The sequence below is a fragment of the Pedobacter sp. genome, assembly GCF_041645105.1.
Classification (GTDB): Bacteria; Bacteroidota; Bacteroidia; order Sphingobacteriales; family Sphingobacteriaceae; genus Pedobacter.
This window is the reverse complement of the sequence record NZ_JBAZQQ010000004.1, coordinates 1-230686: the sequence shown is the minus strand read 5'-3', so window position 1 is coordinate 230686 and position 230686 is coordinate 1. Positions and strand designations below refer to the sequence as shown.

The window sequence follows — 230686 nt, the reverse complement described above, 5'->3', positions numbered from 1 at the left end:
ATAAAACTTATTATACTGCCAAAAGTCAGTAATCGGTGTGTTAGTACTAAAATTCTTACTCCACTTTTTTTGAACAGTATCGAAAGTACTTACTATTTTCTGATCAATGTAAAAATTGAGTAACCGATCGTTTTTATCATCAAACAAAGACTGGTTTCCCCTTAAAAGGCTCTGACTACCAGACAAATAATTAACACGCCCCAGTTTCTCGGACTTCACATAATACTTGTATAAAGAATCTATTCCAATGATGTTTAAAATTTCATTCTTCGCATCAAATGCCACACTTGCAGGTCCTTTAACAGTAATGTTTTGAAGCAATTGCCATTCATGATGAAGTTCCTTTATCCACAGCGGATTAACCACAGATGCATTTTTGCTATCTATCTGTTCAGTTGCCACTACCCCCTCATAATCATCTAATAGCCAGGAATATTTAAGGCTTCCCTCTTCAGAAATTTTCACATTTCTGATTTTCATTGGTGGTACGTCAGTCGTTTTAAAGCCCTTGTATTCGTTAGCACCGAATAGGATTTTGAAGCAATCGCCTTTCTTAAGGGACAAATTAGCTACCGATGAAAACTTCCCATAGGATAAATGAAGCAGTTGCTTTTCATAATCAAATTTGAATTTAACCGTATTCCATGCACGAAATAGAACATCAGAAGGAATGTTAAAAGTAATTTTTGAAAATTTATCTCCTATGATTAGTTTAAAATGATTTTCTATCTCAGGACTCTTATCATAGATCAGATCAATATTCCCATTATTACTATTTACGAATCTTAGTATATATCCAAAATAATCTTCTTTCCCCGGCATAAAAGTGAGGTCAAAAGACAGTTCAAAACTGGAATTAAAGCAAAGTGTTTTCCCTGGACTTAAATCCAAACCTGTTCGCTGATCCTGAATAACCTCATGGCTATAAAAGCCCAGGCCGTAAGTTTGCGAAAAGCTTTTGTTACAGCAAAGGATAAAAAAAACAGAGAGAATTGATAATAAATATTTGGCTTTCATAATCAGGGATACGAATATAATACATATATGCATACATTAACACAGATATGTAAAATTAAGTAGGGCCTAATTATAGTAGACTGAACCCGCACCTATTAATGCTGCCTTTTCACCTAAGACAGACTTTTTAACCGGGAAACTATAACCCATAATTTTTGCAAGATGCTTTCTTGTATCTTCAATAAAATACTCCTCAGCATTGGCAATATTGCCACCAAGGACAGCTGCTATAGGCATTCTTTTTCGAATGAATTTATGGATCACTATAGCCAGGTTAACACTAAATTCTGAGAATATTGTCTTGAAATGAACAGATTCTTTATGGTTTTCGATTAAATCTTTAACATCTTTAATCGAGCTTCCACTCAGTTCAGCAAATCGCGAAACAAACCATCTTGTTGAGATGTAGTCCTCTGCAATTCCATTTAAAAATGGCATATTCCACAAACCAGCATCCTTAACTTTACCATTAGCGAAATATGAAGTTCCCAGACCTGTACCTAGTGTTAAACCTATTGCATGATCATAACCTGCCATTGTGCCACTAAAAACTTCCCCCTTTAAAAAACACGCTGCATCATTCATAAAGTTGATACGAGATGGCAATATGCCCAGGCGATTCGCTAGCAATTGTTTAATATTTAATCCATAAAGTGCTTTATACTTCCCTTGATCCTTGATCTTACATATTCCATTTCTGTAATCCATAGGACCTGGCATTGCAATATTGATAGTTAAGTTTTTAAGATCACAGCCTTGAGCCGATTTTTCAAGTGTTTGTGCCCAGGCATTGATAATATCTTCCGCACTCCCGTCCGATTGAATTCTATTTCTAGACCAGGTATTTTTTACTTCCGTCTTTTCTTCAAGGTCTATCAGGGCAGCAGTTATGTGAGAACCACCTATATCTGCTCCTAACGTTAATCTTTTCATTTGGTTAATTTGGTTATTCATGATGGCTCAAACTTAAAAAGCAACATTAATAAATGTCTAATAAATGATTAATGCCAGAAATTTTCGCTTTAGAAAGTAGGAGTTATCCCTTAATTACTATAATCCCCTTCCTATATAAGTCCAATGCTTTTTGCAAAATGCTTTCAATAGTCATTACAGGCAAGTCTCTGTTTGGATTAACCCTAAAAATCTTCATTCTGGAACGGTCTCCTTTTTCCAATTCTGGATAATCAAGGTATTTTCCTTCTACCATTAGAATATATGGATGATCTGTTTTTTTATCAGTCCATAAATAACAAAACATTTTTTTCTTGTAGCAGAAACAAGGCATCCCCCACTTCTGTGTTTCAGTAATATTTGTGTCCTGCTCAAGTATAATACTGCGTAACGCTAACAAACAGCTTCTGTTAGGTTCATCTTTGTTCAGATAGTAAGAGTCAAGTTCCTTTAACATTGATTTCTTATTTTATCGCAATTACTTTTGGGGGCAATAATATTACCCCCAAAAACGCAATATAATCAATAGTATGAAAACTACAATTTATCCAAAATAGCCTCAAGCGCCTTCACACTTAAATCCCTACCAATAATTTTTCCATTAGGATCAACCAAAACAGTGGTCGGATATTTCGCAATAGCAAACTGGTTAAGAGATACACTTTTGTTACCCTGCAAATCAATCACCTGTAACCAAGGTAACTTTTCTTTTTCAAGATCCTTAATCCAGGCTTGCTTACTATTTTCTGTAGCGATACCTAAAATTTCAAACTCCTTATCGCGATACTTGGCATACAACAATCTCAAATCCTTAAACGCAATGTGACAAGGGCCACACCAGCTACCCCAGAAATCAATCAGTACATATTTTTTCCTTAATGAAGAAAATTTCAGCGGTTGATCTTTAGGATCATTTAAAGTAAAATCTTCTACAAAATTACCAACTGCAGATTGCTTACGCCCATTTAACTGGCTTAGTAAATTACGACCAAAAAAATTATCCATTACCGCCGGAGAAACCTTCTGATACAATCTTTCCAATACTTCCAGATCCAGGTTATCCGCATAATTCTGAAGGATCAATATGGCTGAAAAAGAGTTCGGATACTCATTTAAAGTCTTAATGGCTTGTTCTTTCAATAACAAATTATAAGCAGCTTTCCCCTTATTGTACTCAGAGATCATATCTTTAAACTTTTGCTGCGTAGTATCGCGTTTCATATCATAGAGATAAGCCTTTCCGTATTTAGCAGACAGGTCATTTATCAACTTTTCATAAACAGGTTCAGTAGCCTTTACAAAAGCATTAAAAATAAAGAAGTCTTTACTCCCTTTCACCTCTGAATTGTCGAAACGCTCTAAATTTGCCTTTATCTCAATCTTCGAAGGACGATCAAAAGGAACCGTTAGCACAGTATAATCTCCCTTTGTCTTTTTTTCATATCCACTGTAAAAGTTATAAATACCAGGTTCCTTAAAAATTCGTGAAAAAGTAAAAGTTCCATTTATAATTTTGGCACTGTCTCGAACTGTCGTTGGTGCATTGGAAAATAGATAAACATATTGACCATTGTATCTACTTGCAGCTCTTCCTTTAAAAAAAACCTTTTTTTCTGGAGCAGTGTTTTGTGCAACAGCACCTAAAGCCGTTGTCAAAACAAAAAATAACATATAAAGTGATTTACTCATAATATTCATATTGATCATAAAAATAAATTAATCCACAGGATTTGGTTCAATTAAACCATTCGCATTAATTTCAACTATAGGAATAGGAAGCGTCAGCGAATAAACAGATTTGACACTTGGTCTTAATGTTTTTAAGGTAGCAAGAGGAAGTCTGCGCAAGGCAAACCAATCCAAGCCACTTTCTTGCAGGAAATTTTTGCACACTTCCTGCACTACTAATAATTGCATAGCCTCTGGGCTGGTTACCCCATCCACATCAGCAAAATCAGTTATTCCTGCACACAATAATACTTTCTTTAAACGCGTCTTAGCTAAGCTTAGGTCCGCACTTGATAAAGCAATAGCCTCTGCCTGTGTTAAGTACGCTTCGGTTAATCGGAAAGCATAACTGTTACATACCAAGGGCGTTTTTACAGGCTTAATTGCCGGTCCAGAATAATACTTGGTTACAGAAGGTAAGATCCCATTTATATTTGCAGCATCTTTATACATCCAGGTCTTTCTTGGATCATTAGCCAACAAATTTTTTAAAGCAGGAGTAACATAATAATCTACACTTGTATTATTCAAGTAATATTTCCAATTGTCATTAGGGAAAGGTTGTACTGACAACATAACTTCCTCACTTTTAAAACCTTTTACTTGAAATAAGTCTTTTAAATTCGCTTCAAGCTTAAAAGAACTATTATTAATAATATCTTCAGTTAAACTGATTACCTGATTGTAATCTTCTGGCGCCCCTCTGTTAATCAGTACCCTGGCCTTAAGCATTTTTGCTACCCAAACATTCGCATAATGGATTTGGCTATTTAAAGGTGGCAAAGCAGCAATAGCCTCGTCCAAATCTTTAAGTATTGAATTGTATGTAGCCGCAACGGTACTTCTAGGTAGCTTTACATTATCGGCAGAAACAAACTCATCTCTTAATATAATTCCATACTTGCTATTTACATCATAATAATGGCCAAAATAAAGGAGCAGATCAGCATTTGCAAAAGCACGCAAAAACTTAGCTTCAGCAATCATTTGTGCTTTCCGCTCTGAAGGGATATTGTTTACTGGTCCTACATTCTTTAGAAAACCATTGGCCGCATTAACTATGTTGTAACCATACTTCCATTTACTTACAAGCACGGGACTGGCATTACGATAAGCCATATTCATGAATCCGTCCTGACCATAAGAATAAGCCAAAGTACCGGAAAGCTCTGATGGCAAAATTTCATTTACTGAAATCCATTTAACAGACTCTAAGCTAGCGTAATCCAAGCCTACATTTGCAAAAGCGTAATAGACACCATTTAATACTGTCTCAGCACTTTTAAGGTCAATGATTACATTGCCATCTACTAACTTATTTGTAGGAAAAACATTCAATTGTTTTTCACATGAAAAAAATGTACATGTTAACAATAACAGTAGTAATAATTTGATTTGTATATATTTCATCTCAATATCTTATGTTAAAAACCAAGTTTAAATCCTAGTGAAAATGTACGTACCACCGGATAATTGCTTACATCAAAATATCCCCCGCCTACACTAAATGTGTCATTGGTTGTCTCTGGATCATTTCCAGGATATTTAGTGATGGTAAACAGGTTAGTTGCAGAAAGAAAAACTGAAGTATTCTGCAATCCTGCACGTTGCATCCACCTTGTCTGGTTAAACCTATAATTCATATTTAAAGTCCTTAATTTTATATAAGAAGAACTGAAAACATCAATAGATGATGGCATAGGCATGTTACCTTCCAACACCAATCGTTCACGGTTAGTCTCCGTATTTCCTGGATGGTATCGGTCTAACATCAGCGCATGCGAATTTGAGGTGCCATTAAACTGTCTGCTACTGATGTGATCACCCCATAACAATTTGCCCCCTTGAGAAAATGTGAAGAACAATTGAAGGTCCAGGTTTTTGTAACCAAAACCTTGTGTAAAGCCACCATAATATTTAGGTGCAGCATTTGCAATAATAGTTTTTGCATCAGCAATTGCAGATTTACTTGATTTGAAGGTTTCATAGTCCAACTTGTACATTGGATCACCAATATTTAAAAATGGATAAAATACTGTATTACCCGGACCTAGTTCTTTTTTATAAGCATCCAGTTGTTCCTGTGTTTTAATGATCCCGGTATGGGTATAGCCAAGAATCATTCCTAGAGGCATTCCTTCTGCAATCCTCGTATTCTGCCATTCCAGGCCAGTCATACTTCCCGACTGCCCCAAATTAGCTTTTGGATCCAATCTAGTAACTATGGTCTTATTCCAGGTAACGTTAAATGAAGCATTCCACTTAAAATCTTTACTTCTTATAATGTCACCCTGCAAAGAAAACTCAAAACCCTGGTTTTTAAGATCTGCAGCATTGCTTAGTAAGAAAGCATAAGAACTACTTGATGGAACCGGTAGATATAGTAATGCACCAATGGTTCTCTTATCATAATAATCAGCCGTAACTTGTAGCCTATTGTTAAACAATGAGACATCTAATCCCAGATCCGTAGACGTTGTACTTTCCCATTTAATATTTTCATTACCAAGCTGAGTTGGGATTAAAGCATTCGCCCCAGCATATGCCTTAGGGCTATACAAAGTCCGGTACATCTGATCGCCAATGTTCTGGCTTCCTGTAAGTCCATAACTCCCCCTTATTTTAAGGTCATCTATCCATTTTACCTCTTTCAGGAAATTCTCTTTGGATATTCTCCATCCCAAAGCTGCCGAAGGGAAATATCCAAATTTATTGTTAGGGCCAAACTTTGAAGAACCATCTGTCCTACCTGTGAAAGTAAACAGATATTTATCCATTAGGGTATAATTTGCGCGCAAATAAAATGACAATAAATAACTCTGTGGCCCGGTAGGCTCATCGCCACGAATAAACAAAGGTGTTATAGCAGAAGAAAGGTTATTTAGCGAATGATCATTAGGATAACCTGAGGCTGTAGCACTAAAGAAGCTATTTTTTCTGGTTTCATAAGATGTACCTGCCAAAATATTGATATCGTGAATGTCTGCTATACTTTTAGTATAGGTAAGTGTATTTTCCAAAAACCAATTGGTCATTCTGCTATTTGAGTTGCTCCCAATCCCCGACATTTCTGTAGGTGTACCAAAATAGGTTCCTGTCTGGATAAAACTAGGCATATAAATACGCTGGTTATAAGCCTGCATATTCATTGATACCGTACTTTTAAACTGTAAGTCTTTAGTAATATCGTATAATGCTGATAGTGAGCCCAACATACTAAAAGTCTTGGCATTGTTTGTTGCCTGCAACAATCCCACGGGGTTTTGAAAACCCTGGTAGTCCTCACCACCCTGTCCAACAAAACTGGTTGGCATACCATTTTCGTCATAGGGTGCCAAATCCGGACGTGCCCTTAATGCTTGTCCATAAGCACCATCGCCAATATTCTGGTCGGTATAGCCTAAATTCAAATTTGTGATAAACCGGAACCTGCTACCGATCTCATTCTCTAAATTCAACTTACCCGCAATACGCTGATAGTTTGTTGATTTTACTACACCAGGTGTTTGATTATACGAAATAGAACTGAAATACTTGGAAGCTGCACCACCACCCTGTACAGAAAGGTCGGCATTGTGAGAAACAGTATTGCGTGTAACCTCCTTCAGCCAGTCTGTATTCGCATTACCAAAGAAGGTATTTGAATGATTTAAAATAACGTCAATATTTTCCGGGATATAGTCTTCATTCGGATCTGCTTCAATCATTAAATTTTGAGCAGATTCTGTAAGCAACATTTTGTACTGATCAGCATTTAATAATTCAGGTAATTTTGGTGTTGTAACTGTGGAATAATAATTAGCCGAAATCTGAGGTTTCATATCTTTTTTTCCTCTTTTTGTGGTAATCATAACCACACCATTAGCAGCTTTTGAACCATAGATTGCGGTAGAAGATGCATCCTTAAGGATACTTATCGATTCTATATCCTCGACATTTAATCCGCCCAAACTATTTAGTCCATTAGTAAATGCCGTTGATAAACCTGCATTCATACTTCCCATCCCATTGATCTCATTACCAATAGGACTGCCAACATCAAATCCGGGATTGATAAAGCTGTTCGATACCTGAACAGGTACGCCATCAATAATGTACAGAGGGTCATTTCCACCAAGCAAAGAACTTGAACCTCGTATCCTGATTCGCACAGCCCCACCTGGCGAACCATCAGCTTTAGTTACCTGAACTCCGGTAGCTTTTCCAGCCAGCGCATTATCAATAGTTGCAAAAGGAGCATCTTTTAAATCAGCAGCATTAACAATTGACACAGATCCTGTCAGATCCTTTTTCTTTGTGCTACCATAACCCACAACTACCACCTGATCCAAACTTGAGGTTTCTGGTTCCAGAGAAACATTAACCGTTGTTTGCTCTGCAACATAGATTTTCTTCTGTTGGTATCCGATATAGCTAAATACCAGCAAATCGCCCTTATCAGCATCTATACTGTAAGCCCCAGAACCCTCAGAAATTGTCCCCTTACCTGTTGTTTTATTTAAAATGGTAGCACCGGGAACAGCTCTGCCTGTTTCATCAGTAACCTTTCCTTTAACCGGATTTTTCTGATTAAACAGTTGCAGTACCTTATCAGTTAGTGATTCTGATTTCTTTTTGACTACAATATTGTTGCCGTTGACAATATTGAATGTTAATGGGAGTGTTTTAAAATGATTGCTCAGCACCTCTTCAATGCTCACATTTTTCACATTGATACTCATACGCTGCCTATATATTCCATTTTCGTAAAGGAATACGTAACCAGTTTGCTTTTCAATTTGCTTAAAGACATTTTCGATAGGCACATTCCGTTCCGATAAGGAAACCTTCTGACTATACCCTGCAGCACTCGCCTGCATTAATGCTATAACTAACATCAAGGTGGTAAGTTTCATAACTCTTAATAGTTTTTCCGGGAACCATGCATCAGGCATAGCTCCGCTTATAAAGTTTAATTTCATTACTTTTGTAATGTTTGGGTGAATAAAGAAATGGTTTAGTTGAATTGTTTTAATACCCTTTAATTGGGCGGCCCAGATTTTATGCGGAGGTGCTAGTAACACCTCCGTAATTTTTCCGTTTCCCTTCAGTAAAATTTCAGGTTAATTTTTAATCATACTTCGTTGGTTTGTTTAAGGTTTAATAATGATCTTTTGTGGTGTTTGTTGATTCTTTTTTTCCAGAATGAACTCCAATCCTAATAACTTTAGGACTTCCAATGCTTGATAAGCATTCACATTTCTATACAGTTTTCCTGAAAATTTCTGATCACTTAGTGAGCCGGTATACTCTACATCAATGTTATACCAACGCGAAAATGTGCGTAAAATAGTTTTTAAATCAGCATCTTTAAAATAGAACAAGCCATTTTTCCATGCTGTAGCCTGTTCTACATCAGCTTCTGTTATTTTTAATTCAGAATTCTTGTTTAAGATAGCCTCCTGTCCCGGACGTAGGGTAACGCTGCCCATTTCTCTAGCTTTCCCGGAAGATGAAAGTAATGATACTTTCACACTACCTTCAAGCAATGTAGTCTTCACAACACCTTCATCCTTATAGCTATTAAGATTAAAATGAGTACCCAAAACAGAAATTTCCTGTTGATCAGTAACAACTATAAATGGCATTCTACTATCTTTAACCATTACTTTTGCTACTTCAAAATAAGCTTCTCCTACTAACTGAACCTTTCGTTGTGAAGTATTAAACTTTGATGGAAAAATCAATTTACTATCTGCATTTAACCATACACGAGTACCATCTGATAAAGTAATTTGGTAAGTACCTCCACGAGGTGTTGAAGCCGTTAATAATTGGTTATCCTGTTTAACATCTATATAACTACCATCATTATAGGTTAAATCTGTTGCTCCAACTACAAGGCCTGTTTTAGCATCACTAAGCGCAATTGCCTTACCATTGGCAAGGGTTAATGTTGCTTTATTACGTCCAGGAGCATTGTCATTAATCTTCAATACAATCTGCTGATCTGAATCAAAATAATTTAGGCTGTTAATGAAAAAATATCCTCCTGCACTCAATGCAATTATAATGGAGACTGCTATACTTATTCTCTTCCAAAGTTTGATTGTCTGATTTTTTGCGGTAAATACATTCCGATTATCTCGATGATCCTCTTGAATTTTTAAAGCTACCAGGCCTTGCAATGTTTTGTCCCATATTATTTCTGAATTGCCTTCATTAAAACTGATCAGTTTCTTTTTCAATTTCTCATGATGCATTAGACTATCAAACAATTCTCTGTTACCTTGGCTTGCATTAAGCCAGGCGTCAAGTTGTTTCTGTCCTTGGGCATCCAGTTCTCCTTTAACATGAGCGGAGAAAAGTAAAGCTATATCAAATTCATGTTCAAACATTCCAGTATGTTTTATAATTACCTCTACTGAGAGAACTTAAATACTAATCATTTAAGCTCTTATAAAACATTAAAACGACGTTTCTTCCAAACGCCTAGTCGAAAATCATTTTTTTGATCAACAAAAACATAAAATATAAATAAACAGATGATTTTCAGAGGAATAAAATAAAATTTATTTACCATTAAGGAATAAGATAACGGCAAGCATCATAGCATCAGGTAATCCTTTCTCAACAAATGTGTACCGCAGCTGCTTAACTGCTCTAGCTTTATGATTGCGAACCGTTTTAACAGAAATATTTAACTGATTTGCAATTTCATCTGTTGTTTTATGTTCAAAATAAAGCAATTTAAACACTTCAGCACATTTTTCGGGTAGTTCTTCTATTTCTCTATTAATGATATCCAGGTAAGCAGATTCTGCCGCTCTTTGAAGTATCCTTTCATCATCACCTTCAAGCTGCCTTAAATATTCATCCTGCCAGCCTTTACGTCTCTTATTTTTCTTTAAGTAATCCAAACAAGCATTTCGGCAACTGATATAAAGAAAGGCTTTAATTTTAGTCGGGTCTGAATACTGTTCTCTAAATTGCCATAATTTAACAAAGCAGGAAGCTACAATATCTTCTGCTTCAGCATCATTACTTACGAATCCTTTAGCAAAATAACGTAAAGATTTATGGTGTAAATCAAAAAAATACCGCAAAAGGCTTTCATGGTCTTTGTGAAAAGACTCCTTTCCTTCATGCTCTATTTCGGTACTGATTTTACTACTCATATATCACATGTAACTCTTAGCTTATGCATCACAAATATAATAACAATAACTTTTAGCTAGTTTATGAGTTTTCAGTAGTATTAATTTCTTAAATAATAATAAGTTTGTAGCTCAAGCCCATCAACATAAAATGCAAGAACAGATCAGCACCTTACTAAAAGACCTAAAGCAACAAAAGATTAAATTTGCAGATGTACTGGCTTTTATTGAAAGCAGTTACACGCATACACCGACAGCATTTAAAAATGGCGAGACTTACAACGAAGCCACAAAAAATCAGGGGAGTGCCAAAGTGTTTACTTTTGCTCAGCTCAATAGACTTACAGCATCCGACACTTTACTTTTATTTGCGGAACATTATCAAGATGTATTGAATACACCCGAAGCTACTGATCATCAAAACATCAGACAATTTATGGCAAATGGATGGTCAGGTATTCTATTTGAGGGAGTTGCATTAACTCAAATAGAAGATTAAATTACTTAATGACATTATCAACCGACATTTTAATCCATTTCTATGTCGGTTGATTTGTAAGGGATAATGAAATATTAATTAATTTCGAAACTATAGGTTGCACCTTTCCAGGTAGCTTTAAAATCTTTACCGTGATGCTGACCAGGAGTCCTGTCCATATCAGTTACTTCTACCACATATCGGCCAGCCCATAATGGGGTAAACTCTATCAAGCCATTTTCGTCAGTGGTCAGCTCTTTTGTCCAACCATTGGGAGAAGAAACAGATACTATCTTTCCTTTTGAAGCAGTATCATTTGCAAAAACTTTCAATTGAAATACCTTATTAACCTTTGCAGATGAAAGACTGTCTGTATGTAGTTTCAATATATTTGGGTTTTGCTTTATTGCAGGCAATACCTTCCCTACCATTACATCTGCACTTGAAAGAAAATGATACTTTGTAGTCCCTCCCAACTCTTTGGCCTCATGACTAACTATAATTGTGTAAGCACCATTCTGATTTGGCGTAAAACTTCCCTCAAAATGACTTGTTTGGGAAATTAGTTTTAACTGCGATTTCTTTTGGTCTGGACCGATGAGCCAAATTGAAAATTCATTTACGTCAGAATACCAATTAGCTACGCTATCGCGTTCATTAGTTGCATATTCACCATAAAATACTTTAACAGATTGTGGCTGACCTATTTTTCCAGAGTTAGCTGTTTCAATCCACAGCGCATGTGCAAAAATTTGTGTTGTAGTAAAGCTGAGTAGCATACCTACAATTATTGTAATGACATTTTTCATAATTTTATGTTTTAATATTGGTTCTTTAATTTCTAATGTTTTTTGATGAAGAGGTTTTGTTTTCTTCTTTTTAAATTTACGGCCATACCATACCAGGAAACCAGTGATTGGTAGGCTAGCCCCGATCAAAGAAGCCAGAAAGGCCATAACTTTACCTGGGAATCCTAAAATACTACCGACATGTATGTCGTAATTCATCTTTCTGAGTTTAGTACCGATTGTGGCTCCCTCGTAATCTCTTGAATAGACATTGTCGGATTTTAATTCAGCCAATGTATGCTGATCAAAAGTATATCCTTTGCTGTTATAAAACTGTCCAGTATTTGGATATACAGTAATATCTATAGTTGCTTTAACTTTAGAGGTATCAGGGAAGTTATAATAAAATCCCTGAGACCTGGGATGACTGGTAATCACCTTGTTCCATCCCAAATCCATTGCCTGCCTTAGCGTATAATGTTTATTAGCTTGTAAGGAATCAGATTCCATTCGTCTAAACTCAGTCAGTTTATCACCTCCTGAGGTAACCCAGTATAGACTCTCACTATACCACTTGATACCATAAACCATTCCTGTGAGTGCAATGGCCAGCAAAAACAGCAATGAATAAAAGCCTAATACATTATGCAGATCGAGGTTAACACGTTTAAATGAAGCTCCCCATTTAATTTTGAAACTCTTTTCAGTAGTCGATTTGTTCCATTTTTTTGGATACCACCAGATCATACCTGTGATTAACAAAATAACAAAGACCATTGTACCATAGTTGACGATGGGTCTACCAATTTCATAAGGAAGCCATAAAAACCTGTGGCCATTGAGAATGAATCGAAAAAAATCAGTCTCACCCTTTTTACGCACAACTGTTTTTATAACTTCACCTGTATAGGGATTAATTTTGAGCTGTATTCCTCCCCCTCTTCGCCCAGCTCCTTTTCCTTCTTTTTCTACTTTGTTTTTTAAGTTCAGATTGATAGTACGTCCTTGCTGATAATTGGCATAAGAAGGTATCTTATCAGGATACAATTGATTTGCAATTGCTGAAAGTTGCGAAGGTGTAAGCACAGGCTTATCCTGCTTTTCAACTTTTGTTTCCGGCTCTAGTAGTCCATTGATCTCTTCATTGAATACCCATATACAGCCAGTTAAACATACAATTAAAACAATGACACCAGAAACAAGTCCTAACCATAAATGGAGCCATTTGTTGATTCTTATAAAAAGCGAATCCTTGATTTTCTTTTTCTGGGGCATGTTTTTATTTCCAGTCATTGCTTTAATTGTATTTTGTGTTTTGAATAGTGTTTTGAAATTAGAAGGGGTTATTTCAGGTGCTGAATGGCTGTGATCAATCCTCCTTCAACTTTAAGTCCTTTTGTAGCTGTGGCTGTACTAGCATCGATTTTATAAACCCAGGTAGTGCCGTCAATTAAGTTCACCCCAACATAACCTGTTCTACCATCCCTCGGACTATAGTTATTTGCTGTCACATCTACAATATCAGCTGCAATCGGGAAACCCGTCACCTTGGTTACAGTCTGATTGGCAACATCCAGAATACCCAGGGTTTTGCCTACATTATATGCACCTTTTGATGCTTTTGGCTCCATATGCACTACAAATTTATTTTGACCCAGATATAGCCAGTCTGTTATAACATTACCAGCAGAGGCTGTTTCAAAATTGATCAGGTAATCCAAGTCAAATTCTGTTGTACCAGCCTTGATACGGCTAATGGAAGACGGTTTAGTAGAAGTTAGCACTCCACCTTTTTGGGCCACTGAAGAAGAGAAAGCATAAGTATCTCCATTTTCTACAACAGCTAAACCATCCGTAAAGTATCTTCCGATAAAGCTGGTTCTCGTGTCCCTAATTGTTTTTTCATACTGCATTGAAGGATAAGCATAAACTGCTATACCAGCGAAATCAGGATAGTCGGTTTCAAAGCCGTTGTTTTTTATGCTGAAGAATGGCGCAAAAACTTTATTACCTACTTGTTTAATCCAACTAAAATGAGCTATCTCTCCGTTTTGAGAGGGAGTAACAGCATCCAATGTGCCCTCGGTAGTTTGCCTATTGCTTTCTGTACTTACAATATACCAATTTGCCAAGGTAGGACCAGTTGCAGCATAAGCTCTTGGCACTTTAACCATTAAAATATCCTTATTTACAGTAGCGAAAGCATGAACTGTCGCTGCTGTAAAGTCACTCAGTTTATTAAGCTTACCATCTTTAACATCATAAACCGTAACGGCACCGGGGTTACCGCGACCGTAAAGCATGCTAAAGAATTTTGAACCAGAAGTTACGTAATAGCGGTAAGTGCCATCTTGTTCAACTCCATTACCGATGATGGATACTTTACCCTCATCTAGGCTACTTGCCGTAACCAAATAATCTGCCACTCCTGTAACTGCTGCGGGAGTAACTGCCAACACAAAGTTTCCGGGATTTTCGGGAACATTTTCCTTGTTGTTTTTTTTACAGGACGATAGTATTGCAACGAACATCAATACCGAAACTGCTTTAGTAATCATTGTTTTCATGAAAATTATTATTAATTGTTTATATATTATTGTTGATTCTTATTAAAGAAGTATCTGAGGTTTAAGTAGAAGCCTCGTCCTGGTTTTTGCAGACTAAAGTTGTCATACATCGGTTTGTCACTTAAGTTTTTCGCTTCAAAAGAGATGTTGTAACGACCACTCTTCATACTATAAACCAGATTAACATCATGAGACAGTTGAGTTGGGATTCCATTCTTATGTTCTAGATTGCTGGCACCTAAACTTGGCCAGTATAACCAAAATTGATTAACGTACAATAGATTGTATCCTACCGTAAGGTGGTTACCTTTTCTTCCGAGATTTCTGAATGAACCACTTAAATCAAGGTTACCAAACAGATAAGGAATGTTAGGCATCTGATCTAGATATACATCACTTACTGAATTATAGCCGTCCTCATATTTCTGCAGATTTTGCAAGTATTGATAGGTAACAGTTGTACCGACAGATAGCCAGTTCTTATAGGAATACCTTATTTCTCCGTCTATACCAATTGTACTTACGCCTTCCCTATTGTCTGCAATGGTTTTACCCTGAAATTTGCTTAGGGTATTTAGTTTGTTGTAAATAAAATCGGCAGAATATCGGTACACCCCATTAGCTGTTACAGAAAAGCGGTGGATTTTATTGAACTCAAATCCATAGATCATTCCAAAATTGAAATTATCACTCTGCTCCGGTTTCAATGCCGGATTTGCATCCATGTTATCTAAATCGCCAAATATTTCAGTCGCTTCCGGCATCCGGTTTGTCAGTTCATAAGAAGTTCTTAGTTGCAAATTGGGATTGAAATAATAAGCTATCGCAAGCCCATAACCCACTTTTTGGGTAACATTATTTACATTTTTACTTTCAATAATATTGTTCTGATAGATATATTTTCCAAAAAGACTAGCGCTCAGTTTATTTTCAATAGCATAACTGTAACCAAAACCCAATACATTTTTATCCATTGTTTTGGCTGGATCAAAGGCATCATTTGCAGGAATCAGTAAATCCTTGGTCTCGCGATTAAAAGTTGAGAAAACGTTGTTTACCGCTACTGAATGTTTTTCGCTTATCTTATAGCTGACCATAGTTGTGGCCAGCCCATTATGATTATAATATTTAGAATCGGTATGGGAACGTTCGCCATAAGTCGACTTAGGACTGCGGATTCCATACCAATTGTAACTGGCGCGCGCAGTATCTATATTTCTTTCAAATCCAAGGTTGTAATTGGCGTTAATTGTCACGTCCAGCCCTTCAATAAGATTTGTTTTTTTATATTTCAATGAGGGCATCACAATATGTCCACGTCTGTGAAAAGCACCAAATACTTCATCAGGACGAGCGCCACTTTGCATTTCTTTATAATTTTGCCCCAGAGTGATTCCGAACAATAAGTTATCAGCAAATGATTTATTGATTACCCCAACATTAGCAATTAAAGTCTCGTTGTGATAAGTATCATGAAATCTGGGCAATGAAACTTCAGGACCTTCCACATTCGTGAGCCGCGAGAGCAATTTCACTTTATAATTATTATCCGAGTAGTTTTGAAATGCACTTAGCTGAACAGTAAAACCTGATTTCGAAGTTGTAGCTGCATTGAGAACAGTCCTATGAGTGTTAAATGAGCCAAAAGAATAAGAGGCATCTATATAATTTCTATGTTTATTGCCAGTAACAATATTAACAGCGCCGCCCAAAGCATCAGACCCCAACCACATGGGTACCACCCCTTTGTAAACCTCTACTCGTTCAGCAACATTGATTGGAATGTTATTGATCTGAAAAGAAGATCCAAAGTTGTCCATTGGGATCCCATCAATAAAATAACGAATATGGTTACCCGAGAAGCCGTTTAAAGAGATGTTGACACTAGAACCAACACCACCCGTTTCACGCACACGCACACCAGCAACCCGATCCAGGGCACTGGAGATGTCCAGCGTTGTGTTATATAGTTTAGTGGCATCAATTGCAGTGACATTAAAAGCCTGCCTGTTTACTTCTTGGGCTTTGGTACGACCTAAAACGCTTACCGCTTCCATTTGCTGAATGCTTTCTGTAAGCTTAAAATTTACGGGACCATGGTCAGCATGAAGGAGTTTAACCTCCTTTTTTTGCAGCTTATAACCAACTGCATTAACCAGTATAATATAAGTTCCTGGTTTTACATTCCTGATTTCATAATTCCCATTTTGATCAGAAACGGCTCCATATTTAGAATCCTGGAGTTTAACTGTGGCGGCTGTAATTGGTTCCCCTGAGCTGCTTTTTAGATTTCCACTGATGGAAGCAGCCGGACTTTGAGCTTTTGTAAAAATTACATAGGTACATAGCATACCTAATAGCAAAAAATTCTTAATTTGCATGACTTTTAACTACGATTAAAGGTGAGCCGGCATTGCCGGTTAGCCACACGGGTCCTAAGCCGTGTGGCATTTTTTTTATCATGCAAATATATCTTTATTTAGAATAAGTCCAAATAAAAAATATAGATAATTGAATTTAGTACCGGGGAACATTTCCACCACTATTCATAGACATGAAAGAGATAATTCAAGCGTTTCTACAAACCAGTTATGTACTTTTGTAAAAAAAGGTTTGTTTAAGATCAAAAATAGAACAACAGATTCGAAACAAAATCAGAACATGATGAAAGAAACCAGTATATCACGGAAAAGTTTTATTAAAAATTCAACGGTAAGTTTAGCAGGACTAACACTTTTACCCGGAATTTTGCAAGCTAGACCAAACAAGTTCGAAGAAGAAAGGGATAGCCAGGCAAAAAAAACTGCAAATAGTTATACACTGAAAAATGTTCTTTTGGAAATAGGGTTTGAGTATGACGACAACGAGGTTATGACAACAAAAACGGGACTTTTCTCTATTGAAATAACCGATGGAAAAATAAGGAAAGTAAGCCCAAATCAACTTAATGCAAAAGCCATAGATGCCAAAGGCATGTTGATGCTTCCATCATTTAGGGATATGCATATCCACTTAGACAAGACTTTTTATGGTAATAAATGGCAAGCCGTAAGAAGAGGAACCGCTGGAATAAAAGGAATGATTGCTCTGGAACAGCGAATACTCCCTGAAATGCTCAAAACCTCAACCTATAACGCTGAGAAGATGATTGAACTCCTGCAATCAAACGGGACATCCTTTGCCCGAAGCCACGTGAATATTGAGCCAACATCTAAACTAGACTCACTTAAAAACCTGCAAAAAGCATTAGAGAATAAAAAGAAAGTTTTTGGTGCTGAACTCGTTGCCTTTCCGCAACATGGTGTATTTTACACTGATTCGGTTCCGTATCTGAAAGAAGCAGCAAAGATGGATATTGATTTTATCGGAGGTGTGGATCCATATAGTATTGATGGAGCTATTGAAAAAACAATGGATTTTACTGTACAGCTGGCCTTGGACAACAACAAAGGTATAGATATCCATCTGCATGAATCGGGAGAATCGGGATTAAAAACTATTAAATACCTAATTGCTAAAGTAAACGAAAATCCAGCATTAAAAGGAAAAACCTATCTAAGCCATTGCTTTGCATTAGCCCGATTAAATAAAGTTCAACAGGAAGAAATGGCCGAAAAAATGGCAAATGCTCAAATCGGTATCAACTCTACTATTCCATTTGGAGGACTGATTATGCCAATTCCAACATTGATGAAACACGGGGTAAAAGTAATGACCGGAAATGATAGTATTATAGATCATTGGAACACATTTGGTACAGGAAGCGTTTTACAAAAAGCCAATCTTGCTGCACAACTCTATGGTTATTCATCAGAATTTGGGTTGTCCAGAATGTTGAAGCTAGCAACAACTGGCCCCATACCTTTAGATGATAAAGGTAAGCAACAATGGCCAAAAGTAGGTGATGATGCCGATTTCGTTTTTATTGATGCGAGCTGTTCGGCCGAAGCAGTATCCAGAATTTCTCCGGTAAAATCACTGATTTATAAAGGAAATATTGTTTTTTAATCTTGGTTAATAGTTGTTCTACAATTGCCTCTATCGTTGCCTTAGTCTACTACTATATTAAAATGGATAGCTTTTCGTTCGCCTGGATTTTAAAATTTCCTATTGATGAGATTAAAATAATGCATGAAAGTATTATTCTAATCAAATAGCTATACCGCTTCCCCCTACTACTTTAATCCCATCACCGAATTTTTTCCAAAACCTGATATAGCGATAGCTAACTTCAAATGGCACCTCATTAAACTTTCCGTTCAATTTCATTGTCAATGTGATCACTGCCATATCATCGATAATATTTAAGTTTTCAATTTCTGGTAAAAGTTCATCAACCTTTAATATTCCATCGCGATAAGTATCCAGATCGATTTCCTTGGTTATTGTTTGCCCACTCGGAAGAATGAACAACAAGTCATCATGTAGCAACTGGTCAAGCGCGGTGATATTGCTATCTTTGATTGCACGGTAAAGTTTGTTTTCCTGTTCCAGGATGCTGTTTTCTGTTAGTTTATTATTCATAATTTATCTTCTTTTTGGGAGGTGGGGGGTAACTTATTTACCTCCCAAATATAAGCACCGGATTTTACGTCAGCAATTTCCCAGAAGTTTTGAGTGGAATTGTGACAAAACAATATCGAATAGTGCCTGGAAGAGTTCGCTCTACACTACCGGAAAATTGCATTTAGACACACTAAGATCAGTCCAACTGGATTTATAAAATCGTAATAGTAATGCCAAAAATCATGTGTTTCGGAAACATACTGGCTTTAATTGTAAATCATTAGTTTAATGAAAATGAAGTATAAGTATGCGAGGAATTGCTTAACCCTTGCTAAATTCATAGGTAAGTAATGACTTACCATTAGGCATTATGTTTTCTGCTGATTCAATCAATTCAAAACCAAACGTCTGAGCAATAGACATTAAATAGTCTGAGTCAACAATTGTAAAAATATCTTTAACAGCTTTTATGGATTCAACTCCTGTTTGACTAACAGACTGGTTTCCGTTATTGGATTGTATAGTTATTATCAACTTAGCTGAGTTCTCCGTATTGTTATTGATGAACTCGAAACCTCTTTGAATTTCAATATATTCGAAAATTAGCGCAGCCCATACGAAGTCTGCTTTTACGAAAGATTCATTAGAGCTAGATATATCTGTATTAACAAGTACCAGCCGATTAATTTTATCTCCAAACCGTCTCCAGGTTTCTTCCAGATAAGCATTGTTTATATCTGTGAGCCCCTTAGTAGAGATTTTAAACTTCGTTACAAACGGTGTTACACAAGTCAGGAAAGGAGAGACAAGCCTTTAACACAAGTATGGGCAGAAAATGGTTTTACAAAATACAAGACCGAATAATCTATAGAATTCTTTTTTTGACTAAATGGGATGATTTTGCTAGTGATGAAATTGCAAATCATCCTTACTAGAGATGACGTTTTTTCTATTTATCATTGTCATTTAAAAATTCCTCTTCTATCAAAGCGTTATTTAAAAATACACCTGTATTATTCCCTGTTGATACCGCATATGATACAGCACGTAAAGGATTGGTGTTGTCTCCGCAGGCGAATACATCATCCACAGTTGTTCTCTGAGATGCATCTACCTTGATAAGTCCCTGTTCTGTCAGTTCACAACCCAATAATTCGGGGATTTTACAGTGTTGTTCAAAAGGAGGTCTTGAATAGATGACTTTTAATTGAAAGGTTGAATTATCTGAAAAAACTATTTCTTCAATTACTCCGTCTTTGTGTTTCAATGAGGTAATTTCCTTTTCAACTATTGAAATATTGTGTCTTTTGATTTCATCGGTTTGCTCTTGTGTCAGTTCCGATTTTCCATTGGTAAATATGGTTAGGTCCTTTGTCCAGTTACGAATGAGTCGAGCTAGGTGAAATGCACCATATCCATTTGCAAAAATCCCTGTTTTTTGATTCCTTACTTCATATCCGTGGCAATAGGGACAATGAAGCACTGTAATTCCCCAACATTCAGAAAACCCCTTAATATTTAGCATTTTGTCTTTTAAGCCTGTTGCAAAAACCACTTTTTTAGCAGAAAATATTTTTCCTGATTGGGTTGAAATCTCAAAACCTTTATCCGTTTTCGTTCCCTTAACGACAAGGTCAGTTATGAATTTTACTGTGTCGTATTTCAACACTTCTTTTTTTGCTTTTTCCGCAATAACGCCTGGTTTTTCTCCGTCTTGCGTTATGAAGTTATGTGAGTGAGGTGTTTGTCGGTTACAAGGCAAACCGCTGTCAATGATCAGAACATTTCTTAATGCCCGTCCCAAAGCCATTGCTGCCGAAAGTCCCGCATAGCTTCCGCCAACTATGATTACGTCAAAATTTTTGTTATCTGTCATTTCGTTAAAATTTGAAAATGCTGTTAATGGTAAAGGTAGAGCTATAACTGATAAAGCAAGCCCACCTTGTTTAATTAGTTCTCGTCTTGATATTTTTTTCGGTCCAGTCATTTGTTTTTAGATTTATACGTTATTATTTGGCACTTGCCAGCTTCATCTTAATTTTCATCATCACCCGATCAGGCAGTATTCCTGCTAAAATGGAATTGAACCGGTTTTGAAACCCAATGATTTTCTTTCCTTTTCCGTATAGCAAGAGCTTCACTCCTTCAGTAGCCACTGTTTTTACAGGTGTAGGCTTATTGGATTTCAGAAGATTAGTTTCCCGCATTTCGGCCGAAATAAATGCTGTTTCTGTAACCCCAGGGGCAAGCGTGGTAACCACTACGCCGGTTCCTTCCAGTTCGGCAGCGACAGTTTGGGAAAAGGCTAAGACAAAAGCCTTGGTAGCGGAATACACCGACTGGTAAGGGAACGGCAAATATGCAATCACTGAAGACACGTTCATGATTCTGCCCGACTTTCGGGCTGCCATATCTTTCGCAAACAATTTGGTAAGAACAACCAGGCTGCTGACATTGAGATCAATCATATTCAACTCCTGTTCCAGCGAGCTTTCCAGAAAACTTCCATACTCGCCAAATCCGGCATTGTTAACCAAATGAGATACCTGATAGCCGGCTCTCTTGATATCATCAAATAACTGGGCCGCTTGCTCTGTTCTGCCTAAGTCTTTGGGTATGTAGTGCACATCAATTCCGTATCTGGTAGTTAATTCCTGCTGCATAGCTGCCAATTTATCCTCGCTGCGGGCAGTGAGGATAAGATTGTATTCTAAAGCCGCTAGCTGTTGGGCCATTTCGTAACCAATTCCGGATGATGCTCCGGTTATTAAGATGTATTGTTTCATTTTCTTTGATTTTATAGATGATTAAATACTTTCAATAGAAGGTGGTATAAGCTTATACATAACAGGCGTTACAATTCTTGAAAGAATGGTTGAACTGATCAATCCACCGATCAACACAATCGCCAATGGAGCGATAAGTGGGTTGGGATTCAAGGCAAGTGGAATTAATCCACAAATAGCTGTTAGGGAGGTGAGCACAACCGGTAAAAAACGGGTTTCTCCTGCCTTATTAATCGCATCGTCTATGCTATATCCCTCAACCCGCAACTGGTTGGTAAAATCAACGAGCAACAGCGAATTCTTGACCTGTATACCAGACAAACCAATGAAACCAATGATAGAAACTATTGACATCGGATGGCCTGTGATCAATAGCATTACCACGCCACCCAAAATCCCCAGTGGAATAATAGATAGTACAATGATGATGCCTTTGAACGTTTTAAATTGTAGTAACAGAACCCCAATAAAAAGGAATGTACTCAATAGGATAACCGACAGGAAATTTCCGCCCAGTGTATCACCTTCCGATTCCGCTTCACCCGATAGCTTGTAATAGTAGCCTGGCGGCATTTTAAGTTTGTCCAGTTGCGGAACAATGTCCTTAAGCATGTCGTTCGCATATACACCCTCCTTGGTCAGAGAGGTAACCTTTGCGAAACGGGATTTATTAAAATGATTGATAGCTGTAGGCGATGTCTCAAAAGAAATGGTTGCGATCTGGCTAACCAATACCGGAACACCTTGTATATTATTTACATAAAGGTTTTTGAATGCATCCAGGTTTGAGAATTTATCCCTTGCAAGTGTTAAGACAACATTGCGTGAATCGCCCCTGTCGTCGATATAATCACCAACGGCCAGTCCCGCTACGGCAATTCGAATTACTTTATCAATATCACTTGTTAGCACACCCAATGTGCGGGCTTTTTCCTTATTTATTTCTATTTTAACATCCGACTTGTAGGTGTTCAGTTCATTATTGATGTAAACGGTTCCCGGATGTTTGCGCAGCAGGTCTTCCACTTCAAAGGAAAGCTCACGCAACTTATTTGGGTCCTCACCAAAAACCCTTACCACTATGTTGGCTTCTATCGGGGGGCCTTGTTCAAAATCTTTCACTTCAATTTTGGCGTACGGAAAATCTTTAAACTTTTCCCTTAGCTGCTTAATCAACGCTACTTTAGAATCAGGACTTGCCTCATCATCCAGCTGTACAAAAATCTGGGCAAAGTCGGGCTTAATATCCTGTTGGTGTACGTTGTAATATATCTGAGGGTTTCCTTTACCCACATTGCTTGTGTAATATACAATCTCTTTGTGTTGCTTTAGTTCATTTTCTACAAGTTTGGTCACACGATCACTTTCGGGAATACCAGCCTGCAATGGCATTTTGATATTGATGAGGAACATTGGCTTTTCCGAGGTGGGAAAAAGTTTAAATCCTGCTTTTGTAAATAAGAAAAAAGCGAAAACACTAAGTATTAATGATATTCCAATGGTTGTTTTAGGATATTTTAAAGCTCGTGGCATGATACCGCGATAACTGTTTGTGAGAAATTTCTGCAGTTGCTTCAGGAAATAATTGCCTTCCCCATCTGTGTGTGTTTTCAATAACCGGCTTCCCATGAAAGGTACAAGCGTTAAAGCTACAATCATTGATGCCAGGACACTGGTGATCACAGCCATAGGAAGGCTGCGCATAAATTCGCCGGCTGCATCTGGCAGGAAGGCAAGAGGCAAAAACGCAATTACCAGGGTGGCTGTACATCCCACAACGGCCACACCTATTTGCTTGGTGCCCTTCAGCACAGCATCCATTCGTGAATGTCCCTCCCTGAGCCATCGCTCTATATTCTCTACAACTACTATACTGTCATCCACCAACAATCCCAAGGCCACTACAAGACCAACAATACTGAGTTGGTTTAATGAAAACCCCAATAAATTCAATGCAATGAGCCCTAATGCTAAAGAAAGCGGAATAGAAACCATTACGATAAGTGATGCCCTAAATCCTAAAGGCAATAAGGTAATGACTACCAAAACAATGGCCAAGGTAAAGTCAAACCCAAGATGTCCCAAACGTTGCGAAACCATAGTGCCCTGATCAAAAGTTTTGACGAGCTCAATATTAGCAGGCAATCTTTTAGAAAATTCTTCCACTATCGGAAAAAACTCTTCCTGCACTTTCGTTATGTTAACATTGTCTTTCATGGCGGCGGTAACCAGGACACAACGATGCCCATTCACCCGTGTAATATGTTTGACCGTTTCGCTTTTATAACCTACATCGGCCACATCCTTCAAATAAACAATCTTTCCATTAGCGTTGTAGATAACGGTATTGGCAACGTCCTCAATACTCTTAAACTTACCGCTGGTCTTTACATTAAAAACCTTACTCTCCAAGTTGACGCTTCCACCGGGAATATCAGCCGCTTCACTTTGCAGACTGCCTATCACAATATTGAGCGGAATTTTCATTTGCGCCAGCTTATCCAATTGCATATCAACACGGATTTCCTGTTCAGGCATTCCAAAATATCCTACTTCTTTAAGATTTGTTATTTTCTCCAGGCGCGTTTTAAGCATGTCGGCTTCATCTCTCAACAATTTTTCCGAAGCGTTGTCCGAAACCAATGCAACCTGTAAAATCTTGACATCGGAAGAAGAAATCTTTTCTGTTTTGATCAGATAGATATCCTTAGGGAGCGCACTATTTTTTAAGGCGTTCATTTCTGTTGAGATCTCCTGGTATTTGTTGTCGATATCAACGCCATATTTGAATTTCACCTGGAATGCCGCTACACCATCCTCAATTGTGGTAAGTATTTTGTCAATGTTCTCCAGGCCATAGATTTTATTTTCAATCGGTTTTACCACCTGCTCTTCCATGTCCTTTGGACTTGTGCCAGGATAGATCACAGTGATAAGATATTCGGGTGGATGTATAGTTGGGTCTTCCGAACGGGGCATTGTAAACAAGGTAAGTACACCGACTACTGCAAACAGCAGAAATATGATGAGGGTGAACTGATAATTTTTTACGGCAAAATTTGTAATCTTCATAGCTGTTATTATTACCTGATGATTTTTATAGTAGATTTTTCGTTGAGAAAGGCACTATTGGATACCACAATTTCTTTTACTCCATTAAGTCCATCTTTTAGATAAACCTGTTGATTGTCGAACCTTGAAATAGTTATGGGAATTTTTCTAACCTTTTTGGCCCCGTCCGGTGTAAATACGAATGCCTTATCACCATCCGCTTCTACCAACGATCCATATGGGATGACCTTGACATTTTCATCCTGGTTTGTAGCTATTTCCGCTTTGCCAAACATGCCAACTGCCGGTTTTATGTTGTTTAATTTCAATTTCAGTTCTACCTGAAAGGAGCCAAGTGTAGGATCTGCTGCCTGTGATTTACGAAATACGAAGGCGTCAAATTTCTTGTCGGCATATCCATCCAGCGTCACTGTTGCTGTTTGTCCCGGATTGATCGTTGCCCACTCCCGATCAGTTACGCCTACTTTAAGCAGGTAGTTATTATTTTGATGTGTTTCGTTAATGGCAAGCACAGGCATACCAGACCCAATCACTTCCCCTTCACTGGCGATTTTCCGGCTCACAAAACCATCAGATGCCGCATAGATCTGGGCGTAGCGCAGGTTAAAGGCGGTTGTCTCACTTGTTTTTTTTGCCACATCCAGTGCCGTCTTGGTATTCTGAAGCTGTTCCAGTGTAAATACGCTGTCCCTATAAAGGTTTACCGCTCTGGCGTAATCCCGTGCAGCCTTGTCTACACCAAGATTTGCCTGGGCCAGGCCAGCCGCGATTTCGGTAGTGTTCAATGTGGCAAGTAACTGCCCTTTTTTAAAGAACTGTCCCTCATCAACCAGTATACTCCTGATTACCCCGCCAATCTTAAAGGAGTAATTGGCTTCATTTTCTGTAGCAACCAAGCCCGTGGCCTGGATTGATTTGGTTGAACCAAATGAGGAAATTGGGGCAACCTTCACCGAAATGATATCCGGCTGGCCTAGTGGATTTGTATTTTTTGGCTTTTCTTTGCAGGCGAACAAAATGGATGTAAGCGCAATTAATGTAAGTTGGATCTTCTTCATGATATTTATTGTAGGTTAAAGCTGGCATTCGCACGCTCAATTGCCGTGAACGATATCCAGGTATCAAATAATGCGATGTTGGACTGTAGCTGGGCGTTTACCCACTGGTTCTGTGCATCGAGCAGCTCAATATAGATGGCCATCCCCTCCTTGTAGAGTTTGGTCATGTCGTTATAATAGGTCTGGCTGGTCTTCAGCTGCGACTGTGCCGCCTTATACTGTGCGACAGCGCTTTGCAGATTTGCCCTGCGCACATTCAGTTCGGTAAGCAGTTGTTGTGTCACGTGATCGGTCTGTGCCGATATGGCCTGCTGGTTGGCAATGGACTGTTTGATCTTATAATTGTTTCGTCCTGAGGAGAACAGGTTCCATTCCAATGAAACCCCCAGCAGATAATATCGGCTCCTGTCGTTAAACTTCCAGTCGAAACCCTGCGATCCCAGGTCCAGCGAGGTACCGATCTTGGGTATGAGGTAGGACTTGGCAAGACCGGTAAGGTTTTGATTGATCCCCTTGGCGATCTCAAGTTTTGCTAGTTCCTCACGGCTGCTTACATCACCTAGGGGTAGGTTGTCCTGTGCCGGCAATGATGGAACATCATCGATCAGTATTGCATCGGTCAAGGGTCTGTTCAAAAGGAAATTGAAGTAGTAACGGGCAGCTTCCTCTGCTTTTTTGGCAGCGGTAAGTGATGCATTTATCTTTGACACCTCGTTCTGGCTACGGATTACCGCTGTACGGTTGATCTTGTTGTTGTTGAACAAGCTCTGGTTAACCCTTTCACCCTCTTCCAGCAATTTCAGAAATGACTGATAGATTCTGATCGCATTGGTAGCCTTTATGTAATTGTAGTAAGCGGTTTTGATTTCCTTGACCAATTCACGTTTGTACATGAGCACTTCTGCTTTCTGGATATCCACCTGTTGAGACTTGATCCTTTTGTTGTACACAAGCTCTGCATTTAGGATGGGAAGGCTCGTGCGGATCTTGGCATCGTAAAAGTTATCGGGGTTCAGTAGTATGCTCTGGTTCTGGAGCTGTGGAAAGGAGTTGCTCCCGGTAAGCTGGTTCAGTGTGGCATAGGCTGCATTAAAAAGATCACCTGTTGGGAACTCGATAGTCCTTCCCCCATCGGCCTTTGTATAGGTAGTCGAGAAGGTTACACTTGGAAGAAACATGCTTTTTGCCTCATGGAGCGCATATACGCTCCTACTCAGAAGAAATTCCTGCTCTTTGATGCTTTCATTTGAAACTAGTCCCTGTTGGACATAGCTGTTCAATTGCTCCTGTGCGCTTGATTGTTTGGCGATGAAAACTACACAAAATAGCAACAGGCAGTAAGTTTTCTTGTTTTGTAGAAATTCGAATGTATTAATCATTGTAATAAAATATAACAGTGTTCAATTTTATGGCAAAAAAAAGGCTACCCTTTTTCTAGCAGGGCAACAAAGCACGCGTAACCGTTCTCCATCAGTTCCTCGTTGGTCTTGTTTTCGAAACTCATCGTCTTGTCCTTACAGAACAGGGCGCAGATGCCGTGCATGGCAGACAGGATCATAAAGGTCAGATACTCCGGATCCATATTTTTGAAGCGGCCAGTATGCTGGCACTCTATGACCAGATCACGCAAATACTTCAATGCTTCGTCTGCAATCTGGAAACCGTTTTCCTCTGATTTTTTCATGGGTTCTTCTACAAGGAACATCAGATTATAGTAATCTTTTTGATCTTGGGCGAATTTAATGACCACCATGCCCAAGGCTTTTAGGCGCTCAAAAGGATCTTTGACGGAATCGAGTACCCGAAACTGTTTGAGCAATAAAGCAAATCCTTCGTTATGAAGCTCTTGGAAGATTTCGCTCTTATCCTTGAAATGGAAATAGATCACTCCAGCACTATAGCTGATCTCAGTAGCAATATTACGCATACTGGTCTGCTGATAGCCATTTTGAAGAAATACTTTTCTCGCACCGTTCAGGATGCGTTTTCGCATTTCCTGTTTCTCTTTCTGCTTTCTCTCTATTATACCCATGGATAAAATGATTTTTAAAGATAGGGATCGAAACTAATAAATCCCTCCTTTTATCTTCAACATGTCAAATGAATTGACACCACAAACATATTGAACACTGTTCAATAAAACAAAATTTAGTTTATAACTATATTGTATTTTACGAAATCTTGACAAATCGCTCCATTTATAAATCTCATATAATACAGAAACCCAAGTATTTATTCCATGGTGATTAATTTATGGCGAGTATATATTTAAGAAAACGTTTGGGGAGCACCTTAGTACTGATTCTTTAATGGAACAAATAATGCATTTACAGCCAAAGCAGTCATTCAACCAACACCGTTAAATGACTGCTATACTCTAATGCTAAAGCAAAAAAATCAAAACACTAATAATCAATTAATTAAATCAGCAACAAATCGAAACTCATTAATTTTCTTACAATTTTAGCACTCAAAATCTGCAAAAATCACAAAACCACTAAACCATTGACTATCAAGTGCATGAATAAAAAAAAGAGGGAATCTCATTGCTGAAATTCCCTCTTTCTGATGTGCCCTTTACTGGACTATTCTCGAACCAGTTTTTAGATGATTTGAAGAAAATTGCAAACTTGGACACACTATTTCATAGTGAGCCCCTTAGTAGAGATTTCAAACTTCGGTACAAACGATGTTACACCAATCAGGAAAGGAGAGATAAGCCTTTAACGCAAGTATGGGCAGAAAGTGGGTTTACAAAATACAAGACTGACTAATCTACAAAATTCGTTTTTTGTCTAAATGGGATGATTTTGCTAGTGATGAAATCTCAAAATCATCCCTACTAATGATGAGTGATTTTCAGAACGTCACCAGTAGAGATATGAAATTCATAAGCAGTAGCCGGAATTAGAATGATTATACATGTCGCAATAATCTTTATTTTATGTCAATGTATCCATCCCGTTCGACAAAAGGAGTACCATTTATTTTATAACCCATGCCTACCAGATGATCCGTATCCTCACTGTTGATTATCAAACACAACCGATTGCTATCGAACAGCCTTTAGACTTATCTGTACCTGAAAGTAAGACTATATTAGCTATTTACTTATCCATGCCCGAAGTAGAAAATGACAGGAGAGCTTGTGTGGATGAAAGCCAGGGAAATGGGGCTGAAGTGTAGCCGCAGTAGTTTTTGGGATTATATCCGTAACCCAGGCTATTGTTGCTCCCATGTCTACTACATTTTATACTAAAGAAGGGATAACGGGCAGCTGGCTGTATTGATCTTTCGACACGGCATAGACAAATAAAAAGGCGATAAAAAATATATTCTTCATTCTAAATTATTTTTTGTTTTTCGCAACAGTTATATTCTGCATCGGATTCCAGCCTGATAAAACAACTTCCATTGTATAACTTTTAGCTTCCTCAGCAGAAATTTCCCGTAGCCCAACCCATTTTGCCCTTAAACTCATATCAGCACCTTTCCCGGTATTGTTGTATTCATACAAATGAAGCTTATCACTCGCAGGTGCATAGGCCATATTCCACGTGGTTGGCCAACCTTGCGGGTGCATTTGCTCACACATTTCGGAATTTAATATAGCTACCTTAGGGTAATTGTGCCATGGACGCCCAATTGCGATCTTAGCACCATCATCTCCTTTTCTTGGGCTATTGCCAACATAGGTAAAATTACATTTATTAAAGACGTATCCATACAACTGATTTTCTGGTGTAGAAGGAGCAGTAACCCAGCCACCTCCATAACTACGGATTTCGCATGACTGAAAATAACCAATACCACCACCATAGATGTAGTCCGTACGTCCTAAAATTAAACATCCTACGAAATAATTGAGCATACCATCTTTACCCAATAAAATCGTGTCTTGATAACCCAGAATATTGCAATTGTTAAAGATTAGTCTATCACCACGCAAAGTCAAAGCCAATGCTTGTCCTACCGGCCCGGCAGTATTCGATATGGTTAGGTTCTCTGCGATGAAATTATTACCCAGTACAGTTAATGTTGCAGAAGTCCTGATCAGGTCTTTGTTGTCTTTCCACAACGCCCAGGACTCAGCCGGGCATTTGTTAGAAGACGTTTCGCTTTTACAATCGTAAAGGTGATAACTTACAATCGTTTTTTCGCGCGACTCACCCAAAATCGTAAGGTTAATCTTACTGGCTGGAACAATTAGTTTCTCCGTATTATAAGTGCCATTTTTGATGAGAATGACGGTTCTTTTTGAGTTGTTGTCAAGTACTGCATCAATAGCTTCCTGAATTGATTTATATTGTCCGCTCCCATCCAATGCTACAATGATATCCGCTTTAGGCAATTTCTGTGCGACAGCGAGCTGACAAGTAATAAGACTAATGAATGTCAAAATTAATATATGATTTCGCAATTGCTTCATGTTTTTTAATCTGTTCTAATTAATTTTATAAGTTATTTTTGAGCCTATCAGGCGATTGGATCAGCTAGCATTCTTAAATGTATAAACTCCTCCAGCAGTTGTATTCAAATCATACTCAAATGCCTTGTTAACATTAGTCCCATTTAATGATGCTTTACTTGAAATTAAAGGCTTCGCAGTTGGCTGTCGTTTAAAAAATGGATTTAAATTCTCCCCCTTAGCCAGCTTCAAATCATTACCTGCGAGTTTATTGTTACTCCGCAAACGTAAATCACCACCGATGGAGGATTTAATCGTAATCGACGATAATTTTCCTTTTTTCCATTCCATATTTACAATTTCAAAACCACCACGTGCCCGAAGTCCTTTTATGCTCCCGTTTGCCCAGACATCCGGTAATGCAGGCAATAAACTAACTGCTCCATCGTGACTTTGAAGCAGCATTTCAGCAATTCCTGCAGTACAACCGAAATTACCATCAATTTGGAATGGCGGATGAGCATCAAACATATTCGTATAGGTACCTCCATCTGGGTCTCTAAGTGTAGCAGAGGCAGGTTTAAGCTTCAATTGATTTTGAATCAATTTATAAGCATGATTTCCATCAAGAAATCTCGCCCATAAGCAAACTTTCCAGCCCATAGACCAACCACGACTAGCGTCTCCGCGACCAATCAACGAATTTTTAGAAGCTTCAAATAATTCTGGATTTGCAAAAGGTGAAATTTCCCTGCCCGGATAAACACCCCAAAGATGGGATACATGCCGATGTGAATCCGTTTTTTTGTCCCAATCCTCTAACCATTCCTGCAGTTGCGCGTATTGTCCGATTTGCATTGGTGGAAGCTGACTTCGTAATTTGAATAAATCGGCACTGAACTTCTTATCCATATTTAACACTTGAGCAGCATCAATAGTATTGCTCAACAAATCGAAAATCATTTGATTATCCATGGTAATACCAGAGAAAGTAGAAGTACGTTCTTTGACTACCGATCCATCAGGTTTGGTGTAATCATAGCTTTCTCTCCCCGGAGTATGTTCAGGAGATATAGAGGGCGACACTACCATATATCCGGTTTTAGCATCTTTCACCAAAAAATCCTGGTAAAATTCACAAGCACTTTTTAAAATGGGGTAGATTTCCTTTAAATAAACCTTATCTCCTGAATACAGATATTTTTCCCACAGATGCGCAGCAAACCAGGCATTACATGTTGGCCAGATCCCTGCAGTAGCATCCACGGCTCCAGTCATTCTCCATAAATCTGTATTGTGATGAAGTGTCCATCCCCTAGCCCCATACATTTCCAATGCAGATTTTTTACCCGTTTCACTTACATCTTTGATTAATTGTATAAAAGGTTCATGGCATTCACTTAAGTTGGTAACTTCTGCAGGCCAATAATTCATCTCCACATTTATATTGGTCGTGTACTTGCTATCCCAGGCAGGGTATTGTCCTGAATTTGGATTCCATATCCCTTGCAAGTTGGCTGGTTGTGTACCTGGCTGAGAAGAAGAAATAAGCAGATATCTACCAAACTGAAAATACATAGCAGCCAAAGACGGATCATTAACCGTAGAAAACTCCGTAATACGCTGATCAGTTGGCTTATTAACTTGTTCACTTTGCCCTAAATTGAGTTGAACACGCTGAAACTGCTTTTGGTAAGCGGCAACATGGTCTGATTTAGCTTTTTCATAACTTTTCGAGAACTTATCCAAATAGCTTTTCGATTTTTCTTCCGCGTTTCCGGAGATATTCTTATAATTTTCAAAGTTGGTTGCAACTGAAACATATATCGTAACCGCAGTCGCATTTGTAACTCCAATAGAATTCGCTGTCGTTGTTATCGATCCTCCATCATTAACCACTTTAACCCGACCATTGAAATTTAGCAGGTTTGGTATGTTTTCTTCCTTTTCCCTTGCACATTTACCTGTGACAATCATCACGTTATCTCCCTGTGTTGGCACAATGCTGATTGTTTGTACCATGTTCTTTTTTAAAGGCCCAACAAAAGAGGTGTTAAAGCTAATACTACTGTTCTTATTAGCCGTAATCCGAATGATAATCAATTGATCCGGCAAAGAGGTAAATGTTTCCCGTTTATACTCAACACCATTTACAGTATATCGTGTAGTGGCAACTGCAGTATTCAAATCCAGTTCGCGATAATATTTAGTGTAGTTTGCATGATCAGAAAAAGTTAGCACCAAATTTCCAATAGATTGGTAAGTTTGACCATGAGAAGTAATTTTACGATCAGCGATAATGTTTGCTAAGGAAAGCTTTTGTGCCTCTATATAATTTCCCTGATCAATTAATTGCTGGATTTCCTTTAGCTTAATTTTAGCATTTGGATTTATGTTTTGATACGGGCTACCAGACCAAAAAGTATCCTCATTAACTTGAATAGTATCCGATTGTGGAATACCATAAACCATCGCCCCCAACCGTCCATTCCCAAGCGGCAAAGCATCAGTCCATGATTTTGAAGGTTGGTTATACCAAAGTTTAAGGTCATTTTGAGCATAACCCGAATAATACATGCTTAATATAAGTATTAGGGCCGCAAATTGTTTTTTATACATAAAGTTATATATTATTATTTTCTGAGGTACTAACCGAATTACTTTCCGCTTAATAAATTCCATTCGGATAGTTGTAAAGGACCACCTGCAGTCTCCGTAACCTTAAGTCGATAATGCTTATAGGCTATTTTATTTTCAAAGGCATAAGTTTTAGACATCTGTCGTTCAGGAAAGCTCTCTTCAGACTTGGTATCCAGATCTACCCATTTCTTTCCGTCCGTAGAGCCTTGTAAAATCCAATTTTTAGGATCCCTTTTTGGTACATCATTCGCAGATCCAATTATATATTGGCTGTATACAATTGGTTTTTCAAATTCATATTGGAACCACTGGCCCTTGTACTGTTCATTAAAATACTTTGTCTTGGTATTTTTATCGTTCAATTTGGTAGCATCTTCATTCGGATTTGATGAAGGAAATTCGGTTGTGATTACTGGTAAAATATTTAATTGCTGCGCAATAGAGGGAGTCGCCAAGCATATACCAGCAGCGATTAAGAATGAAGAGAATAAAACTTTCATAAATTATGAATTAAAATAAGATAAATTAATAGGCCCAGCGTGGGTCACCAACAGTACTTCCATTTGAGCTGGCCGAAAACACTTTACTAAACTCTAGGGCATCAACCAGTTTAAAATTGGTGGTGGCTGCCGTCCATCCCAAATCTATACTGATGTCATTTGCTTGTGCAAGTCCCGTTAAAGTCACTGCCGCACCTCCAGATGTAAGTCTTAGGTTAAAATAATTGTTATTGGAAAAAGCCAGCACATTACCACTTGCAGAGGCTCTGAAAGCGGCGGCTTGAATGGTACCCGATATAGGTGTATTGGCTACAATACTGTTATTGAAAGTATAAACAATTTTATTAGCATTGGCATCGATAAATAGATATTTGTTACCACCACCAAAATTGTTAAAAGTGCAATAATCGAGGCTAATTGCAGGAACAATGGTACTGCTTAGATTGGTACCCATATTGATCATTCCCTGGCCTAAATTGTAAAATGTAGACTTGGTAAAGCTCAATTTACTGATCAATAGCTTTTCGAGCGAAAACATATAATATCCCTGGGCATTGGCTTGGTCAACATTATAAATTCTAGAATTATTTATGGATACACTTTCAATCTTCTGATCATTGGCGGCAGCGCCATAATTACCCCTCAAAATACATCTCAGGTAATCGTGAATAATACAATTTTCTATTTTAATAGCTTTAAATGCGGCTTTTGTACCAGTTGCAGCCTGAGTTCCCATCAGTTGCATAAATGCTGTACCGTAAGAAGTTCCGGAATAATTGCCGTCAAAATCAATACCAGCAAGAGAAACCCCAGCCGAATCTCCTACAAGATTGATTTCACGGGATTTAATTTTTGTAGTTCCCGGATCATTTGCCACAGAACGAATGGTGATCGACTTTTGGGTGATGTATGTAATCCCCGTAAGGTTATAAGTTCCCGGATTTAACCCGATTACATCACCATTAGCTGCAGCGGTAATGGCTGTGGCCAAATTATCTGTAGGAGAAAGAACTGTGGTAAAAACAACCGGCTTGGCCGTTGTAATATTTAGTATGCCTTTACTTTTGTTACCCGCAAAAAGTTGTACCGTATATCTCATATCAGGAGTAAGTCCGACAATGTTTTTCATTCCCGCAGCGATATCACTACCTGTAATTTCAGCGGTGATTGCGCTTGAATTCGTAAGGCTTGGCGTGAGTACAATTTTAGTCAAACCAGCAGTATTTGTATTTTGAAACCAGTGAAACAATGCTGTATTTTCAGTGATTTCAAAATCCCGGATCACCCGAAAATACTGTTGCCCGGTTAAACGGAAAGCCGTTGATGAATTCAAGTACATGGATGCTGCAGTCCCCTTATATTCATTGACTTTAACCCTGTAAAAATAACGGGTATTAAGTTCAATCTCGGGATCCAAAACTACAGCTCCCGTAGTGTCGGCAATCCTGGTATAATCGATGGTGGAGAACAAGGAGTCTTTAGCCAATTCCAAAGTGTATTTTAAAGCCTTTCCATTTCCATACACTGGCATATTCCACTTAAATATAGCGGAGTCTTTGACCGTCCTCACACTTAAGCCTGAAGGTGTAAAAGCACGGTTTAAAGCTGCATCTTCAATTCCACCCATTGGCTTTTCGCAAGCTGATAAGCACAACACCAGTGCGGAGCACAATGCTGTCCATTGAATTATTTTCTTGTATTTAGATATAAAATTCATCGCAATTGAATAAATAGTTAAGGATTTTGTTAGTAGCCAAAATTCTGAGTGATAGCGCCCCGGTGCTCAGAAATTACACGATCCGAGTAAGGCAATAATTCTCTGCTATTCGCTTTAAATTTGCAGACATAACCAGTATTTGGATCATTTAAAAATGTAGAGGTCAATACACCCGCTGCATCATAAGAACCGGCCTCCTGACGCCAATACCTTCTATCAGGATGCGTGGAAGGTGCTGTCGTAACAGTCATCGGTGTAAAATAAACTACATTCGGTACCCCACCATACAAGTTCAAAGAAGCCGCTTCGGTATTCAGATTTCCATTGGTAAATGTGGTTTTACTTGAATATATGTATTCCGGTGCATTGTTGTAAGGATTATTGGCGGTGGGAGCCTTAGAAGCAAACTGGGCAATCTTTCTCCTGGTTTCGGCGATCTTACTGGCCAGCAGATTCCATCTGATCAAATCGTATTTTCTGATCCCCTCACCCCCAAATTCCAACAAACGTTCTTTCACGATTGCCTCAAAAAAGCCTGTTTTATCTGTCGGTGTTACCGGGATAGTATTGGAACCATAAGCTCTTTTTTGCACCTGTTGCAAGGCATCTAGTGGTGTGATACTTCCGTTAAGCCCCAACTCATTTCCTGCCTCTGCATACATCAACAATACATCAGCATAGCGGATTACCGGCCAGTTTACTCCATAGGTACCAGTTACGGTGCCATTAAAGGCTGTCCATGATTTCCTAAACTTAGCGATATTCATATTGATGGCGCTCACCGCGTCTTTTCGGTCCACCGCATAATTCGTTGCTGCATCGCCAACAACTTTATAGGTAGACATGGTAACATCCCTGCGCACATCTTTTCCATTTTCAAATTCATAAAAATAAGTCATCACAGCTATACTCCGCCCTCCTGCTCCGCCCCAGGAAGGAGAATCTGCGAAATTCAAACCAAAGGCGCTACCAATATTACTGTCATTAATCTGACCCCACATGGCAACCTCAAACATCAGTTCACGCTGATCATCATATCTGGCCGGTGCACTATGCAGTGTCTTAAAAATATTCTCGTACACAGGGTTTAAGGCATGTTTTTTTGAATCAATGATATCTCTGCACTCCTCAAATGCGATTTGATAGTATTTTTGATAATCAGAACGACGCTGCATGATCCTGCTGTCATTTCTAAGTGAATACCCCCCTCTTGCCAACGCAATTCTAGCCCTTAAAGCCTTAATTGCCCCCTTAGTAAAACGAAAATCTACATAATCTGGCAGTTCGTCACGCCAGGGTACAAGCTCTGCAGCCATCCTTAGGTCGTCTATAATATGATCGTAAGTACTATCGCGGTCTGTATTTCCCAGGTACTGATTTTTCACATCTGCTGCAGGTACAAAAGTTCCGGGTACATCTCCCCAATTTCTAATCAATTCAGAATAATAGAGTGCCCGTAGTGACAAAGCCTCCCCATAATATCTTTTCATCTTAGCCTTATCAGCTGCCGAACCATTTTTATAGAGATTTGAGTTTGGGATATACTTGCAGGCAATATTGGCCCGCTCTATGCCATCGTACAACTGCACATAAACATTATACATCGGGTTACTTGCGGGGGTAACGCCATAATTGGCTACCGCATAATCTGCACCACCATCAAAAGCCGCATTGCCCCGGTACATAAAATCGTCAGCGCCCAAGCCAAAATAAGCAGAGAGCTGGTTCCCGTAGCCGTTGCCACCAGCAAGTTTGGTATAGATTCCTATCACCTGGCTATTGGTATAATTCACATCCTCAAAGGTTTGTTCTAAATTTAGTTTTGAAGGTGAATTGTAATCCAGATATTTTTTACAAGAAGACAGTGTTAGCAAAGCAGTAGCTGCCAACAACATCATTATATTTTTAAAATTAGTGTTCATGACCTAAAAGATTTACTATCAAAAAATGAGGTTAATTCCCGCCAGAATGTATCTATTTCGCGGATAGGCAGAATAATCCACTCCCGGTGTCAATGGATTACTTCTTCGGGTATTCGCCTCAGGGTCAAAACCGCTGTACCGGGTAAAGGTGTACAGGTTATTCACCGTAGCAAAAACCCGTAATTTCGAAATGGTCCTAATCCGTTGCATAATGCTTGAGGGCAGGGAATAGCCTAATGTAACATTAGAAATCCTTATAAAAGAAGCATCTTCAATCGCATCTGAGTACACCTGATATGAACCCCGTGTTGGCATATAAATCTTCGCATCCTTATTTGCTGCTGCCATCTGATCCCAATCAGTTATCAAAACTCCATTATTGTCAAAAGATTTCCAGCGATCAGTAAACTTTGCCAGTAAATTGTTTCCATTTGCCTGATAAGCAGAACTAAATTCGATGGTATTGGCGTTATAGGTTTTATTTCCATAAGAAAAGTTCACAAACACACTCATGTCAAAGTTTTTATAAGAAAACTGGTTATTCCAGCCACCATAAAACAGGGGCTGAACATTACCCAAAACCGTTTTGTCTTTAGTGGTAATTACAGAATCTCCCTCAAGAGAAGTCTTTTTCAGTTTCATCACGCCTGGATATACCTGGCTTTGTCCAAGTATAGCTGCAGCATTGGCTGTACCAGGCTTCAAAACCCATACGTTTCCAGCAGGATTCGATTTTGTCCGGTCAAAATCATCAAGTGTGTAAAAGCCATCCGTTACGTAGCCGTAAAACTGTCCTACCGGTTTACCTACTGCTACATAAAAATCCTCTCCACTCTGGCCCCAACCAGAAGAAACGGCATACCCCATACTTCCGTCCTGCAGCGATAAGATTGTATTTTTATTCATTGATATATTGAAACTGCTGTTATAGGTAAAGCTTTTACGGTTTACAATAACACCGCTTAGCTGAACTTCAATCCCTTTATTCCGCGTAGAGCCCACATTTTTATATTGCTGGGTATAACCTAACGACTGAGGTACATTGGCCTGTAACAACAGGTCATTTGTACGATTCACATAAGCGTCTACCGATGCGGTAAAACGCCCTTTAAATAAACTGAAATCCAGTCCAATATTTCTCGATATCGTAGTTTCCCATTTAAGATCAGCATTGGCCAGGTTTGCAGAATATAAACCTGCAGTTTGTGAATTGTCTGTTGCGGCGTATCCTGCCGAATTCGAACTTGTTGTGAAAATTGTGGCAAACAAACGATCACTGCTTACCCTGTTGTTCCCTGCAGTACCATAACTTGCCCTAAATTTCAGGTTATCTAGCCATAACAAGTTCAGTTTTTTCATGAATTGTTCCTCAGATACCCGCCAGGCAAACTGAGCGGAAGGAAATGTTCCCCAGCGATGCTCAGGACCGAACTTCGACGATCCGTCACGTCTCAACATCAGGTTTAAATTATATTTACTTTTATAGGAGTACATCATTCTTCCAAAAAAGGAAAATAAGCGATCACCACCTACTTCGGTAGTTGGTGATGGCTGAATGGCTCCTGCGGGCGGATTTGCCTGCTGGATGTTGGCGAATGCCTGTTCCGCTGTAACAGCTGCAGGGAAATACTTAATGGTCTGATTAAATGATTTGGAATTACTTTGATTGATTTCCTGCCCGAGCAAAATATCTAAAGTGTTATCTTTGTTTATTTTAGGGTTAAAACTTACCGTATTGCTATTGGTGATGTTGTTGCCGTTACCAGTATTTAAACTGACATAAGGCTGACTGGCGTACTGACTCGATGAGTTTCTGCTGGAAACGGAGTAATTGGCAATCCCTGAGAAGTTATCATTTTTAGAATCATTTGCCGTATAGCCAACCACGCTTCGGAACGTTAACCGCTGTATCGGGGTATAAGCAAGCTGCGCACTGGTGATCAAAGCATTATTATAAGCGTTTCTCACATCTGTTAATGCAGAAGTTAAGGGATTGCTCAAATTGATGGTATTGTCAAAAATTGCATTTGGATCATATTCTTCAAAACTGATGATACCTTCATAAGGTTGAAAGCGGACCGAATATTTCAATCTGTTGTTAGATGAACTCCCAGTACTTGAAGTACCTGCGCCATCAACCCTTTGCCTGCTGTAACGTACATTTAATCCTAATCTGAGCTTACTGGAGATTTTATTGTCAAATCGAAAAGAGGCAAAAGTTCTTTTTAGGCCAGAATTTAACATTACCCCTTGCTCGCTGGTATTGTTCAATGTAAAATTATAAGTTGTAGCATCCGTACCGCCAGTTACATTTAGGATTTGTGTATTTGACAAAGCATTTCTGCCAAAAATTTTATCCTGCCAGTTGACCATTGGAAAACTCTTATAAATCTCCAGGTCCGACCATTTTCCATAATTCCGGTCAAATCCATTTAAAGCCGCAGTATCTGTAATGGCAAAACCATTGTAGTGGCGGTGTGCCAACTCATATTGAAAATTCACAAAATCATAGGGTGCTAAAACTTTGATCTCATTTACAATATTTCTTGAACCTGCAAAAGCGTCAAATGAAACAATAGTTCGGCCCTTCCTGCCCGATTTTGTTGTAATCAGGACTACACCATTGGCACCTCTTGCGCCGTATATTGCCGTAGAGGCTACATCTTTCAATACATCAATGGTTTCTATTTCGTTTGGTGATATAATTGATAATGCTCTTTCTAGTGGAACGCCATCCACAATATACAAAGGTGCATTATCCTGGGTCAGAGAAGTTCCACCACGTACAATAATCTGAATATCAGAACCAGGTGCTCCCTCTGTGGCTTTCACAGAAACACCGGCAAGTTTACCTGCCAGCGCTTCGGCGGCAGTACCTACCGGAAAATCAGCAATATCCTTCGCGCTGACACTGGAGACAGCCGAGGCCAGCTTATCCCTCGAAATTGATTTGCCATAGCCTACGTTTACCACAACTTCCTGTAAGGCATTGCTGGATGGAGACAATTGAACGGTAATTGAACCGCTGCCATTGACATTTATTTCTTTACTAGTATAGCCAATATATTTAAAAACAAGTACCTGAGCACCCGCAGTGATATTTACCTTAAAAGCGCCGTTGTTATCGGTCATCGTCGACGTTTTAGTGCCTTTCAAAGTTACACTTACCCCAACCATGCTCTGTTTGGTATCGTTATCCAGTACTTTTCCCGTTACCAAAAGTTTAGGGGCCTGTGCCCTGCTACTGATACAGAACAAGAGAAAAAGAAACTGTAGTAGTATAATTTTCTTCATATTTTTTTACGCTGTAATTCTAAAAAATTCATCTTTTTATAGGCATGATCCCAAAATGCCTGGAGTCAATTCAAGGGCTTTCAATTCGCTTTCAGGTATTTATTTAAAGGGCAGCTTTTTATTTCTTTTAATCCCTCAATAACACATTTAGCATTCAGTTCAGCACCTTGCAGATTGGTATGTGTACCATCCACGGGAAAAAAAGATTTAACCCCTTTGGGCCCTATCACAACCCAATGTTTCGCTACTATTCGATTTAAATTGATAAAATAAGTACCTTCTTTTTTAGCGACAGATTGAGCCCATTCCGGGTATTCCGCTTCTTTTACCACCTCTCCATTTTCCCATTTATTACGTGGTACCAGGGAACAAATGATTGGGATCGCGCCCTTTTCCTTTGCCTCGCTCACAAATTTGTTAAGGTACCAGCCATAGGTATGTACAATCTCCTTCTGATGTGTGCGAATACTAATGATCTCCTTCGTCTCTGGTCCAATGCCGAGTAAAGATCCTTTCTGTTTGGTGCTATCGTCTACCCCCGCATGGTCATTGTGTCCAAATTGCATCATCACCATGTCTCCCTTTTTCAACCTGGCTAAAATCTTTTCCCATCTGCCATCCAGAATAAAGGTCCGCGTACTGGTTCCGGCTTTAGCATGGTTTCGAATGGCCACTTGATTCGTATCCAGATATGGATATAGCAAGCTACCCCATCCCCAGTATTCATTCTTTCCATTTCCATCACTATTTTGTACTGTAGAATCCCCTATAATGTACAGAACCGGTCTATCTACTGGTTTAAATGCAATGACGGCCAGCAATGTAAATGCAAAGCAAATGCCCCCTTTAATCATCTTAATTACGTTCATATTTATATTATTTGGTTAGTTTAATCTGTTATTTTTTAAAGGAAGCTTCCCTTGCTCCATGATTGAATACGGCTTTTATGGCTTCCTTTCCAAGATCTGTATTTTTGATTTTAATGTTTTCGATAGCTTCCCCATTGAGGTCAAATAAAACTCCTGCCCCCGGATTAAACTTAACACCATCCAAATTGATATTTTTACTACTTTCTATATAAACCACTGGCATTTTTTCCTTGGTTAAGCACACAGAATTTGTGATTTCAATGCCGTTTGCATCTTTAATCTGTATGGCTTTATTGGCATTCAGGAATAAGTTTCGCATGTGGATGTTGCTTACCGGCATTTCAGGGATGCCGCGAATAAAAACACCTATATTGGCACTGTTACAAATGATGTTGTCGATAAATATGTCTCTAAACTGTGGGGTTTCAACACTAACTTTCGGTACTTCCTGTTTTTGATTGGCCTCGGGTGATTTGGTCCAGTAATACATGTCAAAAAATATCGCTTCATCCACAATGTTAAACATGTTGAGATTCCTGATGTAAATCTTCTCCACGATACCACCACGTCCACGCGTGGTTTTAAAACGAATCCCCTTATCCGTTCCCATAAAAGAGCAATCGGTAACAAATATATTTCTCGCTCCACCAGACATTTCGCTGCCTACCACAAATCCACCATGTCCTGCATATATTTTATTGTTACGAACAATTACATTTTCTGTTGGTACATTTCTTTTTCTTCCTTCCGCATCTTTACCCGATTTGATACAGATCGCATCATCCCCAACGTCAAATACAGAACCTTCGATCAATACATTTCTACAGGATTCCACATCCACTCCATCTCCATTTTGTGCATAATCGGGGTTTTTAACGACAATATCCCTCAATGTCAGGTCAGTACAAAGCAGCGGATGAATGTTCCAGGCTGGTGAATTCTGAAAAGTTACCCCTTGCAAAAGCACTTTACTGCAATTGGTCAATACGATAAGATTTGGTCTGAGGTAATCTTTAATGTCTTCAAAATCTGATAGTTTTTTACCGGTCTCCAATAAAACAGACCGCTTTTCCAAATGTGCCTTTTTCGTTTTTCCAGTAGGAAACCAGGTCTTTCCATCCTCACTCAGCAAACCTCCGGATGCTAACTTCTTTTTCCATTCGTCTTCAGTGAGTTTATCCTTACCTACCATTCTCCAGGCATCACCGTTACCATCAATGGTGCCAGCCCCTGTGATCGCTACGTTTTCCAGATCGATTCCCATAATCGGCGATTGGTTACGAGCAGAAGGCTTACCTTCATAATTTCCTGCTATAATTTTGTATTGATTAAAATCACTGGAAAATTGCAGTAAGGCATTCTTTTCCAAATGTAGGTTAACATTACTTTTTAATTCGACCGGTCCGGTAAGCCAGTAACCAGAAGGAATCAAGACTACACCACCACCGCTCTTGCTACAGGTAATGATTGCCTGATTGATACTTTTGGTATTTAAAGTATTACCATTTGCAACCGCACCAAATTTGGCAATATTAAAGGTATCGGTTTTGAAAACAGGTTGTTTGATTTTTGGAAGGTTATCCCAGGGATCAGCTCTTGTTTGTGCAGTTGTACAAAAAGCATAGGCATTAAACAAAAGGGCAAAAAGCCAAAAGTGCAATTTCATCTAAACGGGTGTGCTAAGGTTTTATATTTGGTTGTTCGTTAAAACAAACCTAGATAACCCACATCATTTAGAGGAGTAAATTTTGGTTAAATAGGAGCAAATATTGTTTTCTGACCAAATTTGGCCACAATTGTCGATTTAGGGCTATTAAATAATAGTCAGCCATATTTTATTTTTTTCGACCTTTCAAATACTCGGATGGTGAAATCCCATAGTCTTCTTTAAAGCAGCGGCCAAAATATTTAGCGTTGTTGAAACCAACAGCGTAGGCAATTTCGGAGACATTATGTTCGCCGGTATCTAAAAATTGTTTTGCTCTTTTAAGTCGCATCTGACGAACGAATTCAACAGGAGTCAAATTGGTGAGACTTTTAAATTTTTTGTAAAACGTGGTTCTACTCATCCCTATAGATTCCGCAACAAGCTCGATATTAAAATCAGGATCAACCATCCCCTTTTCAACAATTGCTATAATATCTTTTAGAAAAACCTCGTCCTTCGAGGTGATACAAATTTCGCCCGGACTTAGCGCTATTATTTTGTGATCAGGCAATAAAGACTCAAAAACTTTTTGTCGTTGCTTTAACAGGTTAGCTATTGAAGCCAGTATAAATGCAGTCTGAAAGGGTTTAACAATATAATAATCGGCCCCATAGCTGAGCCCCTCTATTTGGTTTTCTACAGAAGATTTGGCAGTTAGCAGGATCACCGGAATATGGCTCGTATTTTCATTAGTCTTTAAATGATCCAGCATTTGTATTCCATCCATTATCGGCATCATCACATCACTCAAGATAAGGTCCGGAATCAATTCCACAGCTATTTTCAACCCCTGCTTTCCATCAGCTGCTTCCAATACATGATAAAATTCGCTCAGCTGATCGGCCAGAAATTGTCTCAGTTCCCCATTATCATCCACAATCAGGACTACAGGGCGATTTGCATGGGCCTGATTTATAGAACGCTCCACTGTCGGAACTGCGACCACTTGTTGATGAACATGGGTAACTACATCATCAAAAACAGCATCAGAAATGTTTTCAGCATTTTTAAAATGTGCTTTCCCCAATTTCAGCGTTACTTTTACGCCGAGTCCCTTATCCGGGTTATTCTGAGCTTCAATCTTACCATGGTGAAGCAGAACGATCTCTTTACAAAGTGCCAGTCCAATACCTGTACCCTCCAGGTTATTGCCAGGATCTTTATCCAGTTCATAGTACAGTTCGAAAATATCTTCTAGTTTATCCTCAGGAACACCGGGCCCCTGGTCAATGACATGAATCGTAAAAAGATCTTCAGATTGGTTTTCATCAATTTTAATCCTGACTATCGAGTTTTTTGATGTAAATTTAAGTGCATTCGCCAATAGGTTGTAAATCACTATATCAATTTTTTCTGTATCTACCCATGCATACAAGTCTTTAACCTTTGCGATAACCAATACCTCAATTTGTTTTTCCTTCGCCAATTCTAAAAAATGCCCCACAATATGATGAACTAAACCAATGATATCTGTATGGCTTATTTTAAGGCTCATTTTTCCACTTTGCGTTTTTCTAAAATACAGGAGTTGATTGATGAAACGCACCATACGGTCCGCATTACGCATAACCACATTAATGTAGTCGCGTCCCCTTACTGACAAAATCTCGTGGCGGGAAATCTCTTCGATCGGGTTTACAATCAATGCTAAAGGCGTTCTAAGCTCATGAGAAATATTAGTAAAAAAACGCAGTTTTAGTTCGGTAAGCCGTTGTTCTAGTGCAATCTTATTACGCAACCTGATCACTGTAAATGTGATCCTTCGTGCTATTTCTATTAAAACTCCCAATAGAACGACATACAAAATATAAGCCCATGCAGTACGCCATGGTGGCGGAGCAATATGGATTGCCAGCTTTTTAGCAGGCAAGCTTTCGTACAGATCAGCATTCATACTTTTTACCTCAAAAAGGTAATTTCCGGGTGGCAGGTTTGTATAGGTGGCTCTGCGCTGATTTTTAACACTCTGCCATTCCGTATCAAATCCATTTAAGCGGTAAGCATATTGTAGTTTGTTGCCGGAACGGTAATCAAGAACAGCAAAATCAATACTGATGATGTTCTCATTGTAGTTCAGGTCAATCTGCTTAACCTCGTTGATATCAATATTTAAATTGGGCCTTTTTCCGTTTAGATTGACTTCCTTATTGTTAATCTGAAAATTGGTCAATGCCATTTTTGCGCTAATCTTCTGATCAGTAATTGCCGCTGGATTAAAAGTAATGTACCCATTGATGCAGCCAAAGAAGAGCTCCCCGTCGGGAAGTTTTAAACTGGCAGCTTCCGAAAATCCTGTTTTTGGCAGACCATCATAAGAGTCGTAACTCCTGAAAGTCTCATGTACCGTGTTTAGTCTGGCAATGCCATTTTCCGTTGCTAGCCACAAGTTTTGCATGTTGTCTTCTACAATGCTGAGCACATAATCACTGGGCAACCCATTTTCCTTTGTAAAAACTTTAACTTTCAGCTTCTTGTCAGATACAGCGGTAACCATATTCAAACCACCACCCGAGGTCCCCAGCCACATCCTGTTTCTCGTGTCCCTATAAATGTACTGGACATCATTATTCCCCAGACTTTCCTGATCACCAGCTATTTTGCCATAGGTATTAAAAATGTAATTCGCGGTTGCTTTCCCTTTAGGATTAAAAATTACCAGCCCATTTGTCGTAGCCAACCAGATCTTCCCCACTTTATCTTCTGCCAAATGTCTTACTTTTAGGGAGCCCGAGGGATAATTTTTAAATGAATTGAAAACATTTACAAAGCGGGCATTTCCTCCTGCATCACTGATCAAATTAATTCCCTGCTCATAGGTTGCCACCCAAATCCGGCCTGATTTATCTTCCAGCAGGGCGTAAATCAGATCGCTGCTCAAACTGTTTACATCTCTTCGATCAGCACGATAATGCGTAAGTTTATATTGATTTGCAGCCCCGTCAATTGGAACCGCTCTAAACAGACCATTTCCCTTGGTTCCCAACCACATTATCCCATTGCGATCCTCCATAAAGGTATAGATCAAACCAAATCCGGCAGCCGGCATATTAACAAAAATATTTTTTAATGGCTTGCCCTTGTCATAAACATATAAGCGCCCAGATTTAACACCAATCCAAAGGCGTTTTTTCCGGTCACTGTAAACACCCCGGACTTCGTTATCGGATTTATTAGCCGTATTTTCCTCCAGCAGCCAATGTTTAAAATCATTCTTCTGGAAGATGATCTTTTCTAAGCCCCTGTCCCTTGTACTAAGCCACAGTATACCTGCTGGGTCAAAATAACTGTTCCCTACAATATTAGAAAACTTATGATCAGTAGACCTGGGTTTATTAAAAAAATACTCAATCACCTCATTAACAGGATCATAATAACCAAACCCACCACCTTTCATAGATGTCCAAATGCGCCCGGTATGGTCCTCAAAAACCTTATAATCCTTTGCACTATTGAAAAAATTAGCGTCGTTTTCCTGAAAAAAATATTTAAAAGTTTCCTTTTTAGGGTCGTACTTAATTAAACCATGTTTTTCAGGCTCAATCCATAACAACCCAGATTTATCCTCATAAATAGACAACATCAGGTACGTACCAAATAGTTCTGCTTTAGCAATTCGCTGGCCCGATAAGTTTGCTGTAAGCAGTGTATTCCCAGCAGTTATATATAGGCATTTACCATTTTTTGAAGGCAAAATTTTATTCAATCTGTTTGGTGATATCTTTTCTTTTGAAAATCGATGTGAAGATTTTTCATAACGGATCAGCCAGCCTTCAGCCGTACCATACCAAATATTAAATTGATCCTCAGCAATACAAGTATATGCATCCGTTTGAAGTAAACCAGAACTGATGCGGCTACTCCTGTAAATCCCCGAAGCATCTAAACGCAGTAAACTCAAACCATTTTCAGTACCAACCCATAATTGATCCTGCTGGTCGGCATGTAGAAAATTAATACGGTTTGAAGGAAGCTGAAAGCCTTGTCCAATGTCCGAACCATATCTATTGATTTTCAACTGATCACCCTCCGCATTTTTCACTATAAATATACCTTGATTTAAAGTGGAAAGACAGATATAGCCATTTTCAGCAAGCGAAATACCATTAAATAAAATCTTATTTATTTTTTTTTCTGCCAAAATACCGCCCACCGAAAGGAACTTCTTATTGCGTTTATCAAACCGATATACCTGGTTGTCGTAAACTTCAAGCCAGAGATAACCATCCTTGTCTTCTACAATATTATCAACCCTGTTCAATTTTAAATTGGAACTATCTCCCGGACGTGTTTTATAGTTGACAAAATTTTCGCCGTCAAATCTGTTTATGCCATCCCAAGTGCCAAACCAGATAAACCCATCACTATCTTTAATTATGGTCGTTATTCCATCATGGGATAAACCATCTTCGGTTGAATAGTGCTCAATCTTACACTTGAGCTGAGCTACAGTGTTTACTGTTAAAAATAACAATAGTATAAAACAGCACACTACTTTTCCCTTATGCAAGATACAAAATTGACTCATGCCTCATTTTATTCGGTTTAGCAGCAAGATTAAACACTAAGTATTAATAAAAAAAATATATGTGACTAAAACTATGCAATCGATTTCACACTTTGATGTTCTAAAATATTTTTTGTGGAATGTCCATGGCATATTCAGGGAATGATTATACCAATAAAGCAATGTAATTTATGATATGTGACGCGCCAAGAAATAATGTAGATGAATGGGACTAGTGCCGTTTGATCATGAAGTAGTAGATGCTCATCATGTAAGGATGAGCCTATTTTCTTTACATGATTTTATGTAGTTAAATACTTGCCTTAAAAAGGCTTAAGTCAACTGCCCAACTCCATTTGGAATTCATCCGTAAACGATTCGTAACCTAAAATCAAAAAAGCCCCTAGTTTTCACTAGAAGCTTTTGAAGTGCACTTGTAGGGATTCGAACCCCAAACCTTCTCATCCGTAGTGAGATGCTCTATCCAATTGAGCTACAAATGCATTTTTTTTTAAAGTACTTCCGTTTCGTTAACGGACTGCAAAAGTAATGCTTGAAATTGATTTTACCAACTTTTTTGTAAAATAATCTCAAGCATTTCTTCCTAAGTTTAAAACTATGCTTCTACCACTTTTCTAATTGCATCAAAATCAGGCATATTACCTGCATCTTCTAAAACTTCAGCATGAATAATTTTTCCGTCTTCGTCGATTACAAAAGCAGATCTTTTAGATACCCCTCTTAAATTAAAGACAAATTCATCATAAAATGCACCATAAGCCTGAGATACTTCTTTATTAAAATCAGACAATAAAGGGAACTGATAAGCATTTTCTTCTTTAAATTTTGCCAATGTAAAAGGTGAATCCACTGAAATACCAACAACCTCAGCATTCATTCCCTGGTAATAGCCAAAACTATCTCTCATGGTACATAATTGTGTAGTACATACACCCGTAAACGCCATTGGGAAAAAATGTACAACTAATTTTTTTCCCTTATAGTCTGAAAGAGACACTTCTTTCAAATCAGAATTGAATAATTTAAAGTCTGGGGCTTTTTCGCCAACTTGTAATGCCATATCAATATATTTTTTTGTGTACTATTAATTGTATTCCCAAACTTAAAGAATTATTGACAGTTTGTTTGCAGAATTTTCAGTTTTGCACTGCTCAGCCAAGGAGATGACTCCAACTATAGTCCAACTATACTCCAACTTGACACCGACTTTCCCAAGGAATAGTTGGAGTCAAGTTGGAATTTAGTCACTTTATAATTGCTATTTTACCAAAGGCTAGCCTAGCTTAAAGCTCGCGCTCTTTCAATTGCTGATCAACAACCGCTAGACCTTCTTCAAAACTATGAGGCTTATACCCCAATTCCGAAATAGTCTTATCTAAAATAAAACCTGTCTTTACAGGCCTCTTTGCAGTTTGATTTAATGACTCTGAACTAATCTCACTAATCAGAGATTTATCAAGATGCCAGAAATCGGCTACCCTTTCAACCAGCTCCGATATACTCATCATGTCTTTTCCCGAAGCATTAAATACACCTCTTGCATCTTTTTCCACCGCCAATAAACAGCAATCAGCCAAATCCTCAGCAAGAGTAGGCATTCTCCACTGGTCGTTTACCACATTGATAGGGTTCCCCTTTTCAAGCGCACCTTTAGCCCAAAGTACAATATTCGATCTGCTCATATCGCTAACAATACCATACACAATAATAGTACGTAGAATAGCCCAACGACAAGTTGAACTTTTAATCACCTCTTCCGCCTCTAGCTTGGTAATACCATAATAACTTAAAGGACTTGGTGCAGCTAGTTCATCGTAAGGACCATTGGCACCATCAAAGATAAAGTCTGTTGATAGATGAATCAATTGAATATTATGCTGTTCACAAAGTGATACCAATGTCTTAACAGCTTCAACATTTAATTGATGAGCGAGGTCCTTTTCCGACTCGCAAGTATCCACATTAGTCATTGCTGCGGTATGAATAATCGCATCTGGCTGAAACTTTTCCACAATGCTTTTCACATTTTCAGGATCGAGAATATCCATTTCTGCATATGCATAACCTTGCTTAACAGGAAAACGATTTGCACCTTTTGATGTGGCAATTAAGTTAAATTGATTCGTTTTCAGTAAACGTTCAGTGATTTTCTGCCCCAAAAGGCCATTGCTACCAGTAACAAGTATAGATTTCATTAGCGTAATTTTCTTAATAGAACAGCCAACAAAGCCACAAAACCCTGTGTTTTTCGACTGCTTTTGTATCCGCTAAAATACCATTTTAAAAACTGTTGAAAAACTTTTTATTTATATGTGCAATTCTTGTATAAAAATTTTAACTTTGCAAACCGAATTGCGAGCTTATAAAAGGCCCTTTAACAATTTGATATTTATAATTTTACCCAAAACAATATATGCCTAACATTGGAAAAATAGCGCAGATTATAGGACCGGTAGTTGACGTGAGTTTTGCTGACGATGCTCATTTACCTCAAATCTTCTCTGCATTAGAGATTGAAAAAGAAAACGGACAGAAAGTCGTTTTAGAAGTTCAACAACATCTTGGTGAAGACCGCGTACGTGCAATTGCAATGGACTCGACCGATGGTTTGGTTCGTGGCATGAAAGCATTGGATACTGGTTCTCCTATCAAAATGCCGATTGGTGATCAAATTAAAGGTCGCTTATTCAATGTTGTTGGTGAAGCTATTGATGGAATCAACACAGTTGATAAAACTGATGGTCGTCCGATCCACAATGCTCCTCCTAGATTCGAAGACTTGTCAACAGAAACTGAAGTACTTTTCACAGGTATTAAAGTTATTGACTTGTTAGAGCCTTATGCTAAAGGTGGTAAAATCGGATTGTTTGGTGGTGCGGGTGTTGGTAAAACAGTATTGATCATGGAATTGGTAAATAACATTGCGAAAGCATATGCTGGTTTATCTGTATTCGCTGGTGTAGGTGAACGTACTCGTGAAGGTAATGACCTTTTACGTGAGTTCATTGAGTCTGGTGTAATCAACTATGGCGATGACTTCCTTCATTCAATGGAAAAAGGTGGATGGGATTTAAAAACTGTTGACACTGAAAAATTAAAAGAATCTAAAGCAACATTGGTATTCGGTCAAATGAACGAGCCTCCTGGTGCACGTGCTCGTGTAGCTTTATCAGGATTAACTGTTGCTGAATACTTCCGTGATGGCGATGGTGAAGGCGCTGGAAAAGATATTCTTTTCTTCGTTGATAACATCTTCCGTTTTACTCAGGCAGGTTCTGAGGTATCGGCACTATTAGGCCGTATGCCTTCTGCAGTAGGTTACCAACCTACATTAGCAACTGAGATGGGTTTGATGCAAGAGCGTATTACTTCAACTAAACGTGGTTCAATCACATCTGTACAAGCGGTTTACGTACCTGCGGATGATTTAACTGACCCGGCTCCGGCTACAACATTTGCCCACTTAGATGCAACTACTGTATTGTCACGTAAAATTGCTGAGTTAGGTATCTATCCTGCAGTGGATCCATTGGATTCTACTTCACGTATCCTTTCTCCTGCTGTATTAGGTGATGAGCACTATAATACTGCTCAACGCGTAAAAGAAACTTTACAACGTTATAAAGAACTTCAGGATATTATCGCCATCTTAGGTATGGATGAGTTATCTGAAGAAGATAAATTGGTTGTTTCACGTGCACGTCGTGTTCAGCGTTTCTTATCTCAGCCGTTCCACGTTGCTGAGCAGTTCACTGGATTAAAAGGTGTATTGGTTGACATTAAAGATACCATCAAAGGATTTAACATGATCATGGATGGTGAAGTTGATGAATATCCTGAAGCTGCATTTAACCTTGTAGGTAGTATCGAAGAAGCTATTGAAAAAGGTAAAAAATTATTGGCTGAAGCGAACTAGTATATAGTATTAGTACTTAGGATATAGATCTGATCTCTAGCCTAAGTACTTATATCTAACTGCTACATACTAATAGCTAACGACTAAATACTAAAAGAATGACACTAGAAATATTAACACCAGATAAGAAAGTTTTTGAAGGCGAAGTAACTGCGGTTACTGTGCCAGGAACAATGGGCTCATTCCAGATTTTGCATGACCATGCTCCTATTATTTCGACTTTGGAAGATGGTCCCGTGATTATTAAAAGCAAGACCGGCGATAATACCTTTATTATTAAAGGTGGTGTGGTTGAGGTCCTAAAAAACAAAATTATTGTTTTAGCCGAAGGGGTTGCTTAATATTTTATCATACAATATTAGAAAGCCCTTTGAAAATTTCAAAGGGCTTTTTTTATACCTTTTTTTTCAACATTTCATCACAATGATCTTGAAAATTATGAAAAGCTAATCAAGCTTCTGTTAATTAAAACAAATCAAATATGAGCCAGTTAAAAACATGATTTTGATCAACTTTTTTGATGAGTCGGGCCATTTTAAGAAGAAATTCACAAAAATTGCAATGCTCGCATAACATCAATACCGAATACCGAAATCATATTTGGTATACCGACCACCAATTAACATACCACATACAATACTTTTACAGAATTTAATACCTACATTTAAAAACAATGAAGAATTAAATTTTTTTTCAAATATTTTTGTCCAGCTATTGATAGTTTAGAAAGCAACCAGTAAATTGGATTTATAAAGCAATAACAAATAAATAAGATAATGAACCTTTCAATTACAGCATTATATAATGTCATTATTAACCTAATTATTCTTCTGATTCTTCAGAAGGACAAGGCGCTGTAAATGAATTTTTAATAAAAAAATATACGCAAGCGCCCCCTAAAGTGGCGCTTTTTTAATGAAATAAAACGAGATAAAAAACAGATCAATAGAAAATGCAATATTTCAACTCAAATACAGTGCTTTTTTTGAACGGACAGTTTCAAAAAGCATCTAACACGACAGCCGATATATATGGTCAGTCATTACATTATGGCTATGCTGTATTTGAAGGAATAAGAGCATATAGCACTCATAATGGAACCAGGATTTTTAAAGCCAGAGAACATTTTGAACGATTAAAGCGTTCAGCAGAGCTGGTACATATTCCATTTCCATGGAAAGTTGCTGATCTGATTAAGCAAACTTATAAATTATTGGAGATCAATAATCTGAAAAATGCCTACATCCGACCCTTAATTTATTGCGCACCTAATATGTCATTAATAGGTGGCACAAAACCATCCATCATGATTTGTGCGTGGGAATGGGGAGCTTATCTTGGTCATGAACAATTGAAAGTCTGCATCTCGAGTTATGAAAGACCAAATCCTAAATCAATTCCAATAGAAGCTAAAGTAAGTGGAAACTATGTTAACTCTATCTTAGCAACAACGGAAGCAAAAAATAAAGGTTTTGACGAAGCCTTATTGCTTGACATGAACCAGAATATTGCTGAGGCGCCAGGAGCTAATATTTTCATTGAAAAGAATGGCAAGCTATATACACCTCCTCTAGGAAATATTTTACCTGGAATAACCCGGGCTACAGTAATAGAGTTATGTAAAATCCTGGAAATTGAAGTTACAGAAAAACACCTATCAGTAACTGATCTGAAACATGTAGATAGTGCCTTTTTCTGTGGAACGGCTTCAGAAATTGCTGGCATAGCTTCAATAGATGAATATAGTTTTCCAATCAAGTGGACAGATAGCATCGGTTCTACATTACAACGCACCTATAAATGCCTGGTTCTGGAAAAGCAAAACTATGAAGTCATTATATAGAGCAAAATTTAAAGAATTAAATATTAAATAAAACTATAATACCTAATATATATACCGAACTAAAATATGTCACAAACACCTGAAATTAACAGATACAGCAAAACCTTTACACAAGATCCTACTCAACCAGCTGCACAGGCAATGCTATATGGAATTGGTTTGACCAAAGAAGATATGGACAAGGCTCAAGTGGGTATTGCCAGCATGGGTTACGATGGTAACACTTGCAACATGCACTTGAACGATTTGGCTAAAATTGTAAAAGAAGGTGTCTGGAAAAATGATATGGTTGGTTTAACCTTTGGTACTATCGGGGTAAGTGATGGTATGTCAAACGGAACTGATGGTATGCGCTACTCTTTAATATCAAGAGATGTAATTGCAGATTCAATTGAAACTATTTGTGGTGGACAATATTATGATGGTCTGATCACTGTGCCTGGTTGCGATAAAAACATGCCAGGATCTATCATGGCAATGGGTCGTTTAAACCGCCCTTCAATTATGGTATACGGTGGAAGTATCCACTCTGGGAAATATAAAGGGGCCTCTTTAAATATTGTATCAGCTTTTGAAGCTTTAGGACAAAAGTTAGCTGGTAATTTAGAAGAAGAAGATTTCCAGGGCGTAATCAAAAATGCTTGCCCGGGAGCTGGTGCATGTGGTGGTATGTATACTGCAAACACAATGGCTTCGGCAATTGAGGCATTGGGTATGAGTTTGCCTTATAGCTCTTCGTATCCTGCTACCAGCGATGAGAAAAAACAAGAATGTACAGATGCAGGAAAATACATCCGTATCCTTTTAGAAAGAAATATACTTCCTTCTGATATCATGACCGACAAAGCATTCCACAATGCTATTGTAACTGTAATGGTGTTAGGTGGTTCTACCAATGCGGTATTGCACTTAATTGCAATGGCTAAATCTGTTGGCCTGAACTTAAAATTGGAAAATTTCCAAAAAATTAGTGACAGCACACCAGTATTGGGCGACTTAAAGCCTAGTGGAACTTACATGATGGAAGATCTGCATAACATAGGTGGTGTACCAGCAGTACTAAAATATCTATTGAAAGTTGGATTGATCCATGGCGACTGTATTACTGTTACTGGTAAAACTTTAGCAGAGAATGTTGCTGACGCAGTAGATTTAGACTTTGATACGCAAAAGATCATCTTCCCAATAGAAAATCCCATTAAAGAAACTGGTCACTTGCAAATGCTATATGGTAATCTTGCAACGGAAGGTTCAGTAGCTAAAATCAGTGGTAAAGAAGGAGAGAAATTTACTGGTCCTGCACGTGTATTTGACGGTGAGAAATCACTTATGGCTGGTATCCAAAGTGGAAGGGTAAAAAGCGGAGATGTTGTAGTGATCAGACAAGTTGGACCTAAAGGTGCGCCTGGTATGCCAGAAATGCTTAAACCTACTTCGCTAATTATTGGAGCAGGCTTAGGAAAATCAGTAGCCTTAATTACAGATGGTCGTTTTTCTGGTGGTACACATGGTTTTGTGGTAGGTCACATTACTCCTGAAGGCTGGGATGGTGGAAACATCGCACTAGTTCATGATGATGATATCATCACAATTGATGCAGTAAACAATTCAATTGATGTTCACCTTACAGATGAGCAACTGGCTACACGTCGTGCGGTCTGGAAACAACTTCCTCCACCGGTCACCAAAGGCGTGCTTTACAAATACATTAAACAAGTAAGCAGCGCCAGTGAAGGATGCGTAACAGACGCTTATAATGATTAAACAATTTTAAAAACCTCATTACCTTAAATATAAAACAATGAATACAGCACAAGAGGAAGCAACCACCTTAACGGAACCCAAGAAGACAGTAAGTATTTCTGGTTCGGTAGCTTTATTGGAAGGATTAATTGCCGAAGGTACGGATACCATTTTTGGTTATCCTGGTGGTGCCATCATGCCGATTTATGATGCACTGTACGATTATAAAGATAAATTAAAACATATCCTGGTACGCCATGAGCAAGGCGGAACACATGCTGGTCAGGGCTATGCACGTACTTCAGGAAAAGTAGGTGTGGTATTCGGAACAAGCGGTCCGGGTGCAACCAACCTGGTTACAGGCTTAGCTGATGCTCAGATTGACAGTACTCCTATGGTATGTATAACCGGACAGGTGTTTGCACACTTGCTCGGAACTGATGCTTTTCAGGAAACTGACGTAATCAACATCACTACCCCGGTAACTAAATGGAATTATCAGATTACTGATGCTACAGAAATACCAAGTGTATTAGCTAAAGCATTTTATATTGCCCGCAGTGGCAGACCTGGTCCTGTATTGATTGACATTACGAAAAATGCACAGTTGCAAATGTTCGATTACGAAGGTTACACCCCTTGTGATCATGTACGTAGCTACCGTCCGAAACCATTAATCAGACAAGAGTATATCCAGCAGGCTGCTGAGATGATCAATTCGGCTAAAAAACCTTTTATATTATTCGGACAAGGTGTATTACTTGGGAATGCAGAACAAGAGTTTAAAACTTTTGTAGAGAAAAGTGGTATCCCTGCAGCATGGACTATTATGGGTGCTGGTGCAATTCCTACAGATCACCCATTAAATGTTGGGATGTTGGGTATGCATGGTAACTATGGCCCGAACGTACAAACCAATGCCTGCGATGTAATGATCGCTATAGGTATGCGTTTTGATGACCGTGTAACTGGTCGTTTAGATAAATATGCGAAACAAGCTAAAGTTATCCACCTGGATATTGATCCGGCTGAAATAGATAAAAACGTAAAAGCCGATGTTCCTGTTTGGGGAGATTGTAAAGAAACATTGCCTCTATTAACAGCTTTGATTGAGGAAAAAGAACATACAGATTGGTTAGCTGAATTCAGAGCTTTTGATAAAACAGAGCAAGAGGTTGTCATTCAATCTGAATTACATCCTGCAAGTGGTGAAATGACCATGGGAGAGGTAATTAACCAATTGAATGAGTTAACTAAAGGTGATGCTGTAATTGTGACTGACGTTGGTCAGCATCAGATGGTGGCTTGTCGCTATGCTAAGTTTAACCAAACAAGAAGTAATATTACCAGTGGTGGTTTAGGAACTATGGGTTTTGGTTTACCTGCTGCTATAGGTGCTAAATTTGGCGCTCCTGACCGTACAGTTGTTGCCGTAATTGGTGATGGTGGTTTCCAGATGACTTTACAGGAATTAGGTACCATTATGCAAAGTGGTATTGATGTAAAAATAATGATCCTGAACAACAGGTTCCTGGGTATGGTTCGTCAGTGGCAGCAATTGTTCCATGAGAAACGTTACTCTTTTGTTGACATCACGAGTCCTGACTTTGTAAAACTTGCTGATTCTTATTCTATTGCAGGTAGAAAAATCTCTGAACGTGAAGATCTGACAAGTGCTTTAACAGACATGCTGAACCATAAAGGTTCTTATCTTTTAGAGGTAATGGTACTACAGGAGCACAATGTGTTCCCGATGGTTCCTCAAGGTAGTAGTGTTAGTGAAATCAGACTTAAATAATTAAAGATCATGAGTAAAGCCCAGGATACAGAAATAAATGGAAGACAGGAATTTACGATTACTGTTTATACCGAAAATCAAATCGGTATATTGAATCGTATTGCCATCATATTTTCCAGAAGAAAAATAAATATTGAAAGTTTAAATACCTCTCCTTCTGAGATTGAACACATACACCGTTTCAATATCGTAATCCACGAAACAGAAGAAGTAGTACGCAAACTTTGTCGCCAGATAGAAAAACAGGTTGAAGTTTTAAAGGTGTATTATAACACGAACGAAGACATCATCTGGCAGGAAATGGCACTTTACAAAGTGCCTACTGATACCATTGCAGAGCGTGCTCCGGTTGAAAGATTGCTTCGTGAGTTTGGTGCCCGTGCTGTTGTGATCCGTAAAGATTATACAGTTTTTGAAACCACCGGACATAGAGAAGAGACGGATAAACTGATTGAAGTTTTGCAACCTTACGGTTTGATTGAATTTGTAAGAAGTGCAAGGGTAGCAATCATAAAAGACAGTGAAGGCTTTAATGCTAAACTGAGAGAGTTTGAGCGCAGAGAACCAGGACAAGACGTGATTGAAAACGAATACCTGGATAAAGAGAAGAACGTATTTAGCATGTAATTCTGATTAAGATGGAATACCTTTTAAATGTTACAAGACAAACGCGCGAGAACTTCATCAAGTTAATTGAATCATCAACTGTTGAAGAACTGAATGCAATTCCACAAGGTTTTAACAATAATATCATCTGGAATTTCGCTCATATCGTGGCTAGTCAGCAAGGTTTATGTTATTTGCTTGCAAATGCTGAACCTATCATTGAAAGCCAGTTTATAGCGCCTTTCAGGAAGGGGACCAAACCTGAAAAGTTTATGGAAGCTGAAGAAATAAATACCATCAAAGAATTAATGCGCAGTACCATCGATCAACTGGAACAGGATCTGAAAAGTGATAAGTTTTTAAACTTCACCCCTTTTAAAACTCACTATGGTGTAGAGATAAAAAATGCAGATGAAGCTGCTCAGTTCTTTGTAGTACATGATGCCCTGCATTATGGTATTGCATCAGCAATGAAGCGAGTAATCATTCACAACGAAAAATAAATATTAAACGAACCTTAAAAATCTAAAAAAAATAGAAAAGATGTCAAATTACTTTAACACATTACCTCTTAGAGAACAACTAAACCAATTGGGCGTTTGCGACTTTATGGACAGTGCAGAATTTCTGGACGGCATAAATGTATTGAAAGGCAAAAAACTGGTAATTGTAGGCTGTGGAGCACAGGGCTTAAACCAGGGTTTAAACTTAAGAGATAGTGGTTTAGATGTTTCTTATACTTTACGTAAGGAAGCTATTGAAGGCAAAAGAGATTCATGGAAAAATGCTACTGACAACAACTTTACTGTTGGTACTTATGAAGAATTGATTCCTAGTGCTGATGTAGTGATTAACCTTACTCCTGATAAACAACATACTGCTGTTGTAAATGCTGTAATGCCTTTAATGAAAAAAGGTGCTACATTATTGTATTCGCATGGCTTCAACATTGTTGAAGAAGGTATGCAGGTTCGTAAAGACATTACTGTAATTATGGTTGCTCCAAAATGTCCAGGTAGTGAAGTAAGAGCTGAATATGTAAGAGGTTTTGGTGTACCTACCTTAATTGCTGTTCACCCAGAGAATGATCCGGAAGGAAAAGGTTTAGCACAAGCAAAAGCTTATTGTGTTGGAACAGGTGGCCACAGAGCTGGTGTTTTAAGATCTTCTTTCGTTGCTGAAGTAAAATCTGACTTAATGGGCGAGCAAACCATTTTATGTGGTTTATTGCAAACAGGATCTATCCTATCTTTCGACAAAATGATTGAAAAAGGTATTGATGCTGGCTATGCTTCGAAATTGGTTCAGTATGGTGTAGAAGTTATCACTGAAGCCCTTAAACATGGTGGTGTTAGCGGCATGATGGACAGATTAAGCAATCCTGCAAAAATCAAAGCTTTTGAAATTTCAGAAGAATTGAAAAACATTATGCGTCCATTGTTCCAGAAACATCAGGATGATATCATGAGCGGTGAGTTTAGCAGCACGATGATGGCTGACTGGGCTAATGGTGATAAAAACCTTTTAGCCTGGAGAGCTGAAACTGGCGAAACTGCTTTCGAAAAAACTCCAGCTGGTGATGTTAAAATTGCTGAGCAGGAATATTTCGACAACTATACTCTAATGGTTGCTTTTGTTAGAGCTGGTGTAGAATTGGCTTTCGAAACTATGGTTCAAGCTGGTATCAAACCTGAGTCTGCCTACTATGAGTCGTTACACGAAACTCCACTTATTGCAAATACAATTGCACGTAAGAAATTGTTTGAAATGAACCGTGTAATTTCTGACACTGCTGAATACGGTTGCTATTTATTTGACCAGGCTTGTAAACCATTATTAGCTGATTTTATGACTAAGGTTGATACTGACCTTGTAGGTAAAAACTTTAATGAAGGTAAAGATGCTGGTGTAGATAACAGAACCCTGATTGCAGTAAACGAAGCACTTCGTTCGCATGAGGTAGAGATTATTGGTTCTACGCTTAGAAAAGCAATGACTGCCATGAAATCTATTAAAACAGCATAAATAAAAATAAAGCCGCTGCATCTTCCATGTTTTGATGTAGCGGCTTATAAAAACACGAAATATGTCACAACCCGTCGTCCAAATCGCCAATCTCAATTTGAAGTACCAGCACAAGCCTGTATTGCAGGGTTTGAACTGGACTATAAATCGGAATGAGCATTGGTTATTATGCGGCGAAAGCGGAAGTGGCAAAACTTCATTGGCTAAGGCCATTGCTGGTCTGACTCATAGTTACGGAAATATCGAAATCGGTTTTGATCCTAAAAGCAGCTTGCCTGCTATGGTCTATTACGTAGCCAACTGGTTCCAGTTCAAAGACCTGGAAGGCCAGTCTAATTTCTATTATCAACAACGTTACAATAAACAATCTACAGAAACCACTGCCAGTGTAAAAGCTGAGTTGGAGAGCTTCGGTAAAAAACACGGTTTGCTTTATCATGAAGCGGAACCAATTTTAGCGGCTTTAGGGTTTTCGGGATTGGTGAATGCTACACTCATACAGTTATCAAGCGGAGAACATAAAAAATTACAATTGGTGAAAGCCTTATGGTTAAAACCCCAATTGTTGATTTTAGATCTTCCTTACAACGGACTGGATACACTTTCCCGTCAGAATTTAAATGCTTTATTAGAAGAAATTACCGAGGCTGGAACACAGCTGATTTTAATCAGTAATGAAACTGAATTGCCTGCTTGCATTAATCGCATTGCGAAGATTGAAGTCGGTCAACTGGTAGAGATTTCTGCTGATGAACGCAGCTTAAAGGAAATTGAAGTAAGTGGCATGGCTGTTCCTAAATTCTTAACAGAAGACATCTCTGCTTCTACATCCTCCGAGATCATTAAAATGGTAGATGTAAACATCAGTTATGGTGAGAAAAAAGTATTAAAAAATATAAACTGGGAAGTTAAACCAGGTGAAAAGTGGGTATTGCATGGTCACAATGGCTCTGGAAAATCAACCTTACTGAGTTTAATCTGCGGTGATCATCCACAGGCCTATGCCAACAACTTTTACCTTTTCGGAAATAAGAGAGGTAGTGGCGAAAGTATTTGGGAGATTAAGGAACGGATTGGTTTGATTTCTCCTGAATTACACTGGTACTTTGACCCGTCGGCAACTGTATGGCAAAGTATTGCATCTGGTTTTTATGACAGCTCTGGTTTGTTCTGCGATCCTGGATATTCTAAAAAAGTACAAACTGATGAACTGATCAGTTATTTCGGTTTGAACGAATATAAAGATTCCCTGATGAATGAACTTCCTTTAGGTAAACAGCGACTGGCTATGCTAGCCAGAACGATTGTTAAAAACCCGGAAATATTAATCCTGGATGAACCTTGCCAGGGTTTAGATCAGCAGCAGACGATACACTTTAATAAGCTTGTTGATGAGTTATGTAAAAATGGAACTACATTGATTTATGTTGGTCATTTTGAAGCCCAGATACCAAACTGCATTGAAAAGAGAATATTATTAGAAAATGGCGAAGTAAAATCTATAGAAACCCTTATTGAGTATGCTATGGAACATACCTACACAAACTAAAAAAGAAAATTATGTTACACGATCCGAATAGAGTTTATGTATTTGACACCACATTACGTGATGGTGAGCAAGTGCCGGGTTGCCAATTGACGACTCCGGAAAAGATTGAGATTGCGAAAGAGCTGGAAGCACTTGGCGTGGATGTTATTGAAGCAGGATTCCCTATATCAAGCCCTGGCGATTTCCAAAGTGTGGTTGAGCTTTCAAAAGCAGTATCTGAACCTATTATATGTGCCTTAACCCGTGCAAATAAAGGTGATATTGATTCCGCTGTTGCTGCACTACAATTTGCAAAACGTCCACGGATCCATACAGGAATCGGTTCGTCTGACATGCACATTAAAAATAAATTCAACAGTACTCGTGAAGAGATATTGGAACGTGCTGTTGAAGCTGTTAAATACGCAAAAAGATCAGTTGAAGATATTGAGTTTTATGCAGAAGACGCTGGTCGTGCCGACGTTCGTTTCCTTGCACAAATGGTTGAAGCTGTAATTGCTGCTGGTGCAACAGTAGTGAATATCCCTGACACCAATGGTTATTGCTTGCCCGATCAATATGGCAGCAAAATCAAGTTCTTGAAAGAAAACGTAAAAAACATAGATCAAGCAATTATTTCCGTGCATTGCCACAATGACCTGGGCTTAGCTACAGCAAATTCAATTGCAGGATTACAAAATGGTGCACGCCAGATTGAAGGTACCATTAATGGTATTGGCGAACGTGCTGGTAACACTTCTATTGAAGAAGTGGTCATGATTTTAAAAACACACCAGGTATTGGGGTTACATACCAATATCAATACAAAGAATTTTTATGAGTTGAGCCGTATGGTAAGCTCACAAATGCGCATGCCAGTACAGCCAAACAAGGCTATTGTTGGCAGCAATGCTTTTGCACATAGCTCTGGCATCCATCAGGATGGTTTCCTGAAAAACCGCGAGAATTATGAGATTATCCGCCCGGAAGATGTAGGTTTTCCTGATGCGAGTATTGTATTGACCGCACGCAGTGGCAGACATGCTTTGAAGTTCCATTTAGAGCGTTTAGGCTTTAATTTGAGTAAAGAAGAATTGGCTGAAGTTTATCACCGTTTCCTTACTGTTGCTGACCAGAAATTAGATATTAATGACCAGGATCTTTTGTTGATGATGGGCAAACAACAAATGGCATAGCCCTTTTTACAACATTGAATTTATAATAAAAACAAAAAAATGAGCAAGACATTATTTGATAAGGTGTGGGACACTCACGTAGTACGTAAGATAGAAGGTGGCCCTGATGTGCTTTTTATTGATCGCCATCTTATTCACGAAGTGACCAGCCCTGTTGCCTTTTTAGGTTTAAAAAGCAGAGGCATAAGTGTATTATATCCAGAGCGTACTTTTGCTACGGCAGATCACAATACGCCAACGATTAATCAACATTTACCAGTTGCAGATCCACTTTCTGCAAACCAATTGAAGGCATTGGAGTCTAACTCTAATGAATATGGTATCAGTCACTGGGGCTTAGGTCACCAGAAAAATGGTATCGTTCACGTTGTAGGTCCGGAGTATGGTATTACCCAACCTGGTGCTACAATTGTTTGCGGTGACTCACACACGTCTACACATGGTGCTTTTGGTGCTATCGCTTTTGGTATTGGTACTTCTGAAGTAGAAATGGTACTTTCTACGCAGTGTATTATGCAGCCAAAACCTAAGAAAATGCGTATCAACGTGAACGGAAAATTAGGTGTAGGTGTTACTCCAAAAGACGTTGCATTGTTTATCATTTCTAAGCTGACTACTTCTGGTGCTACCGGATATTTTGTAGAATATGCTGGTGATGTTTTTGAAAACATGACTATGGAAGGCCGTATGACGGTTTGTAACTTGAGTATTGAAATGGGTGCCCGTGGTGGTATGATTGCTCCGGATGAAACTACAATCAACTACGTAAAAGGTCGTGAGTTTAGCCCTAAAGGTGAAGCTTGGGATAAAGCATTAGCGTATTACAAAACCTTAAAAACTGACGAAGGTGCTGTTTTTGATAAAGAATTAACATTTGATGGTTCTTCTATTGAACCAATGATCACTTACGGTACTAACCCTGGAATGGGTATTGGTATTTCTCAGGACATTCCTGATGCTGATCAGGTTGAAGGTGGTGCAGAGACTTATGCTAAATCTTTAAACTACATGGGCTTCTCTGAAGGAGATCATATGATCGGTAAGCCAGTTGATTTTGTATTTGTTGGTAGCTGTACTAATGGTCGTATTGAAGATTTCAGAGCCTTTGCTTCTATCGTGAAAGGCAAACATAAAGCTGATCATGTTACGGCATGGTTGGTTCCGGGTTCTCATATTGTAGAATCACAGATTAAAGAAGAAGGTATACTTGATATTTTAACTGAAGCAGGATTTACGCTTCGTCAGCCAGGTTGTTCTGCTTGTTTAGCAATGAATGATGATAAGATTCCTGCAGGTAAATATGCGGTAAGTACTTCAAACAGAAACTTTGAAGGCAGACAAGGTCCAGGTTCCAGAACCATGCTGGCTAGTCCGCTTGTTGCTGCTGCTGCTGCTGTTACGGGGGTAGTTACAGACCCAAGAACATTAATAGAGAGCATTAAAGAACTTGTCTAACACAAATTATTAAAGATTAAAAATGGCTTACGATAAATTTAATACCTTAAGAAGCACTGCGGTTCCGCTTCCTATTGAGAATGTTGATACCGACCAATTGATTCCTGCACGCTTTTTAAAAGCTACGGAACGTGTTGGTTTTGGTGATAACCTTTTCCGCGACTGGAGATACAATGCTGATAATACGCCAAAAGCAGATTTCGTATTGAACAATCCAATTTACAGTGGTAAAATATTAGTTGGTGGTAAAAACTTCGGTTCAGGTTCATCAAGAGAACACGCTGCATGGGCTGTTTATGACTATGGATTCAGATGTGTAGTATCAAGCTTTTTTGCTGATATTTTTAGAAACAACTGTCTGAATATTGGCGTACTACCTGTTCAGGTTAGCCCTGAATTTGCTGAAAAGATTTTCACTGCAATTTTTGCTGATCCTAATACTGAATTGGAAGTAAATCTGCCTGAGCAGACTATCACATTATTAGCAACTGGTGAAAAAGAAACTTTCGACATCAGTTCTTATAAAAAGGACAACATGATGAATGGCTTTGATGATATAGATTATTTACAAAGCATCAAACCAGAAATTGAGGAATTCGCTAAGCATCTTCCGCTTTAGTAGAAAGAAAATATCAACCAAACTAAATGGAAAAAAGGAAAATAGAGATAATGGATACTACACTCCGCGATGGTGAACAAACATCGGGAGTGTCATTCTCCATTTCAGAAAAGTTAACCATAACCCAATTGCTATTAGAGGAACTCCATGTAGACAGAGTTGAAATTGCATCTGCACGTGTATCTGATGGAGAATTTCAGGCTGTGAAGTCTATTCTTAACTGGGCAGAGCTAAATGGTTATGCTGATCGGATTGAAGTATTGTCGTTCGTTGATAATGGTGTTTCCATCGATTGGATGATCAACGCCGGGGTTAAAGTTCAGAATCTGTTAACCAAAGGTTCTTTAAATCACTTAACACATCAGCTTAAAAAAACTCCTGAACAGCATTTTGCAGAGATTAAACATGTTGTTGATCTTGCTGCTTCTAAAGGGATTTCTACAAATGTTTACCTGGAAGACTGGAGCAATGGTATGCGCAACTCTCCGGAGTATGTAATTCAGTACCTTGACTTTTTATCGACCCAGCCTGTAAAAAGAATTTTATTACCTGATACACTGGGTGTGTTAACACCAGGTGAGACCTATAAGTTTATTGCAGAACTGAAATCAAAATATCCAACTATCCATTTTGATTTCCATGCACATAATGATTATGATCTGGGAACAGCGAATGTTCTGGAAGCCGTAAAAGCTGGGATAAGTGGCTTACACTTAACCGTAAACGGCATGGGTGAAAGAGCAGGAAATGCAGCATTAGCAAGTGCTGTAGCAGTAATTAAAGACTTTACGCCAGAGGTTGATATTCAGATTAAAGAGTCTTCAATTTTCAAGGTTAGTAAACTGGTAGAAACATTTTCAGGAGTAAGAATTCCTTCTAACAAACCTATCGTTGGTGATCACGTATTTACCCAAACTGCGGGAATACATGCAGATGGCGACAATAAAAATAATTTATATTTTAATGATCTGTTACCTGAACGTTTTGGAAGAAAACGTAGCTATGCTTTAGGAAAAACTTCCGGTAAAGCTAATATTGAAAAAAACCTGCAGGAACTAGGTCTGAAGTTAAATGATGAGGATCTGAAAAAGGTAACACAAAGGGTTATTGAACTAGGAGATAAAAAGGAAACAGTTACTAAAGAAGACCTTCCTTATATCATTTCTGATGTATTAGACAGTAGTCTATATGAAGAACACGTTGTTGTACAGTCATACGTACTGACAAACTCAATGGGTCTTCGTCCCTCTGCAACGATTTCTGTTTTAATTGACGGAAACCTGTTTGAAGAGCATGCACAAGGTGACGGACAATTTGATGCTTTTATGAATGCTTTAACAAAGGTTTATAACAAGCAGCAAAAAGATCTGCCTAAATTGATCGACTATGCAGTAAGGATTGCACCTGGTAGTAACTCTGACGCCCTTTGTGAAACTATCATTACCTGGGAAACAGATCAGAAGGTATTTATCACACGTGGGCTAGACTCAGATCAGACTGTTTGTGCGATTAAAGCAACTCAGAAAATGTTAAACATCATTTAAGGTTGTATTTTAGCGCAATCAAAAAACAATTTTAAACCAAGAATATTTGAGCCTGGAATGAATAATTAAAGGCTGAATTTAACAACTAAAAAAGATAAAAGATGAAACTTAATATTGCTCTGTTAGCAGGAGATGGAATTGGCCCAGAGGTTATTGACCAGGCTGTTAAAGTATCGAATGCGGTAGCAAAGAAATTTAACCACGAGATTGTATGGACTTCAGGTATTACCGGTGCTGCGGCGATTGATGCTGTTGGTGAACCATATCCGGATGCGACTCACGAAATCTGTATGGCTGCTGATGCAGTATTGTTTGGTGCGATAGGTGATCCACGTTTTGACAATGATCCTAAAGCTACTGTTCGTCCTGAGCAAGGCTTATTAAAAATGCGTCAGAAATTAGGCTTATTTGCAAACGTACGTCCTACTTTCACATTCCCTTCATTAATTGACAACTCTCCTTTAAAAAGAGAGCGTATTGAAGGTACAGATTTGATTATCCTTCGTGAATTAACAGGTGGTATTTATTTCGGTGAAAGAGGTAGAAAAGACGATGGTAACACTGCTTTTGATACTTGTACTTATACCAGAGCTGAGATTCAGCGTTTAGCTAAATTAGGTTTTGAAATGGCTATGACCCGTAGCAAAAAACTTTGCTGCGTAGATAAAGCCAACGTTTTGGAATCATCACGTTTATGGAGAGAAACTGTACAGGATATGGAAAAAGACTATCCTGAGGTTACTGTAAGCTATGAATTTGTAGATGCAGTTGCAATGCGTTTGGTACAATGGCCAAGTTCTTATGATGTAATGATTACTGAAAACCTTTTTGGTGATATTTTAACTGACGAAGCTTCTGTAATTTCTGGCTCTATGGGTCTGATGCCTTCGGCTTCTATTGGTGTTCATACTTCTTTATTTGAGCCAATTCATGGTTCTTATCCACAAGCTGCTGGTAAAGATATTGCAAACCCTTTGGCTACTGTATTATCGGCTGCTATGATGTTTGAAGATGCTTTCGGATTAAAAGAAGAAGCAGAATTGATCAGAACAGTAGTAAACAAATCACTTGCAGAAGGTATTGTAACAGAGGATTTATCTGGAACAAACAAAGCATACAAAACCAGCGAAGTAGGCGATTGGTTGGCTGCTAACATATAACTATCTTTGTATATCCTTAGGATATACAAATAAAAAGGTTATCCGAAAGATATGTCCGTTGTGCAATTTCTACGCTTCGTCTACCTTTCAGATAACCTTTTATATTTTTCATAAAAAATGACTGACTTTAATCATAAATTAGACTTCAAAGCTGCTGCTCAGCGCTTGGCACAGGTTGTAAAGCATACCCCACTTATTTACAACGCAAAATTATCTGAAGCTTACGATTGTGAAATTTACCTGAAACGTGAAGATTTACAGGTAGTACGCTCTTACAAACTACGCGGAGCTTACAATATGATTAGTCGCTTAAGTCCAGAAGAACTAAGTAGAGGAATTGTATGTGCAAGTGCGGGTAACCATGCTCAAGGTGTTGCATTTTCTTGTAATAAGCTAGGAACAAAGGGTGTAATATTTATGCCAGAGATTACCCCTAAGCAAAAGGTAAAACAAACAGAAATGTTTGGAAATGGCAGCGTGGAGCTTGTTTTAGTTGGTGATACCTTTGATGATTGTTTAAAGGAAGCATTGGCATATACCCAAGAACACAATATGACTTTTATCCCTCCTTTTGATAATTATAGTATCATTGAAGGCCAGGGGACAGTTGGCGTAGAAATTCTGGAAGATTTACCTGGTGTTGAGGTAGTGATTATGCCTGTTGGCGGTGGTGGTCTTTCGGCTGGTGTCGGGCAATATCTAAAAACTGAAAAGCCCGGGATTTTACTTGCAGGTGTTGAACCTGAAGGTGCTCCTTCCATGCTAAAGGCTTTTGAACTTGGTGGTCCGGTTACCTTACCAGAAATCAACCGTTTTGTGGATGGCGCTTCTGTAAAATGTGTTGGAAAGCTTACCTACGAGATTTGTACTAAAGTACTGGATGATGTATTACTGGTAGCCGAGGGTAAAGTATGTACAACGATCTTAAAATTATATAATGAGGATGCAATTGTTGTAGAACCTGCAGGTGCTTTATCTGTTGCTGTACTTGATGCTTACCGCGATAAAATAAAGGGCAAAAAGGTAGTTTGTGTAATCAGTGGAGGGAATAACGACATTGAGCGCATGCAAGAGATCAAAGAGAAATCTTTATTATATGAAGGTCTTAAACATTACTTTATTGTTCGTTTCCCACAAAGACCAGGTGCGTTAAAACTATTTGTAAACAATGTATTAGGTCCGCATGATGACATTACCCGTTTTGAATTCATTAAAAAAACGAATAAAGAAAATGGCCCGGCATTGGTAGGTATTGAATTGGCTAACCGTACTGATTATGATTCATTGGTAAAAAGAATGAAAGAGTTTAAGTTTGAAATCATTGAACTGAACAACGATCAGACTTTATTTGAATATTTAGTCTGATAAGATCATGAAGATATTAATTGTAAATAATAGCCAGATTCCGGCGATAAAATATGGCGGTACTGAAAGAGTGATCTGGTGGCTCGGGAAGGAACTGAGCAGATTAGGACATCAAATTACCTATCTGGTATCTGCTGGATCCAGCTGTCCATTTGCCAGGGTTTTAGTTTATGACCCTGGTTTAGACATGAACAAACAAGTACCCGATGATATAGATGTTGTTCATTTTAATTACCAAGTAAATGGCTTTAACAAGAAGCCATACCTCATAACTGTCCACGGCAATCCAGCTTATGGTGAGCAACTGGATAAAAACTCTGTATTTGTTTCCGGTAACCATGCTAGTCGCCATGGTGCTGTAGCCTTTGTACATCATGGCCTTGATCCGGATGATTATCCGAAACCCGATTTATCACAAAAACGCCTGCACATGCATTTCCTTGCTAAGGCTGCATGGCGCATTAAAAATGTAAAAGCTGCAATTGACATGGCGAGTCAGAGCAATAACAAGCTGGTAGTTTTAGGTGGTAGTCGTTTAAACTTAAAAATGGGCTTTCGTTTTACTCCTAATTTAAATGTCCGATTTAAAGGAATGGTAAATAATGAGCAGAAAGCGGCTGTAATGCAGCAGTCTAAAGCGCTTCTTTTTCCGGTTTTATGGCATGAACCTTTTGGAATTGCGATTATCGAGAGTCTATATTATGGCTGCCCGGTTTTTGCCACACCTTATGGCTCTTTACCCGAATTGGTGAGCACTGAAGTGGGTTTGTTGAGTGATGATAAATCGGTGCTTGTGGAAGGGCTTCGAGAGGTAAATCAGTTTAACAATCGCTTTTGCCATGATTATGTAATGGATAATTTTAGTCTGCAAAAAATGGCTAACAATTACCTGGAGCTTTATGAAAAGGTATTGAATAAGGAAGAAATACACTCTATCCAACCTACACTACAAAGTGTTACGGATAAATACTTACCTTTAAGATAGTAATTGAGAAGCCGAATAAGAATTAAGCATATTTTTGTGGCAATAAATTTGCTATAAGAAATGCAAACACACAACACATGAAAAAACTTATATTATTATTGTTATGCACGGCCACGCTAGGTCTGGTATCGTGTAAGAAGGATAACTATGTGCCTCAAATATATCCGAGAACTATCCTATATGACATTCCAACTAGCGCCTGGAAAACTACAGATGATGGATACACTTATTCTACTACTATAAATGTACCTGAAAATGATGAAAACTTCAATCAATCGGGTGGAGTGATTGCATCGTTATCTTTTGATCCACAAAGAAAAGTTTATGATGCACTACCAAACGTTGTGCAAGGTATATCTTACAATTTCACTTCTGAACCAGGATATGTAGTTATATTTATTGAAGACGCACTTGGAGCTAAAATCAACCCACCTGTAGGAACAATCAGAGCGAAAATCGTATTGGTTGATTCAGAGATAATTGACTAAACACATTAAATTAAAAAGGCTAGGAATTATATAATTCCTAACCTTTTTTTTAATCGGCCAACACGCCAAATTTACCTTGGTTAAAATCTGCAATAGCCTGATTGATTTCCTCTTCAGTATTCATTACAAATGGTCCGTAGCTAACAATCGGTTCATTTAATGGCTCACCACTTAAAATCAACACCACACTTTTTTGGTTCGCTTTAATGTGAATTTCTTCACCTTCATTTGCAAACAATACAAAATTGTGTTCTCCTGCTATTTCTCCATTTACTTGAATACTACCGTTTACAACCAATAAAGCAGTATTATGGCCCGATTGGATTGAAGTAGTTACTTCTGCTCCTTCATTTAGCTTAAGGTCGAACAAGTTTACGGGACTATAAGTCTCAGCAGGACCAGCAACACCATTAAAGTTACCAGCAATTACATTTACTACTCCCCCATTTTCAGGCAGTTCTACTTTACCCATTCCAGCAGCGGCTAACTCCTGATAATGTGGTGCTGTAGATTTATCTTTTTTAGGAAGGTTAACCCATAACTGGACCATTTCAAAAGGTCCTCCTCTTTTAGAGAACTCTTGCTCATGGTACTCTTTATGAAGTATACCACTTCCAGCTGTCATCCATTGCACATCACCTGATTTAATTATTCCGTGGCTACCAGTGCTATCATGGTGAGCAACACTTCCTTTATACGCAATAGTTACAGTTTCAAAACCTTTATGAGGATGCACTCCTACTCCTCTTAAATGGTCTGATGGGCCAAAATCATACTCAGGATTAAAGTCCAACAGTAAAAATGGACTTATCCTCTCCTGTGGAATGCCTGCTCCTGGTATTAAATTAAATACCCTGAAACCATCACCAACCATATGAGGTCGGCCAGAATTTGTCACGATTTTTTCGATTAACTTTTTCATAATTGTACACTTTCTTTTTAATGGCTATGAAACTTACAAAGCAATGCTTGTGCAGGTTTCATAATATTCTTTTTTTTAAGTATACAAATATACCGAGGTTAACAGTGTTAACAATTGATGTAGGATAAGAAGTATTTTGTCGATTTGTAGCGTTTTAATGATTTGTCCCGTTTTAACCTAAAACCAACAAATTATGAAAAAAATACTATTTGCGATTTTAATGACTACCATTTTCCTTTCCTGTAAAAAAAAGACACCTGAATCAGAATGTGGAAATATGGTCTGTACTGAACAATTTGTCTCCTTATATATAAAATTTGTAGATAATAAAGGTGTTGGTACAGAAGTCAAAGACTTTTCCGTAGTTAACCAAAGAACAGGAGATAAAAAATATCCTACAATAACCGGATATCTAACTGTAGAAAGAGGGACTTATATATTTGCAGATGATGGAAATACTAAAAGTCTCTCTGAAGAAGGAGATGATCTAAAAATAACTGCCACATCAGTAGCAACCAACCAGACTAAATCTGTCGTAGTCAATGTTAAGGGTGGCAAATGCGCCTGTCATATTAGTAAAGTCTCCGGACCTGATCAGGTTGCCTTCGATTAGTATCGAAGGCTAAAAAGGTTTAGCACTTTCATCTAACACCCGCTCCCATTCAGGATGTCGCTTCAGATATGCTGCAACAAATGGGCACAATGGAATCAGTTTATATCCCTTATCTTCTATATAAGTTAAGGTTTTCTCTATTATAGCAGTTGCAGCACCTCTTCCTTTCAATTCCTCAGGTGCTTCGGTATGGATTAGCCATATCTTCTTGCCATGCTCTTTAAAGTCAATAAAAGCAGTATAACCATCAACTTTTAATTCAAAACGCATATCTACCTGATTTTTCATCAATGGTAGCTTAAGATACTCTTCATTCATAGCTGTTCAATTAGAATAAAAATTACACCACTAATTTACCTGAATAAATTGATAGTATTACCTGGAATATTAAAAATCAAACTTTACCCTTGCACGAATACCCCAGCTTGAAACATTAGGATTTTCAAGGTAGCTGAAACGCTTAACAGCATCTACCCTAAGCACTTTAAAAATATTTCCTATACCAACGCTTCCTTCCATATATGGACCTCTGTCTAAGGCATAGGTAATAGGCTGTCCGTCGTCATTACGCACAAATTGCATGGCATCAAGGTTCTTATCAGGATTGTTTTCATTTCTTAACCCGCCATATAGTGCTTTAAATGACATTACCTCCCTTAATTTTAAATGTTGCAACAAAGGGATCTTATTAAAGAAGAACCCATTAAAATTCTGATCGATATTGATACTAGCATAATGATCACTTACAAACTCAAGAAAGTTCATCAGATTATAGGATTGCAGCTGATAAGCATAAGTCTGGTTCGCACGGTGAATAGACAATAATGGGAAAGGTATCTTTCCTACATTATAGCCACCTTCAACAGTTACATCAGTATATCCTAATTGTGATAAATAAAAACGTTTATCTACACTACCCATAAAATTATGGTAATTATAATCACCACCTAAAACCCCTTTCAATCCAGCTGTATAACGCAGGTTAAATATAGGATACTTATCCACCAAAGGAGTGCGATAAATTTTACCCTGGTAGAACTTCTCATTCGGAGCATACCTCAAATTCACACTAACCTCAGATGTATTGATCTGATTTGTTCTTGAGAAAAGATTTTGTGCTGAATTATTGAAGTATAAAGATCCACCTGGAGTTTGGCTCCATTTGCGTAAACCTACGCTATAAGAGAAGTGATTCTCATACTCACGTACATAGTCGAACCTATAAAAATCATTATACAATAGCATATCATTCTCCCCCCTTTTAAAAGACAAAAGGAAATTATCTTCCTGAACAAATTGTAACTCCTGTCCTGGAATCTTAGTATCACGCTGAAAACTTGCACGCAAATAGTTCTGAGGAAAAGAATAAATAGATTTATTGTTTAAAGAATAAGTACCACTTAAAAAGTATTTCCACTTCTGATCGTCAAAACCATAGGCAGCATACGTTTCAAAATAATACCTTTTACTAAGTTTTGTTGTAGTCCTTCCTCCCAGTCTTGCGCGAAATCCTTCAACACTGTTAAAACTATAAAAAGTGTTTACAGGCCCCATCTCAAAAGGTCCGAAATCTTTATAACCAGCAACAAATAAAGTAACAATATCCATAGTTCTTTTGAAAGAAGGTATGGTCTGCAAAGTATCTAAATTGTGATAGATTTTAGTACTGCTTTCATTAACTGATTCTGGTCTGATGCTTGCCCAGTATTGTTCATTTTTTTTAGTAGCATCTGGAACTACAACTAATGCCTCTGCACCTTTATAAACATTTTCTGATGGAGGTTGATTAACTGTATAATCCTTAAAAGTCACTGTACGTTCGCCAGTAAATCCGGTTCCACCTTTTTTAAGGATTCCAAAATCAACAATCAGATTACTTTTGCTCAGGTGATAACGCTGATCAGGATTCTGTTCAAATTCAAGCTTAGCTTCAAGACCTCTGACAAAATTAAGATTGATATGTTTGTTTACGGTCAGATATGCATTCTGTACAGCATAATTACCGTCCATCGTAACATATAGTTTCCCCTCAAACAACATATCCATTTTGTTTCTCGGCGTAAAAGATAATTCGATTAACTGCGGCTGATGAGTTCTGATAGTATCTGTAATAAAGAACTTGTAAAAGCCTGGCGCGCCATCTGCTATAGGGCTTAACAAAAGATTACTTACTACAGAAATGTTATTATCATAAATATCAATATCCTGATACATCCTGTCGAAATAAGAAGTCAATCCCTTATTATCAATAAAACGTTCATCAAAGTTCACCTGCTTATCAGCAACTACCACCGTTTTCATTTTCTCAGGATGTTTACGATAGTAATTTTCAGAAAGCTTTTCCTGCTGGAATACAGGCAAAAGATTTTTACCACCAATCTTTGTAGAATCCTGTTCCTCAAAAAGAAACTGATAATTGCGGAATACCTTTTTGTTTTTAAACTTATCTGAAAGATTGCTCATAGAAAACAACATTCTTTCATACTTTTTATATTCCACGTAATCATAGCTTTCCATCCGGTTTTTCGGCTTATTAGCAATTACTTTACGGATTAACTCTACTGCAGGATTGTCTTTATTACGGTAAGGGGCCTTTTTACTTCCTTTAATAACCACTTCATTCATTTGCATCGCTTCATTTTGAAGCTGCACATTAACTACTTGTGTAATTCCCGCTTTTACAGTCTTAACTTGAGTTTTATAACCTACATAGCTAAACTGCAGTTGGGTATAACTCCCTTCGATGGTAATATTATAACGCCCATCAATATCGGTTCGGCCACCTTTACTAGTCCCTACTATCATAAATGAGGCATAGGGTATGGTTTCTTTAGTAACAGCATCTGTTACCACTCCCTTTACTGCTGTTTGTTGCGCAAAAGTAGGCAATGCCGTTAAAGTAAGGAGAAATATAAAAATATATCTAAATATAGAATATGGATGCGGTTGATACATCTGCTGCTTTGCTTTAATTATTTGCTTAAAACTTATTAAGCACTGCAAAGTTAATACTCAACTTCTGAATATTTAAGTAATAAAGTCAGGAAAAAGCAAATGTATATGTGTTATGACACGAATATGAAAAATGACTTTTATTGATTGATTTTTATGTAGTTATAATGACAAAAATCGGGTGACATTTGCCTGTACATGATCATTCTTTTTATGTTCTCCACGATTTAACTGAATGGCTCTGATCATCACACCATTTCTCTCCAGCAATAATTCTTCATAAAAACCTTTATAGTAAACATCTTTGACCTCAAAACGCCTGCTATTCCATGAACTTTTCAATTCTACCCATTCCGGATAAAAAACCGCAGTTCCGGTTTTTATATCTAAGCCTAGCTTTTCTGCATCAATTATATTAACCGTTACCGCATTACCCAAAAGCTGGGCGGTATAAATATCATCAGGATGATTGTATACGTGGGCAGGTGCTCCAGATTGTAATAACTTACCATCTTTTAAAATCAATAATTCATCTGCCAGGAACAATCCATCTGCAGGATCATGAGACACCATAATGACGGTAACACCTGTTTCTGCAGCAATTCTTTTAATATCAGCACGTAACTGATTTTTTAATAAAGCATCAACCTGGCTAAACGGTTCATCAAGCAACAATACGGTTGTATCACTCACCATTGCTTTAGCGATGGCTACACGTTGCTGCTCTCCCCCGCTGAGCTGAGTGATCTTCTTATCCTTAAGATGCTCAATACGCAAATGCCGCATGATTTCAAACGTCTTTTCCTGCTTAACCTGAACATTAGTATTAGAAAGCATGGAAGCAATGTTATCATACACCTTAGCATAGATATTCAGTGAAAAGTCTTGCGTAACCATCTTCATTTCCTTGTGACCAGGAATCAGTTGCTCATCTGGTCCTGGAATACGCTTCCCTTTAAAAGAAACTAGTCCTTCATCAACTTTAAGCAAGCCATAAATACACTTAAGCAGAGTAGATTTGCCACTCCCACTTTCACCAAGAATGGCAACTACATTACCATTTTTAATGTCAAAGCTAATGTTACTAACTCCTGATGCTTGTTCTGCCTGATGTTGTTTTGTTAAGTTCTTTACAGATATGATAGGTTCTTCCACATTGGCAAAGATAGCAGAAAATGGGATTTTAATTTAATCCAAAGGTTATACCAAACGACATGTTTTTTAAACCTGCCTGTGGAGCACTGTCAAACATATCATTGAAATAATATTTACTGAAAAGGCCAATCCAGCCATAACCTAATCGCACTGAACCACCCAAACGAACAGGCTCGAAGTTATAGTCATCTCTAAATTTCTGTTTGCCATTTTCCTCGCTTTTCTGTTTTACTTTTCCGTTGATCAGAAAACTTACTTCAGGACTTACAACAAAATAAAAGCGCTTACCATTAGCATTTTCATTTGTTCTAAACTGAAATCCTAAAGGTATATGCACATAAAAGCTGGAAAACCTATTTTTAGAAAATTCAATACCAGATTCTGGATCGTAATCTAATACATCAGTATTTCTTTTTATGGTAATATTCCTTTTTAACCGGAGCATTGTCCAGTCTAACCCTGCAGCAAGATATACCTTAAAGTTAGAATTGAACCTATATCCATAATCCAATACATCAAAAGAAACTGTGCTTGATTTAAATTCTTTATAATCTAGAAAATCATTAGCTGGAGATAGCGTGAAACTACCATTATCTACCATACGAGTAAAGCCAATATCGAAACGTGTAAAGGTAATTCCTCCTACTAAATACCCTTTAGGATTGGCATTAGTCTCGCTTGCTTTAACACTATCCTGTTGAGCAAATGTATTAAATGAAATTACTATTGCCAGTACTCCGGTTAACAGGGCTGTTAAACAATTACACCTCATTATCTTTTAATTTTAAATACCAGATGAAACGCTATTCATAATGTCAGGTTTACATTATAAAGATAGATTATTTTTAGCAATCATGCTTCTTTCTATAGTGTTTATACCACTTTACAGCCATCATAATCACCACAGCAAAAACGATAAGCCCAATAAGACCATATACCCAATCAACTGCACTTTTTAAAATAACAGTGAAAACAATAGCGACTAACAAAATGGTGGCCACCTCATTCCATAGTCTAAGCTTAAAGGAACTGAGCCTACATGTACCCATTTTCAGCTGGTTCATAATACGCTGACAAATAAAATGATAAGCCAAAAGCCCCAATACAAACCCTAACTTTACATGAAACCAAGGCAATTGTAAGAGCCATGGTCTGATGCAAACCATCGATACACCTGCAAGCACAGTTAATGCCATTGCAGGTGTAGTAATGATATACCAGAGCTTACGCTCCATTTTTTCGTATTCCTTTTGTAAGATATTTCGTTCAATCTCAGGCCTGTCATTGGCCTCAGTATGATAAATAAACAAACGTACACTATAAAACAGACCTGCCATCCAGCTTACCACAAAGATAATATGAACAGAAAGGACGTATAAATAGTATTGATCCATTGAACTAGTATCTGAATTCCTTGATTGTTTCTATTGCGTATTTCACGTTATCAAAAGGAATGTCAGGCATGATACCATGACCAAGATTACAGATAAAGCCATTCTGACCGCGCATACGCTCAAATAAACGAAGAATCTCTTTCTTAATTACTGCTTTTTCAGCATATAAAATATGAGGATCTAAGTTTCCCTGAACTGCCATACCTGCAGGTAAAATGTTCTTGATATTTAAAAGATCTGCATTCCAGTCTACCGATACTACATCCGGATTCGCTTCAGCCATAATTGGAGCAAACACAGAACTACCTTTACAGAAAGAAATTACAGGAACATCTTTCCTATTCAATCCAGCAATAATCTCTTTATTATAACGGTGCGAAAACTCCTGATAATCGTTCCATGATAAAGCCAGTGCCCAGCTATCAAATAGCTGTACAGCATTTACGCCAGCAGCGATCTGCAGATTTAGATAATCAACAGTAACCTTTGCAATTTTAGCCAGTAATTTATGAGCAATTTCCGGATGGTTATGAATTAACAACTTGGTTAATTTAAAATCTTTTGATGAACCACCTTCTACCAGGTAACTCATTACTGTAAATGGAGCACCAGCAAAACCGATTAATGGAATACTTCCATTTAAGCGCTGCTGTATCACTTTAATTGCATCAGCAACATATTGTAACCTATCCAAAACATCAACCTCAAGGGCATCAACATCCTGCATAGTACGCACCGGATTGGCAAACTTCGGACCAACACCTTGAGTAAAACTAAGGTCACCACCCATCGCCTCGCCTGTTACCAAAATATCTGAAAACAGGATGGCCGCATCAATGCCTAACAAATCAACAGGCAGCATCGTTACATCAGCAGCAATTTCAGGTGTTTTACACATCTCCAGAAAGGAATATTTGTTTTTGATTTCCCAATATTCTGGCATAAAACGACCTGCCTGACGCATCATCCATACCGGTGGACGTTCTGTTTGCTTTGAAAATGCCGCATCTAAAAATAACGTGTTCTTCACTTCTTAATTTCTCCTCTATTCTTTTATAAACTGTTTACTTCTTTTTCTATTTTAATAATTATTTCTTGTGCTTTGGGCGTAACTGCAAGCTCTTTAGCTTTTTCAAGATAAGCATTGCTACGTACCTTATCTTTCTTTCTTAATGCCAGATTAGCTAAATGGATCATTACAAAAGCTTTATCATTCTTTCCGCCTAAGGGAAATCTGCTGGCTATTTGAAAATGAAATTCAGCAGCGGCATAATCTTCCTTTTTTAAAGCAATGTTTGCCCGCATAAACTCATAATACCCACGTCTGTTTTTTGCTAGCCTGTCTGCATTCGGCACCTCATTCAACAGCTCTTCAGCTCTTTCATGATCACCATTTTTAAAGTATTTAGAAGCTAACAATACCGAGCTATGTCTAAAATGGCTCCATAAAATAAAGCCAAACAAAAAGCCGGCAAAGGATGCCAGCTGGTATTGCGCATAAAAAAGACATACCAACGCTGCAACAGTAAAAACTGCCATCAGGGCATATCTGCCTTTTGAATTATACATTAATGAATATCAGTGAATTTATAACCAACTCCTCTGATAGAATGAAAATATACAGGATTTTTCTGATCTGGTTCAAAGTACTTACGGAAAGTCAAGATAAAGTTATCTATCGTTCTTGTAGAAGGATACACATCATAGTTCCAAACTGTTTCCAGAATCTGCTCACGTGAAACCGCTTCATTCTTACGTTCAATAAGTAATTTCAGCAACATGGTTTCTTTTTTAGTAAGCGGCACAATAACACCATCATCTTGTTTCAATTCAAATGAATTGAAATAAATAGTTTTATCACCAATTTTATAAGAATTGATTTCTTTTAAATCATCAGCTTTCATGCTACGTTTAACCAGGATACCAACCCTTAATATTAACTCTTCAAGATTAAATGGTTTTACAAGGTAATCGTCAGCACCCTTTTTAAGTCCCATTACTCTGTCTTCACTCGTGTTTTTTGCAGTTAAGAAAAGTATCGGCACTTCAGTATTTTCTAACCTGATGGTTTCACAAACCTGGAATCCATCCATTTCAGGAAGCATTACATCCAGAATAATCAAGTTAAAACGTTCTTCCTTAAAAACTTTCAGGGCCGTTTTGCCATCTTTAACGGCATGAACTTTATAGCCCTCAAGCTCAAGATTTAATTTAATAGCGTCTAATAAATGGTCTTCATCTTCAACCAGCAGTATTCTTAATTTCTGTTGCATAATCAACTAAATGTTATTTCAAAAATAGCACCTTGCGGTACGTTATCTCTAACGCTGATATCAGCGTCGTGGCTTTGTAATACTTCCTTAACAATAAACAGGCCCAATCCTGTTCCTTTTGATTTTCTGACATTCTCATCACCAACCCTGTAGAATTTATCGAAAATAAGCATCTTTTCAGCATCAGGAATACCTGGCCCTTTGTCAGACACCCGCAAAAAGGCATGACCATCTTTCTCTGTCAGTTCAACAGCAACATCCGCACAAGGTCCTGAATATTTCACTGCATTTTCAACCAGATTGGTTACTACAGAAGAAAGCGCAAACTGATCCCCCATTACCTTAATACCTGGCTTGATTACCGGAGTAATCAATTGCTCACAACCACATGAATGTACTTGTAGTCTGTCTGTTATTTTAGTCACCAGTTCAGAAAAATCAAATTCCTCCTTAGGGAACGAATAAGAGCGGTTTTCTATCTTTGTAGCCAATAACATATTCTCTACCAGGTCATCTAAGCGCTCAATATCTTTCAAAGAATTACTCAATAAAGAAGTCTGTCTCGCCTTATCCAGGTCGCGCTTTACAATCGTCTGAATAGACAATTTAATCGCAGCTAAAGGAGACTTTAATTCATGCGTTACAGATAGTAAAAAATTTTGCTGTTGTTCACGAAGACGTACTTCTTTTTTAATAGACTGATGCAAAAAATAAGCACCTATACAAAGTAAAAATAAAAACACTGATCCTTCTCCCATAACCATTGCCATTCTGGCAGGTTCAAGCCTTACTACCAAAGTTCCCCAAGAGATCAGTTGTACTAAAGCATAAAGGAGCATGAAATAAAATATAACTATCGACTTCTTCAAGGTTATCAGTATTTTACTTTATAAATATACCATTATTTACTTGTTCCTGAAAACAACATCAAGGCTATCAAATATAGCTCTCTTTGCTTTTTCAAGTTCTATTTTTGTGTGTGCAGCAGATACAAAACCCACCTCATAACCTGAAGGGCCCATATAAATACCTCTGTTCAATAATTCGCGGTGCATTACCTTAAACTTCTCCATACTGTTATGATCGATATCATCGGCAGTCTGAATTTTATCCTTATCTGTAAAAGCAATCCAGAAGATTGAGCCTACATAAAACACCTTCACTTTATAATTCCTTGCAGTTGCAAATCGCTGAATACTTTCTGCAAACTCGCTAGTCTTATTGTTCAGTTCTTTATAAAAACCAGAACGCAGCAATTCTGTCAGCTGAGCAATACCTGCAGCCATAGCTACAGGGTTACCCGAAAGCGTTCCTGCCTGGTAAACCCCACCATCAGGAGAGATATGTCCCATGATCTCAGCAGAAGCACCATACATCCCTACTGGTAAACCACCACCTATAATCTTACCATAGGTAACAATATCTGGTTTAATGCCATAATGTGCAGCAGCACCTTCAAAACCTACCCTGAAACCGGTAATCACCTCATCAAAAATCAACAATGCTTTGTTCTCTTTACAGATTGCCTGTAAAAACTCAATATATTCAGCATCCTGCATTAACAAACCGTTATTAGCCGGTATACCTTCAATAATAACTGCCGCCACCTGATCTTTGAACTGTTCAAATGCCTGTTTTAAAGCTTCCGTATCATTTAATGGCAATACAATCGTTTCCTGAGCAAAAGCTTTAGGCACACCTGCGGATGAAGTTTCTCCAAAAGTAACCAATCCGGAACCAGCCTTTACCAGTAACGAATCACTGTGTCCATGATAACAACCTTCAAATTTGATAATCTTATCTCTGCTGGTATAACCACGGGCAAGTCTAATGGCCGACATTACCGCTTCCGTTCCAGAACTGGTAAAACGGATTTTTTCAACCATTTTATTGTTCTTAATGATCAGCTCTGCCAGTTCATTTTCCAATGCTGTCGGAGCACCGAAGCTCATACCATTTTGCATCACTTCAGTAACTTTCTCTCTTACCTTGGCATTATTATGCCCCAGAATAAGCGGTCCCCAGCTAGCACAAAAATCTATAAATTGATTACCATCGGCATCCCATACAAAGCAGCCATCACCTTTTTGAATAAAAAGAGGAGTACCATAAACAGACTTAAAAGCCCTTACTGGTGAGTTTACCCCACCTGGAAAATAGTTCTTTGCTTTTTCGTATAACTCCGCCGACTTTTCTCTGGAAATATCTGGTTTACTACCTGTATTTACAGGCACATCGCCCTCATTTCCTGAAAACATTTTTTTTAAAGATCCTAACATATGCTTATTTCAATTCTGTGTGCATTGTTGTTTACAACAAAACACGTCTTACTACATCCAGTTTTTCTCAACAATATCCCTAATATGGTAAGTGGTAATGATACTTGCTCCTGCACGCGCAAAAGCATGCATGGTTTCCATTACTACTTTCTGCTCATCTATCCAGCCTTTTTGTGCCGCAGCCTTAACCATCGAGTACTCTCCTGACACATTATAACAGGCAATGGGTAAATCTGTATGTTGCTTCAGGTTATGCATAATATCCAGATAAGCCAAGGCAGGCTTCACCATCAATACATCAGCACCCTCACTTTCGTCCAGCAAAGCTTCGCGTAATGCTTCATTACCATTTCTAAAATCCATTTGGTAGGCTTTCCTGTCTCCTTTACTAGGCGCGCAGTCGGCAGCCTCTCTAAAAGGACCATAGTAAGCAGAAGCAAATTTAGTTGCGTGAGACATAATTGCTGCATTCACATAGCCGGCACCATCCAATACACTTCTCATCACAGCTACCCGACCATCCATCATATCTGATGGGGCTAGCATATCTGCACCAGCTTGTGCATGTGTAAGCGCCATCTTTGCAATAACCTCTACTGTTTCATCATTCTGCACATAATCATCCTTCAATATACCGCAGTGACCATGAGTTGTATAAGAACAAACACAAACATCAGTCACAATATAAAGGTCATCACCAAAATTCTTTTTTAATAAGCGTACAGCAGAAGGGACTAAAGAATGATCATGATAGGCAGAAGCTGCATTTTCACTCTTCTCATCGCCAACACCAAAAAGCATGATCTTGTTCACCCCCAGCTTCAATCCTTTCTCCACGTCCCTTACTAGTGTATCTTCAGAAAAATGGCTAATGCCAGGCATAGCTTCCAGTGGATGAACCACATCTTTCCCCGGCACAACAAAGTACGGGTAAACAAACATGTCTTTAGATAACCTCGTTTCGGCTACCATCTCTCTCACAACTGGATTTTTCCTTAATCTACGCGGACGGTGTAACATATTTTCTTTTATTTTATTTCAATTCCAAAAACAGCTTCTGCAAGGCTAATTTCATCCGGAGCATAAGGCAATATATATTTCACTCCCATTTCATCAAATACTTTAGCCGTAGAATTACCAATTGCAATAACCTGTTGTCCAGGCTCTAACAGGTTATCTACAAAATAAGCTTCAACATTTGATGGGCTAGTAAAAATCAGCACCTCTGCTTCGGTTCGATCAACATCTTCTTCGATAACCGTTTCATAAATTGGTAGATCAACTACTTTTGTCTCAGGTTTCAAAGCTTTTTGAATACTCAATAAAGAGTCCTGCGCTCTTGGAAACAACACTGTTTTTCCAACAACCATTTCAGCAAACAAGTTTGCTACCTCATCAATATCCCCACCTTCACCAACATAGTCGGCCAGATGGCCTAATTTCCTTAATGAATCTTCAGATCCTTTCCCGGCAACACCAAACTTCACGTGTTTAGTCAGTGTCGGTTTCAGTTTAAAGAAATATTCAACACTGTTCCTGCTGCTAAAAAAAATCCAATCTACATGTTTCAAATAAAATGGATCAAGTACAGTTACAATTGGGAAAGTACGGATCAATGATCTCGCATCAATTTCTATATGATGTTTTTCAAGTGCTTTTCTAAAGTAATTATGCTCGCTAACTTCTCTTGAAATAAACACCTTGGAAGGAAACTTTCTATCGGCACTAAATTTAGCAACGATTTTTTCTGCCAGTCCATCCAGGCTATCTACCCTATAGAATAAACGATCTGGAAAGTCTTCATTGGTTTCAGCTTTTGAAGTCCATACCTCATATTGTCCATCTTCTTTCTTGCAATAACAGCCTAAAGGCATATGGCAGCCACCCTCAAAAAGGTTAAGCACCTTACGTTCCACGCCAATTTCATCTGCCGTTTCCTGGTGATGAATCTTTTGCAGCACTTCAAACAATTCTGAGTCGTTTTCCCTGATCTGTATAGCCAATGCCCCTTGTGCCGGTGCCGGTACCACATCAGTTGTATCAATTACCTCTACATGAAATTCGGAAAGATCAATATTCAGACGGTTAACTCCAGCTTTGGCAATCACGATCGCATCGTAATCCTCATCTCTTAGCTTTTGTATACGAGTGGGCACATTCCCTCTTAAATCTTCAATATTTAAGTCAGGACGGATTGCAAGTAATTGAGCTTTACGTCTGTTTGATGAAGTTCCTACCATTGCCCCTTTTTTAAGAGAAAGTTTATGGGAAACGCTTACACAATCTTTAAGAATCAACAATAATTCAGAAGGATCCTCGCGTTCGGTCACAGCAGCGATTGTTAAGCCAGCAGGATGAACTGTTGGCAAATCTTTATGCGAATGAACAGCAATATCAATTGTACCACCTAAAAGTTCTTCTTCAAGCTCTTTAGTAAAGAAACCCTTACCTTCCAACTTATCAAGTCTAAGATTTAAAATCTTGTCGCCCTGAGTTTTGATAATTTTTAATTCAGCTTCAACACCTATAGCTGTTAATTTATCTTTAATGAAATTGGCTTGCCATAAAGCCAGGTCGCTACCTCTTGTACCTATAATAAGTCTTTTCACGTTGATTGCTAATTTTTTGGCAAATCTAGCTATTCTTTACCAATATCTCCTTAGCCATAACCATTGGAACGCTGATGTATTTCTTTTCCATGTAATTCATCACTTTTTCCAACACTAATCTAGAGTTCTCATCCAGACCATTGATTTCATCGGCAAAGATCCCATTGATAGCAGTATGCTTGATCTCCTTAATTTTCTGTGGAACGCAGCTCATAGCGATTTCAATTTTACGCTGACGTAATACTGATTCAAAATCTTTGATATTTTCTTCGATGATGTGCTCGGCATTAACCAGCTCATCATAGCGTTCCTGAATATTTTTACGAGCTGTCTCTTTTAAGGATTCAACTTCTATGTAGTGTATTGGGAAGTTTCTAACCACTTCAGCAGCGGTATCATTAGGGATAGCTAAATCAACGATAACCTTTTTACCAGTTTCGCCATTCAGCAATTTTGTATAAATTTCCTCAGTAATAATTGGCTCTGTTGCACCTGTACAGGTAATAATAACATCAAATCCCTGATTGAAGTTTTCCAGTTCCGAAAGAGGATAAGCTGTACCATTTAAATCTTTAGCCAGCAATTCTGCATTTTCTAATGTCCTGTTAAAAACAGAAAAATTAGAGTATTTATGCTTTTTAAGATATTGTGCTATGTTTTTATTAGTTTCCCCGGCACCTATAATGAGTAATCTGGAGTTCGCACACATTTTAAGGTCACGCAATTTGCGATAAGCCAATGATACAACTGATACAGGGTTTTTAGAAATATTGGTATGTGTATAAACCTCTTTTGCTGTTTTCACAACCCGATTCATAATCATCCGCATATAATCTCCGGTAAAGCCGGAAACACGACAAGCTTCATAAGCTTTCCGAATTTGAGCCAGAATCTCTTTTTCTCCAACAACAAGACTTTCCAGTGAACATGAAGTACGAAGCAAATGATTAAAAGCATCTAATTGTTCGTACGCAGATACATTTTCTATAAACTGCTCCATGTATTGCTGAGGCAAGCCCATATCAAGCACAGTTAAAAAACGAAGAATGAAGTCTTTATCTAAATTATTCGCAGAAGTGAATACGAATTCGACCCTATTGCACGTTCCTACATAGAATATCTCTTTTACACCTAACTCGGATTGGATGTTCCTCAACCTGTCGTCCAATGTTTGCTCACATATCACTAACTTACCTAAAGACTTTAGATCAATTTGTTTATGCGTAAAAGCAATGATTTTTAAATATTCCAAAATAGTATTACCCTGTTTATTTTTAGCGTAACAAAAGTAATAACACAAGGCTATACCACTGTCATTATGCTGTAATTAAGAGCTATTTAGAAAGATTTTAAATAAAAACCAACATCTAAACATCTGCAATTATATTTTGTTATACTTCTTAAACACCATATATGTAGTCAGATATGATTAAAACAGACTCTTTTACCTTACATGGCGCAGAAGGAAAACCAATCTTTGGAGATAGTACGTATGACGATAAACTCACAAATTCAGGCACCATAATTTTTATCCACGGCTTCAAAGGGTTTAAAGATTGGGGAGCTCACCATTTAACAGCTGCTTTTTTTGCCTCATATGGTTACAGATTTATCAAATTTAACCTTTCTCATAGTGGGGTAACTAAAAACAACATCAATGATGTGACTGATTTTGAAGATTTTGCATCAAACACCATTAGTTTTGAGTTAGCAGATGTTGAGATAGTGGTTACTTATGCTCATAAAACCTTTCCCTCCTCTGCAATTACTCTGATAGGTCATAGTCGTGGAGGTGGTCTTGCAATTATCCAGGCAGTAAAGGATAGTCGCATCAGCAAGCTAATTACCTGGTCTGCTATTTCAGATTTTTCCAGTTTGTGGAAAGAAGAGCAGGAAGAAGACTGGATTAAAACAGGAAAAATTTTTGTCGAAAATGCACGAACTAAAGAGAAAATGCCTCTAAACAGCAGCTTACTTGAAGACTTTATAGCGCATAAAGAGGCTTTTGATATTAAAAAAGCTGCTAAGCTTATAAATATTCCATGGTTAATCCTGCATGGGGATAACGATGTTAATGTTGCTTTCAGCGTAGCACAAAAATTGGCGCAGCAACAATTAAGTGCAAAAATACAGAAGATTGAAGGAGCGAACCATGTTTATGGAGCTTCACACCCTTATGCATCTGCAGAATTACCAGATCAATTAAAAGAAGTAGTCAAAAAAACGCTTGCGTTTATTTCACTTGAAACGAAATAAATCAACATCTTTCCAAGCTATATAACCTAGACTTGCACATTTTTGTGCAACCATATTATGAATACGACCTGGCACATCAGATACTATTGTCCAACGAACAGCATAACTGCTGTTGTAACTCATGTAAATGACCAGATTATTAAATGTTTGATCATCTTTCAATTCAAGATCCAGGCAATTTTGTAGTTCGATTGCAAAACGATTTAGTCTTTCACTCATCACTTTAGTCAATGGTGCACATGGTTTCTTATCAAAATCAATAATAGCGAGCACTGTCACATTAGGAGTCATCAAATATGTTTTAATTTTTCAGTAGGTATTAAACTATAAACAATTGTAATGCCAGCCAAGAAAGATCCAAAAAAATATTCCATTTGAAATCAGACTGCCATAGGGTTGTCAGGGATACCTATTTTCTTTGTATCAGCAAATAGAAAATTTCAAACACTTAAACCTTTAATCATGACAACTCAAAACACAAACACCATTGCAACTGAAACTATTTATTTCGCATCATCAGAAAACATTTTAGATCAATGGATGGGACACCGTCGACTTACCCGTCGTGTAATTGAAGCTTTTCCTGATGACAAATTATTTGATTATAGTATAGGGGGAATGCGCACCTTCGGAGATATGATCAAAGAAATCATCGACATTGCTGGCCCAGGCATAAGAGGAATTGCAACTGACAATTGGGAAAACACTGGCGGTTTTAGTGAACATACTGTTGATGAAGCTCATCGCTCAAAAGAAGGATTACTAAAATTATTTGATCAGGGAACTGAGGAGATCAATACTTATTGGCCACAGATTACACAAGAGCGTTTTCAGGAAAACACAGTAGTTTTTGGTCAGTATGAAGGGCAGGTTTTTTCTTCTATCTTATATTTCATCGACAATGAAATTCACCACCGTGCACAAGGAACTGTATACCTTCGCAGTTTAGGAGTGGAACCACCTGCATTCTGGAACAGAGACTAAATATCTTTACCTGATACTTTACAATTAATTCAATTTTTATACGGTATTCTCAACATCTTGTAACAATTAATTTCCCTTCCTTATTAAATTGATAAAAATATAATTTTATAGGTGTATTTTTTTGATTATGTTAAATAACATAGCGAGATTTGCCGAATGAATTCAAATTTCGCAAAAGACTTTATGATCTTAGCCCCGAATCGCTTCACATCAATTTTTAGATTCGGGGTCTAATCTTATTTACATCAAAACATATATCAGCTACCCCACTTGGGGCTTTTACCGCTATTTTGTTAGATCATCACATAGCTACACCATTATCAAATTATGGAAAATCACCAAATTCGTTCAATTATCGGAAAGACATTGCTTTGGATTGCTTTATCAGGAACAGTTGCACTTATTATAGCTGCTTTTTATCAGGCATCTTCATTTTACCTTTTAATAGCACTCCCATTAATCCTTATTACTGCAGTAGGTTATGATCGTTTTCAATCTAAACATGCTGTTTTACGTAATTACCCGATTGTAGGCCGACTCCGTTACTTCTTTGAAGCCATCAGGCCTGAAATGCGTCAATATTTCTTTGAATCAGAGCTAGATGGAAAACCATTTAACAGAAGACAACGATCAATCGTTTACCAGAGAGCAAAAAATGAGCGGGAAACTGTAGCTTTCGGAATGCAGGTGGACCCCTATTTACAAGGGTACGAATGGGTATCACATAGTATTTATCCTAAAAAACTGGCTAAAACTGATTTGAGGGTTAAAGTTGGGAATAAAGATTGTACACAACCTTATGACATGAGCATTCTCAACATTGGAGCTATGAGTTTTGGTGCGCTGAGTAAAACAGCGATCATGTCTTTAAGTCATGGTGCTAAATTGAATGGTTTTGCACATAATACTGGTGAAGGTGGCATCAGCCCACATCATGTTAAGGGGGGTGGTGACCTGATTTGGCAAATTGGAACCGGTTACTTTGGATGCAGAGACAATGATGGAAATTTCGATGCGTCGTTGTTTCAGAAAAACTCCAGACGAGCCTATGTAAAAATGATCGAAATCAAGCTTTCACAAGGTGCCAAACCGGGTCATGGAGGAATTTTACCTGCTGCTAAAAACACACCGGAAATAGCCGAAATAAGAAACGTGGTAGCTGGTACAACAGTGATATCCCCACCCGCACACAGCACTTTTAATGACGCTTTAGGCTTAATGCATTTTGTAGAGCAATTACGCAAATTATCAGATGGTAAACCTGTTGGATTTAAATTGTGTATCGGAAGTAAAAATGAGTTTACCGATATCTGTAAAGCTATGATTGAAACAGGTATTGCACCTGATTTCATCACCATTGATGGAGCTGAAGGTGGAACTGGTGCTGCACCTTTGGAATATACAGATTATGTAGGTATGCCATTAATGGACGCCCTGGCTTTTGTAAGTGAGTCGTTAACTAAATTCGGATTAAGAAATCAGATTAAAATAATGGCTTCAGGAAAGATCATCACTGGTTTTGATATTATGAAAGCTTTAGCTCTGGGAGCTGATGCCTGTTATAGTGCCAGAGGGATGATGATGGCTTTAGGCTGCATACAAGCATTAAAGTGTGACAGTGGAAAATGTCCTGTAGGTATTGCTACCCAAGACAAGAGCTTGTTTAAAGGTATTGATGTGACTGATAAGAAGCACAGGGTAGCCAACTTCCATAAAAACACAATTCATGCAACAGTAGAGCTGATGGAAGCTTGTGGTTTTGCAACGCCTGAACATATTAATCCTGAATCATTCCATAGAAGAATTGACACTACTAAAACCATGAATTTTAAGGAAATTTATTTCAATAGTTCTAAAGAACAAGGCTTAAAAAACAATGTTCCAGCATTAAAGAATAATGAACAGGAATCAATGAGCAAAGAACAAGAATTAATGTTTAGCGCTTAAAACGAGCAAAAAAGCAAAAAGCCGGAATACATTTTCAAAATCTATTCCGGCTTTTTATTTTTGCACCCAGTTACCGTCTTCCTTAATCAACTCGATTAAATCATCCAGCGCACGTGCGGCATTTACATTTTTCTTTACGACTTCCTTACCTCTATAGAGTGTAATCTTATCAGGACCCGTTCCTACATAGCCATAATCGGCATCCGCCATTTCTCCTGGCCCATTTACTATACAACCCATAATACCTATCTTGATACCTTTTAAATGATCAGTACGTGACCGGATCATTTGCGTAGTTTCCTGCAGGTCAAACAAGGTACGTCCGCAACTTGGACAAGAAATATATTCAGTTTTAGAAATACGGGTACGTGTTGCTTGTAAAATACCAAAACTTGTAGAATTGATTAATGACAATCCTATTGTTTTATCAGTACTAATCCAAATGCCATCACCAAATCCATCAGTAAGTAAAGCACCTAAATCACTGGCAGCATACAGCATAAGGTCATCTGCATTTAGCCCTTCATAAGTTCTTTTGATAATCACAGGAACCTGAATATTGTTTTTCACCAGATCGATAAAAAAGGACCTTTGTGCTGCCATACCATGAGCTACGTTGGTTTCTAACAACAGGACAACATTTCCTTTAAGCAATGAAAGGTCACCCCCCTCAGTGGCATCAACTTTAACCAGGTTCAGATGGTCATCTTTAAGCTCAACATCTAGATATTCCTTATAGCTAAGTAGCGGATGGCAATTGTTTTTATCTTTTAATGAAATCCATGTAGCATAATTATAAACCTGTTTCAAGTTCCCTGGAAAAGAAAATGATGGCAGCTGATCCCCAAGATATACAATATCACAAGTCTGATCTGCCATATTATATTTATCAAGCCCGGCATTATATGAATATCCAACGGCCGATAGAAAATAAGGATCTTTTAAGTTCTCGGAACTCACATCAAGCATCACTACCGGATGGTGATGTCCTCCAATATGTTGTACTGAAGCACTTTGTCTACGGCTATATTCATATGGACTGTACGGAAGATCTTTAATATCAATCCCGGTTTCATCATTAAGGCGTTCCCTCTGCTCAGACGATGCAGATCGCTTTTCATATCTTAGAGCAAGCGCCTTTGCTACTGGTGCTTCAAACTCCGGATCTTCGGTTAAAGAAACCCTTATGGTATCTCCCAATCCATCTTCAAGTAAAGTGCCAATACCTACAGCCGATTTTATCCTGCCATCTTCACCATCACCGGCCTCCGTCACGCCGAGATGCAAAGGATAGTTCATTCCCTCCTTCACCATGGTTTCCACAAGCAAACGGTAAGCTTGTACCATTACCTGAGTATTACTGGCTTTCATAGAGATCACCAGGTTATAATAATTCAGGTCTTCGCACATTCGGATAAACTCCATTGCAGACTCTACCATCCCACGCGGGGTATCGCCATAATGACTCATGATCCGGTCTGATAGTGAACCATGATTAGTTCCTATTCGCATGGCTGTACCATATTCCTTACAGATCTTTACTAAAGGAGTAAATTTCTTATATATGCGATCCAGTTCAGCTTGATAGGCCTGTTGGGTATATTCTATATTTTCGAATCTTTTTTTATCGGCGTAATTGCCTGGATTCACCCTAACTTTTTCAACAATACGAGCTGCTGCTTCAGCTGCATTTGGCGTAAAGTGGATGTCTGCCACCAAAGGAACATTATAGCCTCGTAAGCGCAGTTCCTTTTTAATATTAGCCAGATTATCGGCTTCTTTCATGCTTGGAGCTGTAATACGTACATATTCACAGCCAGAGTTAACCATTCTTATGGTTTGCTCTACAGTACCGATGGTATCCATGGTATCAGTAGTGGTCATAGATTGTATCCGGATTGGATTAAAGCCACCCATAGGTACATCTCCAATGGAAACCTCCCTTGTCAAGAACCTGGAATACTTTGTTAAACTGTTACAGTATCCACCTTGTAATACATTTTTTAGTGCTTGTTGACCAACTACTTCTTCCATCATTTGTAAATCTGACACAAAGATAAAGATTATGTTTATAACTGTAACGTCAGATGAGGCGCTCTTTTACAACTAAAGTATTAGCAATGATATCATGAAAGCATTGTTGTTTTTTATTTAGAAAGCAATAGAGATAACCAATAAACAGTGGCAATATTGAAATAATCTTAGCCGTATTCCTTCCAAAGGATTTCCCCACCGTAATTCTCCGACCTTCCATATCAGTAATTTTTATATGAAGTAATATTTTGCCTATCGTCCCTTGTTTTTCAGATGATTCGGCAAAACTACCATAAATGTATTTTGCAATAGGAAGGAGAGGTAGCCCAGAGAATGCCAACATTATACGCTGTTCTTTTTCTTCTATTACAATAAAGCTTAACAATGCAAGCAACACGTAGGCACAGAGCAATAAAAAATAATCAATAACTGATGCCAGCAATCGCTGATCAAATGAAGCAAAATACTGTGGTGCCGTAACCTGATGAGCAAAACCAAGAAGCTCACGCAGTTCAGGTACCTCGTGAGCTTCTTTATAATCATCCATTCCTGGCTTCCTTATAAAGGTTCCAGGTTGGATATTTAGTCTTGTTAATTCTTCTAATTGATATGGTCCTTCAGGTTTACCATTTACAACAATTGTGTATTTAATACTATTATCCATATCTATGTAGTTCGTCGTGTTCCGACCAGAGGTTTAATATCTATTTACCTCAAAACTACTCAGTCCACCATCAAAATTAATAAATATTTTATTCTTTGATGCTGCATAATTTGGAGTCTCGTACGTGTTATCACTCAACTTAACGAAACCAGGAAACTCTTTAGCAGACAAACCTGTTTTTGCTCTGATCTGACAGCCCGATTCTGAAGGGATTTTAATTTTCACTTCAGCAACTCCAGTTTTAACATTCACATCTGTAACTGGAAGCAAAGCCCCTAACTTCACATCAAGTGCAGCTGCCCCTCCGTCGAAATTAAACTCCCGAACCTTGTAATCTCTCAGATCAAAATCAATCTCTCCGGCTCCCATATTTACATGAAACTCCCAAATTGGTTTAGGATTTAATTTAATATCCACATTATTCCCACCACCATTCCATTTACCTTTCCTGGCCATTTTCAGGTCTAATATGTTTACACTATCTTTAGTGAAATTATTTACCAGTAAAAACTTTTCACCTGGAGGGCTTATTCTCGCTGAAATCAAGCTATCTGTACTTCCCTTAAGATCAAAAGATGTACCTCCGCCCGAAATATTAAGGACAGTTCGCTTTGCAGTGGAATCATTAGCATAAGGCAAATACAAATGTTGCTCATTAGCATCTTCAGTTTCCTGCGACTCTATCCTTTCTTCAAAACGTTCAGTTACTCTATTTTTATATCCTGGCGTCTGTTGCCCTTTAAAAAACAGGAGAATCAGTGTAATAATTAATATGGCAATGGATACAATCCCACCTATCTGAGACTTATTTTTATTAAATAAGATATTAACCCCAGCTATGATCAGAAATATAGGCCAAAAACGCCACACACTACGCCAATAAAAATCGATGACATTAAAATTCTCCAATAAAAGTACCCCTCCTATAAAAAGCAGGACTATACCCCACATTATTCTATCCAATTTCATAACTATATGTCTTTTTTAGTTAACGGATCATTTGTCTCATTGTCCGCAGCCTGATCTGACGAAGTATCGGGTGCAGCAGAGCTTTCCGGCGTAACCGGTTCTACCGGTTTTTCAGCACTTGCGACAGGATTACTTTCTGGGTTTACCGGCTGTTGCGTATTTTGCTCTTTCCAATTTTCCCAGGCATTTTTGTTTTTAGATTTAAGGATAAAACTGACCCCGATTGCAACAAATAAAAGTGGCCATAATTTAGTTAGCTGAAACCAAAATGGAATCATACCAAATTCATTCATCAGAAAATACAATCCAATTACTAATAGAAACAATCCTGCAACGGTACGCCCTGTTTCATTATTTTTTTGATAAGGTTTAAATTCACCAGTTTGTTTCCAGCTCTCAAAATTATCCTCTTTAACTGTCGATGAAGTCCAATTTTGATATGGCTTTGTACTTTCTGTTGTACTCTTCTGGCTGCCAAATGGTTTCGGTGCTTGAAAAGGATTACTCTGATCTTTGAAATAATCGTTAAACTTTGATAATCTCGCTGCGGGATCATTGTTTACAGGCACTACAATCCACATTATAATATACACTAATATCCCCGTTCCCACCAAAAATATAGTCGAAAGTACAAATAGCAATCTGATGATGGTTACGTCCACCTCCATGTACTCAGCTATGCCCGACGATACGCCGGATATCACTTTGTCATGCTCATTTCTAAATAATCTCTTTTCCATGATAATTTCCCTCCTGTTAATTTAAAACTGTAATGGCTTCAAAACTATCTCATCAACATTTACACCTGCACTTAAGTTTAAAATAGTGTGTAATGAATTGGCTATGTCTTCTGGTTGTACAAAACGCTCAGCTGGGATATCTGTTCCTTCCCAGGAAGAAGTCAAAGTAGAACCTGGCAATATAGCCGTTACTTTTACATTGTATTTTGATAGTTCTGCTCTCAATACATCATTAAGACTTAACAAAGCCGATTTAGTTACAGAGTAACTTCCTCCATTTTCTACAACAGCTTTAGCAGCAATAGAACAGATATTAAAAATATGCCCTGATTTACGCTCACGCATCATTTTCCCAAAATATTTGGAAAAGTAATAAGCTGCATTCAGGTTTAAGTCCAATTGTTTCTGAAGAATATCATCCGTTTCATCCAGCAAACTTCCAGGTAAATATGTCCCAGCATTATTCACGAGCACATCAATGGTCCCCATTTGTCCTTTTACCTCATCACAAAAGCCATATACTTCTTGCTTAACACTACAATCGGCTTGCAACGCAATTATCTTTACCCCGGTATAATTCAGCTCCTGAGTAAAAAGTTCCATATCATATTTACTTCTTGAACATATTGCTAAATTGTAACCACTTTCGGCCAATTTAATCGCGATGGCCCTTCCTATGCCCTTAGTTGCTCCGGTTATAATTGCATTCATTTGTCAAAACCTTTTAATGTATCGCAATAATACAAAAAAGGTCATCCCCCGAAAACTTTGTGGCAAAAGATTTGATAGTTTCCTTATTAAATCCGTTTGTACAAGGCAAACTTATCAGGTTTCGACTTTTTGTTGTTTCTTTGTGTTATTATTGCGTAAATACTACAGTTAATTTTTCATTGCATGAATTTCACCAATTTTGGCAGATACCTTCTTTTATTAAAGGCTGTATTTAGAAGACCTGAAAAATTTAAAATATACTTACAAGCCATCTTTAAACAAATGGACTTTATTGGCGTTGGTTCTATAGGGCTAATCGCTATTATATCTACTTTTATCGGGGCGGTGATGACTTTACAGATTGCTTTCCAGTTGGTAAGTGATTTAATTCCAAAAACCATAATTGGTTCGGTTAACCGCGACTCCAGTATTCTTGAGTTAAGTCCAACCATCACGGCTATTGTACTTGCAGGTAAAATAGGTTCCGCTATTTCTTCTGAGATTGGAACCATGCGTGTAAGCGAGCAAATTGACGCATTGGAAATTATGGGGATCAATTCACCAGGTTACTTAATACTTCCTAAAATTCTTGCAGGGATTACTATGGTACCATTCCTGGTTATAATGTCTATGTTTTTAAGTATTTCAGGTGGTTATCTTGGTGGAACCTTATCTGGTGCTGTAACCCCTGCCGAATATATACAAGGTATCACGACCGATTTTAACCCATATACAATTGTTGTTGCTTTAGTTAAGGCATTTGTATTTGGTTTTATCATCACATCAGTCCCGGCTTACGAAGGTTTTTATGTAAAAGGTGGAGCCCTCGAAGTTGCTCAGGCAAGCACAAGAGCAGTAGTTGTGAGTTGTATATCCATTCTTGCCTGTGATTACCTTATAACCCAGTTATTACTATGATCGAAATCAAGGACATCTATAAATCTTTTGGAGACAACGAAGTATTAAAAGGTATCTCAGGTAAATTCGAAGCCGGAGTAACTAATTTGATCATTGGTGGGTCTGGATCTGGAAAAACTACCCTTCTAAAATGTATGATCGGCCTGCATCACCCTGAAAAAGGAGGTGTAGAATACGATGGAAGGGAATTTACCAATATGAATTTTGAGGAAAAGATCGAGATCAGAAAAGAGATCGGCATGCTTTTTCAAGGTTCTGCCCTATTTGACTCTATGACTGTTGAGGAGAATATCATGTTCCCCTTAAATATGTTTACTGAACAAAGCCGCAAAGAAAAAATGGAAAGGGTAAACTTTTGCCTTGAAAGAGTAAACCTGGAAGGGAAAAACAAATTATTCCCGGCAGAACTTTCTGGTGGTATGAAAAAAAGGGTTGGTATTGCACGTGCCATTGCCATGAACCCAAAATATCTTTTTGTTGATGAACCCAATTCAGGGCTCGACCCAAAAACATCAATTGTAATTGATGAGCTGATTAAGGAATTAACCGAAGAATACAACACCACAACAATTGTAGTTACCCACGATATGAACTCGGTAATGGGTATTGGCGATTATATATTGTTCCTCCACGAAGGCAAAAAATTCTGGGAAGGTTCTAACAAAGAAATAGCCCATACTGATGTTCAAGAACTAAACGACTTTGTTTTTGCGAGCCGCTTTATGAAGGCTGCAAAAGGAAAATTTTAATATACTTTTTTATGATAAGCCTGCTAACCCCCACTCATTGGAAAGATTATGAGTTAATTGATTGTGGTGATTTTGAGAAATTAGAACGTTTTGGCAATTTAGTTTTGTCCCGACCAGAGCCACAAGCTGTTTGGAAAAAAACACTATCGGATTCTGAATGGAAAAAACAAACGCACATCCGGTTTAAAGGCCGATCAGCTACTTCTGGCGAATGGATCAAAAGTGCAAACCAAATCCCAGACAGGTGGAATGTACAATATACTAATGATGATGTGACCATTAGCTTGCGCCTTGGATTAACATCTTTTAAACATGTTGGTGTATTCCCTGAACAAGCTGTAAACTGGGATTATATTTCTTCTTGTGTTAAAAAAATTAAAACACCTAGTCCTAAAGTATTAAACCTCTTTGCCTATACTGGTGCTGCATCATTAGTAGCTAAAGCCGCTGGAGCAGACACCACTCACGTAGATTCTATAAAACAAGTTATAAACTGGGCCAATGAGAACCAGGAACTTTCAAACCTTAAGGATGTTCGCTGGGTATTGGAAGATGCCTTAAAATTTGTAAAGAGAGAATTAAAAAGAGGAAAAAAATATAATGGGATCATTTTAGATCCTCCTGCATTTGGACATGGCCCTAATGGTGAGAAATGGAAACTTGAAGACCATATCCAAGAAATGATGCATGATGTAGTTCAATTGTTGGATGAAGAAGAACACTTTTTAATCCTAAACACTTATTCTTTAGGATTCTCTTCTGTAATAGTAGAAAACTTAATTAGAACATCATTCCCTCAGGTAAAAAACCTGGAAACAGGTGAACTCTATCTTCAAGCCACATCTGGTGTTAAGTTACCTCTTGGTGTTTTTGGCAAGTTCAATAGTTTTAAATAAAACAAATATTTACATTCACATTTTTATTCATTTAGCTAATATAACACCTATGAAAATAACACGCCTCGCAGGCATTCTTTTAATTAGCACAACTGCATTAGGCATATTGGCCAGCTGTGCTTCCGATACAAAAAAAGCTAATGGACAGACTAAAGTAAACGCCGATGGCGACACGGTTGCGGTTGAGACAGAAAACCCTATAGATACAAGTCGTACTCCAGTTGACACAGCAAAATACAATGCCCTGTTAACAAAACTTACTAACGGAGACACTACCGGCAAATGGCCGGTAAAAAACCAGCCTTATCCATTAGCTGGAGCTATTCTTCCATTTAAACGTATTGTGGTTTATTATGGCAATTTACACTCTAAGAAAATGGGTGCACTTGGCGAATATGCCCCTAAAGAAATGTGGAGTAAGCTAAATGCAGAAATTAAGCATTGGGAAAAGGCAGATCCTTCTACCCCTGTACAAGCTGGTCTGCACTATATAGCAGCCGTAGCAAGCGGCACTCCTGGTAGAGACGGAAAATACATCAACAGGATGGCTAATAGCCAGATTGATTCGGTTTTAGCAATTTCTAAAATGCGTCCTAATACTATTGTATTTTTAGATCTTCAGGTTGCATTGAGTAATATAAAAGCTGAGTTGCCTCATATTGAAAAGTATCTCCAATTACCTTATGTACATTTAGGGATTGATCCGGAATTCTCCATGAAAGATGGTACTATACCTGGACGCAAAATTGGAACTTATGATGCTGCAGACATTAATTATGTTTCGAAATATCTTGCTGATATGGTTAAAAAACACAATTTACCTCCTAAGGTATTTGTAATACACCGTTTTACAAGGAAAATGGTAACAAACTATCAGAACATAAAACTACGTCCTGAAGTACAAATTGTAATGCACATGGATGGATGGGGAGAACCTGAACTGAAAAAAGGAACTTACCGCCATTTTATCCACTCAGAACCTGTTCAATTTACAGGCTTTAAATTATTCTATAAAAACGATCTTAAGAAAGCTCCAAATCGTTTAATGACACCAGAAGAATTATTAAAGTTGAAACCTGCACCAATATACATTCAATACCAATAAGAAATTCCAGGTTAGAACTTCTTATCAAAATGAAAGAGAAAGGGCTGTTCGAATGAACAGCCCTTTCTCTTTTTGGATATAACTCTAGCAGGGTAAGAGACATATATTTTGTTCGATATTTCTTTTGCTATCCTTTTGCTATTGTTTTGCTATTCTTTTGCTATCCTTTTGCTCAGACCAATAGAATAGCATAATCAATGCATATTAATTGCTGAGGAAAATAAAATTCACTTCTTTTTTAGGATTATCCAGTTTAGTACTTTTCCTTTTACCATCAACTATTGCATGGATCATATTACTCTGTGATGAATGCTGCTCAAATAGAATATCATTCTCAACATACAATTCCTTTATAACTTTGACTTTTGGAGTTTCAAAGTAGCACCAAGCGGCATCTTCTTCTATTTCATAACCCTGAAATTTTAAATCAAGTACTTTTCCGTTTACCTTAATTTTTAAATGGTTTTTAATGTATAATGTGATAAGAGCTTCTAATTCTTCTCTATTGGATGGCTTTAAGATATTCACTTTCTTCTTGTACTTATTCTCTAATGCTTTTTCAAAGTCATCAAAGAAAACCCTTACACTAACCTGTACATTACCTGTGTTTTTATGATGTACAATCTCCGTAACACTTACGTAAAAAGGATGAAAAATATTTAACCAAAAAAGTAAGAGTAATTGCGGCATTTTGCTTTTATTAATTATAATAAGGATATTGCTTTAATAATTAGCGAATTTACAAAAATATTCAATGCAGGACTTTCCCCTATATTTTCAGTTAGGCTGGCAACATATTTTAGATTGGCAAGGTTATGATCACATCTTATTTGTAATTGTACTTTGCGGTATGTATACAATTTCTGACTGGAAAAAAGTATTAATATTGGTAACTGCTTTTACTATTGGTCACAGTATTACATTGGCCTTAAGTATATTTAAGATCATTAGTGTAAATACACCGTTAATCGAATTTCTTATTCCAGTTACCATCCTCATTACTGCCGTATCAAATATTATTAGTAAAAGACAAAAACCAAAAGGTCAAAACTTTAAATACTCAATGGCTTTATTTTTTGGCTTGATACATGGCCTGGGATTTTCTAATTACTTAAAAAGCCTTCTTGGAAAAAGTGGCAATATAACTGCCGAACTATTCGCTTTTAATATAGGCCTGGAATTCGGTCAGCTTCTTATTGTAGTGGTAGTTCTTATAATATCCTTCATTATGCTCTGGATTGTAAAAATTAAGCGATGGGATTATAATTTCTTTCTTTCATCGGCTATATTTGGAATTTCGTTCGTTATGGCGGCAGAAAGATTAGCCGGGCTAATTTCGTAATCAGATAAATACCTAACATTCCTATGAATAAAAATCTTGTATTTTTTATTGCTTTTATATTTAGTACAAATGCTTTCGCTCAGCATATAAACAATCCGGGATCCAATCATGGGAACAAATTTGAACAACTCGGCACCATTATATCCGACCCAAACATTTACAGATCTGCATCCGGAGCACCAGGGCCTGGGTACTGGCAGCAAAGGGCTGATTACGAAATCGATGCAGAACTGGATGAAAAAAACCTACGCTTAAATGGCTCTGAAACCATTACCTACTACAATAACTCTCCTGACCCATTAAGCTATTTATGGGTACAACTAGATGAAAATCAACATAAAGCCGGTAGTGATAACAAATTGACGGAAAGAAGTAAAATGTCCACACAAATGGATTACCAAGCTTTAACCAATATCATTAATCCAGAAAACAAACTCGGAGTTCAAATATTAAAAGTAACAGACGAAAAGGGAACAGCTTTACCATATACCATTAATAATACCATGATGCGTATTGACCTGCCTGCTACTTTACAACCCAAACAAAAATATAAACTAAGAATAATCTGGAATTACAATATTGCTAACCGTATGATTGATGGTGGCAGAGGAGGTTATGAATATTTTGCTGAGGACGACAATTATCTATTCACCATAACGCAGTGGTTTCCAAGGATGGCTGTTTATTCTGATTTCCAGGGATGGCAAAATAAACAGTTCGAAGGACGTGGTGAATTTGCCCTGGCCTTTGGCAATTATAAAGTTAATATGACTGTTCCTGCCGATCATGTTGTAGGCGCAACCGGTGAATGTCAGAATTATGCTCAGGTACTTAGCTCAACAAGTCTAAAAAGGTGGAATGCAGCACAAACAACAAAAGCACCTATAGAAATTATTAATCTTTCAGAAGTTCAATCTGCTATAAGCAAAAAATCATCTGCAAAGAAAACATGGACATACACAGCTGAGAATGTGAGAGATTTTGCCTGGGTATCATCACGTAGATTGGTTTGGGATGCTATGGCTACACATATCAATGGAAAAAAGATCATGTCCATGTCGTACTATGGCCCTGAAGCTTACCCGCTTTACAATAAGTACTCTACTAAGGTTGTTGATCATACTTTAAAAGAATACTCTAAACATACCATACCTTATCCATATCCAGTTGCCATATCTGTAGAAGCGGCAAATGGCATGGAGTATCCAATGATTTGTTTTAACTATGGCCGCGCTGAAAAGGACGGTACTTACACCGAAGCTATAAAGTATGGAATGATCAGTGTAATTATTCATGAAGTTGGGCATAACTTTTTCCCTATGATCGTAAATTCGGATGAGAGACAATGGTCCTGGATGGATGAAGGATTAAATACATTTTGTCAATACCTGACTGAACAAGCCTGGGATAATAACTACCCATCTCAACGTGGCCCGGCTCATAAGATTACTGATTATATGAAGATGCCTAAGGATCAGCTGGAACCTATCATGACCAATTCCGAAAACATCATCAACTTTGGGCCCAACGCCTACGCTAAACCTGCTACTGCTTTAAATATTTTAAGAGAAACGGTGATGGGCAGAACACTTTTTGATTATGCATTTAAAGAATATGCAAAGCGATGGGCTTTTAAACACCCTACCCCAGCTGATCTTTTCAGAACAATGGAAGATGCATCAGCTGTTGACCTTGACTGGTTTTGGAGAGGATGGTTTTTTGGAACAGATCCGGTTGATATTTCTTTAAATGATGTTCGTTATTACAGAATGAATAGCATGAATGCCACTACTGAAAACAAAGAGAAGAAAAAGGCCTATGATAAAGATCAGTACAACATAGGCCGTGAACGTAATCGTAAAGAGGGCATAAAATTCGCTGTTGAACAGGATACAAGCTTAAATGATTTTTATAATAAATTTAACCGTTTTGAAGTCGGCAAATCTGCAGATCAGGAATTTCAAAGTTACTTGAATAGTCTGTCTGATGACGAACGTAAGCTATATGAAAGCAAAAAGAATTTTTACGAACTTGACTTATCCAATATTGGTGGATTAGTGATGCCTATTATCATTGAATGGACATTCATCGATGGAAGTAAAGAAATTGACCGCATTCCTGCTTATATATGGAGAAAGGACGAGAATAAAGTTACTAAGGTATTTGCGAAGGATAAAGAAGTAAGATCAGTTCAGATAGACCCTTATCGTGAAACCGCTGATATTGATGAGGGCAATAATTCATGGCCAAGACAAAGTCAACCGACAAGATTTGAGTTATTTAAAAAGCAACAAGCGCCGCGTGGATCATCTGCTGGGACAAACCCTATGCAACAATCCAGGCAACGCTAGTTTATTAAATTACCTGTTACTAAAAGAATCCCAACTGACCCTTATCATCAATCTTAATGTCATCAGGATTGGTGATTTCAAAATCTATTTTCTTAACTGGTTTCTCTTCTTTTTTTGGTTCCTCTTTCTTCGGCTCTGATTTTACGACCCGCTTCGTCTTTTCAGGCTCAACAGGAATAGTTTTAGCTGGTGTAGGCTCAACAGGCTTAATCGACGTAGCTTCAACCTTTTCTGCAGCAGGTTTCTCAGAGGCCGGACTTCCCCAAGCCTTTTTAGGCTTTTCTGGAGTTAACGGCGCTTCAGGAACGACTGGTTTTTCAACAGCTGGAGCTTCTTGTTCATGCTCAGCTTCAACCTCCTGCTCAGATTCTATCACTTTTTTAACAGTAGGTTTCACCTCAAATGCCTTTTTAACTTTTGACTCAGGCTTTTCATCATCAGGTTCTGGCAAAGAAACAATCCCGGGGTCTGTTTTTTCTACATTTAGCTCAATAGATGCTTCCTCACTTGAAAGCATAACCTCGTCTTGAAAATCATCTGCCGCCTCAGAATTCACCCCATCAACAGCAGCAACTTTAACCTCTTCAGTTGGTTCTATTTCTTTATTATTGGAGATGGTTATCTTTTTAACATCATGGGCACTCAGTCTGTTCCCATTAGCTTTAATTCCTTTCACGTCTATAAACTCAGACAACACTATTTCAATGGTCTCAGGAATCTGAGTTTTACCTTTCAACACATCAACAGTAAGCATTGCGGCAGGGTTACTGGTCAGATGTAAAAATCTAGAACCACTCTCTTCACTGATTAAGCTTTGCTTCTTTCCTACCCCAATAAGTTCAAAAACAAATCGCTTTATAAAATAGTTTTTCGCTTTACCTTCAAATTGTACTACGGCAAAAGGTTTTTCAGGATCAAACTTTTGAATCAAAATCAGATCGGCATCAAAGTGATTGCTCAGTTCAAAAGTACTCAGCTCATACCAACCCTCTTTATGTACTTGCAAGATCTTATCATCACCATCAAATTCCCCAAGATATTTACCGCGTCCATCAACATTTAGCCTTCTTAAAAGATCATCATACCAAATCTTTAATCCAGACAATGTAGAAACACCTTTACTCTTCAGAAGGATCTTTTTAATAGGGTATTTAGACACAATATTTCCTTGAGACCCTCGACCTTTAATAGCGATCTCAGCAAAATCAAGGTCAAATTGCAATTTCTTTAACTTTGTATGGGGTTTAAGCTGAACTGTTATAATCTCGGCCTCTCCATTAGGATTTGCAGTAAAATATAGCACCTTTGAACCCTTACTACCTTTAGTTAAATCGTATTCTTTATCACGTGTAACACCTACTACAGCAAAACGTTTGATATAAGAGATTCCGCTGGCACCATCTTTATAAATCATATTATAAATGGTACGTTCATCTCCTTTCTTAAACACCTGAGCATGTAAAATTCCTTTACCTACAAAGGTTTTATCTGCGACCTTAGTGATAATACACTTTCCGTCTTCTCTAAAAACAATGATCTCGTCTATATCAGAGCAATCAGCAACAAACTCATCCTTACGAAGGCCTGTGCCAATAAATCCATCCTCACGATTTAAGTATAATTTCACGTTGGCAAGTGCCACTTTAGAAGCCTCTACACGATCAAACAAGCGAATCTCAGTTTTACGTTCTCTTCCTTTACCGTATTTATCCTTTAATTTTTGAAACCAGGCAATGGCATACTCAGTTAGATGACGTAAGTGGTTTTTAACTACTTTAATCTCATCTGAAAGTGCCTTCATCTGATCGTCAGCTTTCTTAACGTCAAAACGAGTGATACTACTCATTGGTTTATCAATCAGCTTCTTGAAATCTTCCGGTAAAATTTCTCTGTATAGACTAGATTTAAAAGGATCAAATAATTTATTTAATACTTCTACAACTATTTCAAAATTACCTGAATTCTCATACTCTGCATTTTTATACATCCCTTCCTGGATGAATATTTTTAACAGGGAACTAAAGAATATCTTTTCCTGTAACTCATGTAATTTGATTTCTAGTTCCTTCTTCAACAGGGCTTTTGTATGCAAGGCATTCTGGATTAGAATGTCATTTACACTTAAAAACTGTGGTTTCTCATCTTTAATGATACAAGTATTCGGAGAAATAGAAACCTCACAAGAAGTAAAAGCATACAACGCATCAATGGTTACATCGGGAGAAATCCCTGGTGCTAGTTGGATAACAATTTCTACATGTGCAGCTGTATTATCTTCGATCTTCTTGATCTTGATTTTACCTTTATCATTTGCAGATAAAATACTGTCAATAACAGATCCCGTAGTTGTACTGAAAGGGATTTCAGTGATGACTAAAGTTTTCTTATCTTTTTCTGTAATCTTCGCCCGAACACGAATTCTTCCTCCACGCATTCCCTCATTATAGGCTGAAAAATCAGCCATCCCACCCGTAAAGAAATCTGGTAAAATATTTGGACGTTGCCCCTGTAACGATTCTATTGAAGCATCCAGCAACTCAATAAAATTATGGGGCATAACCTTGGTCGCCAAACCTACAGCAATCCCCTCGGCACCCTGTGCTAATAACAAAGGAAATTTAACGGGTAAGGTAACTGGCTCATTGTTACGACCATCATAACTCAATTGCCAAATAGTAGTGTCACCATTGAAGACAACTTCATTTGCAAATTTAGATAAACGGGCTTCAATGTAACGAGGAGCTGCCGCATTATCACCAGTAATTGGGTCGCCCCAGTTACCCTGGCAATCGATCAGTAAATCTTTCTGGCCTATCTGCACCATTGCATCACCAATAGATGCATCACCATGCGGGTGATACTTCATCGTATTGCCGATCACGTTGGCGGCCTTGTTAAAACGACCATCATCCATCTCTTTTAAAGAATGCATGATACGTCGCTGTACCGGCTTCAAGCCATCATTGATGTGTGGTACAGCGCGATCCAGAATTACATAGGAAGCATAATCGAGGAACCAGTTTTCGTAAAGCCCGTTAATTGGAATTACGGTATGTTTGTTTTCTTCGTTTATGTTGTTTTCTATTTCTTCGCTCATCAAAAAGGATTGTTATGCTGTAAATATAAGGGTTGAAAACGAATTTCCAGAACTGAGTTCTTAACAGTTCTTATTTTTGTATTTATTCTTTTAAATAGAAGTTTTACCTGTTTTCGCTTACAAAGTTATAAAACATACAACTTATTTATACTTTAAACAATTATTTCAATTGCTTGTAGTATATTAATAAAAACAAACAGTGCCAGGTGGCATGGTTTTAGTGAATATTTTACATAATAAACTTTTAATCCAGTCCCTTGAACATATATATACGAAAAAGTCTCAAAATTTTAATGTGGATTATTACCGGCATTTTTTTGCTTGTGATCCTGATTGCCTTATCTCTAAATATTCCTGCTGTTCAAAATTTCGTTAAAGACAAGGCAATTTCATATCTTAAAAATAAGACCAAGACTGAAATCAGTCTTGAAAGTATAAAGATTGGCCTACCTAAAGACATTATACTTAACAAATTTTATATTGAAGACAAAAAGGGGGACACTTTACTTTATGCCCAAAAATTGGCAATTGACATTAGTTTGTTCAAACTTTTAAACAATAAAGTTGAGATAAATAACATCACATTACAAAAAATAAGGGCAAACGTAACACGTATTGACCCCGACACATCTTTCAACTTCTCTTTTTTAGTGGACGCTTTTATGTCTGAGCAAACTAAACCCGAAGAGCAAGTTCAGAAAGATACTACATCTACCCTAAAATTTTCCATAAATAAGATTAACCTGGAAGATATAGGAATTGTTTATCGCGACGATGTAGCAGGCAACGATATGCGGTTATCCCTAGGCGAGTTTAAAGCCAACATTAAAGATTTTGATCTTGATAATCAGCATTACGTAATCAAAAAACTGTCTTTAAACAATACTTCGGTTAAGTACTTGCAGCAAAAACCGCTAACACAATTAAAGAATCACATTGAAAAAAGCATTGACACTTCAAAGACTGAATCTGGTAAACTCCCATTGGTAGAAATACAAGATGTTGCCTTTAATAAAATAAAAATTGGATTTGATGACAGGCTGTCGAAAACCAGTGCAGATGTTGATTTAAATAACCTGATACTAACAAAGCTATTTGTAGACTTGACCAATAGCCAGTATAAAGTTGAGGATGGAAAAATTAATGATAGTAAAGTCGACTTTAAAACCTCAGCTTCAGAAATGAATGCTAAAGTCAACCTTAAAGAATTTAGCTTATCAAAGCTTATTGCAGATGTAAAGAACAGTAAATACCAACTAGATCAAGCATCTTTAAACCGATCTGATGTACAGTTTGCTTTTAAGCCTGTTCCACCTTCAAAAGCAGAAGTTAAAACCGATACAGGAACAACGGAACAAGGAATTTCATTGTTACTAAACAGCCTAAACCTGGCAGATAACAATATCGTCTTCGATAATCTTGCAGAGAAACCAGTCAAAGGGATGGATTTTAACCACCTTAATATTAAACAACTGGGCTTGCAGGCAGAAAAAATCGCTTATAGCGATGCTGGAATCCTGGTAAACGTAAAATCTGGCAAACTAAAAGAAAAGAGTGGCTTTGAATTATTAAAACTACAAGGTGATATATCCTATACTCAAAAACAAACAAAAATAAATAACCTTATAGTAAGAACCCCCAATACCAATATTGAAAACAGCACTCAACTGGACTATACCTCAATGGAGGATCTAACTAAGCATCCAGAACGTGTTAAAGTATATGCTCAGTTAAAGAATACGACCCTAGGTCTTAAAGACGCAGCCTATTTTAGTGATGCTGTACCAGAGAACTATCGAAATGAAAAAATAAAGGTAACAGCACAGGCTCATGGTTATATGAACAACCTTGTGATACCTAAATTACAGATTGATGGATTAAAGAGTACTCATATCGATGTTAGTGGAACTGCGAAGGGTTTACCAGATGTTAATAAAGCTGTACTTGATTTAAACATCAAGCGATTCTCTTTAACCAAGGGTGATTTGCTTGTTGTTATTCCAAAGACTGCTCTTCCAAGTAATATTACCTTACCAAATACCATTAATGCGAATGGTAAGTTTAAAGGATCCATGACTAATTTTAATACCGGATTTAATATCAATACAGATATGGGTTCAGCAAAATTAATTGCTGACATGAAAGGTCCAAAAGGTAAAGAGCGTTATACAGCCAATATTAATTTAAACAATTTTAACGTTGGAAAGCTGTTAAAAATGGAACCGCAGCTAGGCAGAATTACTGTAAAAGCTAATGTTAAAGGTACAGGTCTTGATGCGAAGAAAGCTTCTGCAACAGTTAATGGACAAGTTGTTAGCGCCTACTATAACAAATACACATACAGAAATTTAACTTTAAACGGGACATATGCCAATCAGAAATTAGATTTGAAGAGCAACATGGCCGACACCAATGCCAATTTTGCATTGGCTGCACATGTAGATATATCTGGCAAATACCCTGCTGTAAAAGGCAATGTGGACCTAAAACAAATAGATTTGCAAAAGTTAAACTTTAGCACCACTGAGTTTAAATTAGCCGGGTTGATAAAAGCAGATATAAAAACGGCCGACCCGGATTACCTGAACGGGGACATTACGGTAAATGGAATGCAGGTAGTGAAAGAAGGACAACAATTTAATGTAGACACTATCATTGTACATTCAGAAGCATCTGCAGACCATAATTTACTCACTCTAAAATCAGAATTTCTAAGGGCAAAAATTGATGGGAAATACCAACTAACCAATTTAGGTAGTGCAGTGATTAATCAAATTAACAAATACTATCAGTTTGGAGCCATTACCAAAATCCCTGACCAGCGTTTTAGGTTTTATGTAAACTTTTACAATCCCAAAATCCTAAAAAATCTGGTTCCAGAACTAAGTAACTTCGCTCCCTCCCGAATGCGAGGTTTGTTAGACACGAAAAAAGATAGCATGAACATCGATGCCGTTTTTCCACAAGTCACATATGGAAGCTACCGTGTTGATAGCACTAGACTGAACATTAATAATGATAATCAAAAATTAAATTACAAGCTAAATATCAAAAGCCTGCAAAGTCCATCATTAGCTTTTTTTAACAATGAAATAAGTGGAGCAGCTGTAAATAACCTACTTGATCTCAATATATTTTTGAGGGATAGAAAGCGTAAAGACAAATATGTTTTAGGTGGGCAATTCAGTTCTATGAATAAAGATTTCAGATTCAGTTTTGACCCACAAAAGGTATTGTTAAATTATGAAAAATGGACCGTGGCTCCCGAGAACTATTTCCAGTTTGGAGAATCAGGCATATTGGCGAACCAATTTAACCTAAGTAATGGAGGTCAATTATTGAGCATTAACAGCGAAAGCAATACTCCTAATGCTCCCCTTAAAATAGATTTTAAAAACTTCAGAATAGAGACACTAACACGATTTGCTGAAGCTGATAGCGCTTTAGCCGGCGGAGCTATTAATGGAACTGTTCAGGTAAAAGAACTGACAGGCTCACCTAAATTTGAAGCCAATCTGACTATAGACCAGTTGCGCTATCAGAAAGACATGTTAGGAACATTACGCATTGCGGTTAACAACAATACGGAAAATGCTTTTGAAACCAATATTGCCTTATCGGGTGTTCATGAATTAAGAGCAAGTGGCTTTTATTATACGGCTCCTGAAAGTGCGTTGGATTTGACTTTGAATATCGACAAAATAGATTTAAAGGCTATCGAAAGTCTTTCAATGGGGCAAATTAAAAATGGTACAGGAACCATCAGCGGTCAGTTATCGGTAAAAGGGAGTCTAGATGCACCTAAAGTATTGGGAGATGTGAAATTTAATCAGGCAGGTTTCAATGTAGCTTATGTTAATTCATTTTTCAGGATGCCCAACGAGACCATCAGTTTTACAGATAGTGGGATCAATCTTAATAAGTTTACAATCCTGGACTCTCTGAACCAAAAAGCTGTAATTACAGGAGGAATTTTAACCAAAGATTATAGGGATTTTAAATTTAACATGGACATCCGTACCAATAATTTCAGAGCTTTAAACTCAACTGCTGAAGACAATGAAATGATCTATGGAACGGTCTTTTTAACCAGTACCATTAAAGTTCGTGGAGATTTGAATCAACCTAGTGTTGACATGAATGTTCGCGTAGAGGATAAAACTAAATTCTTCTTTGCCATGCCTCCCGATGATCCCTCAGTTATTGATCAGGAAGGAATTGTACAATACATAGATTTCAGTGCTCCCCCTTATGATGGTAGAAAAGCATTAACAACAGCAGACTCCATCAGTAAAGCCCCAATAAAAGGTTTTAATTTAAGCGCAACCATCAATATAGACGAAAATGCAGAATTAAATGTGGTTGTTGACCCTACTAACGGTGATGCGTTAAAAGTAAAAGGTCAGGCCACATTGGCGGCGACGATGGATCCTAGTGGCAAAACGAGCTTAACAGGAAGATATGAAATTTCAGATGGCAGCTATAACTTAACTGTTGGTCCGGTAAAAAGATCCTTTAAGCTACAACAAGGAAGCAATATTGTCTGGACAGGTGAACCCACCGCAGCTAACGTAAACCTAACCGCTCTGTATAATGTGAATGCTGCGCCGATAGATTTGTTGAATGATCCAAGCCAGGAAATAGCAAAAACTAAGCTCCCTTTCCAGGTATACTTAATGATGACAGGGGAATTAATGAAGCCAATCATCAAATTTAAGCTAGACCTCCCGGAAAATGAACGTGGCGCACTGGGTGGTTCAGTTTATACGAAGTTACAACAGGTAAATACGGATGAGGGAGAACTGAACAAACAGGTATTTGCCTTACTTGTTCTGGAACGCTTTATTGCCGACAACCCATTCCAAAGTCTGGCAGGTGGCGGTGGTGGAATCTCTACTATTGCAAGATCAAGTGTAAGTAAACTACTTACAGAGCAATTGAATAATCTTACTTCAAGCCTGGTGAAAGGAGTCGATATTAATTTCAATCTGAATTCTTCAGAGGATTATTCAAGTGGACAAATGCAGCAAAAGACTGATCTGGAAATTGGATTATCGAAAAAATTATTGAGTGACAGACTGATTGTAACTGTAGGTAGCTCATTTGGGCTGGAAGGTGCAGAACAGCAAGGACAAAACTCAACCAATATTGCAGGAAATGTGAATATTGAATACCTCCTGTCCAGAGACGGCAGATATAGATTAAGGGCTTATCGCCGAAATCAGAATGAAGGCGTAATTGAAGGCCAGATTATTGAAACAGGACTAGGCTTTGCACTGGTGGTAGATTACAATAAATTTAGAGAGGTATTCCAGAAATTCTCCAAAAAGAAAAGAATAAGATTAGAACAAAAGGCTAAAGATGAAACAACTAACTAGATCCGGTTTATTTATAATTACATGCTTAATCTGGGCTGGCTGTAGTACTACTAAGAGCCTAAAGCCAGGTCAATATTTATACACTGGGGCAGATATCAAAATAAATCCAGACTCTGCAGCGAAGATTGATAATCAGAAAGCAGTAAAAGAAGAGTTAGAAAGCAAAACCCGCCCTAGACCTAATAAATCATTATTGGGAATAAAGTTTAAACTCGGCATTTATAATCTGGCCGGTGAACCTACAAAGCCGAAAGGTGGAATACGCAATTGGCTTAGGAAAAATGGCGAACCACCTGTATTACTCAGTGAAGTTAAAATTCCCTACAACAATGCGGTATTAAAAAGCTACCTCATCAGTCAAGGCTATCTTCAATCTGAAGTAACTGGTGATACCGTGATTAAAGGCAAGAAAGGAAAAGCCGTATATACGGCAAAAACAGGTGAAAGATACAAAATCAACAGTGTTACTTTTCCTAAAGACAGCTCTGGCGTTGGGAGCATAGTGAACGAGAACAAAGACAAAACACTATTAAAGGTTGGCAACAATTATGATCTAGATGTATTTAAAGACGAACGGATTCGTATAGACAACGATCTGAAAGAAAAGGGGTATTTTTATTTTAATCCCGACTACCTAATTTTACAGGTAGATAGCACTATTGGAAATCATCTGGTAGATATCAGAATTAAAGTAAAAGATATTGCCCCTGATGCCAGCCTGAAGCCATATAGCGTAAATAATATTAATATATTTCCAAATTACAATTTAAGAAGAGACAGTGCATTAAGAAATTCTACACCTGTAAAATACAGCGATTTTAGCATCTACGATCCAAGAAACACCTTTAAACCTGGTTTGTTTGATCGTCTGGTCTTCTTTAAAAAAGGTGAGTTTTACAATAGAACAGACCATAACAAATCCTTGAACCGAATGGTTAACATCGGCGTTTTTCAAGCAGTAAAAGCAGAGTTTCTGCCAATAGATAGTTTTAAAAACAATCAGTTGGATCTGAATATTTATTTGACCCCCTTAAAGAAAAACTCCCTTACTTTCTCTGCTACGGGCACGAGTAAATCAAACAACTTTGTAGGCTCTGAACTTAAGCTAACACAAACTACACGTAATCTATTCAGAGGAGCAGAACAATTAGATGTGAGTGTCAGCGGAGGTTTTGAAACCCAGGTAAGTGGTGTGGCCAAAGGGTTAAACTCTTACTCCTTTACCACTGAAGCAAAACTGACTTTTCCAAGGTTTATTACACCTTTCAAAGGCCTGAATAGCACAAACAACTTCATTCCAAAAACTATAGCATCCATATCCTATCAATTATTGAGCAGAGGGTCTTCCTATAACCTTAGTTCTTTTAAAACCGAATTTGGATACAACTGGAAAGAAAACCAATACAAAGAACATACGTTTAATCCCATTTCGGTTAACTATGTAACCTCTAAAGTTACAGCAAGAAATAGAGATAGTCTTTTCGATGCAAACCCAGGACTAAAGAAAAATCTTGAAAGACAATTTATCATTGGAAGCAATTATAACTTTACCTATAGTGATCAAATGAATTCCTCGCAGAGAAACAACATTTATTTTAATGGTGGTTTAGAATTGGGGGGAAATGTATGGGGACTTCTCGCTTCTAAGAACAGTGCAGGAAAGAACTCTGTTTTTGGCATTCCTATCAACCAGTTTGTTCGTTTAGAGTTAGATTTAAGGGATTACTTTAAGGTTACCAAGAATGTAATATGGGCAAACCGCTTAAACCTTGGTTATGGTTATTCTTATGGAAATAGTTCTTCCTTACCATTCGTTCGTCAATTCTTTGCTGGAGGAACTAATGATATCCGTGCATTTCCCGCACGCTCATTAGGCCCTGGTACGTATAACTATAGAGATCACCTCACGCCCGGCCAAGACGCCACCTATACAGATCAGAGTGGAGATATAAAGGCCATGTTAAATACTGAGCTTCGATTTAAATTAGTCAGCATTTTATATGGGGCCTTATTTGCTGATGCTGGCAACGTATGGCTTAGAAAGGAAGATATGGGTACACCTTCTAGTGATGATGATCCAAAGGGGAGCCTAGCCCGTCCTGGATCAGGATTCAAGCTCAAGAATGCATTTAAAGAAATGGCCGTTGGTACGGGTGCTGGTCTTCGTCTAGACGCTACTATTTTTGTTATTCGCTTAGATGTTGCTTTCCCAGTTCGTAAGCCTTACCTTCCAGAAGGAAAAAGATGGGTAATTGATCAGGTAGATTTTGGGGATAAAGGATGGCGTAAAGAAAATTTAATTTATAACATTGGAATAGGATATCCATTTTAACATGACACTTTTTAGAAAAGCAAAACATTTTGTAAAGGCTACTATTCATTTATTTATTGCTGCTGGTAAAGGCTTTATGGAAGACCGGGTAATGAAGCTCAGTGCTGCTCTGGCTTATTACACTATTTTTTCACTAACTCCACTTATTATTATTGTGATCTCAGCAGCTAGTTTATTTCTTGGAACTCCTGACCCTAACAGTGTCGAAATTAATCCAAGAGAAGAACTGTTTTCTGAAATTGGTGAACTTGTCGGAGCAGACGCCGCTGCCCAACTCCAGACGTTTGTAAACAATGCTAACACTACTGGAAAAAGTACAATAGGACTAATCATCGGTATCGTTACACTAATAATTGGGTCTACAGCGATCTTCACGGAGATTCAGGATAGTATCAACCTGATCTGGAAAGTAAAAGCGGTTCCCAAAAAAGGCTGGCTAAAATTAATTGTCAACAGATTACTTTCCTTTTCGCTAATTGTCTCACTTGGATTTTTATTACTGGTATCACTGGTCATCAACAGTATTGTAGTAGCCATTGGTGATCGGTTGGGTTATCTTATTTCTAATAGCAAAATAAGCGAATACTTTCCTGTAGTAGATAGTACCACTACCCTTCTCATTAGCATTTTAAATAATGCAATTACGCTGATTGCAGTAACGGCAGTCTTCACCATAATTTTCAAAGTACTACCTGATGTTAAACTTAAATGGAAACCAGCAATTGTCGGCGCTTTATTTACGGCCTTATTATTTAGCTTGGGTAAATACCTGATTGGCATTTACATTGAAAAAGGAAATCCAGGTTCTGCCTTTGGAGCTGCAAGCTCACTAATTGTAATTCTCTTATGGGTTTACTACACCGCTATCATATTATATTTTGGTGCTGAATTTACTCAGGCCTATGCAGAACGTTATGCAAAAGGTATTATGCCTAGTAAATATGCGGTCCACACTAAAATTGTTGTAATCGAAAAAGATGTTAAGGTATTGCCTCCTCAACACCCCCAAGACACTAAAATATAACCCTTTATATGTATTTAGTGATTTTATCAATTAATTCCTGTTCAAGAAAGGGCTTTAATACCAGGTCGTTCATTCCTGCTTTCAGATAAGCTTCCCGATCCTCTTGCAGCACATGGGCAGTGATGCCCAAAATAGGTATTTTGGACTTACTAAAATCTCCATTATACCTTACTTCATGAGTAAGTTCCACCCCTCCCATTACAGGCATTTGAATATCTGTGAGAATTAGATCATACTCATTCTTTTTAAATAATTCCAGTGCTTCTTTCCCATCATAAGCACAATCAAAATCCATTTCCCATTTTTTTAATACCGTTTGTGCAAGCAGGACATTCATTTTATTATCATCAACCAACAAAATATGTTTCCCTGTAAGCTTACCCTTCGTTACGGGCTCAACTCCCACCACTATTGGTATATTCTCTTTTACTTTAGCATATTCATAAGGAATCTCAAAACTGAACACAGACCCTTTTCCAAGCACACTGGTTACATCTATTTTACCTCCCTGAAGCTCTACAATCTTTTTACAAATAGCCAATCCCAAACCTGTTCCTTGTTTAGTTGAGGAGTATACCTGCGAAAATTCATCAAAAATAAACTCCAGATCTTCCGCAGCAATTCCAATCCCTGTATCCTCAACCTGTACCTTCAGAACAGCATTCTTTTTACCATGTGAAATCAGATTTACTTTTAAAGTTACCTTACCGCTCATTGTAAACTTAATAGCATTGGTTAATAAATTCATGACCAATTGTTTTAAACGTAAGCGATCTCCCATTAACAGTACATCTTTTTCTAATGAGATCTTGTTCTCCAGTTCAAGGTTTTTATTTACTGCCAGAACATTCATACTATTAAACACTTCCATTATTTCCTCTGCTGGTAAAAAAGAGGTGTTTTCAAGATTTATTTTTCCGACCTCATATTTAGAAAAATCGAGAATCTCATTAACCAGGGCTAGTAACATCTCTGAAGAATTACGAATCGCATTAACCTGATCAAGCTGTTCTTCTGTCAGTTTGCTTTGACTTAATTGCTCTGAAAAACCAACTACAGAGTTGAGGGGAGTCCGTATTTCATGACTCATATTGGCGAGAAACCGACTTTTTGAGTGAGACTCCTGAGAAGCACGTTTTCCAAGATTAATCAGCACCTTTTCATTTTTATACAGTTTTGTAATATTGTATAAAATTATCACAACCAGACTCACCAGTAAAAGTATATTAATTGTTGTGATCCAATCTAATGACTTTATATCTGCTAGCAGCTCATTCCCCAATAATGTTTTAGTATCAATCATATAAGAAATCTCTTCATTCTTATAGGTTTGCAATATGCCAATGATTTCTGCAACCAACTTATTATTTAATAACAAAATGGCTTTTTCATCACTTCTTAATTTATTTGCATTGGCATAGAGATGCTTATAATATGCTTCTATTTTTTTTATCTGTTCTTTGTTGAAGCTTCTTACATCTTGATTAACAACAATATTTCGCTCTGTTTTGATAATTGTTAAAGAAGTATCCTTTTTCTTTGAAGAGAAAGCATCTGCAATCCTGCCAAAAAACTTCTTATTAGGAGCTGGTTGATGTTTGATTGTATCAAAACTGGTAACTGTTTTAAACTGTTTTTTGGCAACAGGGAGATCTATTTTAGCTTCAGCCTCCCTTTCTACAAGTCCAAGTTGAGAAAAGCCAATAACAAGACTATCGGTAAGCTTCCTTAGCTTCAAATAGCCTTCTGTTTTTTGACGTTTTTGCTTCAGCATGCCTTTAAGATCTGGAGTCAGTACATTTTCATCAACATTTATGTTTAACTCTCCTAAATAAGTTGAAACCTTCTGAATTTGTGAGGAAAACTTTTTGATGTAATCTCTGTCGGCCGTTACAGCATACAAGCGAGAATTGTTCTCAGCCTGATACAGCGTATAAATACAACTATCCATTTTTGAATAGTCTTCTTTAAGTTGAATAAGTAATGAAGTATTACGCTTCAGCTCATTCATCTTATGATACCTTAGATATAAAAAAAAGGCAAAAAGAAATAGAATCAATATTAAAAATACGATTAGAAAATAACGTATCGGAGATCTTTTTGTAGCACTAAGAGACATAATTTTTTTTTTGACCACAGCTACACTGCAGAACTTATTAAACTAATGTATCAATAGGGGATCGATCAGTTTACAAGTATAATTCAAAAAAATTAGAATTCGTCTATATATAATGTTAAATATTAAGCTACATCAACAGCACCTTCAACCTCTTCTTCCTCCGAAGAATCAATGATGGCATCTTCTTTACTTACTTCGTCTTTCTCTATCCGAAGATTTCTAATGATATGTTGTTGTCTATCCGGCGTATTTTTGCCCATATAATATTCAAGAAGACTCTTAATTGTCTGATCTTTTAGTATCACAGGATCAAGTCTGATGTCCTTTCCAATAAACAGTCCGAATTCATCAGGAGAGATCTCTCCTAAACCTTTAAATCTGGTTATTTCAGGCTTATTCCCCAACTTTTCTATTGCTTTCCTACGTTCATCATCGCTATAGCAATAAATGGTTTCTTTTTTATTCCGAACCCTAAAAAGAGGAGTTTGTAAAATGTAAACATGTCCTGCACGAACTAAGTCAGGAAAAAACTGCAGGAAGAAGGTCATCATCAATAAACGAATGTGCATTCCGTCCACATCGGCATCTGTAGCAATAACGATATTATTATAATGCAAACCATCCAATCCGTCTTCAATATTTAAAGCATGTTGTAAAAGATTAAACTCTTCATTTTCATAAACAACTTTTTTAGTTAGCTCATAACAATTCAAAGGTTTTCCTTTTAAACTAAATACTGCCTGACAATCTACATCTCTTGATTTTGTAATTGAGCCAGATGCAGAATCCCCCTCAGTTATAAACAACGTAGTTTCATAACGTTTATCATGTGTACTATTAAAATGAACCTTACAGTCTCTTAATTTTTTATTATGTAGGGATGCCTTTTTTGCTCTATCATTTGCCAGCTTTTTTATACCAGCAATATCCTTACGTTCACGTTCAGATTGCAGAATTCTTTTCAGCAAAGCATCTGCTACATCAGAATGCTTATGGAGATAATCATCAAGCTCTTTCTTAACAAAATCATTAATGAAGGTACGCACAGATGGTCCATCAGGCCCCATATTCTGAGAGCCCAATTTGGTCTTTGTCTGTGATTCAAATACAGGCTCCTGTACACGTACAGAAATTGCAGCAATTATAGATGACCTGATATCCGAAGCGTCATACTCCTTTTTGTAAAACTCTCTGATTGTCTTAACCACTGCCTCCCTAAATGCTGCCTGGTGCGTCCCTCCCTGTGTCGTATGCTGACCATTTACAAAGGAATGGTAATCTTCGCCATATTGCTGTCCATGAGTCATGGCTATTTCTATATCATTTCCAACAAGGTGAATAATAGGATAGCGCACACTCTCTACATCCGCATGTTTATGTAACAGATCATAAAGTCCTCTTTCTGAAAAATACTTTTGACCATTAAAATTAATTGTCAGACCTGCATTAAGGAAAACATAATTCCAGATCATACTTTCCACAAAATCCGGGATGTAATGATAATTTCTGAAAATAGTTTCATCAGGATAAAAGGTTATTGCAGTTCCATTCCGTTGCGTTGTATCAATGATATCGTTTTCAAGAACGATCTCACCTTTAGAGAACTCTACTTTCTTTGTTTTGTTATCACGATAAGACTGTACAACGAAATTTGTAGATAATGCATTTACAGCTTTGGTACCGACCCCATTTAATCCAACTGATTTCTGAAAAGCTTTACTATCGTATTTACCCCCTGTATTAATTTTAGAAACACAATCAATTACTTTTCCCAGAGGTATCCCACGTCCGTAATCTCTTACATTTACTTTTTGGTCTGAAACGGTAATCTCTATTGTACGACCAGAGCCCATTACAAACTCATCAATGGAGTTATCTACAATCTCCTTAAGTAATACATAGATACCATCATCCTGAGCAGAACCATCGCCCAGTTTCCCAATATACATACCGGGACGTAATCTGATGTGTTCTTTCCAATCAAGAGAGCGTATACTATCTTCGTTATAATTCGGTTCTGCCATGATGTATCTGAGTAGAGTAGAATTACAAATTTAAGCTAATATGCATGTCAATCAACCACAAAGTTTCAACAAATACACATTTTAGCGTAAAAATAGCCAATAAGTAAAAGCCGAAACTTATATGTACATTTGCATAAAAACACAACTTTAAGTTGTCATAAATTTTAAATTAAAATACAAAAATATTGTTATTCAACGAATTAAACCTGATTGAGCCCATTCTAAATGCGCTACAAACAGAAGGTTATACTCAACCTACCCCAATACAAGAACAATCCATTCCATCTATATTACAAGGCAAAGATTTACTAGGTTGTGCACAAACAGGAACAGGGAAAACAGCAGCTTTTGCTATTCCTATGCTTCAGTTATTAAGTAAACCTCATACCAATACAAAGGTCCATAAGTCGATTAAAGCATTAATCCTAACTCCTACCCGTGAGCTGGCTATACAAATAGAGGAAAGCTTTAAGGCCTATGGTAGAAACCTTCCATTAAAACATCTGGTTATTTTTGGTGGTGTAGGTCAAAAAGCACAAACTGATGCACTACATAAAGGTGTAGACATTCTTGTTGCTACACCGGGAAGATTATTAGATCTGATGAACCAAGGTTTTATTAACTTAAAGGACATTGAGATCTTTGTACTTGATGAGGCAGACAGGATGCTGGATATGGGCTTCATTCATGATGTAAAGAAAGTAATTACCAAGTTACCTGTTAAAAGACAAACATTATTCTTCTCGGCTACTATGCCTAAAGAAATTCAGTCTTTGGCCAATACCATTCTGACCGATCCTGTTAAAGTTGAAGTAACTCCGGTATCTTCAACCGCTGAAAAAATCCAGCAACAGATTTTCTTTGTAGAAAAGAATGACAAAAGAGGTCTTTTAATGCATATTTTGAAAGACAAAACCATAGAAACAGCATTGGTGTTTGCAAGAACTAAACATGGATCAGATCGTATTGTTAAAGACTTGATTAAAGCAGGTATAAAAGCAGAAGCGATTCATGGTAACAAATCTCAAAATGCAAGACAAAGGGCATTGACAAACTTCAAAGCAAAAACAACCCGTATTTTAGTCGCAACTGACATAGCGGCCCGTGGTATTGATGTAGACGAACTGGCACACGTAATCAATTACGAATTACCAAACATCCCTGAAACTTATGTACACCGTATTGGCCGTACTGGTAGAGCAGGATTAAGTGGTACAGCCTTTTCATTCTGCGATCCTGAGGAAAAAGAGTTTCTGGATGATATCGAAAAGCTGATCGGTCTAAAAATCCCTGTAACAGAGGATCATCCTTACGCAATGAGCTGGCAAAGTCTGATGTCTGGCGCTGCAGCAGCAAAAAGCAAAGGGAAAGCAAAACCTTCAAGAGGCGCACGTCCTGAAAGAGGGCCTCGTAATGAAAGAACTGAACGTCAGCCTAATCTTAGTGGAGCAAAAAAGACACCTCAGGGAGGAAGAAAATGGTCTAAAAAATAAACCTATTTTCAAAATTAAAGATACCACAGCTTGTAAGTGGTTTCTTTAATTTTGAAAATACTCTATCATCATATTAATTTCACCAAACTTCTTTAAAGTATCAATAGCCTTGTTTCGTAATTGTCTAACCCGCTCAGGAGTTAATCGCACTTTAAACGCAATATCGTCAAAACTTAACTGAGGGAAACCACCAATTCCATAGAAGTATTTTATAATTATCTCCTGTTTTTGAGGCAATCGATTCAACATTCTAATCATATCTATAGATAAAGAATCTCTATATAATTGATTTATTGGATTTAATGAATTTTGATTAGCCAACACATCGAGAAGCGTTGTTTCCGCACTTAAACCACATGGAACATCTACAGATACGGCACTGCTACCGCTACACAAAATATCAGCGACCTTTTCTTCAGAGAGTTCAAGAGTTTCAGCAAGCTCAGCTAAAGTAGGTGTACGCTCCAGATGCTGTTCAAGTTTAATCATTGCCTTTGATACTTTCTGCATATCGTTGATCTGATTGCCTGGTAATCTCACCACACGCTTTTGATCAGATATTGCTTGAATAATACCTTGCCTGATCCAGTAAACTGCAAATGAGATAAATTTAAATCCCTTAGTATAATCAAAGCGCTGCGCTGCTTTAATCAATCCTAAATTCCCTTCACTAATCAGATCCGAAAGTGCCATACCTTTATTTTGGTATTGTTTTGCAACTGAAACAACAAACCTAAGATTAGTCTTAACTAACTTTTCCATAGCTTGCGTATCACCATCCTGAATCATTTTTGCCAGACTTACTTCTTCTTCCTGCTGAAGTAATTCAATTTGAGCGATATCCATAAGATACCTGGAAATACTATCCTCAGTACGGTTTGTAATGCTTTGAGCGATCTTTAATTGTCTCATAATATTTGATAACGTTAATCTATACTTATCAAAGCTAGACAGGTATTTTCTATAATCGTTAATCAAATAAATAATCAGGGAACAACGCAGTTTTGACACTTCTTCTCAGAATAACATTCCGTTAGTGCTAATAAATTTACTGCTAACAGAATATAATTTCAATTCATCATTTAATGAAATATCTTTCGACGGCAAAAGATTATAATTTCTGCATATTATTTTAATAGAACTTGTTGTTTTTTTTTGATAACTTGTAGTATATTAACGAATTAACGTTAATCGTCAAAACCTACTTCAACTATGAAAAAAATCACAAGCAAATTGATCGCTGCTATAATCGTGCTTTCAGTTATGACAGCGACTTTAACAGGCTGCAAAAATAAGCCAAAGGATGCTGACTTAAAAGCTGCTATTGAAACGCTCCTGCAGACCAAACCTTCGGCCTTAGGAACAACTGTCACAGTTGACAAAGGCGTAGCCACATTAACAGGTGAAGTTGCTGATGAAGCTACTAAAAATGATCTTGAAAAAGCCACCGCTGGCATTATCGGAGTAAAATCAGTAGTAAATAACCTGACTATAACACCTGCAGCTCCAGTATCTATTGCTCTGGACGACCCACTAACAGCAGCTGTTAAGGATGCAACAAAAGACTTTCCTACCGTTAGCTCAACTGTATCTAATGGAGTAATTACTTTAAAAGGTGAAATTCAAAAGGCCAACCTTCAGAAACTGATGATGGCATTACAAGCTTTAAAACCTAAAAAAGTTGACAATACACAATTGGTAATCAAATAATCAAGGAGGAATAAAAGATGGCTTTACAAGATAAATACAAAGAACTGATTGATACTGCTACTTCTGCAGGCGTGAACGACTTAAATGTACGCGAGCAGGATGGTGTATTGTATATAGATGGCGCTACGAATGGCACAATAAAACAACAGTTATGGGATACATACGAACGCTTAGATCCAAACTATGCCTCAGGAGATGTAGTAATGAACATCAATAGCGTTGCCGGTATATCTGAAGGGACAAAACTTAAAGTAACTACCAATAGCTCTAACCTGAATATAAGAAAAGGCCCAAGTACCAGCGATGAAATTGTTGGTAAAGCGGCCAGAAACGAAGTAGTAACGCTGGTAAGCAAAGCAAATGATCAGTGGTGGATGATTAAAACTGATCAAGGAGAAGAAGGCTATTCATACACCCAGTATCTAACTCCACTCAGCTAAAAACACATTAGAAAGACATAAAGAAGGAGGGTAAATTTACCCTCCTTCTTTATGTCTTTCTGATTTTAATAATTCTCATCCAATGCATTATTTTCATCAAGGGATAAGTAGGATCAAATTCGAACCATCTCGAAGCAAAATTTGGACTATTTGGCTTTTTGTGATGGTTGTTCTGAAACAGCTCACCAAGCATTAAAAAATCAAGAGGTAAAGAATTTTTACTATGATCATTATTATCATGGTTCGAATATCCATATTTATGACCGCACCAGTTTACAATTGCACCATGTAACGGTCCCATTAAAAAATGAATTGGCAGCAATAAAAACATCCACCATGCCGTAGCGAAAGTCGCATAAAACCAAACATAAAAACTGATAAAAACAAACCGTGTTATCCACGAATCACCAATTTTATCAATTAACGGCCAGGAAGGATAGTTATCCCTAAATTGCTCTTCTGGTTCAACATTGTATTTAGCATAATTCAGATAAATATTTTTAGTCTGAATCATCATACCCCAAACATCCTTTACAAAATGTGGAGAATGTGGATCTTTTTCTGTGTCACTAAACGCATGATGCATACGATGTAATATGGCATAAGCCCTGGGATTTAAAAAAGAAGAGCCCTGGGACAAGAAAGTAATGAGATAAAAGAATTTTTCCCAAAAAGAATTCATCTTAAACATCTTATGCGATGCATAACGATGAAGAAAGAAAGTCTGGGAAAAAAGGGAGAGAAACCAATGTAAAAGAAAAAATATTAAAATAGTCATATAAAGGTTAACGAATATCGTTTGTAAATAGCTTAGGTAAAAGATAGAAATGACTTTGAAATGCCTTAACGTCCAAAATCATCTTGAACCCTAACAATATCATCCTCATCAGAAGGCATATTTAAATCAGTATGTTGCCATATCTCTGAAACAATGCCCCAATCCTCTAAGCCAATTAAGCGATGACGCTCTCCTTGTTTTAATTTTATCGTTTGTCCAGGTACAAGTTGCTGTACTTCTCCCTGTTCATCTGTATCACTTACACTAACTCCTACTGTTCCATTTACAACTCTCCATATTTCAGCACGACGATGATGGTATTGCCATGAAAGCCTTGTGTTTGGTGCAACTATTAAAATTTTCGGACTTAGTTTACCAGATATTTTTAATTCATCTACATTTAATTTATCAAAGTAAATATTGGCAAATTGTTGAGCTTGTTCTTCATCAATAACAAAAAAACCGCCCCATGGACGAGTTTCATCACGGTTAACAACATTAAACCCCTCGATTTTCAAACGTTGTGCTACACTATCGAATATTTCTTTTTTTTGATCTGACATTTTATTTTGGTATTTAGAATTGCCAAAGATAATAATATCAATTAAATACAAGACTCATTAAGGTAAACGGTCTATATCAAGCAGATCTAAATTCAAATCTGCGATAAGGTCATATAACAATGCTACATTTTTATCATTCGCATAAACTTTCTGTTCCAGCAGCTCTTCGTACTTATCCAGAAATTCATCATCGTAAAATTCATCAGGCAATTCAATTTCATTACGTCTCAATTGGCTTGCAGTATGGTAAAGTAACCTCGCGATGGTAAAATATACTGCATTTAAGTTAATCAGTACATCCTGATAGCTCTTGTTTTCCCAATCAAAAATATAAATGTGGTAATTGTCAGACGCAAGTTGGTTATACTCATCATCCTCCATTACTTCAAGCTCATCAAGATTATTGATTAGAAAAAAAGTTTTTGAACAATTGATCACCTTGTCTATTGAGCGTAGTAATAATTTTACAGCAGGGTCATCAACAACCTCAAGCAATTCAAAATCTTCAGACGAAATAGAATCAGGTTTAACAAGGCCTTTCAAATCGGACAAATCTCTCTCATAAGCTAGTAAAAAACCATACTTGCAATACTCACTGACAATAAAACTCAAAACATGGGGAACAAGTCCCTTTATAGCATCTTCCAATCTGATATATGTTAATCCAGATAATGAAGTTAATTACATCAGTTGACTTTACAAAATACAAATCATTATACTGGCATAATTCAAAAAGATGTTTACTTTTATGATTAAACCAAATTATTCGCTTTTCATGAAAAAAATAATCATTCTCAATTTCTTTATCCTCTTAGTATTTGAATCAGCATTCTCTCAAACAAAAAAAATTGACGACCTATATTTTGACTATACACAATTTAGGAATTCACCTAACAGAAAAGAAGCCAAAACTAAAGCCTTAGCCCTGTTTGAACGTAGTGCTGAATTGAATGAAAAACAAATCGCTAATATAAACTTTCATTTAGGCAGTATATATGAAGAAGATAAACAACCAGAACTGGCAATACCACATTATCAAAAAGTAATTAAAACAGTCCCAGGACACTATGTTACACATCGTGCATTAGCCTTTATTTATTTAAGACAAAGTGATGCTTTAGGTAAAAAAGTAACAGCGGCGGCACAATTAAAAAACGCCACATTACATGCCGAAGCTTTTAAAAACTATAAAAAACAAGTGCTGCTTACTCTTCCTTATTTTGAAAAATCACAAGCATGTGACCCTGATGAAAACACTTTAAATATTATAAATAACCTTTATAAAACCATTAAGGAACCACAACAATTAACCACTCTGAATTCCAGGTTAAAAACGCTCGCTAATGACTGTGTTTCTTTACTTGATGAATAATCAAGCTAATTTTGGAGCTGCTTCATTAAAGTGCAGCAGCTCCAAACATTAATACCAATTTATTATTCTGATAAAGATTTAAAGTTTGGTCAGCAACATCGAATTTAAAAGTTTTATCGCCTAACAAGCTTAGAAATTGATGTTCTAACTTATTTAGATCTTCACTGCAAGCCATCCTTGTTCCTGCCATTTGTTTGAAAACAAGCGTCTCCTCACTTTTATCATAACCACCGAAAAAATTATTACATCCTGATTTTCCCGTCACACGTTTCTTTTCTCCATCAAACGTCATGTAAACTGGAGAGGTCGTTTGTGTCACTCCATTCATTTGGATTAACTTCCATTTATGTTTCAGAACATAATCCCATGCCGTATTTGTCTTTACTTTAACCTTTGTTTTTTGTACAATCCTTTTAAGTTTGTATTCATATAAAGAGGCATCTGCAGGAACATTTTTCCTTTTGGTACGATCAACAAGTATAACATAACGATATCCCGGTTTATGCTTAAATCCAGAGATCTGATTATAAAACAGCTCCCAATTTTTACTGTTTTTATATTTCACCTGCATACAGGTCATAGGCGCCACTCCTGTACAACTGGCCAGATCTTCTTTAATTACCATTTTAATTATTTCTGATTTAGACGCAAGAGAAAATCCAAACATTAAAACGAGCGTTAAAATCATTCTAGAATTGATACTTTTAATCATATTAAATTTCATTTAATTGTGTAATACAAATATGATGCAACAATTTCTTGAATTCCACAAAAGCTGTTATGATTAGATTTTACTATTTAAAAGCTTCAAATTAAGTTCACCATGCTCATCCAGACTAAACATGGTGATAGAAGAATTCTCCTGTACTATGCGTCTATAATACTTCAAAGACATCCCGAGCTTATGTGCAAGGTAGAGTCTGTTTATCCCATTATGGCCAACTACCAGAATATTTCCGTCCGGATATTTATCTAACATTTCCTTGTAAAAATCATCTACCCTTGAAACTACATTTGCGCCCGTTTCTCCAGTACCACCTGCCCTTGTATGTTCCGGATCATTCATCCAATAAGTCCATAGACTAGCCTTTTCTTCAATAAACTCTTCCTTTGTTTTACCTTCCCATTCACCAAAATCTACTTCAATGAGCCGAACATCTGTTTGGACCGTTTTTAAACCAGAAGCAATCTCTGCAGTATACAAAGCCCGTTTTAACGGAGAAGAATAAACTGCATCAAACGACATCCCCTTAAGCTGGTTATTTACCAAATTAGCCTGTAGAATACCCTTTTGGGTTAGTTCAATATCTGTCCTACCACAATAACGATTGCCATCTGCATTGTATGCAGTCTCCCCATGGCGTAATAAATAAACATTAAGCATGTATCTCTTCTTTTTTAATATATCCCTTTTCTAACAGCAACCTTAAAAAACGATGGTAACTCTCCTCGTACCTCGCAACCAGATCTGGTTGTGGTCTAACCTCTTTCTCTATCACAGTTAATGACTTCACTGCATTTTCAAGTGATGAAAAGCAAGTATTAGAAGCTGCTAAAATTGCAGCGCCAACTGCCCCCGACACCTCTTTCATTTTATAAATAGGCAAATTCAATACGTTACTGCGTATTTTAAGCCACACTTCACTATTACTTCCACCACCAGCAGTAAAAACAGCATTTACTTTTTCATTAGCGAAAACCTGAATCAATTCAAAAGCAAACCGTTCCAGATAAGCTACCCCTTCCATATTGGCAGTGAACCTCTCTTCCATTGAAAGTCCCTCCTCTTCAAAACCAATTGCCTGTGGGGCAAGCATAGGAAAACGCTCCCCCTTTTGTCGTAATGGGTATGAAAGCAAACCAGTAGGCATTAAATGCTCAGCTGCCTTGTTTAACGATTCCAATTGCCCACCAAATTCATTAGTCACCCAATCCGCTCCCGTATTACTCGCCCCTCCAGGCATCCAATAACCCGAAGGATGTCTATGGCTATAAATACGCCCTTTATTATCCACTACTTCATTTTTAGTGACTCCTTTAATCACCATTGTAGTACCAATTGTTGTATTCCAATCGCCCGGATTTACGGCACCCGAGGCGATTTGTGATGCGCAGCCATCTGTTATACCGACGGTAACCTTAATATGTTCAGGAAGCCCAAGTGTTGTTGCAATCTCTTTATTCAAAGTTCCTATCACTGTTCCTGAAGGAAAAACTTCTGGGAGCCATTCTTTTTTTAAGGGTAATTGAGTAAACAAGTAATCAGGCCATTCATAATTACTCACATCATAGCCTGTTTTAAAAGCATTAGTATAATCCGTTACTCCCCATTTCCCTGTTAACATCCCGGTAATATAATCGGCAGCATGAATCCATTTGTGAATTTTAACTACTTTACCTGGATAAGTGTCTCCAAACCAAACTATTTTAGCAAGTGCACTTGAAGTGTTAAAACCTGTAAAGCCAGAATGATGATATTTCAAAGCTGCCAAAGTGCATTTTTCTGCCTGCTCCACAGACCGCTTATCACTATACATCAAAGCATTATGCAAAGGGACATTGTTACTATCAAGTGGAATAACCGTACCAGATGTCGAAGTCACAGCCATTGCAACAATCTCATTAAAATCCAGTTCCCCTCTAACAGCATCAGTCAATTCCTTGAAACAGGCTAAACAAGCTTTCCACCAAAGACCAGGCGACTGCTCCTCTCTAGATTGCTCATCAAGCGCAAAAACCTTTGCGGATGCTGATACAACGCCCCCATTAGAGTCCAGCAATACGATCCTTGCTCCCTGAGTACCAATATCTATTCCTATAAAATATGGAGCCATAACTAACTGAATATTTCTGTGAATGAAGCTCTGGTCTTCTTCCATTCCTTATATAACCTTTGATGCTCTTCGTTACCCTGTGGCAATACTTCCTCTTGCACAAATGGTTCAATAAATGGTTTTCCTAAAGCTTTATTACAAATGTACACACCACCAATAACAGACGATTGCCGATAACTTTTGCGGATAATTACTCTTTTTTGAATTAGATTGGCAATGAACTGTCTCAATGTCCGGCTTTGTACACCACCTCCACAAACCCAAATATAATCTTGATCATGGTTAGTTACTTCGCAAAGACTTTTGTAATTCTCCCTGATACTGCAGGCTATATCCCATAAAGTTGCCCATACGAAACTACCACGTGTTAGCAGATGGGAAACTGGCGCATCAAAAATGAAACCTCCACGTGTTAAAGGAGTTTTTTCATCAGCCAGTAGCGAACCCAATGAAGCCAGACACTGAAAATGTGTAATTTCCTGCAATTCATTTTCAATCACATCATACCCTTCTTTTGGGTAAAAGATTTCTTTTAGACGTTGATAGTTTAAACCAGTCACTCCAGCATTTGCTTCTAAAATAAAACTATGTTCATCAATGTGTCTGTTGGTCCAGGTACGCTCCTGATCATCTGTAATATATTCGCTTGTAATTTTAATAATTGGCGTAGTTGTTCCTGAAACAATAACAACATCATTCTCTAAAGGCTGTGTACTGATAATTGCCAATTGAGTATCAGCACCTCCAACAATTATCCAGGCATCCGAATCAATATTAAATGCAGCAGCCTCAATAGGAATAATAGGTCCGAGTACTGTTCCGGATAATGTTAATTTTGGCAAAACCGCAGGGTCGATTTCAAAAATTTCACATAATCTATCGGACCAATCATGTTTTTCAACATCATATAACATCGTCTCAGATGCCTGGGAATGCTCATAATGCAACACACCACTTAACTTATATTCAACCCAATCACTGATACTTAAGAATGTAGCAAACTCGCCCCACAAATCAGGTAGCCGGTTTTTTACACCTACAATTTTTAATGCAGAAAATAAAGAAGTAGGATAACGGCCCGTAAGCTGATAAACCTCACTTTTGTCCATAATCATATCCTCCCATTCTCTACCCCTATGATCAATATTTGGGAGGCCAATCAGTGATTCTCCATTTTTACCAATCAGCACTATCCCTTCCCGCTGACTTGTAGCGGTTAAAGCAAGAATTCTTATTTTAGGTATTTCAGCCAACGCCTTCCTGGTCAGCCTTACGATCTGCTCCCACAAGTCATCAGTACTAAAGAAAAGAGCTTCTGGATAATTGTAGTCCTTTTGATTTTGCAGGTTTTCACGTGCTATGCTGAGGATTTCACCAGAGGTTGTGGCTACGGCTACTCTTACATTTCCTGTACCAATATCAATTACTATATATGCTTCTTGATTTGTCATCCTTGATTTAATCTATACTTTATCTAACCTAATTTACTTTTTCCTGAGCAAACCAACTAAGAACTTTTTCGTTCATAATTGCAACATGATGATCTTCTACCTCATGTGTAGCCCCTGCTATGTGTGGGGTAGCCAGAACATTTGGCAAATTGATAATCTTATAATCCTTTTCATCAGGTGGTTCATGATCAAATACATCCAATACGGCCCCACGAATAAGTTTATTTTCTAACGCATATAAAAGATCATTACGTTTAACAACACTAGCCCTAGCTGTATTTACAAATACGGCATCTCTTCTCATTTTTGATATTAAAGCTTTATCGATCATACCTATTGTATATTCATTAACTGGCAGATGGATAGAAACGATCTCGCTACTCTCAAATACATCTTCCAATGAGGTTTTAATGTACTTAGGATCATAACTTTCCAAATATGGATCATAAAATTTTATAGCACATGGAAAATTCTCAACCATACTGGCGATACGTTGTCCAACTGCGCCAAAACCAACCATACCAATGGTTTTACCTGCCATTTCGTTTCCCTTAAATTGAAGATACGAAGTGTGGGCATCATCAGTCCAGGCTTTACTTTTCAACCACTCCACGCCTGCATAAGTATTTCTTAAAAGATCAATTACCGTAGCGAGAAACAACTCTGCAACAGCTTGTGCATTTCTCGCAGGTGTATGAAACACGGCTATTCCCATTTCCTTCGCCGTTTCTAATGATACATTTGAAGGTGTTCCTCTGCATACACCAATAAATTGGAGTTGCGGATTTGCCTCTATAACTTTAGCTGTAACGTGATCATGTTCAGTAATTAGTGCTTGTGCATTGGTTTCATGAAGAAGAGAGAGCAATTCATCCTCATTATAAGCCCTTCCTAAATCTTTCCAGGGCTTATAAACTACTTCACCTATTCTTTCTGCCAATAATTGCCTCCCCTCTTCATGATAAGGGGCCGTAATTAGTATTCTCATATGTATTTTATTTATGTGTTTTCTTTTGTAATCTTATTCTCAGACATCAATGATCAGGCTGTTAATGTAACTTCCAGATTTGGTTCAGTATGTAGAATTTTGGCATTATCAGGGAGTGTGATGAACCTGGTTAATATGGCACTAACAACATATAATCCTGCAAGAATCCAAACCACACCTTCATTACCTAAACTGCCTATAAATAACCCTACAATGGCTGGACCAACAAATACGGCTAGACCTGCACCAAAGTTTAGAACAGCCATAGCTGCACCTTTATCTTTATTAACTAGTGAAGGAATAAGGGCTGATAATGGCACATAACCAGCAAGGAAAGCACCCCACAGTACTCCACAAAACATAACCATCCAAAAGCTTCCCTCAAAAATTACCGGTGAATAAAAGAATAATAGTGTACTCAATGCACACCCCACCCCTCCAAACCACATTACTGTATTTCGCCATCCAAAACGATCTCCAACAAATCCAAACATTAGATTAAATGCAATATTCGCGATGAATATTGTACCCCAGATCTGCAACCATTCTGTAGTACTAAATCCGTGAGAAGCCATGTATATAGGCATAAAGACAGGAAATGCAAACTGAGCAGTAGTATTAATAATACGCACAATACCACCCAGCAATACTTTTGGCTCTTCTCTCATGATAACAATGCCCTTAAGCAATTCTTCAGACTTAGATAATTTGTTTTCACCTGCTACAGCCTGAAATTTATCTCTTACCAAAATCAAGGCAAAAAAGGCACCTATCAACACCCAGAAAATAGAACTCCAAAGTGTATCCAGATATCCTAAATGTTGTATTGCCCAACTCGAATAATAAGCACCAAAAACATTTAAGCCTCCTGTAAACACAAACCAGAACCATCCCACAGCAGCTCCCAACTTCTTCCCTGGACTACGATAAGTAACCCATACCAAAAATGAATAAGCAAATAGTGGATAACCAAAACCTCTTATTGCATAGGTAATCAACATTAAACCATAATCAAGATCAGGCAGAGCAAATCCAACAAACCCTACCGTCCCTAAAATATAAAGGAGCAAGCCCATCAGCATTGTTTTTTTCGGTCCAAAACCTTCAGTTAAAACACCTGAGAACCATGAGGAAATTGCAATGGTTATACCGTATACTATAAACATATTGGCAGACTGCTCCATAGTCATTCCTCTTCCAATAAGATAAGGACTAAGCCATCCTTGCTCAACTCCATCGCCCATCATAAAAATCATAATTCCCAGATAGCCCCAGGCTAACTGTTTTGGTATCCCCATCTTATCCATCAGGGAATTGTTTAAATTCAATTCGTGTTTCATATTTGGTTAAATATTTGGTTTTGTTGCTTCTTTTCGTTCCACAAACTTTTAAAATGTTACATTTTGCTTATTAAAATTCCTATTGCATTTATAATTATTAAACAAAATAAAAACTCTGAATTACTTTAAATATTAATGCCATGTTATATTTACATCAGGATTTTCCTACGTAAAAATATTATTTGATAGACTTACCATAAAAATGCTTCAATAACATAGTAATGGATTTATCACGACATTAGTTTAAATTTTAACATTAAAACAAACACAAGTAAAGCAAATTAAAACAATATTAAACCAAATTAAACAAAATTAAGACAATTAAAGAAACACAAATGATTATTTTTACAAAAAAATAAATTCAACAATAGCCTATATTTATAAATACGTCTTCGATTTAATATATTTACAGCAATTAACACCCCAGGTATCTTATGAAAAACATAACAGAGAGACATCAGCTTATTCTTCAGAAACTAAAAGAACAAGGCCGAGTTGGCATTCAAGAACTTAGCGACCTCATGGAGGTATCTGGCGTTACCATAAGAAAGGACTTAAAACTATTAGAAGATAAAAATCTTTTATTCAGAACACGTGGTGGGGGATCTATTACCAATCCTTACGCTGTTGACAGACCAATAAATGAAAAGGAATTCATTAATTCAGAAGACAAGCAAAAAATAGCAAAATCAGCTGCCACACTGATCAAACAAAGTGATTCCATTATGATTGGATCTGGCACGACTGTTTTCGAACTTGCACGTTGCCTTCATCCAACCAAGCTTCTTACTGTAATAACACCAGCTTTAAAGGTGGGTCTCGAATTAAGTAATAGAAGCAATGTAGAGGTTCTCCAACTTGGAGGACTCATTCGTCCAAATTCATCTTCTGTAGCCGGCAGTCACGCCATGAGAGTACTTGACGAAATTTCGTGTGAAATCTTGTTCTTGGGAGTAGATGGAATTGAGCTGGACTTTGGCTTCTCTATCACCAATATTGCAGAAGCTACTTTAAATCAAAAAATGATCGAAACTGCTCAAACCTTAGTTATCATGGCAGATAGCACTAAATTTGGACGTAGAGGCCTCGGAAAAATCTGCGGATTTGATCAGGTACAGTATATTGTTACAGACAACAAAGTATCCGACCAAACTGTAAAAATGATAGAAGACAGAGGAGTAAAAGTTATTATTGCCTAAAACTTACTAATAATCTAAGCTAATAACTTATTAATACGAGTTACAATATAATCTATGTCAAAGGGCTTGCTTATATAAGCATCAGCACCTGCAGCAATGCTTTTCTTTTTATTATTATCATTAGCTGACATTACAATAATTGGTATATGCCTGGTGAAGGCATCTGTTTTCAGATCAGTACATATATCAGTCCCATCACCATCTGGCAACATTACATCTAATATGAATAAGTCGGGAACAGAATCCTTCAGCTTACCTTTGAGTTCTTCAAAAGATGATGAAAGTTGTAACTCGTAACCCTCATCTTTTAATAAAACACCAATAATATACCTGATATCCTCATCATCTTCAAGAACATGAACCCTTTTAATCATAATTAATGCTGTTTTACATTTAAAACTAAATCATTTTTTAAACTACAACAATGCTGCCAGTAATATCACATGAAGATTTTCTAAAAATCTATCATCCAATTTGAACGTTGCCCGGTCTCTAGATTCAAGTACTCAAAACGCCTATAATCACAATATGAGCCCATATCTACATCTCCGTTAACAAAAACACCCCCCGCAATAATAAGATGTTTACAAGGATAATCTGTTTTAGAAATCAAAATATTAATTCTTTGTTCTATTGCCTCATACATTACTTCTGTCGCTTCAAAAACTGCATTTTCTGCACCTTTTATACGTTTTTCATTTCGCAACAGAATCTGTTCAATGGCATTCAACTGGTAATCCAAAGCAGTAATGTCATCTTGTAGAATTTCATTAGCCATAAGCTTATCTAAAGCACCTTTAGCAGCACCGCAACAAGGGGAATTAGTTAATTGTCCGATGCGATGAATCTCACCTACCTCACCATTTTTAGTAATACCAATGTGTGGTGCATAAAAAATAACAACCGCGCCATCTACAGGAACATGATTGGCAAAAGCATTCATTCCTGCAATTCCAGCAAAAGGGAAACCGCTTAATCCACCCATTTTAAATGGCCCAAGCATCTCATAAGCTCTTTCAGGATATTGAATAATATTAACATCATCACAACAAATGCTATCAGCATACATCAACTGATCAGGCCTTAGTCCTAATTGTTTTTCTACTACATCTAATAGTCTATCCATCGCAACTTCAGTTGCATATGCTCCAGGATAAAATTTACGAACGATTTTTAAATACTGTCGATTCATGTCTATTTCTACTTAAACACTTCAAAGCTATACTGTGCATTACTCCAAAATTCATCCAGCGCAATTATTCTGGGCTTTAAGAATGATATTAAGGTTGGCCAATCTTCTTTTTTAAAAATACTTACATCAGGTAAAACTTTGTAAATTCTACTGATTTTTTTTCCATACTCATCATAACTATCCAACTCCCATTCCCATTTTTCCTGCAACTGCTCTTCAAACAGTTTTTTAAATTCAGTAAACTGCTCAAATACCAATTCCCTAATCTCCTCATCAGGATGCGTAAGTTCTATAGCTATTGATACCTGCCGTTTATCTGCATGCATTTTAAAAAACAGATGTTTTATGCCTGTTTTATAGTTAATCCAATTTATTTTCAACCCTTCTGACGATAGATGCGGAGCAATATATTGCCCGAAGCTTGTCCAAAACTCCTGTTTTAATTGAGACGCCTGATCTTTTGAATACAATTTACAATCGTGTTTAAAATGGTAAAACCTACCCATTAACATGAAAAATGGGTTTACGGTTCAAAAATACGCAACAAACAAGCATTAGACGTACACTATTTTCAATATTTAATTTGCAGGATTTCTAAATTTAGTTACTTTTGCCCCACACTAATGATTCTTACCATTAGTAAAACGGGGGATTAGCTCATTTGGCTAGAGCGCTTCGCTGGCAGTGAAGAGGTGATCGGTTCGAATCCGATATTCTCCACCCTTAAAAGGCTTCAGAAAACCTGAAGCCTTTTGAAAATATTGTAAGTTGGGGGGATACCAGAGTGGCCAAATGGGACAGACTGTAACTCTGTTGTCGCAAGACTTCGAAGGTTCGAATCCTTCTCCCCCCACAACAATTTCCCAAAAATCTTTTTCTTAAAGCTTCTTTCTCCTGTAATCCTCCGAGAATCGTTATAGCAACCTTAATGACTCATATTACCCTCATACTGCTCTCATACTAACCTCATACTAATATGGTACTACCTAAACAGTATCAAATAAATACAATAGCAGTAATTCGTCAGCAGCATTTATTACCGATCGAATTTCCATTGCTAACTAATGATTTTATTTGCTATTTTTAAAAAGATGGTTCAAAAATTGTAATGAAATTTCAACTGGTTCTATTAAATCATAGATGATATTCTCAAATCTTTTTAAGGCATGATACACGCTAACCTGCTTTTAATACTGGCTCTATTTTTTGCAATGGCCTTACTTTTTCTGCTGAGTCAGCGTTGGAAGATCTCTTACCCCATTTTCCTTGTTATTGGTGGATTGGGCATCAGCTTCATTCCGGGCATGCCTGTAATTAATATCAATCCTGATATTGTATTTCTTATTTTCCTGCCCCCTCTTTTATTTGAAGCGGCCTGGTATACCTCCTGGAATGAATTCTGGAAATGGAGGCGGTCTATCTTTTCGTTAGGCTTTGCCCTAGTCTTAATTACATCATTGGCCGTCGCCTATTTTTCTGTCAGCATAATTCCGGGTTTTACTTTAGCCCTTGGGTTTTTACTTGGAGGCATCATATCCCCTCCTGATGCCGTTGCCGCTACCTCCGTACTAAAAGGTGTGAACATGCCAAAAAGAGGATTAACCATATTGGAAGGAGAAAGTCTGGTTAATGACGCTGCATCCCTAACTGTATTCAGATTTGCATTAGCTGCCATACTTACGGGGAAATTTATATTACAGGACGCCGCAACTGATTTTTTGATTCTCGCCGTAATGGGGGTAGTAGTGGGTCTTGTAATTGCACACCTCCTCTATTTTGTACTCAGGTATTGGGCAAAATCTTCAAGTATCACTACTCCGATTACCCTTATCGCTCCCTACCTAATGTATATTGTAGCCGAGGAATTTCATTGGTCGGGCGTATTGGCCGTTGTTAGTGGTGGATTATTTTTATCATTCCGGTCAGCAGATTTTCTCAATTACCATACACGCATACAAGCAAAAGAAGTATGGGCAACTGTAGGCTTTCTTTTAAATGGTTTTGTATTTATTCTTATTGGCTTAGAACTGCCTGTTATCGTAGATGGCCTGGAGGGTTACTCAATGGAGGAAGCCATCAAATATGCGCTAATTATCAGTGCAATCGTAATTATACTTCGTATTGTACTGGTTTATGCCTCGGCATTTATTCCCAGACTTTTAAGTCCAGGAATTAGAAAAAAAGAAAAGACCCCGGGTTTCAAACTCCCTTTCATTATTGGATGGGCTGGTATGCGTGGTGTGGTTTCTCTTGCTTCGGCATTGGCAATTCCATTAACACTAGATACTGGCGAGCCTTTTCCTCATCGTAACATGATTCTTTTTATCACCTTTATTGTGATATTGGTTACATTGGTATTTCAGGGGTTAACCTTACCTATTTTCCTAAAATTATTAAAGGTAGAAGAGGTAGATGAACATGTCCCTGAAGACGAACAAATAGAGTCGATCCGATTACAACTAGCCAAAGAATGTGTGAGCTATCTTAATGATAATTATAGCGTGGAAATGAGCCAACATGAGACGATTTCACGTATTAAGGAACAACTTGAAAGGAGCATAAAAGCAACGGAAAGAACCCTAATTGAACAAACACAAAAAGAAGAGGTCGTTTCTGTCCGAAAGCTTTACAGAGAAATTATGCTCGAGCTAATAGCACTTAGGAGAAGAGGATTAAAGAAAATCAGGGCATCTAAAAAATATGATCATGAAGTGATGAGGAATATGGAGGACAATCTTGATCTTGAAGAAGCCAGGCTAAATAAACATTAATATATTCAACACTTCGACCATATGAATAAACCAGACCAAGCGGATCAATCAGACTCAACAAAAAACTACAAACCAGTCAGTTATTCTGAAACCATTTTAACAGAATTAATGATACCTGCATATGCTAATTTCGGTGGAAAAATACATGGAGGTACTCTGCTCTCACTGATGGACAAAGTTGCTTATGTTTGCGCAGCAAAACATGCTGGAAATTATTGTGTGACTGCCTCTATCGATACCGTGAACTTTCTGGCACCTGTTGAAGTAGGAGAATTGGTTTCTTTAATGGCTTCCATCAATTATGTTGGAAACACCTCTGTTGTGGTTGGCATAAGGGTTGTTTCAGAAAACATAAAAACCAATCAGGTTAAACACACCAATACTTGTTACTTTACCATGGTTGCCAAAGATGATCAAAATTCACCAATACAGGTTCCGGGGTTAATTCTGGAGAATAAAGAACAGGTAAGACGTTTTATTGAGGCCAAAGAACGAAAAGATCTCAGACGTCAATATCAGAAAGAACTGGCTCAAGTCAATATTCCTGAAAAAGATGAGCAGTGCAGAAATCTGCTTGCAGGTGAACGTTGTATAATGATATAACAGTAACTAGTTTTTCAAATAAGTAAGAATAAGTTTAGCAGTTCGTTCTGAAGCTCCAGCCGTTCCCATTTTACCTGATAATTCTTTATAATCGTTCATCATCTGATTTCTTCCATCAGCACTTAAAACATGACTTAATTCCTGGATGATGTTCTTGGTATTGCAATCATTCTGAATAAGTTCGGTCACGACTCTCCTATCCATAATTAGGTTGACCAGAGATATAAACCTTATTTTCACTAGTGCTCTTGCTATAGCTACAGAAATAGCCCCACCACGATACACCACCACCTGGGGCACGTGAAACAAAGCAGTTTCCAGCGTTGCAGTACCAGAAGCCACAATTGCAGCTTTTGCTATTGTGAGCAGATTATAGGTCTGTGCAAATACCAGAGTAACATTGTCCGTCTTGATAAACTGCCGATAATAAGTTTCATCAAAACTTGGTGCTGCGGCTACTACAAAATGGTAATCAGGAAAATTAGTGGTAACACTCAACATATCGGGTAACAAACGCTCAATTTCCTGTTTACGACTCCCTGGTAGCAGCGCAATCACTTCTTTTTGCAAATTGTGTTTTGTTCGAAAATCTGAATCTGCAGTAAACTGAGCAATCTCATCTAACAACGGATTACCAACGTAATCTACGGTCATCCCCCACTGTTTGTAAAAGTCTACTTCAAAAGGTAAAATGCAAAACATTTGATCAACGATCCTTTTTATTTTAAGCACTCTTTTCTGGTTCCATGCCCAAACTTTTGGCGAAATATAATAGCAGACTTTTATGTCATTTGCTTTTGCAAACTCTGCTATCTTCAAATTAAATCCAGGAAAATCAATAAGTATGAGTACGTCTGGCTTATAAGCAAGTACCGCAGCCTTACAAGCCTTCATATTTTTAAAAATGGTCCGTAGATTCAATAACACTTCTGTGAATCCCATAAAAGCCATTTCAGAATAGTGTTTATCCAAAACACCACCCTGAGCTTTCATTTTGTCTCCACCGTAATACCTGAATTCTGCATTTCCGTCCTCTACTTTTAATGCCTTCATTAAGTTTGCCCCATGCAAATCTCCAGAAGCCTCTCCTGCAACTAAATAGTACCTCATGAACGGTTTATTTTATAAAAAAAGAATGCAAAGGCCCATAAAAAGGTAGCGCTAATAATACCCCGACCAATATTGTCCTTATTCAACTTAAAAAAATAATGCATAAATACAGCATTTACAGCAATACAACCAATCAGTAACAAATCAGCTTTTGCTAAATATTCAAACTTTTGCATTAGGTACCATACGATGGACAGTAATATCCCAGGCACCAATATCCCGATACCCAATCCTATAAATACAGAGTTTTTAACTGCTGCCAATCGGTGTTTAATCATATGTATTAACCAAGAGAAGGGCCATCAGGCGCCGCAGTTCTTTTTACATTATTCTTAGTTGATGAAATAGCTCCAGCAACATCAAAAGTCCAGCTGTTCAAAACGGGTATAGCATGATGAGCCGTAAGATCAAACTGAACCGGCACTACTGATACAAAGCCTTGTTCAAGTGCCCACACATCAGTATCTTCACCTTTGTCAAGATTCTGAAAAACACCAGTTAACCAATAGTAAGGACGTTCATATGGATCCTTACGTTCATCGAACTCTTCAGCCCATTTTGCATTTGCCTGTCTGCAGATCTTTATTCCTTTTAAATCCTCACCCTTCGGGAAGTTTACATTCAATAGAGTCGCCTGCGGCAATCCATGCTCTAAAACTTGCTCGGAAATAGTTTTGATATACTTCTTACAATGACTAAAGTCTGCCTGATGAGAAAAATCATCCAATGAAAAACCAATTGAAGGAATATTTTCAATGGCACCTTCTACTGCGGCCGACATGGTTCCTGAATAAATTACATTGATAGAATTATTCAAACCGTGATTAATCCCAGATACACAGAGATCAGGCTTTTTCCCTTTAAAAATCTTATTTACTGCAAGTTTCACACAATCAACAGGTGTACCCGAGCATTTGTACATTTCAACCCCAGGGTATAAATCCACCCGGTCAAAACGCAAGGGCTTACCAATAGTGATAGCATGCCCCATGCCCGATTGTGGACCATCTGGCGCAACCACCACGACATTACCAATCTCCATCATCACATCAATCAGGTTCTTAATACCTGGTGCTGTAATCCCATCATCATTCACGACCAAAATATTGGGTCTTGCATTTTGCTTCTTCATACACTTTCATTTTATACCACTATAACAACCTACTTGTTTTAAGTACAATTGTGCTGCATGGCATTTTGTAGCAGTAAAAGTACAAGAAATCGACTACAAAAATTAAGCAATCAGCTTATATTTGAACATCGGCATCTTTAATTTAATTGATTGTAACTTATTAACCTTACAAGGGTCGAAATACTACCGATATCTCAGGATATTGTTACCATTAAAAACTAACTAATTTATTTTAAATGAAACACAAATTACTATTGCTTGTCTGTTTCCTCATTGCAGGATCAAGTGTAATGGCACAATCCACCTACCAGTGGAAAACAGCCTCATCAGGTGGCTACACTTACAAATATGTTACTAATGACCCCACAAAAGCTCGTTTTTACACTTTAAAAAATGGCCTTACCGTAGCATTATCTCCAAACACAAAAGAACCAATAATTGAATTCCGTCTGGCTGTAAGGGCTGGCAGCAATACCGACCCAAAAAATGCTACAGGACTGGCACACTACCTTGAGCATATGCTATTTAAAGGGACTGATAAATTTGGCACAATGGATTACGCCAAAGAAAAGCCGTTACTAGATAAAATATCTGCGCTTTATGAGCAATACCGCAATACAACGGATCCTGCAAAACGCAAAGAGATTTATGCAGAGATTGATAAAACATCAGGAGAAGCATCAAATTATTCTATTGCCAATGAGTATGACAAGATGATGAAATCAATCGGTGGTCAATCTACCAATGCACATACCTGGTACGAAGAAACTGTTTACAAAGAAGATTTCCCTTCAAATGCGACAGATCAGTTCCTTGCTTTACAAGCTGAACGTTTCCGAAGCCCTGTTTTTAGAATTTTCCATACCGAGCTGGAAGCGGTTTATGAAGAAAAAAACCGTGGTTTAGACAACGATTCATGGAAAGTTTCTGAACTTACATCTGCAAAGTTATTTCCTACGCACAATTATGGTCAGCAAACCACTATCGGAACAATTGAACATTTAAAAAACCCATCATTGGTCGAGATCAGAAAATACTATAATAAGTATTATGTTCCTAACAATATGATCTTAGCACTTGCGGGTGACTTTAATCCTGATGAACTGATTAAAAAAATTGACAAGGCATTTGCCTACATGAAGCCCAAGCCTTTTGAACTTTACAATCCTGCTCCTGAAAAACCATTGACTGGAATTCAAAGAATTGATATCAATGGGCCAAGTGCAGAAAGCGTTAGAGTTTCTTACAGAGGTTATGCTGAAAACACTACCCAAAGCATGCTGCTAGATCTGATTTCCAGCATATTATCTAATGGAAAAGCTGGTTTAATAGACATTAACTTAAAACAACAACAAAAAGTTCAGGCTGCAGGTGCTTATTACCAACAAATGAAAGACTATGGAGTATTTGTCATCAATGCTCAGCCTAAACAAGGTCAAAGTTTAGAAGAAGCACAAAAACTCTTATTAGATCAAATCAACATTCTTAAAAAAGGTAATTTTGATGAAAGCCTTATTAAAGCAACTGTTGCAAACAGTAAACTTGGCCTGCTTGAAGCATTCGATAAAAATAGCTTCCGTGTTGAATCCATTACAAATGAATTTATACTTAACCGTGGCCAAAACTGGAATAAAAGTCTGAATATGCCAGATGCAATGGCTAAGGTTACGAAAAAACAAATTGTCGATTTCGCAAACCAATTCTTTAAAGACAATTATGTAGTTACGTACAAGCATAAAGGAGAGGATAAGAGCATCGCTAAAGTCGAGAAACCATCGATTACTCCGGTAAAAACCAATGCTACTGAAACATCTACCTTTGCTAAGAACTTATATGCTATGCAGGTAAAACCTATTGCACCTAAGTTTTTGGATTATAAAAAAGATTTAAACTTTGGTAAAGAAGGGATTGCCGATGTAATCACTGTTCAAAATAAGGACAACAGTATCTTTAGTCTGACTTACAAGTTTGACATTGGTAGCTGGAATAACCAGATGTTGCCTTATGCGGCTCAGTATCTTGCTTTTTTAAGTACGGATAAATATAGTACAGAAGAGATTAACAAACAGTTTTACAATATCGCCTGTAACTATAGCTTTAATGTAGGTAATGAAAATGCAACAATAACCATTAGTGGATTACAGGAAAATTTCGACAAAGCTGTAAGTCTAACCGAGCATATTTTTGCTAACTGTAAACCTAATGAACAGGCTCTATCAGAGCTTAAAAATAGAATTCTTAAAGGAAGAGACAACAATAAGCTAAACAAAGCCGCTATATTGGGTGGACTAACTACTTATGCTCAATATGGAGCTAACAACCCATTTAACTACACTTTAAGTAATGAAGCTGTTAAAAACATCACTTCAGAGCAATTGTTATCACTGATTCACAACATCAACAATTATAAGCACACCATAACCTATTATGGACCAAAAACATTAGAAGCTTTTACTGCTGAAATCAGCAAATTACATAAGCTGCCTAATGCTTTTACTCCTGCTACAGCAGCTAAAAAATTCACTTATACAAGCACAAATACAAACCAGGTGCTTTTTGCTGATTATGACATGGTACAATCAGAAGTAAGATGGTTACGCAATAGTGGAACTTATGATCCAGCTCAAGCTGCTAAAATAACATTGTTTAACAGCTATTTTGGTGGAGGTATGGGCTCTATTGTATTCCAAACCATTAGAGAGTCTAAAGCGCTTGCCTATTCAACATTCGCTGTTTTTTCATCTCCTGATAAAAAAAACAAAGAATATGCAATGGTAGCCTATGTAGGTAGCCAGGCTGATAAAATGAATGAGGCTATAGCAGGAATGAATGAACTTTTAAATAATCTTCCTCAAGCAGATAAATCATTTGACGTTTCAAAAGGAAATGCTTTAAATGCAATTGAAACAAATAGGATTACCAAAGAAGGGATTATAAATGCTTACTTTTCAGATCAAAAACTTGGCTTTGATCATGATTCTAGAATAGATGAATATATTGGTTTAAAACCCTTGACTTTTGCTGATATCAAAGCATTTCATGAGCAGAAAGTAGCTAACAAAACTTATAGCTATTGTATTGTTGCGTCTGAAAAGAATGTAAAAATGGATGATATGAAGAAATATGGCACTGTTACAAAGTTAACCCTTGAACAAATATTTGGTTATTAGTTTTAAAATGCTGAATAAAAAAACGGGAGAATCATATCAAATGATGCTCCCGTTTTTTTATGTTTGATAAACGGTTTATCAATGTCAAACAAATCCTACCTATTGCTATGCCTTTTATCACTATTCTTTCTGGTTGCATCCGGGCAACAAAGAAAATTTTTCACCCCCGATCCGTTTGAACAACAATTTCATCATTACAAATTGGCCAAACCCTCCAGAATGTTGTTCGTTCATTTTGACAAAAACATTTACACCAATAATGAAACAGTTTGGTTTACAGGCTACCTGTTAAATGAACGCTTTGCCGACATATCGAAGCATGATATTCTCTCTGTTGCATTAATCAGGGATATTGACAGCACAATAATTAAACAGCAGAAGTTTTTCATGGCCAATAGTGTAAGTTATGGAAGTATAGCTATGCCAGATTCTATACTTGCTGGAAACTATCATTTTCTGGTTACTACCAACAGAGTCAGCAATGGCATTCCTGATGTCAGTTACATCCAGCCTATCATTATAAAAACAAATAATACACTAAGCTTTAATGCCAGTGTAAAAATACTTGCTCCTGGCATCTCAGGTAAAAAACCAACTGACATACTTCTCAATGTAACTACTCCTGATGCACGTTTTTTACCTAAACCCGTAACGGTAAGATATCGATATGGTCAGCTCAATCAAAAAACTCAGACCAACAGTTCAGGCGAACTGATCTTAAAAATAAATGAGCAGAAAACCCTTACAGATCCTAATATATACTTCAAACTAACTTATGGAAAGGATAGCAGCTTTCTAAACCTGGCTTTGCCAATTGAAAAACAAAAAGCCAAAGTGACTTTTTATCCTGAAGGGGGAAATATGGTTAACTGGATTCCAGGAACGATTGGCTGGGAAGTTAAAGATCAGCAACTTGCTGTAATAGCGCTTAAGGCACAACTTTACCAGGATGATCACATTATAGACACTATTGAAACCAATAGTAATGGAATAGGAAGGTTTAATCTCATACCCAAAAAAGGCAGTATTTACAAAGTAAAGCTATTGCATTCGGGTATGGCTGACAGCACTTACTTTTTACCTTCAGCCCTAGACGAACACGGTTTAAGCCTTAAAGCCGCTAGGGCAGTCGTAACTGACACTTTAAAAGTTAGTCTTAAAACATTGCATACTACACCAATATTTATCAGGGTACATAATTTTCAAGAAACCTTTATTTATAACACCATAAATTTAAAAGCTCCCGGTGTCACTTTAATTCTAGCACTTCATGATGTTCCAAAAGGGCTTAACACCATAACCATATCAGATAGCCTCGGTCGTCCAATTGCTGAACGTCTGTTTTTTGCTCATTACAATCCAAAGCAAAAGATATCAGTCTCTACTGACAAACGGGTTTATGGACAGAGGGAAAAAGTAAGTATGTCTATCAATTTAACTAAACCAGACAGTCTTGCAATGGTTTCTATTGCTTGTGTTCAAGAAAACCGTTTCTCACAAAAACTATCTTCTGATATAGAAAGCTATAATTATTTAGCCAGCCATCTTACCGCGTTACCTCCATATAATAATAAAAGAGGATATGAAGACCTAGCCTACCTTGAAGATATTTTACTGGTAAAAGGCTGGAACAGGTATAGCTGGCCAGACCTGATGAAAACAACAGCCGCCGACACCCTAATTAAGTATGACAATACTTCAATAAGACTGAATCTTTCTGAACAAAAAAAAACAATCACTAAGCCTATTGAAATTGCTATACTAAAATCAACTGGTCTAAATATGTTTGTAACCGATCAACATGGAAATTTTGAATTCCCAAACAATAGTCTGGCAGTTAAAAAGGACAAGTCTATTTACTTACTCATTACAGATAAACGAAAAGATAAGTACCAGATTAAGGTAAACGATCCATATATAAAGCTTAATAAAAATTACCAGAAAGTACTATTAACAAACTTCAGATCGATACCTTCTGCTGTACAGAATAATCGGACACTTACTGTAAAAAGCAATGAAAGTGTATTTCAGCTTAAAGAAGTACAGATTAAAGCGAATGACAATGGGAATGAAAGTGGAATGGCTATGGGAGCTAATCGCTGTGGCGATTACGTCTGTACCTATAACATACTAAACTGCAGGAATCACATTGGAAGTCCACAAAACAAACATCCGATTCCTGGCAAAAGCTACTCCTCTGATCAAGGTATCATAATCTATTGGGCCTGTTCAGAACAAGAAGTTGTCCCCGGAATGACACCAATGGAAGGTATTTATACTAAAAAAGAATTTTACGTTAATGATTATCCAGATGCATTAGAGCCTGCATTTTTCTCAACACTTTATTGGAATTATGGAGAGCTTTTAACTGGAAAAACAAAGACAATTACATTTCACACGAGCGATATTACAGGGAAATTCAGAATTGTTGTGCAGGGCTTAAGTCCAGGGGGTGTACGCTATGGCGATTACACATTTGAAGTAAAAGGGAAGTGACATATGCACTTCCCTTTCTTTTATTATTTAATCTTTCCTGCTTTTTCTATTATCTCAGTCACTACTGCTGGATCTAACAAAGTCGAAACATCTCCAATCTGATCTGTTTCACCTTCAGCAATTTTTCTGAGTATACGACGCATAATTTTTCCAGAGCGCGTTTTAGGTAAACCAGATACAAATAATACTTTATCTGGTTTAGCTATTGCACCAATTACACGAGTTACTGTCTGAAGTATATCTTTACGGGTCAGATCTTCATCACTATGTACATTCGGGTTGATTACGAATGCATAAATCCCCTGTCCTTTTACTTCATGCGGATAACCAACCACTGCACTTTCTACAACACCGGCATGCATATTAATAGCATTTTCGACTTCTGCGGTACCAATTCTATGACCTGATACGTTGATTACATCATCTACCCTACCAGTAATTCTATAATAACCATCCTCATCTCTTAAACAGCCATCACCAGTAAAGTAAAGGTCTTTATAGGTAGAGAAATAGGTTAATTTACAACGTTCATGATCTCCGTAAGTAGTACGCAACATACCTGGCCATGGGAACTTGATACATAAATTACCATTTACTCCATTTCCTTCTATTACATTTCCTTGCTCATCTACCAATACAGGTTGTATACCTGGTAAAGGTAAAGTAGCAAAGCTTGGCTTAGTAGGGGTAACAGTAGCGATTGGAGAAATCATAATACCACCATTCTCTGTTTGCCACCAGGTATCTACAATTGGGCATTTACCTTTCCCTATATTCTCATCAAACCAGTGCCAAGCCTCTTCATTTATTGGCTCACCAACAGAACCTAAAACTCTTAATGAACTTAAATCCGCACCTTCCAATGGTTCCAGTCCAAAACTCATTAATGAGCGAATGGCAGTTGGTGCTGTATATAATATATTAACTTTATGCTTGTCTACCACCTGCCACATTCTCGATGCATCAGGATATGTAGGAATTCCCTCAAACATTACCGAAGTTGCTCCTTGAGATAACGGCCCATAAACAATATAAGAATGGCCTGTAATCCAACCGATATCGGCTGTACAAAAGAATACCTCATCTGGTTGGTAATTGAAGACATTACTAAATGTATAGCCTGTATATACCATATAACCTCCACAAGTATGTACAACTCCTTTTGGTTTTCCTGTTGACCCTGACGTATATAAAATGAATAACATATCCTCTGCATCCATTTCCTCTGCAGGGCAATTAGCATCTACCAGTTTAATTTCATCTTCCCACCATAAATCTCTTCCTTTCAGCATGGATACTGCTATACGTGTATGAGTAAGAACAATAACTTTTTCTACTGTAGGGCAACCGATCAGTGCGTCATCAATTACTTCTTTAAGCTGAATCTGTTTATTTCCTCTAAATGCGCCATCAGCAGTAATAACCACCTTACATTCTGCATCATTAATACGATCGGCAATTGATTTGGCCGAAAACCCTCCAAATACAACAGAGTGTACGGCACCGATCCGGGCACAAGCTAATACTGCTACAGCTAGTTCTGGAACCATTGGCATGTAAATACACACCCTATCTCCTTTTTTTACACCATTCTTTTTTAACACGTTACCAAAACGGCAAACCTGTTCATGTAATATTTTATAACTTAAAGTGATACTTTCCTTTTGAGGGTCATTTGGCTCCCAGATAATGGCCGGTTTATCTCCATTTTCTGCTAAATGCCTATCCAGACAGTTCTCTGTGATGTTTAGTTTTGCCCCTTCAAACCATTTAATATTAGGTTCAGAAAAATTCCAGGACAACACTTTGTTCCATTTCTTTTTCCATTGGAAATTGTTAGCAATGCCTTCCCAAAATTGTTCGGGATACTCTATACTATACTGATAAGTTTTTTGATACTCTTCAAATGATTTAATTTGCATGGTTTAATTTGATTGATTCGGTACTAAAGTTCAAATATAACTTTATTAAAAAGCTATCAAAACTTTTTGATAATGTTTTACAACAAGAATATTGATTTCAAATCAATGATTTTCTATTGTATATTTGTGTATTACATAGTAATCCGGCGCTCCAAGCCTATTATTAACATCCTGAAGATTTCGAATTAAAAATTCTTACCCAAAAAACCACCAATAATTTATTGGATATTTTGGAGAAGAATTACATTTTTTAACTAAAAGATAAAACCTAACTTGAAATATAGAGCCATATCTAGAGCTTAGGGAATAAGAAATAGCAACATGGAAACAACAGCAAGCAAAAAATCAATCCCGAAACTATCAGCAAGTACCAAAGAACATATTATAGATGCGGTAGTTTATTTGTTTATTATCCTTTTCATGTATACTGCTGCTAGTAAATTATTCACAATAAGTTCTTTTGCTTCTACTCTAGCCAAATCACCCTTAATCGGGAACATGAATTATGTAGTGGCCTGGGGAATTCCAATTATAGAAGTGATCATCAGTATTGTATTAATTTTTCCCTCTTTTAGAAGAGTCGGCTTGTATGCAGCTTTAACATTGATGGTGGCCTTTACCCTTTACCTTGCCTATATGATTTTATCTAACAGTAAGTTACCGTGCCATTGTGGTGGTGTAATCAGTACCATGACCTGGCAACAACATATCTGGTTTAACATGGGATTTATTGCACTTGCCACTACTGGGCTGGTCATCAACAAAAAATAAACTACATATGTATTTTGCAGGTAAATGTTGTAGCCTGCTAAAACAATTACAACTGGGGGATAATTAAATATACAAAAATGAACAAATTAAAAAAAACAGCATTGGGTGCTATTGTTGCTGGGCTGGCCTTTGGGCTAAGTGCATTTTCAACTTTGAAAACCAGCACAGTATTTACTTACTACAAAACAGACCTTAGCTATCCTGCGGCTGATTACCGTGGGTATGTCTATTATTCAGGAGATCGTTGTGAATCAGGGGGAGAGGTATGTTCTGCTCAATGGGATATAGGTCTTAATATTCCACCGACAAATGGCGCCCTCCTACCAGCTACTGGAGTGACTTTTCAAACAGGAACTGTAATTGATGGTCATTTTGATTAGAATAATTAATTGAATAAAGGGACTAAAGTTCTTTTATTCAATTAACGCTCATTTTGCTGTATTCCACTCAAACGAATTTCTTCAGCATCAATTGGAATAACATATCTTTTATCATTGGGCAACAAATTATAAGTAATATTACCAATTGTTCTTGCTAAAGTAACTGCAAACCGGCTATCCTTATTTAATCGTCTCAAATCAGTCCAGCGAATCCCTCTAAATGCCAATTCTTTCTGTCGCTCTTGTAATATAAGCTTAAGTATATTTAAAGGATTACTACCTGTCAAATCTTGATAATTGCTTTTCCATCTTTTCTTTCTTAAATGATTCAAATCAGCTAATGCAAGTTCTAATTGATTGTTTCGTACTCTTACTTCTGCCCGAATTAAATACAATTCGTCAGTTGCTAAACCACCGAATAAGTTCTTATCTCCATTATAACTACCTTTAAATGTCATTCCATATGCATTTTGAGTAAAATACAGATCTTTTCGACAATCATTATTTGAATAAGAGTCATACAATTCAGGTTCCACGATTAAACGGGAAGCATTAAAAATCCCATAAGAAAAAGAACTTTGAAAGATTACCTCAGCATTAAATCTTTCGAATGGATAAGAGGATCTGCTATTTAATGTTTTATAATCTAATAACTCTGATTGGATTTGCAAGGCAAGATCAACATAATATCCCGCCTCTTGATACTTTTCCATAACCAGGTAAACCCTTGCCAATAAAGCATAAACTGCTTGTTTAGATGGCCTCGTTTTATATGCAGGACTAGTCCCCAATAAATCAGCAGCCGTTAATAGATCTGCTATAATTCTATCATATGTCTGTTGTAAACTGCTGCGCTTTACTTTTACATTTATATCATATTCTATCCTTAATGGCAGACCTAAATCAGTACTTGCTGTACTCAAATCATAACCAATACAATATTCCTGTGCCAGATTAAAATAATCAAAAGCGCGAAAAAATAAGGCGCTCCCTTTAACATTATTCCAGGAATGCTGTTCATTTGCTTTTGGCCCCACTTTATTTATTCCATCCAAAATGGCATTCGCATTTAAAATTCTTTTATATCCAACCCCCCAATCTGTGCTCAGTTCAGCACCATAAAAACTTTCAGTTGGGGCCCATATATAAGCGGACTTTTCCTGTCGGGCAAATAACGATTCCCAAACCTCAAAAACCAAATAGAAATCTCCTGCTCCTATTTCTCCCATACCAATCGGCTGGCTATTATTAAAAAGAGCAGAATTATCAATTAACATTTGATAGTCTTCCACACTGTTAGGTACAATTAAAGACTTATCGGGTTTAACTTCAAGCCATTCCCTTCCACACGACTGAAATATAGTCAGCAATAACAATGCGCCAATTAAAATGCTTAAAGCTTTTTTATTACTCATAATAACATTCTAATTAAAAACTTGCTTTGACTCCAAAAGAAAAACTCCTTGGCAAGGGACTAGTAAACCTATCGCTTGGAATTGGAACAAAATCCGGATCTAACCCAAAATCATTTGCTTTCCATAAAACACCTAGGTTATTTGCATAAATAAATAATTGTAAATGGTTTACCGGAATACCTTTCCAATTTGATTTATCAAAATCATAACCTAAACTAATATCCTGTAACCTGATATGATCACCCTTAGCTACCGTGGCAGAAGAACCATTATAAAAACGGTCTCTTCCATTATCATTATTACTATAATTAGCCATGCTAGGAATATTGGTTATATTTTCATCCCCTGGTTTTTGCCATCTCCTTCCAAAATCATTATTCATATTGTTGCCCAAAATATCATTATACATATCATAATAATCAACAGATGGCTTTCTAAAAAAATACCCGAATTTATAAGTAAGATTAATAGCCAATGTAAAATTCTTAAAAGAGAGACTATTATTTAAAGCTCCAAATATTGTTGGGCGAGCCGGGCCATTGTACTCTAAATCATCGATATTTGTTTCTTCAAAAATACCTTTATAATTCTTACTAATTTCACCATTTAAATACCCCCTTGGATCACCATTTAAAGGATCTAATCCAGCCCATTCATAACTATAAATGCCAAAAACAGGTTTCCCCACTAGTGGACGACTACTATAATTACCTGTATAATACACATTATTTGGGTCCATTACTTCATATAATGTAACACGGTCGTGCACAATGGAAAACATAAAATTGGAATGCCATTTCACAGCTCCTCTTAAGTTATGTGAATTTAATGAAAGATCCATACCACAAGCTTCCATTTCAGAGTAGTTACCTCTTAACACTTTAATTCCCGTGCTGGCAGCAAAAGCCTTATCACCTAATATATCTGTACCTCTTTTAGTATAATACTCAATCTTACCACTAACAACCTGATCTTTAAAACCAAAGTCCAATCCGAAATTGGCAATCCCTATCTTTTCCCAGCGTAATTCCGGATTGCCTATATTAATAATACTCGCGTAGGGAAGGTTCGTATAATTAGCCAGTAAAGGAATTTTTTTAAAAGTTGTTATCCCTGTATATCTCTTATCAAGATTTCCGTTATAACCATAAGAAACTCTTAACTTCAAGGTTGGCAGCCAGTCTAATTTATAAAAGGATTCTCTATCCAAATGCCATAACCCACCTGCAGACCATAAGGGGATATTCTTTTGATTTGTTTTCACACCAAAATAATTTGAACCATCTATCCTGGCACTACCTGAAACGGTATACTTATTATCATAAGTATAGCCTAGATTAGCATATGCTGAGCGAATCCGATCTAAATTACCAAACATATTTTGATGAAGAGTAATTTTGCCTGTTCCAGATGGATACAGTGGAAATGTACGATTAGTATCTACGTCAACTGAGCTGCCGGTTTTTGTATTATACCCATAACGATTATAAACATCTAATTGTGTACTAAGCTGAGAAAGTTCATACCCTGCAATTGCAGAAATAGCATGCTCATTCCAATCTTTATTAAAATTCAACTGCCCCCTTATGTTCTTAACATCCATCGTTCTTCGCCTCCCAGTATAAGTCGCTCCTAATGGAATATTATAACCACTAACCTGCCCATTATCAATAATTGAATAACGATTGATCAAATCTCTTGTAGAAAAAGTTTCTAATCCTCTAATAATTGTAACCTCATTATCAACATATTGATACCTGGATTTAACCTCTACACTAAAGCCTGGCAGAACAGTATACTTTATTCCTGCTCTTAAATTGAGGTCGTTATTTATAAAAGCAGGTGGAGGTTGCTGCAATTCATCCAAAGGAACATATGACCAGTCCAGAAAACCCTTCGATAATGCTACTTTATTAAAATCAGAACTATACAGCTTGTCAAACGTTGTTGAATTACCTTTTGCATCTTTAAATTGATAATAAGGCGTAAAATTTGAACCGGAAGTATTGCCAATGACAGCACTATCTAAAGTCCCTGTATTGTGTATATAACTGATACCAAGATTTAATTCCAGCGTCTTCAGTAACTTAACCGTATTTTGGGTATTTATTGTAAGTCTCTTATCCTTATTATTCACAAGCCCTAAAATATTATGGTCATACCCTACAGATAGATAATGATTTGACTTAGCCGTCCCTTTACTGGCACTTAAGAAATGTTGTTGAAGTAAAGGTTTTTGATAGAAATACTTTAACTCCTCCTTTCTAATATCATTTTTCCTTAAAGCATCCAATTGTGCAGAAGTTTCGATAGCAGATTGCCCATTTCTTTGCTTATTTAATATTTGAACTACAGGAGAAATTACAGGATAATTTACTTTATCAGCTAATGCAGCATTATACTTTCCATTGTTAAATAGAAAAGTTTCTATATCTATAAAATCAGAAGAAGACAAATAATTCGGATTATAAAAAACATCTGGCTTACCAGAAACAGTTAGGGTACTTGAAAAGCTAAATTTCAAAGGCTGCTTGTATTTCCCTCTCTTTGTATTGATCACAATTACCCCATTCCCCGCCCTAACGCCCCAGATAGATGCGGCAGCAGCATCCTTTAATACCGTAATGTTTGCTACGTCATTGGGATTTATGCCATCAAAATCACCATTAAATGGAAAATCATCTAAAATGATCAAAGGCTGATCATTTGCGTAAATAGTACTCCGACCTCGTATAGAAAAATCCAAACTACCTGAACTAGAGATCATTGTATTCTTATTAAAAAGCAATCCACTGGTTATTCCTTCCAGTCTGCTAAAAATATCTTTACTTACTTTTCTATTTATTTGATTACTATCAACCAAAACAAAACTCCCTGAAGCACGTTCCTTAGGTATATGCTGGTAACCAGTACTTACAATCTCTACTGGTTTAAGATTAAATTCCCTTGGACGATTTTCTATAACTTTTTTGTCAGTTGATGCTATTTTTTCAGGAATAGGTGTAGGACCAATAGCCTTTGCTTTATTTTTCAACACAATATTCTGTCCTAAGATTGTATAAGTAATTAACAGCTTATCGGAGATTTTAACCATCACCGTTTTCAGTTCTTCATTCCTAAAAGCTACATCGATTTTTTGGTTAACATTGAACTCCTTTTCATTCCATATCACATTTACTCCAGTTTGCTTTCTTATCTCTTTAAAAAGTCTGATTAGCGAGACCTCTTTCTTCACATAAGTGAATTTTTGTGCCTTTAACGCTACACTAAATAAGGATAATATTAAAACAAATGCCCCCTCTTTTAACCACATTATTTCAATACCGTAATCTTTTTATTCCCTATTTTAAAGTGAATATTAGCTGTTACTCCCAACATTTCTAATACGTCATTCATTTTGGAAGATCTTGAAATAGCCCCGCCTAAAAGTACTTGTCCTGCTTTCTCGTCTTCATAAACTACTTCAACATCATACCATCTGCTTATGGTATGCATGACCGTTTCAAGGGACGCATTTCTAAATATATATTCACCATCTGTCCAGGCATAAGCTTCACTTCCATCAACAGCTTTTACCGAAATACGAGAGCCTGTTAAGGTAGATTCCTGACTAGGTTTAAGCAAAATAGCGTCACCATAAACTCTTTTACCATTTTCAACTTGCATAGGATCTAAGGATGATGGATCTAATATCCCCGGCAACTTACCCATTTGTATAACTGGTCTGAGACGTATGCTTCCTTCAACTAACGTAGTTTTTACACTCTTCTCATTGTCGTAAGCATATACATTGAAATTAGTACCCAAAACTTCTATTTCCTGTGTATTAGTAACGACTATGAAGGGCATTCTTTCTTCCTTTCCACCTTTCCCATGCGGTTTAAACATTACTTTCGCAATCTCAAAATAAGCTTCCCCACTTAATTCAACAATGCGTTTATCATCACCTTTAAAAGTTGCAGGAAACTTCAGTTTACTAGCTGCATTTAGCCAAACCCGACTTCCATCAGGCAAAACTACCCTATACATTCCTCCTGCTGGTACATTCAGAATCATTTGTTGTTCATTCTCAGGAATACTTAGCCAGCGATCTTTATATAGAATAGACTTATTTGAACTCTCAGGCTTTGGATAACTAATCATACTGCCATCGCTATAACTCAATTTTGAACCATCTACAACTAACCCTGTTTTAGTCTCATTTAAAACAATACTTTGACCATTGAACATCTTTAATACAACTTTACCAGTAGTGCTGACACTCATATCCTCTTTTTCCGCAGGTATAATCCTATCCTGAACAAAAAACAACCTGGTAATACTGATTAACAGGAATGATACAACAGCTACAGAACTCAAGCCTATAAACAGTTTTTTGGGGAAACTCATTTTCGGTTTAACATTCTCCTCCAGATCAACAGTAGACTTTTTTATAAAAAGCATAGCTGTTCTAATATCAAAGTTCATCTTATGCGCATAGACATCACCTGTCCCATCCTTATGATCTAAAAAAGACATCAATTCTGTATAAGTAATTTTACCAATAAACTGACCTTTGTCATAGACAGGCAAGGTATTTATTCCATTTGTACGCATAAGCGATACCGCTTCTGCGACTAATTGCTGGGCGTGTATTTTAATTTGATTCAATGTATTATCTGGGCTGAGTTAATTTAGCTTTACCTGTCCAACTTTTGTTCCAAAGTATATAAGTTTTCCGTCCCGAATTCTTCAAGGCAATATGTGATACTGTGCAGAATGCAAGTTTTAACACCCATTAACTTAGAAAAAAAGCGTTCTAGGATGTGAAAGATCGGAATAATAAACTAAATCGCAAAATCTTGTTCCTTTTATTCATTTATAATACATGAAGAATCAGACAGTTAACAAGTGGCTATTTAACCCCAAAATAGGACAAATTGTCCGACAGAAATATACAATACTATTATATTGATTAAAATTCTTAACCTCTACCCCTTTATCATTCGTATATTTGACTCTTGAAAACTAACTCGCTGGAAATAAATTAAAATATTTCTCTCAGTCTCTTGATGATTACAAATATTATATAGATATTTGCACACTCTTAAAAAAATTAAGAAAGTATATTTAACACTATAAATAAAGGCATGTCTAGAGTTTGTGATTTAACTGGAAAAATGGCAATGACAGGTTTTAATGTTTCTCACTCGAACGTTAAAACTAAACGTAAGTTTTATCCCAACTTACAACTTCAGAAATTTTATATTCCTGAGGAAGATCGTTGGATAACATTGAAGGTATCTACTTCAGCTATCAAAACCATCAATAAAATTGGTATTACAGAAGCGATCAGTCGTTTCGTGAAAAAAGGATATTTGTAAATAACATTGGTTGATGTGAATCAACCTTAATAGTATATAAAATGGCAAAAAAAGGTAACAGAGTACAAGTTATTCTAGAGTGTACAGAGCATAAGACTAGCGGCATGCCTGGTATGTCTAGATATATCTCTACTAAAAACCGTAAAAACACTACTGAGCGTTTAGAATTAAAAAAATTCAATCCGGTATTGAGAAAAGTAACGGTTCACAAAGAAATTAAGTAATATCATTTAGTATATAACTAAATATAATTCTATTAAAACATGGCAAAAAAGGTAGTTGCTACCCTTAAAACGGGTACTGGAAAAGAATATTCGAAAGTTATTACAATGACTAAATCACCTAAAGGTGCTTATTCTTTCAAAGAAGTTATTGTTCACAACGATCACGTTAAAGATGCTATTTCTGCATCTAAAAAATAATTTTAATATTTTATAATATTAAAGCCGTCCCTTTTTACCGGGAGGGCTTTTTTTGTTTTGTTATACATTCGTATGGGTTTATTTGATTTTTTCAAGAAAAAAGAAACTGCACCAGAAGCGCAAGAGGCTCTGGATAAGGGATTAGAAAAAACTAAAGAAGGCTTTTTCAGTAAAATCACCAAAGCTGTTGCTGGTAAATCTACCATTGATGATGATGTACTAGACAACCTTGAGGAAGTATTGGTTACTTCTGATGTTGGGGTAAGTACAACCTTAAAAATTATTGATCGTGTAGAGCAACGTGTAAGCAAAGACAAATACCTATCTACCTCCGAACTAAATCACCTGCTTCGTGACGAGATTCAATTATTACTAGCCGAAAACAACAGTAATGATTTCCGTAAATTTGAATACGGACAACAACATAAACCTTATGTGATTATGGTAGTTGGCGTAAATGGTGTCGGTAAAACTACCACCATTGGAAAGCTTGCTCATAAACTAAAGGCCGAAAACCTTAAAGTAGTCCTGGGCGCGGCTGATACATTTAGAGCAGCGGCCGTAGAACAGATCAAACTATGGGGAGAACGCGTAGGTGTACGTGTGGTTGCACAGGCAATGGGCTCAGATCCTGCTTCTGTAGCTTTCGACACCTTACAGTCTGCTGTAGCTAATGGCGAGGATGTAGTAATCATTGATACTGCTGGCCGTTTACACAACAAAATCGGTTTGATGAACGAGCTTGGCAAAATCAAAAATGTAATGGAAAAAGTAGTCCCTTCGGCACCACATGAAATATTGTTGGTTCTGGACGGATCTACAGGACAAAATGCTTTTGAACAATGTAAACAGTTTACCGAAGCAACTGATGTGAATGCATTAGCTATTACCAAACTGGACGGCACCGCTAAAGGTGGCGTAGTTATCGGCATTTCCGATCAATTTAAAATACCAGTAAAATACATAGGCGTTGGCGAAGGCATGAATGACCTGCAACTATTTGATAAAAAAGCATTCGTTGACAGCTTATTTAAATAAGCATAGAATAAATAAAAAAGAATACCCCCAATATAAAACATGAATACAAAAACCACTTCTAAGATAATCCCAGTAAAAAAACCTAAAATCAATGTTATTACTTTAGGCTGTTCCAAAAACACCTATGATTCTGAGGTTTTAATGGGACAACTACGCGGCAATAGCATGGATGTGGTTCATGAAGACAATAAAATGGGTAAAGATGATATCGTTGTCATCAATACTTGTGGTTTTATTGACAATGCAAAACAGGAATCTATTGATACCATCTTACAATACAGTCAGTTAAAAGAAGAAGGAAAAGTTGGGAAAGTATACGTAACAGGATGCCTATCTGAACGCTACAAGCCGGAACTGGAAGCTGAAATTACAAATGTAGATGCATACTTTGGTACTAATGATTTAAACAACTTATTACATTCACTGGGTGCGAATTATAAACATGAACTGATTGGTGAGCGTCTGCTTACTACTCCTTCTCATTTTGCATATTTTAAAATTGCAGAAGGTTGTAACCGTCCCTGCTCATTTTGTGCCATTCCATTAATGCGTGGTAAACACGTTTCGCGTGATATGCAGGAATTGGTAAATGAAGCGAAGATACTTGCAGCAGGTGGCACCAAAGAACTGATATTAATTGCCCAGGATCTTACTTACTATGGATTGGATATCTACGGAAAACGTAATTTAGATGAGTTGTTACGCCGCCTATCTGATGTAAATGGTATAGAATGGATCAGACTTCAATATGCTTATCCTTCTGGTTTCCCTATGGAAATTTTAGATGCCATGAACGAACGTGAAAACATTTGCAAGTATCTTGATATGCCTTTACAACATATAACTGATAATATGTTGAAGTCTATGAGACGTGGTATTACCAAACAAAAAACCATAGATATAGTAAATCAGATCAGAGATAAAGTACCTGGTATTGCTATGCGTACCACTTTAATCTGCGGTTATCCTGGTGAAACAGAACAGGATTTTGAAGAGATGATGAGCTGGGTTGAAGAAACCCGTTTTGACAGGCTTGGTTGTTTTACTTATTCTCATGAAGAGAAAACACATGCACATAGTCTTATAGATGATGTACCTGATGAAGTTAAACAAGAACGTGTTGATGCAATTATGGAATTGCAACAAGGTATTTCTTTCGACATTAACCAGGAAAAAGTGGGTCAGACCTACAAAGTTCTGGTCGACAGAAAAGAAGGTGACTTCTTTATCGGACGTACAGAATTCGATTCTCCTGAAGTTGATAATGAAGTCTTAATTGATGCCAGTACAGGTTATGCTGCTAACGGAAGCTTTGTTAAGGTTAAAATAGATAGAGCTGAAGACTTTGATCTATATGGACAGATTGTAAAATAAAAGCTGCGAATTAAGATTTATAGTTTATTACTTTAAATTCGTACCAATGCAGGCAAAATACATCTCTTATCAAGAAACGAATGCTTTCTCTGCCGTTGTACTGGATTACATCAGTGGAAAAGACCAATTAAAGTCTTTTTATAAATATACTCCCGATTTTAATGGCTTCGGTGAAGCCATTAAAAATAGGAAATTCAATGCAGACCGAACTGTGTTGGTAAATACTTTACAACGCCAGTATGCCAATGTAAAGACAACCCCAATGGTAACCGAGCATATCAAACGTCTTGGAGATAGCCGTACATTTACCATCACCACAGGCCACCAACTTAATATTTTCACAGGCCCTCTCTATTTTATTTATAAGATAGTGACAGCTATAAATCTGGCCAGAGAGTTAAAACAAAAATTTCCAGATTGTAACTTTGTTCCCGTTTATTGGATGGCAACTGAAGATCATGATTTCGAAGAGATCAATCATGTGAAAGTTGAAGACAGGCTCTTGACCTGGAACAAGCCTGCTGCTGGTGCGACTGGTCGATTGGCCACAAAAGATATTATTGAGACCCTTACTGCTTATAAAGGTTATCTTGGTATTGGTACAAAAGGCCTTATGCTATCCAGATTAGTGGAAGCTGCCTATACCAATAATAACAGATTGAGCGATGCTACACGTGAACTGGTTGATGCCTTATTTGGCGAATACGGATTAGTTTGTATTGATGCCGATGATCCTCTATTAAAAAAACAATTCTCTGAAGTAATATTTCAAGATATTACTGAGCAAAATAGCTTTAAGTTCATTTCGGAAAGCAATACAAAACTGGAAGAACTTGGTCATAAACCACAGGTAAATCCCAGAGAAATTAACTTCTTTTACATGACCGATAATCTGCGTGAACGTATAGTGGAAAAAGATGGCCGCTATAAAGTAATGCATACAGAAATTAGTTTCGGGAAAGAAGAACTTCAAACTGAAATCAATAATTTTCCAGAAAGGTTTAGTCCAAATGTAGTCATGCGCCCGATATATCAGGAAGTAATCTTACCAAACCTTGCTTATATCGGTGGGGGGGCTGAAGTGACTTACTGGTTGCAATTGAAATCGAACTTTGACCATTATAAAATTGATTTCCCCGTATTATTATTGCGTAATTCTGCAATGGTAATTGATAGAAGAAGTGAATTAAGAATGCAAATTCTTGGAATTAGTCATAAAGACCTATTTGCTAAAACCGAAACTTTAAAAAATGAATGGGTACGTGCTCATGTTAATTTGCATTTGTCTTTAAATGATGAAGAAAGAGCCATTAATGCTGTATTCGATCAGATTAAGCTAAATGCATATAAGATCGACAAAACGCTTTCTCAGTCAACTGACGCCGCTAAAAACAAGGCGCTGAAATTGATTGCCAGCTTAGAGAAAAAAATGTTGAGAGCTGAAAAGCGTAAACATAAAACCTCCCTGGCACAAATAGAAAGCCTGAAAGAAAAGCTCTTCCCAACAGGTGTCCTACAGGAAAGAGTTCTAAATATTGCACCCATGTATATTTTATATGGCGACGAGTTTATTGATTCCTTAGTCGCATTCTTTAAACCCCTGGATCACCAGTTTACTATATTATTTGACTGATTACCATGAAATTTCACACATTTACTGAAAACAATCTGCGTCATTTTACTGAAAATGTCTTCTTAATAATGGGTTGTCCCGAAGCAGATGCAAAACTTGCAGCTGATGTTTTGTTACGTTCTGACTTAAGAGGTATTGATTCTCATGGTGTAGCTCGTTTAAGTGGATATGTGAGGCTATGGGAGAAGAAAAGAATTAATCCAGTACCAGTGGTAAAAGTCGTTCATGAAACAGCTACAACGGCTACGGTAGACGGTGATGCTGGACTAGGGTTAGTTGTCGCTCCTTTTGCAATGAAAGTTGCAATAGAAAAAGCCAAAACTTATGGAAGCGGATGGGTTTCAGTGAAAAACTCTAACCATTTTGGTATCGCGGGTTATCATGCGTTATTAGCTGTAGAACAAGATATGATCGGAATAAGCATGACCAATGCAAGTCCATTGGTAGCCCCTACTTATTCAAGCGAAAGATTATTAGGGACTAACCCAATGTGTTATGCCTTTCCTGCAGGTAAATATCCACCTGTGGTGGTCGACATGGCAACTGCAGCTGCCGCAAATGGTAAACTTGAAATTGCACAAAGGGCCAATCATCCTGTTCCAGAAGGCTGGGTACAAGATTCGGCTGGGAATAATTCAACAAATCCACATCAACTGAAAGAAGGTGGCTCATTACTACCTTTAGGAAGTGATAAAGACCACGGAAGTCATAAAGGATATGGATTAGGTGCTACTGTTGATATTTTATCGGCGGTATTATCTGGTGCCAATTACGGACCCTGGGTCCCTCCTTTTGTCGCCTTCCTTGAACCACCAACTGATCCTGTTGGTGAAGGTATCGGTCACTTTTTTGGTGCGATGCGCGTAGACGGATTCCGTCCTGCACAGGACTTCAAAGATCACCTGGATAACTGGGTTGAGCGTTTTAAAAGTTCAAAAACTGTAGATCCAGAAAAAAGGGTAGTTATTCCGGGTGAACCAGAATATGAATTCGAAAACGAGCGCAAAAAAAACGGCATCCCTTTAATTGATGCCGTTGTAAATGATTTAAATGATCTTGCCCTTAAATTAGGCATTGCAGGTTTGTCTTAATGAATGCCACTAAGTAGCCTGCTCCATCTGATTTTACTAAAAAACTTCTTGTTAGTATCGTAACTCATCCAGATGAATAATGCTTTTCCGACAATATGATCTTCAGGTACAAACCCCCAATATCTTGAATCTAAAGAGCGATGTCTATTGTCACCCATCATCCAATAATAGTCCATTTTAAAGGTATAACTGTCGGCAGGTTTACCGTTAATCAACCATCCACTTCCTGATTTTTCCAGTTTATTCCCTTCATAAATTCGGATGCTTCTTTCATAAAGTGGCATGGTCGCACTATCCAATTTAACTGTCCAACCTTTCTTAGGAATAATGATTGGTCCAAAGTTATCTACATTCCAGTTTCTATTTTTATCAAAAGGAAAGATATCACCTTCACGTTCCCCTGGAACAGCAGTACTTTCTTTAACAGATTGTACAAAGTCAAGTTTTTTAACTTCTGCCATTAACTCTTCTGTACCATTAAATTCATATACGTTCTGAGTCATCGTACTTCTGATATCTTCAGCGATGTTAAAACCTAAATCTTCAAATACAGCTGGATTAAAGTCTGCAGTTTTAAACACTACATCATAACTGATTTCACCAGTATTTTTCAACTTTTCAGGCTTTCCATTTACAGAAACCAATCCATTGCTCATCGTAATGGTATCACCTGCAATGGCTATGCAACGTTTGATATAGTTTTCCCTTTTATCTACCGGTCTGCTCACAATCGTATACCTGCTGTTAATAGCCTGCCAGCCTTCGGCTCTTACCATCATATAATAATCCGCATCCTGCTGCTCCAGTGCTACGGTATCACCTTGTGGATAATTGAAAACAACAACATCATTCCTCTTGATCTCAGATAATCCCGGTAATCTACGGAAATCCCATTTAACTCCTTCCCAATATGCTTTTGTGCCTGTTATGGGCATAGTATGATGTGCGAAAGGAAACGCTACTGGCGTCATCGGTATCCTTGCACCATAATTCACTTTACTTACGAACAAGAAATCCCCCACTAACAACGATTTTTCCATTGATGCTGTAGGGATGGTATAAGCTTCAATAAAGAACACTCTTATAATTGTTGCGGCAATTACGGCAAAGATAATAGCATCAACCCATTCCCTGGTACGTGACTTTTTCTTCTTTGGCTTATCATCCTTGCTTTCTGTATTTTTTTGCCAGAATTTCCAATTCATATTCTACTATTTAAAATTAAATATATCAGCTATATTATAAAAGCCTTGTTTATTATTCAACCACTCTGCAGCAACTACAGCACCAAGTGCAAAGCCAGAACGGTTGTGTGCAGTATGCTTTAACTCTATTTCATCCACTTCAGAGCTGTATAAAACAGTATGCGTACCTGGCACATTCTCAATTCTGTGAGATTCAATCAGTAACTGTTCCTTTTTTACAACATCTTCAAATGGCGTACCTACTAATTCATTTACCCATTCATCTTTTCTGTCCAGCTGTTCAATAATCTCCTCTGCAAGTGTCATTGCCGTACCACTTGGTGAATCTAGTTTTTGCGTATGGTGTATTTCTTCAACCTGCACTTCGTAAGCAGGGAAATCGTTCATCAATTTCGCCATCATCTTACTGATATGAAAAAACAAGTTAACCCCTATACTAAAGTTTGATCCATAAAGCAAGGTATTGTTACGACTCAGACAATCGTTTTTCACTTGTTGCAATTCTCCATACCATCCTGTTGTACCTACTACTACAGGCAGATTTGCATCAAAGCAAGCATAAATATTACTTAAAGCTGCATCAGGTGCACTAAAGTCTATCGCAATATCAGCTTTAGAAAGATTCGCTGTTGTCAAATCTGCGGTATTGTCGATGCTTATTTTCAAGACAATCTCATGGCCTCTTTCCAGCGCAAACCGTTCAATGATCTGCCCCATTTTACCATAACCAAGTAAAGCTATTTTCATTTAGTTTGAATTTATTTTTTGGTGATGAAGCTTGCCATGCAGACTTCATTTAGTTTAGTTTATTTTTAAAAAGTAATTGCAATCTTCATTCCCGGAGCAATTGAATGATAACCATACATCTGATTAGCATTCATTAAATCCGGTCTTATTTTTATCCTTGTTACATCACCCACATCAAAATTTGCCAGACGGGCATCGATGTAAGCTTCTATAATATTAAGTAAATATAATCCTGCATAAGAGAAAATAATCACCTGTTTATTTCTTCTGTAAATATCTTTGGCAGAAATCAGGCGGTCAACCGGAGAGTTTGCATACAAACTTCCTGGAGGAGATGCTCCACCATTCTGAGTTCTGTATTCCAGTTCATGGACAAAAATATCGTATTGTTTAGAGTTGTCTATGTATGAAATGGTCAAAAAAGCAGCTCCAGTGTATATCCCTGCTACTTTTAAGCCTCTGTACAGATTAAAGCCATTTCTGATTTGTCCAAGTCCAGGTAACATTGCTGACCTGATCATTGCTCTTCGTCCAGCTATTTTACCTTGATTTACATAAGGTTTAACAGAGTCTGTAGCTACGCTATCTTTTTTCATGGTCACTTTTTCCTGAGCCCTTGCGTTGGCAAAAGTAAAGAACAAGCAAACCGACAATAGCAATACCTTATACATTACCAATCTAATAACTCTAAAATCCTATTCAGGTCATCATCAGACATAAATGGAATTTCGATAGCTCCTTTGCCATTATCACCAACCTTCAATTTCACTTTAGTAGCAAATTTAGAAGCAAGATCTTTCTGTAGTTTTTGATATTCAAAAGGTACAGACTTAGATTTCAGCTGAAACTTAGGTTTTACTTCTACACTATTGATACTCCTTACCAGTTCCTCTACCTTTCTAACAGAAAGTCCCTTATCAATAATTTCCTGATGAATAAACAGCTGTTTTTCTTCCTGTTCAACATTGATTAATGCACGTGCATGCCCCATCGATATTTTCTGATCACGAATAGAAATCTGTATTACCGGAGGTAATTTAAGCAAGCGCAGATAATTGGTTACTGTAGTACGGTTTTTCCCTACCCTTTCACCTAACTGTTCCTGTTTTAAATTACATTCATCAAGCATACGTTGAAAACTCAGTGCTACCTCAATCGCGTTAAGGTTTTCACGTTGTATATTTTCAATAAGTGCCATTTCCAGCATCTGCTGATCATTTGCACTACGTACATATGCAGGTATCTGAGTTAATCCGGCTAATTTAGAAGCTCTTAATCTACGTTCACCAGATATTAGTTGATAATGATTTACACCTTGTTTCCTAACCGTAATCGGCTGAATAAGGCCTTGCACTTTAATAGACTCCGATAATTCATTTAAGGCCACCTGATCAAATTCGGTTCGGGGCTGATATGGATTGGTTTCTATTTCAGAAATGTTAATTAATCCGATACTATTATTGTTACCCTGGCTGCTTTCCTGCCTTGTTTCACTTACCGGGTTAACCTCACTTCTAGGCGTATTAACGGATTCGCTATCATCCAAAAGCGCACTTAATCCTCTACCTAAACCTGTTTTTCGCTGAAAAGATGTCATTAAAAAATAATTAAATAATTGCCGTATTTACATCCTGCACTTCTTTTACCAATCCGTTTTTACGGACGATTTCACGTGCCAGGTTCAGATAATTGATAGCTCCTTTACAGTTTGCATCATGCATAATTACAGATACACCATAACTAGGGGCCTCGCTTAAGCGGGTATTTCGTTGAATAATAGTTTCAAATACAAGTTCCTGGAAATGTGTTTTAACTTCCTCAACTACCTGGTTTGACAAGCGTAAACGCACATCATACATGGTTAGTAAAATACCTTCAATTTCTAGCTCAGGATTTAAACGATTTTGAACAATTTTAATTGTGTTCAGCAATTTACCCAATCCTTCTAGTGCAAAATACTCGCACTGAACAGGGATGATTACAGAATCCGCAGCAGTTAAGGCATTAATGGTAATTAAACCCAAGGACGGTGAACAATCAATGATGATAAAATCATACTGATCTTTGATTTTCTCCATCACCGCTTTCATCTTATACTCTCTGTTGGTGAGGTTAATCATTTCGATCTCCGCTCCTACCAGATCAATATGTGCAGGCAACAGATCCAGATTAGGGGTTTCTGTTTTTTGTATGGCATCCATCGGTTCAATATCATTGATGATACATTCGTAGATGCTGTTTTTAATATTTCGTGGGTCAAAACCAATACCAGATGTTGAGTTGGCCTGAGGGTCTGCGTCGACCAGTAAAGTCCTGTATTCCAGTACAGCTAAACTTGCGGCTAAGTTTATAGATGAAGTCGTTTTACCTACACCACCCTTTTGATTTGCCAATGCAATAATTTTACTCATTTATCTTTTTAATAATTACGAATTATTTACTTAAGGCTTATTTTACATTGAAGTAAATCTATAAAAAATGCTATTTTTGTATCGTTTTAGGCATATTTTAACGATTAGCTAAGATACAAACTAAATGGCAAAACTAGCACTAATGATTTAAGTGTTTTACACATCTTATTAACAATTTCCGCATGATAACTATCGTATCAGGGACAAACAGACCTGCGAGTAATACCTTAAAAGTCGCAAAATATTATCAAAAAACACTGGCAGAAAAAGGGTTACAAACACATCTTTTTAACCTTGAAGATCTTCCTGAAAGTTTGATTGCTACCGATCTTTATGGCAAAAGAAGTCCAGAGTTCGAGCCAATTCAACAAATGATTGCCAATACAAGTAAATTTCTTTTCATCATTCCGGAGTATAACGGCAGTTTTCCAGGTGTCTTAAAAACATTCATTGATGCCTGCAATTTCCCTGAAAGCTTTTACGATAAAAAAGCAGCACTTGTTGGTGTATCATCTGGAAAATATGGCAATATCCGCGGAATAGATCATTTTGGTGGTGTTTGCAGTTACCTTCACCTACATGTACTCCCCTTAAGAATTCATATTTCGGCTATTAAAACCGAATTAGATGAAAATGGAGACCTGCTTAAGGAGGATACTATAAAATTCACCAACCAGCAGATGGACAAATTTATTGTGTTTTAAAACTCAACCAGTCTATCCCTTCGTTTCCAAATACAAAAAAACCAGGATAAAGCATTTCTGCAATATCTTCAAGGGCAGTTACCAGATCTTCAGCATCTGCGGTATCCAAATCCTGGCCATTCATTAAATAAACCCTGTTAAATTCTACTGCGGGCCAGCTTTTATCTAATAATGGAGGTACAATTCCCATCAATTCGAGCATGGTTTTACCCTTTTCCATATAGATCACCACTTTTGCAGAATGGGTAAAATCATACAATATGCCTCCTGCACTTAAGATAACCTCTTCCAATGCATAATTCAATTTATTATTGGTATCCAGACAGGCCACAGGAACCTTGTCCATAAATTTTATTTTATGTTCGATTATATCCTTACGATCCTGAAGTTGTTCCCTCACAACTTCATCCTTAACTTTATTTATAACCGAGTTTAAAAAAGACATATCAATTTATTTATTACTTTGTACAAAATTACTATTCCTGTAGCGATACGCCGTATGATAAACAATATTTTTTATGTCCTGTTGATTTTAACGTTTTTATCCTGTAAAAACAATTCATCCGACGCTGAAAAAAAAGTGTTTAACATGAATCTGGATCAAAATGTAACTTCTCTTGACCCAGCTTTTGCACGCAATCAAAATGCAATATGGATGATGAACCAGATTTTCAACGGCCTTGTTCAGGTAGATAGCAATCTCAATCCACTCCCCTGCATTGCTAAAACCTGGCAAACTTCAGCAGATAATCTAACCTATACTTTTAATCTGCGCAATGATGTTTACTTTCATGACGATCCTATTTTCCCAAATGGAAAAGGTCGCAAAGTGGTTGCAGCAGACTTTAAATATAGTTTTTACCGCTTAATTGACCCTAAAGTTGCTTCTTCTGGTGGTTGGATTTTTAACGACAAAGTAAAAGACATTAATAGTTTCATTGCTGTAAACGACAGCACTTTCCAGGTTAAACTCTCTACCCCTTTTCCTGCATTTATAAATTTGCTGACTACACTCTACTGCGTGGTCGTACCACACGAAATTGTAGAACACTATGGCAAAGATTTCAGAAGCCATCCTATTGGCACTGGCCCTTTCAAGTTTAAATACTGGAAAGAAGACGAAATATTAGTGATGCTGAAGAATGAAAAATACTGGGAAAAAGAGGATGGGCATCAGCTACCCTACCTAGATGCGGTAAAGGTGACCTTCATTAGTGATAAGCAAAGTGCCTTTATGAATTTTATAAAAAAAGACCTGGATTATTTCGATAAGGTAGATGGCAGTTACCGGGATGATATTTTAACCAAAAGTGGTCGGATGACCAGTAAATACAAAGGGAAGTTCCATTTAAGAAAAGGTCCTTACTTATGCACAGAATATGTAGGGATATTGGTAGACACCGCTAAATCTATTGTTAAAACTTCTCCTTTAAGATTTAAAAAGGTTCGTCAAGCCATCAATTATGCAATAGATAAACCGAAGCTGATCAAATACTTAAGAAACAGCATAGGCATCCCAGCAACATCTGGGTTCATTCCACATGGTATGCCGGGATTTGATAGTGTTGCAGTTAAAGGTTATCATTACGACCCCGACAAAGCGATCAAATTACTTGCAGAAGCAGGTTTCCCTAATGGAAAAGGCATGCCTCAGATTACTCTAAGTACCTCTACGACCTACAAAGACTTGATTGAATTTATACAAGGAGAACTAAATGCCATAGGCATTAAAGTTAAAGTTGATGTAAGTCCGAATGCTAGCTTAAGAGATCTCATTGCTAAAAACAGCGTCAACTTCTTTAGAGGTTCGTGGATTGCCGATTACCCGGATGCAGAGAATTTCCTGGCTATGTTCTATTCTAAAAACAAGGTACCAAACGGCCCCAATTATACGGGTTATTTTAATGATGAATTTGACCGTTTATTCGAACAGAGTTATTATGAAAATGACAATCAAAAACGTTTTCTCCTTTACCAGAAAATGGACAGAATGATTGTAGAATATGCAAATGTAGTTCCCATTCTTTATGACCAGTCATTGGTCATGACCCAAAACAATATTAGCGGGTACTCACTTAATGCCTTAAACTTGATGGTACTAAAAACGGTTAAAAAGGACTAGCATTACTAAAAAGAGTTAATTACCTATTCCACCTCCAACACCTTGTTGCTGCTCATCTTTTTTTAAGTCATCATTATTTACACCTTTTTTCTTTTTAGGCTGTGCATTAAAGTTCATTTTACCAAACTTATAACTAAAATTAAGTCCAAAAGAACGCAAAGGATAGTGGATATCTGTAAATTGTATTGAATTTGCCGTACGATTTTCAGTCTTGATATTTAAGTCGCGATTAAAAGGATTAAGAACATTCAGACCGATTGTTGCTTTTTGCTTTAAGATCTCTTTTTTCACCGTTGCTCCATAAAAATACATCTTTTCTGTCCTGCCCTGGAAAGTTCTTTTCGGAGAGTTCAGCACTCCCCATATTTCAGTTGTCCATCCTTTAGGCAAAGCGTAAGCAGAACGTGCAAAAGCCGTATAATTTAAAAATGTACCCGTATTCAGATTATCTTCTTCATTGTTAACCTCATAGGTATTTAAGCCTAGATTAGTCATTAGAGTCCATTTTGGCTTAGGATTGTAAGAACCAAATATATTAAAACCATAAGACTGACTCGTTCCAACATTCCGGTAAGTGGTCAGGTTTTTACTTACTCCATCTTCAACAATTGGCTGTATCGCGCTTTCAATTACATTACCAGTAGTCCGATAAAATACAGAAGCATTAATTACCGAACCTTTAATGAAAGTCGAGTAACCTAACTCTATATTATCCGTTAACTCAGGAGATAGTTTAGGATTACCCTCCATTGGATTATAAACATCACTTTCATTTCTAAAAGGGTTCAAATAAAACAAACTGGGACGTTGAATCCGACGATTATAACTCAACTTAACTGTCGTCATTGGTTTTAGCGTTTTAGAAATCAACATACTCGGAAACAGGTTAAAATAATCGTTATCAAAGTTCAAACTATTTCCAGCCAAACCATTAATCTTAGTATACTCTGCTCTTAAGCCAGCCTTAACAGAGATCTTTTTAGTCAGCTTAAATCCCATTACACCATAGGCCGAAGCAACATTCTGATCATAATCAAAATCCTGTTGTTGCTGATCATAATCACTCACAATATTTCTAAAGATGCCTTTCACTCCGGTCTCAAGAATTGTAGTCTTACTAAAAGGATATGTATAATCACTTTGCACAGTATACTCGTTGTTTTTTCCTGTATTATGTCCACGTATAACGACATCGTCCGGAACCCCTACTGTACTAAATGTATTGCTAAAATCACTACCATTTCTTCCGGTTGACAATTGTGCAGAAACACTAAACTCTTCACCTTCTTTCTTACTAGTCTTTCTGTAATCCACATTCCAATCCAGGTTATTGAAACTCATATCCATGTCTCTTAAATTAACAGATGACACGCCATTACGAACAATGTCTGAACGACCAGGTCCTCCATTTGAAAAGCGATTCATTTTGACTGTAGTGCTAATGTTATGATAGGCATTAAAATCATAATCCAGACCAAGGCTCCCGTTATAGCCAACTCTTGACCATTTGGAAAAACCATCTTGCGTAGTTGTATTTGTGATCCCATCTACAATTGCACTATTATAATTGAAAACTTTAGAATTTTGAGGATAAGCTTGGTTCAATCCAAGACTTCCATTCAAGGCCAACCGACCTGTTTTAGCATTTAAGTTAAAGGCCCCATTATTAGAACGGGTACCCACAGTTGTATTAACGCTACCGCTTACACCCTCTGCAGTTTTCTTTTTAGTAATGATATTAATAATCCCACCAGAACCCTCTGCATCATATTTAGCCGAAGGACTTGTGATGACTTCTACACTTTTTATTTGCTCAGCAGGAATCATTTTTAAAGCATCAGCTACACTGTTAGCCATAGTCCCAGATGGTTTACCATTAATCAAAACCCTAACCGAACTACCACGAAGCTGTACATTACCATTGATATCAACAGAAAGCATTGGCACCTTTCGCATCACATCTGTTGCATCGCCACCTGCATTGGTTATATCCTGCTCCGCATTATAAACAAGCTTATCCACCTTATTTTCTATCAATGCTTTTTGTCCGGTAATTTCAACTTCTTTTAAATTACCAGCAACAGTACTCAGATAAATTACCCCTGCATTATAATCAGGTTTTTCAGGAGTTGTTTTCAGAAATATGGTTTTTGTCTTATACCCAATAAAACCAATTGATAGCTTATAATCATCTGGAGATACATTTTGTATCACTACTTTCCCTTTTGAATCAGTAACAGCACCATTTACAGATTTACCATCTTTCGTGTTAAATAATGAAACACTGACATAATCAATTGGTTTTTTAGTCAGTGAATCCATGATTACAGCAACAATACGTCCTTTAACTGTCGATTTTGAATTTCCTCCAAGAGAAAACTGTGCTTTTACACTAAAGAATGGTGTAACGACAAGAATTAAGACTGCAAAACGTTTTAGATGGCTTTTCATAATCAATTAGTTGTCTAAAAGTAGATAATGTTACAAATAATAGGAAAAAAAACGTTCTACTCACAGTCTGAAATCTTTTGCCAGAAAAAGGCAAAATCCTTCTAAGTCTGTTCGCAGAATGTATTTTTTCTTTCAAGCAGGATGTAAAGGCCTCCCAAAACAGCTACACTGGTATTTTATTTCATAACCTTCCTAAACTTACTGGGGCAAATGTAACGGAAAGAAATAAGCTTAAAGTTAAGAGAGGCTATGTCGTTATTAAAGCCATATAAAAATCAAACAAGAGCGAGGGTTTTATTCCTTAATCTTTGTTCAAGAAAGCCTTTAATGCATTAGAAATTGCCTGATGTGAAATCGTGCCATGATCTTCTTCTGGTAAATAGTCAAAATAAACAGTTACATTTTTACTTTTCCCTGCCTTTAGCTTTTCGGCCAGCAGATTGGCATCAACTTCCATCACATGGGGGATTGCTCCAGGCGTAAGACCTTCTTTACCAACACCAATATAAATACTGGTCTTAGGTGAGAAGTTCTCCTTTAACAGATCGGATGTCTGTTTTAATAAAGAAGCATCGTCCCACCACAAACTTGGACTAATGATGATATATTTATTGAACAATTCAGGTCTTTTCAGTAAAATCTCGGTAGTTAATAATCCGCCCAGCGACTGCCCAATAATCGTTTTTGAACTATTGGTCTTATAATTCTTTACTATAAACGGTTGCAGTTCCTTTTCTAGAAAAGCAATGAAACGATCAGAATGACCCGTTGTCGGAAATGCTTTCTTTTGCTCCTTTATATTTGTTGGATATGTAAAATCTCTTTTCCGATCAACCGTTGCAATACCTACTATTATAGATTTAGGTACCCTGTTGATCCAAGAGAAACTATTAAACTGATAAAGCCCCGCAACATGAACAAAATCCTCATCAGCTGATCCATCCAGTAAATAAACCACTGGATAAGTCGTCGTATCACTTTCTTTATATCCTTCCGGCAAGTATATATTTAATATCCTTCTTTCACCCAATTGTACAGAGTTAAGCTCATCAACTACACCCAATACAAAAGGCTTTAGTGATTCGATCCTTTTACTTGTCTCTTTTTTTTGCCCAAATGATAAAAAACTGATCATTAAAAGGTTTAAAGCTATCGCTATTTGTCTCATATTTTGAATAAAAAATGAAGTGGTAAAGATAAAGTCTTTAAGAACAGACACATATAAAATCCAAAATTAAAATGGCCAATTATACAATATAACTGGCCATCCTGCTGAAAGAAAAAATTACCTTCTCTGACGAGCATTGGAACTTTTGTCTTACTTCAAGACAAAAGATTCCCGCGAGGAAGAGAACGGTTATTTTTTTCTCTTTATTATAAAACGATATTTACAATCCTTCCCTTCACCACAATCATCTTTTTAGGAGTTTTGCCATCCAGGTACTTCTGGACATCCTCATTAGCAAGCACAAGTTCTTCGATCTCCTTAGCTTCCAAAGTAAGGCTAATACTCAGGTTAAGTCTTGTTTTACCATTAAGCGAAATCGGATAACTAAACTCATCCTCTACCAGATGCTCAGGGTTAAAAGTTGGATAAGGAGTATAAGATAAAGTACCCTTCTCATTACCTAACAACGACCAAAGTTCCTCACAAACATGTGGTGCATATGGAGAAAGTACAACAACAAGATCTTCCAGCACCTGACGGTTTTTACATTTCAGATCTGTTAGTTCATTCACTGCAATCATAAAGCTAGATACCGAAGTATTAAACGAGAAGCGCTCAACATCATCCTGTACCTTTTTAATGATCTTATGTAAAGCTTTCAATTCAGCTTTAGTCGGCACAGAATCATTCACATGGAAAGTCATCGCTTCATTATGGAACAAACGCCAGAACTTACGCAAGAACTTAAACACCCCTTCAATACCATTGGTATTCCAAGGTTTACTCTGCTCCAACGGCCCTAAGAACATTTCATACATTCTTAAAGTATCAGCGCCATAGCTTTCGATCAGCATATCTGGGTTTACTACATTGTAATAAGATTTAGACATTTTTTCAACCTCTACACCACAGATATATTTGCCATTTTCAAGAATAAACTCAGCATTTTCAAACTCTGGCCTGAATAACTTAAACTTAGCAATATCTAAAATCTCATTCTCTACTATATTTACGTCAACATGTAGCGCAGAAGTTTTATAATCCTTTCTTAAACCATAAGAAACCAATTTATTGGTACCTTTTCCCTCTTCATCAATAACACGGTAAACAAAGTTACTTCGACCTTGAATCATACCTTGGTTGATTAGCTTTTTGAAAGGCTCCTCCTCTTGTACATAACCTAAATCTTTAAGGAACTTGTTCCAAAAACGGCTATACAAAAGGTGACCAGTAGCATGTTCAGAGCCACCAATATAAAGATCAACATCTTTCCAGTAAGCAATTGCATCCTTTGAAGCGAAATCTGAATCATTTTTCGCATCCATATAACGATACCAATACCAGCTAGAACCAGCCCAACCAGGCATAGTACTTAACTCATATTCATATTGATCTTCATACTTCCAACCTTCAGCTCTACCCAATGGAGGTTCACCAGTTTCAGTAGGTAAATATTTATCAATCTCCGGCAACATCAAAGGCAATTCTTCCTCATTTACCAGATAAGGCAAACCATCTTTAAAATAAACAGGAATAGGCTCTCCCCAATAACGCTGGCGACCAAATATAGCATCGCGCATGCGGTAATTGATTTTAGCTCTACCTACTTCTTTTTCCTCCAGCCAGGCATTTAAAGTTGCCGTAGCTTCAGTATAATTCATTCCGTTTATAAAACCAGAATTGATGTATTTTCCTTCTTTAGTTGCATCAGCCTGGTTTTCGATATCCTGCTGAGCATCTAAAATCTGTGTGATAGGCAAGTTAAAATGACGAGCAAATAACCAGTCGCGCTGATCGCCACTAGGTACCCCCATAACAGCACCAGTACCATAACCAGCAAGTACGTAATCAGCAATCCAAAGCTGGATACGTTCGCCACTCACCGGGTTAATCACATAGCTACCCGTAAAAGCACCCGATACCGTTTTGGTATCAGCCATACGATCCAATTCAGATTTCTTTTTAGTTTGAGCAATATAATTATTGATGTCATTTTGCTGTGCAGCTGTAGTTACCTGTGCAACCAGTTCATGCTCTGGCGCCAAGACCAGGTATGAAACACCAAATATCGTATCCACACGAGTGGTAAAAACTTCAATATAATCCTGACTAAGACCAGCAATCTCTTCAGAAGGTTCAATAGCAAACCTTACACTAGCTCCTACACTTTTACCAATCCAGTTACGTTGCATTTCTTTAACAGGCTCAGGCCAGTCGATGGTGTTTAAACCTTGCAATAATCTTTCAGCATAAGCAGAGATACGCATGCTCCATTGCATCATTTTCTTCTGCTCAACCGGATGTCCGCCACGCTCAGAGAAACCATCTTTCACCTCATCATTGGCCAATACTGTACCTAAAGCAGCACACCAGTTAACTGTACTTTCTTTCAAATAGGTTAAGCGGTATTTTAAAAGCTCTTCTTGCTTTTCTTCCTCGGTCATAGTCGCCCAATCGCTCGGCATAAAGCTTTTGGTATCCTCATCACAAACAGCTTTTACATCTGCAGAACCTGCAGCATTAAACTTTTCGATCAAGGTACTGATATCTTCCGCCCGATCATTTTCCAGGTTGTACCAAGAATTGAACAACTGCATAAAGATCCATTGTGTCCATTTGTAATACTCAGGATCACTGGTACGTACTTCTCTGCTCCAATCAAAAGAGAAACCGATACCATCCAATTGTTTACGGTATGTATTGATATTCGCTTCTGTGGTTAAAGCAGGATGCTGACCAGTTTGAATGGCATACTGCTCTGCGGGCAAGCCGAAAGAATCGTATCCCATAGGATGAAGTACATTAAAACCTTTCAGTCTTTTGTACCTTGAAAATATATCAGAAGCAATATAGCCAAGTGGGTGTCCAACATGTAAACCTGCTCCCGAAGGATATGGAAACATGTCCAGCACATAAAACTTAGGTTTTGCAGAATCAGTTTCTGCCTTAAACGTTTGATTCTGAGCCCAGAACTTCTGCCACTTTTGCTCTATTTCTTTAAATTGGTAATCCATTAATGCTATTCCTTTTATAGCGCGAAAATAATGAAATAAAGATGGTTAGCGAAACGGTTTGATAAAATATAAGGAAATGGAGGAATGTGCTAAGCAAAAAAACGTTTAATTGCTAACAACAATTCAGATTTCTAAATTAATGATGAACTTTGGAAAGTCTAATCCAAACAGAAGGGCTTTTATTTTTCCAAATATGCGTAGTTCGAAAAATCAAAGCAAACTTCAGGTACAACCTGAAATCACTCAGACTAAACAATCCAACAAAAAATGTACTTGTGGCGCTGCCTCGTCCAAACCAAAACTTCCGGCAGCAATGCGGCGGATCAAAATTCAACAAAAATTTGTTGCACAAGTAAGATCACATTCAACAGTGCCAGTTATAATGCTTACTGGCAAATGGTTGGAAAAACTAGGTTTTGATTATGACAACCATGTAATTGTTATGGAAAAGAAAGGACAACTAATATTAATCTTAAAGCCTGATTGATACAGCCCTTAGCTTTTTACTAAAATACACTTACAAAAGTTAATTCTCGATTTGCAAATTGCGAATAGAAAATTAACTTGCTCATCGACATCTTTAATATTCTGCAAAAACAAATATCATAAATACAAATCTAACATAAAATTCCCATAGTCAAGGGAACTTGTCTATAAAAATAGAATCTAAATTTTACTAAAATAAGAATACTTGATCTTGCCAAACAAGAAATGGCGTGGAGTTTTGTTTTCTGGCGCATTGTAAATACTATGACGACCTGAAATAAAGTAAGCAACAATACACGCGATCCCCACATATATTCCACATGAAACTCCAAAAAGTTCCAATGCCATAATGCAACACGCGATTGGTGTTTTGGCCGCACCAGCGAAAACAGCTACAAAACCCATTCCCGCTAATAGACCCACTGGCAATGGCAAAAACAAAGACAAGGCACTACCCAAAGTTGCACCAATAAAAAACAAGGGAGTAACCTCTCCTCCTTTAAAACCAGCCCCCAATGTAAGAGCCGTTAATAAAATTTTCCATGCAAAATCCTGACTTTGCGAAGCGGCATCAAATGATTCAAGGATAGTTGGAATACCCAATCCGGCATATTTGTAATTATCTGGCAATAACAACAGCAGCAATACAATAACACCACCAATAAACGGCCTTAATGGTGCATAAGATATCATTTTAAACAAATGAGAAACACCTTCCGTTAGTCTGACAAACAAAATTGCAGCAACTCCAAATGCCACTCCGGCCATTCCGCAGTATATCAAACCTCTGAACGATAATGCTGGCACCATGTTAATGTTATAAGGAGTATGTCCAACACCCCATAATTCGGTTACGTATGCTCCAATAAATGCTGTAGCAGTCGCCGAAATGATTACTTTAAACGGTATTTTGGAAATTAAAAGTACCTCGAAGCCAAAAATGATCCCCGCCCATGGTGTTCCGAAAACTGAAGCGAATCCCGCACTTAAACCTGCAATAAGCAAAATGCTCCGGTCGGCCGTCTCTAATTTAAAAGGCTTGTGTAATTGGTCGGCCGTAGCCCCAGCCATTTGCAAAGCTGTACCTTCTCTACCTGCTGAGCCTCCAAAAAGGTGGGTTACAATCGTCCCTAAAAGAACAAGAGGGACCATTTTAAAGGGAATGATATCTTTTGGATTATGTACAGTATCAAACACAAGGTTATTACCTCGCTCTATTCCTTTCCCCTTATGGTGATATAAAAACCCGACAAATAATCCTGCAAAAGGTAGCAGGTAAAGCATCCATTGATGTTGATCTCGAAAGTTAGTAGCAAGATTCAAAGTGGCTAAAAATGCAGCAGATAAAGTACCAGCTGCAATACCGACGATCAGAATAATAATACCCCATTTCAATATCTCGCCAGCAAATGTTGTTGGTTTATCTTGTCTAATCATTTTTTTCCTGAGCAGTCCTTTGTGGTTCAGATATGGGCAAATATAATGGAATTTTACACGCGCAAAAAAACAAGGCTGCCTGGATTTTACTCCAAACAGCCCTGCGCTTCAATTGTTGGTAATATTTTACTTAGTAAGGTAATATTTCTCGGTAACTACTGGCGATGATCCTGTTACAGTACCATTGAATTCCAGTTTTTGTGCATTTATAGTTGTTATATGGCCAGAACGATCTTTACCACTATAATTAAACTTGATGTCATTACCCGCCAGCACATAATAAGTACCAATGGTATTAATTCCATCCAGACTCACAACCATTTCATTTTCGTCGTTTCTGCGAAATTCAAAATAATCCGATGCTTTTCCTGTATAAGTTACTGTTGCAGATCCTGCAACTGAAGTTTCAACTTTAGTAACCTGCCATTTACCAGCAATATCTACATGTGCACCTTTTTCTTTTTTACAAGCAGTAAAAGCTGAAACTATCAATAATAAGGCTAGAGTAATTTGTGTTTTCATTTAGGAGTGATTTTTTAAGTTTTCAATAAGAATTTTCTGAAACTATAACGCATGAAAAATTCATTTGGTACAAAAATGTTACACAAATTATGCCAGTAACGCGACTAGCTTCTCTCTTAACAGGCTTCTTTAACTATCAGAATGGCTTATAACTACAGGACAATAACTATATAACTACTATGTAAATACAGGGTAGCGGAACCCACTTATCATACTGTGATTAGACTGTAGTTATATTGTACTCATTATGGTAATTAAAGCCATGGATTCCGTCTATAATGCACTGCAGAAAATAAATACTCTTGAAAATACGTTGTAGCTTTGTACTTTAGTGGCTTATATTTTTTATTTTCGCAGAATACAAAAACAATTACATGGAAGAATTTGAAGTTAGTGACGCTTCTAAGAAGACAAAAACCATATACATTTCAACAATATTTAGCATCGCATTGGTTTTATTGATGCTGGGAATGTTGGGCTTGATATTGGTGCATGCAAAAAACCTTTCTAACTACGTAAAAGAAAATATTGTACTGAATATCATTGTAGATGAAGGTGCTAAAGAAACTGCTGTATTGCAATTTCAAAAAGAATTGAATGCCAATGTTGCCATTAAAAACACCATTTATGTTAATAAAGAAATGGCAGCCAGGAACTTAACCAACGATCTTGGTGAAGATTTTGTAAACTTTTTAGGTTACAACCCTTTACTTTCTACTATTGATGTTTATTTAAAAGCTGATTATGCAAACAATAAAAGCATAGACACATTAAAAGCAAATATCGCTAAAAACCCTATTGTAAAAGAGGTGATCTACCAAAGCTCACTGATTGATATGGTAAATAAAAACATCAATACCATTGGCATAATAATCCTTGGTTTTGCGGCAATATTATTAATCATTTCTATTGCTCTAATTAATAATACCATTAGATTGGCCATTTACTCTCAGCGGTTTCTGATTAAAAGTATGCAGCTTGTTGGCGCAACCAGAAACTTTATACGCAAACCATTTATTCTTATTGCGGTTTTACATGGTCTGATTGCTGCATTTATAGCAATTCTGATTCTCCTGGGTATTTTATTCTATGCTCAAAAAGAAATTCCAGAAATGATTATCTTAAGGAATTACACTGAGTTTGGAATAGTATTGGGAAGCCTTATTGGAATTGGCATCTTTATAACAGCCATCAGTACTTCTTTTGCTGTTAGCAAATATTTAAAATTGAAAATTTACGATCTTTATAGATAATGACTGAGAAAAAAACATCTCCTGTAAATCAGGATAGAAAAAGTGAACTGGTATTTACTAAAAAGAATTACCAACTGTTATTGATCAGCATTGCCATTGTTGTTTTTGGCTTTATTTTGATGATTGGAACAACCGACATTTACGATTTCAGAAAAACCTTACTTGCTCCTATGGTAGTTCTGTTTGGTTTCGGTTTCGGAGTTTACGCAATCTTAAAGAAATAAAGGGTACCTGATGGATTATTTGCAAGCCTTTATTCTGGCTGTAATTGAGGGTTTAACAGAGTTTCTGCCTGTTTCATCAACAGGACATATGGTTATTGCCAGCTCATTTATGGGCATTGGGCATGATGATTTCGTTAAATTGTTTGAAGTCGCTATTCAATTAGGAGCTATTTTAGCTGTAGTTGTACTATACTGGAAAAAATTCTTTGATTTCAGCAAATGGCAGTTTTATTTAAAACTCATCATTGCTGTAATTCCAGCTTTGTTCTTCGGTTTTCTTTTAAATGATTTCATAGACAATACCTTAGGCAATCCTCTTTTTATTGCTGTAGTGTTGTTATTGGGGGGGATTGTATTGTTGTTTATCGACAAACTATTTAAAAATCAAACTATTGATCAGGAAAAAGATATCAGTAACATATCTGCTTTTAAAATAGGATTGTTCCAGGTTTTAGCGGTAGTATTTCCAGGACTGAGCCGAAGCGCTGCAACCATTATTGGTGGTATGCAACAAAAGCTAACCAGACATGCGGCAGCTGAGTTCTCTTTTTTCCTAGCTGTTCCCACCATGTGCGCGGCAACAGGATATAAATTATTAAAAGGCGTACATTTGCTAAATGCAGAAAACGTTAAGCTATTACTTTTCGGTAATCTTATCGCTTTTATTGTAGCCATCATAGCCATTAAATCGTTTATTGGCTTTTTATCTAAACACGGATTCCGAATTTTTGGCTGGTACAGGATAATAATAGGTGTAGTTTTAATTGCATTATATTATTCAGGGGTTGAAATGAATGTAATGTAATGACAGACCAACAAGAAGAATTATCAAAAAACATAGTATTTCCTGAATTTAATTTCGCTGAAGGAGAGTTATTACTCATTAATAAACCTTATAAGTGGACAAGTTTTGATGTTGTAGGAAAGATCAGAAATTCCTTGAAACCACAAAAACTAAAGGTAGGTCATGCTGGTACACTTGATCCGCTTGCTACTGGTTTACTGATCATCTGCACTGGAAAAATGACCAAGCAGATTGATTCCTTCCAGGCAGAAGAGAAGGAATATACCGGTACGATGGTACTTGGTGCCACAACTCCATCTTTTGATCTGGAAACTGTGGTGGATCAGGAGTTCTCTATTGACGGGATCACTGAAGAAGCTATTTATGCTGCTACGGCTCCTTTTACCGGAGATATTCAACAATATCCTCCTGCTCACTCTGCGGTAAAGGTAAATGGTGAACGCCTGTATGTTAAAGCACGACGTGGAGAGGAAACTGAATTACGCTTGCGTTTTGTTACTGTATCAGCATTTGAAATTACCCGTATTGCATTACCAGAAGTAGATTTCAGGATAGTTTGTAGTAAAGGAACATACATCAGGTCACTGATTTCGGATTTCGGAAAACAATTGAATAATGGAGCCTACCTCTCTGCACTTACAAGAACCAGAAGTGGTAACTTTTTATTGGAAAATGCCTTTGAAGTAAAGGATCTTGTTGATTACCTTAGGGCACAAAAAGCATAATTATGCGAGGGCATCCAAAATCATCGAAACTGAATTTCACCAAAAATGTATTCTTAATAATTTGTGGCGTCGTTTCAGCCTGTTTTGGATTAAAAAGCTTCCTGCTGCCAAGTGGCTTTATTGATGGGGGAGTAACCGGAATTTCTCTGCTAGTCAGCAATATCACAGGAATCAGACTCCCTTACCTTATCGTTCTGATTAATATTCCATTTGTAATTTTAGGATACAGACAGATTGGAAAAATTTTCGCTATTAAAACATCCGTTGCCATCATTGCTCTTGCTTTTTTATTGGTGGTTATACCTTTTGAATCTATTACGCATGACCGCTTATTAATTGCATTCTTTGGCGGGCTGTTTCTGGGTGGTGGGATCAGCCTGGCCATGAGAGGAGGGTGTGTGATTGATGGTACAGAGGTTTTAGCTTTATATATCAGTAAAAACAGTACATTAACTGTCGGTAACATTATTTTGATTCTGAATGTTATTATATTCTCATTTGCAGCCTTATTGCTAAGTATTGATACGGCTCTTTACGCAATCCTAACTTACCTTTCAGCCTCTAATACGGTTGATTATATTGTAAATGGCATTGAACAATACACCGGTGTAACAGTGATATCGGAGAAAAATGTACAAATTAAAAAGTTCATCATTAACCAGATGAAACGTGGCGTAACCATTTACAAAGGTGAAGGCGGTTACGGGGCTCAAAAGGATATTGATATTTTATATACTGTAGTAACCAAATTGGAAATGGGCAAACTACAAACTGCGATCAGACAAATTGATCCGGATGCTTTTGTAATACAACAGCAAATTGCTGATATAAAAGGTGGTGTGGTAAAACACAAGGCCTTACATTAATTTTATGAAGATATATAACCACTTTTCTGATTTTAAGAGATTAAAAAATGCAGTTGTTACTATTGGTACTTTTGATGGTGTTCATTATGGTCATCAGAAAATTATCAAAAGACTTTGTGAACTGGCCAAAGCTACTGGTGGCGAAAGTGTAATTCTTACATTTTTTCCTCATCCAAGACTGATCATTGATCCTGAGAATCAGGATTTAAAAATGATCAATACGATAGATGAAAAAGCAAAAATGTTAGCGGCTCTGGGAGTAGATCATTTGATCATTACCCCATTTACAAGAGACTTCTCTAATCTTAGTCCGAAGGAATATATTAAAAACATTTTGGTAGATACCATTGGCATCAAGCATTTAATTGTAGGTTATGATCATCGGTTTGGTAAAGACAGGGCAGGCGGTATGCCAGAACTGGAGGCAGAAGCTAAGGTTTATGATTATAAAATTGAAGTTATACCCGAACAGGATATTAACGATGTAGCGGTTAGTTCTACAAAAGTACGCAATGCACTTTTGAGTGGTAAAGTTGAGCTTGCTGCAAATTACCTGGGTTATCATTTCTCTATGTATGGAAGGGTTATTAAAGGTGATAAAATCGGTAGAACGATTGGCTTTCCTACGGCTAATATTTTCATTGAAGAAACGTATAAGCTTATCCCCTCTGATGGCATTTATGCCGTAACAGTAGATATGTCCGGCCAATCATTCAAAGGTATGGCTTACATTGGACAAAGGCCTACAATTAATGGTATGACCCGAAACATCGAAGTAAATATATTTGATTTTAATCAGGAAATTTATGGTCAGTATATCACCATGACCTTTCTCCAGTTTTTAAGAGAAGACGTTAAGTTTACTGGATTAGAAACATTAAAAATCCAACTTCAAAAAGACAAAGATGATACGCTAGCCTACTTTAAAACATTGTCATAAATTAAGTTTAAGCTATTTTTTTTAAGAAAAAAACTAGCTTTTTCTTTACATTTACGACAACCAGGCTTCATTTATCTATGATACATTTACCAGTATTAATTACTGATTTAGGGTTAATACTTGCTGCCGCAGGCATTACCACACTTTTGTTTAAGAAAATTAAACAGCCCTTGGTTTTAGGCTACATTCTAGCCGGATTGCTTGTTGGCCCTCATATTGATTTTATTCCTACTGTTACCGACCATGCCAGTATCCATATCTGGGCAGAGATTGGTGTAATCTTTCTATTGTTTAGCCTTGGTCTGGAGTTTAGTTTTAAAAAACTCGTCAAGGTTGGAGGCTCTGCATCTATTACCGCTATTGTAGAGGTCGTATTTATGCTGCTTATTGGCTTCGTTGCTGGAAAAGCTATGGGGTGGTCAACCATGGATAGCATCTTTTTAGGCGGTATATTATCTGTATCATCCACAACAATTATCATCAGGGCTTTTGAAGAACTAGGAGTTAAACATAAGAAGTTTGCCGGCCTGGTTTTCGGCGTACTCATTGTAGAAGATCTGGTAGCCATTTTATTATTGGTATTGCTATCCACCCTGGCACTAAGCCAGCAATTTGCCGGAGCGGAGATGCTGATCTCCATCATCAAACTTTGTTTCTTCCTCGTACTATGGTTTATAGGTGGCATATTCTTAGTTCCAACATTTTTAAAGGCGACTAAAAAGTTAATGAATGATGAGACCATGCTCATCGTATCACTTGCTTTATGTTTAATTATGGTATTGCTGGCAGTTAAAGTAGGTTTCTCTGCTGCCCTGGGTGCGTTTATTATGGGCTCTATTCTTGCTGAAACCACACAGGCAGAACGGATTGAACATTTAATAAAGTCAGTCAAAGATTTATTTGCAGCTATTTTCTTTGTTTCTGTGGGGATGCTGATTAATCCAAGTATTCTGGTTGATTATGCTGTACCTATTTTGATCATTACGTTAGCAACTATCTTAGGTAAATTTTTAAGTTCCGGACTTGGGGCATTAGTCTCTGGTCAGCCGCTTAAAACAGCCGTACAAACAGGTTTAAGTCTGGCACAAATCGGAGAGTTTTCTTTTATCATTGCTACTTTAGGGGTGTCTTTAAAGGTAACGAGCGACTTCCTCTATCCTATTGCCGTTGCGGTATCAGCAATTACTACATTTACGACACCTTATTTAATTAAATCTTCAGAGCCATTTTATTATTTTCTGGAAAGGAATCTACCTAAGAAATGGATAGAAGGACTAAACAGGTACACCTCAAGTACAGAAGGCATTACTACATTGAGCGACTGGAAAGTGCTGTTAAAATCCTATATGTTTAACATCATTATCCACTCTGTTATACTTATTTCCATTGCCATTTTAGGCTCAAGGTATTTACAGCCATTTATTACCACGTCGCTTATTAAGGGTAATCAGGGTATTATCATTAGTCTGGTAGTTACACTAATTATTATGACTCCTTTCTTATGGGCATTGGCTATCAGGAGAATCGAAAGAAAAGCTTATTCGCATTTGTGGCTAAATAAAAAATATACCAGAGGTCCGCTCATTTCTCTTGAAATTTTCCGTATTGGCCTCGCTATTTTCTTTGTCGGGTTTCTGATCTTCCAGTTTTACAATACCTGGATAGCGATTATCATCGCTCTGGTTATGATTGTTTCGGGTATGATTATTTTCTCAAGAAAACTGCAGAGTTTTTATAACCGATTGGAAAGTCGCTTTTTGTTAAACCTAAATGCAAGAGAAACCCAAAATGCTCAACCCGAGATTTTACCCTGGGATACTCACCTTGCAGAACTTACAGTAGCACCTGAGTCGTCATTGGTTGGACAGTCGCTAATAGATTTGTCTATCAGAGAAAAGTACGGTGTTAATATTGCCTTGATAGAACGTGGCAGGCTAATGATTCCAACACCTGGTAGAGATGAACGCCTTTACCCGAATGATAAAGTCATGGTATTTGGAACGGATGATCAGCTTGCTGTAATCAAAGAGCTTTTTGAGGGACGTCCGGATGTACCTTATGAAGAAACCAGTTTCCCTAAAAAGGACATGACTTTACAAAAGATTGTAATTAATACCAGTTCTCCTATCTACGGACAAAGCATACGTAGCTCTGGTATTAGAGAGACTACGCAAGGTCTGGTTGTTGGCATTGAGCGTAATGGACAACGCATATTAAACCCTGATTCCAATATGATATTTGAAAGCGATGATATCGTTTGGATCGTTGGAAACAATAAGAAAGTCCCTGAACTATTAAAGTAACCTACTTTATAAAGTGTATGTATATAATCTTAACAACGTGGTAAGCTGATAGAGCGAAGAAAAGTAATGCAATGCTCTTATTAACAATATAACTGCTCAACGCAAACTTCTCTTTGATATATACTGCAAAACGTGCAAAACCATACAGAGCAAGTCCTGCTCCGATACCTGAACCTATACTAAAAACAGATAACGACAAGTAACCAATATCAATCCATTCGTGTGAAATCAGGTAGGTACCAACAAATAACCAATAAGGGACCTGCATAGGGTTAAGTACGCCTAATAACATTCCATATTTGATACTGTCCTTATTCGAATAGTCGGCTTTAGGCATCTCCTTTCTTGATTTCCATGTGATGAAACCTAATATACCAAACATAAATATCATCACAATATCAATGGCATTTTCAAGGTTAATCTCGCTGGAAAGCCACTGTACAAAGCGCATCACTCCAAAGGTAAAAAGCACCTCTACTGCAGAAAAAGCTCCGATAAAATACAAGGCCTGACGAATACCCCTGGTAATTGTAATCTGAACTACTGTTAAGTTTATATTTCCCGGAGGGATATAGCCCAACATGTTTAGGACAACACCAAGAAAGAAGGTTAAAAATAGCATGGGCGAAGATACAATGATTTCACAGATTTTTTAAAGCAAATTACACTCATGCAACCTACATATGATCCTTTAAATATTTAGCTGTATATGATGCTTTTACACCCAAAAGATCTTCTGGTGTTCCCTCAAATACAACATTTCCTCCTTTGTCCCCTCCCTCCGGACCGATATCAATTACCCAGTCGGCCGATTTGATCATATCCATATTATGCTCAATAACCAGGATAGAATTACCTTGCTCTATTAAAGTATTCAAAGCGATCAAAAGCTTTTTGATATCGTGAAAATGGAGTCCGGTAGTCGGCTCATCAAAGATGAACATTGTTTTACTCGCATTATTCCCTTTAATCAGAAATGACGCGAGCTTAATCCGTTGTGCTTCACCACCTGACAGGGTATTGGACGACTGTCCCAGATGAACATAACCTAACCCTACATCTACCAGTGGTTGCAACTTGTTTAATATTTTAGTTTCCTTACCAAAGAATGCTACTGCCTCCTCAATTGTAAGATCTAATATATCTGCAACATTTTTATCCTGATATGTAATATCCAGTACCTGCTGTTTAAATCTTCTACCTCCACAAGTTTCACATGGCAAGTAAATATCTGCCATAAACTGCATTTCAATCTTAACTTCACCTTCACCCTGACAAACATCGCAACGGCCACCTTCAACGTTAAAAGAGAATGCTGCAGGTTTTAAACCTGCAGCTTTTGAAGCAGGTAAGGCAGCAAATAACGCACGTATATCATCCCAAGCCTTCACATAGGTAACAGGATTAGACCTGGATGAGCGCCCAATAGGGTTCTGATCAACCATTTCAACCTGACTCACCAATTCGTAATCGCCATAAATACCATCATATGATCCAGTTTGCTCGCCAGAATAATTACCTATAGCTTTCTGTAAAGCAGGATAGAAAATCTTCTTGATCAGACTTGTTTTTCCTGATCCTGACACTCCACTCACCACTGTAAATATACCCAAGGGTATTTTTACATCAATGTTTTTAAGATTGTTTTCCCTTGCACCTTTGATTAGAATATGGTCTTTCCAGTTTCTACGTCTGTCAGGAATAGCTATTTTCTCTTTTCCAGACAGGTATTGTCCGGTTAAACTATTTTTATCTTTGATGATCTCCTTATAGGTACCACTAAAAACAAGGTTTCCACCATGTGTTCCAGCTTCAGGACCAATATCTATAATATGATCTGCAGCCTTCATCATCTCTTCCTCATGTTCAACAACCAAAACGGTGTTCCCAACATTTCTGAGCGATAAAAGCACTTCAATAAGCTTATTGGTATCTCTTGGATGTAGTCCAATACTTGGCTCATCTAATACATAAATAGAGCCCACCAGGCTACTTCCTAATGAGGTAGCCAGATTTATCCTTTGCGACTCCCCACCTGAAAGTGTATTTGAAAGCCTGTTTAAGGTTAAATACCCCAAACCAACATTGTTCAAATACAATACCCTATTCTCAATCTCGGCAAGTAAACGCTTTGAAATCTTTTTATCAGTTTCTGACAGTTTTAAATTTTCAAAAAAATCCTGAATAGTTGCCAATGGCATTAACACCACATCTATAATAGATTTATCACCTATTTTAACATAAGATGCATCTTTACGTAAACGGGAACCTTTACAATCCGGACAGTTAGTTTTTCCTCTATACCTCGACAACATTACCCGGTATTGTATTTTATAAGTTTGTTCCTCAAGTTCTTTAAAGAAATCATCCAGTCCACCGAAATACTTATTACCTGTCCAGATTAACTGTTGCTCCTGCTCCGACAGATCATTATATGGGCGATGGATAGGAAACTTAAATTTATCTGCGCTGTGAATAAGCTTGTTTAACCATTCACGCATTTTTTCTCCACGCCAAGGTGCAATTGCATTGTCGTAAACACTTTTACTTTTATCAGGAATAACAAGATCCTCATCAATTCCAATCACATTCCCATATCCTTCACACCTTTTACAAGCGCCATAAGGATTATTGAAACTAAAGAAATTAGGTGTAGGTTCTTCAAAACGGATGCCGTCAAGTTCAAAACGATCACAGAAATGGTTTGATTTACCATCATGCTCAACATAACAGTCTCCTTTTCCTTCAAAAAAAGCAGTTTGTACAGAATCAGCAATGCGACTAAGTGTTTCTTCTTCATCGTTTACAACTATCCTGTCGATCAGAATTTGAACAGTGTTTTCATCAGCAAGCTCGAAATCTTTAAAGTCTTTATCCTCAAGTATGTCTTCAATTTTACGAATCTTGTTCTCGTATGATACCCTTAGAAAACCTTTCTGTAGCAAGACAGCAAGTTCTTCTTTCAGTGATCTGTTATTATGTGGGAACAGTGGGCAAAATATAGTAACCACACTTTCATTCCCCAAGGCAGAAATAAAATCAACAACTGTGCTTACAGTATCTTTCTTCACAATATTTCCTGAAACAGGCGAATAGGTTTTTCCGATCCTTGAAAAAAGCAATTTCAGATAATCATAAATTTCCGTTGATGTACCAACAGTAGAACGCGGATTTGAAGTAATCACCTTTTGTTCGATAGCAATAGCTGGTGCAATACCTTTTATATAATCTACATCGGGCTTATTCATCCTACCCATAAATTGACGGGCATATGATGATAAGCTCTCTACATAACGGCGTTGTCCCTCGGCATAAAGTGTATCAAAAGCCAGAGATGATTTACCAGAACCAGACATTCCGGTGATGACAACCAGCTTATTTTTGGGGATAGCTACATCAATATTCTTGAGATTGTGAACTCTGGCACCCTTTATGATTATATTTTTATGTGGATCTTTATCGATTTCGTTATTCATTGATTTCTTGCTAGAATAGTGCTAATATAACCCAAAAAACGCAATTTTGGTTTTTCTCAGCAGTGCAAAAATAAGGCTATCAATCCACTTTTATTTTTTTTTAACACTTTTTATATGGTTTTGTAATAAAAAAATGCTTCTTTTGAAATATTAATGCATCAAGCAAACCACTAACTAACAAACTAATAGGAGAACTCATATAGAAGAAAACATCTACTAAGTATTTTTTTTAGCAAGCAAGTAGCAAGGGAATTTAGTAAGGATACTCCTATGAAATTACAACAATCGAGTGATCAAGATTTAGTTAAGTTATATCTTAACGGGGAAGAAACCGTTTTAGAAGAACTGTTAAACAGACATAAGTCAAAAATTTATACATCTATATATTTATTGGTTAAAGACCAATATTTAGCGGAAGACATCTTTCAGGATGCTTTCATTAAGGTAGTCAACACCCTTAGATCTGGCAGGTACAATGAAGAAGGTAAATTTTTACCTTGGGTAATGCGTATTGCGCATAACCTGGTTATTGACCATTTCAGAAAGGAAAAGAGGGCCCCGACAATTACCAGTGCAGATGGAACAGATGTATTTAATCTGCTTCAATTTCATGAAGAAAGTGCGGAAGACAAGTTGTTAAGAGAGCAAACTCATTTCGATTTAAGGAAAATGATTCATTTATTGCCTGAAGATCAAAAAGAAGTACTGATTATGCGCCATTATGCAGATCTGAGTTTTAAAGAAATTGCAGACCTGACTGATGTGAGTATAAATACTGCTTTAGGGCGTATGAGGTATGCTTTGAACAACCTGCGTAAGATGATGAAAGTGAAAGAGATCTCTTAATCAGAGCTCCGTAAAGAACATGTTACAATTCATTAGCAATAAGGCGAAAATAAATCAGTGATAATAACGTTTTTTATTAAAACTAATTTGCGCTAGTGCTTATGATAGAAACTTTTACTTCAACTAACAATTTAAATTATCCCCAACACGAGCAGGAAAATGCCGAAGAAATTGAGGGACTGGAAAAGGTGTTTTATGAAAGCATCAAATCCCAATTGAATACGCTTAAAAAAGATCCTTCAGATGATTGCATCTCAAGAATCTTAGCCTATTCAAAAGCTAAATAATTTAAACCGACCTTAAGCTGCCGCGAAACCGGCAGCTTTTTTATTCATGAATAATTTTTCTAAGTTTGTCCATGCTCAAAAAAGAAAGATACCAACTTTTTGTGTCCCACTTTTCTGCGAGGCAGCCAAATGCTGAAACAGAACTTCATTATAACAATCCTTTTCAGTTGCTGGTGGCAGTTATTTTATCAGCTCAATGTACTGACAAACGTATTAACCAGGTTACTCCTGCCCTTTTTCAACGTTTTCCAAATGCGAAAGCACTCGCAGACACTACCCCAGATATTGTATTCGATTACATCAGAAGTGTAAGTTACCCAAACAACAAGGCTAAACACCTGGTGGGTATGGCGAACATGTTGCTGAATGAATTTAACAACGAGGTTCCCTCAGATATAGATCAGTTACAAAAAATGCCAGGTGTGGGTAGAAAGACAGCAAACGTTATTGCCTCTGTTATCTACAATGCTCCTGCGATGGCTGTAGACACCCATGTATTCAGAGTAGCCAACCGTATTGGCCTGACTTCAGGAAAGACACCTTTAGCGGTAGAGAAGGATTTGGTTAAAAATATACCAGAACATTTTATACATGTTGCACACCATTGGCTGATTTTACATGGCAGATATGTATGTGTAGCAAGATCGCCAAAATGCAGTATTTGCGAGATCACACATTTCTGTAAGTATTTCCAGAAAAACAATAAAATAACTAAAATAATTAGTGAACCAACTGGTCTCACAAAATAATTTTAACTTTATTTGGGTTTTTAAATTTTAATTACACTATATTTGCTAACATAATTAGCAAACAGATATTTATATCTTCTTCAAAGAATTATAATAAACATGAGCACAAACGCAGACAAATTAAAAGCGCTACAACTTACTTTAGATAAGTTAGAAAAATCATATGGTAAGGGTACCGTAATGAAACTTGGAGATAATGCTGTAGAACCTATCGAATCAATCTCGACAGGATCAATCAGCTTAGATATTGCGTTAGGCATTGGTGGTGTACCAAAAGGTCGTATTATTGAGATCTATGGTCCTGAATCATCAGGTAAAACTACTTTGGCTACACATATCATTGCAGAAGCACAAAAAAAGGGCGGAATTGCTGCTATTGTAGATGCTGAACATGCTTTTGATAAAGGTTATGCAAAAAAACTGGGTGTTGATGTAGACAACTTATTGATTTCTCAACCAGATAACGGGGAACAGGCTTTAGAAATTGCTGATAACCTGATCAGATCGGGTGCTATTGATGTAATTGTTATTGACTCTGTAGCTGCATTGGTACCTAAAGCTGAGATTGAAGGTGAAATGGGTGATTCTAAAATGGGATTACACGCACGTTTAATGTCTCAGGCATTACGTAAACTTACAGGTACAATCTCTAAAACAGGATGTTGCTGTATTTTCATTAACCAGTTACGTGAAAAAATAGGTGTGATGTTTGGTAATCCAGAAACTACTACTGGTGGTAATGCGCTTAAATTTTACGCTTCTGTACGTTTGGACATCCGTAGAACATCTCAGATTAAAGATTCTGACGAAGTTGCAGGTAACCGTGTTAAAGTGAAAATTATAAAGAATAAAGTTGCCCCTCCTTTCCGTATCGCCGAGTTTGATATCATGTTTGGGGAAGGTATTTCTAAAACAGGTGAGATTATTGACTTGGGTGTTGACTTTAATATCATTAAAAAAGCTGGCTCGTGGTTCTCTTACGGAGATACTAAATTGGGTCAGGGTAGAGATGCGGTTAAGCAACTGTTAATGGATAACCCAGAACTATCTGAAGAAATCGAAGCAAAAATACGCGCTGAAGTAACAGGAGAAAAATTAGAAGAGAAGTAGAATCGTAGTATTTAGATAAAAAAACGCCGTTGCAAATTGTATTTTGCAACGGCGTTTTTTTTATCTATATAAATCCCTTTCCTACCTATAACTTGGCATTTGAGATTTTGATTTTAGTTTTGACCCTTCTCCAGTTTCCATAAACTTAGAATCAAATTTGATGATAGCTACAAGTGCTATAATCGCCATTCCTACTAAAATAAATAAGGCCATGTAATTTCTTTCCTTATCTTTAGTTATAATCCAGGCCATAAAAACAACCAGTGGGATTAACATTAATCCAAAAAAAATATAACTCGCTGCACTCATAATCTCTCTATTTTATTTAATTTTTAATTCTCTATTCTTATTTTAAAATTCCATTCTTGAAAGAGGAGCAACATCCTGTCCAACAAAATCTCCTTTCAAATATTTATGGTAACCTGCAATAGCAATCATCCCTGCATTGTCTGTACAATACTGAAATGCTGGAATATAAACATTCCAATTTAACTCTGCAGCCAGATCTTGCAAAGATCCTCTTAACCCACTATTAGCCGAAACACCTCCTGCAATTGCAATATGTTTTATTCCGTATTGCCTGGCTGCCTTTTTGAGTTTGTTTAAAAGGATCTGAACAATACTATGTTGAACTGAGGCACAAATATCGGCTAAATTTTCGTCAATAAAATTCGGATTAACTTTCTCTTGTGCTCTTATGAAGTATAGAATAGAGGTTTTTAAACCACTAAAGCTATAATTCAAGTCTTTGATTTGCGGATCAGCAAATTTAAAAGCACTTGCATTCCCCTCCTTTGCATACTTGTCAATTAATGGTCCACCAGGATAAGGTAAGTTTAATATTTTGGCTGTTTTGTCAAATGCTTCACCAGCTGCATCATCCAACGTCTCACCTACGATCTCCATATCAAAATAATCCTTAACCAGAACAATTTGAGTGTGCCCCCCAGATACTGTCAGGCATAGAAATGGGAATTCAGGCTTTGGATCATCAATAAAATGCGCCAAAATATGTGCGTGCATATGATTTACTGAAACCAGTGGCAGATCAAGTGCCAATGCAAAAGATTTAGCAAAAGAAACACCTACTAATAAAGAACCCAATAAGCCTGGCCCTCTTGTAAAAGCAATAGCATTTAAATCCTTTTTATCTATTTTAGCATCAGTTAATGCCTGATGTATAACCGGAACAATATTTTGTTGATGTACCCTTGAAGCTAACTCAGGAATTACACCACCATAATTTTCATGAATTGTTTGGTTTGCAATAACATTGGCAGTAATTTTGCCGTTGTTACATATGGCAACTGAAGTTTCATCGCAAGAAGATTCTATAGCAAGTATTACAGACACAGTTATATATAATTAAGATACAAAACTATTAAAAAACTATTAAAAATACTTCTTTGGCTTGTTGCATCAGTAATTTTACTAGTTGCGATTCTCATTTTCGCCCTTCAGTTTAGGCCGGTGCAAACTTATGTAGCGAAAAAAGCGGCCAATTACCTTTCTAATGAACTAAATACAACGATATCTTTAAGTGGTATTTATATAAAACCCTTCAAATATATCGTAATTGAAGACCTGCTTGTTCTTGACCAGCAAAAGGATACCATATTAAATACGCCAAAATTCCTGGTAAACATTAACCAGTTCTCCTTAAAAAAGCGAATAATTGCTATTAATACGGTTCAAATCAACGACGGAGCTTTTTTCTTAAAATCGTATAAAGACAAATCAACGAATCTGGACTTCATCATAGATTATTTTGATTCAGGTCCTAAAACCGTTAAGAAAAAGCAAAGTAAACCTTATCAGATTTCCTTTGATAAAGTGATTCTGAATAATATTGACTTTAAGTACAAAAACTACAGAGTCGATACCGTAATGAAAAGTATAAACTTTGATGATGTTGCTTTAACTGATTTAAATGGCATTTTTGAAGGGTTTAATACCAAAGATCACATCCTGCAAACCAATATAAAAGATCTTACTTTCAAAGAAAAGAGCGGCTTTTATCTTAAAAACCTTTCTGCATTTACTACAATAGACAGCAATAATATTGAATTAAAGAATTTGTTGCTGGTCACCAATAGAACCAGGCTGACCGACTATTTCCAAATGAAGTTTAAAAGCTACAGCGACTTTAACGACTATATTAACAAAGTACGTATGAATGCAAACTTTGTTGATAGTCATATTTCATCCAGAGATGTTGCCTATTTTACTCCAGAACTTGACCACATGAACCTCGACATTGATGTTGATGGAAAAATTACTGGACTAGTAAATAACCTAAGAGCTAAATCTCTGGCCATTAAAGCAGGCAAAGCGACCTATATAAAAGGCGACTTCATACTAAAAGGTCTTCCCTATATTAAGGAAACCTTTATGGATCTCAAAATTGATATGGCGGGAACCAATAAAGCCGATCTGGATGAGATAGTCGCTGACATTACAGGTAAGAAAGGAGCCATAGTACCTAAAATTGTAGACAAATTTGGCAATGTCAATTTCAATGGATCATTTACAGGATTTAAAAATGATTTTATAGCCTTCGGTGAGTTTAAAACCAAACTAGGAAGACTAGTGTCGGATGTAAACATGAAGATTGATAAAAACGGCACCCCCTCATATACAGGTAGCGTTAAAACATATGACTTTGACTTGGGAACCCTGGTTAATGAGAAAACACTAGGCAGAATCACAGCATCATTAAACATAAAAGGAAGAGGTACAGAGATCAACAACTTATCTGAAAAACTGAACGGTGATATTAATTATATCGACTTCAATAATTACAGATACCATAATGTTAAAATTGATGGCACTTTTGACAAGAAATATTTTGATGGCAGATTAACAATTAACGATAAGAATGTTAAACTGGCTTTTGACGGAGGTGTAAATCTAAATCCTAAACTACCAGTATTTAACTTTAAGGCTACTATAAAAGATGCCAAATTAAAAGCACTTAAACTATATAAGGATTCTCTGAAAATAGATGCAATATTTAGTACAAATTTTTCCGGAACCAATTTAAACAATATTCAAGGTAATCTTCGTTTACAGGAAATAGTTCTGGATAATGTGAAAGGCATTTATCATATAGACTCTGTTGAGTTGCAAGCCAGCGGATTGGGTAAAGAACGTAGCTTAACTATTAAGTCTGATATTCTTGATGCCAGTATAAAGGGACAGTACGACTTAAATACTATCCCCTCTTATTACAAAGCACTTGCAAAGAAATATATCCCTTCATTAAAGGCCGACATTGTAAAATATAGCGATCAGGTTTTCCAGTTTAATCTTAATATTAAAAGATTTGAGCCAATAGCAGAACTCTTGGTACCTGGACTGGAATTGGAGGATCAGGCAATTTTTGTAGGTAACTTCGACTCTCCAAATAATACTGCTACCTTAAATGGGTATATAAAAAGATTAAAATACCAAGGGGTAGTTGTAAACAACATTATTGTCGACGAAAACACCAGCACAAACCAATTACAAGCAATTATTACATCCGACAGAGTTGACTTGAACGATAGCCTCTATATCAAAGACGTAGCTATTTCTAACATCCTACGAAATGACAGTTTAACTTTAAACGTTAAACTATCAAATGAAGATGATTTAAGTAAGCTGGATTTAAACGGTCTGGTAGAGTTTTCGAATGACACAACTGCCAGGATAAGCATTCTTCCATCCATTTTAATGGTATACAATGAGGAATGGAAAATTGAGGAACAGGTTAGGATTAATTTCCATGAAGGCAAAACGGAGATTAGTAATTTCGAACTTAGTAATGGAAAACAATTCCTAACACTAGATGGAACACTTTCCAGTAAACCTGAAGACATTATGCGTGTAGGCTTCAAAGACTTTAATCTTACAACCATAAATCCTTTTATAAAAACAACCGGACTTAAAATAAGTGGCAATGTAAACGGAAGCACCACTTTATCTAACATCCTTAAATCTCCCGAAATTCATGACAATCTTAAAATAGATTCACTCATTTTTAATGATACTTATATTGGATCTTTAACAGATACATCATCATACAGCAGATCGAAGAACATTGCAAATATTTATACAAATATTATATCTGGTGAAAGAGAAACATTGAGGGCCACCGGTAGTCTTGATCTTGAGAAAAAGGAAATTGATGTAGCGGTAAATCTTGATCAAACAGAACTGGTTGTTCTTGCTCCATTTGTTAAGCAACTGGTTTCAGACCTGAAAGGTAATGTTTCTTCAGACCTGACGATTAAAGGCTCTTTTAATAAACCCGGCATTAAAGGAACTGTAAAATTAGACAGTGCTGCCATGACCATTAATTATCTCAAGACAAGATATACCATATCTGATGAGGTTACAGTTAACAACAGTATTATTGATGTTGACGAGCTTACACTGCATGACATTGATGGTAATGAAGCTATAGCTATGGGTACTGTTGATTTAAATGACATTAATAATCCCACTCTTGATGTAAAAATATCTGCCAACAAGTTTATGGCACTGAATACCACTGAAAAAGACAATCCACTGTATTTCGGCCAGGCTTATGCTACAGGAACATTTGAATTTAGAGGCCCCACAAATAAAATGTTTATAGGCATTAAAGCCAAAACAGAAAAAGGAACAGTTTTCAATCTCCCATTAAACAGTTCTGAGACTGTGTCCAGCAAAGACTTCATAACCTTTGTAAGTAAAGACACCACTAATTTCGTAAAAAAACAAACCAGTTTTGATGGCCTGACCATGAGTTTAACCTTAGATGTTGATGCCAACAGCACTGCCAATATCTTTACCACTTTAGGTAATCTGAGCGGCAGAGGAAATTCTAAAAACCTAGTGCTGAATATCAATAGCCTTGGGGATTTCGAGATGTCGGGCGATTACATCATTGAATCCGGAAGTTTTGACTTTACAGCGCAGGAGGTAATTAATAAAAAGTTTAATATCAGGCAAGGAGGAACGATCAGGTGGACAGGCAACCCAACTGCTGCTCAAATCAATTTAAAAGCCATATACTCGCTTAGAGCTAGCCTCACTGACTTATACTCCGCCGCGAACCGGGAAAACAACTCAAACGAGAGAGTACTAACTGAAGTTGAAATGGGCTTAACGGGATTATTGTTGCAGCCAGATATTAAACTAGATGTATTTTTCCCTTCAAACCCTGCTATCCGTGAAGAAATGCAGTCGTACTTTAATGACGACAACAATAGAAACCTGCAAGCACTAAGCTTAATTATCAGGAGGAGTTTTGCACCAGGCTCAGGAAAAGAAGCCTTGGGCAAACAATTAACTTCCGGTGTAGCAAGTACAGCAACAGAGTTATTATTTAATCAGTTTAACAATGTCTTATCGTCTTTAAATCTTGACTTCGTTGACATCAACATCCGTTCGTTAAGTGAAGCAAATGCTTCCTTCCGCTTTTTCGAGGACAGGGTTATTTTAAACGCTGGTATTGTTGACAAACGAGTTAGTAATAGCGACTTATCCCCTATTGGTTTTGATCAAAATTCCGTGGGTGGTGAAGTAGAGGTGCTGGCATTAATTAAAAAGGATGGAACCTTGGTTGGTAAACTGGCCAACAAGCCTCCAACACAACAAAGCATTTTCAATACTGGCATTAACCAAAATACAAATGTTACTTCCGTTGGTCTGATTTATACTCAACAATTTGATAGTTTCAAAGAGTTCCTTCAGAAAATTACAGGAAAAAACCGAAGAGACGAAAAGAAGAAAAAAGAAGAGAGTAAAAAAAAGGCCGCTGAAGAGGAGAAAAAGTCTTCAACGGCTCCTATATCTGTTGGAAAAGACGCAGTCCTTAACGATCAGAAAAAGCTAAAAAAGAAATAACTATTTAGCCTTTCATGATCTGATGACCCATTTTATCACGTTTTGTTTTTAAATACTGTTCGTTGTGAACATTACTTTCTATTTCAATAGCAATATTCTCTACGATTTCTAATCCATAACCAATTAGTCCCGCTCTTTTTGTAGGGTTGTTAGACATTAACCTCATTTTAGTTACCCCTTGAGCTCTTAAGATCTGTGCACCTACACCATAATCGCGTTCATCACCTTTAAATCCTAATTTAATATTGGCTTCAACAGTATCAAATCCAGCATCCTGAAGATTATAAGAACGAAGCTTATTGATCAGTCCAATGCCACGGCCTTCCTGATTCATATAAACGACAACACCTTTTCCCTCTTTGTTAATCATTTCCATTGCTTTATGTAGCTGTGGCCCACAATCACAACGGCATGAACCAAAAATATCACCAGTAACACATGAGCTATGAACGCGTGCCAATACAGGCTCATCTGCAGCCCACTCTCCTTTACTAATGGCTAAGTGTGTTGCATTATTGTCTATCTGCGTATAAGCGGTCATATTAAAATCACCCCATTGCGTAGGTAAATTAATAGTAACCTCTTCTTTTATTAAAGACTCTTTACTTAATCTATATGCAATCAGATCTTTTATAGAAATGATTCTTAACTGATGTCTTTCAGCAATTTTAATCAAATCAGGTAGTCTGGCCATTTCTCCATCTTCTTTTAAGATTTCGACAAGTACACCTGCAGGTTTAAATCCCGCTAAGCGAGCTAAATCAACAGTAGCCTCTGTATGGCCAGAGCGACGCAATACGCCACCATCTTTAGATCTTAATGGGAATATATGCCCTGGTCTACCTAATTCAGACGGATCAATATTAGGATCAATTAGTGCCATAATAGTTTTTGACCTATCTGATGCAGAAATACCAGTTGTACAGCCGTATCCTTGTAGATCGACAGATACTGTAAAATTGGTTTCATACACAGCGGTATTCTTACCTACCATTGGCTCTAGCCCAAGTTCATCGCACCTTTGTTCCGTTAAAGGAGCGCAGATCAGTCCTCTACCATAGGTTGCCATAAAATTGATTACTTCAGGCGTAGCATTCTCTGCCGCAGTTAAGAAATCACCTTCATTTTCTCTGTCTTCATCATCTACAACGATGATAACTTTTCCTGCTTTTATATCTGCAATAGCATCTTCTATTGCATCGAGTTTAATTTCCATTTTTAAAGTTTATCGACTTCCTTATGCTGATATAACAACAATTGAATGTCTATTAAAATTACGTTACAAAGTTACAACCTTCGAATACAAATTTACGCCATAAAATATCATAAATAAGTAATGAATAAACAGTTGCAACTTTATTATTGATTAGCCTTCTTCCGCAGCCTTTTTCCTGTTAAATTTTTTAAGAAAGTTTAGGAATAACTGTTTAAAATAATTTATATCAAACAAAGCAGAGTCAACAGTTGCTTTGTAAGTCAAAAATGCTCCCAATGGAGACAATATGATAATGGCCAGCCACATCCCGAAAAAAGGAGTTAAAGATCCAGTTGTAGCAGACTTCTCTGACACTGTTGCGATAATATGGTATAGCAAGAAGAACACGATAGCAACCACTACAGGTAGTCCTAACCCACCCTTTCTAATAATAGCCCCCAATGGTGCTCCAATAAAAAATAGTAGTAAACAAGAAACGGCGAGTGTAAATTTCTTTTGATATTCAATTTGTACCTTAATAATAGCCTTTGTCCGATCAGCAAAATCAGCCATACGTCCAGAAGCAGTTTGCATTACTGAATTGGCCTGATCAAGCGCTCCCTGAACTACAGCTAATTTTTGATCTTTAGGAACTGTTTTTAAAACAGGTTCCTCAACAGGTTTTACTTTAGAGAGTTCTTTTGTATATCCTTTAGTATAGTTATTCTGCTTGTAATAACTACTAACATTCAATGCAGCAAATTTATTGACGCTATCTAATTCCCGTGATAAAGAGTCTTCTTTCTTTTGAAGTCCCTTTAGGTCGAGCATTTGAGTATTCCCCCTAAAGCCCTCTTCATCAGTCCGGTTCATTTTAAAACTGGAAATATCAAACTTCTGATCAGTTTCTTTAAACCGCATTCGGGTAAGCTCTTGTCGTGGATTATAAGATGTATTTTTCCCACTCGACTCTTCATATCTCACTCCATCATGAAGTTTAAGCAATAAATAATCATCGTCTTTGGACATTTTTCCTTCTTTGGCAATGATGATTTTAGCAATCCCATTGTTTCCTGTATGATCATAGATCATCACATTCTTCAATTCGCCATTATCATATTTCTTATCAACCCTGATGGAATATCCTGGTATACTATTATTAAAGACTCCTTCCTTAATCAGAAAGGATAGTTTTTTGTTTCTGATATCCCATAGCAAAGATCCAAATTTTAGATTCGCTTTGGGTAGCATATAGTCTGAAAAGATAAAGGAGCTAATAGCAAGACCAATGATTACCACTAATAATGGCATCATTGCCTTTTGCAATGAGATACCTGCTGATTTAATTGCAACAAGCTCGTAATTTTCTCCCAGCGTACCGAAAGTCATGATTGAAGAAAGCAAAATGGACAGCGGGAGTGCCATTGAAACATTTGCTGCAGATGCATAGTACATTAATTCAAGTATGACATACCATTCAAAACCTTTTCCGATCAGATCGTCAACATACTTAAATAAAAAGAGCATCAATAGTATAAACATCACTATAAAAAAAGTGACGAAGAAAGGCCTTATAAATGCTTTGACAAGTAGTAAATGTATCTTTTTCAATATACAAATGTAGGCAAAGCCAACGGAAAATTAAGCACCTAATACACTATGCAGGTAGTTTATTTGATTATCCCAGATTAATGTACGTTCGGCAAGGGTATCTTCTGTAGCAAAGTCGGTAATAGAAAGTGCTACATCATTTGTTAATTCATCCTGTACTATTTCCATTTCGAAATAACAATGAGGTTCATCATCCAGCCATTTGAATTTTACAAGTTTGTTTTCTTTTATACTTAAAAGCTTTGCTTTTTGTATTTCATCATCCCAGGTGAATGTATAAAGCTGGTCACGGAAAATCACGTCATCGGCAAACCACTGAGATAAACCATTAGGCTCACTAATGAAGCTGAACAAAATACGTGGAGACGATCTCAACTCATATTCCAGGGTAAATTTTTTCTTTTCTGACATCGTTGACACTTATTTTCTATTTATTGTATAACACTGATTTCTAAAGAAAAGTAATTTATTCTATATTTGCAACTCTTTAGAAAATCACTCTGATTTTTTATTACACAAAAGGTCATACGCTTCAATCAGGCATTTATATAAATTAAGATATTTACGGCTTCAAATAGTTATAGTGAGCTTTGTTCAGTATAATCATAAATTAAAAATAAGTAGCTTAGTATCACCACAAAAACAGTATTAAAAATCATATTGCATATTTATTTTTCATTATTTGAATTCATTCTCCTATATTTGCAGCTCTAAAAATAATACAACCAATACAATATGTATTATTTTAAAGCCCGGCGGGGTAGCTCAGATGGTTAGAGCGCAGGATTCATAACCCTGAGGTCGGCAGTTCGATCCTGCTCCCCGCTACTGAAAGAAAGCTCAACGAAAGTTGGGCTTTTTTACGTTTAAGGCTATTTAAACAATGTTTTTATTTATAAATTGAGCTCTCGTGTGCTTATTTCAAATGTAAGTAATTTCGTTCAGGAAATAGCCATTTTGGTCAATATTTAGAAGGATTTGGCGCATCCTTTGGCGCACGAAATTAAGCAGTAATCTTCCGAATCCAATCAAATATCATAGCATTGAAAGAGCTATAAAGCAATATCCAAAATTTAAACATCCCCCTTAAATAAAAGAATTAGACTTAATTTTGGATATTGCTAAAGTTTCACCCTCATATATAATATGTCAGATTTTAAACTAGACCTCAATTTCGACAGGTTAAAAGACTACTTCCCTAATATCACAGAAGAACAAAAAGCTAGGATAAAACAACAAGGTGGACTAGTACCTAATCTAGAATGGGATTATGCCGATAATGCTGTTCATTTTGAAATGTTTAATGCTCTATTGGTCATATTAAAACGTTACCATCTCGAGGATCACATCAATGAATTGTACTACACTATTATAATATTAAATGATAACTGCCAAGTGGCACAAGAAATAGAAGATGAAGCTTATAATAATTCTCAGACAACAAAAGAAGTGGCTCAGTTTCTTCTGACACACAAAACAGCTAATCCAAATCAAGCATTTCAACTTGTGGCTAAATCAGCAACAAATACTGCCCCTATTAAAAATACAGAGGTAGCTCAATGGATGTGTGAGTTGATTTATGCAGCAATAGAATCAAAACAATTCCCTATGTACCTCTTAGGTGAACATTTTATATCTAACGTATTTGGAACGGAAATTTCTAATGACTCTCCTATTTCAATGGAAAGACTAGAAGTAGCATCAAATTTGAAGATTAAAAAGCCAAGCAATAAAAGTATGCTTGTTAGCTTTTGCCTTCAACTAAGGACTTATCTAAATGCACACACGCAATTATCAACACCCTCAGATATTTTAATAACCAATGCACAAGCTAATTTCTTTTTTGATGTACTGGAATTGTACGGATACTTAAATAGAAACAAGATCGAATCCGAACCAAAGGATTATATCCATGCTTTGCTTAGAAATCATCTGATAAAAGTAACCCCCTCATAATAAAGGCAATAAAACTTTTTAAAACTCGATATTTTCTATTGCCCCTAGCGTTTTCATCTCTATGCACATTTGTACTACAGCAATGGTGCTGAACATATTATAATGAGATGAAAACAAACATTTTTAAAGCAGTGACAACTACCGAAAACACTAGTACCGCACGTAAAGTATCCGCGACGCAATTCTTTAAAGAGAATGATGATAACGGTTATTTTGGAAAATCAGAATTTGAGGATTATGCTCGCGGTATGGTTCGTAATGAACCTGAACAATTCATTGGCTTTATCGACCAAATGAAAAACGGGGTAAAATTAAACCTTAAACTTCAAACTAGGGAGGATAAAAGCGGACGTAAATACACTTGGGTAGAGTTTATGTACGCAAGAGCTACAAGTGGTTTTAAAGTGATTGTTGAAGGTGATATTCTTCGTTTTATTGAAGATTATGCAACAGGTAAAATCAATGTAACCTTCACAGCAGAAGAATTGCTTGATGTAGCTTTAAATAGCTAAAATAAATACTGGCGTAGGGTTTACAAGACCTTACGCCTTTTTCTTTTTTTACCCACCTACATTAAAACCACATGAACACATTAGAAACTGAACACCTTCCTATAAATAAAGACCAATGGCTTTCCGATACAGAGAAGTTCAAAAATGGCACTCCAAGCAACTACATTATATTTAAGGTTTTGCCCGGAAAGGGGGCTACTCACTGGGAGTGTCTATATAAAGAGCGTAATTCGATCATATTAGAATTTAATACACCAGTACTCGAAGGTAAAAGAGATGCATTACACAATGATGCAACAACTAAAATGTACCCAAACATATTATCAGTGTTTCAAGGAGTAGAGGAAATTGACGTGATCAAATATTTGAAAAGTGAAATATCACCAAAGAAAATACTTTGCACCCCACATGCCTATATAGAAAAAGTAAAACCAGCAATAGAGAAGTCTGGCTTCAATTTATATGAAGATTTCTTTATGCTAATCGATGAATGTGATAAATTGACCACAGATAGCGACTTTAGAACTGATATAACCTTACCCATTGATGATTTTTTCAACTTCAATACTAAAGCAATGATTTCTGCAACAGCAATGAATCCGTCAGATCCAAGATTTTCACTAAATGGATTTAAGATCTTAAAGATTCAGCCTTCTTATGATTATAAAAAGAAGATAACCCTCATAAACACAAATAATGTTATCTATGCACTTGTCAAAAAGCTATTAGAATTAAAAGATAATAAGGTTTTTATCTTTCTAAATTCCACAGATTTAATTCATGAAATTATTAATGTTTTAGGTATTCATGACCATAGTAAGGTTCATTGCGCTGAAAATAGTGTAGTTAAATTAAGAAAAATGAGCTATCGCAAATCAAGCACAACATTAGGAGAATTTGCACAATACAATTTCTTTACGTCTAGATTTTTCAGTGCGGTAGATATTAAAATTGATGATAAGCCAGATGTCATATTAGTCTCTCACATTTATAGAGCTTCGTTTACAATGCTAGACCCATATACTGATTCTGTACAAATTGAAGGTAGACTTAGAAATGGAATATCAAGCATTACACACATTTCAAATTTTAATTCAAAAATTGAATCTAAGAATGAAATGGATGCCCGGAAAGCTATAGCTGATAAAATACAAGGCTACAGAGATGTAAAACAAGCCAGGGATAAAGCACTCTTAGAACCAGATAGAGAAGTTACAGTATTTGATCAGCTTTTAGAAAACAGTGATTATAGTAAATACATTAAGTACAATGGCGAAACAAATTATTTTATGTTGGATAATTTCATCTTAGATGAAAAGATAAAGGGCTATTACCTAGGAAAAGATGAATTAGAGGAAGCTTATATAAAAACTGAATATTTTATCCCCATTCGTGACGATCAAGATTTCCTTTATACAGATAACGAAATCTTTTCAGAACAACGACAATTGAGCAAAAAGGAATTAAACAAAAAAATTGCGACGGGTTTATATAATGCTGAATGTTCAAGACGCAACGGCTTGATATCTTTTGATTTCGATAATAACCCTTATGACCTAAGAAGGCAGCATCCTGAATTTTCAAAAATATATGACACTCTAGGATTTCAAAAAATTGAAGCTTTGGGTTTTGAGGATTCTAAATTAAAAGCGGAATACAAAAAGGTGAAAGAAAAGCAAGCGCTGAAGAATACTGAATTTTTAGCTGAAATAACATCCTTATATGTTATAGGCGATCGACCTCTTAAAAGTGATTTTCTAAAGAAAACTGAGGAACTGTACAAAAAATATAATATTCAGAAGAAGCCAAAGGCTAGCGATATATCAGAATATTATGATGCATATGAATCAACAACCTCAACTCAGGATAGCAAATTGAAAATATGGGTAATTACAGGAATAAAGGAGATTTAGGAATATCCAAAATTCAATCAATTTATCTAATTTAAGGGGGAACTTTTGATTTTGGATATTGATAAATTAAAGCACCAGTTTTTATTGGTGCTTTTTTATTTGTTACCCCTCATAAAAAGAAAGGGATGATTCCGGTAAAAAAATTCAAAAATAAAAAATTTTAAAATCGATATATGTGATCCCCTCCCCCCGGGACTATAGTATTCAGCCCCTCCCGTTGTGTTGATGTGAAGTGAATTTCCTCCTTACTTTTTATGAGGGGAAACTTTACAGAATAAATTTCCAATCACTTTTATTCTTAATCATGAAAACGCAAAGAAAAACCAAAATTACAAATGAACAATTTCAGATCATTAACCAAAAGGTAGAATCCATCTACACTTTAATTGTTAGCAACGCTATCGATCTACTCAAAAACCTTAAGTCTTTTGAATTAAGAACTTACTGTGAAATGGAACATACAAAGAATGACCTCAATGCTAATTTGATCAGAGAATTTCTTTGTCAGTTTTGGAATATCACCCTAACAGAAAGCCCAAAAGATCATAGATACTGCATAATTATTGATCTTAGTAAAGAAGCACTTAAAAAGTACGGGAGTGATTTAACAAATACGCTCATTTTAAAAATATATTCTGTTATCTGCTCGAATGAGGAGACCACAGACATCCTATATTCAGTAAAGATCAATTTTATGCCAATTGAGTTGCTAAACTACTTCAATAGCACTATAGCCCAAGGTGAAACAAATTATATCTCGATCACCACAATTGAGGCATCGTTAAGCCTAAAAGACGAGTGTAAATCACACTATCTTTATTAAAATTTGCTACTTTTGGTTAGTAAATAACAAAAAACGGAGGTGCAATAGGCATTAATTTATAAAATAGAGTTCAATTTAATTAAAATATAAGCGTTAGCTAAAGTTCTTGTAACAGAGGAAACCTAGGAAATTTTCAAGTACACAAACAAGGACAGTTAGAGTAACGTCTCATGCAATAAGCGTGGGGCGTAACCTATCTGTTTGTGTACGGGCTCTCCTAGGTGCCTCTCTCATTCGGATTTTGGTTACTGTCCTGCGCTTATTGCATTTATAACCAATCGAATTAGGGACTTTCGATTTTAACAACGAACAAACAGAATGAAGAAAGTTCTAATTTTAATGCTCTCAGTTTCTTTACTGATCGTAGCGTCATGCAAAAAATCCAATCCCACAGAAGAGGATAAACAGCCGAATTGTCAATTGACAGAAGTATCATGGTCTAATGATGATGCTAAAACTATTTACAGCTATAATCCTGATGGAACAGTATCTAATTCCAAATTTACTGACGACTCATATAGTGAGGTCTTTACCTATTCTAAAAATCAAATCATAGTCATTGAAAAAGATTGGCACAATACTGCAGGTTTAACACATAAATATGATTTAGATCCTCAAGGTAGAGTAACAAAACATACTAAAGGTTATAATGGAACTTCAAGCGTTACTACTACAACCTACATTTATAATTTAGAGGGCTATTTAATAGAAGAAAATGAGGTTGAGGGTATTACTTCAAAAATAACAAAACACACCTATTCTAACGGAAATTTAGTCTCCTCAAATGATGGAACATACACTACTACATTCACTTATAATAATGACTTAGCATTAGAGAACTTTTATCATGATTACATGGGTAGAGGCTTACCAAAGTTTTATGATAGCCCGTTACAAAAATATTTCGGAAAGCTTTCTAAAAATCAACTATCCAAAACGACTTATAGTATCGACCATTATGTTGAATACACTTATGAGAAAGATGATATGGGAAATGTGGTTAAAGTGAAAAGGAAAGACTTTAATCCTAATGGAGGTGATTCCAGTTACATTGCGACTAACAAATATAGCTGTAAATAAAATTTTAAGGATAACATAAGAATGGAAATTATAACAGATGTGATACTTGCTTTTGCAATCGTTATAGCATTCGGATATATCGCAGGAAAAGTATTTAAGAGGAAATAGCTAATTAACCATTGGAATTATGACAGATGAATCTCTAAAATTATTATTTGGTGTTCTGCTTATACTATTATTTGCTGGAATAGCGTACCTAAATAAAATAAGACATAGATAAAACCTATTTGCATCCTAAAAATCTCCCCTCTCTCTTTTGGTGCTTACAAGGAGAAAGGGGAGTTTTAGTCTTTGATTGGTGCTGATATAAACTGATGTGCTTCTTTTAGGAGGGACAATGCTGAAAATTCGTGCTATTAAGAGCCTGTAGAGTTATGAAAGCAAGACGCAGGAAATATGGTATTCGCAACTACTAAGCTAGCCATAAAATAACGCCAGATGTCGTTCGTTTGATAAGCTTTACAAGCACATCTTTACTTCACTTGCCCCAACGCACACAGCTAGGCTTTTTCAGCCTGGCTTAATCTACCCACTTGCAATCTGTCATCATTTTTGGCTTTTAGCAAGAGGCGTTGCTCATGAAAAGCTACTCTATCTTTATTAAACACATACGTGACTAATAAAGCTATCGCTTTTCTCAGTGTGGCTCACCTGCGGGTCTCTCAGGCTTTGGTTTGTCACAATTGTTGATAAAGCAATGCTCAAGGCCAACAGATCAACAATTCCGCCAATCCTTGTGTTTCTGCGAAACATATCACTGGATTGCTATTCCATAGCTTTACTCCAGTGACCCTCGTTCCATTCGCAGGCGGTGAGCACAAATATTTATTGAAAAGAAATATATAATATGGTCTTATTTCCAAATAATTGGAATTATAAACAGAAAAGTTATATTTGGTTCAATTAATTGCTCATTATGGTATATTTCTCTAACATTTTCAATATTGACAGTTCTCTTCTAGAGCACTACGGTGCGTTAGATGTTTCTCTAGTAAATGATCTGCCTCTCTTTATCGACCCATTTTTACTGTTTGGCAGTACCAAAGAGGAATATAAAAAATTGCATTCAAATATTCTTGATTATGTTGCCTTTCTTAAATCTAAATCATCTAATCTTTCAAAGGGTGAACTAGAAGCATGGTACATGTTTCCAGAAATAAAGCAAAATTGGCTTGGGTATAGTGTCGTTGGGAATGGAGGAAGAGGTCTAGGTAAAGATTTTGCAAGTGCATTTAGTAAAAATTTAGATATTATATTTAATGACCTAGGCAAAGAGACAATAACTGCATCTAGTCATATTGAAAAGGCTTGCTTGTTCAATGTAGGGGTAGGAAGAGATAATATAAGCGATTTCACTACTAATTTAATTTACTCCTTCCTCCTAGAATATACTCAGACATTTGCCCTTCAATACTTAAATGATACACAAAGGTTAAAGATACCAGTAGCTAAAGCCTATTTCGACTATAGATTAGAGCGATGGATGCCAAAGGCGTACACTCTACCCTACTTCAACGAAGACTTTATATTATTAACGCCTAAAGACATCTTGACTAAAGATGATAGTTGGCTTAATAGAAATGATCTAACAAAAAGATTTAGAGATTCCGTTGAAGGAATTCCAAATGAGAGATTAAGAGCAGAAATCAATAATTATTTTATATCAAATTTACCTGCGCCAACGAAAAAAAAACCAAAAGCAACAGCAAAAGAAAAGGCCTATGCTATCTCAAAGGCATTAATAAAGTTTCCGGAGATTATTAACTACTATATTAAATTAAAGGAGAATACAACAATTTCAGCTAAGGCTTCGGCAATTACAAATGTTTCAGAAATACAAAATATATTTATTAAAAATGTATCTGATCTTATTGAGAGTCTTGCAGAAAATACTGATTATTTTGAAAAAGTAAAAGATCAAGATTCTTATGACGCTTCGTTAAAGAGAGTTCTATTTCTAAAAAAAGTTATAGAAAATAATGATGGATATAGATTGTTTTACTATAAAAATCAACCAATTAAGAGAGAGTCTGACATTCAAGTTATCTTCAGACTTACTTGGTATTCAACAGAATTTGATGTCAATAGTGAGACCAACAATGGAAGGGGGCCAGTTGATTACAAGATATCGAAAGGATCAAGAGACAAAACATTAGTAGAATTTAAACTAGCATCCAATTCAAAATTAAAACAAAATTTGGCCAAACAAGTTGAAATTTATCAGCAGGCCAATGACACAAAAAAAAGTATAAAAGTAATTCTATACTTTGATGCAATTGAACTTTCAAATGTCAAGAATATACTAAAGAGTCTGAAGATTGACAGTGAAGAGAGTATTGTTTTGATTGATGCAAGTAAGAGTAATAAACAATCTGCGTCTAATGTGAAAATATAGTTAGGGCGAGTTTTTTAAGATCACTAGGGAGAATTTAGAGAAATATTTAAATGGCTTATATTACAAAATCAAATGCAAGTAGAATTATAAGAGAAATAGATTTTGGGAAAATAAAAAATTTTGAAGGAGATGTTTACGGTCAGAGAATTAATCTGTTCAGTCTCAAAGACAAAAATATTCTCTTAGCAATTAGTAAACTTTACTCAAATCCTGATGAATTTGTCAATAGTAAATATGAAAAAATTGAAAATATTGATACATTAAGTTATGTTTTCGAAGGAGGTCAACCGGCGTATCATGCTAAGCTCGACTGTCCAAAGCTTATTTCTACCTTTCGGAATTACGAGATTCCCCAAGAAATAAAGGATAAAGGAAAAGAAGAAGTTTTGAGATTCCGTAAATGGTTCAACGAAAATAAATCCTTATTGGAAAAGCCAGATACTTATGTTATGAGACTTCAAGCAGCCTTTGGGATTAAAAGAAGTGCAGAGGAATTTGAAGTCGGTAATTCTGGGGTTCAAGAGAATGAAAATTTAGATCTTGAAGACCTTACACTAAAAATAGACACCTTGTTGGCAGAGATTCAAGAATACTACAATAAGGCAAGTGATTATAAGAAATACGTAATAGATAATTTTATAAAGTCGACATCAATGGCTTATACAAGCTATTCATTCAAGAACAATTCGACAAAGTATACGGACGAAGTTTTAAAAAAATTCCTGAAACAATATGACAAAGCTTTTAAAAGACCGCTAAAAAAATTGCTTCGTAATTATTACAGGGTTAAGTTTAATCCAAACCTAAAATTTGAAGGGGCCATTTTAGAACAATTGGGCTTTAAAAAATGTGCACATTGCCATGGAGAAGAAATCTTAGAAGGTGCAGATCAAAATTAATCTTAGTAAAGATGAGTTCTCTATTAGCATTCTTTCTTTTTATAAGGGCAATATCCAAAAAATAAACCTACCCATTAAAATAGAAAATAGATCAAATTTTGGATATTGATTTTACCTAATCATTATTATTTGAATTGTAAATCCAAATTGTAATCCCAATAAAAATGATCCATAGCCACCAAGGAATACTTGCTAGTAAATTAATAAATTGTTGGTAGATGGCAGAAACTATAAATAATGCGATAATAACTCCGATGATTGAGAGTGCTGTTTTCATGCTTGAATATAGTTAAAAAATTTAGTTTTACAATTCTGGCAACACATCCCTTAAACGCTCATCATTAATCTCTCCTAAGCCCCTCAAATAGTTCAAGGTTACAATCATATTAGAATGCTGTAAAAGTTGCTGTAAGATGTGCAAATCCTTGGTTTTTCGATATACATTAATGGCAGCAGTATGTCGGAAAGAATAAAGGGTTTGCCCCTTTCTAATCAAGCCTGATTTAAGCATTTCCACTTTTGCTCTTGACCATTGCGTTTTAAAATAATCTTCGTTAAAAGCACATTCGTCAAGAGTAAAAATATTAAACTCCATATTATCACATGCTTCCAATCGCACTCTCAATATTTCCGAGATATATCCCGGGATGTAAACCGTTCTAATTCTACCACTCTTATTTTCACTACCCGATAAATGAATCTCACTAAAATTATCGTTGATATGCTTCCTTTTCAATAGCCTTATTTCTTGATGAGGACGAAGTAAACATCCATATGTAAGCATGCAGCACAAATGGAGGTTTGGAAAATCTACACTAAGAAATTCAAGTACACTTTTTAACTCCTCTTTCTTATATGGCGTATGAAGAACTGATTTGGCTTTTAAGCTACTCGTATTTAAAACAATATTTTTATTAGCGTATCCCCTCTTTACCATTTCAGAGAAGAAAACTGACAATGATCTTCTCTTATTCATATAGTGACGATTAGAACTTTTAAACTGACATAAAAAATCCTCAATATAGGAGGGGTCAACATTATCAACAAACTGATTTAAGATCGATTTAGGAATAAAAGATGTAAATTGATCAAAGACTTTATTTAAATCACGTTTATAAGTTTTACTATAGCCTGAACTTAATTTTTCATTAAGAACATTGTTCATCGCTTCCTTTAGCGAAACACTTTTGTTAAGATCAACTTGTAAAGGTGACCATCCTGAGTTTAGTGCCTTTTTAAACTCAAACTGCAATTTTGCTAAAAGTCTTTTCTTATCACTATAAGTTTTTGCAAAATTAGGATTGATGTCCGCATTTAACTTTTTTGCATTATACTCTCGGATTCTTTTTCCATCAAAATAATAAGTAATGTAACCTCTTACATTAAGGTCTTCTGTTAAAACAATCTTAGGATCAGTAAACATGATTTGGCGCATTAAATGGCGCACATACCAAATTCAAATTATAACAAACTCATTTCCAGCAGCTCAGATGGTTAGAGCGCAGGATTCATAACCCTGAGGTCGGCAGTTCGATCCTGCTCCCCGCTACTGAAAGAAAGCTCAACGAAAGTTGGGCTTTTTTACGTTTAAAGCGAAACATTCAGTACTTGTATAATCCAAAGAAATTCATACTCATCAAATCATATATAGGTTACCTATATACTCCTGAGCAAATTAAACCGAAATTATTGGGATGACGAGATACAATCTTATAAAAGCACTTCAACAAAATGCTCAAATAAACATGTTAATTCTAATATCGCGATAGATTATGCATTCCGATTAGCCATCTGTCAATGCAGACTTGCAATTGGTCAAATCATTTTGAAGAGGAACGCAGAATTCCACTCTTTTGTGGAAAATAATAAAAATGGAAACACAATTAAAATTGAAAAATCTGGCAATGTTACTCCTTATAGGTATGACGTTCATGGCCAATGAGGTGAAATCACAAAGCAAAATGCCAATACACATTGGCTTTAAGGGAGGAGCAAATTTCTCTAACCTTTCTTTATCGAATAGCAAATTAGACTCCAAATATTCCCTGGGATACCATGGAGGGATGTTCACGCGAATAGATATTTCAAAGTTGTATGTACAGGCTGAGCTATTGTATTCTCAGAAAAAATCGAAAGTAGAAAATAGCACTATCAGCGCTAAACAAGCCAAATGGAACAGTATAGAAGTTCCGGTACTGGTTGGCTACAAGTTACTACAGTCGGATAATGTAAACTTTAGAATTTTTGGTGGCGGTGTCTATTCTTATGTATTGAATGATAAAACCTCAACTTTGAAACAGATATCTCAATCTTTTCAGAAATTCGACAAATCTAATATTGGTTATCAGGTAGGAGCCGGTGTAGATATTGGAAAATTAACCCTCGATTTAAGATATGAAGGTGCATTGAATAACATAAGTAAAGAATTTAAGGCAAGACCTAATTCCTTCCAGGCCAGCATCGGCTTCATGATCTTATAAAATTCTTCATACTTTTACAACCTATTTCAAACTGTCCGAACGGAACGGCTCTCTATGAACTGTTGCCTTTCGGACAGTCTATCTTATATATGAAAAAGAGTCTACTCAATAAACACTGGCTTTTTATCTGCTTTTACTGGTTACTCCTGGGTATATCCATTTGGGCACAAATGATAAAAGATTTTCAGCTGGTTCCTTCAATTTTGCTATCAATCTCGTTTGTAACAGCAGCCATTATTGTAGCCCATACAGTTAGTGATATTCTACTGCCAAATGCACTTGTTAATGGAAAAATGAGGTTATTTGTAGGTCAAAGCCTTTTAATGACCTTGCTTCTAGCTTTTATATTAACAGTTATCCCATTGTGGTTTTATAAACATTATGTAATGGGGACTGTTTTTGATACTCCTGAAAGAATAGAAGCCTATAGCGAATCTCTGCTCAGGTTTTACAGCAACCTTCCCTCTGCAATTCTAATCAATGCCACGGCTTGCGGCCTGCGGTTTTACCAGGAGCATAGCCTCATGGAGAAAAGTCATGAGCAATTACTTAAAGTACATCTGGAAGCACAACTTAGGATTTTACAGGATCAGATCAATCCGCACCTGATGTTCAATGTGCTTAATCACATACATATCCTTATGCAGAAAGACATTGACCGCGCTTCTGTATTGTTAATCCGCTTTTCAGATATTCTCAGGTATCAATTGTACGAGTGTAACCGTGAATTTGTGACACTGGAAAAGGAACTGAAATACTTGAAAGATTTGGTTGCAATAGAACAAATCAGATGGGCTGATGAACTTGAAGTGAAATATTCCTGGACCATTCAGAATGGCAAAAGTGAAATATCTCCATTATTGTTGGTACCCTTTATAGAAAATGCATTTAAACATGTATCCCGTTTACCTACAGAAAAGGGCTATGTACATTTGGTATTAAAACAATCGGGCGAAATACTTGAACTGAACATTGAAAACTCCAATTCAGCACAACAGCCACGCAAGCAAGACACTGGAGGTATAGGTTTAACTAATGTTCAAAAAAGATTGGAAATCCTATACCCGGAAAGGCACAAACTAGATATTGAAAAAACAGAATCAAGCTTTAAGGTTCATTTGCGCTTACAATTAAACCCATCAAACTCATGACCACGACACTTAACTCAAACTCTTTACAGACTGAACCTGTTATGCAGTGTCTGGTTATTGATGATGAGCCCCTGGCGAGGGCTGGAATTATTGATTTCATTGAAAAGTTAGACTTTTTAACTGTTGCAGGCTCCTGTTCTTCAGCAATGGAAGCTTCTGAATACATAAGAAAAGGAAGTATTGATCTTCTTTTTCTGGACATTAACATGCCTTATTTATCCGGGCTCGATTTTCTAGAATCGTTGGAACATCCACCACTTACAATCATAACCACGGCTTATTCGGAACATGCGTTAGAGGGTTTCAGACTTCAGATCGTAGATTATTTATTGAAACCAATCCCATTTAAGCGTTTTTACCAAGCTACTCTGAAAGCTAGACAGCTGTATATGATGAGCATAAGCACCCGAAACCCACAACCTGTAGATACATTTTTATACATTAGGCAAGGTGATAGCTTCCGAAAGATATCCTGGGTTGATATCCTATATATTGAAGGCATGCAGAATTATGCTAAACTCCATTTTAAAAATCAGGAACTGGTGATTCACCAAACGATGATATCCCTGGAAGAAACACTTCCAAGGGATAACTTTTTTAGAATTCATAAATCTTATCTAATCAACATTGCTCATATAGACCAGATATCTGGAGGTCGGATTTTCATCAATGGACAGGAACTTCCAATTTCCAGAACCCGTAGGGAGGATTTATTAAATGAGGTGGTTTACAATAAACTTTTGAGCCGCTAGCGTTTGGAAAAATTCCATGACAACCCAGCAGATCCATAAAAAGTAGTAGTAAATCGAGGGTCTGCTTCATCCTTCATCTTAAAGAAATCCTTTAATCTTCTACTTGTCAAACTAAAAGAACGGGCAAGTGATGTACCAGCAGTCAATTGCATAGAAAGTGATTTACTCAATTTAATTTCAGGACGTAAACCAGCAACAACCTGTTGGTAGCCTAAAAGCATTGAAGTATTATTACGGTTAACTTCAGCAGTCATACCACTCAGTTCCACTACAGTTTTAAGTTCTACTGCATCGCTCAATTTTGCACCAAACTCGATCCCATTCGGGAAATTAATTTGTAGCTTGTACCGTCCCTGTGTAGACCAATTGAAATATAAACCCGGCATAACCATAGGGACACCAAAGGTATTGGTTAATACAGGACCTACACCTAGTGCCAATCTAGGATTGAAATGCTTAATGAACAAAACACCCCCCTGGGCAAGCAGGTCCTTAGAAGAAATTTCTTCCATATCAGTATAAACTCCTACAGAAGCCATCGCCATAATTGACCAGGTTTTACTGATGTGCCTGGAATGGATTAAACCAATCTGTGCATTGAGCATCTCTGAAGGAAATAATGATTCCTCGTAATTACGATTTTCCATTTTAGCATAAGAGCCTTCGACACCAACAGCCCATATTCTTGGTCTTCCAAGTTCATCTAATGTTGTTGAAATGGGAATACTAAAAGCAGTCTGAATTCGCTTAAAATCACTAGTAGATCCCGTTTTAAGACTATCTATTGGTCTTACATAATTGGAGAAAGGAACATATTCAGCCTTAATTTTTCCTGAGAATCCAGTTTGAGCAAATAGAGAGGATCCGAAAGTTATACCGGATATCGTAAAAAAATAACGTAATGTTTTCATGTTTTGTATCTAATCTGTATATCAGACACGAAGAACGGGAGTCAGATTTTAAAGAGAAAAGATTATTGACGACTGGCTGCCTGTGTATGACCAAATGCAAGTAGATAGACTTATTTACATCCTAAATAAAATACTAAAAAGATAGAATCTGCTATTTTTCAAGCAGATTATCCATTGACGAAATAATTTCCGGAGCCATATAATCTCTGCCTCCTTCTATCCTTGCAACCATCTTACCCATTTTATCGAGAATAACTGTAGTCGGAATAGAATTGCCTAAAAAGCGTGATGGAATTTCACCATTAGGCATATAAAGTGGAAGGTCTAAATTGTTCTTCTCCATAAACCTTTTTGACACATCGTAATTTCCATCAACATCAACCATTAGAAAAACTAAATCCTTATTCTTATAGTGTTTCTTTAAATTGTTGATAGATGGCATTTCACGAACGCATGGAGGACACCAGGTAGCCCAAAAGTTGATGAATACAACTTTTCCCTTAAGGTCATTCAAAGTGACAGCTTTTTTATGCTCATCTAAAAAGGATATCCCATCGTTTGTAGGTTCATTTTCAACAACAGGTGTTGCGGGAGTTTCAGGAGTTGCTACTTCCGACTTTGCACTATCATTAGCTTTTCCATTACCATTGGAGCATGCCAATACAGATAAAGTAATGGCCATCATTATACTGAATATTGTTATTGTTTTAAAGTTCATATTGTGTTTCATTTATTTATTTTTTCTTTAGTTTAATTTTCCTACTTCAAGTTCTTCTGATGGATTTTTTAATACTTGTTCTTGAGCACTAATATCACCAAAAACTTCTACAAGACTATCCAAACGAACACCTTCTTTAACTAGAATCCGTTTAATTTCATTATTATTCAGAGCCATAATAAATGTACCTGATTGTGCATTGATAATACTTTTAGGTGCAACCCAATAAGATGGTGACTTCCTTTGTAAGTTTAGTTTTACTTGTGCATATTCTCCTCCCTGAAGTTTTTTATCGGAATTATCTACGTCAAACTCAAGTGTTAAAGAGCGATTTTGCACATTTAAGAATCCAGATGTTCTTGATAATTTTGCTTCAAATACATCTCCAGGATGAGAACTAACTGTAAATTTTGCTTTCATACCATCTTTAACAGATGCAGTATGTTTTTCAGGCATAGATAAAGTTAAACGTAACTTGTTCCCTTGTGCAATATTGAACAAGGGCTGATTTGAACCTGGTCCTACCAAAGCGCCCAAAGAAACATTTTTCTTAGTTATCACCCCATCAAATGGAGCAACAATACGCAAATATTGTTTTAATTGAGAAGCATGTGCAGTACCTGCTTTAGAAGATTCATAAGCAGATTTAGCACCTTGCATCATACTTTTTGCTCTGTCTAGCTCAATCTTTGCAACTGCTCCGTCAGTTGACGAAGCCTCCAGTAAACGTTCATAGTTCTGTTTTGTAAAAAGGTAATCACTGTGCATTTTTTCTTGTTTAGACTTATCTGATAAGTACTGTTGATCCATTTCTGGAGCTTCTAAAACGGCGAGTAGCTGATTTTTGCGAACATAGGTACCTCTGTCTACATACATTTTCTGAATGAAGCCATTGACCTTCGCATAAACCTGTACCTCATCATAAGGTTCCAATTCACCCGGGATTGATATGGTATATGTAGGGTTGATAAATTGAACTTGTTCAGTTTCTACAGAAACTGGTGCTTTCTTATTAACCTGTTTATCTTCTTTTTTTTCCTCAGGCTTTGCTGAACATGATAAAAGAGTACTGATGGAGATTAAACTACAAATAATATATAAACTTATTTTCTTTAATTGTTTCATAACATTAATGAATTTGTTTTTAGTTTGTTACGCTTTTTGGGTTGAATAATATTGACTTTTCTCATCGTCTGGATCCAGAGATGGGTTCACTATGGAAGCCTTAGACATCACAGATGCAAAGAAATGAGGCACCAATAATAAGATTGTAAAGGTTGAAGCTAACAACCCTCCTATCACTGCTCTTCCTAAAGGGGCAACTTGTTCAGCACCATCCCCCATTCCTATTGCCATGGGCAACATACCTGCAAACATCGCTGCAGCAGTCATTAATACAGGCCTTAAACGTGATGCAGCAGCCATCCGTGCCGCATGAATAGGCCTAAGAGCATAGTGCTTTCTGTAATATTCTGCCTGGTTGACTAACAAAACAGCATTGGAAACCGAAACACCGATGGACATGATAATACCCATATAGGATTGTAAGTTGAGGGTACTTCCTGTTAAGAAAAGTATAATCAAACTCCCAGCTATAACAGATGGTACTACTGATAAAATAACCAATGGCACTCTAAAGGATTGATAAAAGGCAGCTAACATCAGGAATATTGCAATAACAGCTACACCAAGTCCGATGATCAGACTATCTAATGTATCATCCAAAAGCTGCAATGTTCCCTCAGTCCAAACTGTGGTACCTTTAGGCGGAACTCCTGCATCCTTAATAGCTGCTTTTACAGCTTTTGACGCAGTACCAAGGTCTTTATTATACATATTTGCAACCAACGTGACGTATCGGTGAGGTCCTTTACGATTAATTTGTGCTGCTGCAGGCGCTCTTTTTATAGTGGCAACATCTTCCAAAACTGGTCTTAAACTCCCTTTCTTTAAAGGTATTGAACGTAACATTTCTTCGGTGGCCATGATCTCTTCAGGTATTTGAACCTGGGTCTGGAATACAAGTCCCGATTTAGGATCAATCCAAAGATTTTTATCGGTGTAACGTGTTGACGAAGTTACAGCAACCATACTACGTGTAACATCTTGCATTGTCAGTCCAAATTGTGCAGCCAGGTTTCGGTCTACATCTATCTGCAAAGTGGGATAGTTTAATGACTCAGCTATGCGTACATCCCGCAGATAGGGAATTTCCTTTAGCTTCTCCTCAATCTTTCTAGCATGCTTTTCAGCAACTTTTAACTGATTTGCTCCAACTTTAACTTCAATAGGTGTCATTGCCCCCTGTCCCATAATCTTTTCGGTCAGGTCCATAGCTTCAAAATTAATTCTAGCTTCGGGATGGTTTTTCGCAACAACTTTTCTCAGATTCTCCTTTAATTCTTCAATAGACCCTTTGTAAATTTCCTGATCAATAGAAATCTGTAATACAGCTTCATTTGAAGAACTGGTAAATAAAAAGATAGGATTAATTGGCGTTGATGCCGGATGCATACCTATATAAGCAGAACTGATGGATAGACCATTTTCTGGTACCTGCCCTTTTACATCTTCTATAATGCGCTTAACTAAAGCTTCCGTTTTTTCAATTCTGCTACCTTGAGGAGCAACTACTCTAACTTGAAAATCGCCACTATTTGAAACAGGCATAACATCTGTTCCTACGACTCTTAAAACTAATGCAATAATTCCCCCCGCTAATACAACATAGGAAGCAAATAAAACCACAGATCTTCCTGACCATTTTCTTAATTGAAATGCATAGCGGGTTCTGAATTTATTAAACAAGCTTTTCTTTCTACCCAATTGTTTATCAACTGACTCATGCTTATTCTTCATCATCCAGTTGGCTAAAATTGGCACAAAAGTTTGTGATGCCAGGAAGGATGCAATCATAGCAAAAGCAACTGCCATAGATAATGGAAGGAACATATCTTTAGGGATCCCAGTCATAATAAAGGCTGGTGTCAGTACCGTAAGGATACATAGCATGATCAACAATTTAGGGATAGAGATTTCCAGTAGTGCATCTATAATTGCACGCTGTTTTTTCTTACCCATTTCCATATGCTGGTGTATATTTTCAATGGTTACTGTGGCCTCGTCAACCAATATGCCAATGGAAAGCGCCAGGCCACTCAAAGTCATCATGTTAATCGTATACCCCAGCATATACAGTGCACATACGGCTGATAAAATTGCAATAGGAATGGTCAGCACAACAATAATTGCTCCGCGTGTATCTCCCAAAAACAGCAGGATAACTAAACCAGTAAATACAGCTCCTAGTACGCCTTCGTGAACCAAGTTAGTTAATGAGCGTTCGATGTACTTAGATTGGTCAAATTCATACCGAATATTAACATCTTCTGGCAACTGGTCTTTTAGTGTTGGCAATGCTAATTTTAAATTTTCGACTGCATCCAGTGTAGAAGCATCTGCTTTCTTGATGACGGGTAGGTAAACAGATCTTTTACCGTTTACCAGAGCATAACCAACAGTCTGATCGGCACCATCCTGAACACTTGCAACATCACCAACATAAATAGTACGTCCGTCAATAGTTTTAACGGGAGTCTTTAAAAATTCTGTTGGGTTCTTTGCAATGGAATTAATAGGTGCCATGAAGTTCTCATCACCAATTCGGATATTACCGGCAGGTGATGGATGACTATTTTTGGTAATTGCTAAAGTGATTTCTTCTGGACTTAATCCATTCGCCTGCATGGCCATCGGATCAATGTTGATCAGTATGGTACGGTTATTTCCTCCAAACGGAGCGGGCGCTGTAATCCCAGGTATAGTCACAAACATAGGGCGTATTTTAGTCAACACCAATGTCTGTATCTCTGTAATAGAACGTTGCGGACTTTCAAAGACCAATTGTCCTACTGGCAAGGAATTTCCATCAAAACGAACTACCATTGGAGGCACAGCTCCAGGAGGTAAGAAACCCATAGCTCTGTTGACCTGTGTAGAGACCTCTCCAGCAGCCTGCGCCATATCTGTCCCCGGATAAAAAGTAAGCTTCATCATGGTCAGCCCTTGTATACTTTTGAAATCGATGTTTTTTACACCTGCCACAAAAAGTAAAACCTTTTGGAATTCATTAGCCATAAAGCCATCCATATATGCAGGAGAGAGTCCTCCATAAGGCATAGAAATGTACATTGCCGGAAGTTCTACTTCAGGAAAAATGTCAACTTTTATATTTTTAATGGTATTAAAAGAAAAGACACCAATTACCATGACAAGCACCATCACAGCAATCGGTTTTCTTAAAGCCAAACGTATAAGATTCATTTGCTAAGATTTAAAGGTTATTAAATAAAAAGTCGAAATTATTTGTGAGTTCAGCTTCATTAACCAATTGCAGCCAGTAGCTGCGAGAGGCTTCGATATGGTTATTTTCAGCTTGTTCTAGTAGCATGCGTATTTGCAATAATTCGGTTAATGTGATCAGACCACTTTTATACCGTGCCATATACATATTGTAAGCATCTAAAACATGCTTTACAGCATCAGCAGTCTTGGTCAATTGCTTTTGCTGCTCACCTAATTTACTTTTTGCAGCCCCTAAATTTGCTGTCATTTGTAATTCAAATTGGCCTTGCATAAATTTTGTTTTTTCAGCCTTTTTAAACTGCGCATTTGCCTTTAACCTGTTACTATATAAGTTGGTCAGATTCCAGGAGAGTCCAAGTCCTACTAAAACATTATTGGTACTGTTTGAAAATCCATCTTTCCAATTACCCGAAACAGAACCTGTCGAACCAATTCCTGTTCCTCTATAAGCATATCCACCAAGGAGCTTTATAGATGGTAGAGCAGATCTTTTCTCAGCAATTCCATTTAATTCATGATAAGATGATTGTTTATCAAATGTCTCAAGAAATGGATGTAAGGGATTTATTGATGCAGGATTCGAATTACTAAATGTAGGTTTGATAAATCCGGCTTCTGAATAAGAATAATCCGATACATCTTGAACATGAAGTTCTTTTAAAAGTTGTGTAGATGCGCTTTTATTACCTGCCAGATTGTCTCTTTCAGCTAAAGCCTGGATATATGACGAATAAGCTAAAAGACTATCAGCAGCAGGTTTAATTCCAGATCGGGCTAATCCAGCGGCTGACTTTTTGATGTCATAAAGACGAGCTGCATTCTGATCTATCCATTTCAACTTGACGTTATTATAAATAAGCTGGATATACCGAGTTGAAAGTTCTTTTTTCAAGCTAACCAAATAGGCTTCTTTATCGGCAGAACTAAGTGCGGTCAGCATTTCAGTAGCTTTATTTTCTGCCTGCTGTCTTCCAAAAGCAAATAATTCAAATTCCAATGTTGCAGAACCAAAAGTACTTGCTGCGGTAGAAGAGCCACTTAACCCTTTGGCACCATTTACATTAAATAGTCCGGGTTGCTGAAAAAAACCTCCAGTACTTGCTTCGTAAGTACCATAGTTATTTTGCATCTGCATTTTGCCTTGTGGTAAAGCATTACTTTTTGTAGCTCTTTCAGAATACTTTGCAGATTCAATGTCTGATTGCTTAGCCATAATCCCAGGGTAGTTTTTCTCTACCAATGACCATAAGTCTCCCAATGTATGTTGCTTTTGCTGCGCATAAAGAGCTGGTGCAGCCAATGTCAGCCAAAAGAAAATACTGGCCGACAAGAAAAATCTTATCATGTTTAAAAATTATTTAATACCAAAAAGTATTCGGTATGGTTTATTGAAATAAACTACATAGAGAATTGCACACGCTTAAAAAGCTGTGTATAAATACTGGTATTATATGATAAGTTTGCGATACTGAAGAAAGATAGGCAGGGAGCCTGAAATCTGACCGCTATTATAAAATGGGTGCTTATTCTGTTTCTGTAAAAGATGGAAACCAAATAAGAATGAAAAAGTACAAAATGCTAAAATTGCTATGGAAGCACCACTTAACTTAATATCAGGTTTCTGAATATTAAAAACCTTTGCATCGGCAGCATAAAGACAGTCCGTTGCAGAAGAAGAAATAAAAGATTTACCTTGATTATTTAAGCCATTTTTCTGAGCAGCAGTATGCTGAACTCCTAATTGACTTTTGATACTTGACTTGATTGCACAAGAGGATAAAATAACACAAAAGATAGCAATAATACCAATAATTGGCCGCCATTTAATTGTATTAAGATATGTTTTGTTTAACCTCATCAATTGCAAAAGTACTGATTTTATTTGTGTTGGACAAAAGTTACTGAATACGGGCAGTTCATTTAGTCGCTTCATCCCAGCCAGTTCTTGCGAGTTGGGCAATGATCTGATCAATTCTCTGCTCGCTTTCTTTAGACATAGATACAAAAATTGAAACCAGCATTTTATTCCCATTCGGAAGAGTAATAATGCCAATGTCATTGGAAGCAGTCATCACTCCCACTTTATTTATTCCTGAATTTCCTGTTTTATGAGCGACAGCGGTACCTTCAGGCAATAACCCCTTAATTTTATTTGGACCTGAAACAGTTCCCTCCATTGTTTTCATCAAAAAATCAGTGGTAGCCTTTTCAAGCACCTGTCCTTTACAAAACTTTAACATTAGTGCATTTGCCGCATTTGGTGTTGTCCAATTTCTAAACTGCATCTCCTCATCCTCGTGCATTTCTTCTTCGGTTCCCACTATAGCACAATCTTTAATTCCTAGTTTCCCGATATATTCATGTACCTTATTTGTACCTCCAACTAAGCGAAACAATATATCACAACCATTATTATCACTCTCCGCCACAGTAACTCGAATGATTTCGGACAAGGGTAATGTTACATTTCCATTTGGGTATTTATCTCTTAACGGACTCCATGTATTTGGTAACAAATCACTCTTTTTAACAAGAATTCCCTGCTCTAGTTTAAACGCTCCCTTATCAACCTGATCTAGCACAGCAAGAGCAAGGTGAAATTTGTACACACTTTGCATAGGATAATGTTTATCTCCATTTACTGAAACAGATCTTCCATCTTCTAAAAATAATACAGAGACACCAACATCGGCTTTTTGACCATTAATGACAGTCTCCATTTTATGTTGAAATTTGTCATTTTTTGCACAACCGATAAATGAAAAAATGAAGGTTATAAATATTAAAACAATGGGATAGATGTTCTTCATAAAACAAATTTAAGAAATTACTTAGCTGCTCATTATAAATCCATTTTTAAAAGTAAATGATAAAATAGTATATATCATAAAATTGTCAATACTCGGTTTTGTAGAAAATTAGCCTTCGCAAAAAATTATCTTTGGCCCATATGTTTATTAAGCTGTTTCATTTCTTATCGCTCTTCGCGTATTTGAACACCATCACTTATGAAGGTGGAGAAACTTCTGTAAAAAACATATTTGCAGGTGACTCATTTATTGAATTTGTACTCGATGATGTCATGAATATCCCAATGGATAATCTGGTCGATGACATAGAAATTCCTAATGAAAGTTACAGACTCTTCAATTCAATCATTCATATCATGCCAGCTATTTTGCTGGTTCTTTCCTTCTTTCTGGCAAGACAAATAGGAAAGGTTATTGTTATTGAACATCCTTTTTATAAAACAAAAAGCGTCTGTTTACCCAGTTATTACTCACACTTGTTTAGGTTCAAACCTTTCTAGTTGTTCTATTTATTTGTTTAAGAATTGATTTTCAAGCTTTAAAACTACAGGCAGATCTTTAGATAGTGCCCCTGCTTTTTTTTGCCCGGAATCAGAATCAAAGGAAACCACATTCTGGTGCCCTCTCCTTTTCATTATTCTTACTCAATCACATCTAACATCCCTGATTAAAATCTTGAATACCATGGATGTAAACTGCATCCATTAAAATTAATAAACACTATGAAACTTAATCATTTAGCGTATTTACCATTTTTTGTTGCAATTACAATTGCTGGCTGTACCTCCCAAAGTAAAGAGAAGACTATCGAAGAAACCAGATCTGTGCCTGTTGCACTGGTTAGTACTTTAGATACTGTAATCCATAAAGAATATATTGCAGATATACAGGCTGTAAAAAATGTGGAAGTAAGATCAAGACTATCTGGCTTCTTAGAAAAGATATATGTTGAAGAGGGTGCTGCAGTGAAAAAAGGTCAGGTTCTATTTAAAATTAATGATGAAGAATATAAAACAGACTTAAGCAAAGCAGAAGCTGCATTAAATAATGCAATTGCAGATGCAAAAACTGTTGAGCTGGAACAGCATAGAACTAAAATACTGGTTAAAAACAATGTGGTTTCCAAATCTGAATTAGACTTAGGTGCTGCAAAACTTAAAGCTGCAGAATCTCGTATTGCCGAAGCTAAATCTGTAGCCCAATATGCTAAATCACGATTGGCACATACACTGATTAAATCTCCATTTAGCGGTCGAATTGATCGCTTACCTTTAAAAGCGGGTAGTTTGCTCGAAGAAGGTTCGCTCCTAACTTCTGTGTCTGACCTTAGCGCAGTAAACGTTTACTTCGCCATTACAGAAAGAGAATACCTCGCCATTGCAAATGACTCTGCCTATTCTAAAAGCAGATTCAAAAAACAGGTTAAACTTACCTTGGCAAATGGTGAAGAATACCCATTTAAAGGTAGTGCAAGCTTTGCAGAAAGTGAATTTGCAAGTCAAACTGGCTCATTGTCTTTAAAAGCTACCTTCCCAAATCCTAATGGACTACTAAAACATGGTGCCTCCGGAAAAATTAGTGTGCCCGCAAAAACAGGAAAAATTCTTGTTGTACATCAGAAATCTGTTTTTGAGATACAAGACAGAACCTATGTATATCTTTTAACTGAAGATAATAAGTTAAAGATGACACCTTTTAAAGCAGGCCAACGTGTTGGACACTATTATATCGTTGATTCTGGACTGAGTAGCTCAGATAAAATTGTATTTGAAGGTACCCAAAGTTTAAGAGATGGTCTGCAGGTAAAACCTACTGATATCAGCATCAATGCAATGAATACGGTAGCAAAAAATTAATCATTATGTTTGAACAATTTATAAAACGACCAGTATTATCACTGGTCATTTCGCTATTTATAACGCTCTTGGGACTACTGGCTCTTTTTACATTGCCAGTGACCCAATTTCCTGATATTGTTCCACCTTCAGTCGTAGTAACTGCAAATTATACTGGCGCAAATGCAGAAGTAAGTACTGATGCCGTTGCAATTCCTTTGGAAAGAGCTATTAATGGTGTTGCCGGTATGACTTACATGAGTTCGGTATCAACAAACAATGGAACAACGTTAATACAGGTATTCTTTAAAGTAGGTACAGACCCTGATATTGCAGCTGTAAATGTACAGAACAGGGTGACGACTGTATTGGATGAATTGCCAGAAGAGGTAATTAAAGCTGGTGTCACCACAGAAAAAGAGGTGAACAGTATGTTAATGTACCTCAACATCTATAGTGAAGATCAATCGGCCGATGAACGTTTCATTTACAACTTTACAGATATCAATATCCTGAAAGAACTGAAACGTATTGAAGGTGTTGGTTTTGCCCAGATTATGGGTTTACGGGATTATGCGATGCGTGTCTGGCTTAAACCTGATCGTTTGGCTGCTTATCAAATTTCAAGTGAGGATGTAATCGCAGCATTAAGAAAACAAAACGTAGAAGCTGCTCCCGGGCAAACCGGAATAGGCTCCGACAAATCCATAAATATGCAGCAATATGTTTTGCGATATCCTGGTAAATTCTCTGATGCGGAAGAATACAAAAATATCCCTATCAGGGCTAATTCAGACGGTTCAATTATCAGGATAAAGGATATTGCAGATGTAGAATTCGGTTCACTGGATTACGAAATGGTGTCAAAAACAGATGGCAGACCATCAGCTTCTATAATGATGAAGCAATTGCCTGGGTCAAATGCACAGGAAGTAATTAAAAATGTAAAGGAACGAATGGCGGCTTTGCAAAAAAGTTCATTCCCTCCTGGAATGAAGTACACCATGGGCTATGATGTATCTCGCTTCCTTGATGCATCTATATCAAGTGTTTTGATCACATTGCTCGAGGCATTTATCCTGGTTTTTATTGTTGTATATATCTTCTTACAAGATTTCCGATCCACATTAATCCCAGCCCTTGCTGTACCTGTATGTTTAATAGGAGCATTGTTCTTTATGCAAATGCTAGGATTCTCTATTAACCTTCTGACTCTTTTTGCGCTTGTATTAGCTATAGGTATAGTGGTCGACAACGCCATAGTTGTGGTAGAAGCAGTATATGCTAAAATGGAAGAGGAACATTTACAGCCCATGGAAGCAACACTTGCTGCTATGAAAGAAGTAGGTAAACCGGTAATTGCCATTACCATGGTTATGTCAGCCGTTTTTATTCCTGTAGCCTTCCTTTCAGGACCCGTTGGGATTTTCTACAGACAGTTTTCACTGACACTCGCTTCGGCAATCATCATCTCCGGAATAAATGCATTAACACTTACACCTGCCCTTTGTGCGATCATACTTCGCTCTCCTCATGATAAACCTGCATCAAAGGGGATTATCTCTCGTTTCTTCGGCAGATTCAATAAAGGCTATAACAAAATGGCTAATGGATACAAAGGTTTACTGAGCCGTATTGCTGGTCGTAGAATTCTAACTTTTGGGTTATTAATTGTGTTCTTTATCACCACTTGGGGAATGAGCAGTATTCTTCCATCTGGATTTATCCCAACTGAAGATCAGGGAATGATCTATGTGAATGTCACGACTCCACCGGGTGCTACAGTAGATCGAACTGAAGTTGTACTGAACGAAATTGATGAAATAAGCAGAAAGATGTCTTCCGTAGAAACGGTGTCTACGCTTGCAGGATATAGCCTTGTAAATGAGGTTTCTGGTGCTTCTTATGGAATGGGAATGATCAACCTCGTTGCCTGGGACAACAGGAACGAATCTGTTACAGATGTTATTAATGCTTTAAAAAAGGCGACGGCACATATCATGGATGCTGAAATAGAGTTTTTCCCACCGCCAACTGTTCCTGGTTTTGGTAACTCTGCAGGATTCGAATTACGCGTGCTGGACAAGACGGGTAATGATGATTTAAATAAGACGTCGGAAGTACTGACAAAGTTCATTAAAGATTTAAAAGCGGCTCCAGAAATAGAAAATGTATTTACCACATTCGACGTAAGCTTCCCTCAATATTTGCTTAAGGTAGATTATGACCTTGCCGCTAAAAAAGGTGTCAGTGTAGAAAATGCAATGAATACCCTACAAACCTTAATGGGGAGCTTTTATGCAACCAACTTTATTCGTTATGGACAAATGTATAAGGTTATGGTGCAAGCAGGGCCAAGCTATCGGGAAAAACCTGAAGATGTACTCAATCTTTTCATTAAGAATGATAAAGATGAAATGTTACCATTCTCTTCTTTCATAACAATGGAACGGGTATATGGTCCTGAACAGATTACCCGATATAATATGTTCTCTTCGGCCATGTTAAATGGTGATGCAACACCCGGTTTTAGTAGTGGTCAAGCAATTGAAGCTGTTGAGAAAGCTGCTAAAAATCTTCCCACAGGATATGAAATTGAATGGTCTGGTATGACGCGTGAACAAATCCTTTCGGGAAATCAAGCTGTATATATCTTCGCCTTATGTTTATTATTCGTATACCTGATTCTGGCCGCACAGTATGAAAGTTTCCTTTTACCCCTACCTGTACTTCTTTCTTTACCAGCAGGAATATTTGGAGCTTTCTTATTCTTATGGGCATTTGGACTTGAAAACAATATTTACGCACAGGTAGCACTGGTCATGCTCATCGGTTTGCTAGGAAAGAATGCAATCCTTATTGTAGAATATGCCTTAATTAAACAAAAAGAAGGCATGGGCTTTTTACAAGCTGCAATTGAAGGATCAGTAGCTCGTCTACGTCCAATATTAATGACATCCTTTGCTTTTGCAGCTGGTTTGATTCCTTTGATGATTGCCAGTGGTGCAGGTGCATTAGGAAACAGATCAATAGGTACAGCTGCAGTTGGTGGTATGATTATCGGCACAATAGTCGGTCTTATCGTTATACCCGGGCTCTATGTATTATTCTCTTCGCTTATGAAAAAGAAAACAATTCCAGTCGCAAAAATGATAGTGGCTATTGCTGCAATATCTATTCTTAGTAGTTGTGGGATGAATAAAGAAACTGCAGAGCATAAGCATCGTTCTGCTCCAATTTCTTATGATAAAAGTACAGATAGCATTACCATAGCTAATACACCTTGGAGAGAATTCTTTAAAGATGAGGCTTTGATCACTTTGATTGATACTGCACTTATAAACAATGCAGATATCAAACAAGCCTTACATCACATAGAGATTGCTAAAGCCAATTTACGTATTAGAAAAGGTATGGCTCTACCTAATTTAGATCTTGCTGTTGAAGCTGGATTACATAGGTATGGTTTTTATACCGCTGACGGAATCGGAAATTACGACTCCAATTTTTCAGAAAACTTAAAAGAAGATGAACGTGTTCCGAATCCCCTTCCCGACTATTTTATAGGATTAAGAACTTCCTGGGAAATTGATCTCTGGGGAAAACTCAAAAACAAAAAGCAGGCTGCCTTAAATAGATTTCTGGCATCATATGAGGGACGAAAGCTTGTTCAGACAGAACTGATCAGCAATGTTGCAAGTGCCTATTTTGAATTATTAAGTTGGAATGAGGAGCTAAGCATATTAAACAGGAACATAGTACTTCAGCAGCGGGGCTTAAAACTTATTGAAATTCAAAAAGAAGCTGGGGTAGCTACTGAATTAGGTGTCCAGCAATTTAGGGCCGTTGTAGCAAATTCAAATGCCCGAGTTCAGGAAGTAAAACAGCAAATTACACTGATGCAAAATCATCTGAACTTTTTAACAGGCAAGTTTGATGCGGATATACAATTAAAGGAAAATAGCTTTGAACAGTTTATAGCTATGGAACCTATTAACAGTGGTATACCTTTACAAATGATTGCATTAAGACCTGATATAAAAGAAGCAGGACTAGCATTAATTGCTTCGCAAAAAGATCTGAAAGCAGCAAATGCTGCATTCCTACCAGCTATTGTATTATCTCCTCAAATTGGATTTCAATCGTTCGACTTCAGCAAGCTATTTCAGTCTAAAACTGCATTGGCTTATGGTCTGGTTGGTGGAATAACCGCTCCGATCTTTAACCGAAACCGCTTACGTGCGGAGTACCAAACTTACGCGGCAACTTATGGCATCGCTTTTCAGAATTATGAAAAGATTGTCCTTAAAGCTTACAATGAAGTACAAGATGCTTTAAAAGCGCATAGCTTTATTAAGCTAAAAAGAGTATATATCTCCGATGAAGTAAAAGCGTTAAATTTAGCTGTTAAAGCAGCAAATGATCTCTTCCTGGCAGGTAGAGTAACCTACCTTGATATCATTACTACGCAAAGAAATGTACTGGATGCAGAGCTGAATGAAGTGCAAGCTAAAAAACAACAGGCCTTGAATAAAATATCTTTATACAAAGCCCTTGGTGGAGGTTGGAAATAATCAGTTTTCTCTTTATTTTAAAAATCCCCAAAAGCATTTGGCTTTTGGGGATTTTCTGTTACTTTTTTGTGACCATATTACGGAAGTTTATAACACTTGCTGCAACATCTGCACTATTACTTTTCCAATTGTATTCATATTCAGCAGAAATTCCGCCTTTAAAGTTTTGCCGCTTTAGTTCAGCTATCACACCTGGAATATTGCAAACACCTTCTCCCCAGTGAACATCATGCCCCTTTTTACCCGTTTCATGTAGATCCTTCATATGTGAATGCAATACATGTCCTTCAAGTTTCTTTAAGCAAGCTACAGGATCTAAGCCCGAACGTACCCAATGTCCAATATCTGCACAAGCACCAATTCTTTTACTTTGCCCTTTAATTGCATTCAATATAATATCTGGATTCCAATAGTGTGAAGGATTTGGATGATTATGAATCGCTACATTAATTTCATACTTATCAGCCAACTTAGATAATAAAGGAATAGACTTTTCATCAGGTTCTGATGTGATTGTATGAATTCCCATTGATTTACAAAATTCAAATAGCTTTACCCATTCTGCCTCATTATTTCCCTTAGTTACACCAAAAGCTATTACTTTAACATTAGCAGCCTTTAGTTTACTCAGAATTGCTTTTCTAGTTGCTTCGCTCATATTGGGATCCATCTTACCCTCAATCCCCCCACCTATTAGTTGCCCTGGAAATGCTTCAACATATCTAAGGTTGCAACTGTCAATTTTTTTAACAGCTTCAAAGAAGGTAAATAATCTAAATGTATAGGCTTGGGAACCCAGCTCCCAGCCAAGTTTTTGTTCTGGATTTACATTAGACTTTGCAGTACTGGTGGCTCTGGTTTTACAACCTGCAATAGCCAATAACATAACTAGACTCATTAATAAGCCCGATTTAATTTTTAAAAAATTCATATGTGTGGTTTGTTTTATTCAGATGATAGGTTCACAAAATTTAAATTGGCAAAGTACTAAGGTATAAAACAAAATCAATTCTGTTAAAGATATTCCATCAGCTTTTAAAGAAACCCATCATAAAGCATAAAGGGGGCAGATCATATTGATTTGTCCCCTTTATGTTACCGTATATAAATGCTTAAACTATTAACGTGGTTTATAAGTAGCTGCCAATTTTAATGCCTCGTAAGCATTTGCAATACCACCACTAACACACAACTCTTTAAAAGCGACTCTTTCTGTTTCCCCTCGTTTATTCTCCCGCCTAACCTTTTGCTGAACTTTCACTGCAGACTTCATAATAATTTCTCTAATATCCTTCGCTTTAAATTCCGGATAATAACTTAAAATCAACGCTGCCAGCCCTGAAACAACAGGAGCTGCCATACTTGTACCATCAAACTCCTCATACTTTGAGTCTGGAACAGTAGAATTGATCATAAATCCAGGTGCAAATACATCAACCGTATATTTTCCATAATTAGAAAAAGATGCTTTTAAACTCGCATCATTCTTATAAGCGCTTGCTCCTACTTCTATCCAATTAGTTGCATGTGGTAATTTAAACTTAAGTGTATCAATACCAATTTTAAGATCCTTAACTGGAATATTTCTCCCCATTCCATTTCCCTGTGCTTGAGTTTGATTAAGCAATGGTAACAGGGCATCCTGAACTTTTCTTTTATTGGCTTTCTTATATGCTGTTGCTTCCGGGCTTACATAATACTTATTGGGAAAATTCTCCTCTACATCGTTATCCTGATTATCATTACCTGCTGCATGCACCAATAACACTCCTTTTTGTTCAGCATACTTCACTGCAGAATCTACAGCTACTTTATCCCAATTGAAGCCTTTTCCAAAACTCATATTAATCACCCTTGCTCCATTGTCAACGGCATACCTGATTCCATTAGCAACATCTTTATCACGCTCATCACCTTCAGGAACTACTCTTATTCCCATAATGCGAACATTATTGGCAACACCATTTATTCCTATATTATTATTTCTATTAGCACCAATAATTCCAGCCACATGAGAACCATGATCCGCATTTGGTCCGGCTACATCATTATTGCCATAGAAACGTTCATAAGAATTGCTATAATCATCTCCAACTAGTTCAGCTCGCTGATCATATTTCACATTCAGATTGTAACGCAACATAATATCATATTGCTTGTAGGCATCTTTCATTTCTTTATGAAATTTCTCCATAGAGCCACTTTCTTTCACACCACGTCTAATGATCTTCTTACATTGCTCCTCTTCTTCCCCATCCGCCTTGTACTTCTCCATATCATCTAATGAAGGAATTGGCTTATTACTAACCTTTCCTACAGAATCGAGCATTCTATTAATTATTGAAAGTACAGCAAAAGTCTGATGGGCATTATCATATTTAATACCGAATTCAGCATTTGCTCTATTGTAAATAGCAAACTCTTCCTTTTCCACACTATCTAATACTGTCGATTTAATAGTTGAACGGTACTTAGGCATATATTTTCGAATGATCCGGATCAATTCAAGATTGTCATAAGCAAGATTCCCCTTCTTAGACCCTATAAAATTCCATCCATGAATGTCATCAATATAGCCATTCCCATCATCATCTATTCCATTATTCGGAATCTCTTTTGCATTAGTCCAAAGTACATCTTTTAAATCCTCATGAGTAGTCTGAACACCCCCATCGATTACTGCAACTATTATACTTTCTTTAGGCTTTTTATCTTTTAGTAATTCTTTGTATGCCTTTTCAGTACTTATTCCAAAATAACCATCCTGTAACAAGTCAAGATTATACCAGTTCGCAGGCAGTTTAACATTTTTATCTTGAGAAAATGCTGTTGAATTCAGGAATAGGAAACTTACAAAATATAATATATACTTTAATTTCATAGATTTTAACTTTGTCAATTTACGGAATTACAATAATACGGTTTTATTAATTTCAGGCATTTAGATTTAGCATTTTTTAACATAGCAGAACCATGTTGCAATTTCTATTGAAGGAATTGGGAGGTTGTCGATGTATTGGGATTGAAATTATTATAAACAAGAAAAGCCGGTAGTCATTTGAACTACCGGCTTTCTTTAAGATTTGGCACCGACCTACTCTCCCACGTGTTACCGCAGTACCATCGGCTCTGGTGGGCTTAACTTCTCTGTT

Annotated in this window: 181 protein-coding genes, 5 tRNA genes and 1 pseudogene (1 of these 187 cut by a window edge); 83 read left to right on the top strand and 104 right to left on the bottom strand. The window is 37.0% G+C overall.

Annotated features, from left to right (window positions below; genetic code table 11):
* The 8 genes from WC623_RS14385 to WC623_RS14350 form a co-directional block, all read right to left on the bottom strand.
* Nucleotides 1-1017, bottom strand: the 5' portion of a protein-coding gene (locus WC623_RS14385; protein WP_372852212.1) for a galactose oxidase. Its footprint begins 1575 nt before the window's first position; only the first 1017 of its 2592 coding nucleotides appear in the window; its start codon is at nucleotides 1015-1017; its stop codon lies beyond the left edge, outside the window.
* A gap of 66 nt (nucleotides 1018-1083) precedes the next feature.
* Nucleotides 1084-1950, bottom strand: coding sequence for an ROK family protein (locus WC623_RS14380; protein ID WP_372852210.1), 867 nt, complete (start codon nucleotides 1948-1950; stop codon nucleotides 1084-1086).
* Between the two features lie 103 nt (nucleotides 1951-2053).
* Entirely contained in the window at nucleotides 2054-2425 is a 372-nt protein-coding gene (locus WC623_RS14375; RefSeq protein WP_349785665.1) for a DUF1801 domain-containing protein, read from the bottom strand.
* 80 nt (nucleotides 2426-2505) lie between these two features.
* Entirely contained in the window at nucleotides 2506-3657 is a 1152-nt protein-coding gene (locus tag WC623_RS14370) for a redoxin domain-containing protein (protein ID WP_372852208.1), read from the bottom strand.
* Between the two features lie 27 nt (nucleotides 3658-3684).
* Entirely contained in the window at nucleotides 3685-5106 is a 1422-nt protein-coding gene (locus tag WC623_RS14365; protein WP_372852206.1) for a RagB/SusD family nutrient uptake outer membrane protein, read from the bottom strand.
* 14 nt (nucleotides 5107-5120) lie between these two features.
* Entirely contained in the window at nucleotides 5121-8657 is a 3537-nt protein-coding gene (locus tag WC623_RS14360; RefSeq protein ID WP_372852204.1) for a SusC/RagA family TonB-linked outer membrane protein, read from the bottom strand.
* A 171-nt stretch (nucleotides 8658-8828) separates the two neighbouring features.
* Nucleotides 8829-10073: a FecR family protein gene (locus WC623_RS14355; RefSeq protein WP_372852202.1), complete on the bottom strand. Its 1245-nt coding sequence runs from the start codon at nucleotides 10071-10073 to the stop codon at nucleotides 8829-8831.
* 174 nt (nucleotides 10074-10247) lie between these two features.
* A complete protein-coding gene (locus tag WC623_RS14350) occupies nucleotides 10248-10853 on the bottom strand; it encodes an RNA polymerase sigma factor (protein ID WP_372852200.1) in 606 nt (201 codons plus the stop codon).
* 130 nt (nucleotides 10854-10983) lie between these two features.
* Between WC623_RS14350 and WC623_RS14345 the strand changes: the two genes are divergently transcribed.
* Nucleotides 10984-11331: a HopJ type III effector protein gene (locus WC623_RS14345; protein ID WP_372852198.1), complete on the top strand. Its 348-nt coding sequence runs from the start codon at nucleotides 10984-10986 to the stop codon at nucleotides 11329-11331.
* Between the two features lie 74 nt (nucleotides 11332-11405).
* Here the strand turns inward: WC623_RS14345 and WC623_RS14340 are convergent, their stop codons facing one another.
* Genes WC623_RS14340 through WC623_RS14330 form a run of 3 tightly spaced genes read right to left on the bottom strand, consistent with a single transcriptional unit; the run spans nucleotide 11406 to nucleotide 17046 of the window.
* Nucleotides 11406-13391: a PepSY domain-containing protein gene (locus WC623_RS14340; RefSeq protein ID WP_372852196.1), complete on the bottom strand. Its 1986-nt coding sequence runs from the start codon at nucleotides 13389-13391 to the stop codon at nucleotides 11406-11408.
* A 50-nt stretch (nucleotides 13392-13441) separates the two neighbouring features.
* The gene (locus WC623_RS14335; protein ID WP_372852194.1) at nucleotides 13442-14665 is read right to left on the bottom strand and encodes a DUF4374 domain-containing protein; all 1224 of its coding nucleotides are present in this window, start codon (nucleotides 14663-14665) and stop codon (nucleotides 13442-13444) included.
* Nucleotides 14666-14691: 26 nt separating this feature from the next.
* A complete protein-coding gene (locus tag WC623_RS14330) occupies nucleotides 14692-17046 on the bottom strand; it encodes a TonB-dependent receptor plug domain-containing protein (protein WP_372852192.1) in 2355 nt (784 codons plus the stop codon).
* Nucleotides 17047-17176: 130 nt separating this feature from the next.
* Here WC623_RS14330 and WC623_RS14325 point away from each other — a divergent pair, with 130 nt between their 5' ends.
* Nucleotides 17177-18673, top strand: a complete 1497-nt coding sequence (locus WC623_RS14325) for an amidohydrolase family protein (RefSeq protein WP_372852190.1) — start codon at nucleotides 17177-17179, stop codon at nucleotides 18671-18673.
* A gap of 141 nt (nucleotides 18674-18814) precedes the next feature.
* Here WC623_RS14325 and WC623_RS14320 read toward each other — a convergent pair whose 3' ends face one another.
* From WC623_RS14320 to WC623_RS14285, 8 genes are all read right to left on the bottom strand, one after another.
* A complete protein-coding gene (locus tag WC623_RS14320; protein WP_372852188.1) occupies nucleotides 18815-19189 on the bottom strand; it encodes a nuclear transport factor 2 family protein in 375 nt (124 codons plus the stop codon).
* A gap of 303 nt (nucleotides 19190-19492) precedes the next feature.
* Nucleotides 19493-19705, bottom strand: coding sequence for a hypothetical protein (locus tag WC623_RS14315; RefSeq protein WP_372852186.1), 213 nt, complete (start codon nucleotides 19703-19705; stop codon nucleotides 19493-19495).
* Between the two features lie 415 nt (nucleotides 19706-20120).
* Nucleotides 20121-21158: an NAD(P)/FAD-dependent oxidoreductase gene (locus WC623_RS14310; protein WP_372852184.1), complete on the bottom strand. Its 1038-nt coding sequence runs from the start codon at nucleotides 21156-21158 to the stop codon at nucleotides 20121-20123.
* Nucleotides 21159-21180: 22 nt separating this feature from the next.
* The gene (locus WC623_RS14305; RefSeq protein ID WP_372852182.1) at nucleotides 21181-21957 is read right to left on the bottom strand and encodes an SDR family NAD(P)-dependent oxidoreductase; all 777 of its coding nucleotides are present in this window, start codon (nucleotides 21955-21957) and stop codon (nucleotides 21181-21183) included.
* A 21-nt stretch (nucleotides 21958-21978) separates the two neighbouring features.
* A complete protein-coding gene (locus tag WC623_RS14300) occupies nucleotides 21979-25029 on the bottom strand; it encodes an efflux RND transporter permease subunit (RefSeq protein WP_372852180.1) in 3051 nt (1016 codons plus the stop codon).
* Nucleotides 25030-25040: 11 nt separating this feature from the next.
* Nucleotides 25041-26087 (bottom strand): efflux RND transporter periplasmic adaptor subunit, encoded by a 1047-nt coding sequence (locus WC623_RS14295; protein ID WP_372852178.1) that lies wholly within the window; start codon nucleotides 26085-26087, stop codon nucleotides 25041-25043.
* A gap of 5 nt (nucleotides 26088-26092) precedes the next feature.
* On the bottom strand, nucleotides 26093-27466 hold the full coding sequence (locus WC623_RS14290; protein ID WP_372852176.1) for a TolC family protein: 1374 nt from the start codon (nucleotides 27464-27466) through the stop codon (nucleotides 26093-26095).
* A gap of 44 nt (nucleotides 27467-27510) precedes the next feature.
* Nucleotides 27511-28119, bottom strand: a complete 609-nt coding sequence (locus tag WC623_RS14285; protein ID WP_372852174.1) for a TetR/AcrR family transcriptional regulator — start codon at nucleotides 28117-28119, stop codon at nucleotides 27511-27513.
* Between the two features lie 968 nt (nucleotides 28120-29087).
* On the opposite strand from WC623_RS14285, the pseudogene WC623_RS14280 reads away from it, so the two are divergent.
* Nucleotides 29088-29234: pseudogene (locus WC623_RS14280) on the top strand (recombinase family protein); the annotation flags it as partial.
* A gap of 202 nt (nucleotides 29235-29436) precedes the next feature.
* On the opposite strand, the gene WC623_RS14275 reads toward WC623_RS14280, so the two are convergent.
* From WC623_RS14275 to WC623_RS14220, 12 genes are all read right to left on the bottom strand, one after another.
* Nucleotides 29437-30516, bottom strand: a complete 1080-nt coding sequence (locus tag WC623_RS14275) for a pectinesterase family protein (protein ID WP_372852172.1) — start codon at nucleotides 30514-30516, stop codon at nucleotides 29437-29439.
* Between the two features lie 60 nt (nucleotides 30517-30576).
* Nucleotides 30577-33114 (bottom strand): glycoside hydrolase N-terminal domain-containing protein, encoded by a 2538-nt coding sequence (locus WC623_RS14270; protein WP_372852170.1) that lies wholly within the window; start codon nucleotides 33112-33114, stop codon nucleotides 30577-30579.
* A gap of 38 nt (nucleotides 33115-33152) precedes the next feature.
* A complete protein-coding gene (locus tag WC623_RS14265; RefSeq protein ID WP_372852168.1) occupies nucleotides 33153-33635 on the bottom strand; it encodes a discoidin domain-containing protein in 483 nt (160 codons plus the stop codon).
* A 25-nt stretch (nucleotides 33636-33660) separates the two neighbouring features.
* Nucleotides 33661-35352, bottom strand: a complete 1692-nt coding sequence (locus WC623_RS14260) for a DUF4957 domain-containing protein (protein ID WP_372852166.1) — start codon at nucleotides 35350-35352, stop codon at nucleotides 33661-33663.
* A 29-nt stretch (nucleotides 35353-35381) separates the two neighbouring features.
* Nucleotides 35382-37274: a RagB/SusD family nutrient uptake outer membrane protein gene (locus WC623_RS14255; protein WP_372852164.1), complete on the bottom strand. Its 1893-nt coding sequence runs from the start codon at nucleotides 37272-37274 to the stop codon at nucleotides 35382-35384.
* An 18-nt stretch (nucleotides 37275-37292) separates the two neighbouring features.
* The gene (locus WC623_RS14250) at nucleotides 37293-40568 is read right to left on the bottom strand and encodes a SusC/RagA family TonB-linked outer membrane protein (protein WP_372852162.1); all 3276 of its coding nucleotides are present in this window, start codon (nucleotides 40566-40568) and stop codon (nucleotides 37293-37295) included.
* 80 nt (nucleotides 40569-40648) lie between these two features.
* On the bottom strand, nucleotides 40649-41437 hold the full coding sequence (locus WC623_RS14245) for a rhamnogalacturonan acetylesterase (RefSeq protein WP_372852160.1): 789 nt from the start codon (nucleotides 41435-41437) through the stop codon (nucleotides 40649-40651).
* Nucleotides 41438-41465: 28 nt separating this feature from the next.
* Complete coding sequence (locus WC623_RS14240; protein WP_372852158.1) at nucleotides 41466-43103, bottom strand: glycoside hydrolase family 28 protein; 1638 nt, start codon at nucleotides 43101-43103, stop codon at nucleotides 41466-41468.
* 169 nt (nucleotides 43104-43272) lie between these two features.
* Nucleotides 43273-47670: a two-component regulator propeller domain-containing protein gene (locus tag WC623_RS14235; protein WP_372852156.1), complete on the bottom strand. Its 4398-nt coding sequence runs from the start codon at nucleotides 47668-47670 to the stop codon at nucleotides 43273-43275.
* 408 nt (nucleotides 47671-48078) lie between these two features.
* Nucleotides 48079-48152, bottom strand: a tRNA-Arg gene (locus tag WC623_RS14230).
* A 113-nt stretch (nucleotides 48153-48265) separates the two neighbouring features.
* Entirely contained in the window at nucleotides 48266-48730 is a 465-nt protein-coding gene (locus tag WC623_RS14225; RefSeq protein ID WP_372852154.1) for a redoxin domain-containing protein, read from the bottom strand.
* A 223-nt stretch (nucleotides 48731-48953) separates the two neighbouring features.
* Nucleotides 48954-49865, bottom strand: a complete 912-nt coding sequence (locus WC623_RS14220; protein ID WP_372852152.1) for an NAD(P)-dependent oxidoreductase — start codon at nucleotides 49863-49865, stop codon at nucleotides 48954-48956.
* A 218-nt stretch (nucleotides 49866-50083) separates the two neighbouring features.
* Here WC623_RS14220 and atpD point away from each other — a divergent pair, with 218 nt between their 5' ends.
* The 17 genes from atpD (at nucleotide 50084) to WC623_RS14135 (ending at nucleotide 69941) form a co-directional block, all read left to right on the top strand.
* Nucleotides 50084-51586 carry a F0F1 ATP synthase subunit beta gene (atpD, locus tag WC623_RS14215; protein WP_372852150.1) on the top strand — a complete coding sequence of 501 codons (1503 nt, stop codon included), beginning with the start codon at nucleotides 50084-50086 and terminating at the stop codon, nucleotides 51584-51586.
* Nucleotides 51587-51684: 98 nt separating this feature from the next.
* The gene (gene atpC, locus WC623_RS14210) at nucleotides 51685-51927 is read left to right on the top strand and encodes an ATP synthase F1 subunit epsilon (RefSeq protein WP_084289549.1); all 243 of its coding nucleotides are present in this window, start codon (nucleotides 51685-51687) and stop codon (nucleotides 51925-51927) included.
* A 611-nt stretch (nucleotides 51928-52538) separates the two neighbouring features.
* A complete protein-coding gene (locus WC623_RS14205; RefSeq protein ID WP_372852148.1) occupies nucleotides 52539-53429 on the top strand; it encodes a branched-chain amino acid transaminase in 891 nt (296 codons plus the stop codon).
* A 66-nt stretch (nucleotides 53430-53495) separates the two neighbouring features.
* Complete coding sequence (gene ilvD, locus WC623_RS14200; RefSeq protein WP_372852146.1) at nucleotides 53496-55193, top strand: dihydroxy-acid dehydratase; 1698 nt, start codon at nucleotides 53496-53498, stop codon at nucleotides 55191-55193.
* 37 nt (nucleotides 55194-55230) lie between these two features.
* Nucleotides 55231-56970: a biosynthetic-type acetolactate synthase large subunit gene (ilvB, locus tag WC623_RS14195; RefSeq protein ID WP_372852144.1), complete on the top strand. Its 1740-nt coding sequence runs from the start codon at nucleotides 55231-55233 to the stop codon at nucleotides 56968-56970.
* Nucleotides 56971-56979: 9 nt separating this feature from the next.
* A complete protein-coding gene (gene ilvN / locus WC623_RS14190) occupies nucleotides 56980-57597 on the top strand; it encodes an acetolactate synthase small subunit (protein ID WP_372852142.1) in 618 nt (205 codons plus the stop codon).
* An 11-nt stretch (nucleotides 57598-57608) separates the two neighbouring features.
* The gene (locus tag WC623_RS14185) at nucleotides 57609-58079 is read left to right on the top strand and encodes a DinB family protein (RefSeq protein WP_372852140.1); all 471 of its coding nucleotides are present in this window, start codon (nucleotides 57609-57611) and stop codon (nucleotides 58077-58079) included.
* A gap of 40 nt (nucleotides 58080-58119) precedes the next feature.
* The gene (ilvC, locus tag WC623_RS14180; protein ID WP_372852138.1) at nucleotides 58120-59601 is read left to right on the top strand and encodes a ketol-acid reductoisomerase; all 1482 of its coding nucleotides are present in this window, start codon (nucleotides 58120-58122) and stop codon (nucleotides 59599-59601) included.
* Nucleotides 59602-59662: 61 nt separating this feature from the next.
* The gene (locus tag WC623_RS14175; protein ID WP_372852136.1) at nucleotides 59663-61150 is read left to right on the top strand and encodes an ATP-binding cassette domain-containing protein; all 1488 of its coding nucleotides are present in this window, start codon (nucleotides 59663-59665) and stop codon (nucleotides 61148-61150) included.
* 11 nt (nucleotides 61151-61161) lie between these two features.
* Entirely contained in the window at nucleotides 61162-62325 is a 1164-nt protein-coding gene (locus WC623_RS14170; protein WP_349785760.1) for a 2-isopropylmalate synthase, read from the top strand.
* A 39-nt stretch (nucleotides 62326-62364) separates the two neighbouring features.
* Entirely contained in the window at nucleotides 62365-63780 is a 1416-nt protein-coding gene (gene leuC / locus WC623_RS14165; protein WP_372852134.1) for a 3-isopropylmalate dehydratase large subunit, read from the top strand.
* A gap of 22 nt (nucleotides 63781-63802) precedes the next feature.
* Nucleotides 63803-64399 (top strand): 3-isopropylmalate dehydratase small subunit, encoded by a 597-nt coding sequence (gene leuD, locus WC623_RS14160; RefSeq protein WP_372852132.1) that lies wholly within the window; start codon nucleotides 63803-63805, stop codon nucleotides 64397-64399.
* A 26-nt stretch (nucleotides 64400-64425) separates the two neighbouring features.
* Nucleotides 64426-65943: an alpha-isopropylmalate synthase regulatory domain-containing protein gene (locus tag WC623_RS14155; RefSeq protein ID WP_372852130.1), complete on the top strand. Its 1518-nt coding sequence runs from the start codon at nucleotides 64426-64428 to the stop codon at nucleotides 65941-65943.
* 101 nt (nucleotides 65944-66044) lie between these two features.
* On the top strand, nucleotides 66045-67103 hold the full coding sequence (gene leuB, locus WC623_RS14150) for a 3-isopropylmalate dehydrogenase (protein ID WP_349785764.1): 1059 nt from the start codon (nucleotides 66045-66047) through the stop codon (nucleotides 67101-67103).
* A gap of 117 nt (nucleotides 67104-67220) precedes the next feature.
* Nucleotides 67221-68468, top strand: coding sequence for a threonine ammonia-lyase IlvA (gene ilvA / locus WC623_RS14145; RefSeq protein ID WP_372852128.1), 1248 nt, complete (start codon nucleotides 67221-67223; stop codon nucleotides 68466-68468).
* Nucleotides 68469-68475: 7 nt separating this feature from the next.
* Complete coding sequence (locus WC623_RS14140) at nucleotides 68476-69453, top strand: glycosyltransferase (RefSeq protein ID WP_372852126.1); 978 nt, start codon at nucleotides 68476-68478, stop codon at nucleotides 69451-69453.
* 77 nt (nucleotides 69454-69530) lie between these two features.
* Entirely contained in the window at nucleotides 69531-69941 is a 411-nt protein-coding gene (locus WC623_RS14135) for a hypothetical protein (RefSeq protein WP_349785767.1), read from the top strand.
* 49 nt (nucleotides 69942-69990) lie between these two features.
* Here WC623_RS14135 and WC623_RS14130 read toward each other — a convergent pair whose 3' ends face one another.
* Complete coding sequence (locus WC623_RS14130) at nucleotides 69991-70863, bottom strand: pirin family protein (RefSeq protein WP_372852124.1); 873 nt, start codon at nucleotides 70861-70863, stop codon at nucleotides 69991-69993.
* A gap of 193 nt (nucleotides 70864-71056) precedes the next feature.
* Between WC623_RS14130 and WC623_RS14125 the strand changes: the two genes are divergently transcribed.
* Nucleotides 71057-71476 (top strand): hypothetical protein, encoded by a 420-nt coding sequence (locus tag WC623_RS14125; RefSeq protein ID WP_372852122.1) that lies wholly within the window; start codon nucleotides 71057-71059, stop codon nucleotides 71474-71476.
* 9 nt (nucleotides 71477-71485) lie between these two features.
* Here the strand turns inward: WC623_RS14125 and WC623_RS14120 are convergent, their stop codons facing one another.
* The 13 genes from WC623_RS14120 to hemA form a co-directional block, all read right to left on the bottom strand.
* A complete protein-coding gene (locus tag WC623_RS14120; protein WP_372852120.1) occupies nucleotides 71486-71794 on the bottom strand; it encodes a GNAT family N-acetyltransferase in 309 nt (102 codons plus the stop codon).
* Nucleotides 71795-71863: 69 nt separating this feature from the next.
* A complete protein-coding gene (locus WC623_RS14115) occupies nucleotides 71864-74431 on the bottom strand; it encodes a DUF5686 family protein (RefSeq protein ID WP_372852118.1) in 2568 nt (855 codons plus the stop codon).
* A 159-nt stretch (nucleotides 74432-74590) separates the two neighbouring features.
* Complete coding sequence (locus WC623_RS14110) at nucleotides 74591-75583, bottom strand: ABC transporter ATP-binding protein (protein WP_372852116.1); 993 nt, start codon at nucleotides 75581-75583, stop codon at nucleotides 74591-74593.
* 28 nt (nucleotides 75584-75611) lie between these two features.
* Nucleotides 75612-76355 (bottom strand): outer membrane beta-barrel protein, encoded by a 744-nt coding sequence (locus WC623_RS14105; RefSeq protein ID WP_372852114.1) that lies wholly within the window; start codon nucleotides 76353-76355, stop codon nucleotides 75612-75614.
* Between the two features lie 73 nt (nucleotides 76356-76428).
* Nucleotides 76429-76977: a CopD family protein gene (locus WC623_RS14100; RefSeq protein WP_372852112.1), complete on the bottom strand. Its 549-nt coding sequence runs from the start codon at nucleotides 76975-76977 to the stop codon at nucleotides 76429-76431.
* A gap of 4 nt (nucleotides 76978-76981) precedes the next feature.
* Nucleotides 76982-78007 (bottom strand): uroporphyrinogen decarboxylase, encoded by a 1026-nt coding sequence (gene hemE, locus WC623_RS14095; RefSeq protein ID WP_372852110.1) that lies wholly within the window; start codon nucleotides 78005-78007, stop codon nucleotides 76982-76984.
* Nucleotides 78008-78030: 23 nt separating this feature from the next.
* Nucleotides 78031-78546 (bottom strand): hypothetical protein, encoded by a 516-nt coding sequence (locus WC623_RS14090; protein WP_372852108.1) that lies wholly within the window; start codon nucleotides 78544-78546, stop codon nucleotides 78031-78033.
* The gene (locus tag WC623_RS14085) at nucleotides 78546-79250 is read right to left on the bottom strand and encodes a response regulator transcription factor (protein WP_015809248.1); all 705 of its coding nucleotides are present in this window, start codon (nucleotides 79248-79250) and stop codon (nucleotides 78546-78548) included. The genes WC623_RS14090 and WC623_RS14085 overlap by 1 nt, the downstream gene beginning before the upstream one ends.
* A gap of 2 nt (nucleotides 79251-79252) precedes the next feature.
* Nucleotides 79253-80119 (bottom strand): HAMP domain-containing sensor histidine kinase, encoded by an 867-nt coding sequence (locus tag WC623_RS14080; RefSeq protein ID WP_349785777.1) that lies wholly within the window; start codon nucleotides 80117-80119, stop codon nucleotides 79253-79255.
* Between the two features lie 36 nt (nucleotides 80120-80155).
* Entirely contained in the window at nucleotides 80156-81529 is a 1374-nt protein-coding gene (hemL, locus tag WC623_RS14075) for a glutamate-1-semialdehyde 2,1-aminomutase (protein WP_372852105.1), read from the bottom strand.
* Between the two features lie 51 nt (nucleotides 81530-81580).
* Nucleotides 81581-82549 carry a porphobilinogen synthase gene (hemB, locus tag WC623_RS14070; RefSeq protein WP_372852103.1) on the bottom strand — a complete coding sequence of 323 codons (969 nt, stop codon included), beginning with the start codon at nucleotides 82547-82549 and terminating at the stop codon, nucleotides 81581-81583.
* 8 nt (nucleotides 82550-82557) lie between these two features.
* Nucleotides 82558-84138, bottom strand: coding sequence for a hydroxymethylbilane synthase (gene hemC, locus WC623_RS14065; RefSeq protein ID WP_372852101.1), 1581 nt, complete (start codon nucleotides 84136-84138; stop codon nucleotides 82558-82560).
* Between the two features lie 25 nt (nucleotides 84139-84163).
* On the bottom strand, nucleotides 84164-85390 hold the full coding sequence (gene hemA, locus WC623_RS14060; RefSeq protein WP_372852099.1) for a glutamyl-tRNA reductase: 1227 nt from the start codon (nucleotides 85388-85390) through the stop codon (nucleotides 84164-84166).
* 173 nt (nucleotides 85391-85563) lie between these two features.
* Here hemA and WC623_RS14055 point away from each other — a divergent pair, with 173 nt between their 5' ends.
* Nucleotides 85564-86394, top strand: a complete 831-nt coding sequence (locus tag WC623_RS14055; protein WP_372852097.1) for an alpha/beta hydrolase family protein — start codon at nucleotides 85564-85566, stop codon at nucleotides 86392-86394.
* Here WC623_RS14055 and WC623_RS14050 read toward each other — a convergent pair.
* Nucleotides 86377-86685 (bottom strand): hypothetical protein, encoded by a 309-nt coding sequence (locus WC623_RS14050; RefSeq protein WP_372852094.1) that lies wholly within the window; start codon nucleotides 86683-86685, stop codon nucleotides 86377-86379. The genes WC623_RS14055 and WC623_RS14050 overlap by 18 nt on opposite strands.
* Before the next feature lie 171 nt (nucleotides 86686-86856).
* On the opposite strand from WC623_RS14050, the gene WC623_RS14045 reads away from it, so the two are divergent.
* Both WC623_RS14045 and WC623_RS14040 read left to right on the top strand, forming a co-directional pair.
* Nucleotides 86857-87378, top strand: a complete 522-nt coding sequence (locus tag WC623_RS14045) for a DinB family protein (RefSeq protein WP_372852092.1) — start codon at nucleotides 86857-86859, stop codon at nucleotides 87376-87378.
* A 327-nt stretch (nucleotides 87379-87705) separates the two neighbouring features.
* Nucleotides 87706-89325 carry an FMN-binding glutamate synthase family protein gene (locus WC623_RS14040; RefSeq protein ID WP_372852090.1) on the top strand — a complete coding sequence of 540 codons (1620 nt, stop codon included), beginning with the start codon at nucleotides 87706-87708 and terminating at the stop codon, nucleotides 89323-89325.
* A gap of 54 nt (nucleotides 89326-89379) precedes the next feature.
* On the opposite strand, the gene ispG is transcribed toward WC623_RS14040, so the two are convergent.
* Genes ispG through WC623_RS14015 form a run of 5 tightly spaced genes read right to left on the bottom strand, consistent with a single transcriptional unit; the run spans nucleotide 89380 to nucleotide 94443 of the window.
* Complete coding sequence (gene ispG / locus WC623_RS14035; protein WP_372852802.1) at nucleotides 89380-91359, bottom strand: (E)-4-hydroxy-3-methylbut-2-enyl-diphosphate synthase; 1980 nt, start codon at nucleotides 91357-91359, stop codon at nucleotides 89380-89382.
* Between the two features lie 49 nt (nucleotides 91360-91408).
* The gene (locus WC623_RS14030) at nucleotides 91409-92023 is read right to left on the bottom strand and encodes an RDD family protein (protein ID WP_372852088.1); all 615 of its coding nucleotides are present in this window, start codon (nucleotides 92021-92023) and stop codon (nucleotides 91409-91411) included.
* Between the two features lie 33 nt (nucleotides 92024-92056).
* A complete protein-coding gene (locus tag WC623_RS14025; protein WP_372852085.1) occupies nucleotides 92057-92992 on the bottom strand; it encodes a LiaI-LiaF-like domain-containing protein in 936 nt (311 codons plus the stop codon).
* A gap of 2 nt (nucleotides 92993-92994) precedes the next feature.
* Nucleotides 92995-93732 carry a PspC domain-containing protein gene (locus WC623_RS14020; protein ID WP_372852083.1) on the bottom strand — a complete coding sequence of 246 codons (738 nt, stop codon included), beginning with the start codon at nucleotides 93730-93732 and terminating at the stop codon, nucleotides 92995-92997.
* A 21-nt stretch (nucleotides 93733-93753) separates the two neighbouring features.
* Nucleotides 93754-94443, bottom strand: coding sequence for an SDR family oxidoreductase (locus tag WC623_RS14015; protein ID WP_372852081.1), 690 nt, complete (start codon nucleotides 94441-94443; stop codon nucleotides 93754-93756).
* Between the two features lie 183 nt (nucleotides 94444-94626).
* Between WC623_RS14015 and WC623_RS14010 the strand changes: the two genes are divergently transcribed.
* From WC623_RS14010 to WC623_RS13995, 4 genes are read left to right on the top strand one after another with little or no spacing between them, the layout of a single operon-like run.
* Nucleotides 94627-95361 carry an MlaE family ABC transporter permease gene (locus tag WC623_RS14010; RefSeq protein ID WP_372852079.1) on the top strand — a complete coding sequence of 245 codons (735 nt, stop codon included), beginning with the start codon at nucleotides 94627-94629 and terminating at the stop codon, nucleotides 95359-95361.
* Nucleotides 95358-96110 (top strand): ABC transporter ATP-binding protein, encoded by a 753-nt coding sequence (locus WC623_RS14005; protein ID WP_372852077.1) that lies wholly within the window; start codon nucleotides 95358-95360, stop codon nucleotides 96108-96110. Before WC623_RS14010 ends, WC623_RS14005 begins: the two co-directional genes overlap by 4 nt.
* Before the next feature lie 11 nt (nucleotides 96111-96121).
* Nucleotides 96122-97006 carry a class I SAM-dependent methyltransferase gene (locus WC623_RS14000; RefSeq protein ID WP_372852075.1) on the top strand — a complete coding sequence of 295 codons (885 nt, stop codon included), beginning with the start codon at nucleotides 96122-96124 and terminating at the stop codon, nucleotides 97004-97006.
* A 49-nt stretch (nucleotides 97007-97055) separates the two neighbouring features.
* Nucleotides 97056-98111, top strand: coding sequence for a hypothetical protein (locus WC623_RS13995; protein WP_372852073.1), 1056 nt, complete (start codon nucleotides 97056-97058; stop codon nucleotides 98109-98111).
* A 204-nt stretch (nucleotides 98112-98315) separates the two neighbouring features.
* Here the strand turns inward: WC623_RS13995 and WC623_RS13990 are convergent, their stop codons facing one another.
* Nucleotides 98316-98801 carry a DUF6702 family protein gene (locus WC623_RS13990; RefSeq protein ID WP_372852071.1) on the bottom strand — a complete coding sequence of 162 codons (486 nt, stop codon included), beginning with the start codon at nucleotides 98799-98801 and terminating at the stop codon, nucleotides 98316-98318.
* 64 nt (nucleotides 98802-98865) lie between these two features.
* Here WC623_RS13990 and WC623_RS13985 point away from each other — a divergent pair, with 64 nt between their 5' ends.
* Nucleotides 98866-99453 carry a HupE/UreJ family protein gene (locus tag WC623_RS13985; RefSeq protein WP_372852069.1) on the top strand — a complete coding sequence of 196 codons (588 nt, stop codon included), beginning with the start codon at nucleotides 98866-98868 and terminating at the stop codon, nucleotides 99451-99453.
* 23 nt (nucleotides 99454-99476) lie between these two features.
* Nucleotides 99477-101804 carry a M1 family metallopeptidase gene (locus tag WC623_RS13980; protein WP_372852067.1) on the top strand — a complete coding sequence of 776 codons (2328 nt, stop codon included), beginning with the start codon at nucleotides 99477-99479 and terminating at the stop codon, nucleotides 101802-101804.
* Between the two features lie 19 nt (nucleotides 101805-101823).
* Here the strand turns inward: WC623_RS13980 and WC623_RS13975 are convergent, their stop codons facing one another.
* Nucleotides 101824-104901, bottom strand: coding sequence for a DNA gyrase/topoisomerase IV subunit A (locus WC623_RS13975; RefSeq protein WP_372852065.1), 3078 nt, complete (start codon nucleotides 104899-104901; stop codon nucleotides 101824-101826).
* Nucleotides 104902-105194: 293 nt separating this feature from the next.
* Here WC623_RS13975 and WC623_RS13970 point away from each other — a divergent pair, with 293 nt between their 5' ends.
* From WC623_RS13970 to WC623_RS13960, 3 genes are read left to right on the top strand one after another with little or no spacing between them, the layout of a single operon-like run.
* Nucleotides 105195-110279 (top strand): translocation/assembly module TamB domain-containing protein, encoded by a 5085-nt coding sequence (locus WC623_RS13970; RefSeq protein WP_372852063.1) that lies wholly within the window; start codon nucleotides 105195-105197, stop codon nucleotides 110277-110279.
* Nucleotides 110263-112611 (top strand): BamA/TamA family outer membrane protein, encoded by a 2349-nt coding sequence (locus WC623_RS13965; RefSeq protein ID WP_372852061.1) that lies wholly within the window; start codon nucleotides 110263-110265, stop codon nucleotides 112609-112611. The genes WC623_RS13970 and WC623_RS13965 overlap by 17 nt, the downstream gene beginning before the upstream one ends.
* Before the next feature lies 1 nt (nucleotide 112612).
* Nucleotides 112613-113635 (top strand): YihY/virulence factor BrkB family protein, encoded by a 1023-nt coding sequence (locus WC623_RS13960; protein ID WP_372852059.1) that lies wholly within the window; start codon nucleotides 112613-112615, stop codon nucleotides 113633-113635.
* Nucleotides 113636-113639: 4 nt separating this feature from the next.
* On the opposite strand, the gene WC623_RS13955 is transcribed toward WC623_RS13960, so the two are convergent.
* A complete protein-coding gene (locus tag WC623_RS13955; protein ID WP_372852057.1) occupies nucleotides 113640-115646 on the bottom strand; it encodes an ATP-binding protein in 2007 nt (668 codons plus the stop codon).
* A gap of 230 nt (nucleotides 115647-115876) precedes the next feature.
* Entirely contained in the window at nucleotides 115877-117778 is a 1902-nt protein-coding gene (locus WC623_RS13950) for a DNA topoisomerase IV subunit B (RefSeq protein WP_372852055.1), read from the bottom strand.
* 185 nt (nucleotides 117779-117963) lie between these two features.
* On the opposite strand from WC623_RS13950, the gene WC623_RS13945 reads away from it, so the two are divergent.
* Nucleotides 117964-119271, top strand: coding sequence for a DEAD/DEAH box helicase (locus WC623_RS13945; protein WP_372852053.1), 1308 nt, complete (start codon nucleotides 117964-117966; stop codon nucleotides 119269-119271).
* A 45-nt stretch (nucleotides 119272-119316) separates the two neighbouring features.
* Here WC623_RS13945 and WC623_RS13940 read toward each other — a convergent pair whose 3' ends face one another.
* Entirely contained in the window at nucleotides 119317-120183 is an 867-nt protein-coding gene (locus tag WC623_RS13940) for an RNA polymerase sigma factor RpoD/SigA (protein WP_372852051.1), read from the bottom strand.
* 300 nt (nucleotides 120184-120483) lie between these two features.
* Between WC623_RS13940 and WC623_RS13935 the strand changes: the two genes are divergently transcribed.
* Together WC623_RS13935 and WC623_RS13930 are read left to right on the top strand one after the other, a co-directional pair.
* Nucleotides 120484-120981 (top strand): BON domain-containing protein, encoded by a 498-nt coding sequence (locus WC623_RS13935; RefSeq protein ID WP_372852050.1) that lies wholly within the window; start codon nucleotides 120484-120486, stop codon nucleotides 120979-120981.
* 17 nt (nucleotides 120982-120998) lie between these two features.
* Nucleotides 120999-121421 (top strand): SH3 domain-containing protein, encoded by a 423-nt coding sequence (locus WC623_RS13930; RefSeq protein WP_372852048.1) that lies wholly within the window; start codon nucleotides 120999-121001, stop codon nucleotides 121419-121421.
* A gap of 49 nt (nucleotides 121422-121470) precedes the next feature.
* Here WC623_RS13930 and WC623_RS13925 read toward each other — a convergent pair whose 3' ends face one another.
* The 3 genes from WC623_RS13925 to WC623_RS13915 all read right to left on the bottom strand — a co-directional run bounded on the left by WC623_RS13925 (nucleotide 121471) and on the right by WC623_RS13915 (nucleotide 123410).
* Nucleotides 121471-122199 carry an acyl-CoA desaturase gene (locus tag WC623_RS13925; RefSeq protein WP_372852047.1) on the bottom strand — a complete coding sequence of 243 codons (729 nt, stop codon included), beginning with the start codon at nucleotides 122197-122199 and terminating at the stop codon, nucleotides 121471-121473.
* 65 nt (nucleotides 122200-122264) lie between these two features.
* A complete protein-coding gene (locus tag WC623_RS13920) occupies nucleotides 122265-122762 on the bottom strand; it encodes a phosphoheptose isomerase (RefSeq protein WP_372852045.1) in 498 nt (165 codons plus the stop codon).
* 57 nt (nucleotides 122763-122819) lie between these two features.
* On the bottom strand, nucleotides 122820-123410 hold the full coding sequence (locus WC623_RS13915; protein ID WP_372852043.1) for a hypothetical protein: 591 nt from the start codon (nucleotides 123408-123410) through the stop codon (nucleotides 122820-122822).
* A 127-nt stretch (nucleotides 123411-123537) separates the two neighbouring features.
* Here WC623_RS13915 and WC623_RS13910 point away from each other — a divergent pair, with 127 nt between their 5' ends.
* Complete coding sequence (locus tag WC623_RS13910) at nucleotides 123538-124134, top strand: hypothetical protein (RefSeq protein WP_372852041.1); 597 nt, start codon at nucleotides 123538-123540, stop codon at nucleotides 124132-124134.
* 25 nt (nucleotides 124135-124159) lie between these two features.
* Here the strand turns inward: WC623_RS13910 and WC623_RS13905 are convergent, their stop codons facing one another.
* From WC623_RS13905 to WC623_RS13880, 6 genes are all read right to left on the bottom strand, one after another.
* Nucleotides 124160-124846, bottom strand: a complete 687-nt coding sequence (locus tag WC623_RS13905) for a DUF4377 domain-containing protein (protein ID WP_372852039.1) — start codon at nucleotides 124844-124846, stop codon at nucleotides 124160-124162.
* 72 nt (nucleotides 124847-124918) lie between these two features.
* Nucleotides 124919-125518: a histidine phosphatase family protein gene (locus WC623_RS13900; protein ID WP_372852038.1), complete on the bottom strand. Its 600-nt coding sequence runs from the start codon at nucleotides 125516-125518 to the stop codon at nucleotides 124919-124921.
* Nucleotides 125511-127013: an FGGY-family carbohydrate kinase gene (locus WC623_RS13895; RefSeq protein WP_372852036.1), complete on the bottom strand. Its 1503-nt coding sequence runs from the start codon at nucleotides 127011-127013 to the stop codon at nucleotides 125511-125513. Before WC623_RS13895 ends, WC623_RS13900 begins: the two co-directional genes overlap by 8 nt.
* Complete coding sequence (locus WC623_RS13890; RefSeq protein WP_372852034.1) at nucleotides 126971-128419, bottom strand: FGGY-family carbohydrate kinase; 1449 nt, start codon at nucleotides 128417-128419, stop codon at nucleotides 126971-126973. Before WC623_RS13890 ends, WC623_RS13895 begins: the two co-directional genes overlap by 43 nt.
* Before the next feature lie 28 nt (nucleotides 128420-128447).
* Complete coding sequence (locus WC623_RS13885) at nucleotides 128448-129407, bottom strand: NAD(P)-dependent oxidoreductase (protein WP_372852032.1); 960 nt, start codon at nucleotides 129405-129407, stop codon at nucleotides 128448-128450.
* Between the two features lie 53 nt (nucleotides 129408-129460).
* Entirely contained in the window at nucleotides 129461-130747 is a 1287-nt protein-coding gene (locus WC623_RS13880; RefSeq protein ID WP_372852030.1) for an MFS transporter, read from the bottom strand.
* Nucleotides 130748-131181: 434 nt separating this feature from the next.
* Between WC623_RS13880 and WC623_RS13875 the strand changes: the two genes are divergently transcribed.
* Nucleotides 131182-131946 carry a DeoR/GlpR family DNA-binding transcription regulator gene (locus tag WC623_RS13875; RefSeq protein ID WP_372852028.1) on the top strand — a complete coding sequence of 255 codons (765 nt, stop codon included), beginning with the start codon at nucleotides 131182-131184 and terminating at the stop codon, nucleotides 131944-131946.
* A gap of 14 nt (nucleotides 131947-131960) precedes the next feature.
* Here the strand turns inward: WC623_RS13875 and WC623_RS13870 are convergent, their stop codons facing one another.
* The 3 genes from WC623_RS13870 to WC623_RS13860 form a co-directional block, all read right to left on the bottom strand.
* On the bottom strand, nucleotides 131961-132320 hold the full coding sequence (locus WC623_RS13870; RefSeq protein WP_372852026.1) for a response regulator transcription factor: 360 nt from the start codon (nucleotides 132318-132320) through the stop codon (nucleotides 131961-131963).
* Nucleotides 132321-132400: 80 nt separating this feature from the next.
* Nucleotides 132401-133138: a hypothetical protein gene (locus tag WC623_RS13865; RefSeq protein ID WP_372852024.1), complete on the bottom strand. Its 738-nt coding sequence runs from the start codon at nucleotides 133136-133138 to the stop codon at nucleotides 132401-132403.
* Between the two features lie 8 nt (nucleotides 133139-133146).
* Nucleotides 133147-133644, bottom strand: coding sequence for a DUF4268 domain-containing protein (locus WC623_RS13860; protein WP_372852023.1), 498 nt, complete (start codon nucleotides 133642-133644; stop codon nucleotides 133147-133149).
* Between the two features lie 140 nt (nucleotides 133645-133784).
* Here WC623_RS13860 and WC623_RS13855 point away from each other — a divergent pair.
* From WC623_RS13855 to WC623_RS13840, 4 genes are all read left to right on the top strand, one after another.
* Nucleotides 133785-133858 (top strand) — tRNA-Ala (locus tag WC623_RS13855).
* Nucleotides 133859-133908: 50 nt separating this feature from the next.
* Nucleotides 133909-133991, top strand: a tRNA-Tyr gene (locus tag WC623_RS13850).
* Between the two features lie 313 nt (nucleotides 133992-134304).
* Nucleotides 134305-135909 carry a Na+/H+ antiporter gene (locus WC623_RS13845; protein WP_372852021.1) on the top strand — a complete coding sequence of 535 codons (1605 nt, stop codon included), beginning with the start codon at nucleotides 134305-134307 and terminating at the stop codon, nucleotides 135907-135909.
* Nucleotides 135910-136017: 108 nt separating this feature from the next.
* Complete coding sequence (locus tag WC623_RS13840; RefSeq protein WP_372852800.1) at nucleotides 136018-136512, top strand: acyl-CoA thioesterase; 495 nt, start codon at nucleotides 136018-136020, stop codon at nucleotides 136510-136512.
* A gap of 6 nt (nucleotides 136513-136518) precedes the next feature.
* Here WC623_RS13840 and lpxB read toward each other — a convergent pair whose 3' ends face one another.
* From lpxB to surE, 3 genes are read right to left on the bottom strand one after another with little or no spacing between them, the layout of a single operon-like run.
* Nucleotides 136519-137622 carry a lipid-A-disaccharide synthase gene (lpxB, locus tag WC623_RS13835; protein WP_372852019.1) on the bottom strand — a complete coding sequence of 368 codons (1104 nt, stop codon included), beginning with the start codon at nucleotides 137620-137622 and terminating at the stop codon, nucleotides 136519-136521.
* A complete protein-coding gene (locus WC623_RS13830) occupies nucleotides 137619-137900 on the bottom strand; it encodes a stationary phase survival protein SurE (protein ID WP_372852017.1) in 282 nt (93 codons plus the stop codon). Before WC623_RS13830 ends, lpxB begins: the two co-directional genes overlap by 4 nt.
* 5 nt (nucleotides 137901-137905) lie before the next feature.
* A complete protein-coding gene (gene surE / locus WC623_RS13825; protein ID WP_372852015.1) occupies nucleotides 137906-138754 on the bottom strand; it encodes a 5'/3'-nucleotidase SurE in 849 nt (282 codons plus the stop codon).
* A gap of 236 nt (nucleotides 138755-138990) precedes the next feature.
* Between surE and WC623_RS13820 the strand changes: the two genes are divergently transcribed.
* Together WC623_RS13820 and WC623_RS13815 are read left to right on the top strand one after the other, a co-directional pair.
* On the top strand, nucleotides 138991-141924 hold the full coding sequence (locus WC623_RS13820) for an insulinase family protein (protein ID WP_372852012.1): 2934 nt from the start codon (nucleotides 138991-138993) through the stop codon (nucleotides 141922-141924).
* 81 nt (nucleotides 141925-142005) lie between these two features.
* A complete protein-coding gene (locus WC623_RS13815) occupies nucleotides 142006-144420 on the top strand; it encodes a hypothetical protein (RefSeq protein WP_372852010.1) in 2415 nt (804 codons plus the stop codon).
* A 23-nt stretch (nucleotides 144421-144443) separates the two neighbouring features.
* On the opposite strand, the gene acs is transcribed toward WC623_RS13815, so the two are convergent.
* Nucleotides 144444-146342 carry an acetate--CoA ligase gene (acs, locus tag WC623_RS13810; RefSeq protein WP_372852008.1) on the bottom strand — a complete coding sequence of 633 codons (1899 nt, stop codon included), beginning with the start codon at nucleotides 146340-146342 and terminating at the stop codon, nucleotides 144444-144446.
* 321 nt (nucleotides 146343-146663) lie between these two features.
* Here acs and WC623_RS13805 point away from each other — a divergent pair, with 321 nt between their 5' ends.
* A complete protein-coding gene (locus tag WC623_RS13805; RefSeq protein ID WP_372852006.1) occupies nucleotides 146664-147113 on the top strand; it encodes a MauE/DoxX family redox-associated membrane protein in 450 nt (149 codons plus the stop codon).
* 77 nt (nucleotides 147114-147190) lie between these two features.
* The gene (locus tag WC623_RS13800; RefSeq protein WP_372852004.1) at nucleotides 147191-147493 is read left to right on the top strand and encodes a hypothetical protein; all 303 of its coding nucleotides are present in this window, start codon (nucleotides 147191-147193) and stop codon (nucleotides 147491-147493) included.
* A gap of 41 nt (nucleotides 147494-147534) precedes the next feature.
* Here WC623_RS13800 and WC623_RS13795 read toward each other — a convergent pair whose 3' ends face one another.
* The 3 genes from WC623_RS13795 to WC623_RS13785 all read right to left on the bottom strand — a co-directional run bounded on the left by WC623_RS13795 (nucleotide 147535) and on the right by WC623_RS13785 (nucleotide 153558).
* Nucleotides 147535-148908 carry a RagB/SusD family nutrient uptake outer membrane protein gene (locus WC623_RS13795; RefSeq protein ID WP_372852002.1) on the bottom strand — a complete coding sequence of 458 codons (1374 nt, stop codon included), beginning with the start codon at nucleotides 148906-148908 and terminating at the stop codon, nucleotides 147535-147537.
* Nucleotides 148909-148921: 13 nt separating this feature from the next.
* On the bottom strand, nucleotides 148922-152143 hold the full coding sequence (locus tag WC623_RS13790; RefSeq protein ID WP_372852000.1) for a SusC/RagA family TonB-linked outer membrane protein: 3222 nt from the start codon (nucleotides 152141-152143) through the stop codon (nucleotides 148922-148924).
* 77 nt (nucleotides 152144-152220) lie between these two features.
* Nucleotides 152221-153558 carry a FecR domain-containing protein gene (locus WC623_RS13785; RefSeq protein WP_372851998.1) on the bottom strand — a complete coding sequence of 446 codons (1338 nt, stop codon included), beginning with the start codon at nucleotides 153556-153558 and terminating at the stop codon, nucleotides 152221-152223.
* Nucleotides 153559-154037: 479 nt separating this feature from the next.
* On the opposite strand from WC623_RS13785, the gene rpmB reads away from it, so the two are divergent.
* The 7 genes from rpmB (at nucleotide 154038) to WC623_RS13750 (ending at nucleotide 159829) form a co-directional block, all read left to right on the top strand.
* Nucleotides 154038-154271: a 50S ribosomal protein L28 gene (gene rpmB / locus WC623_RS13780; protein WP_084289430.1), complete on the top strand. Its 234-nt coding sequence runs from the start codon at nucleotides 154038-154040 to the stop codon at nucleotides 154269-154271.
* 41 nt (nucleotides 154272-154312) lie between these two features.
* On the top strand, nucleotides 154313-154495 hold the full coding sequence (gene rpmG / locus WC623_RS13775; protein ID WP_015809322.1) for a 50S ribosomal protein L33: 183 nt from the start codon (nucleotides 154313-154315) through the stop codon (nucleotides 154493-154495).
* 39 nt (nucleotides 154496-154534) lie between these two features.
* Complete coding sequence (locus WC623_RS13770; protein WP_349785838.1) at nucleotides 154535-154693, top strand: DUF4295 domain-containing protein; 159 nt, start codon at nucleotides 154535-154537, stop codon at nucleotides 154691-154693.
* Between the two features lie 72 nt (nucleotides 154694-154765).
* Complete coding sequence (gene ftsY, locus WC623_RS13765) at nucleotides 154766-155731, top strand: signal recognition particle-docking protein FtsY (protein WP_372851995.1); 966 nt, start codon at nucleotides 154766-154768, stop codon at nucleotides 155729-155731.
* A gap of 39 nt (nucleotides 155732-155770) precedes the next feature.
* Complete coding sequence (gene rimO, locus WC623_RS13760; protein ID WP_372851993.1) at nucleotides 155771-157105, top strand: 30S ribosomal protein S12 methylthiotransferase RimO; 1335 nt, start codon at nucleotides 155771-155773, stop codon at nucleotides 157103-157105.
* 46 nt (nucleotides 157106-157151) lie between these two features.
* On the top strand, nucleotides 157152-158738 hold the full coding sequence (gene bshC / locus WC623_RS13755; protein ID WP_372851991.1) for a bacillithiol biosynthesis cysteine-adding enzyme BshC: 1587 nt from the start codon (nucleotides 157152-157154) through the stop codon (nucleotides 158736-158738).
* Between the two features lie 5 nt (nucleotides 158739-158743).
* A complete protein-coding gene (locus WC623_RS13750; protein ID WP_372851989.1) occupies nucleotides 158744-159829 on the top strand; it encodes an Ldh family oxidoreductase in 1086 nt (361 codons plus the stop codon).
* Here the strand turns inward: WC623_RS13750 and lepB are convergent.
* The 5 genes from lepB to WC623_RS13725 form a co-directional block, all read right to left on the bottom strand.
* On the bottom strand, nucleotides 159826-161034 hold the full coding sequence (lepB, locus tag WC623_RS13745) for a signal peptidase I (RefSeq protein WP_372851987.1): 1209 nt from the start codon (nucleotides 161032-161034) through the stop codon (nucleotides 159826-159828). The genes WC623_RS13750 and lepB overlap by 4 nt on opposite strands.
* Before the next feature lie 6 nt (nucleotides 161035-161040).
* Nucleotides 161041-161781 carry a 4-hydroxy-tetrahydrodipicolinate reductase gene (gene dapB, locus WC623_RS13740; protein WP_372851985.1) on the bottom strand — a complete coding sequence of 247 codons (741 nt, stop codon included), beginning with the start codon at nucleotides 161779-161781 and terminating at the stop codon, nucleotides 161041-161043.
* A 65-nt stretch (nucleotides 161782-161846) separates the two neighbouring features.
* Nucleotides 161847-162452, bottom strand: coding sequence for a DUF5683 domain-containing protein (locus WC623_RS13735; protein ID WP_372851983.1), 606 nt, complete (start codon nucleotides 162450-162452; stop codon nucleotides 161847-161849).
* On the bottom strand, nucleotides 162452-163378 hold the full coding sequence (locus WC623_RS13730) for a ParB/RepB/Spo0J family partition protein (RefSeq protein WP_372851981.1): 927 nt from the start codon (nucleotides 163376-163378) through the stop codon (nucleotides 162452-162454). Before WC623_RS13730 ends, WC623_RS13735 begins: the two co-directional genes overlap by 1 nt.
* A gap of 10 nt (nucleotides 163379-163388) precedes the next feature.
* Nucleotides 163389-164192, bottom strand: a complete 804-nt coding sequence (locus WC623_RS13725) for an AAA family ATPase (RefSeq protein ID WP_349785854.1) — start codon at nucleotides 164190-164192, stop codon at nucleotides 163389-163391.
* A 182-nt stretch (nucleotides 164193-164374) separates the two neighbouring features.
* Between WC623_RS13725 and WC623_RS13720 the strand changes: the two genes are divergently transcribed.
* Nucleotides 164375-164896 carry an NADPH-dependent FMN reductase gene (locus WC623_RS13720; protein ID WP_372851978.1) on the top strand — a complete coding sequence of 174 codons (522 nt, stop codon included), beginning with the start codon at nucleotides 164375-164377 and terminating at the stop codon, nucleotides 164894-164896.
* Here WC623_RS13720 and WC623_RS13715 read toward each other — a convergent pair.
* A complete protein-coding gene (locus tag WC623_RS13715) occupies nucleotides 164883-165341 on the bottom strand; it encodes a hypothetical protein (RefSeq protein WP_372851976.1) in 459 nt (152 codons plus the stop codon). The genes WC623_RS13720 and WC623_RS13715 overlap by 14 nt on opposite strands.
* Before the next feature lie 144 nt (nucleotides 165342-165485).
* Between WC623_RS13715 and WC623_RS13710 the strand changes: the two genes are divergently transcribed.
* Nucleotides 165486-167018: an ABC transporter substrate-binding protein gene (locus tag WC623_RS13710; protein ID WP_372851974.1), complete on the top strand. Its 1533-nt coding sequence runs from the start codon at nucleotides 165486-165488 to the stop codon at nucleotides 167016-167018.
* Nucleotides 167019-167033: 15 nt separating this feature from the next.
* On the opposite strand, the gene WC623_RS13705 is transcribed toward WC623_RS13710, so the two are convergent.
* The 3 genes from WC623_RS13705 to leuS all read right to left on the bottom strand — a co-directional run bounded on the left by WC623_RS13705 (nucleotide 167034) and on the right by leuS (nucleotide 173651).
* Nucleotides 167034-169469, bottom strand: coding sequence for a TonB-dependent receptor domain-containing protein (locus WC623_RS13705; protein WP_372851972.1), 2436 nt, complete (start codon nucleotides 169467-169469; stop codon nucleotides 167034-167036).
* A gap of 301 nt (nucleotides 169470-169770) precedes the next feature.
* On the bottom strand, nucleotides 169771-170637 hold the full coding sequence (locus WC623_RS13700; protein ID WP_372851970.1) for an alpha/beta hydrolase: 867 nt from the start codon (nucleotides 170635-170637) through the stop codon (nucleotides 169771-169773).
* Nucleotides 170638-170843: 206 nt separating this feature from the next.
* Entirely contained in the window at nucleotides 170844-173651 is a 2808-nt protein-coding gene (gene leuS / locus WC623_RS13695; RefSeq protein WP_372851968.1) for a leucine--tRNA ligase, read from the bottom strand.
* Nucleotides 173652-173790: 139 nt separating this feature from the next.
* Between leuS and WC623_RS13690 the strand changes: the two genes are divergently transcribed.
* The gene (locus WC623_RS13690) at nucleotides 173791-174138 is read left to right on the top strand and encodes a SymE family type I addiction module toxin (RefSeq protein WP_372851966.1); all 348 of its coding nucleotides are present in this window, start codon (nucleotides 173791-173793) and stop codon (nucleotides 174136-174138) included.
* A 179-nt stretch (nucleotides 174139-174317) separates the two neighbouring features.
* On the opposite strand, the gene WC623_RS13685 is transcribed toward WC623_RS13690, so the two are convergent.
* Nucleotides 174318-175574, bottom strand: coding sequence for a chloride channel protein (locus WC623_RS13685; RefSeq protein WP_372851964.1), 1257 nt, complete (start codon nucleotides 175572-175574; stop codon nucleotides 174318-174320).
* A 126-nt stretch (nucleotides 175575-175700) separates the two neighbouring features.
* A complete protein-coding gene (locus WC623_RS13680) occupies nucleotides 175701-176096 on the bottom strand; it encodes a lipocalin family protein (protein ID WP_372851961.1) in 396 nt (131 codons plus the stop codon).
* Between the two features lie 374 nt (nucleotides 176097-176470).
* Here WC623_RS13680 and WC623_RS13675 point away from each other — a divergent pair, with 374 nt between their 5' ends.
* The 7 genes from WC623_RS13675 (at nucleotide 176471) to WC623_RS13645 (ending at nucleotide 183212) form a co-directional block, all read left to right on the top strand.
* Nucleotides 176471-177349 carry a cell division protein FtsX gene (locus WC623_RS13675; protein WP_372851959.1) on the top strand — a complete coding sequence of 293 codons (879 nt, stop codon included), beginning with the start codon at nucleotides 176471-176473 and terminating at the stop codon, nucleotides 177347-177349.
* Nucleotides 177349-177573, top strand: coding sequence for a DUF3098 domain-containing protein (locus WC623_RS13670; RefSeq protein ID WP_372851957.1), 225 nt, complete (start codon nucleotides 177349-177351; stop codon nucleotides 177571-177573). Before WC623_RS13675 ends, WC623_RS13670 begins: the two co-directional genes overlap by 1 nt.
* A gap of 10 nt (nucleotides 177574-177583) precedes the next feature.
* Nucleotides 177584-178378: an undecaprenyl-diphosphate phosphatase gene (locus WC623_RS13665; protein ID WP_372851955.1), complete on the top strand. Its 795-nt coding sequence runs from the start codon at nucleotides 177584-177586 to the stop codon at nucleotides 178376-178378.
* Nucleotides 178378-179103: a tRNA pseudouridine(55) synthase TruB gene (gene truB / locus WC623_RS13660; protein WP_372851953.1), complete on the top strand. Its 726-nt coding sequence runs from the start codon at nucleotides 178378-178380 to the stop codon at nucleotides 179101-179103. The genes WC623_RS13665 and truB overlap by 1 nt, the downstream gene beginning before the upstream one ends.
* Before the next feature lie 2 nt (nucleotides 179104-179105).
* Nucleotides 179106-179969 carry a YitT family protein gene (locus WC623_RS13655; RefSeq protein ID WP_372851951.1) on the top strand — a complete coding sequence of 288 codons (864 nt, stop codon included), beginning with the start codon at nucleotides 179106-179108 and terminating at the stop codon, nucleotides 179967-179969.
* A gap of 4 nt (nucleotides 179970-179973) precedes the next feature.
* Complete coding sequence (locus WC623_RS13650) at nucleotides 179974-180909, top strand: bifunctional riboflavin kinase/FAD synthetase (RefSeq protein ID WP_372851949.1); 936 nt, start codon at nucleotides 179974-179976, stop codon at nucleotides 180907-180909.
* A gap of 77 nt (nucleotides 180910-180986) precedes the next feature.
* Entirely contained in the window at nucleotides 180987-183212 is a 2226-nt protein-coding gene (locus tag WC623_RS13645; protein WP_372851947.1) for a cation:proton antiporter, read from the top strand.
* A gap of 1 nt (nucleotide 183213) precedes the next feature.
* On the opposite strand, the gene WC623_RS13640 is transcribed toward WC623_RS13645, so the two are convergent.
* Both WC623_RS13640 and uvrA read right to left on the bottom strand, forming a co-directional pair.
* A complete protein-coding gene (locus WC623_RS13640; RefSeq protein ID WP_372851945.1) occupies nucleotides 183214-183834 on the bottom strand; it encodes a lysine transporter LysE in 621 nt (206 codons plus the stop codon).
* A gap of 55 nt (nucleotides 183835-183889) precedes the next feature.
* Complete coding sequence (gene uvrA / locus WC623_RS13635; protein ID WP_372851943.1) at nucleotides 183890-186688, bottom strand: excinuclease ABC subunit UvrA; 2799 nt, start codon at nucleotides 186686-186688, stop codon at nucleotides 183890-183892.
* Between the two features lie 270 nt (nucleotides 186689-186958).
* On the opposite strand from uvrA, the gene WC623_RS13630 reads away from it, so the two are divergent.
* The 4 genes from WC623_RS13630 (at nucleotide 186959) to recA (ending at nucleotide 189680) form a co-directional block, all read left to right on the top strand.
* Nucleotides 186959-187534 carry an RNA polymerase sigma factor gene (locus WC623_RS13630; protein ID WP_372851941.1) on the top strand — a complete coding sequence of 192 codons (576 nt, stop codon included), beginning with the start codon at nucleotides 186959-186961 and terminating at the stop codon, nucleotides 187532-187534.
* Nucleotides 187535-187635: 101 nt separating this feature from the next.
* A complete protein-coding gene (locus tag WC623_RS13625; RefSeq protein WP_372851939.1) occupies nucleotides 187636-187821 on the top strand; it encodes a hypothetical protein in 186 nt (61 codons plus the stop codon).
* A 71-nt stretch (nucleotides 187822-187892) separates the two neighbouring features.
* A complete protein-coding gene (nth, locus tag WC623_RS13620) occupies nucleotides 187893-188570 on the top strand; it encodes an endonuclease III (RefSeq protein ID WP_372851937.1) in 678 nt (225 codons plus the stop codon).
* Nucleotides 188571-188669: 99 nt separating this feature from the next.
* On the top strand, nucleotides 188670-189680 hold the full coding sequence (recA, locus tag WC623_RS13615; protein ID WP_372851935.1) for a recombinase RecA: 1011 nt from the start codon (nucleotides 188670-188672) through the stop codon (nucleotides 189678-189680).
* 81 nt (nucleotides 189681-189761) lie between these two features.
* Here recA and WC623_RS13610 read toward each other — a convergent pair whose 3' ends face one another.
* Nucleotides 189762-189989, bottom strand: a complete 228-nt coding sequence (locus WC623_RS13610; protein ID WP_372851933.1) for a hypothetical protein — start codon at nucleotides 189987-189989, stop codon at nucleotides 189762-189764.
* 42 nt (nucleotides 189990-190031) lie between these two features.
* Nucleotides 190032-191033, bottom strand: a complete 1002-nt coding sequence (tsaD, locus tag WC623_RS13605; RefSeq protein WP_372851931.1) for a tRNA (adenosine(37)-N6)-threonylcarbamoyltransferase complex transferase subunit TsaD — start codon at nucleotides 191031-191033, stop codon at nucleotides 190032-190034.
* A gap of 117 nt (nucleotides 191034-191150) precedes the next feature.
* Between tsaD and WC623_RS13600 the strand changes: the two genes are divergently transcribed.
* A complete protein-coding gene (locus WC623_RS13600) occupies nucleotides 191151-195554 on the top strand; it encodes a translocation/assembly module TamB domain-containing protein (protein ID WP_372851929.1) in 4404 nt (1467 codons plus the stop codon).
* A gap of 4 nt (nucleotides 195555-195558) precedes the next feature.
* Here WC623_RS13600 and WC623_RS13595 read toward each other — a convergent pair whose 3' ends face one another.
* The 3 genes from WC623_RS13595 to WC623_RS13585 all read right to left on the bottom strand — a co-directional run bounded on the left by WC623_RS13595 (nucleotide 195559) and on the right by WC623_RS13585 (nucleotide 198771).
* Nucleotides 195559-196770 (bottom strand): bifunctional 3,4-dihydroxy-2-butanone-4-phosphate synthase/GTP cyclohydrolase II, encoded by a 1212-nt coding sequence (locus WC623_RS13595; protein WP_372851927.1) that lies wholly within the window; start codon nucleotides 196768-196770, stop codon nucleotides 195559-195561.
* A 150-nt stretch (nucleotides 196771-196920) separates the two neighbouring features.
* Nucleotides 196921-198360: an LptF/LptG family permease gene (locus WC623_RS13590; RefSeq protein WP_372851925.1), complete on the bottom strand. Its 1440-nt coding sequence runs from the start codon at nucleotides 198358-198360 to the stop codon at nucleotides 196921-196923.
* Between the two features lie 30 nt (nucleotides 198361-198390).
* Nucleotides 198391-198771: an START-like domain-containing protein gene (locus WC623_RS13585; protein ID WP_349785892.1), complete on the bottom strand. Its 381-nt coding sequence runs from the start codon at nucleotides 198769-198771 to the stop codon at nucleotides 198391-198393.
* A gap of 343 nt (nucleotides 198772-199114) precedes the next feature.
* On the opposite strand from WC623_RS13585, the gene WC623_RS13580 reads away from it, so the two are divergent.
* The 8 genes from WC623_RS13580 to WC623_RS13545 all read left to right on the top strand — a co-directional run bounded on the left by WC623_RS13580 (nucleotide 199115) and on the right by WC623_RS13545 (nucleotide 207938).
* A tRNA-Met gene (locus WC623_RS13580) sits at nucleotides 199115-199188 on the top strand.
* A 318-nt stretch (nucleotides 199189-199506) separates the two neighbouring features.
* On the top strand, nucleotides 199507-200316 hold the full coding sequence (locus WC623_RS13575; protein WP_372851923.1) for a hypothetical protein: 810 nt from the start codon (nucleotides 199507-199509) through the stop codon (nucleotides 200314-200316).
* A 107-nt stretch (nucleotides 200317-200423) separates the two neighbouring features.
* Nucleotides 200424-200828 carry a hypothetical protein gene (locus WC623_RS13570; protein WP_372851921.1) on the top strand — a complete coding sequence of 135 codons (405 nt, stop codon included), beginning with the start codon at nucleotides 200424-200426 and terminating at the stop codon, nucleotides 200826-200828.
* Between the two features lie 71 nt (nucleotides 200829-200899).
* Entirely contained in the window at nucleotides 200900-202741 is a 1842-nt protein-coding gene (locus WC623_RS13565) for a hypothetical protein (protein ID WP_372851919.1), read from the top strand.
* 304 nt (nucleotides 202742-203045) lie between these two features.
* A complete protein-coding gene (locus WC623_RS13560) occupies nucleotides 203046-203564 on the top strand; it encodes a hypothetical protein (RefSeq protein ID WP_372851917.1) in 519 nt (172 codons plus the stop codon).
* A 318-nt stretch (nucleotides 203565-203882) separates the two neighbouring features.
* Entirely contained in the window at nucleotides 203883-204644 is a 762-nt protein-coding gene (locus WC623_RS13555; protein ID WP_372851915.1) for a hypothetical protein, read from the top strand.
* 916 nt (nucleotides 204645-205560) lie between these two features.
* Nucleotides 205561-207039 carry a hypothetical protein gene (locus WC623_RS13550; RefSeq protein WP_372851913.1) on the top strand — a complete coding sequence of 493 codons (1479 nt, stop codon included), beginning with the start codon at nucleotides 205561-205563 and terminating at the stop codon, nucleotides 207037-207039.
* Between the two features lie 50 nt (nucleotides 207040-207089).
* Nucleotides 207090-207938, top strand: a complete 849-nt coding sequence (locus tag WC623_RS13545; RefSeq protein ID WP_372851911.1) for a hypothetical protein — start codon at nucleotides 207090-207092, stop codon at nucleotides 207936-207938.
* A 115-nt stretch (nucleotides 207939-208053) separates the two neighbouring features.
* Here the strand turns inward: WC623_RS13545 and WC623_RS13540 are convergent, their stop codons facing one another.
* Entirely contained in the window at nucleotides 208054-208215 is a 162-nt protein-coding gene (locus WC623_RS13540) for a hypothetical protein (RefSeq protein WP_372851909.1), read from the bottom strand.
* Between the two features lie 27 nt (nucleotides 208216-208242).
* On the bottom strand, nucleotides 208243-209361 hold the full coding sequence (locus WC623_RS13535; protein WP_372851906.1) for a tyrosine-type recombinase/integrase: 1119 nt from the start codon (nucleotides 209359-209361) through the stop codon (nucleotides 208243-208245).
* Between the two features lie 57 nt (nucleotides 209362-209418).
* Between WC623_RS13535 and WC623_RS13530 the strand changes: the two genes are divergently transcribed.
* The 4 genes from WC623_RS13530 (at nucleotide 209419) to WC623_RS13515 (ending at nucleotide 212321) form a co-directional block, all read left to right on the top strand.
* Nucleotides 209419-209487 (top strand) — tRNA-Met (locus WC623_RS13530).
* A 322-nt stretch (nucleotides 209488-209809) separates the two neighbouring features.
* Nucleotides 209810-210418 carry a porin family protein gene (locus tag WC623_RS13525; RefSeq protein ID WP_372851904.1) on the top strand — a complete coding sequence of 203 codons (609 nt, stop codon included), beginning with the start codon at nucleotides 209810-209812 and terminating at the stop codon, nucleotides 210416-210418.
* An 89-nt stretch (nucleotides 210419-210507) separates the two neighbouring features.
* The gene (locus tag WC623_RS13520) at nucleotides 210508-211569 is read left to right on the top strand and encodes a sensor histidine kinase (RefSeq protein ID WP_372851902.1); all 1062 of its coding nucleotides are present in this window, start codon (nucleotides 210508-210510) and stop codon (nucleotides 211567-211569) included.
* Nucleotides 211566-212321 (top strand): LytR/AlgR family response regulator transcription factor, encoded by a 756-nt coding sequence (locus WC623_RS13515; RefSeq protein WP_372851900.1) that lies wholly within the window; start codon nucleotides 211566-211568, stop codon nucleotides 212319-212321. Before WC623_RS13520 ends, WC623_RS13515 begins: the two co-directional genes overlap by 4 nt.
* On the opposite strand, the gene WC623_RS13510 is transcribed toward WC623_RS13515, so the two are convergent.
* From WC623_RS13510 to bla, 7 genes are all read right to left on the bottom strand, one after another.
* A complete protein-coding gene (locus WC623_RS13510) occupies nucleotides 212318-213232 on the bottom strand; it encodes a DUF6268 family outer membrane beta-barrel protein (RefSeq protein ID WP_372851898.1) in 915 nt (304 codons plus the stop codon). The genes WC623_RS13515 and WC623_RS13510 overlap by 4 nt on opposite strands.
* A 151-nt stretch (nucleotides 213233-213383) precedes the next feature.
* Entirely contained in the window at nucleotides 213384-213950 is a 567-nt protein-coding gene (locus tag WC623_RS13505; RefSeq protein ID WP_372851896.1) for a redoxin domain-containing protein, read from the bottom strand.
* A 27-nt stretch (nucleotides 213951-213977) separates the two neighbouring features.
* Nucleotides 213978-215075 (bottom strand): efflux RND transporter periplasmic adaptor subunit, encoded by a 1098-nt coding sequence (locus WC623_RS13500; protein ID WP_372851894.1) that lies wholly within the window; start codon nucleotides 215073-215075, stop codon nucleotides 213978-213980.
* Between the two features lie 27 nt (nucleotides 215076-215102).
* Nucleotides 215103-218273 carry an efflux RND transporter permease subunit gene (locus WC623_RS13495; protein ID WP_372851892.1) on the bottom strand — a complete coding sequence of 1057 codons (3171 nt, stop codon included), beginning with the start codon at nucleotides 218271-218273 and terminating at the stop codon, nucleotides 215103-215105.
* 10 nt (nucleotides 218274-218283) lie between these two features.
* On the bottom strand, nucleotides 218284-219660 hold the full coding sequence (locus WC623_RS13490) for a TolC family protein (RefSeq protein ID WP_372851890.1): 1377 nt from the start codon (nucleotides 219658-219660) through the stop codon (nucleotides 218284-218286).
* Between the two features lie 102 nt (nucleotides 219661-219762).
* Nucleotides 219763-220173: a hypothetical protein gene (locus tag WC623_RS13485; RefSeq protein WP_372851888.1), complete on the bottom strand. Its 411-nt coding sequence runs from the start codon at nucleotides 220171-220173 to the stop codon at nucleotides 219763-219765.
* A gap of 58 nt (nucleotides 220174-220231) precedes the next feature.
* A complete protein-coding gene (gene bla, locus WC623_RS13480) occupies nucleotides 220232-221035 on the bottom strand; it encodes a class A beta-lactamase, subclass A2 (RefSeq protein ID WP_372851886.1) in 804 nt (267 codons plus the stop codon).
* A 230-nt stretch (nucleotides 221036-221265) separates the two neighbouring features.
* Here bla and WC623_RS13475 point away from each other — a divergent pair, with 230 nt between their 5' ends.
* The 3 genes from WC623_RS13475 to WC623_RS13465 all read left to right on the top strand — a co-directional run bounded on the left by WC623_RS13475 (nucleotide 221266) and on the right by WC623_RS13465 (nucleotide 227534).
* Entirely contained in the window at nucleotides 221266-221625 is a 360-nt protein-coding gene (locus tag WC623_RS13475; protein WP_372851884.1) for a hypothetical protein, read from the top strand.
* A gap of 222 nt (nucleotides 221626-221847) precedes the next feature.
* The gene (locus tag WC623_RS13470) at nucleotides 221848-222981 is read left to right on the top strand and encodes an efflux RND transporter periplasmic adaptor subunit (protein WP_372851882.1); all 1134 of its coding nucleotides are present in this window, start codon (nucleotides 221848-221850) and stop codon (nucleotides 222979-222981) included.
* Nucleotides 222982-222986: 5 nt separating this feature from the next.
* Nucleotides 222987-227534, top strand: coding sequence for an efflux RND transporter permease subunit (locus WC623_RS13465; RefSeq protein ID WP_372851880.1), 4548 nt, complete (start codon nucleotides 222987-222989; stop codon nucleotides 227532-227534).
* Nucleotides 227535-227592: 58 nt separating this feature from the next.
* On the opposite strand, the gene WC623_RS13460 is transcribed toward WC623_RS13465, so the two are convergent.
* Together WC623_RS13460 and WC623_RS13455 are read right to left on the bottom strand one after the other, a co-directional pair.
* Nucleotides 227593-228465 (bottom strand): sugar phosphate isomerase/epimerase family protein, encoded by an 873-nt coding sequence (locus WC623_RS13460; RefSeq protein WP_372851878.1) that lies wholly within the window; start codon nucleotides 228463-228465, stop codon nucleotides 227593-227595.
* A 189-nt stretch (nucleotides 228466-228654) separates the two neighbouring features.
* Nucleotides 228655-230415, bottom strand: a complete 1761-nt coding sequence (locus tag WC623_RS13455) for a S8 family serine peptidase (protein WP_372851876.1) — start codon at nucleotides 230413-230415, stop codon at nucleotides 228655-228657.
* Nucleotides 230416-230686 lie beyond the last annotated feature (271 nt).

Bases quoted from the DNA above. Each gene is read 5' to 3' on its own strand.
- WC623_RS13840 (WP_372852800.1), top strand. From the start codon at position 136,018: ATGATACCTGCATATGCTAATTTCGGTGGAAAAATACATGGAGGTACT.
- WC623_RS14025 (WP_372852085.1), bottom strand. From the start codon at position 92,992: ATGAAATTGGATAGAATAATGTGGGGTATAGTCCTGCTTTTTATAGGA.
- WC623_RS13700 (WP_372851970.1), bottom strand. From the start codon at position 170,637: ATGAGACAAATAGCGATAGCTTTAAACCTTTTAATGATCAGTTTTTTA.
- WC623_RS14185 (WP_372852140.1), top strand. From the start codon at position 57,609: ATGGAATACCTTTTAAATGTTACAAGACAAACGCGCGAGAACTTCATC.
- WC623_RS13455 (WP_372851876.1), bottom strand. From the start codon at position 230,415: ATGAAATTAAAGTATATATTATATTTTGTAAGTTTCCTATTCCTGAAT.
- WC623_RS14140 (WP_372852126.1), top strand. From the start codon at position 68,476: ATGAAGATATTAATTGTAAATAATAGCCAGATTCCGGCGATAAAATAT.
- WC623_RS14105 (WP_372852114.1), bottom strand. From the start codon at position 76,355: ATGAGGTGTAATTGTTTAACAGCCCTGTTAACCGGAGTACTGGCAATA.
- WC623_RS14030 (WP_372852088.1), bottom strand. From the start codon at position 92,023: ATGGATAATAGTATTAAATACACAATTGTTGTAAATGGTAAACCTGAA.
- WC623_RS14375 (WP_349785665.1), bottom strand. From the start codon at position 2,425: ATGTTAAAGGAACTTGACTCTTACTATCTGAACAAAGATGAACCTAAC.
- WC623_RS13555 (WP_372851915.1), top strand. From the start codon at position 203,883: ATGAAGAAAGTTCTAATTTTAATGCTCTCAGTTTCTTTACTGATCGTA.
- WC623_RS14090 (WP_372852108.1), bottom strand. From the start codon at position 78,546: ATGTATAATTCAAAAGGCAGATATGCCCTGATGGCAGTTTTTACTGTT.
- WC623_RS13485 (WP_372851888.1), bottom strand. From the start codon at position 220,173: ATGAGGTTAAACAAAACATATCTTAATACAATTAAATGGCGGCCAATT.
- WC623_RS13955 (WP_372852057.1), bottom strand. From the start codon at position 115,646: ATGAATGAGCTGAAGCGTAATACTTCATTACTTATTCAACTTAAAGAA.
- WC623_RS14285 (WP_372852174.1), bottom strand. From the start codon at position 28,119: ATGGGTATAATAGAGAGAAAGCAGAAAGAGAAACAGGAAATGCGAAAA.
- atpC (WP_084289549.1), top strand. From the start codon at position 51,685: ATGACACTAGAAATATTAACACCAGATAAGAAAGTTTTTGAAGGCGAA.
- WC623_RS13690 (WP_372851966.1), top strand. From the start codon at position 173,791: ATGATGAACTTTGGAAAGTCTAATCCAAACAGAAGGGCTTTTATTTTT.
- bshC (WP_372851991.1), top strand. From the start codon at position 157,152: ATGCAGGCAAAATACATCTCTTATCAAGAAACGAATGCTTTCTCTGCC.
- WC623_RS13655 (WP_372851951.1), top strand. From the start codon at position 179,106: ATGCGAGGGCATCCAAAATCATCGAAACTGAATTTCACCAAAAATGTA.
- WC623_RS13645 (WP_372851947.1), top strand. From the start codon at position 180,987: ATGATACATTTACCAGTATTAATTACTGATTTAGGGTTAATACTTGCT.
- leuS (WP_372851968.1), bottom strand. From the start codon at position 173,651: ATGGATTACCAATTTAAAGAAATAGAGCAAAAGTGGCAGAAGTTCTGG.
- WC623_RS13715 (WP_372851976.1), bottom strand. From the start codon at position 165,341: ATGTCTTTTTTAAACTCGGTTATAAATAAAGTTAAGGATGAAGTTGTG.
- WC623_RS13595 (WP_372851927.1), bottom strand. From the start codon at position 196,770: ATGGAAATTAAACTCGATGCAATAGAAGATGCTATTGCAGATATAAAA.
- WC623_RS14305 (WP_372852182.1), bottom strand. From the start codon at position 21,957: ATGAAACAATACATCTTAATAACCGGAGCATCATCCGGAATTGGTTAC.
- WC623_RS14275 (WP_372852172.1), bottom strand. From the start codon at position 30,516: ATGAAGCAATTGCGAAATCATATATTAATTTTGACATTCATTAGTCTT.
- WC623_RS14235 (WP_372852156.1), bottom strand. From the start codon at position 47,670: ATGAGTCAATTTTGTATCTTGCATAAGGGAAAAGTAGTGTGCTGTTTT.
- WC623_RS14225 (WP_372852154.1), bottom strand. From the start codon at position 48,730: ATGGCATTACAAGTTGGCGAAAAAGCCCCAGACTTTAAATTATTCAAT.
- ftsY (WP_372851995.1), top strand. From the start codon at position 154,766: ATGGGTTTATTTGATTTTTTCAAGAAAAAAGAAACTGCACCAGAAGCG.
- lepB (WP_372851987.1), bottom strand. From the start codon at position 161,034: ATGAATTGGAAATTCTGGCAAAAAAATACAGAAAGCAAGGATGATAAG.
- rimO (WP_372851993.1), top strand. From the start codon at position 155,771: ATGAATACAAAAACCACTTCTAAGATAATCCCAGTAAAAAAACCTAAA.
- WC623_RS13515 (WP_372851900.1), top strand. From the start codon at position 211,566: ATGACCACGACACTTAACTCAAACTCTTTACAGACTGAACCTGTTATG.
- bla (WP_372851886.1), bottom strand. From the start codon at position 221,035: ATGGAGACTGTCATTAATGGTCAAAAAGCCGATGTTGGTGTCTCTGTA.
- WC623_RS13910 (WP_372852041.1), top strand. From the start codon at position 123,538: ATGAAAAAAATAATCATTCTCAATTTCTTTATCCTCTTAGTATTTGAA.
- WC623_RS13720 (WP_372851978.1), top strand. From the start codon at position 164,375: ATGATAACTATCGTATCAGGGACAAACAGACCTGCGAGTAATACCTTA.
- WC623_RS13510 (WP_372851898.1), bottom strand. From the start codon at position 213,232: ATGAAAACATTACGTTATTTTTTTACGATATCCGGTATAACTTTCGGA.
- WC623_RS14290 (WP_372852176.1), bottom strand. From the start codon at position 27,466: ATGATTAATACATTCGAATTTCTACAAAACAAGAAAACTTACTGCCTG.
- ilvA (WP_372852128.1), top strand. From the start codon at position 67,221: ATGACTGACTTTAATCATAAATTAGACTTCAAAGCTGCTGCTCAGCGC.
- WC623_RS13820 (WP_372852012.1), top strand. From the start codon at position 138,991: ATGAAACACAAATTACTATTGCTTGTCTGTTTCCTCATTGCAGGATCA.
- WC623_RS13490 (WP_372851890.1), bottom strand. From the start codon at position 219,660: ATGATAAGATTTTTCTTGTCGGCCAGTATTTTCTTTTGGCTGACATTG.
- WC623_RS13465 (WP_372851880.1), top strand. From the start codon at position 222,987: ATGTTTGAACAATTTATAAAACGACCAGTATTATCACTGGTCATTTCG.
- WC623_RS14155 (WP_372852130.1), top strand. From the start codon at position 64,426: ATGGAAAAAAGGAAAATAGAGATAATGGATACTACACTCCGCGATGGT.
- WC623_RS14370 (WP_372852208.1), bottom strand. From the start codon at position 3,657: ATGAGTAAATCACTTTATATGTTATTTTTTGTTTTGACAACGGCTTTA.
- WC623_RS14170 (WP_349785760.1), top strand. From the start codon at position 61,162: ATGTTACACGATCCGAATAGAGTTTATGTATTTGACACCACATTACGT.
- WC623_RS13535 (WP_372851906.1), bottom strand. From the start codon at position 209,361: ATGTTTACTGATCCTAAGATTGTTTTAACAGAAGACCTTAATGTAAGA.
- WC623_RS13725 (WP_349785854.1), bottom strand. From the start codon at position 164,192: ATGAGTAAAATTATTGCATTGGCAAATCAAAAGGGTGGTGTAGGTAAA.
- WC623_RS14355 (WP_372852202.1), bottom strand. From the start codon at position 10,073: ATGTTTGAACATGAATTTGATATAGCTTTACTTTTCTCCGCTCATGTT.
- WC623_RS14125 (WP_372852122.1), top strand. From the start codon at position 71,057: ATGAAAAAAATACTATTTGCGATTTTAATGACTACCATTTTCCTTTCC.
- WC623_RS13985 (WP_372852069.1), top strand. From the start codon at position 98,866: ATGCAGGACTTTCCCCTATATTTTCAGTTAGGCTGGCAACATATTTTA.
- WC623_RS13875 (WP_372852028.1), top strand. From the start codon at position 131,182: ATGAAAAACATAACAGAGAGACATCAGCTTATTCTTCAGAAACTAAAA.
- truB (WP_372851953.1), top strand. From the start codon at position 178,378: ATGACAGACCAACAAGAAGAATTATCAAAAAACATAGTATTTCCTGAA.
- WC623_RS13525 (WP_372851904.1), top strand. From the start codon at position 209,810: ATGGAAACACAATTAAAATTGAAAAATCTGGCAATGTTACTCCTTATA.
- WC623_RS13665 (WP_372851955.1), top strand. From the start codon at position 177,584: ATGGATTATTTGCAAGCCTTTATTCTGGCTGTAATTGAGGGTTTAACA.
- atpD (WP_372852150.1), top strand. From the start codon at position 50,084: ATGCCTAACATTGGAAAAATAGCGCAGATTATAGGACCGGTAGTTGAC.
- WC623_RS14175 (WP_372852136.1), top strand. From the start codon at position 59,663: ATGTCACAACCCGTCGTCCAAATCGCCAATCTCAATTTGAAGTACCAG.
- WC623_RS14220 (WP_372852152.1), bottom strand. From the start codon at position 49,865: ATGAAATCTATACTTGTTACTGGTAGCAATGGCCTTTTGGGGCAGAAA.
- WC623_RS14005 (WP_372852077.1), top strand. From the start codon at position 95,358: ATGATCGAAATCAAGGACATCTATAAATCTTTTGGAGACAACGAAGTA.
- WC623_RS14295 (WP_372852178.1), bottom strand. From the start codon at position 26,087: ATGAAGAAGATCCAACTTACATTAATTGCGCTTACATCCATTTTGTTC.
- WC623_RS13570 (WP_372851921.1), top strand. From the start codon at position 200,424: ATGAAAACAAACATTTTTAAAGCAGTGACAACTACCGAAAACACTAGT.
- acs (WP_372852008.1), bottom strand. From the start codon at position 146,342: ATGCAAATTAAATCATTTGAAGAGTATCAAAAAACTTATCAGTATAGT.
- leuC (WP_372852134.1), top strand. From the start codon at position 62,365: ATGAGCAAGACATTATTTGATAAGGTGTGGGACACTCACGTAGTACGT.
- WC623_RS14365 (WP_372852206.1), bottom strand. From the start codon at position 5,106: ATGAAATATATACAAATCAAATTATTACTACTGTTATTGTTAACATGT.
- WC623_RS14085 (WP_015809248.1), bottom strand. From the start codon at position 79,250: ATGCAACAGAAATTAAGAATACTGCTGGTTGAAGATGAAGACCATTTA.
- WC623_RS14320 (WP_372852188.1), bottom strand. From the start codon at position 19,189: ATGAATAATAAACTAACAGAAAACAGCATCCTGGAACAGGAAAACAAA.
- WC623_RS14040 (WP_372852090.1), top strand. From the start codon at position 87,706: ATGGAAAATCACCAAATTCGTTCAATTATCGGAAAGACATTGCTTTGG.
- WC623_RS13560 (WP_372851917.1), top strand. From the start codon at position 203,046: ATGAAAACGCAAAGAAAAACCAAAATTACAAATGAACAATTTCAGATC.
- WC623_RS14300 (WP_372852180.1), bottom strand. From the start codon at position 25,029: ATGAAGATTACAAATTTTGCCGTAAAAAATTATCAGTTCACCCTCATC.
- WC623_RS14120 (WP_372852120.1), bottom strand. From the start codon at position 71,794: ATGAATGAAGAGTATCTTAAGCTACCATTGATGAAAAATCAGGTAGAT.
- WC623_RS14115 (WP_372852118.1), bottom strand. From the start codon at position 74,431: ATGTATCAACCGCATCCATATTCTATATTTAGATATATTTTTATATTT.
- WC623_RS13920 (WP_372852045.1), bottom strand. From the start codon at position 122,762: ATGTCAGATCAAAAAAAAGAAATATTCGATAGTGTAGCACAACGTTTG.
- WC623_RS14015 (WP_372852081.1), bottom strand. From the start codon at position 94,443: ATGAATGCAATTATAACCGGAGCAACTAAGGGCATAGGAAGGGCCATC.
- leuD (WP_372852132.1), top strand. From the start codon at position 63,803: ATGGCTTACGATAAATTTAATACCTTAAGAAGCACTGCGGTTCCGCTT.
- WC623_RS13900 (WP_372852038.1), bottom strand. From the start codon at position 125,518: ATGCTTAATGTTTATTTATTACGCCATGGGGAGACTGCATACAATGCA.
- WC623_RS13770 (WP_349785838.1), top strand. From the start codon at position 154,535: ATGGCAAAAAAGGTAGTTGCTACCCTTAAAACGGGTACTGGAAAAGAA.
- WC623_RS13930 (WP_372852048.1), top strand. From the start codon at position 120,999: ATGGCTTTACAAGATAAATACAAAGAACTGATTGATACTGCTACTTCT.
- WC623_RS14135 (WP_349785767.1), top strand. From the start codon at position 69,531: ATGAAAAAACTTATATTATTATTGTTATGCACGGCCACGCTAGGTCTG.
- WC623_RS13925 (WP_372852047.1), bottom strand. From the start codon at position 122,199: ATGACTATTTTAATATTTTTTCTTTTACATTGGTTTCTCTCCCTTTTT.
- ilvD (WP_372852146.1), top strand. From the start codon at position 53,496: ATGTCACAAACACCTGAAATTAACAGATACAGCAAAACCTTTACACAA.
- rpmB (WP_084289430.1), top strand. From the start codon at position 154,038: ATGTCTAGAGTTTGTGATTTAACTGGAAAAATGGCAATGACAGGTTTT.
- WC623_RS13860 (WP_372852023.1), bottom strand. From the start codon at position 133,644: ATGGGTAGGTTTTACCATTTTAAACACGATTGTAAATTGTATTCAAAA.
- WC623_RS14270 (WP_372852170.1), bottom strand. From the start codon at position 33,114: ATGTATAAAAAACAATTTGCGGCCCTAATACTTATATTAAGCATGTAT.
- WC623_RS14205 (WP_372852148.1), top strand. From the start codon at position 52,539: ATGCAATATTTCAACTCAAATACAGTGCTTTTTTTGAACGGACAGTTT.
- dapB (WP_372851985.1), bottom strand. From the start codon at position 161,781: ATGAAAATAGCTTTACTTGGTTATGGTAAAATGGGGCAGATCATTGAA.
- WC623_RS14010 (WP_372852079.1), top strand. From the start codon at position 94,627: ATGAATTTCACCAATTTTGGCAGATACCTTCTTTTATTAAAGGCTGTA.
- WC623_RS13980 (WP_372852067.1), top strand. From the start codon at position 99,477: ATGAATAAAAATCTTGTATTTTTTATTGCTTTTATATTTAGTACAAAT.
- WC623_RS14360 (WP_372852204.1), bottom strand. From the start codon at position 8,657: ATGAAATTAAACTTTATAAGCGGAGCTATGCCTGATGCATGGTTCCCG.
- WC623_RS14330 (WP_372852192.1), bottom strand. From the start codon at position 17,046: ATGCAAATTAAGAATTTTTTGCTATTAGGTATGCTATGTACCTATGTA.
- WC623_RS13650 (WP_372851949.1), top strand. From the start codon at position 179,974: ATGAAGATATATAACCACTTTTCTGATTTTAAGAGATTAAAAAATGCA.
- WC623_RS13800 (WP_372852004.1), top strand. From the start codon at position 147,191: ATGAACAAATTAAAAAAAACAGCATTGGGTGCTATTGTTGCTGGGCTG.
- WC623_RS13905 (WP_372852039.1), bottom strand. From the start codon at position 124,846: ATGATTAAAAGTATCAATTCTAGAATGATTTTAACGCTCGTTTTAATG.
- WC623_RS13990 (WP_372852071.1), bottom strand. From the start codon at position 98,801: ATGCCGCAATTACTCTTACTTTTTTGGTTAAATATTTTTCATCCTTTT.
- WC623_RS13890 (WP_372852034.1), bottom strand. From the start codon at position 128,419: ATGACAAATCAAGAAGCATATATAGTAATTGATATTGGTACAGGAAAT.
- WC623_RS13625 (WP_372851939.1), top strand. From the start codon at position 187,636: ATGATAGAAACTTTTACTTCAACTAACAATTTAAATTATCCCCAACAC.
- WC623_RS14260 (WP_372852166.1), bottom strand. From the start codon at position 35,352: ATGAATTTTATATCTAAATACAAGAAAATAATTCAATGGACAGCATTG.
- WC623_RS13565 (WP_372851919.1), top strand. From the start codon at position 200,900: ATGAACACATTAGAAACTGAACACCTTCCTATAAATAAAGACCAATGG.
- WC623_RS13575 (WP_372851923.1), top strand. From the start codon at position 199,507: ATGTCAGATTTTAAACTAGACCTCAATTTCGACAGGTTAAAAGACTAC.
- uvrA (WP_372851943.1), bottom strand. From the start codon at position 186,688: ATGAATAACGAAATCGATAAAGATCCACATAAAAATATAATCATAAAG.
- nth (WP_372851937.1), top strand. From the start codon at position 187,893: ATGCTCAAAAAAGAAAGATACCAACTTTTTGTGTCCCACTTTTCTGCG.
- WC623_RS13640 (WP_372851945.1), bottom strand. From the start codon at position 183,834: ATGCTATTTTTAACCTTCTTTCTTGGTGTTGTCCTAAACATGTTGGGC.
- ilvC (WP_372852138.1), top strand. From the start codon at position 58,120: ATGTCAAATTACTTTAACACATTACCTCTTAGAGAACAACTAAACCAA.
- WC623_RS14350 (WP_372852200.1), bottom strand. From the start codon at position 10,853: ATGAGTAGTAAAATCAGTACCGAAATAGAGCATGAAGGAAAGGAGTCT.
- WC623_RS14055 (WP_372852097.1), top strand. From the start codon at position 85,564: ATGATTAAAACAGACTCTTTTACCTTACATGGCGCAGAAGGAAAACCA.
- WC623_RS13545 (WP_372851911.1), top strand. From the start codon at position 207,090: ATGGCTTATATTACAAAATCAAATGCAAGTAGAATTATAAGAGAAATA.
- WC623_RS13505 (WP_372851896.1), bottom strand. From the start codon at position 213,950: ATGAACTTTAAAACAATAACAATATTCAGTATAATGATGGCCATTACT.
- WC623_RS13550 (WP_372851913.1), top strand. From the start codon at position 205,561: ATGGTATATTTCTCTAACATTTTCAATATTGACAGTTCTCTTCTAGAG.
- WC623_RS14380 (WP_372852210.1), bottom strand. From the start codon at position 1,950: ATGAAAAGATTAACGTTAGGAGCAGATATAGGTGGTTCTCACATAACT.
- WC623_RS13950 (WP_372852055.1), bottom strand. From the start codon at position 117,778: ATGGCAGAACCGAATTATAACGAAGATAGTATACGCTCTCTTGATTGG.
- WC623_RS13750 (WP_372851989.1), top strand. From the start codon at position 158,744: ATGAAATTTCACACATTTACTGAAAACAATCTGCGTCATTTTACTGAA.
- WC623_RS13705 (WP_372851972.1), bottom strand. From the start codon at position 169,469: ATGAAAAGCCATCTAAAACGTTTTGCAGTCTTAATTCTTGTCGTTACA.
- WC623_RS13685 (WP_372851964.1), bottom strand. From the start codon at position 175,574: ATGATTAGACAAGATAAACCAACAACATTTGCTGGCGAGATATTGAAA.
- WC623_RS13970 (WP_372852063.1), top strand. From the start codon at position 105,195: ATGTGGATTATTACCGGCATTTTTTTGCTTGTGATCCTGATTGCCTTA.
- WC623_RS14100 (WP_372852112.1), bottom strand. From the start codon at position 76,977: ATGGATCAATACTATTTATACGTCCTTTCTGTTCATATTATCTTTGTG.
- WC623_RS13470 (WP_372851882.1), top strand. From the start codon at position 221,848: ATGAAACTTAATCATTTAGCGTATTTACCATTTTTTGTTGCAATTACA.
- WC623_RS14240 (WP_372852158.1), bottom strand. From the start codon at position 43,103: ATGAAATTGCACTTTTGGCTTTTTGCCCTTTTGTTTAATGCCTATGCT.
- WC623_RS13540 (WP_372851909.1), bottom strand. From the start codon at position 208,215: ATGAAAACAGCACTCTCAATCATCGGAGTTATTATCGCATTATTTATA.
- WC623_RS14050 (WP_372852094.1), bottom strand. From the start codon at position 86,685: ATGACTCCTAATGTGACAGTGCTCGCTATTATTGATTTTGATAAGAAA.
- ilvN (WP_372852142.1), top strand. From the start codon at position 56,980: ATGAGTAAAGCCCAGGATACAGAAATAAATGGAAGACAGGAATTTACG.
- WC623_RS14130 (WP_372852124.1), bottom strand. From the start codon at position 70,863: ATGAAAAAGTTAATCGAAAAAATCGTGACAAATTCTGGCCGACCTCAT.
- WC623_RS13975 (WP_372852065.1), bottom strand. From the start codon at position 104,901: ATGAGCGAAGAAATAGAAAACAACATAAACGAAGAAAACAAACATACC.
- ispG (WP_372852802.1), bottom strand. From the start codon at position 91,359: ATGGAAGAAGTAGTTGGTCAACAAGCACTAAAAAATGTATTACAAGGT.
- WC623_RS13495 (WP_372851892.1), bottom strand. From the start codon at position 218,273: ATGAATCTTATACGTTTGGCTTTAAGAAAACCGATTGCTGTGATGGTG.
- WC623_RS14265 (WP_372852168.1), bottom strand. From the start codon at position 33,635: ATGAAAGTTTTATTCTCTTCATTCTTAATCGCTGCTGGTATATGCTTG.
- WC623_RS13630 (WP_372851941.1), top strand. From the start codon at position 186,959: ATGAAATTACAACAATCGAGTGATCAAGATTTAGTTAAGTTATATCTT.
- WC623_RS13680 (WP_372851961.1), bottom strand. From the start codon at position 176,096: ATGAAAACACAAATTACTCTAGCCTTATTATTGATAGTTTCAGCTTTT.
- WC623_RS14345 (WP_372852198.1), top strand. From the start codon at position 10,984: ATGCAAGAACAGATCAGCACCTTACTAAAAGACCTAAAGCAACAAAAG.
- hemL (WP_372852105.1), bottom strand. From the start codon at position 81,529: ATGTTAGGATCTTTAAAAAAAATGTTTTCAGGAAATGAGGGCGATGTG.
- WC623_RS13710 (WP_372851974.1), top strand. From the start codon at position 165,486: ATGAATCTGGATCAAAATGTAACTTCTCTTGACCCAGCTTTTGCACGC.
- WC623_RS13935 (WP_372852050.1), top strand. From the start codon at position 120,484: ATGAAAAAAATCACAAGCAAATTGATCGCTGCTATAATCGTGCTTTCA.
- WC623_RS13730 (WP_372851981.1), bottom strand. From the start codon at position 163,378: ATGACATCTTTTCAGCGAAAAACAGGTTTAGGTAGAGGATTAAGTGCG.
- WC623_RS14245 (WP_372852160.1), bottom strand. From the start codon at position 41,437: ATGAACGTAATTAAGATGATTAAAGGGGGCATTTGCTTTGCATTTACA.
- WC623_RS14310 (WP_372852184.1), bottom strand. From the start codon at position 21,158: ATGACTGGACCGAAAAAAATATCAAGACGAGAACTAATTAAACAAGGT.
- WC623_RS14020 (WP_372852083.1), bottom strand. From the start codon at position 93,732: ATGGAAAAGAGATTATTTAGAAATGAGCATGACAAAGTGATATCCGGC.
- WC623_RS14000 (WP_372852075.1), top strand. From the start codon at position 96,122: ATGATAAGCCTGCTAACCCCCACTCATTGGAAAGATTATGAGTTAATT.
- WC623_RS13995 (WP_372852073.1), top strand. From the start codon at position 97,056: ATGAAAATAACACGCCTCGCAGGCATTCTTTTAATTAGCACAACTGCA.
- WC623_RS13845 (WP_372852021.1), top strand. From the start codon at position 134,305: ATGATACACGCTAACCTGCTTTTAATACTGGCTCTATTTTTTGCAATG.
- WC623_RS13670 (WP_372851957.1), top strand. From the start codon at position 177,349: ATGACTGAGAAAAAAACATCTCCTGTAAATCAGGATAGAAAAAGTGAA.
- WC623_RS13895 (WP_372852036.1), bottom strand. From the start codon at position 127,013: ATGGAAGAAGACCAGAGCTTCATTCACAGAAATATTCAGTTAGTTATG.
- leuB (WP_349785764.1), top strand. From the start codon at position 66,045: ATGAAACTTAATATTGCTCTGTTAGCAGGAGATGGAATTGGCCCAGAG.
- WC623_RS13610 (WP_372851933.1), bottom strand. From the start codon at position 189,989: ATGAGTGCAGCGAGTTATATTTTTTTTGGATTAATGTTAATCCCACTG.
- WC623_RS13940 (WP_372852051.1), bottom strand. From the start codon at position 120,183: ATGAGACAATTAAAGATCGCTCAAAGCATTACAAACCGTACTGAGGAT.
- WC623_RS13500 (WP_372851894.1), bottom strand. From the start codon at position 215,075: ATGAAACAATTAAAGAAAATAAGTTTATATATTATTTGTAGTTTAATC.
- WC623_RS14340 (WP_372852196.1), bottom strand. From the start codon at position 13,391: ATGACTGGAAATAAAAACATGCCCCAGAAAAAGAAAATCAAGGATTCG.
- recA (WP_372851935.1), top strand. From the start codon at position 188,670: ATGAGCACAAACGCAGACAAATTAAAAGCGCTACAACTTACTTTAGAT.
- WC623_RS13475 (WP_372851884.1), top strand. From the start codon at position 221,266: ATGTTTATTAAGCTGTTTCATTTCTTATCGCTCTTCGCGTATTTGAAC.
- WC623_RS13880 (WP_372852030.1), bottom strand. From the start codon at position 130,747: ATGAAACACGAATTGAATTTAAACAATTCCCTGATGGATAAGATGGGG.
- WC623_RS13815 (WP_372852010.1), top strand. From the start codon at position 142,006: ATGTCAAACAAATCCTACCTATTGCTATGCCTTTTATCACTATTCTTT.
- WC623_RS14045 (WP_372852092.1), top strand. From the start codon at position 86,857: ATGACAACTCAAAACACAAACACCATTGCAACTGAAACTATTTATTTC.
- WC623_RS13805 (WP_372852006.1), top strand. From the start codon at position 146,664: ATGGAAACAACAGCAAGCAAAAAATCAATCCCGAAACTATCAGCAAGT.
- WC623_RS13675 (WP_372851959.1), top strand. From the start codon at position 176,471: ATGGAAGAATTTGAAGTTAGTGACGCTTCTAAGAAGACAAAAACCATA.
- hemB (WP_372852103.1), bottom strand. From the start codon at position 82,549: ATGTTACACCGTCCGCGTAGATTAAGGAAAAATCCAGTTGTGAGAGAG.
- WC623_RS14335 (WP_372852194.1), bottom strand. From the start codon at position 14,665: ATGAAAACAATGATTACTAAAGCAGTTTCGGTATTGATGTTCGTTGCA.
- WC623_RS13960 (WP_372852059.1), top strand. From the start codon at position 112,613: ATGACACTTTTTAGAAAAGCAAAACATTTTGTAAAGGCTACTATTCAT.
- WC623_RS13965 (WP_372852061.1), top strand. From the start codon at position 110,263: ATGAAACAACTAACTAGATCCGGTTTATTTATAATTACATGCTTAATC.
- WC623_RS13460 (WP_372851878.1), bottom strand. From the start codon at position 228,465: ATGAATTTTTTAAAAATTAAATCGGGCTTATTAATGAGTCTAGTTATG.
- WC623_RS14255 (WP_372852164.1), bottom strand. From the start codon at position 37,274: ATGAACACTAATTTTAAAAATATAATGATGTTGTTGGCAGCTACTGCT.
- WC623_RS13795 (WP_372852002.1), bottom strand. From the start codon at position 148,908: ATGAGTAATAAAAAAGCTTTAAGCATTTTAATTGGCGCATTGTTATTG.
- WC623_RS13520 (WP_372851902.1), top strand. From the start codon at position 210,508: ATGAAAAAGAGTCTACTCAATAAACACTGGCTTTTTATCTGCTTTTAC.
- WC623_RS13585 (WP_349785892.1), bottom strand. From the start codon at position 198,771: ATGTCAGAAAAGAAAAAATTTACCCTGGAATATGAGTTGAGATCGTCT.
- lpxB (WP_372852019.1), bottom strand. From the start codon at position 137,622: ATGAGGTACTATTTAGTTGCAGGAGAGGCTTCTGGAGATTTGCATGGG.
- WC623_RS13735 (WP_372851983.1), bottom strand. From the start codon at position 162,452: ATGTATAAGGTATTGCTATTGTCGGTTTGCTTGTTCTTTACTTTTGCC.
- WC623_RS13830 (WP_372852017.1), bottom strand. From the start codon at position 137,900: ATGATTAAACACCGATTGGCAGCAGTTAAAAACTCTGTATTTATAGGA.
- surE (WP_372852015.1), bottom strand. From the start codon at position 138,754: ATGAAGAAGCAAAATGCAAGACCCAATATTTTGGTCGTGAATGATGAT.
- WC623_RS13885 (WP_372852032.1), bottom strand. From the start codon at position 129,407: ATGAGAATACTAATTACGGCCCCTTATCATGAAGAGGGGAGGCAATTA.
- WC623_RS14250 (WP_372852162.1), bottom strand. From the start codon at position 40,568: ATGAAGAAAATTATACTACTACAGTTTCTTTTTCTCTTGTTCTGTATC.
- ilvB (WP_372852144.1), top strand. From the start codon at position 55,231: ATGAATACAGCACAAGAGGAAGCAACCACCTTAACGGAACCCAAGAAG.
- rpmG (WP_015809322.1), top strand. From the start codon at position 154,313: ATGGCAAAAAAAGGTAACAGAGTACAAGTTATTCTAGAGTGTACAGAG.
- WC623_RS13865 (WP_372852024.1), bottom strand. From the start codon at position 133,138: ATGAATCGACAGTATTTAAAAATCGTTCGTAAATTTTATCCTGGAGCA.
- WC623_RS13870 (WP_372852026.1), bottom strand. From the start codon at position 132,320: ATGATTAAAAGGGTTCATGTTCTTGAAGATGATGAGGATATCAGGTAT.